The 230,686-nt window shown below is 52.4% G+C and carries 190 protein-coding genes, 1 tRNA gene, 1 other RNA gene, 4 pseudogenes and 1 other annotated feature (1 of these 197 cut by a window edge); of the genes and pseudogenes, 85 read left to right on the top strand and 111 right to left on the bottom strand.

Features of this window, described 5'->3' with window-relative positions; translation table 11 throughout:
• The 4 genes in view from cusA to cusC are tightly spaced (at most 23 nt apart) and all read right to left on the bottom strand, a layout consistent with a single transcriptional unit that may run on beyond the window.
• On the bottom strand, nt 1–1,109 hold the beginning of the coding sequence (gene cusA / locus HEM79_RS05720) for a Cu(+)/Ag(+) efflux RND transporter permease subunit CusA (protein WP_176242998.1). It extends 2,035 nt beyond the left edge of the window; only the first 1,109 of its 3,144 coding nucleotides appear in the window; it begins with the start codon at nt 1,107–1,109; its stop codon lies off the left edge, out of view.
• Between the two features lie 11 nt (nt 1,110–1,120).
• Nucleotides 1,121–2,344 carry a Cu(+)/Ag(+) efflux RND transporter periplasmic adaptor subunit CusB gene (gene cusB / locus HEM79_RS05715; protein ID WP_176242999.1) on the bottom strand — a complete coding sequence of 408 codons (1,224 nt, stop codon included), beginning with the start codon at nt 2,342–2,344 and terminating at the stop codon, nt 1,121–1,123.
• Nucleotides 2,345–2,359: 15 nt separating this feature from the next.
• Nucleotides 2,360–2,692, bottom strand: a complete 333-nt coding sequence (gene cusF, locus HEM79_RS05710; RefSeq protein ID WP_000709873.1) for a Cu(+)/Ag(+) efflux RND transporter periplasmic metallochaperone CusF — start codon at nt 2,690–2,692, stop codon at nt 2,360–2,362.
• 23 nt (nt 2,693–2,715) lie between these two features.
• Entirely contained in the window at nt 2,716–4,098 is a 1,383-nt protein-coding gene (gene cusC / locus HEM79_RS05705) for a Cu(+)/Ag(+) efflux RND transporter outer membrane channel CusC (protein WP_176243000.1), read from the bottom strand.
• Between the two features lie 156 nt (nt 4,099–4,254).
• On the opposite strand from cusC, the gene cusR reads away from it, so the two are divergent.
• From cusR to HEM79_RS05675, 6 genes are all read left to right on the top strand, one after another.
• Complete coding sequence (gene cusR / locus HEM79_RS05700) at nt 4,255–4,938, top strand: copper response regulator transcription factor CusR (RefSeq protein ID WP_000770938.1); 684 nt, start codon at nt 4,255–4,257, stop codon at nt 4,936–4,938.
• A complete protein-coding gene (gene cusS / locus HEM79_RS05695; RefSeq protein ID WP_176243001.1) occupies nt 4,928–6,370 on the top strand; it encodes a Cu(+)/Ag(+) sensor histidine kinase CusS in 1,443 nt (480 codons plus the stop codon). Before cusR ends, cusS begins: the two co-directional genes overlap by 11 nt.
• 149 nt (nt 6,371–6,519) lie before the next feature.
• Nucleotides 6,520–8,757, top strand: coding sequence for a cyclic di-3',5'-guanylate-activated glycosyltransferase NfrB (gene nfrB / locus HEM79_RS05690; RefSeq protein ID WP_021550390.1), 2,238 nt, complete (start codon nt 6,520–6,522; stop codon nt 8,755–8,757).
• On the top strand, nt 8,744–11,716 hold the full coding sequence (nfrA, locus tag HEM79_RS05685; RefSeq protein ID WP_176243002.1) for a bacteriophage adsorption protein NfrA: 2,973 nt from the start codon (nt 8,744–8,746) through the stop codon (nt 11,714–11,716). Before nfrB ends, nfrA begins: the two co-directional genes overlap by 14 nt.
• On the top strand, nt 11,717–12,607 hold the full coding sequence (locus HEM79_RS05680) for a DUF4434 family protein (protein ID WP_176243003.1): 891 nt from the start codon (nt 11,717–11,719) through the stop codon (nt 12,605–12,607).
• A gap of 321 nt (nt 12,608–12,928) precedes the next feature.
• A complete protein-coding gene (locus HEM79_RS05675; RefSeq protein WP_176243004.1) occupies nt 12,929–13,606 on the top strand; it encodes a hypothetical protein in 678 nt (225 codons plus the stop codon).
• A 388-nt stretch (nt 13,607–13,994) separates the two neighbouring features.
• Here the strand turns inward: HEM79_RS05675 and emrE are convergent, their stop codons facing one another.
• Nucleotides 13,995–14,327 carry a multidrug efflux SMR transporter EmrE gene (gene emrE / locus HEM79_RS05670; RefSeq protein WP_001070440.1) on the bottom strand — a complete coding sequence of 111 codons (333 nt, stop codon included), beginning with the start codon at nt 14,325–14,327 and terminating at the stop codon, nt 13,995–13,997.
• A 94-nt stretch (nt 14,328–14,421) separates the two neighbouring features.
• Between emrE and HEM79_RS05665 the strand changes: the two are divergent.
• Nucleotides 14,422–14,592 (top strand): annotated as a pseudogene (locus HEM79_RS05665) (integrase); the annotation flags it as partial.
• Nucleotides 14,593–14,607: 15 nt separating this feature from the next.
• On the opposite strand, the gene HEM79_RS05660 reads toward HEM79_RS05665, so the two are convergent.
• A tRNA-Arg gene (locus HEM79_RS05660) sits at nt 14,608–14,684 on the bottom strand.
• A gap of 260 nt (nt 14,685–14,944) precedes the next feature.
• Here HEM79_RS05660 and folD point away from each other — a divergent pair.
• The 3 genes from folD (at nt 14,945) to HEM79_RS05645 (ending at nt 16,664) form a co-directional block, all read left to right on the top strand.
• A complete protein-coding gene (gene folD, locus HEM79_RS05655) occupies nt 14,945–15,811 on the top strand; it encodes a bifunctional methylenetetrahydrofolate dehydrogenase/methenyltetrahydrofolate cyclohydrolase FolD (protein WP_000729172.1) in 867 nt (288 codons plus the stop codon).
• A 1-nt stretch (nt 15,812) separates the two neighbouring features.
• Nucleotides 15,813–16,025 (top strand): ribosome-associated protein YbcJ, encoded by a 213-nt coding sequence (gene ybcJ, locus HEM79_RS05650; protein WP_000190295.1) that lies wholly within the window; start codon nt 15,813–15,815, stop codon nt 16,023–16,025.
• 108 nt (nt 16,026–16,133) lie between these two features.
• Nucleotides 16,134–16,664, top strand: a complete 531-nt coding sequence (locus HEM79_RS05645) for a metal-dependent hydrolase (RefSeq protein ID WP_176243005.1) — start codon at nt 16,134–16,136, stop codon at nt 16,662–16,664.
• Nucleotides 16,665–16,705: 41 nt separating this feature from the next.
• Here HEM79_RS05645 and cysS read toward each other — a convergent pair whose 3' ends face one another.
• Nucleotides 16,706–18,091, bottom strand: coding sequence for a cysteine--tRNA ligase (gene cysS / locus HEM79_RS05640; protein ID WP_000912345.1), 1,386 nt, complete (start codon nt 18,089–18,091; stop codon nt 16,706–16,708).
• A 173-nt stretch (nt 18,092–18,264) separates the two neighbouring features.
• Between cysS and ppiB the strand changes: the two genes are divergently transcribed.
• The 4 genes from ppiB to purK all read left to right on the top strand — a co-directional run bounded on the left by ppiB (nt 18,265) and on the right by purK (nt 21,174).
• Nucleotides 18,265–18,759 (top strand): peptidylprolyl isomerase B, encoded by a 495-nt coding sequence (gene ppiB / locus HEM79_RS05635; RefSeq protein WP_000256002.1) that lies wholly within the window; start codon nt 18,265–18,267, stop codon nt 18,757–18,759.
• A gap of 2 nt (nt 18,760–18,761) precedes the next feature.
• Nucleotides 18,762–19,484, top strand: a complete 723-nt coding sequence (gene lpxH, locus HEM79_RS05630; protein WP_176243006.1) for a UDP-2,3-diacylglucosamine diphosphatase — start codon at nt 18,762–18,764, stop codon at nt 19,482–19,484.
• A gap of 116 nt (nt 19,485–19,600) precedes the next feature.
• Complete coding sequence (purE, locus tag HEM79_RS05625) at nt 19,601–20,110, top strand: 5-(carboxyamino)imidazole ribonucleotide mutase (RefSeq protein WP_010349513.1); 510 nt, start codon at nt 19,601–19,603, stop codon at nt 20,108–20,110.
• The gene (purK, locus tag HEM79_RS05620) at nt 20,107–21,174 is read left to right on the top strand and encodes a 5-(carboxyamino)imidazole ribonucleotide synthase (protein ID WP_176243007.1); all 1,068 of its coding nucleotides are present in this window, start codon (nt 20,107–20,109) and stop codon (nt 21,172–21,174) included. Before purE ends, purK begins: the two co-directional genes overlap by 4 nt.
• Before the next feature lie 125 nt (nt 21,175–21,299).
• Here purK and HEM79_RS05615 read toward each other — a convergent pair whose 3' ends face one another.
• The 4 genes from HEM79_RS05615 to HEM79_RS05600 are packed head-to-tail and all read right to left on the bottom strand — an operon-like array spanning nt 21,300 to nt 25,952.
• Nucleotides 21,300–22,193, bottom strand: a complete 894-nt coding sequence (locus HEM79_RS05615) for a carbamate kinase (protein WP_176243008.1) — start codon at nt 22,191–22,193, stop codon at nt 21,300–21,302.
• Nucleotides 22,190–23,005: a DUF2877 domain-containing protein gene (locus HEM79_RS05610; protein WP_176243009.1), complete on the bottom strand. Its 816-nt coding sequence runs from the start codon at nt 23,003–23,005 to the stop codon at nt 22,190–22,192. Before HEM79_RS05610 ends, HEM79_RS05615 begins: the two co-directional genes overlap by 4 nt.
• A gap of 10 nt (nt 23,006–23,015) precedes the next feature.
• Nucleotides 23,016–24,275 carry a YlbE family protein gene (locus tag HEM79_RS05605; protein ID WP_176243010.1) on the bottom strand — a complete coding sequence of 420 codons (1,260 nt, stop codon included), beginning with the start codon at nt 24,273–24,275 and terminating at the stop codon, nt 23,016–23,018.
• Between the two features lie 9 nt (nt 24,276–24,284).
• Nucleotides 24,285–25,952, bottom strand: coding sequence for an acyl-CoA synthetase FdrA (locus HEM79_RS05600; protein ID WP_176243011.1), 1,668 nt, complete (start codon nt 25,950–25,952; stop codon nt 24,285–24,287).
• 316 nt (nt 25,953–26,268) lie between these two features.
• Here HEM79_RS05600 and allD point away from each other — a divergent pair, with 316 nt between their 5' ends.
• Genes allD through allE form a run of 3 tightly spaced genes read left to right on the top strand, consistent with a single transcriptional unit; the run spans nt 26,269 to nt 29,371 of the window.
• Entirely contained in the window at nt 26,269–27,318 is a 1,050-nt protein-coding gene (gene allD / locus HEM79_RS05595) for an ureidoglycolate dehydrogenase (protein WP_176243012.1), read from the top strand.
• Nucleotides 27,319–27,339: 21 nt separating this feature from the next.
• Nucleotides 27,340–28,575 (top strand): allantoate deiminase, encoded by a 1,236-nt coding sequence (allC, locus tag HEM79_RS05590; RefSeq protein WP_176243013.1) that lies wholly within the window; start codon nt 27,340–27,342, stop codon nt 28,573–28,575.
• 10 nt (nt 28,576–28,585) lie between these two features.
• Complete coding sequence (gene allE / locus HEM79_RS05585) at nt 28,586–29,371, top strand: (S)-ureidoglycine aminohydrolase (protein ID WP_176243014.1); 786 nt, start codon at nt 28,586–28,588, stop codon at nt 29,369–29,371.
• Between the two features lie 128 nt (nt 29,372–29,499).
• On the opposite strand, the gene glxK is transcribed toward allE, so the two are convergent.
• From glxK to allA, 9 genes are all read right to left on the bottom strand, one after another.
• Nucleotides 29,500–30,645: a glycerate 3-kinase gene (gene glxK, locus HEM79_RS05580; protein WP_176243015.1), complete on the bottom strand. Its 1,146-nt coding sequence runs from the start codon at nt 30,643–30,645 to the stop codon at nt 29,500–29,502.
• A gap of 22 nt (nt 30,646–30,667) precedes the next feature.
• Entirely contained in the window at nt 30,668–31,969 is a 1,302-nt protein-coding gene (locus HEM79_RS05575; RefSeq protein WP_176243016.1) for a uracil/xanthine transporter, read from the bottom strand.
• Nucleotides 31,970–32,025: 56 nt separating this feature from the next.
• A complete protein-coding gene (gene allB / locus HEM79_RS05570; RefSeq protein ID WP_176243017.1) occupies nt 32,026–33,387 on the bottom strand; it encodes an allantoinase AllB in 1,362 nt (453 codons plus the stop codon).
• Between the two features lie 59 nt (nt 33,388–33,446).
• Complete coding sequence (locus HEM79_RS05565) at nt 33,447–34,901, bottom strand: allantoin transporter (protein ID WP_021550374.1); 1,455 nt, start codon at nt 34,899–34,901, stop codon at nt 33,447–33,449.
• Between the two features lie 199 nt (nt 34,902–35,100).
• Nucleotides 35,101–35,979, bottom strand: coding sequence for a 2-hydroxy-3-oxopropionate reductase (glxR, locus tag HEM79_RS05560; RefSeq protein ID WP_176243018.1), 879 nt, complete (start codon nt 35,977–35,979; stop codon nt 35,101–35,103).
• Between the two features lie 99 nt (nt 35,980–36,078).
• Nucleotides 36,079–36,855 carry a hydroxypyruvate isomerase gene (gene hyi, locus HEM79_RS05555; RefSeq protein ID WP_000943580.1) on the bottom strand — a complete coding sequence of 259 codons (777 nt, stop codon included), beginning with the start codon at nt 36,853–36,855 and terminating at the stop codon, nt 36,079–36,081.
• A gap of 12 nt (nt 36,856–36,867) precedes the next feature.
• On the bottom strand, nt 36,868–38,649 hold the full coding sequence (gene gcl / locus HEM79_RS05550) for a glyoxylate carboligase (protein ID WP_010354961.1): 1,782 nt from the start codon (nt 38,647–38,649) through the stop codon (nt 36,868–36,870).
• A gap of 89 nt (nt 38,650–38,738) precedes the next feature.
• Entirely contained in the window at nt 38,739–39,554 is an 816-nt protein-coding gene (gene allR / locus HEM79_RS05545; RefSeq protein ID WP_136767491.1) for an HTH-type transcriptional repressor AllR, read from the bottom strand.
• 77 nt (nt 39,555–39,631) lie between these two features.
• Entirely contained in the window at nt 39,632–40,114 is a 483-nt protein-coding gene (gene allA / locus HEM79_RS05540; protein ID WP_000776382.1) for an ureidoglycolate lyase, read from the bottom strand.
• 229 nt (nt 40,115–40,343) lie between these two features.
• On the opposite strand from allA, the gene allS reads away from it, so the two are divergent.
• From allS to dinQ, 3 genes are all read left to right on the top strand, one after another.
• Nucleotides 40,344–41,270 carry an HTH-type transcriptional activator AllS gene (gene allS / locus HEM79_RS05535; protein WP_176243019.1) on the top strand — a complete coding sequence of 309 codons (927 nt, stop codon included), beginning with the start codon at nt 40,344–40,346 and terminating at the stop codon, nt 41,268–41,270.
• A 68-nt stretch (nt 41,271–41,338) separates the two neighbouring features.
• Nucleotides 41,339–42,433, top strand: coding sequence for a tRNA 2-selenouridine(34) synthase MnmH (gene mnmH, locus HEM79_RS05530; protein ID WP_176243020.1), 1,095 nt, complete (start codon nt 41,339–41,341; stop codon nt 42,431–42,433).
• Nucleotides 42,434–42,844: 411 nt separating this feature from the next.
• Entirely contained in the window at nt 42,845–42,928 is an 84-nt protein-coding gene (gene dinQ / locus HEM79_RS22975) for a damage-inducible type I toxin DinQ (RefSeq protein ID WP_349808740.1), read from the top strand.
• A gap of 124 nt (nt 42,929–43,052) precedes the next feature.
• On the opposite strand, the gene ybbP is transcribed toward dinQ, so the two are convergent.
• Nucleotides 43,053–45,467, bottom strand: a complete 2,415-nt coding sequence (ybbP, locus tag HEM79_RS05525) for a putative ABC transporter permease subunit YbbP (protein WP_176243021.1) — start codon at nt 45,465–45,467, stop codon at nt 43,053–43,055.
• The gene (gene ybbA, locus HEM79_RS05520) at nt 45,464–46,150 is read right to left on the bottom strand and encodes a putative ABC transporter ATP-binding protein YbbA (protein ID WP_001110573.1); all 687 of its coding nucleotides are present in this window, start codon (nt 46,148–46,150) and stop codon (nt 45,464–45,466) included. Before ybbA ends, ybbP begins: the two co-directional genes overlap by 4 nt.
• Here ybbA and tesA point away from each other — a divergent pair.
• From tesA to cnoX, 3 genes are read left to right on the top strand one after another with little or no spacing between them, the layout of a single operon-like run.
• The gene (gene tesA, locus HEM79_RS05515; protein WP_001295836.1) at nt 46,121–46,744 is read left to right on the top strand and encodes a multifunctional acyl-CoA thioesterase I/protease I/lysophospholipase L1; all 624 of its coding nucleotides are present in this window, start codon (nt 46,121–46,123) and stop codon (nt 46,742–46,744) included. The two genes, ybbA and tesA, sit on opposite strands and share 30 nt — an antisense overlap.
• A complete protein-coding gene (ybbO, locus tag HEM79_RS05510; RefSeq protein WP_176243022.1) occupies nt 46,734–47,543 on the top strand; it encodes an NADP(+)-dependent aldehyde reductase in 810 nt (269 codons plus the stop codon). The genes tesA and ybbO overlap by 11 nt, the downstream gene beginning before the upstream one ends.
• A 60-nt stretch (nt 47,544–47,603) precedes the next feature.
• Nucleotides 47,604–48,458 (top strand): chaperedoxin, encoded by an 855-nt coding sequence (cnoX, locus tag HEM79_RS05505; RefSeq protein ID WP_010347709.1) that lies wholly within the window; start codon nt 47,604–47,606, stop codon nt 48,456–48,458.
• Nucleotides 48,459–48,519: 61 nt separating this feature from the next.
• Here cnoX and fetB read toward each other — a convergent pair whose 3' ends face one another.
• Entirely contained in the window at nt 48,520–49,299 is a 780-nt protein-coding gene (gene fetB / locus HEM79_RS05500) for an iron efflux ABC transporter permease subunit FetB (RefSeq protein WP_001295323.1), read from the bottom strand.
• Nucleotides 49,286–49,963 (bottom strand): iron efflux ABC transporter ATP-binding subunit FetA, encoded by a 678-nt coding sequence (fetA, locus tag HEM79_RS05495; RefSeq protein WP_176243023.1) that lies wholly within the window; start codon nt 49,961–49,963, stop codon nt 49,286–49,288. The genes fetB and fetA overlap by 14 nt, the downstream gene beginning before the upstream one ends.
• A gap of 145 nt (nt 49,964–50,108) precedes the next feature.
• On the opposite strand from fetA, the gene HEM79_RS05490 reads away from it, so the two are divergent.
• Both HEM79_RS05490 and HEM79_RS05485 read left to right on the top strand, forming a co-directional pair.
• Complete coding sequence (locus HEM79_RS05490) at nt 50,109–51,026, top strand: SPFH domain-containing protein (RefSeq protein ID WP_000904498.1); 918 nt, start codon at nt 50,109–50,111, stop codon at nt 51,024–51,026.
• Nucleotides 51,023–51,481: an NfeD family protein gene (locus HEM79_RS05485; RefSeq protein WP_021550364.1), complete on the top strand. Its 459-nt coding sequence runs from the start codon at nt 51,023–51,025 to the stop codon at nt 51,479–51,481. Before HEM79_RS05490 ends, HEM79_RS05485 begins: the two co-directional genes overlap by 4 nt.
• Before the next feature lie 194 nt (nt 51,482–51,675).
• Here HEM79_RS05485 and HEM79_RS05480 read toward each other — a convergent pair whose 3' ends face one another.
• Nucleotides 51,676–52,038 carry a hypothetical protein gene (locus tag HEM79_RS05480; protein ID WP_001001642.1) on the bottom strand — a complete coding sequence of 121 codons (363 nt, stop codon included), beginning with the start codon at nt 52,036–52,038 and terminating at the stop codon, nt 51,676–51,678.
• A gap of 986 nt (nt 52,039–53,024) precedes the next feature.
• Between HEM79_RS05480 and HEM79_RS22970 the strand changes: the two are divergent.
• The 3 genes and pseudogenes from HEM79_RS22970 to HEM79_RS05465 form a co-directional block, all read left to right on the top strand.
• Nucleotides 53,025–53,852, top strand: a pseudogene (locus HEM79_RS22970) (YadA-like family protein); the annotation flags it as partial.
• Between the two features lie 101 nt (nt 53,853–53,953).
• Nucleotides 53,954–54,376, top strand: coding sequence for a hypothetical protein (locus HEM79_RS05470; protein ID WP_176243077.1), 423 nt, complete (start codon nt 53,954–53,956; stop codon nt 54,374–54,376).
• Nucleotides 54,373–54,576, top strand: coding sequence for a hypothetical protein (locus HEM79_RS05465; RefSeq protein WP_000650965.1), 204 nt, complete (start codon nt 54,373–54,375; stop codon nt 54,574–54,576). Before HEM79_RS05470 ends, HEM79_RS05465 begins: the two co-directional genes overlap by 4 nt.
• A gap of 4 nt (nt 54,577–54,580) precedes the next feature.
• Here HEM79_RS05465 and cueR read toward each other — a convergent pair whose 3' ends face one another.
• The 7 genes from cueR to glsA form a co-directional block, all read right to left on the bottom strand.
• Nucleotides 54,581–54,988 (bottom strand): Cu(I)-responsive transcriptional regulator, encoded by a 408-nt coding sequence (cueR, locus tag HEM79_RS05460; RefSeq protein WP_001026747.1) that lies wholly within the window; start codon nt 54,986–54,988, stop codon nt 54,581–54,583.
• Nucleotides 54,985–56,160 carry an HlyD family type I secretion periplasmic adaptor subunit gene (locus HEM79_RS05455; protein WP_001014327.1) on the bottom strand — a complete coding sequence of 392 codons (1,176 nt, stop codon included), beginning with the start codon at nt 56,158–56,160 and terminating at the stop codon, nt 54,985–54,987. The genes cueR and HEM79_RS05455 overlap by 4 nt, the downstream gene beginning before the upstream one ends.
• Nucleotides 56,157–58,319, bottom strand: a complete 2,163-nt coding sequence (locus HEM79_RS05450) for a type I secretion system permease/ATPase (protein WP_176243025.1) — start codon at nt 58,317–58,319, stop codon at nt 56,157–56,159. The genes HEM79_RS05455 and HEM79_RS05450 overlap by 4 nt, the downstream gene beginning before the upstream one ends.
• Nucleotides 58,320–58,322: 3 nt before the next feature.
• Nucleotides 58,323–79,109, bottom strand: coding sequence for a BapA-related adhesin SiiEA (gene siiEA, locus HEM79_RS05445; RefSeq protein WP_176243026.1), 20,787 nt, complete (start codon nt 79,107–79,109; stop codon nt 58,323–58,325).
• A 108-nt stretch (nt 79,110–79,217) separates the two neighbouring features.
• On the bottom strand, nt 79,218–80,573 hold the full coding sequence (locus tag HEM79_RS05440) for a TolC family outer membrane protein (protein ID WP_176243027.1): 1,356 nt from the start codon (nt 80,571–80,573) through the stop codon (nt 79,218–79,220).
• Between the two features lie 340 nt (nt 80,574–80,913).
• Entirely contained in the window at nt 80,914–82,206 is a 1,293-nt protein-coding gene (locus HEM79_RS05435; protein ID WP_176243028.1) for an APC family permease, read from the bottom strand.
• A gap of 2 nt (nt 82,207–82,208) precedes the next feature.
• Nucleotides 82,209–83,141, bottom strand: coding sequence for a glutaminase A (gene glsA / locus HEM79_RS05430; protein ID WP_016159178.1), 933 nt, complete (start codon nt 83,139–83,141; stop codon nt 82,209–82,211).
• 261 nt (nt 83,142–83,402) lie between these two features.
• Here glsA and copA point away from each other — a divergent pair, with 261 nt between their 5' ends.
• The 3 genes from copA to ybaK all read left to right on the top strand — a co-directional run bounded on the left by copA (nt 83,403) and on the right by ybaK (nt 87,636).
• Nucleotides 83,403–85,907 carry a copper-exporting P-type ATPase CopA gene (gene copA, locus HEM79_RS05425; RefSeq protein WP_176243029.1) on the top strand — a complete coding sequence of 835 codons (2,505 nt, stop codon included), beginning with the start codon at nt 83,403–83,405 and terminating at the stop codon, nt 85,905–85,907.
• Nucleotides 85,908–86,158: 251 nt separating this feature from the next.
• Nucleotides 86,159–86,953, top strand: a complete 795-nt coding sequence (locus tag HEM79_RS05420; RefSeq protein ID WP_176243030.1) for a TraB/GumN family protein — start codon at nt 86,159–86,161, stop codon at nt 86,951–86,953.
• 203 nt (nt 86,954–87,156) lie between these two features.
• The gene (gene ybaK / locus HEM79_RS05415) at nt 87,157–87,636 is read left to right on the top strand and encodes a Cys-tRNA(Pro)/Cys-tRNA(Cys) deacylase YbaK (protein WP_176243031.1); all 480 of its coding nucleotides are present in this window, start codon (nt 87,157–87,159) and stop codon (nt 87,634–87,636) included.
• Between the two features lie 36 nt (nt 87,637–87,672).
• On the opposite strand, the gene ushA is transcribed toward ybaK, so the two are convergent.
• Nucleotides 87,673–89,325 (bottom strand): bifunctional UDP-sugar hydrolase/5'-nucleotidase, encoded by a 1,653-nt coding sequence (ushA, locus tag HEM79_RS05410; RefSeq protein ID WP_176243032.1) that lies wholly within the window; start codon nt 89,323–89,325, stop codon nt 87,673–87,675.
• A gap of 220 nt (nt 89,326–89,545) precedes the next feature.
• Here ushA and fsr point away from each other — a divergent pair, with 220 nt between their 5' ends.
• Nucleotides 89,546–90,766, top strand: a complete 1,221-nt coding sequence (gene fsr, locus HEM79_RS05405) for a fosmidomycin MFS transporter (RefSeq protein WP_001251623.1) — start codon at nt 89,546–89,548, stop codon at nt 90,764–90,766.
• 237 nt (nt 90,767–91,003) lie between these two features.
• The gene (gene ybaL, locus HEM79_RS05400) at nt 91,004–92,680 is read left to right on the top strand and encodes a YbaL family putative K(+) efflux transporter (RefSeq protein WP_000546194.1); all 1,677 of its coding nucleotides are present in this window, start codon (nt 91,004–91,006) and stop codon (nt 92,678–92,680) included.
• Nucleotides 92,681–92,797: 117 nt separating this feature from the next.
• On the opposite strand, the gene gsk is transcribed toward ybaL, so the two are convergent.
• Nucleotides 92,798–94,102 (bottom strand): inosine/guanosine kinase, encoded by a 1,305-nt coding sequence (gene gsk, locus HEM79_RS05395; RefSeq protein ID WP_000671589.1) that lies wholly within the window; start codon nt 94,100–94,102, stop codon nt 92,798–92,800.
• Between the two features lie 151 nt (nt 94,103–94,253).
• Between gsk and aes the strand changes: the two genes are divergently transcribed.
• Complete coding sequence (gene aes / locus HEM79_RS05390) at nt 94,254–95,213, top strand: acetyl esterase (RefSeq protein WP_176243033.1); 960 nt, start codon at nt 94,254–94,256, stop codon at nt 95,211–95,213.
• Here the strand turns inward: aes and hemH are convergent.
• The 8 genes from hemH to HEM79_RS05350 form a co-directional block, all read right to left on the bottom strand.
• Nucleotides 95,210–96,172: a ferrochelatase gene (hemH, locus tag HEM79_RS05385; RefSeq protein ID WP_001250102.1), complete on the bottom strand. Its 963-nt coding sequence runs from the start codon at nt 96,170–96,172 to the stop codon at nt 95,210–95,212. The two genes, aes and hemH, sit on opposite strands and share 4 nt — an antisense overlap.
• A 131-nt stretch (nt 96,173–96,303) precedes the next feature.
• A complete protein-coding gene (adk, locus tag HEM79_RS05380; RefSeq protein ID WP_001313630.1) occupies nt 96,304–96,948 on the bottom strand; it encodes an adenylate kinase in 645 nt (214 codons plus the stop codon).
• Nucleotides 96,949–97,206: 258 nt separating this feature from the next.
• Nucleotides 97,207–99,081, bottom strand: a complete 1,875-nt coding sequence (gene htpG / locus HEM79_RS05375) for a molecular chaperone HtpG (RefSeq protein ID WP_000678201.1) — start codon at nt 99,079–99,081, stop codon at nt 97,207–97,209.
• Nucleotides 99,082–99,190: 109 nt separating this feature from the next.
• Nucleotides 99,191–99,796, bottom strand: coding sequence for a recombination mediator RecR (gene recR / locus HEM79_RS05370; RefSeq protein ID WP_001195025.1), 606 nt, complete (start codon nt 99,794–99,796; stop codon nt 99,191–99,193).
• Nucleotides 99,796–100,125 carry a YbaB/EbfC family nucleoid-associated protein gene (locus HEM79_RS05365; RefSeq protein WP_001515903.1) on the bottom strand — a complete coding sequence of 110 codons (330 nt, stop codon included), beginning with the start codon at nt 100,123–100,125 and terminating at the stop codon, nt 99,796–99,798. Before HEM79_RS05365 ends, recR begins: the two co-directional genes overlap by 1 nt.
• A gap of 52 nt (nt 100,126–100,177) precedes the next feature.
• A complete protein-coding gene (dnaX, locus tag HEM79_RS05360) occupies nt 100,178–102,109 on the bottom strand; it encodes a DNA polymerase III subunit gamma/tau (RefSeq protein ID WP_021550354.1) in 1,932 nt (643 codons plus the stop codon).
• Nucleotides 100,781–100,845, bottom strand: a sequence feature (DnaX frameshifting element). It overlaps the preceding gene by 65 nt.
• Nucleotides 102,110–102,227: 118 nt before the next feature.
• The gene (gene apt, locus HEM79_RS05355; protein WP_001515901.1) at nt 102,228–102,779 is read right to left on the bottom strand and encodes an adenine phosphoribosyltransferase; all 552 of its coding nucleotides are present in this window, start codon (nt 102,777–102,779) and stop codon (nt 102,228–102,230) included.
• 152 nt (nt 102,780–102,931) lie between these two features.
• Nucleotides 102,932–103,309: a DUF454 family protein gene (locus HEM79_RS05350; RefSeq protein ID WP_001188909.1), complete on the bottom strand. Its 378-nt coding sequence runs from the start codon at nt 103,307–103,309 to the stop codon at nt 102,932–102,934.
• A gap of 69 nt (nt 103,310–103,378) precedes the next feature.
• Between HEM79_RS05350 and priC the strand changes: the two genes are divergently transcribed.
• Nucleotides 103,379–103,906 (top strand): primosomal replication protein N'', encoded by a 528-nt coding sequence (gene priC, locus HEM79_RS05345; protein ID WP_176243034.1) that lies wholly within the window; start codon nt 103,379–103,381, stop codon nt 103,904–103,906.
• A gap of 13 nt (nt 103,907–103,919) precedes the next feature.
• Nucleotides 103,920–104,087: a pleiotropic regulatory protein RsmS gene (gene rsmS / locus HEM79_RS05340; RefSeq protein WP_000051150.1), complete on the top strand. Its 168-nt coding sequence runs from the start codon at nt 103,920–103,922 to the stop codon at nt 104,085–104,087.
• A 31-nt stretch (nt 104,088–104,118) separates the two neighbouring features.
• On the opposite strand, the gene mscK is transcribed toward rsmS, so the two are convergent.
• Together mscK and acrR are read right to left on the bottom strand one after the other, a co-directional pair.
• Nucleotides 104,119–107,481: a mechanosensitive channel MscK gene (gene mscK, locus HEM79_RS05335; RefSeq protein WP_000177767.1), complete on the bottom strand. Its 3,363-nt coding sequence runs from the start codon at nt 107,479–107,481 to the stop codon at nt 104,119–104,121.
• A gap of 121 nt (nt 107,482–107,602) precedes the next feature.
• Nucleotides 107,603–108,256: a multidrug efflux transporter transcriptional repressor AcrR gene (gene acrR, locus HEM79_RS05330; protein WP_000101734.1), complete on the bottom strand. Its 654-nt coding sequence runs from the start codon at nt 108,254–108,256 to the stop codon at nt 107,603–107,605.
• A 141-nt stretch (nt 108,257–108,397) separates the two neighbouring features.
• On the opposite strand from acrR, the gene acrA reads away from it, so the two are divergent.
• The 7 genes from acrA (at nt 108,398) to pdeB (ending at nt 116,957) form a co-directional block, all read left to right on the top strand.
• Nucleotides 108,398–109,591 (top strand): multidrug efflux RND transporter periplasmic adaptor subunit AcrA, encoded by a 1,194-nt coding sequence (gene acrA / locus HEM79_RS05325; protein ID WP_010347661.1) that lies wholly within the window; start codon nt 108,398–108,400, stop codon nt 109,589–109,591.
• A 22-nt stretch (nt 109,592–109,613) separates the two neighbouring features.
• A complete protein-coding gene (gene acrB / locus HEM79_RS05320; RefSeq protein ID WP_016159183.1) occupies nt 109,614–112,763 on the top strand; it encodes an efflux RND transporter permease AcrB in 3,150 nt (1,049 codons plus the stop codon).
• 554 nt (nt 112,764–113,317) lie between these two features.
• Nucleotides 113,318–113,713: an Hha toxicity modulator TomB gene (tomB, locus tag HEM79_RS05315; RefSeq protein ID WP_000344801.1), complete on the top strand. Its 396-nt coding sequence runs from the start codon at nt 113,318–113,320 to the stop codon at nt 113,711–113,713.
• A gap of 4 nt (nt 113,714–113,717) precedes the next feature.
• The gene (locus tag HEM79_RS05310) at nt 113,718–113,936 is read left to right on the top strand and encodes an HHA domain-containing protein (RefSeq protein WP_001280991.1); all 219 of its coding nucleotides are present in this window, start codon (nt 113,718–113,720) and stop codon (nt 113,934–113,936) included.
• Nucleotides 113,937–114,107: 171 nt separating this feature from the next.
• Nucleotides 114,108–114,659, top strand: a complete 552-nt coding sequence (gene maa, locus HEM79_RS05305; protein ID WP_016159184.1) for a maltose O-acetyltransferase — start codon at nt 114,108–114,110, stop codon at nt 114,657–114,659.
• A 114-nt stretch (nt 114,660–114,773) separates the two neighbouring features.
• Nucleotides 114,774–115,244, top strand: a complete 471-nt coding sequence (locus HEM79_RS05300; RefSeq protein ID WP_010351650.1) for a YlaC family protein — start codon at nt 114,774–114,776, stop codon at nt 115,242–115,244.
• 162 nt (nt 115,245–115,406) lie between these two features.
• On the top strand, nt 115,407–116,957 hold the full coding sequence (gene pdeB, locus HEM79_RS05295) for a cyclic-guanylate-specific phosphodiesterase PdeB (RefSeq protein WP_176243035.1): 1,551 nt from the start codon (nt 115,407–115,409) through the stop codon (nt 116,955–116,957).
• Between the two features lie 38 nt (nt 116,958–116,995).
• Here the strand turns inward: pdeB and HEM79_RS05290 are convergent, their stop codons facing one another.
• Nucleotides 116,996–117,349 (bottom strand): DUF1428 domain-containing protein, encoded by a 354-nt coding sequence (locus tag HEM79_RS05290; RefSeq protein WP_000878148.1) that lies wholly within the window; start codon nt 117,347–117,349, stop codon nt 116,996–116,998.
• A 118-nt stretch (nt 117,350–117,467) separates the two neighbouring features.
• Nucleotides 117,468–117,564: signal recognition particle sRNA small type (ffs, locus tag HEM79_RS05285), an RNA gene on the bottom strand.
• A gap of 162 nt (nt 117,565–117,726) precedes the next feature.
• Here ffs and HEM79_RS05280 point away from each other — a divergent pair.
• Entirely contained in the window at nt 117,727–118,038 is a 312-nt protein-coding gene (locus HEM79_RS05280) for an MGMT family protein (protein WP_000409909.1), read from the top strand.
• 30 nt (nt 118,039–118,068) lie between these two features.
• Here HEM79_RS05280 and HEM79_RS05275 read toward each other — a convergent pair whose 3' ends face one another.
• Nucleotides 118,069–118,641: a YbaY family lipoprotein gene (locus HEM79_RS05275; RefSeq protein WP_000779815.1), complete on the bottom strand. Its 573-nt coding sequence runs from the start codon at nt 118,639–118,641 to the stop codon at nt 118,069–118,071.
• A 217-nt stretch (nt 118,642–118,858) separates the two neighbouring features.
• Between HEM79_RS05275 and tesB the strand changes: the two genes are divergently transcribed.
• Entirely contained in the window at nt 118,859–119,719 is an 861-nt protein-coding gene (tesB, locus tag HEM79_RS05270) for an acyl-CoA thioesterase II (RefSeq protein ID WP_010351654.1), read from the top strand.
• Between the two features lie 48 nt (nt 119,720–119,767).
• Here the strand turns inward: tesB and amtB are convergent, their stop codons facing one another.
• The 6 genes from amtB to cof all read right to left on the bottom strand — a co-directional run bounded on the left by amtB (nt 119,768) and on the right by cof (nt 126,776).
• Nucleotides 119,768–121,054: an ammonium transporter AmtB gene (gene amtB / locus HEM79_RS05265; RefSeq protein WP_000685029.1), complete on the bottom strand. Its 1,287-nt coding sequence runs from the start codon at nt 121,052–121,054 to the stop codon at nt 119,768–119,770.
• Nucleotides 121,055–121,083: 29 nt separating this feature from the next.
• Nucleotides 121,084–121,422: a P-II family nitrogen regulator gene (glnK, locus tag HEM79_RS05260; protein WP_000780338.1), complete on the bottom strand. Its 339-nt coding sequence runs from the start codon at nt 121,420–121,422 to the stop codon at nt 121,084–121,086.
• A 348-nt stretch (nt 121,423–121,770) separates the two neighbouring features.
• Entirely contained in the window at nt 121,771–123,552 is a 1,782-nt protein-coding gene (locus HEM79_RS05255; protein ID WP_176243036.1) for a SmdB family multidrug efflux ABC transporter permease/ATP-binding protein, read from the bottom strand.
• Nucleotides 123,545–125,317: a SmdA family multidrug ABC transporter permease/ATP-binding protein gene (locus tag HEM79_RS05250; protein WP_176243037.1), complete on the bottom strand. Its 1,773-nt coding sequence runs from the start codon at nt 125,315–125,317 to the stop codon at nt 123,545–123,547. Before HEM79_RS05250 ends, HEM79_RS05255 begins: the two co-directional genes overlap by 8 nt.
• Nucleotides 125,318–125,346: 29 nt before the next feature.
• Nucleotides 125,347–125,805: a DNA-binding transcriptional regulator DecR gene (decR, locus tag HEM79_RS05245; RefSeq protein WP_000884589.1), complete on the bottom strand. Its 459-nt coding sequence runs from the start codon at nt 125,803–125,805 to the stop codon at nt 125,347–125,349.
• Between the two features lie 152 nt (nt 125,806–125,957).
• Entirely contained in the window at nt 125,958–126,776 is an 819-nt protein-coding gene (gene cof / locus HEM79_RS05240; protein ID WP_176243038.1) for an HMP-PP phosphatase, read from the bottom strand.
• Nucleotides 126,777–126,875: 99 nt separating this feature from the next.
• Here cof and HEM79_RS05235 point away from each other — a divergent pair, with 99 nt between their 5' ends.
• Both HEM79_RS05235 and queC read left to right on the top strand, forming a co-directional pair.
• Entirely contained in the window at nt 126,876–128,576 is a 1,701-nt protein-coding gene (locus HEM79_RS05235) for an SgrR family transcriptional regulator (RefSeq protein ID WP_176243039.1), read from the top strand.
• 64 nt (nt 128,577–128,640) lie between these two features.
• Nucleotides 128,641–129,336, top strand: coding sequence for a 7-cyano-7-deazaguanine synthase QueC (gene queC / locus HEM79_RS05230; protein ID WP_176243040.1), 696 nt, complete (start codon nt 128,641–128,643; stop codon nt 129,334–129,336).
• Between the two features lie 51 nt (nt 129,337–129,387).
• Here the strand turns inward: queC and fadM are convergent, their stop codons facing one another.
• The 9 genes from fadM to bolA form a co-directional block, all read right to left on the bottom strand.
• Complete coding sequence (fadM, locus tag HEM79_RS05225) at nt 129,388–129,786, bottom strand: long-chain acyl-CoA thioesterase FadM (RefSeq protein ID WP_001194535.1); 399 nt, start codon at nt 129,784–129,786, stop codon at nt 129,388–129,390.
• A 105-nt stretch (nt 129,787–129,891) separates the two neighbouring features.
• The gene (locus HEM79_RS05220; protein ID WP_176243041.1) at nt 129,892–130,263 is read right to left on the bottom strand and encodes a helix-hairpin-helix domain-containing protein; all 372 of its coding nucleotides are present in this window, start codon (nt 130,261–130,263) and stop codon (nt 129,892–129,894) included.
• Nucleotides 130,264–130,413: 150 nt separating this feature from the next.
• On the bottom strand, nt 130,414–132,285 hold the full coding sequence (gene ppiD / locus HEM79_RS05215; protein ID WP_176243042.1) for a peptidylprolyl isomerase: 1,872 nt from the start codon (nt 132,283–132,285) through the stop codon (nt 130,414–130,416).
• A 191-nt stretch (nt 132,286–132,476) separates the two neighbouring features.
• Nucleotides 132,477–132,767, bottom strand: coding sequence for a nucleoid-associated protein HU-beta (hupB, locus tag HEM79_RS05210; protein WP_254892905.1), 291 nt, complete (start codon nt 132,765–132,767; stop codon nt 132,477–132,479).
• Between the two features lie 190 nt (nt 132,768–132,957).
• On the bottom strand, nt 132,958–135,312 hold the full coding sequence (gene lon / locus HEM79_RS05205) for an endopeptidase La (protein ID WP_001295325.1): 2,355 nt from the start codon (nt 135,310–135,312) through the stop codon (nt 132,958–132,960).
• A 187-nt stretch (nt 135,313–135,499) separates the two neighbouring features.
• Nucleotides 135,500–136,774, bottom strand: a complete 1,275-nt coding sequence (gene clpX, locus HEM79_RS05200) for an ATP-dependent protease ATP-binding subunit ClpX (protein ID WP_000130305.1) — start codon at nt 136,772–136,774, stop codon at nt 135,500–135,502.
• A 125-nt stretch (nt 136,775–136,899) separates the two neighbouring features.
• Nucleotides 136,900–137,523 carry an ATP-dependent Clp endopeptidase proteolytic subunit ClpP gene (clpP, locus tag HEM79_RS05195; RefSeq protein ID WP_000122253.1) on the bottom strand — a complete coding sequence of 208 codons (624 nt, stop codon included), beginning with the start codon at nt 137,521–137,523 and terminating at the stop codon, nt 136,900–136,902.
• 245 nt (nt 137,524–137,768) lie between these two features.
• On the bottom strand, nt 137,769–139,067 hold the full coding sequence (gene tig, locus HEM79_RS05190; protein ID WP_001198386.1) for a trigger factor: 1,299 nt from the start codon (nt 139,065–139,067) through the stop codon (nt 137,769–137,771).
• A gap of 341 nt (nt 139,068–139,408) precedes the next feature.
• On the bottom strand, nt 139,409–139,726 hold the full coding sequence (gene bolA, locus HEM79_RS05185) for a transcriptional regulator BolA (protein WP_000973458.1): 318 nt from the start codon (nt 139,724–139,726) through the stop codon (nt 139,409–139,411).
• Between the two features lie 304 nt (nt 139,727–140,030).
• On the opposite strand from bolA, the gene HEM79_RS05180 reads away from it, so the two are divergent.
• The 8 genes from HEM79_RS05180 to HEM79_RS05145 all read left to right on the top strand — a co-directional run bounded on the left by HEM79_RS05180 (nt 140,031) and on the right by HEM79_RS05145 (nt 148,896).
• A complete protein-coding gene (locus HEM79_RS05180) occupies nt 140,031–140,609 on the top strand; it encodes a lipoprotein (protein ID WP_000473500.1) in 579 nt (192 codons plus the stop codon).
• Nucleotides 140,610–140,652: 43 nt separating this feature from the next.
• Nucleotides 140,653–142,128, top strand: coding sequence for a muropeptide MFS transporter AmpG (gene ampG / locus HEM79_RS05175; RefSeq protein WP_176243043.1), 1,476 nt, complete (start codon nt 140,653–140,655; stop codon nt 142,126–142,128).
• A 458-nt stretch (nt 142,129–142,586) separates the two neighbouring features.
• Entirely contained in the window at nt 142,587–143,534 is a 948-nt protein-coding gene (gene cyoA, locus HEM79_RS05170) for a cytochrome o ubiquinol oxidase subunit II (protein WP_001239436.1), read from the top strand.
• Between the two features lie 21 nt (nt 143,535–143,555).
• Entirely contained in the window at nt 143,556–145,547 is a 1,992-nt protein-coding gene (cyoB, locus tag HEM79_RS05165; protein ID WP_176243044.1) for a cytochrome o ubiquinol oxidase subunit I, read from the top strand.
• Nucleotides 145,537–146,151 carry a cytochrome o ubiquinol oxidase subunit III gene (locus HEM79_RS05160; protein ID WP_000179822.1) on the top strand — a complete coding sequence of 205 codons (615 nt, stop codon included), beginning with the start codon at nt 145,537–145,539 and terminating at the stop codon, nt 146,149–146,151. The genes cyoB and HEM79_RS05160 overlap by 11 nt, the downstream gene beginning before the upstream one ends.
• Nucleotides 146,151–146,480: a cytochrome o ubiquinol oxidase subunit IV gene (locus HEM79_RS05155; protein ID WP_000019801.1), complete on the top strand. Its 330-nt coding sequence runs from the start codon at nt 146,151–146,153 to the stop codon at nt 146,478–146,480. Before HEM79_RS05160 ends, HEM79_RS05155 begins: the two co-directional genes overlap by 1 nt.
• A gap of 11 nt (nt 146,481–146,491) precedes the next feature.
• Complete coding sequence (cyoE, locus tag HEM79_RS05150) at nt 146,492–147,382, top strand: heme o synthase (protein WP_176243045.1); 891 nt, start codon at nt 146,492–146,494, stop codon at nt 147,380–147,382.
• A 149-nt stretch (nt 147,383–147,531) separates the two neighbouring features.
• On the top strand, nt 147,532–148,896 hold the full coding sequence (locus HEM79_RS05145) for an MFS transporter (protein ID WP_176243046.1): 1,365 nt from the start codon (nt 147,532–147,534) through the stop codon (nt 148,894–148,896).
• A gap of 138 nt (nt 148,897–149,034) precedes the next feature.
• Here the strand turns inward: HEM79_RS05145 and yajQ are convergent, their stop codons facing one another.
• Nucleotides 149,035–149,526, bottom strand: coding sequence for a nucleotide binding protein YajQ (yajQ, locus tag HEM79_RS05140; RefSeq protein WP_001138897.1), 492 nt, complete (start codon nt 149,524–149,526; stop codon nt 149,035–149,037).
• Nucleotides 149,527–149,693: 167 nt separating this feature from the next.
• On the opposite strand from yajQ, the gene panE reads away from it, so the two are divergent.
• The gene (panE, locus tag HEM79_RS05135) at nt 149,694–150,605 is read left to right on the top strand and encodes a 2-dehydropantoate 2-reductase (RefSeq protein WP_176243047.1); all 912 of its coding nucleotides are present in this window, start codon (nt 149,694–149,696) and stop codon (nt 150,603–150,605) included.
• Nucleotides 150,568–151,158 (top strand): protein deglycase YajL, encoded by a 591-nt coding sequence (gene yajL, locus HEM79_RS05130; RefSeq protein ID WP_175118765.1) that lies wholly within the window; start codon nt 150,568–150,570, stop codon nt 151,156–151,158. Before panE ends, yajL begins: the two co-directional genes overlap by 38 nt.
• Nucleotides 151,159–151,211: 53 nt before the next feature.
• On the opposite strand, the gene HEM79_RS05125 is transcribed toward yajL, so the two are convergent.
• Nucleotides 151,212–152,660 carry a tRNA 4-thiouridine(8) synthase ThiI gene (locus tag HEM79_RS05125; RefSeq protein ID WP_000668662.1) on the bottom strand — a complete coding sequence of 483 codons (1,449 nt, stop codon included), beginning with the start codon at nt 152,658–152,660 and terminating at the stop codon, nt 151,212–151,214.
• A 205-nt stretch (nt 152,661–152,865) separates the two neighbouring features.
• Here HEM79_RS05125 and xseB point away from each other — a divergent pair, with 205 nt between their 5' ends.
• From xseB to yajO, 4 genes are read left to right on the top strand one after another with little or no spacing between them, the layout of a single operon-like run.
• Nucleotides 152,866–153,108 carry an exodeoxyribonuclease VII small subunit gene (xseB, locus tag HEM79_RS05120; RefSeq protein WP_001124936.1) on the top strand — a complete coding sequence of 81 codons (243 nt, stop codon included), beginning with the start codon at nt 152,866–152,868 and terminating at the stop codon, nt 153,106–153,108.
• Complete coding sequence (ispA, locus tag HEM79_RS05115) at nt 153,108–154,007, top strand: (2E,6E)-farnesyl diphosphate synthase (RefSeq protein ID WP_000347246.1); 900 nt, start codon at nt 153,108–153,110, stop codon at nt 154,005–154,007. Before xseB ends, ispA begins: the two co-directional genes overlap by 1 nt.
• Before the next feature lie 24 nt (nt 154,008–154,031).
• The gene (gene dxs / locus HEM79_RS05110) at nt 154,032–155,894 is read left to right on the top strand and encodes a 1-deoxy-D-xylulose-5-phosphate synthase (protein WP_176243048.1); all 1,863 of its coding nucleotides are present in this window, start codon (nt 154,032–154,034) and stop codon (nt 155,892–155,894) included.
• 54 nt (nt 155,895–155,948) lie between these two features.
• A complete protein-coding gene (gene yajO / locus HEM79_RS05105; protein ID WP_176243049.1) occupies nt 155,949–156,923 on the top strand; it encodes a 1-deoxyxylulose-5-phosphate synthase YajO in 975 nt (324 codons plus the stop codon).
• A 74-nt stretch (nt 156,924–156,997) separates the two neighbouring features.
• Here yajO and pgpA read toward each other — a convergent pair whose 3' ends face one another.
• The 6 genes from pgpA to nrdR all read right to left on the bottom strand — a co-directional run bounded on the left by pgpA (nt 156,998) and on the right by nrdR (nt 161,103).
• Entirely contained in the window at nt 156,998–157,516 is a 519-nt protein-coding gene (gene pgpA / locus HEM79_RS05100; protein WP_000154037.1) for a phosphatidylglycerophosphatase A, read from the bottom strand.
• Nucleotides 157,494–158,471: a thiamine-phosphate kinase gene (thiL, locus tag HEM79_RS05095; RefSeq protein WP_105284653.1), complete on the bottom strand. Its 978-nt coding sequence runs from the start codon at nt 158,469–158,471 to the stop codon at nt 157,494–157,496. Before thiL ends, pgpA begins: the two co-directional genes overlap by 23 nt.
• 77 nt (nt 158,472–158,548) lie before the next feature.
• Nucleotides 158,549–158,968 carry a transcription antitermination factor NusB gene (nusB, locus tag HEM79_RS05090; protein WP_000801125.1) on the bottom strand — a complete coding sequence of 140 codons (420 nt, stop codon included), beginning with the start codon at nt 158,966–158,968 and terminating at the stop codon, nt 158,549–158,551.
• A 19-nt stretch (nt 158,969–158,987) separates the two neighbouring features.
• Nucleotides 158,988–159,458, bottom strand: coding sequence for a 6,7-dimethyl-8-ribityllumazine synthase (gene ribH, locus HEM79_RS05085; RefSeq protein ID WP_001021161.1), 471 nt, complete (start codon nt 159,456–159,458; stop codon nt 158,988–158,990).
• A gap of 88 nt (nt 159,459–159,546) precedes the next feature.
• Complete coding sequence (gene ribD / locus HEM79_RS05080; RefSeq protein WP_176243050.1) at nt 159,547–160,650, bottom strand: bifunctional diaminohydroxyphosphoribosylaminopyrimidine deaminase/5-amino-6-(5-phosphoribosylamino)uracil reductase RibD; 1,104 nt, start codon at nt 160,648–160,650, stop codon at nt 159,547–159,549.
• Between the two features lie 3 nt (nt 160,651–160,653).
• Nucleotides 160,654–161,103, bottom strand: coding sequence for a transcriptional regulator NrdR (gene nrdR / locus HEM79_RS05075; protein ID WP_000543535.1), 450 nt, complete (start codon nt 161,101–161,103; stop codon nt 160,654–160,656).
• A gap of 150 nt (nt 161,104–161,253) precedes the next feature.
• Here nrdR and HEM79_RS05070 point away from each other — a divergent pair, with 150 nt between their 5' ends.
• Together HEM79_RS05070 and tsx are read left to right on the top strand one after the other, a co-directional pair.
• On the top strand, nt 161,254–161,793 hold the full coding sequence (locus HEM79_RS05070) for a SadB/YajI family lipoprotein (protein ID WP_176243051.1): 540 nt from the start codon (nt 161,254–161,256) through the stop codon (nt 161,791–161,793).
• Between the two features lie 297 nt (nt 161,794–162,090).
• Nucleotides 162,091–162,975, top strand: a complete 885-nt coding sequence (tsx, locus tag HEM79_RS05065; protein ID WP_001295328.1) for a nucleoside-specific channel-forming protein Tsx — start codon at nt 162,091–162,093, stop codon at nt 162,973–162,975.
• Between the two features lie 37 nt (nt 162,976–163,012).
• On the opposite strand, the gene yajD is transcribed toward tsx, so the two are convergent.
• The 8 genes from yajD to queA all read right to left on the bottom strand — a co-directional run bounded on the left by yajD (nt 163,013) and on the right by queA (nt 169,578).
• Nucleotides 163,013–163,360, bottom strand: a complete 348-nt coding sequence (gene yajD, locus HEM79_RS05060; protein ID WP_000974807.1) for an HNH nuclease YajD — start codon at nt 163,358–163,360, stop codon at nt 163,013–163,015.
• A gap of 87 nt (nt 163,361–163,447) precedes the next feature.
• Entirely contained in the window at nt 163,448–163,729 is a 282-nt protein-coding gene (locus HEM79_RS05055) for a type II toxin-antitoxin system RelE/ParE family toxin (protein WP_000277485.1), read from the bottom strand.
• A complete protein-coding gene (locus HEM79_RS05050; protein ID WP_001226938.1) occupies nt 163,722–163,964 on the bottom strand; it encodes a type II toxin-antitoxin system ParD family antitoxin in 243 nt (80 codons plus the stop codon). The genes HEM79_RS05055 and HEM79_RS05050 overlap by 8 nt, the downstream gene beginning before the upstream one ends.
• Nucleotides 163,965–164,113: 149 nt before the next feature.
• Complete coding sequence (gene secF / locus HEM79_RS05045) at nt 164,114–165,085, bottom strand: protein translocase subunit SecF (RefSeq protein WP_000046637.1); 972 nt, start codon at nt 165,083–165,085, stop codon at nt 164,114–164,116.
• 10 nt (nt 165,086–165,095) lie between these two features.
• Nucleotides 165,096–166,943: a protein translocase subunit SecD gene (gene secD / locus HEM79_RS05040; RefSeq protein WP_000934830.1), complete on the bottom strand. Its 1,848-nt coding sequence runs from the start codon at nt 166,941–166,943 to the stop codon at nt 165,096–165,098.
• 27 nt (nt 166,944–166,970) lie between these two features.
• On the bottom strand, nt 166,971–167,303 hold the full coding sequence (gene yajC / locus HEM79_RS05035; protein ID WP_000007629.1) for a preprotein translocase subunit YajC: 333 nt from the start codon (nt 167,301–167,303) through the stop codon (nt 166,971–166,973).
• Nucleotides 167,304–167,325: 22 nt separating this feature from the next.
• On the bottom strand, nt 167,326–168,453 hold the full coding sequence (tgt, locus tag HEM79_RS05030; RefSeq protein WP_000667317.1) for a tRNA guanosine(34) transglycosylase Tgt: 1,128 nt from the start codon (nt 168,451–168,453) through the stop codon (nt 167,326–167,328).
• Nucleotides 168,454–168,507: 54 nt separating this feature from the next.
• Complete coding sequence (gene queA / locus HEM79_RS05025) at nt 168,508–169,578, bottom strand: tRNA preQ1(34) S-adenosylmethionine ribosyltransferase-isomerase QueA (protein ID WP_176243052.1); 1,071 nt, start codon at nt 169,576–169,578, stop codon at nt 168,508–168,510.
• 92 nt (nt 169,579–169,670) lie between these two features.
• Here queA and acpH point away from each other — a divergent pair, with 92 nt between their 5' ends.
• A complete protein-coding gene (gene acpH, locus HEM79_RS05020) occupies nt 169,671–170,252 on the top strand; it encodes an ACP phosphodiesterase (protein WP_001009862.1) in 582 nt (193 codons plus the stop codon).
• A 4-nt stretch (nt 170,253–170,256) separates the two neighbouring features.
• Here the strand turns inward: acpH and malZ are convergent, their stop codons facing one another.
• From malZ to phoB, 5 genes are all read right to left on the bottom strand, one after another.
• Nucleotides 170,257–172,074: a maltodextrin glucosidase gene (gene malZ, locus HEM79_RS05015; protein WP_176243053.1), complete on the bottom strand. Its 1,818-nt coding sequence runs from the start codon at nt 172,072–172,074 to the stop codon at nt 170,257–170,259.
• A gap of 155 nt (nt 172,075–172,229) precedes the next feature.
• A complete protein-coding gene (gene proY / locus HEM79_RS05010; RefSeq protein ID WP_176243054.1) occupies nt 172,230–173,603 on the bottom strand; it encodes a proline-specific permease ProY in 1,374 nt (457 codons plus the stop codon).
• A gap of 76 nt (nt 173,604–173,679) precedes the next feature.
• A complete protein-coding gene (brnQ, locus tag HEM79_RS05005; protein WP_000149639.1) occupies nt 173,680–174,999 on the bottom strand; it encodes a branched-chain amino acid transporter carrier protein BrnQ in 1,320 nt (439 codons plus the stop codon).
• Nucleotides 175,000–175,406: 407 nt separating this feature from the next.
• Nucleotides 175,407–176,702: a phosphate regulon sensor histidine kinase PhoR gene (phoR, locus tag HEM79_RS05000; RefSeq protein WP_176243055.1), complete on the bottom strand. Its 1,296-nt coding sequence runs from the start codon at nt 176,700–176,702 to the stop codon at nt 175,407–175,409.
• Nucleotides 176,703–176,759: 57 nt separating this feature from the next.
• Nucleotides 176,760–177,449 carry a phosphate response regulator transcription factor PhoB gene (gene phoB / locus HEM79_RS04995; RefSeq protein WP_000113933.1) on the bottom strand — a complete coding sequence of 230 codons (690 nt, stop codon included), beginning with the start codon at nt 177,447–177,449 and terminating at the stop codon, nt 176,760–176,762.
• Between the two features lie 189 nt (nt 177,450–177,638).
• Here phoB and sbcD point away from each other — a divergent pair, with 189 nt between their 5' ends.
• The 3 genes from sbcD to araJ all read left to right on the top strand — a co-directional run bounded on the left by sbcD (nt 177,639) and on the right by araJ (nt 183,291).
• Nucleotides 177,639–178,841: an exonuclease subunit SbcD gene (gene sbcD / locus HEM79_RS04990; RefSeq protein ID WP_176243056.1), complete on the top strand. Its 1,203-nt coding sequence runs from the start codon at nt 177,639–177,641 to the stop codon at nt 178,839–178,841.
• Entirely contained in the window at nt 178,838–181,981 is a 3,144-nt protein-coding gene (gene sbcC / locus HEM79_RS04985; RefSeq protein WP_176243057.1) for an exonuclease subunit SbcC, read from the top strand. The genes sbcD and sbcC overlap by 4 nt, the downstream gene beginning before the upstream one ends.
• A 125-nt stretch (nt 181,982–182,106) precedes the next feature.
• Nucleotides 182,107–183,291: an MFS transporter AraJ gene (gene araJ, locus HEM79_RS04980; protein WP_176243078.1), complete on the top strand. Its 1,185-nt coding sequence runs from the start codon at nt 182,107–182,109 to the stop codon at nt 183,289–183,291.
• A 135-nt stretch (nt 183,292–183,426) separates the two neighbouring features.
• Here the strand turns inward: araJ and mak are convergent, their stop codons facing one another.
• Complete coding sequence (gene mak / locus HEM79_RS04970) at nt 183,427–184,335, bottom strand: fructokinase (RefSeq protein ID WP_001219310.1); 909 nt, start codon at nt 184,333–184,335, stop codon at nt 183,427–183,429.
• Between the two features lie 124 nt (nt 184,336–184,459).
• Here mak and rdgC point away from each other — a divergent pair, with 124 nt between their 5' ends.
• Nucleotides 184,460–185,371 carry a recombination-associated protein RdgC gene (gene rdgC / locus HEM79_RS04965; RefSeq protein WP_176243058.1) on the top strand — a complete coding sequence of 304 codons (912 nt, stop codon included), beginning with the start codon at nt 184,460–184,462 and terminating at the stop codon, nt 185,369–185,371.
• A 354-nt stretch (nt 185,372–185,725) separates the two neighbouring features.
• On the opposite strand, the gene ppnP is transcribed toward rdgC, so the two are convergent.
• The 5 genes from ppnP to HEM79_RS04940 all read right to left on the bottom strand — a co-directional run bounded on the left by ppnP (nt 185,726) and on the right by HEM79_RS04940 (nt 188,422).
• Nucleotides 185,726–186,010 (bottom strand): pyrimidine/purine nucleoside phosphorylase, encoded by a 285-nt coding sequence (gene ppnP / locus HEM79_RS04960; RefSeq protein WP_000941942.1) that lies wholly within the window; start codon nt 186,008–186,010, stop codon nt 185,726–185,728.
• A 71-nt stretch (nt 186,011–186,081) separates the two neighbouring features.
• The gene (locus HEM79_RS04955) at nt 186,082–186,759 is read right to left on the bottom strand and encodes an AroM family protein (protein WP_001276431.1); all 678 of its coding nucleotides are present in this window, start codon (nt 186,757–186,759) and stop codon (nt 186,082–186,084) included.
• A gap of 257 nt (nt 186,760–187,016) precedes the next feature.
• On the bottom strand, nt 187,017–187,208 hold the full coding sequence (yaiA, locus tag HEM79_RS04950; RefSeq protein ID WP_001142439.1) for a protein YaiA: 192 nt from the start codon (nt 187,206–187,208) through the stop codon (nt 187,017–187,019).
• Between the two features lie 49 nt (nt 187,209–187,257).
• Nucleotides 187,258–187,782, bottom strand: coding sequence for a shikimate kinase AroL (gene aroL, locus HEM79_RS04945; RefSeq protein WP_000193382.1), 525 nt, complete (start codon nt 187,780–187,782; stop codon nt 187,258–187,260).
• Between the two features lie 181 nt (nt 187,783–187,963).
• A complete protein-coding gene (locus HEM79_RS04940; RefSeq protein ID WP_176243059.1) occupies nt 187,964–188,422 on the bottom strand; it encodes a YaiI/YqxD family protein in 459 nt (152 codons plus the stop codon).
• 119 nt (nt 188,423–188,541) lie between these two features.
• Here HEM79_RS04940 and proC point away from each other — a divergent pair, with 119 nt between their 5' ends.
• Entirely contained in the window at nt 188,542–189,351 is an 810-nt protein-coding gene (gene proC / locus HEM79_RS04935; RefSeq protein ID WP_010344698.1) for a pyrroline-5-carboxylate reductase, read from the top strand.
• 17 nt (nt 189,352–189,368) lie between these two features.
• Here the strand turns inward: proC and adrA are convergent, their stop codons facing one another.
• From adrA to iraP, 4 genes are all read right to left on the bottom strand, one after another.
• The gene (adrA, locus tag HEM79_RS04930; protein WP_176243060.1) at nt 189,369–190,484 is read right to left on the bottom strand and encodes a diguanylate cyclase AdrA; all 1,116 of its coding nucleotides are present in this window, start codon (nt 190,482–190,484) and stop codon (nt 189,369–189,371) included.
• 101 nt (nt 190,485–190,585) lie between these two features.
• On the bottom strand, nt 190,586–190,906 hold the full coding sequence (gene psiF, locus HEM79_RS04925) for a phosphate starvation-inducible protein PsiF (protein ID WP_010344700.1): 321 nt from the start codon (nt 190,904–190,906) through the stop codon (nt 190,586–190,588).
• Between the two features lie 121 nt (nt 190,907–191,027).
• On the bottom strand, nt 191,028–192,440 hold the full coding sequence (gene phoA, locus HEM79_RS04920; RefSeq protein WP_176243061.1) for an alkaline phosphatase: 1,413 nt from the start codon (nt 192,438–192,440) through the stop codon (nt 191,028–191,030).
• A 101-nt stretch (nt 192,441–192,541) separates the two neighbouring features.
• Complete coding sequence (gene iraP, locus HEM79_RS04915) at nt 192,542–192,802, bottom strand: anti-adapter protein IraP (protein ID WP_000792966.1); 261 nt, start codon at nt 192,800–192,802, stop codon at nt 192,542–192,544.
• Between the two features lie 460 nt (nt 192,803–193,262).
• Between iraP and ddlA the strand changes: the two genes are divergently transcribed.
• Nucleotides 193,263–194,357, top strand: a complete 1,095-nt coding sequence (gene ddlA, locus HEM79_RS04910; protein ID WP_176243062.1) for a D-alanine--D-alanine ligase — start codon at nt 193,263–193,265, stop codon at nt 194,355–194,357.
• 204 nt (nt 194,358–194,561) lie between these two features.
• Here ddlA and HEM79_RS04905 read toward each other — a convergent pair whose 3' ends face one another.
• Nucleotides 194,562–194,774: a DUF2754 domain-containing protein gene (locus HEM79_RS04905; protein WP_176243063.1), complete on the bottom strand. Its 213-nt coding sequence runs from the start codon at nt 194,772–194,774 to the stop codon at nt 194,562–194,564.
• Between the two features lie 259 nt (nt 194,775–195,033).
• Between HEM79_RS04905 and HEM79_RS04900 the strand changes: the two genes are divergently transcribed.
• Nucleotides 195,034–195,342, top strand: coding sequence for a YaiY family protein (locus tag HEM79_RS04900; protein WP_000763150.1), 309 nt, complete (start codon nt 195,034–195,036; stop codon nt 195,340–195,342).
• A gap of 57 nt (nt 195,343–195,399) precedes the next feature.
• Here HEM79_RS04900 and yaiW read toward each other — a convergent pair whose 3' ends face one another.
• Nucleotides 195,400–196,494 carry a surface-exposed outer membrane lipoprotein YaiW gene (yaiW, locus tag HEM79_RS04895; protein ID WP_176243064.1) on the bottom strand — a complete coding sequence of 365 codons (1,095 nt, stop codon included), beginning with the start codon at nt 196,492–196,494 and terminating at the stop codon, nt 195,400–195,402.
• A 12-nt stretch (nt 196,495–196,506) separates the two neighbouring features.
• Nucleotides 196,507–197,727, bottom strand: coding sequence for a peptide antibiotic transporter SbmA (gene sbmA, locus HEM79_RS04890; protein WP_000477001.1), 1,221 nt, complete (start codon nt 197,725–197,727; stop codon nt 196,507–196,509).
• Between the two features lie 351 nt (nt 197,728–198,078).
• Here sbmA and ampH point away from each other — a divergent pair, with 351 nt between their 5' ends.
• Nucleotides 198,079–199,236, top strand: a complete 1,158-nt coding sequence (gene ampH, locus HEM79_RS04885) for a D-alanyl-D-alanine-carboxypeptidase/endopeptidase AmpH (protein WP_000830753.1) — start codon at nt 198,079–198,081, stop codon at nt 199,234–199,236.
• Here ampH and iprA read toward each other — a convergent pair whose 3' ends face one another.
• Together iprA and ehaB are read right to left on the bottom strand one after the other, a co-directional pair.
• Nucleotides 199,237–199,860, bottom strand: a complete 624-nt coding sequence (gene iprA / locus HEM79_RS04880; protein WP_010344702.1) for a hydrogen peroxide resistance inhibitor IprA — start codon at nt 199,858–199,860, stop codon at nt 199,237–199,239.
• Between the two features lie 85 nt (nt 199,861–199,945).
• Nucleotides 199,946–202,924 carry an autotransporter adhesin EhaB gene (gene ehaB / locus HEM79_RS04875; protein WP_176243065.1) on the bottom strand — a complete coding sequence of 993 codons (2,979 nt, stop codon included), beginning with the start codon at nt 202,922–202,924 and terminating at the stop codon, nt 199,946–199,948.
• Nucleotides 202,925–203,450: 526 nt separating this feature from the next.
• Here ehaB and hemB point away from each other — a divergent pair.
• The gene (hemB, locus tag HEM79_RS04870; protein ID WP_001295337.1) at nt 203,451–204,425 is read left to right on the top strand and encodes a porphobilinogen synthase; all 975 of its coding nucleotides are present in this window, start codon (nt 203,451–203,453) and stop codon (nt 204,423–204,425) included.
• A gap of 157 nt (nt 204,426–204,582) precedes the next feature.
• Here hemB and tauD read toward each other — a convergent pair whose 3' ends face one another.
• From tauD to tauA, 4 genes are read right to left on the bottom strand one after another with little or no spacing between them, the layout of a single operon-like run.
• Nucleotides 204,583–205,434 carry a taurine dioxygenase gene (gene tauD / locus HEM79_RS04865; protein ID WP_021550322.1) on the bottom strand — a complete coding sequence of 284 codons (852 nt, stop codon included), beginning with the start codon at nt 205,432–205,434 and terminating at the stop codon, nt 204,583–204,585.
• Entirely contained in the window at nt 205,431–206,258 is an 828-nt protein-coding gene (gene tauC / locus HEM79_RS04860; protein WP_176243066.1) for a taurine ABC transporter permease TauC, read from the bottom strand. Before tauC ends, tauD begins: the two co-directional genes overlap by 4 nt.
• Complete coding sequence (tauB, locus tag HEM79_RS04855) at nt 206,255–207,022, bottom strand: taurine ABC transporter ATP-binding subunit (protein WP_176243067.1); 768 nt, start codon at nt 207,020–207,022, stop codon at nt 206,255–206,257. The genes tauC and tauB overlap by 4 nt, the downstream gene beginning before the upstream one ends.
• Nucleotides 207,023–207,034: 12 nt before the next feature.
• Nucleotides 207,035–207,997, bottom strand: coding sequence for a taurine ABC transporter substrate-binding protein (gene tauA, locus HEM79_RS04850; protein WP_001018421.1), 963 nt, complete (start codon nt 207,995–207,997; stop codon nt 207,035–207,037).
• A 604-nt stretch (nt 207,998–208,601) separates the two neighbouring features.
• Between tauA and HEM79_RS23155 the strand changes: the two are divergent.
• Nucleotides 208,602–209,027 (top strand): annotated as a pseudogene (locus HEM79_RS23155) (PIG-L deacetylase family protein); the annotation flags it as partial.
• 177 nt (nt 209,028–209,204) lie between these two features.
• Here the strand turns inward: HEM79_RS23155 and HEM79_RS23150 are convergent.
• Nucleotides 209,205–209,273, bottom strand: a complete 69-nt coding sequence (locus tag HEM79_RS23150; RefSeq protein ID WP_420842033.1) for a hypothetical protein — start codon at nt 209,271–209,273, stop codon at nt 209,205–209,207.
• 24 nt (nt 209,274–209,297) lie between these two features.
• On the opposite strand from HEM79_RS23150, the gene HEM79_RS04840 reads away from it, so the two are divergent.
• From HEM79_RS04840 to frmA, 5 genes are all read left to right on the top strand, one after another.
• Entirely contained in the window at nt 209,298–210,494 is a 1,197-nt protein-coding gene (locus HEM79_RS04840) for a glycosyltransferase (protein ID WP_021550318.1), read from the top strand.
• On the top strand, nt 210,460–211,053 hold the full coding sequence (locus HEM79_RS04835) for an acetyltransferase (protein ID WP_237709596.1): 594 nt from the start codon (nt 210,460–210,462) through the stop codon (nt 211,051–211,053). Before HEM79_RS04840 ends, HEM79_RS04835 begins: the two co-directional genes overlap by 35 nt.
• Nucleotide 211,054: 1 nt before the next feature.
• Nucleotides 211,055–211,828, top strand: a complete 774-nt coding sequence (locus HEM79_RS04830; RefSeq protein WP_021550317.1) for a YaiO family outer membrane beta-barrel protein — start codon at nt 211,055–211,057, stop codon at nt 211,826–211,828.
• Nucleotides 211,829–212,031: 203 nt separating this feature from the next.
• Entirely contained in the window at nt 212,032–212,307 is a 276-nt protein-coding gene (gene frmR, locus HEM79_RS04825; RefSeq protein ID WP_001141271.1) for a formaldehyde-responsive transcriptional repressor FrmR, read from the top strand.
• A gap of 34 nt (nt 212,308–212,341) precedes the next feature.
• Nucleotides 212,342–213,451, top strand: a complete 1,110-nt coding sequence (gene frmA, locus HEM79_RS04820) for an S-(hydroxymethyl)glutathione dehydrogenase (protein ID WP_176243068.1) — start codon at nt 212,342–212,344, stop codon at nt 213,449–213,451.
• Nucleotides 213,452–213,508: 57 nt separating this feature from the next.
• Here the strand turns inward: frmA and HEM79_RS04815 are convergent, their stop codons facing one another.
• The gene (locus HEM79_RS04815; RefSeq protein ID WP_176243069.1) at nt 213,509–214,048 is read right to left on the bottom strand and encodes a DUF2058 domain-containing protein; all 540 of its coding nucleotides are present in this window, start codon (nt 214,046–214,048) and stop codon (nt 213,509–213,511) included.
• Nucleotides 214,049–214,110: 62 nt separating this feature from the next.
• Between HEM79_RS04815 and HEM79_RS04810 the strand changes: the two are divergent.
• The 5 genes and pseudogenes from HEM79_RS04810 to lacA form a co-directional block, all read left to right on the top strand.
• Nucleotides 214,111–214,212: pseudogene (locus tag HEM79_RS04810) on the top strand (GlxA family transcriptional regulator); the annotation flags it as partial.
• 27 nt (nt 214,213–214,239) lie between these two features.
• The gene (gene lacI / locus HEM79_RS04805; protein WP_176243070.1) at nt 214,240–215,331 is read left to right on the top strand and encodes a DNA-binding transcriptional repressor LacI; all 1,092 of its coding nucleotides are present in this window, start codon (nt 214,240–214,242) and stop codon (nt 215,329–215,331) included.
• Between the two features lie 122 nt (nt 215,332–215,453).
• Entirely contained in the window at nt 215,454–218,528 is a 3,075-nt protein-coding gene (lacZ, locus tag HEM79_RS04800; RefSeq protein ID WP_176243071.1) for a beta-galactosidase, read from the top strand.
• Between the two features lie 51 nt (nt 218,529–218,579).
• Nucleotides 218,580–219,833, top strand: coding sequence for a lactose permease (lacY, locus tag HEM79_RS04795; RefSeq protein ID WP_000499563.1), 1,254 nt, complete (start codon nt 218,580–218,582; stop codon nt 219,831–219,833).
• A 29-nt stretch (nt 219,834–219,862) separates the two neighbouring features.
• A complete protein-coding gene (gene lacA, locus HEM79_RS04790; protein ID WP_176243072.1) occupies nt 219,863–220,483 on the top strand; it encodes a galactoside O-acetyltransferase in 621 nt (206 codons plus the stop codon).
• A gap of 156 nt (nt 220,484–220,639) precedes the next feature.
• Here lacA and cynX read toward each other — a convergent pair whose 3' ends face one another.
• Genes cynX through cynT form a run of 3 tightly spaced genes read right to left on the bottom strand, consistent with a single transcriptional unit; the run spans nt 220,640 to nt 222,987 of the window.
• Entirely contained in the window at nt 220,640–221,821 is a 1,182-nt protein-coding gene (gene cynX, locus HEM79_RS04785) for a cyanate transporter CynX (protein WP_176243073.1), read from the bottom strand.
• Nucleotides 221,822–221,826: 5 nt separating this feature from the next.
• Entirely contained in the window at nt 221,827–222,297 is a 471-nt protein-coding gene (cynS, locus tag HEM79_RS04780) for a cyanase (RefSeq protein ID WP_016231598.1), read from the bottom strand.
• Between the two features lie 30 nt (nt 222,298–222,327).
• Nucleotides 222,328–222,987 carry a carbonic anhydrase CynT gene (gene cynT, locus HEM79_RS04775; protein ID WP_000658632.1) on the bottom strand — a complete coding sequence of 220 codons (660 nt, stop codon included), beginning with the start codon at nt 222,985–222,987 and terminating at the stop codon, nt 222,328–222,330.
• Between the two features lie 110 nt (nt 222,988–223,097).
• Here cynT and cynR point away from each other — a divergent pair, with 110 nt between their 5' ends.
• The gene (cynR, locus tag HEM79_RS04770) at nt 223,098–223,997 is read left to right on the top strand and encodes a transcriptional regulator CynR (RefSeq protein WP_176243079.1); all 900 of its coding nucleotides are present in this window, start codon (nt 223,098–223,100) and stop codon (nt 223,995–223,997) included.
• Between the two features lie 121 nt (nt 223,998–224,118).
• Here cynR and codA read toward each other — a convergent pair whose 3' ends face one another.
• The 4 genes from codA to prpD all read right to left on the bottom strand — a co-directional run bounded on the left by codA (nt 224,119) and on the right by prpD (nt 230,363).
• Nucleotides 224,119–225,402: a cytosine/isoguanine deaminase gene (gene codA, locus HEM79_RS04765; protein WP_176243074.1), complete on the bottom strand. Its 1,284-nt coding sequence runs from the start codon at nt 225,400–225,402 to the stop codon at nt 224,119–224,121.
• Entirely contained in the window at nt 225,392–226,651 is a 1,260-nt protein-coding gene (codB, locus tag HEM79_RS04760) for a cytosine permease (protein ID WP_000076241.1), read from the bottom strand. The genes codA and codB overlap by 11 nt, the downstream gene beginning before the upstream one ends.
• A gap of 334 nt (nt 226,652–226,985) precedes the next feature.
• Nucleotides 226,986–228,872: a propionate--CoA ligase gene (gene prpE, locus HEM79_RS04755; RefSeq protein ID WP_176243075.1), complete on the bottom strand. Its 1,887-nt coding sequence runs from the start codon at nt 228,870–228,872 to the stop codon at nt 226,986–226,988.
• A gap of 39 nt (nt 228,873–228,911) precedes the next feature.
• Nucleotides 228,912–230,363, bottom strand: a complete 1,452-nt coding sequence (prpD, locus tag HEM79_RS04750) for a 2-methylcitrate dehydratase (protein WP_176243076.1) — start codon at nt 230,361–230,363, stop codon at nt 228,912–228,914.
• Nucleotides 230,364–230,686: the final 323 nt, after the last annotated feature.

Raw genomic sequence — 230,686 nt, 5'->3', positions numbered from 1 at the left:
AACGAAATAATCGCCACCAGCGCCGAGCGCACATGCCAGAGAAACAGCGCGCAGACTATCGCCACCACAATAAACTCTTCCAGCAGCTTGCCGCTGAGGTTGTCGATGGCGCGGTCAATGAGCTGACTGCGATCGTATGTTGTAACTATCTCCACGCCTTCCGGCAGACTGCTTTTCAGCGTTTCCAGTTTGTCCTTCACGGCGGCGATCACTTCACGGGCATTTTTGCCGGAACGCAGGATCACCACCCCGCCAGCGACTTCGCCTTCGCCGTTCAGTTCCGCAATGCCCCGGCGCATTTCCGGCCCTACCTGGACTTTCGCAACATCACGCAAATAAACGGGCACGCCATTTTCACTGGCTTTTAAAACGATGAGATTAAAGTCGTCGAGCGTTTGCAGATAGCCGCTGGCGCGCACCATATATTCCGCTTCCGCCAGTTCAATCGACGAACCACCCGCTTCCTGGTTTGAGGCATCCAGCGCGCTTTTCACTTCGGCGAGTGTGATGCCATATTGCGCCAGGCGCTGGGGATCGATAACCACCTGATACTCTTTAACTACGCCGCCCACCGACGCCACTTCCGCAACGTCAGGGATGGTTTTTAGCTCATATTTGAGAAACCAGTCCTGCAATGAGCGTAAATCAGCCAGATCGTGCTTACCGCTGCGATCCACCAGCGCATATTCATAGATCCAGCCAACGCCCGTGGCGTCTGGCCCCAGCTCGGCGCTGACACCCGCTGGCAGCTTACCCTGCACCTGGTTGAGGTACTCCAGCACCCGCGAGCGCGCCCAGTACGGATCGGTGCCATCTTCGAAAATGACATACACATAAGAGTCGCCAAACTGCGAGAAACCGCGCACAGTCTTCGCGCCAGGCACCGACAACATGGTGGTGGTTAGCGGATAAGTCACCTGATTTTCAACGAGTTGCGGAGCCTGACCGGGATAGCTGGTTTTAATAATCACCTGCACATCAGAGAGATCCGGCAGTGCATCCACTGGCGTGTTAATGATGGTCCAGGTGCCCCAGATGCTCAGAAACAATGCGCCCATCAGCACCAGAAAACGGTTCGCCACCGAGCGGCGAATAATCCATTCAATCATTGGTTATTCCCTCAATGCGCGTGGGTAGCACTTTCAGAGCGCATCCGCTCCAGCGCACCAGAAATATTGGCTTCAGAATCAATCAGGAACAGGCCGCTTGAAACCACCTTTTCCCCTTCCGCCAGACCAGAGCGTAACGCGGTGACGCCTTGCGATGCCTGGAAAACGGCAACGCGTTTCGGTACAAAGCGCCCGTCGGCATCAACGGTAATCACCCGCTGTTCGCTGCCGGTATCAATCAGCGCCTGTGACGGAATGAGCAGCATCGGTTCGCTGGCGGTGTTGAGTTGCAACCAGGCGTTCATTCCCGGCTTTAGCGCCTCGTCGGCGTTGTCGACTTCCAGACGCAGTTGCAAAGTGCGGGTCGCGGCATCTACGCCGGGTAGCAGCGTCCATTTGCGGATGGTGAGCGTTTTATCGGGTCGCGCCGGAACGGTGAGCGTAAACTGCGAGGCATCTTTCACCAGCCAGGCGATGGACTCCGGGATCGCGGCAGTGACCCACACCGGATCCATACCCTGAATTTTCGCGACCACGTTATCTTTGGCAATATTCATTCCCGCGCGCAGATCAAACGCGGTGATCACGCCATCAATGGGCGCTTTGAGCGTAAAGCGAGTCTGGATTTTTTGCGTGGCGATCAGGCGGCGAATATCGGCCTCCGGCATTCCCGCCAGTCGCAGGCGTTCAAGAATACCTTCGGTCTGGGTCGCCGTGCCGCCGGTTTCGCGCAGCAGTAAATACTCACTCTGCGCTTCCACCCAGTCGGGAATGGTCAGGTCGAGAAGCGGCGCGCCTTTTTTCACTTTATCACCCACGGTAAGCGGATACACCTTGTCGATAAACCCGGCGGCGCGAGCCTGCACAATGGCATACTGATACTCGTTGTAGCTGACATTCGCCGGGAAACTCTGGGCAAAAGTCAGCGGCCCGCGCGTGACGGTAGCCGTTTTCACCCCAAGGTTCTGCGTCTGGGTCGGGTCAATGCGCACACCAGACGCAGAACTCTCTTCATCGGCATATTTCGGCACCAGATCCATATCCATAAACGGCGATTTACCTGGTTTATCGAACCGCGTATTGGGATACATCGGGTCGTACCAGAATAAGATTTTACGTTCTGCGGTTGGCGTTTTTTCCACTGGCGGTTCCGCCTTTGCAAACCAGGTAAAACCTGCCGCAGAAATAATACCGCCCGCGATCATGCTGCCGATAATAAGCGCGATTTTTTTCATTGAATTAAACCTGGGTTACTGGCTGACTTTAATATCCTGTAATAAAGAAAGGTTGCCCTGCTGGACAAAATTAAACGCCACTTTGTCGCCGGTTTTTATTTCGCTCATTTTCGTCTGCGGGGTGATGGTAAAACGCATTGTCATCTCCGGCCAGTTGACTGCGGCAATCGGATCGTGATGGATGGTGATTTTTTTGCTTTCCAGATCAACGCCTTTTACCACACCGGTGGCGCTAATCACCTGCGGTTGTGCTTCACTCATAGTTTCATGATGATGTTCGTTAGCCTGGGCATTAAAACCAATAACAGTAAACAGACTGAACATTGCGACTTGCAGTGCTTTTTTCATTTATTCTCTCCTGGAGTTAAAAATTATTGCTGCCAACCGCCGCCTAAGGCGGTATATAAGGAAACCTCGTTAACCTGGCGGGCATAATTCAGGTCAAGTAAAGTTTGTCGGGTTGCAAATAAAGAACGTTCGGCATCCAGCACTTCCAGATAACTAACCGCGCCGTGCTGATATAATGCCCGCGCCCGTTGCAGGGTAATTTGTAGCGACGCCAGATAACGCTGCTGGGCGCTGATTTGATCGTTCAGACTTTGGCGTAATGCCAGCGCATCTGCCACTTCTTTAAAGGCGTTCTGGATTTTCTGTTCATAATTCACCACCGACTGCTGCTGGCGAATTTCAGCGATATCCAGATTGGCCTGGTTACGCCCGGCATTAAAAATGGGGATCTCAATTTTGGGAATAAAATTCCACATTCCGCTGCTGGCGTTAAATAATGATGAGAGATCGCTGCTGGCGGTCGATATTGCGCTGGTAAGACTTATAGACGGAAAAAATGCCGCGCGTGCGGCGCCAATATTGGCATTAGCCGCCATTAACGCATGTTCAGCTTCCATAATATCCGGGCGCTGCAATAAGATTTGCGACGACAAGCCCACCGGTAATTTAACGCTTTGCAGGCTGTCGCTACCCGCTGTCTGCGCTTGCGGCAACTTGCCGTAGCTTCCCAGTAACAGTTGCAATGCATTATTCGCCTGCGCCAGTTCCCCCTGACGTTTAGCGATATCGCTGCGGGTACTTTCAATCACCCCGCGAGCCTGTTCCAGCGCCAGAACATTGCTGCTGCCGGTTAACAGTTGTTTTTCGACAAACGCATATGACTGCTGATAATTACGCAGCGTTTCTTCGGCTATTTGTAATTGCGCATAAGCCAGTTGCTGATTGAAATAGCTTTGCGCGACATTAGAAACCAGCAGAATATGCACCGCGCGCTGAGCTTCCTCAGTGGCTAAATAATTTTGTCGCTCGGCTTCGCTCATATTCTTTAAGCGACCGAAAAAATCGAGGTCAAAGCTGGCGTTAAGGCCAGTCGAAAACTCCCGCGTCGTGGCTGAATCGCCTTTAAGATTGCCGCTCCAGCTGCCGCTGCCATCGCCATTGAGTTGCGGGTAACGGTCGGCATCGGTCAGACGATATTGCGCCCGCGCCTCCTGCACTTTCAGGGTCGCCATTCGCAAATCCCGGTTATTCACCAGCGCCTCGCTAATCAACGTCTTCAGTTGATTATCAACAAAAAAGGTGCGCCAGCCCGCGTTCTGGTAGCTATCCGCCGCGTTAACCAGTTCGTTCTGGCTGAGCGAGAACTGCTGCGGCACGGGCATTGCCGGACGCTGATAATCCGGCGCCAGTGAACAACCGGTTAGCGCAAGGGCTACACAAAGTGTCAGAAGTTTACAAGGAGACATAGGCGCATAATTTCTGGTGATTTTATGCCGCCAACTTTACCCTCCAGGCTCTGATTTTCCGGTGACAGGAAAATGACAAAATTGTCATTTTGCCAATAAGCGATTGCCATCTGATCCCGCTCCTCTAGAATTGCCCGGGCAACATGCGGAGGAAATATGAAACTGTTGATTGTCGAAGATGAAAAGAAAACTGGCGAATACTTAACCAAAGGGTTAACCGAAGCCGGTTTTGTGGTCGATTTAGCCGACAACGGGCTGAATGGCTACCATCTGGCGATGACCGGTGATTACGACCTGATAATCCTCGATATTATGCTGCCGGACGTGAATGGCTGGGATATCGTGCGCATGTTGCGTTCCGCCAATAAAGGGATGCCGATTCTGCTGCTCAGCGCGCTGGGTACGATTGAACATCGTGTCAAGGGGCTGGAGCTGGGAGCGGATGACTACCTGGTGAAGCCGTTCGCTTTTGCTGAACTGCTGGCGCGGGTGCGCACCTTACTGCGGCGCGGAGCGGCGGTGATTATCGAAAGTCAGTTTCAGGTTGCCGATTTGATGGTCGATCTCGTCAGCCGCAAAGTCACCCGCAGCGGTACGCGTATCACTCTGACCAGTAAAGAGTTTACTCTGCTGGAATTTTTTCTCCGCCATCAGGGCGAAGTGCTGCCCCGCTCGCTTATTGCCTCACAGGTGTGGGACATGAATTTTGACAGCGACACCAACGCTATTGATGTGGCGGTGAAGCGACTACGCGGCAAAATCGACAACGACTTTGAGCCGAAGCTGATTCAGACCGTGCGTGGCGTGGGCTATATGCTTGAGGTGCCGGATGGCCAGTAAGCCGTTTCAGCGCCCGTTTTCGCTGGCAACCCGCCTGACCTTTTTTATCAGCCTTGCTACTATCGCGGCGTTTTTCGCCTTCGCATGGATCATGATCCACTCGGTAAAGGTGCATTTTGCCGAGCAGGATATTAATGATTTAAAACAGATTAGCACCACGCTCAAGCGCGTTCTTAATCATCCTGAAGAGACGCAAGCCCGACGCTTAATGACGCTGGAAGACATTGTCAGTGGTTATTCCAACGTATTGATTTCTCTGGCAGATAGCCACGGTAAAACGGTGTATCACTCCCCCGGCGCGCCCGATATCCGCGAGTTTGCGCGTGACGCCATACCCGATAAAGACGCCCGGAATGGCGAAGTGTATCTCCTTTCCGGCCCGACGATTATGATGCCAGGCCACGGTCACGGGCATATGGAACACAGCAACTGGCGGATGATTAGCTTGCCGGTTGGTCCACTGGTGGACGGCAAACCGAGTTATACGCTCTATATCGCGCTATCGATCGATTTTCATCTTCATTACATTAATGACTTGATGAATAAACTTATTATGACCGCATCGATCATCAGCATCCTGATCGTCTTTATCGTGCTGTTGGCGGTGCATAAAGGTCACGCGCCGATCCGCAGCGTCAGCCGTCAAATCCAGAACATTACCTCGAAAGATCTCGACGTTCGCCTCGATCCGCAGACCGTGCCCATTGAGCTGGAGCAGCTGGTATTGTCGTTCAACCATATGATCGAGCGTATTGAGGATGTCTTTACCCGCCAGTCCAATTTCTCAGCGGATATCGCCCATGAAATTCGCACACCCATTACGAATCTGGTAACGCAAACGGAAATCGCCCTCAGCCAGTCGCGCAGCCAGAAGGAGCTGGAAGATGTGCTCTACTCTAATCTCGAAGAGCTGACGCGAATGGCGAAAATGGTCAGCGATATGCTGTTTCTCGCCCAGGCCGATAACAACCAGTTAATTCCCGAAAAGAAAATGCTCAACCTGGCGGATGAAGTCAGTAAGGTATTCGATTTTTTCGAGGCGTTAGCGGAAGATCGCGGCGTGGAGCTCCGGTTTGTTGGCGACGAGTGTCAGGTTGCGGGCGATCCGCTGATGCTGCGTCGGGCGTTAAGTAACCTGCTTTCTAACGCCCTGCGTTATACGCCGCCCGGAGAGACAATTGTAGTACGCTGCCAGAAGGTCGATAACCAGGTGCAAGTTTCCGTCGAAAACCCCGGTACGCCCATTGCGCCCGAACACTTACCGCGATTGTTTGACCGTTTCTACCGCGTTGACCCTTCCCGCCAGCGAAAAGGCGAAGGTAGCGGCATTGGTCTGGCGATAGTGAAATCAATTGTTGTCGCGCATAAAGGCACGGTTGCGGTAACGTCAGATGCGCGGGGGACAAGGTTTATTATCACATTACCCGCTTAATCATTCAGCAATCGGCAACTTTTATAACCAGTGTAAAAATAACGTGCCGCAATAATCCTACCTATTAATGGTAAAAAGCTGTCACAATCCATAAAAAACCTTAATATACGCCACCCTAAACATAACCAGAATTAATGTAAGGTTTTTGTGTGGACTGGCTTCTTGATGTTTTTGCTACCTGGCTCTACGGCTTAAAAGTAATCGCGATAACGTTAGCGGTCATAATGTTCATCAGCGGGCTGGACGATTTTTTTATTGATGTCGTCTACTGGGTACGCCGCATTAAGCGCAAGTTGAGTGTTTATCGCCGCTACCCGCGAATGAGTTACCGCGAACTGTATAAGCCGGATGAAAAACCCTTAGCGATTATGGTTCCGGCGTGGAATGAAACTGGCGTCATCGGCAATATGGCCGAGCTGGCGGCAACCACGCTCGACTACGAAAACTATCATATCTTTGTCGGCACTTACCCCAACGACCCCGATACTCAGCGTGATGTTGACGAAGTGTGCGCTCGCTTTCCGAATGTGCACAAGGTGGTCTGTGCGCGTCCTGGCCCCACCAGTAAAGCCGACTGTCTGAACAATGTGCTGGACGCCATCACCCAGTTTGAGCGTAGCGCCAATTTCGCTTTTGCTGGTTTTATTCTGCATGATGCCGAAGACGTGATTTCACCGATGGAATTGCGTCTGTTCAACTATCTGGTCGAGCGTAAAGACCTGATTCAGATCCCGGTGTATCCGTTCGAACGCGAATGGACGCACTTCACCAGCATGACCTATATTGATGAGTTTTCAGAACTGCATGGCAAAGATGTTCCGGTGCGTGAAGCCCTCGCCGGACAAGTGCCCAGCGCAGGCGTCGGCACCTGTTTCAGCCGCCGCGCCGTGACCGCACTGTTAGCTGACGGTGACGGCATTGCTTTCGACGTGCAGAGTCTTACTGAAGATTACGACATTGGTTTCCGCCTGAAAGAGAAAGGTATGACGGAAATTTTTGTCCGTTTTCCGGTGGTGGACGAAGCCAAAGAGCGCGAACAGCGTAAATTTTTACAGCACGCGCGGACGTCAAACATGATCTGCGTGCGCGAATATTTCCCCGACACATTTTCAACTGCGGTTCGACAAAAATCTCGCTGGATCATCGGCATTGTTTTCCAGGGCTTTAAAACCCACAAATGGACCTCCAGTCTGACGCTGAACTACTTTCTCTGGCGCGACCGCAAAGGGGCAATCAGTAACTTTGTCAGCTTCCTCGCGATGCTGGTGATGCTCCAGCTTCTGCTGTTGATGGCGTATGAAAGTTTGTGCTCCGACGCCTGGCATTTTCTTTCTATTTTCAGCGGCAGCGCATGGTTGATGACCCTGCTGTGGCTAAACTTTGGCTTGATGATCAACCGCATTGTGCAACGGGTGATTTTTGTCACCGGCTACTACGGCCTGACGCAGGGGCTACTATCTGTCCTGCGTCTTTTCTGGGGCAACCTGATTAACTTCATGGCCAACTGGCGCGCGTTAAAACAGGTACTTCAACACGGCGATCCACGTCGCGTCGCGTGGGATAAAACAACGCATGACTTCCCCAGCGTCACAGGCGATACCCGCTCGTTGCGCCCGTTAGGTCAAATTCTGCTGGAAAATCAGGTCATCACTGAAGAACAACTCGATACAGCACTGCGTAATCGTGTCGAAGGTCTACGCCTCGGCGGTTCGATGCTGATGCAGGGATTGATTAGCGCCGAGCAACTGGCGCAGGCACTGGCGGAGCAAAACGGTGTGGCGTGGGAATCGATCGATGCCTGGCAGATCCCTTCCTCGCTGATTGCCGAAATGCCTGCGTCCGTGGCGCTACATTATGCGGTGCTGCCGCTACGTCTGGAAAATGATGAGTTAATTGTCGGCAGCGAAGATGGTATCGATCCGGTTTCACTGGCGGCTCTGACACGTAAGGTCGGACGCAAGGTGCGTTACGTCATTGTTCTGCGCGGGCAAATCGTCACCGGTTTACGTCACTGGTATGCGCGTCGTCGCGGTTATGACCCACGAGCAATGTTGCACAATGCGGTTCAGCAGCAATGGCTCACTGAACAGCAGGCCAGCGACATCTGGCAGCAATATGTGCCGCATCAGTTCCTGTTCGCCGAAATACTGACCACGCTCGGCCATATTAATCGTTCTGCAATTAACGTGTTGTTATTGCGCCATGAACGCAGCTCACTGCCGCTCGGTAAATTTTTGGTCACCGAAGGCGTTATTAGCCAGGAAACGCTGGATCGCGTCCTGACAATTCAACGCGAATTACAAGTTTCGATGCAATCATTATTACTCAAAGCAGGTTTAACCACAGAACAGGTTGCGGAGCTGGAGTCCGAAAATGAAGGAAAATAACCTTAATCGCGTCATCGGATGGTCTGGTTTACTGCTGACGTCTTTATTGAGTACCAGCGCACTCGCAGACAATATCGGCACCAGCGCAGAAGAGCTGGGGCTGAGCGACTATCGCCATTTTGTTATTTATCCCCGTCTCGATAAGGCGCTGAAGGCACAGAAAAATAACGACGAAAAAACCGCCATCCGCGAATTTGAATATATTCATCAGCAGGTGCCGGATAATATTCCGTTGACGTTATATCTGGCAGAAGCCTATCGCCATTTTGGTCATGATGATCGCGCGCGGCTGTTGCTTGAGGATCAACTGAAACGTCATCCTGGCGATGCCCGCCTTGAACGCAATCTCGCGGCAATTCCAGTAGAAGTCAAAACCGTTAATACCGTTGAAGAACTGCTGGCTCAGCAAAAGGCGTGCGATGCTGTGCCGACCCTGCGTTGTCGCAGTGAAGTCGGGCAGAATGCCCTGCGACTGGCACAGTTACCTGTCGCCAGAGCGCAACTGAACGATGCAACGTTTGCCGCATCGCCGGAAGGAAAAACGTTGCGTACCGATCTGCTGCAACGGGCAATCTACCTGAAACAATGGTCCCAGGCAGATACGCTATACAATGAAGCACGCCAGCAGAATAGATTAAGCGCGGCAGAGCGCCGCCAGTGGTTTGATGTGCTTCTTGCCGGGCAGCTGGATGATCGGATCCTGGCGCTGCAATCAGTGGGGATCTTCACCGATCCACAGTCGTATATTACTTACGCGACCGCTCTGGCTTATCGTGGCGAAAAAGCACGTCTCCAGCGTTATCTCGCTGAAAATAAGCCGCTGTTTACAACCGACTTACAAGAGAAAAGCTGGCTCTATCTGTTATCAAAATACAGTGACAACCCGGTGCAAGCGTTGGCGAATTATACGGTACAGTTTGCCGATAACCGCCAGTATGTTGTTGGCGCGACGCTACCGGTGCTGTTAAAAGAAGGTCAGTACGACGCAGCGCAAAAACTGCTCGCCACCCTCCCCGCCAATGAAATGCTTGAGGAGCGTTATGCCGTCAGCGTTGCGACCCGTAACAAGGCTGAAGCTCTGCGTCTGGCGCGGTTGCTGTATCAGCAAGAACCGGCAAATCTTACCCGCCTGGATCAACTGACCTGGCAACTGATGCAGAACGAGCAGTCACGCGAAGCAGCCGATTTATTGCTGCAACGCTATCCTTTCCAGGGAGATACAACCGTCAGTCATACTTTAATGGCGCGACTGGCTTCGCTGTTGGAAAAGCATCCTTACCTGGCGACCCCGGCAAAAGTGGCGATTTTATCGAAACCCTTGCCGCTGGCGGAGCAGCGTCAGTGGCAAAGCCAGTTACCGGGGATTGCAGATAATTGCCCGGCGATAGTCCGCTTGCTGGGTGATATGTCGCCTTCCTACGATGCTGCGGCCTGGAACCGTCTGGCGAAGTGTTATCGGGACACACTACCCGGCGTGGCGTTGTATGCCTGGCTCCAGGCAGAACAACGGCAACCGAATGCCTGGCAACATCGCGCGGTGGCCTATCAGGCGTATCAGGTTGAGGACTACGCCACCGCACTGGCGGCCTGGCAGAAAATCAGCCTTCACGACATGAGCAATGAAGATCTACTTGCTGCCGCCAATACCGCTCAGGCGGCAGGAAATGGCGCGGCTCGCGATCGCTGGCTGCAACAAGCAGAACAACGCGGGCTGGGAAACAATGCGCTGTACTGGTGGCTACATGCGCAACGTTATATTCCCGGTCAACCGGAACTCGCACTGAACGATCTCACACGCTCAATTAACATTGCACCTTCTGTTAACGCTTACGTTGCGCGGGCGACGATTTATCGCCAACGTCATAATGTCTCAGCGGCGGTGAGCGATTTGCGCGCCGCTCTGGAACTGGAACCCAATAACAGCAACACCCAGGCGGCGCTCGGTTACGCCTTGTGGGATAGCGGTGATATCGCACAGTCGCGGGAAATGCTGGAACAGGCACATAAAGGATTGCCGGACGATCCGGCACTGATCCGACAACTGGCCTACGTGAACCAGCGTCTGGATGATATGCCCGCAACACAACAGTACGCCCGGCGAGTAATTGATGATATTGATAACCAGGCGCTGATAACCCCACTTACGCCAGAGCAAAATCAGCAACGCTTCAATTTCCGCCGTCTGCATGAAGACGTTGGTCGCCGCTGGACGTTCAGCTTCGATTCCTCCATCGGCTTGCGTTCCGGGGCGATGAGTACCGCTAACAACAATGTTGGCGGCGCTGCGCCAGGGAAAAGCTATCGTAGCTACGGGCAACTGGAAGCAGAATACCGCATCGGGCGCAATATGCTGCTGGAAGGCGACCTGCTTTCGGTTTACAGCCGTGTGTTTGCCGATACCGGAGAAAACGGTGTAGCAATGCCGGTGAAAAATCCGATGTCCGGCACCGGCCTGCGCTGGAAGCCCCTGCGCGACCAAATCTTTTTCCTCGCCGTTGAACAGCAGTTGCCGCTGAACGGGCAAAATGGCGCCTCCGATACCATGCTGCGCGCCAGTGCCTCGTTCTTTAACGGCGGCAAATACAGCGACGAGTGGCACCCGAACGGTTCAGGCTGGTTTGCCCAAAACCTGTATCTCGATGCGGCGCAATATGTCCGCCAGGATATTCAGGCGTGGACGGCAGATTATCGCGTGAGCTGGCATCAGAAGGTGGCGAACGGACAAACCATTGAGCCTTACGCTCACGTTCAGGACAACGGCTATCGTGATAAAGGCACTCAGGGCGCACAGCTTGGCGGTGTCGGCGTGCGCTGGAATATCTGGACCGGCGAGACGCACTATGATGCCTGGCCGCACAAAGTCAGTCTCGGAGTCGAATATCAGCATACCTTTAAGGCGATTAATCAACGTAGCGGGGAGCGCAACAACGCGTTTCTCACCATTGGAGTGCACTGGTAAATGCGTAAGTTAATTTTCGTAATGCTGACACTGCTGCTGGTCAGCCCTTTTTCCTTTGCGATGAAAGGTATCATCTGGCAACCGCAAAATCGTGACAGTCAGGTCACCGACGCCCAATGGCAGGGGCTGATGAGCCAGCTACGTTTGCAGGGCTTCGATACTCTGGTTTTGCAATGGACCCGTTACGGCGATGCATTCACCCAGCCAGAAGAGCGTGCATTATTGTTCAGACGAGCAGCGGCAGCGCAGCACGCTGGCCTGAAGCTGATTGTTGGCCTGAATGCCGATCCGGAATTTTTTATGCATCAGAAGCAGTCATCTGCGGCGCTGGAAAGCTATCTTAATCGCCTGCTGGCGGCCGATCTCCAGCAAGCCAGATTATGGAGCGCCGCACCGGGCGTAACGCCGGATGGCTGGTACATCAGTGCGGAAATTGACGATCTGAACTGGCGCAGCGAAGCCGCCCGTCAGCCATTGCTGAAATGGTTAAATAATACTCAGCGACTGCTTAGTGATGTTTCGGCAAAACCGGTTTATATCAGTAGTTTCTTCGCCGGAAATATGTCGCCCGATGGCTATCGGCAACTGCTGGAACAAGTTAAAGCAACCGGCGTTAATGTCTGGGTACAGGATGGCAGCGGCGTGGATAAACTCACCGCCGGGCAGCGCGAACGTTATCTGCAAGCCAGTGCAGATTGCCAGATTGCCTCACCCGCCAGCGGCATTGTTTATGAATTGTTTGTCGCGGGCAAAGGTAAAACGTTTGAAGCTAAACCAAAACCGGATGCGGAGATCGCCTCGCTATTAGCAAAACGCTCCGCCTGCGGCAAAGACATGCTCTATTTCTCCCTGCGCTATTTGCCCGTCGCGCGTGGCATCCTCGAGTATTAATTGTTTAAGGGAGCAAGTTTGCTTGCTCCCTTCCTTTTCACTTTCCTGGTCAGCATCCTGTCTGTATTAATTGTTTAGCAGGTTCTCTGTTTTCAACGCATTTTATGCGTCTCGGTTTTGCCCCACTACGACCTGCATAGCCAATAAGAAGATAGCTGTGACACAAATAACCGGTATAGCCACTACTCAGAGTCATTATATATTCATATTTATGTCACTACATAACCTGTAAATAAGAACAATTATTCATTGAATGCATTAACATCAATATATTCCTTTATACAGGAATAAACCCTTTTATTTAATAAACAAAAAGAGTTAATGATGAGTAAAATTACAGGCGTTTTAGTTGATAACCATATCTATGATATTAAAAATGATATGGAGAGTGGTTACTGTTTTCCTAACAGTTTATTTCCAGGCGCCACCTTCAAGATGGTCATTGATAATGACCCGGTTAATAATGATAAAGTAAAATGGAGCTGTAGCACTGATGCAGACAATAATGTTCTGGCGGTGAGTCAGGATGGCACAGTAACTTTTCCTGGCGTTGACGAAAAGTGCGTTGGGAAGATTTTTGTTATTTTCGCCACTGATAAATCAACGAATAAATCTGCCGGTATTTATATTTTTATCGTGAAGCGTTTTTTTAAATACAGTATTGAAACTTATGATTCAGTTAAAAAGATTTTACCGTGGGTTGAAAGCATGAACGGAGAATTTCCTGAAGCGTGGGATATCGATAGTTACGATTATAATGATCATAATTTAGGTCATATTATCACGCGAGAAGTTAACGCAGGACTTTACCAGGAATGGGGCAATGTAGCTAATAGTGGATGGAACACAGATAATGAGTATGAAGGTATTTGTAGAATTTACGCTTTTAATAAAGAAAATAATACTTATTATTGGCTGAGAAATGATGGACTCAGACAGATATTGAGCGCGGAATTGGACGCTCAGGCAGTTGCATCCTACGGTGAATCCATCAACTGATTGTGCTTTTTGTCCACTATCATTTGGATTATTGTAGCGTAAACATTCACTGAAATTATAAAATTTAACTTACGCGAAACCACCCGTTCAACGGGTGGTTATTATTTTATCAGCGATGTGTATAAAGGTTTAAAAATAAACAAACTTAAGATTTCATTTTTATTTTTCTATAAGCTATTGATTCTCGATACCAAATATCCTCGCCAATACCCGTTTCATCACAAAATGCTGGCGGCATTTCTCACCGAAAACTTTATTGCTACTGTTCAAAACGCAAATGTGGTAACCCCCTGCTCACTTGCCAAAAAAAAATTACCCGCAGTATAAAAAAGCAGCCCGTATAAACATACGGGCTGCCATATTTCACTCGATTCAAAAGAAATTATTTTCAATGTGGTGCGCTTCGTGACAATAAGTTAATTACCAACACTCCGGCACAAATCAACATCATGCCTATAATGGCTGGCAGGTCCAACCGTTGGCCGAAAAATCCCCAGGAAAGTAAACTAATCAGGACGATACCGACTCCTGACCAGATAGCATAAGCAATCCCTGTAGGAATATAAGCCAGCGTCTGAGCTAATAACCAGAATGATGCACAGTAACAAATAATTGTACCAACAGAGGGCCATAACCGTGTAAAACCCTCTGAAAACTTCATTAAGGTTGTACCAATGACTTCTGCAAGTATTGCGCCACCAAGATAAATATAAGGGTTCATAGCATATTCTTTCCTGTTAATACCGAAGAGAATTGTACTACAGTTTGAACTTAACTCACCGGATTCATTCTGGTGCATTCATTGATGTTCTTCATCAATACTTCAGGAAATGGGCGGATGGGAATCCATAGAAATGGTGCGTAGATATGTTCACCTTGCGCCTAATCATTTAACAAAGCACGCGAGGAAAACAGACGACATCTTTGGTGATGATGTCCCAGATATGTCCCACTGTGAAATTATGGAGGAGGTAAAGAAGGCGTAACTAATTGAATTTTAATGGCGCGCCCTGCAGGATTCGAACCTGCGGCCCACGACTTAGAAGGTCGTTGCTCTATCCAACTGAGCTAAGGGCGCATTGATAACACAATGTGTGTGTAATCGCGTGAATTATACGGTCAACCCTTGCTGAGTCAATGGCTTTTGAACCGGTTGCTGAACAAGTGTACGACCGCATCTGATTTACCTCACTACGGCGGCAAACCAACGACGGTTATCATTATCGCCAGGTACAGAAGGTTTCACTTTTCAGAAAACGAAAACTGACAGCGCGCCACGCTTCTGACAAAATAGACGCATCCCCTTCGACCTACGTAACAGATGGAATCCTCTCTCTGATGGCAGCAAAGATTATTGACGGTAAAACGATTGCGCAGCAGGTGCGCTCTGAAGTTGCTCAAAAAGTTCAGGCGCGCGTTGCGGCCGGACTGCGAGCGCCAGGACTGGCCGTTGTGCTGGTGGGTAGCAACCCTGCATCGCAAATTTATGTCGCAAGCAAACGCAAGGCTTGTGAAGAAGTCGGGTTCGTCTCCCGCTCCTATGACCTCCCGGAAACCACCAGCGAAGCAGAGCTGCTTGAGCTTATCGATGCACTGAACGCCGACAACACCATTGACGGCATTCTGGTGCAGTTGCCGCTTCCGGCGGGAATTGACTACATCAAAGTGCTGGAACGTATTCACCCGGACAAAGACGTAGACGGTTTCCATCCTTACAACGTCGGTCGTCTGTGCCAGCGCGCGCCGCGTCTGCGTCCTTGCACTCCGCGCGGTATCGTCACGCTGCTTGAGCGTTACAACATTGATACCTTCGGCCTCAACGCCGTGGTGATTGGCGCATCAAATATCGTCGGCCGCCCGATGAGCATGGAACTGCTGCTGGCAGGTTGCACCACCACTGTGACTCACCGCTTCACCAAAAATCTGCGTCATCACGTAGAAAATGCCGATCTGTTGATCGTTGCCGTCGGCAAGCCGGGCTTTATTCCAGGTGACTGGATCAAAGAAGGCGCAATTGTGATTGATGTCGGCATCAACCGTCTGGAAAATGGCAAAGTTGTGGGCGACGTAGTGTTTGAAGAAGCGGCTAAGCGCGCTTCTTACATTACGCCCGTTCCCGGCGGCGTTGGCCCGATGACGGTTGCCACGCTGATAGAAAACACGCTCCAGGCGTGCGTTGAATATCATGATCCACAGGGTGAGTAACATGGCGACATTTTCTTTAGGTAAACATCCGCACGTTGAGCTGTGCGACTTGCTGAAACTGGAAGGCTGGAGCGAAAGCGGCGCGCAGGCGAAAATCGTGATCGCCGAAGGTCAGGTGAAAGTCGACGGCGCGGTTGAAACGCGCAAACGTTGCAAAATCGTCGCCGGTCAGACAGTGAGTTTTGCAGGCCACAGCGTACAGGTTGTTGCCTGATCCCACTTCGGCCTGCACGTATGCAGGCCGATTCTCTTTTCAGACCTTTGCCCTCTTCGTCGCTTTCATCCATGCTGATAGCGTCGATATTTTGCCGAAGCGATCATCATGCCAACCGTTATTACTCACGCCGCCGTTCCCCTTTGTATTGGTTTAGGGTTGGGGTCGAAAATCATCCCACCGCGTCTGTTATTTGCCGGAATCGTCCTGGCGATGCTGCCAGATGCCGACGTCTTGTCGTTTAAATTTGGCGTTGCTTACGGCAATGTTTTTGGTCATCGCGGGTTTACCCATTCGCTGGTGTTTGCGTTTGTTGTTCCATTGCTATGCGCACTTATGGGGCGTCGATGGTTTAAGGCTGGGCTGATTCGCTGCTGGCTGTTTTTAACCGTCTCGTTGCTATCGCACAGCTTGCTGGATTCGGTAACCACTGGCGGTAAAGGCGTTGGCTGGCTGTGGCCGTGGTCAGATGAACGCTTTTTCGCTCCCTGGCAGGTGATAAAAGTCGCGCCGTTTGCATTGTCTCGTTACACCACGCCGTACGGGCATCAGGTGATTATTTCTGAATTGATGTGGGTGTGGTTGCCGGGAATGGTGCTAATGGGAATGTTATGGTGGAGCAGGCGTAAATTGCGCTGAACGTATCCTCTCCCTTGCGGGAGAGGATAAGAGTGAGGGAATTACTTACGACGCCAGGTGGTCCCTTGCGGGCCATCTTCCAGCACGATCCCCATCTCGTTAAGACGGTCACGCGCCGCATCTGCCGCCGCCCAGTCTTTCGCTTTACGAGCATCCAGACGCTGTTGAATTAACGCTTCAATCTCAGCCACTTCGCTATCGTCTGCCTGCGCGCCGCTTTGCAGGAACGCTTCTGGTTCTTGCTCCAGCAGACCCAGCACAGCAGAAAGTTTACGCAGGTGAGACGCCATTGCGTTCGCCGCTGCCATATCTTCTGCTTTCAGGCGGTTCACTTCACGCGCCATATCAAACAGCACGGAATAGGCTTCCGGGGTGTTGAAATCGTCGTCCATAGCCTCAATAAAGCGCGCTTCAAACGCTTCGCCACCGGCAGGTGCAACAGTTTTGTCTGTGCCACGCAGAGCGGTGTAGAGACGCTCCAGCGCCGCACGCGCCTGCTTCAGGTTCTCTTCGCTGTAGTTCAACTGGCTGCGATAGTGACCGGACATTAAGAAGTAACGCACGGTTTCCGCGTCGTAGTATTTCAGCACATCGCGCACGGTAAAGAAGTTCCCCAGCGATTTCGACATCTTCTCGCGGTCAACCATCACCATGCCGGAGTGCATCCAGTAGTTTACATACTGACCATCATGCGCACAGGTGGACTGAGCGATTTCGTTCTCGTGGTGCGGGAACATCAGGTCAGAACCGCCGCCGTGGATATCAAAGTGGTTACCCAGCTGCTTGCAGTTCATTGCCGAACACTCAATGTGCCAGCCTGGACGGCCCGCGCCCCACGGAGACGGCCAGCTTGGTTCGCCCTCTTTAGACATCTTCCACAGAACGAAGTCCATCGGGTTGCGTTTGTCGTCGACCACGTCAACGCGCGCGCCTGCCTGCAGCTGGTCGAGATCCTGACGCGACAGCACGCCATAAGTTGGATCGGTCGGTACGTCGAACATCACGTCGCCGTTGTCCGCCACATAAGCGTGACCTTTGGCGATCAGTTGTTCAGTGAGTTCAATAATTTCTGCGATATGGTGCGTCGCACGCGGCTCCATATCCGGACGCAAAATGTTCAAAGCATCAAAATCTTTGTGCATTTCGGCGATCATGCGATCCACCAGCGCCACAAAGCTTTCGCCATTTTCATTGGCGCGTTTGATGATTTTATCGTCGATATCGGTAATGTTGCGCACATACTTCAGCTTGTAGCCGAGGAAACGCAGGTAGCGTGCAACCACGTCAAAGGCAACAAAGGTACGCCCGTGACCGATATGACAGAGGTCGTAAACGGTGATTCCACACACGTACATGCCGACTTCCCCGGCGTGAATAGGCTTAAATTCCTCTTTTTGGCGTGTCAGAGTATTGAAGATTTTTAGCATCGAAGATTCCGTTTAGACATGTGTGGGTAATTGAGTTGCGTATAATACCCATATTTCCCGCGCGATTCAGCATACATTGCGAGATGATCCGATCGTGCGGTTATGCTATAACACCACCCTATATATGACCCGAACCGGGTTGAAGCACCAATCAAACGGAACAGGATGCAAAAATGGTTACTTTCCACACCAATCACGGCGATATTGTCATCAAAACTTTTGACGATAAAGCACCTGAAACAGTTAAAAACTTCCTGGACTACTGCCGCGAAGGTTTTTACAACAACACCATTTTCCACCGTGTTATCAACGGTTTTATGATTCAGGGCGGCGGTTTTGAACCGGGCATGAAACAAAAAGCCACCAAAGAACCGATCAAAAACGAAGCCAACAACGGTCTGAAAAATACCCGTGGTACGCTGGCAATGGCCCGTACTCAGGCTCCGCACTCTGCAACTGCACAGTTCTTCATCAACGTGGTTGATAACGACTTCCTGAACTTCTCTGGCGAAAGCCTGCAAGGTTGGGGCTACTGCGTGTTTGCTGAAGTGGTTGAAGGCATGGACGTGGTAGACAAAATCAAAGGTGTTGCAACCGGTCGTAGCGGTATGCACCAGGACGTGCCAAAAGAAGACGTTATCATTGAAAGCGTGACCGTTAGCGAGTAATCGTGGCGACACTCTTTATTGCAGATCTTCATCTCTGCGTGGAAGAACCGGCGATCACCGCCGGTTTTCTGCGTTTTTTAACCGGAGAAGCCCGCAATGCCGACGCGCTGTATATTCTTGGCGATCTGTTTGAAGCATGGATTGGCGACGACGATCCCAACCCACTCCATCGCCAGATGGCGGCAGCAATCAAAGCGGTATCCGATTCCGGCGTTCCCTGTTATTTCATTCATGGCAACCGTGATTTTCTGCTCGGCAAACGCTTTGCCCGTGAAAGCGGCATGACGTTATTGCCGGAAGAAAAGGTGCTCGAACTTTATGGTCGTCGGGTGTTGATTATGCATGGCGACACGCTGTGCACCGATGACGCGGGTTATCAGGCTTTTCGCGCCAAAGTCCACAAACCCTGGCTGCAAACACTGTTCCTCGCCCTGCCGCTGTTTGTACGCAAACGCATTGCCGCGCGAATGCGAGCGAACAGCAAAGAAGCCAACAGCAGTAAATCGCTGGCGATCATGGACGTAAACCAAAACGCAGTGGTCAGTGCGATGGAAAACCATCAGGTGCAATGGCTGATCCACGGGCATACGCATCGCCCGGCGGTGCATGAATTCATCGCCAATCAGCAACCTGCTTTCCGCGTCGTGCTAGGTGCCTGGCATACCGAAGGTTCGATGGTGAAAGTCACGGCGGATGACGTTGAGCTAATCCGTTTTCCGTTTTAAAAACGCGCAAGTTTGCTGATTTCACAACCACGCAACCGTTTTCCTTGCTCTCTTTCCGTGCTATTCTCTGTGCCCTCTAAAGCCGAGAGTTGTGCACCACAGGAGTTTTTAGACGCATGTCTTCCCGCAATAATCCGGCGCGTGTCGCCATCGTGATGGGGTCCAAAAGCGACTGGGCTACCATGCAGTTCGCCGCCGAAATCTTCGAAATCCTGAATGTCCCGCACCACGTTGAAGTGGTTTCTGCTCACCGCACCCCCGATAAACTGTTCAGCTTCGCCGAAAGCGCCGAAGAAAGCGGTTATCAGGTGATTATTGCGGGCGCAGGCGGCGCAGCGCATCTGCCAGGCATGATTGCCGCCAAAACGCTGGTGCCAGTGCTGGGCGTACCAGTACAGAGCGCCGCACTGAGCGGTGTCGATAGCCTCTATTCCATCGTACAGATGCCGCGTGGCATACCGGTGGGTACGCTGGCGATTGGTAAAGCGGGCGCGGCAAACGCGGCGTTACTGGCAGCACAAATTCTTGCGACTCATGATAAAGAACTGCACCAGCGTCTGAATGACTGGCGTAAAGCCCAGACCGACGAAGTGCTGGAAAACCCGGACCCGCGAGGTGCGGCATGAAACAGGTTTGCGTCCTCGGGAACGGGCAGTTAGGCCGTATGCTGCGTCAGGCAGGCGAACCGTTAGGCATTGCTGTCTGGCCGGTCGGGCTGGACGCTGAACCGGCGGCAGTGCCTTTTCAACAAAGCGTGATTACCGCTGAGATCGAACGCTGGCCGGAAACCGCATTAACCCGCGAGCTGGCGCGCCATCCGGCCTTTGTGAACCGCGATGTGTTCCCGATTATTGCCGACCGTCTGACGCAAAAGCAGCTTTTCGACAAGCTCCACCTGCCGACTGCGCCGTGGCAGTTACTTGCCGATCGCAGCGAGTGGCCTGCGGTGTTTGATCGTTCAGGTGAGCTGGCGATTGTTAAGCGCCGCACTGGTGGCTATGACGGACGCGGTCAATGGCGTTTACGCGCCGATGAAACCGAACAGTTACCGGCTGAATGCTACGGCGAATGTATTGTCGAGCAGGGCATAAACTTCTCTGGTGAAGTGTCGCTGGTTGGCGCGCGTGGCTTTGACGGCAGCACGGTGTTTTATCCGCTGACGCATAACCTGCATCAGGACGGTATTTTGCGCACCAGCGTCGCTTTTCCGCAGGCCAATGCGCAGCAACAGGCGCAGGCCGAAGAGATGCTGTCAGCGATTATGCAGGAGCTGGGCTATGTAGGCGTGATGGCGATGGAGTGTTTTGTCACCCCGCAAGGTCTGCTGATCAACGAACTGGCTCCGCGTGTGCATAACAGCGGTCACTGGACACAAAACGGTGCCAGCATCAGCCAGTTTGAGCTGCATCTGCGGGCGATTACCAATTTGCCGTTACCGCAACCAGTGGTGAATAGCCCGTCGGTGATGATCAACCTGATTGGTAGCGATGTGAATTATGACTGGCTGAAACTGCCGCTGGTGCACCTGCACTGGTACGACAAAGAAGTCCGTCCGGGGCGTAAAGTGGGGCATCTGAATTTGACCGACAGCGACACATCGCGTCTGACCGCGACGCTGGAAGCCTTAATCCCGCTGCTGCCGCCGGAGTATGCCAACGGCGTGATGTGGGCGCAGAGTAAGTTCAGTTAACTGGTGCTCATATTCTTGCCGGATGCGGCGTGAACGCCTTATCCGACCTACCGATCCGGCACCCATTGTAGGCCTGATAAGACGCGTCAAGCGTCGCATCAGGCACAAATGTCTACTGCCTACGACTACAGCGAAATACAGGTCCCCGCCTCGCCCGCCAGCGTCTCTTCAATTCGCGATAACGCCCCAATCCACGCGGGTTTGCCACGGCTTCTGACATAACCACTCACCGCTGTCACCTTCGGCCCCATCGAACCATCGGCTTTGGCAAATGGCGCTAACTCATCCGGTGTGGCATGGCGAATGGCACGTTGCTGCGGCGTTCCCCAGTTTTCATATACCGCATCGGCATCGGTCAGGATCACCAGTCCATCGGCATTAATCTGCTCGGCGAGCAACGCAGCGGCGAGATCTTTATCAATTACCGCTTCACTCCCTGCCCCGTCATCCGTCACAGGCACACCGCCGCCACCGCTGCAAATCACCACATGCCCTTCTTTGAGCAAAAGTTCGATGGCTTCGCTGTCGAGAATTTTACGCGGTTGCGGAGACGCCACCACCCGGCGCACATATTTGCCATCGCGTTTCATCTGCCAGCCGTAAGCCGCTTCCAGCGACTCTTGTTCTTCTGGCTGATAAACCGGACCGATAAACTTCTCTGGCTGCAAAAACGCCGGATCATCAGGCGAAACTTCAATGCGCGTCAGCACCGTCGTCACAGGCGGCATCTGCGGCTGTGCGCGCAAACTTTGCGCCAGCATATAGCCAATCATTCCCTGACTTTCCGCCACCAGCACATCCAGCGGATACGGTTCCACTTCTTTCCACGCCAGATTCTGTAACGCCAGCAGCCCCACCTGTGGTCCGTTGCCGTGAACAATCGCCAGCCGATAAGAACGAGCCAGACGCGCCAGCGCGGGTACAGCACTGGCGATATTGCGATATTGATTTTCTGCCGTCAGCGCCTCACCGCGCTGGAGTAAGGCGTTGCCCCCAAGAGCTACAACCAGTGTTTTCATGGTTTTCCTTGTAATAATTGTTGACCAAGCCAGAACCCCAGCAGCGTATCTGCCCCTGACGTATGCCCCAGCGCCAACAGCGAATCAATCGCAACAGCGGTACGTTTCGGGCAACTCAGAGCATGAACAAAGTGCAGGAGTGGCGAGGCGAAATATCCTTGCGCGGCATAACGTAAATAACTGACGCTCACCGCTGTGGTAACGAGTTGAAGATTGTTGGAACAGGCAAAAAACGGGCGACCGGAGCACGCATCTAAAGCGCCATAATACCAGGCCGCCAGTAGCATTCCCGTCAACGTGTCATCATGACTCGGCGTTAATCCGGGGCCTTTACCCAGCCAGTGCCGCCAGTCAGTCTTAACGCCATTGAGCGCGGTCTGAAAACAGTGGCGAAACTGGCGTAATTCAGCGGGCAGCGGATCGCTTACCGCCATCGCCAGTGGTCCAAAAAGCCCGGTTTCCTCCGCGCGTTGCATCCATGCAGCCGCAAGCGGTTGAGGATACGCAGGCGGCGTAATACGCAGCAAACAATAACGCTGTGGCTGTTTAACCGTGAAACGCCCGATGCGAATCCCTTGAGCCACAACCTGCGGTCGTTCATTGCCGCCTAACTCGCCACATAACGCATCGAATTGCGCGCGGCGAAGCACCCATCCTCCGGGACCGAAACCACTACCCTGACGATGCAGCGTTAACAGTTCGCCGCTTTCCGTCATCAGATTAATCGCCCGCCGCCAGACGCCCGCTAACCGCCATGACTGGCGATAATTCGGTGCGCTACGGCTGGCAAGCAGAGGATGGATGATCGTCATTGCGCGTTCCTCAACCAATCCCCATGCTTTCAGCCAGTGCTTCCAGCGCCTGTTCAAAGCACGCCAGTGGCGCCCGCACGGTGCCTGCACCAATCTGCCCGATCCCCGCTTCTTTATGGGCGATACCGGTATTGATAAGCGGCGTAATACCCGTTTCTACCACGCGCCGAATATCCAGCCCCAGACACGCGCCCTGGAAATCCCAGCCAGGGATCTGCAATTGCATATTGCGCTCAAGGAATATTTCCGCCATCTCTTCAGAAACTGTCCTGGCAGCCTCCATACCACCCGCACCGACAAAGCGCGTTACACCAGGGGCGGCGATCATTGCCGCACCACCGATACCAAAGGTTTCGGTAATCGCGCTGTCGCCCATATCCGGGTTCGCCTGCTCCTGCGAGAAGCCGGTGAAAAACAGACCTTGCGGAGTGTTTACAGGCGCAGTAAACCAGCGTTCACCCAGCCCGCTTACCCGAATCCCGAACATATTGCCGTTGCGGGTCATTGCCGTGACGATGCTGCCCGCGCGGATCATCGCGCCAGCATCCATCGCCGCCTTGCAGTAAGCCATCGCGAGGTTGAGGAAGAACTGATCGGTCACGCTGAGGAAATCCATCACTTCGGCGATGTGCTGTTTATCATGATCGAGTCGGGCTATTTGTGGGGCCAGCGCACGCATTAACAATGCTGAGGAAGCAATATTGCGTTGATGGAACTCATCGCCCATCGTAATGCCCTGCGCCATCATCGCGGTGAGATCGATACCGCGCTCCATGCGCCCCAGCGCCGCACTTAATACTGGCATTAACACATCGCGCATCCAGCGATGGCGAGTCAGGACATCTTCGCCGTAAGCGCCAAAACGCATCACTTTGCCGATACCTTCGTTGAGGTTGCAGTACGCCCGGTTGCCGTCGGTCACGTTCTCGACCACCAGCATCGGCATACTGGCAGAAGTAATGCCGCCCATTGGCCCGACGGCATTTACATGGTGACAAGGAATAAAGTTCACTTCCCCCTGCTCCAGTATTGCCAGCGCCTGCGCTTCATCTTTCGCCCAGCCTTCGAACAGACATGCGCCCACGCACGCCCCTTTCATGGGGCCAGTCATCTCCTGCCAGCGCATTGGCGGCCCGGCGTGAAGCAGCGTTTTGCCCTGGTTTAGTTCGCTGATAAGTGAAGAAGCCGGTTGCACATCCAGCCAGTGTGGACGAGCGCGACGAATTTGTTCGATAACCGCAGCATTGGCTTGCGCCACTGATGTAAACATGGGAACCCCTTATTGCAAACGTTCTAATAAACGAGCCAGTTTTTTATTGCCGCCAGCGACTGGCGCCCATTGGTAATGCACGACCGGTTTGCTGGCGCCTTGTAGTTCCAGCGCAAAACTGCGTAATCCGGCATTAATCACCGCGACGTTTTCCAGTAATGACGGTGTGTGTTGCTGTGTGGCAGGCGAAAGCGGATGAATCAGTGCCGCCGCCAGCAAGGTGGCTTCCGGCAGCGAACTCACTACCGCAATCCCCGCATCTTCCAGCGTGGCGATTTGTTGCGATCGGCATTGCGGGTCACGTTCAGTGCCTGTTACCGTGGCAATGGCGTACAGCGGTTGGTTGTCTGAACGCGCGGCACAGGCTTTTTGCCAGGCGCTTACCAGCGAGGCAGCAGGATCGGCGGTCGCGCCGAAGCCAATCACTACATCAAGCAGCAATACGCGCACGTGTGGTTTTGCGCCAAGCTCGGCAATTAACTGGTTGCGTAAGGTCGGGTCGATCATCGGATGGGGACGCCCGACGGTGTAGAAATCATCGCCCAGGTCGATGATCTGGTGACCATCAGCGTCCAGCATCATGCCGTGATGATGGGTATCGTCGGCTGCCACGCCAAGGTGCCCGGCAAGTAATCCCGCCGCTTCGGCGGCCAGCGTACCGCCGGTATACAAACCGCAAATAAATCCGCTGCTGGCAGGCGCTATCGCATTACGTCGCGCCGTAACGCGTGAAAGCAGGCAAGCCAGACGCGCGGCCTCATCCAGCGAGGAGGCAAACCAGATATTTTCGTCGCGGGTAACCGCCGGGGTATAACCTAAAAACAGCGCCACCGTCGGTTTGCCGGTTGCTTTCATCGCGTTAACAATACGCAGGCGCACGGCTTCGGCAGGCGGTTTTGAGACAAACGCCAGCACTTCGCTTTTCGCGTCGGCACTTAACATTTCCAGCGCCGTCAGTGCACTGATGCCGCCCACTTCACGGCAGAGATCGCGCCCGCCAAGACCAATCGCGTGAGTAATTCCCTCCCCTGCCAGCGCAATCTGCGAGCACAGTTCCTGAATCCCTGTACCAGAAGCGCCAATGACACCAATATTGCCTTCCGGCATCACATTGGCGAAAGCCAGCGGCGTGTCGGCAATCATCGACGTACCGCAGTCCGGCCCCATCACCAGCAAGCCTTTTTCCTGCGCGCGGGTTTTGAGTTGGATTTCATCTTCCAGCGTGACGTTATCAGAGAACATCATCACGTTGAGATTGCGATCCAGCGCCTGATTCGCCAGCTCTGCCGCGTACTCGCCAGCCACTGAAATCAGCGCCAGATTGGCATCGGGTAATTTCTGACAGGCACTGTCCCAGCGACGCACCTGCGTCAACGCCTGGCTGCTGCCCGTTCCCTGCGCCAGTTGTTTTAGCGCCTCTTCAAGCTGCTGCATAATCGCCTGCGCGATCCCCGCATCCGCCGCTTCGCTACGAATTGCCACGCAAATATCGTTCGGCGTGGCGTTATTAAAATCGTCATGCCAGAAACCTGTGGTATCTAATAACGCTTTATTGGCGGGCGTACCCATCATTACGGAAACATCATCAACATTTTCTGATTCGCTGAGTTTTCGTGAAATAATCATTAAACTGACCGAATCCTGAAAACACCCTTTTTTAATAAAGGCGTGGATCATAACAACTCCTTAAAAATTGCACCCATGGCAATTGCACGAGCAGTGTTAATGTGGCGATTACGGTATCGATGACAACGAGTAAATAAGGTGATGAATATCACACAGGGATTATTAACAAAAGAATTCAAATAACCGCCAGGCTATTACGCGTTATTTTTTAATAAGCGTGGTTGTTTTAAAAATCAGGTTAAAAGAGGGACGATTATCAAATAAATTCTAACTATATTTTTTTGCCTGTCTGGATCACATAATCGAGATATTTTCCCTGTATGTTAATTGCAGTCATGCTTCACACCGTCGTTAAAAAGGAAGACAGATGAAAATCAGTCGGGAAACACTCCACCAGCTAATCGAGAATAAACTCTACCAGGCTGGGTTAAAACGAGAGCACGCTGCAACCGTGGCTGAAGTATTGGTTTACGCCGATGCCAGAGGGATCCACTCTCATGGCGCGGTGCGCGTGGAATACTACGCGGAACGCATCTCAAAAGGCGGCACCAACCGCGAACCGGAGTTTCGTCTTGAGGAAACCGGGCCGTGCTCGGCAATTTTACATGCCGACAATGCCGCCGGGCAGGTCGCCGCAAAAATGGGTATGGAACATGCCATCAAAACCGCCCAACAAAATGGCGTTGCGGTGGTCGGTATCAGCCGGATGGGTCACAGCGGCGCAATCTCTTATTTTGTGCAGCAGGCAGCCCGCGCCGGATTGATTGGCATTTCGCTGTGCCAGTCCGATCCAATGGTGGTGCCATTTGGCGGCGCGGAAATTTACTACGGTACTAACCCGCTGGCCTTTGCTGCGCCGGGAGAAGGCGAAGAGATCCTTACCTTTGATATGGCGACTACCGTACAGGCATGGGGAAAAGTGCTCGACGCCCGCTCGCGTAATATGTCTATCCCGGATACCTGGGCGGTCGATAAAAACGGTGCATCAACAACCGATCCGTTCGCGGTACATGCTCTGCTTCCCGCAGCCGGACCGAAAGGGTATGGCCTGATGATGATGATTGACGTCCTCTCAGGCGTGTTACTCGGCTTACCATTCGGGCGACAGGTTAGTTCGATGTATGACGATTTACACGCCGGGCGTAATTTGGGGCAATTACATATAGTTATTAATCCGAACTTTTTCTCCTCCAGCGAATTATTCCGTCAACATCTTAGCCAGACCATGCGCGAATTAAATGCCATTACCCCCGCGCCCGGTTTTAATCAGGTTTATTATCCCGGACAGGATCAGGATATTAAACAACGCAAAGCCGCCGTCGAAGGCATCGAAATTGTTGATGACATTTACCAGTATTTAATTTCCGACGCGCTTTATAACACGTCATACGAAACGAAAAATCCCTTTGCGCAATAATTATTGAGACAGGACTTTCTTATGATTACACATTTCCGTCAAGCCATAGAAGAAACGCTGCCCTGGCTTTCCTCTTTTGGCGCTGACCCTACGGGTGGGATGACCCGTTTACTTTATTCGCCGGAATGGCTGGAAACCCAACAGCAATTTAAAAAAAGAATGGCAGCAAGCGGGCTGGAAACACGTTTCGATGAAGTGGGCAATTTATACGGTCGCCTGAGTGGCACCAAATATCCACAGGAAGTGGTTCTGAGCGGTTCGCATATCGATACCGTGGTCAACGGTGGTAACCTCGACGGGCAATTTGGCGCGCTGGCGGCGTGGCTGGCAATTGACTGGCTGAAAACGCAATACGGCGCGCCGCTACGTACTGTCGAGGTGGTGGCGATGGCGGAAGAAGAAGGCAGCCGCTTCCCGTATGTCTTCTGGGGCAGTAAAAATATTTTTGGTCTGGCGAATCCCGACGACGTGCGGAATATCTGTGATGCCAAAGGCAACGGCTTCCTTGATGCCATGCTCGCCTGCGGATTTACTCTGTCAAACGCCCCACTAACTCCGCGCCAGGATATTAAAGCCTTTGTCGAACTGCATATCGAACAGGGCTGTGTGCTGGAAAGTAATGGGCAGTCAATTGGCGTAGTGAATGCGATTGTCGGGCAGCGCCGCTATACGGTGACGCTGAACGGCGAATCAAACCATGCAGGCACCACGCCGATGGGTTATCGTCGTGACACGGTTTACGCGTTTAGCCGCATTTGCAGTCAGTCGGTTGAAAAAGCGAAAAAGATGGGCGACCCGCTGGTGCTGACCTTTGGCAAGGTGGAGCCGCGCCCAAATACGGTTAACGTAGTGCCGGGTAAAACCACGTTCACCATTGATTGTCGCCATACTGACGCTGCCGTGCTGCGCGATTTCACCCAACAGTTAGAAAACGACATGCGGGCGATTTGCGATGAAATGGACATTGGTATTGATATCGATTTATGGATGGATGAAGAACCGGTGCCGATGAACAAAGAGCTGGTCGCCACCCTGACGGAACTGTGTGAAACAGAAAAACTGAACTATCGGGTGATGCACAGTGGTGCCGGGCACGACGCGCAAATTTTCGCGCCTCGCGTACCGACCTGCATGATTTTTATCCCCAGCATCAACGGGATCAGCCATAACCCGGCGGAACGCACCAATATTACCGACCTTGCCGAAGGGGTCAAAACGTTGGCACTCATGCTTTATCAACTTGCCTGGCAGAAATAAGGAGTCATAAATGGGATATTTAAATAACGTCACCGGTTACCGCGATGATTTACTGGCTAACCGTGCGATTGTTAAACACGGTAATTTCGCACTGTTAACACCAGACGGTCTGGTAAAAAATATTATTCCGGGCTTTGAAAATTGTGACGCGACAATCCTGTCCACGCCAAAGCTGGGTGCCTCTTTTGTTGATTATCTGGTCACACTGCATCAAAACGGCGGCAACCAACAGGGCTTCGGTGGCGAAGGTATTGAAACGTTCCTGTATGTGATCTCTGGAAATATCATTGCCAAAGCCGAAGGGAAAACATTTGCCTTAAGCGAAGGTGGCTATCTTTATTGCCCGCCAGGCTCCTTAATGACGTTTGTTAATGCCCAGGCCGAAGACAGCCAAATCTTCTTGTATAAGCGCCGCTATGTTCCGGTAGAAGGTCATGCGCCGTGGCTGGTTTCTGGCAATGCCAGCGAACTGGAACGCATTCATTATGAAGGCATGGACGATGTTATTCTGCTGGATTTTCTGCCCAAAGAGTTAGGCTTTGATATGAATATGCATATCCTCTCTTTTGCGCCAGGTGCCAGCCACGGTTATATCGAAACCCACGTTCAGGAGCACGGTGCTTATATTCTTTCCGGTCAGGGCGTTTATAACCTTGATAATAACTGGATACCGGTGAAAAAAGGCGATTACATCTTTATGGGCGCATATTCTTTACAGGCCGGCTATGGCGTAGGACGTGGTGAAGCGTTCAGTTATATTTACTCGAAAGATTGCAACCGCGACGTTGAGATTTAAGTAATACCGCTCGCCTGATTATTTTTAGCTATGTTGGATTTTGCCACGGTTTATACCGTGGCTTTTTTTGCGATAAATTCAGGTAAAAAAAGATGCGATATGAACCGCATCCACTTTAAAGGTAAGAGTCAGTTTTTAATTCCCTGACCTATTTTAATGGCGCAGGCAATATTTCGCGCACTGTTGAAGAGATTGGTTTCACCGCTGGCGAGCACTTCGGTTAAAGGTGCCAGACGCGGCAGAATGCTGAACACCGCATCAATGCCGTACTGGTGCACCACTTCCACGCCATCACCCAATACGCCAGCAATCCCAATCACCGGTACATTAAACTGCTTCGCCACCGACGCAACGCCCAGCGGCGCTTTACCGCCTGCCGTTTGTGAATCAATGCGCCCTTCCCCGGTGATCACCAGTGCCGCTCCCTGCACCGCCTGCTCCAGGTTGACCGCCCGCAGTACAATCTCAATACCCGGTTTAATATCCGCATTGAGGAACACCGCCGCCGCAATACCCATACCGCCCGCTGCGCCGCCGCCCGCCATCTGACAGACATTGATTTCCGTTTGCTGCTGCAAAACACGGGCGAAATTTTGCAGCCCCTGCTCCAGCTCTTCGACCATTTCCGGCGTTGCCCCTTTTTGCGGACCAAACACCGCCGCCGCGCCGCGTGCCCCTACCAGCGGGTTATCGACGTCACATGCTACTTCAATATGGCAGTTCGCCAGACGCGGATCGCATTCATCCATCTCAATGCTTGCCACGCGCGCTAAATTGCCGCCGTTAGCCACCAGCACCTGACCGTCGGCATCAATGAAACGCACACCGAGCGCCTGCGCCATGCCCATGCCGCCGTCCACCGTTGCGCTGCCGCCAATGCCGAGAATAATATGGCGAATGCCGTTATCCAGCGCATGACGAATCAGCTCGCCGGTGCCATAACTTGACGCCAGCAACGGATTACGCTGTTCGGGCGCGACCAGCATCAGGCCACTTGCCGCCGCCATCTCAATCACCGCCGTTTTCCCGTCGCCGGTAAGACCATAAAAAGCATTCACTTTTTCGCCCATCGGCCCACAGACTTCAAGCGTCACGATGTTGCCGCCCGTCGCGGCGACCATCGCATCCACCGTACCTTCGCCGCCATCCGCTATCGGCAAACAGATATATTGCGCATCGGGAAAGAGGGTCGAAAACCCGGCTTTAATTGCCTGACAACATTTTTCTGCACTTAAGCTCTCTTTAAACGAGTCTGGCGCAATGACAATTTTCATTATCAATCCTTTTTTCAACAAATTATTTGATGCGTTCCCACGGAATAAGATTATCCATAAGAACAGCCAGTAAAATTCCGACCAGTAAGCCGTTACTGAGCAGAGGACGAAGCGTTAATGGAAGGTCTTGCAGATACACAGGCGGTAATGCCATTAAAAATATGCCAACAAATAACGGCAATGCGAGTCGATAAATATTGCGAGCGGTAAAGGTTATTTGCTGGCTAAACACCAGCGCCGAAAAAAGTAAAGGTAGATAAGAAACCAGCATGACCGCGCTACTCACCGGTAAAGGGATACTACAAAACAGTCGCGTGAGCGCCGGAATCAGCGCCACTAGCAGGCAAATAACGCTGCCATAAATAAACGAGCGCCGCGTGTAATCGCCGGTCTGGGTTAATAAACCAATGGATGAAACAAACGGCGAGAATGGTATGACCGCCAGCGGCACGGTTATCAGCGTCATAAATCCGGTCGCCACAAAGCTACGACGATAACGCGTATTCCCCGCGCCCTGCTGCGGATAAAAAACATCCGTACCGCGAATCGCACCGTAGGTATTACTGATATTCACAAGCCCGGTAATCACCGCCGTCAGAATAATCCCCGGCGACAAAGCACCGCCACTGCCGAGCGGAAACCACTGCCAGTGCAATTTCCCGGAAAGCGAGTGCGAGGATGGAAAGCAAAAGTACCACAACAACCAGCCGGTTATTGTACCGACCAGCAGGCCATAACGGGCAAAACGTTGCGGCAGGAAGATAATCATCCCCAGTACCAGGCACATCACCGCCACCGAGAGCGCGAACGGCGGTAACTGAATTTTAAAATTTGGGTCGGCTATGCCAAACGGCAGCCCGAGCATACCTTTGAAAAAGATAGTGGTCAGCTGCGCGCCCAGCATCAACATAAACAAGACCATCACCGACGGCGTAAATAACCGCGCCAGACGATGACCTAATCCGCTAAAACCAATCAACATCGTCAGCACGCCAGAGAGCGCAATTCCCACCGCCAGACTGGTAGCGATATCGTTGACAGGCGTTCCGCGCGATGCTTCGCCAAGAGTGATAGTGAGGATGGTTCCCCACCACAGGCCGCCCGGCCCTTCCATAATAGCGCGACGATGACCGCAAAACGCCTGGGCGAAGCAGGCCAGCGCAGTAGCAAGAAAAGCATATTGGGTGAGCGTAAGCAGACTACTTTGCGGCAACTGAAAAGCCGAAAGCAGCGTAGGAGGAACCACAACCGTGTTGCAAAAAATAAAGAAAAACCACTGAAATCCTGATAACAGGCTTTCGCGGCTGACTGCAAAATTGAACATAAACACACCTTAACCGGAGAATGCCCGCCGCGAAGGCGGGCATTGCTGGGGCCAGATTACTGCTGATGTTTAAGGATAAATTGACCTTTCGGCGCAACAGGGAAACCCTGCTCGATGTCGTAAATCACATCACCACGTAAGATGGTTTTCGTGATACGCGCGCCAATGGTACGGCCAACATACGGGCTGACTTTGTGGCGATATTCCAGATCGTCATTGGTAAGAACATAGCTGCTATTCGGCTGAATGAAGACAAAGTCGGCATCTTTTCCTGGGGCAATACGACCTTTTTGCTGCAGACCGAAAATATCTGCCGCATTAGTCGCCATTAATTTGCCGAACATTGCCAGAGACATACCGCGTTTCTGTACCGCTTCATCGAACATAACGTCCATGCAGCTTTGCAGACCGGCGATACCGCCCCATGCTTTCATGATGTTGCCAGCTTTCATTTCCGGCGGGCATGGAGAGTGGTCGGAAACCAGACAGTCGATTTCACCGTTAAACAGTTTTTCCCACATGCCTTTCTGGTTTTCCAGATCGCGGATCGGCGGTGAACACTTCGCCAGGGTGCCAATTTCTTCGAACTGATCGGTATCCAGAACAAAGTAGTGCGGACAGGATTCACAGGTAACATCCTGACCTTCCTGACGAGCACGAGTCACTTCTTCAACACCTTCCGGGCTGCTGATGTGGCAAACGTGCAGACGGCAACCGGCAACTTTCGCCAGGTACAGTACGCGGCGAATCGCTTCCACTTCGGTAAATACCGGACAAGAAGCCACATAGTCATGTGCGGTTACGCGACCTTCACGTTTCGCTTCTTCGCCCAGCTCATCACAGATCAGGGCGTTTTCGCAGTGCACCAGCACCGGCTGCCCCATTTCGCCCAGCTTCTGCGCGCCTTTGAAGAACTGCCAGTCGTTTACGTCACGAAAGTCGTTGTCGATACCACGATCGCCACAGGTCGCAACGAAGCATTTGAAGCCGACAACGCCCACTTCATCCAGCTCGTGCAGACGGTCGATGTTGTAAGACACCAGGCCACCCAGTTGTGCCGCATCGACAGTCAACTTACCTTTAGCGGCGTCGAACTTCAGTTCAATCGATGCGCGGTCAACGGTTGCTGGCAACTGGTTGAGCGGCATTTCGATCATGGTGGTGATACCGCCTTTTGCCGCTGCGCGAGTGCCAGTTTCATAACCTTCCCAGTGGCTACGACCCGGTTCAGAAATATGGCTGTGCGCATCGACCATACCCGGAGAAACGACCAGACCAGACGCATCCATAACTTCTTTTGCATCGCCCAGATCCTGACCGATAGCGGCAATTTTTCCGCCTTTAACGGCAATATCGACAACGCGAGCTTCGTTTTCTAAAATGACGGTGCCGTTTTTAATAATTAAATCAAAAGACATAACAAACTCCTTGTAAAATACAGATTGTTTTTTAACTCAATGTTCAATATCGGAATTAATTAACCTGTGACTTTTTGCTCTCCTGTTTTTTCTACTGCTGTGCGTTTCTTTAATAAGGCGTAGGCCGCAAAGGCGACGATAACGCCGACAAACCATGAAACACGCGATAACGGTTCCATGACCGGAATAAATTTACCGCCGAGAGATAAAATAACCGCCACCAGAGTTACTGAGAATGCAGTGAGGTTAAAACCGTTATCGTAATATTTAAAATCACCTGCTGCTGTGTACAGCTCATCGAGATTAATTTGCCCGCGCATGACCACGAAATAATGCGCCATCATCACGCCAATTACTGGCCCCAGCATCCCACCTATAATATCGAGGAACAGATAAATACTGTCCTGATTTTCCATTAACTTCCACGGGCAGATCAGCAGGCTGATAATACTGGCAATCAGTACGCCGTTTTTATAGGTCAGTTTCGTCGGTGCAATAGCGGCAATCTGATAACCGGCCGGAATAATATTACCGGTGGCGTTCGTAGAGATTGTCGTCATCAGAATAACCAGTACCGCAAAGAACGAGGCAAACAGGCTGTCCCAACGCTGAACAATATCCAGCACGTTCCAGGTATCCGCGCCGTAATGAATACTGGCTCCGGCAATAATACTCACCCCAGCGACCGCAAACAGGATATAAGCAACCACTAAACCCAGCGTTTGCCCCAGCGCCTGCTCACGGAAAGAGTGGGCGTTTTGCGTAAAGTCGGATGCGCTCACCGCCGGTGCCGCCCATACCGCAACCACCGCGTTAATCACCACCAGGAACAGGAAGCCGCTATTTTCTGCTTTCTGAATACCGCTCGGGATGTAGTCGAGGATTGGACCAATCCCTACCAGCGAAATCGCCCAAATCGCCATGCCGCCGAAAACGATATAGATGCACGGGTTAAGAATAGCGGTGAATTTATTTAATACTTTGCCGCCACCGAAGCCGATACCGACGTTCACCAGCCAGAAGAGCAAGAAGGTAATCAAGCCGGGCAGCGAAAGCCCTAACAGAGTGAAATCACCACCGAGAGTTAAAAATCCCGGCCAGATTTTGCCAATCAGAATCAAAAACGCCAGCGATCCGGCATAACACTGCAAACCAAACCACATAATGGCGGCAATCCCGCCTCTTAATAGTCCGGGAAACAGTGCGCCACGCACGCCATAAGAAGCTCGCAGGATCATAGCAAAAGGTACGCCGTATTTACTGCCCGCAGCACCGTTTAATACCATTACAGCAGCTATAAAAAAGGCGCTAAGGATAATTGCCAGCATAATACTAAAGGTAGACAAGCCGAGAATAAAAAAGCCGCCGACCATTACATAATTGGGAACGTTATGAACCGAACCCATCCATAAGGTAAAGTAGTTAAATGTTTTCCAGGTACGTTGATTTTGCGTTTTCGGTAATAAATCTTCGCTATATCCGCGTTGCTGGAATAGTTTTCTCTGATGTTCCATAAATCCCTCTTAATTTCACGTATCGAATAACGCTGTTTTAATCTAGCTATGAGGAACTAATAAAATAAAAAATAGTTTTTTTAATACTGAAGCAACGTCGTTGGCTGCTTTCTTTTTTTACTGCTGGCCGAATCAATTATTTGATATCGGCCATTTTTATTGCAGGCATCGAGGCTTCATCAGCAACGATGCCTTTTTATCAGGCGAGTTTATGATTCGCCATTAACTCCAGCGCCTGCACTAACGCAGAGTGATCCAACTGGCTGCCACCGTTTGCCGCACAGGTATTAAATAACTCCTGGCAGGTCGCAGTGTTTGGCAGGTTCAGCGCCAGTGCTTTCGCACTTTGCAGCGCCAGGTTGAGATCTTTCTGGTGCAGAGCGATTTTGAAGCCCGGATTAAAGGTACGTTTAATCATGCGCTCACCGTGAACTTCCAGAATGCGCGAGGAAGCAAAGCCGCCCATCAGCGCCTGGCGCACACGCACCGGATCGGCACCGGCTTTTGAAGCAAACAGCAGGGCTTCAGAAACCGCTTCAATATTGAGCGCCACGATAATCTGGTTTGCCACTTTACAGGTCTGACCGTCGCCGTTACCGCCCACGAGGGTGATATTTTTACCGAGCAGTTCAAACAGCGGTTTAACACGTTCAAATACCGCTTCGTCACCGCCAACCATAATTGACAATGTCCCTTCACGGGCGCCGATTTCGCCGCCGGAGACTGGCGCGTCGAGATAATCGCCACTCAGTTCATTCACCTGACGGGCGAAACGTTTAGTTTCAATCGGTGAAATGGAGCTCATATCAACAATGGTTTTGCCCTTCAGCGAGGCTTTGGTACAACCATTTTCACCAAACAGAACTTCTTCAACCTGTGGCGTATCCGGCACCATAATAAAAATGATGTCTGACGCTTCGGTTACCTTGCGCGCAGTTTCAACACTGACGGCACCGAGAGACAGTAATTCGTCAGCCACCGGACCGATGGTTGTGACATGCAGTTGATGACCGGCACGCGCCAGATTAATGGCCATCGGAGTACCCATAATGCCTAAGCCAATAAATCCCAGTTTCATAATTAACCTCTTTTAAATATCGGTATTCCTGAATGCAGACAACACGATCCCCTGCCGACGTAGCGGCCTAAAAAAGCATTGTCTGAACAGCGTTACGTTTTAACGGTACGGTTTCATCCAGCCTAAACCGGCTTCCGTGGTGGTTCTGGGTTTATATTCACAGCCAACCCAACCGTTGTAGTCAGAATTTTCAATTACCTTAAAGAGATAATCGTAATTAATTTCTCCGGTTCCCGGTTCGCCACGATGTGGATTATCGGCAATTTGCAGATGTCCAATTTTATCCGCCCATTGGGTCATGGTGTTGGTTAATTCACCTTCCATCCGCTGCATATGATAAATGTCATACTGAATTTTCAAATTGCAGCAGCCTACATCGTCAATCAGTTTCAGCGCCTGCTGAGTTCCGGTGAGATGGAAACCAGGAATATCAAAATGGTTGATAGGTTCAATCAGTAATAAAATATCTTCTTTCATCAACATATTCGCGGCATAACGCAGGTTTTCCACAAGCGTTGCGTGAATCTGTTCACTGCTGAAACCCGCCGGCGTTTTACCGACCAGACAGTTGATTTTTTTATTCCCCAGCGCACGAGCATAACGAATCGCCGCTGCTACGCCATCACGAAACTCTTCTTCACGGCCAGGAATACAGGCAATACCCCGCTCGCCCGCCGCCCAGTCACCCGCAGGTAAATTATGCAGCGTATGCTCGAGTTTATTACTCGCCAGCACCTGTTTTAATTCTTCAATGTCGTAGTCATAAGGAAACATAAATTCAACGCCGCGAAAACCACACTGTGCGGCTTTCTCAAAACGGGTGAGAAAATCATATTCGCCAAATAACATCGATAAATTAGCAGAGAAACGTAACATTATTTATCTCCCTTATTCATAGTGCATGAAGCAGGTTTCAGTCGGCGCGTCCACTGCGTTATCGGCGATATCTTCAAATTCCATGACGTTATCCAGTTCGCTACCCATAGAAATATTGGTTACTCGCTCCAGCATAATTTCTACCACCACCGGGACACGGTACTGATTCATTAAGACTTTCGCTTGTTCAAAGGCCGGAGCAATATCTTCCGGTTTGAAAACGCGAATCGCTTTACAGCCTAAACCTTCCGCCACTTTCACGTGGTCAACACCGTAACCGTTCACATCACTGGAGTTAATATTTTCAAACGCGAGCTGTACGCAGTAATCCATATCAAATGCGCGCTGCGACTGACGAATCAGGCCGAGATAGGCGTTATTGACCAGCACATGGATGTACGGAATGTTGAACTGTGCGCCAACGGCTAATTCTTCAATCAGGAACTGGAAGTCGAAGTCACCGGAAATCGCCACCACATTGCGCTCTGGATCAGCGGCACACACGCCCAGCGCCGCCGGAATGGTCCAGCCCAGCGGGCCTGCCTGCCCACAGTTGATCCAGTGGCGGTCTTTAAAGACATGCAGCATTTGCGCCGCAGCAATTTGTGACAGGCCGATGGTAGTGACATAGCAAACATCGCGACCAAAGGCTTTGTTCATCTCTTCATACACGCGCTGCGGTTTCACCGGCACGTTGTCGAAGTGAGTTTTACGCAGCAAAGTACGTTTGCGCTGCTGGCAGTCGGCGACCCATTCTTTACGACACGGCAGACGACCCGCTTTTTGCATCTCCTGCGCCACTTCAACCAGCAGCGTCAGTGCCGCTTTAGCATCAGAAACAATACCCAGATCCGGGCACAGTACGCGGCCAATTTGCGTCGGCTCAATATCGATATGGACGATTTTGCGCCCTTCGGTGTATTTCTCTACCGAACCAGTATGACGGTTAGCAAAACGGTTACCGATACCAAACACCATGTCGGACGCCAGCAGCGTTGCGTTACCGTAACGATGCGCAGTTTGCAGACCCACCATCCCGGCCATCAGTTCATGATCGTCCGGGATACAGCCCCAGCCCATCAGGGTTGGGATCACCGGAACGCTGGTCAGTTCGGCAAACTGTTGTAACAGCGCGGCTGCGTCAGCATTGATTACCCCGCCCCCGGCAACAATCACCGGACGTTCGGCCTGAATTAACATTTCTACGGCTTTTTCAATCTGCATACGGCTGGCAGCAGGTTTGTAGACCGGCAGCGGTTCGTACATGTCAGGATCAAACTCGATTTCCGCAACCTGTACATCGAACGGTAAATCCACCAGTACCGGACCCGGACGACCAGAACGCATCAGGTGAAATGCCTGTTGCAGCACACGAGGCACCAGCGCCGCTTCACGTACTGTAACCGCCATTTTACTGACCGGTTTAGCAATTGCTTCAATATCAACGGCCTGGAAATCTTCTTTATGCAGACGGGCGCGCGGAGCCTGACCGGTAATGCACAAAATAGGAATGGAATCAGCAGAAGCGGAATAGAGCGCGGTGATCATGTCAGTGCCTGCTGGTCCCGACGTTCCCAGACATACGCCGATATTCCCTGCCGTTGCGCGGGTATAACCTTCCGCCATGTGCGACGCACCTTCCACGTGACGCGCCAGAATGTGACGAATACCGCCGTGCTTACGCATCGCTGAGTAGAAAGGATTGATTGCTGCTCCCGGAACGCCGAAGGCGGTGGTGATACCTTCTTTCTCCAGCACATACATTGCCGCGTCAACGGCTCTCATTTTTGCCATTTTATTCCTACCTCTATTAATTGGAAAAATTTTCCAACTTTCAAATTTTGTCAAAAAAACCCGCTCCGCAGAGCGGGATGCGACAGACACTATGGATGTGCTTTCAGTCCCAACGCCGTGCTGATATCGCGGGCGGTGTCTCTTACCAGCTCACCCTGACTGACAAAACGCTCTTCTGTCAGTCTTGATGAAGGCCCGGAGATGGAGATAGCAGCAACAACACTACCCACATCATCATAAATTGCTGAAGCTATGCAATTCAGGCCAACAACATGCTCTTCTTTATCTACGGTATAGCCCAGTTCACGCGCTTGTTCCAGATCCTTCAGCAAGGTGGGCATATCCACAAGCGTAGTTGGCGTAAACTGCTGCAAACCGGTTTGCAGGATGATGCTCATCAGCTCCTCTTCCGCCAGCGGATAAAGCAGCGCCTTGCCTGCGCCGGAAGCATGTAACGGCAGACGACTGCCCAGCGGCGCACACATCCTGACCATCGATTTACACTCTAACTGACCAATTAATACCGCTTCATTGCCGTTACGAATCGCGACATTGACCGTCTCGCCGGAAAGCAACATCAGGCGGCGCATAAACGGCCCGGCGACGGAGAGGACATCGCGGTTATGGATGTACGCCGCTCCGACGTTAAAGACACCTAATCCTATATGCCACCAGCCTAACTGACTGTCCTGGTAGACAAAATCTGCAGCCTGTAAAACCTTCAGCAGGCGAAAGGTCGTGGAGAGCGGCAAATCCAGATTGAGAGAAATATCGCTAACCGACGAACTTCCCCCACTTTTTTCCAGATATTGCAGAATCGCAATTCCCCGCTCTAACGCCTGTGCGCCCTTCTGTGCCACAGGCTCCGCCTGTCCTGGCCTGCCGCGCCGTCTAACTTCCGTCATACCTACGTTAACTCCGACCTACAAGTGAGCATAAACAATGAACAATTCGTTTATCTTATGCAAGTCGGTTTCAGGCGTCACGCAAAACAGAGTTCCTGTTCAGGAATACTTTCAACATCACAGTTGTCGCTGCCGCCGCGATCGATGGTCAGAAAATCAGTGACTCGCTGCCAGGCGAAAAGCGGGTGATGCCAGACATTACGATGGTAATTCACGCCCTGCTCACCGTTGGTGATAAACGCCCGCAGCGTTGACAGATCTGGAGTTTCATCGCCTAACGCCACGACCACCACAAACGCTTCGCCTTTCATCGGGATAAACGCCTGAGTGCCCAGCGGATGACGCTCAAGTTCATGAATGGTCAGCGGCAGATTCGCCGGTTGCGCGCGGTTAATGCTGATAAGCGTACGGTCTTGCTCAAGAATCTCAACCAGCGCCAAATCGTGATAACGCTCCACCAGGCCATTGTTAATATGGAAAAAATCCCGTTGCTGCGTTTCGATTACGTCGCCATAAGCACTGAAGGCTTCCTGACTTAACGGTAATACCTGAAGTTTCATCTTTTTGTCCTTGTAACATAATTCCGTTCAACCACCGCCGACCGGTCAGCTTGGTTTCAATAACAGGCAATCTAAAACCTTAAGAGAACAACATCAACACAAAAGTTGGAATATTTTTCCAAAACTAGATTTAGCCCACAAATCACGCAGGGTTATCATGTAAAAATACAGGTAAATCAAAGGACAGAAAATCACGCAACTCGCTGATTTAAAAAGGGGATACACGAAGATGTTCGATCCAGAAACCTTGCGTACTTTCATTGCGGTTGCTGAAACAGGAAGTTTTTCAAAAGCGGCAGAACGATTATGTAAAACCACGGCGACCATCAGTTATCGCATAAAACTTCTGGAAGAAAATACCGGGGTGGCGCTGTTTTTCCGCACCACTCGCAGCGTGACATTGACAGCGGCTGGCGAGCATCTGCTTTGTCAGGCCAGAGACTGGCTGAGCTGGCTGGAAAGTATGCCCAGCGAGCTGCAACAGGTGAATGATGGCGTAGAACGCCAGGTAAACATCGTCATCAACAACCTGCTCTACAACTCCCAGGCCGTCGCCCAATTGCTGGCGTGGCTGAACGAACGTTACCCCTTTACCCAGTTTCACATCTCCCGGCAAATCTATATGGGCGTCTGGGACTCACTATTGTACGAAGGTTTTTCACTGGCTATCGGCGTTACGGGAACCGAGGCGCTGGCAAATACTTTTAGCCTTGATCCTTTAGGTTCGGTGCAATGGCGCTTTGTCATGGCGGCAGAGCATCCGCTGGCGAACGTTGAAGAGCCGTTAACAGAAGCGCAGTTACGGCGCTTTCCTGTAGTCAATATAGAAGACAGCGCCCGCACCTTAACCAAACGCGTCGCCTGGCGATTGCCGGGGCAAAAAGAGATTCTCGTTCCGGACATGGAGACGAAAATCGCTGCCCATCTGGCGGGCGTTGGTATCGGTTTTTTGCCAAAATCACTTTGCCAGTCAATGATCGATAATCAACAACTGGTCAGCCGGGTCATTCCAACGATGCGCCCTCCTTCGCCATTGAGTCTGGCATGGCGCAAATTTGGTAGCGGCAAAGCGGTAGAAGATATTGTGACCTTGTTTACCCAGCGCAGACCAGAAATCAGCGGATTTTTAGAAATTTTCGGCAACTCACACAGTTAAAAATCAAGTTTCCTCGCGCGTTGGCGCGTAAAATAGCGCGCAAGCTGATTTGAGGTTCACTTTTAACTATGCAAGAGAGACACACGGAACAGGACTATCGTGCCCTGCTGATTGCTGATACGCCCATTATTGATGTTCGCGCCCCCATCGAGTTTGAGCAAGGCGCAATGCCCGCCGCTATCAACCTGCCGTTAATGAATAACGATGAACGCGCCGCCGTTGGCACCTGCTATAAACAGCAAGGGTCAGACGCGGCGCTGGCGCTGGGGCATAAACTGGTGGCGGGTGAAATTCGTCAGCAGCGCATGGATGCCTGGCGGGCAGCGTGCCTGCAAAATCCGCAAGGTATTCTCTGCTGCGCCCGTGGCGGTCAACGTTCACATATTGTGCAACGCTGGCTGCATGAAGCGGGGATTGATTATCCGCTGGTGGAAGGCGGTTATAAGGCACTGCGCCAGGCCGCGATTCAGGCGACCATTGAACTGTCACAAAAACCGATAGTGCTGATTGGCGGTTGTACCGGCAGTGGTAAAACGCTGTTAGTGCAGCAACAGCCGAACGGTGTCGATTTGGAAGGGCTGGCGCGTCATCGCGGCTCTGCTTTTGGTCGCACATTACAGCCGCAACTTAGCCAGACGAGTTTTGAAAACCTACTGGCTGCCGAAATGCTAAAAACCGACGCCCGTCAGGATCTGCGCCTGTGGGTGCTGGAAGATGAAAGCCGGATGATTGGTTCTAATCACCTGCCGGAATGTCTGCGCGAGCGAATGACCCAGGCGGCGATTGCCGTGGTGGAAGACCCGTTTGAGATCCGTCTTGAACGTCTGAACGAAGAATATTTCTTGCGTATGCATCATGATTTTACCCACGCGTACGGCGACGAACAGGGCTGGCAAGAGTATTGCGAGTACCTGCATCACGGACTTTCAGCGATTAAGCGTCGGCTGGGGCTACAACGATATAACGAACTGGCTGCCCGACTGGATGCGGCGCTGACAACGCAACTCACCACCGGCAGCACCGACGGTCATATGGCCTGGCTGGTGCCGTTACTTGAAGAATATTACGACCCGATGTATCGCTATCAGCTTGAGAAAAAAGCAGAAAAAGTTGTCTTTCGCGGTGAGTGGGCTGAAGTGATGGCGTGGGTTAAGGCGCAGTGATGTGGGATATTCTGAAACGGTGATTGTCGTGAGAACAGAATGATTGCAACAGAATACAGGTATAAAAAAACCGACATGACAGTCGGTTTTTTTATTTTTCCGCCCAAGAGTTGGTGGTTCTGGGCAGAGATGAAACAGTCCTCATCTAGCAAGTGAATTATAAGTCAGGATACCTACATATTCAAACAGCTATGTCGGCGATACAATCCCGACGCTAGTAATGATACTGCCTCAAGGGATTACCGCAGTACGGAAAAGTACTTTTAAGTCCTGGTCAGGATACAGGTGGTGCTGATTCTGGTGCTCTGATTCGGAGAGAGGCAGTCCTCATCTAGCACATGAAGGAAAATCATAGTTACAGGCAACGTAAGAGTAAGCTGTGATTGTCTTTCTCCCTTAAGGGAGCAACGGATGAAAACTTTTCTCGATAAAGTTCTCATCGTTCTTAAGGCGCTGATCGCGCTGCTGGAACTGATCCGCCAGTTTATTGAATAACTGAGGAAACGTAGCTAAGGCCGAAGGTTTACCACCTTCGGCCTTTAACAAAACCGACATGACAGTCGGTTTCAGATTGTTGCCAAAGGGCGCACTATTCACGCCGGATGCGCTACGCCTGTCATCACCCCACAAACTGCCTGAACAGCGCCTTACCCTTAACCAGTCGCGCACCCAGCCAGCCGCCGAAAAGTGACAGCAGCAGCGCACCGCTGCACGGCAGCACAATCCACAATCGCCAGTCCGGTTCCCACGGGAAATCAAACACTTTCGATTGCAGTACCGCCAGCGCCGTTTCCGCGCCAATCGAGGCTACCAGGCCAGAAACAAACCCGAGCATGGCGAACTCACACCACAATGTCGTGCGCAGCAGTTTTTTGCCCGCACCGAGAGTGCGCCACACCACCAGCTCCTGATGGCGCTGACGCATTCCCACCTGCACCTGCGCCAGTAACAGCAACATACCGCAGGCGGTGACCAGCACCACCATCACTTCCAGCGCCCGACTTACCTGCTCCAGCACCTGACCGACCTGTTTTAAAATCGCGCCAATGTCTAACAGGCTAATGGTCGGGAACTGGCGGTTGAGTTGCGTCAACATGCCGTTGCCGTTCTCCCAGCGGAAACTGGTGAGCCAGCTTTGCGGCTGCCCGTCCAGCGCCCCTTCCGGGAAAATAAAATAGAAATTAGGCCGCAGACTTTCCCAGTCCACTTTGCGCAGGCTACTCACTTTAGCGCGGAACTCCTGGGTATCGCCCATAAAGGTGACGGTATCGCCAAGGGTAACGTTTAAGCGTTTCGCCAGCCCCTCTTCCATCGACACTTCATCAGCTTTTGGCGGCCAGTTACCGGCGACAATCGGGTTATGATCGGGCCGCGTATTTTGCCAGGTGAGGTTGAGTTCGCGGTTGAGCGCCTCATCTTCATTGCCTTCTGTCGGCTTGCCGTTAATCGCCGTCAGCCGCGCCCGCACCACCGGATAAAACGATTCCGGGACTATCTGATGTTCCGCAAGGAACGCTTTTAGCGGTGTAACCTGTTCTGTTGCGATGTTGATTAAAAAGTAGTTCGGGCTTTCTGGCGGTAACTGCTGTTGCCAGCGGTCGAGCAAATCGCCACGCAGCACCAGCAGCAGTGCCAACAGCATAAAGGAGAGCGAAAATGCCGAAAGCTGGCTTAACGTTGACCACGGCTGACGTAACAGGCGGCTAACCGCCAGGCGCAGAGGTAGCGATTTCAGCGTCATGCGGCGAAGTACATTCAGCAGCATCCAGCCCAGCACACCGCAGAGCAAAGCCAGTACTACCGCGCCCGCCAGCACCGCCCAGAGCAGCATACTGCCGCCCATTAATCCGGCGAGCAGCAGCACAACCACCACACTGACAATCGGCAGATAAAACTTGAGCGGCCAGACGTTCGCTACCACATCATTACGCAATACGCGTAAAGGCTGCGTTGCCAGCAACAAGCGGTACGGTCGTAGCCCCACCAGCAGCGAGATGACCGTCATGGTGCCCAGCGCCCACAACCACGGCCAGAGGCTGGCTGGCGGTAGTGCAGCAGGCAGAACGGGCTTGAGCAGCACCATCAACACGTTTTCGAACAACAGGCCTATCGCCCCACCGGTAACGGCTGAAAGCGCCAGCACCATCAACCACTGACCGACGATTAGCTTACGCAGTTGCGCTCGCCCTGCCCCCAGCGTTTTGAGGATCGCCACCAGATCGTAGCGACTGCGACAGTAATGATTCATCGCCACCGCCACCGCTGCCACCGCCAGCAGCAAGGTCAGAAGCGCCGAAAGCAGCAGGAACTGCTGCGAGCGTTCCATCGATCGCCCCAGCGCGCCTTCGTCCTGTTCCAGACCGTACCAGCGTTGTTCGGGTTTAAGCTGAGGTAACAGCCATTTCTCATAGCCATCGAGCTGGTTCTCGTTGCCGCCGAATTTATAGCGCCAGGTGACCCGACTCCCCGGCTGCACAGCTCCGGTTTTATCGACATCCGCCAGATTCATCATCAGACGCGGAGCCATCTGGAAGGGGTTAAAGCCGGAATCCGGTTCCTGAATCACTTCTCCGGCAATCCGCAAGGTAGCATCGCCCACGTCGATGGTGTCGCCCGTTTTCAGGTTAAGGAGCGCCATCAGGCGAGGAGCCAGCAATACGCTGCCCGCCTGCGGTTTCAGGCCAGGGGGATTAGTTTGCAGATCGCCATACATCGGGTAGATATCATCCACCGCTTTGACGTTCGCCAGCTGCGGTGTATCGCCTGCAAATGTCATGGTGGCGAAAGTCAGCTGCTTGCCGACTTTCAGGCCGCGCTTTTGCGCTTCCTCCAGCCACGCTTGCGGCACTTCGCGTGAACTGCGCAACGCCCGATCGCCCGCCATAAACTCCCGGCTTTGCTGGCTTAAGCCCTTCTCCATACGATCGCTGATATTGCCCAGCGCCAGCACGCAGGCCACCGCCAGGCTTAGCGCCAGCCAGACAATTAATAGCGACGGCGAGCGCCATTCGCGCCAGAACCAACGTGCAATCATGCTTCCTCCTGCAACTGCCCGTTAACCAGCCGTAAGCAGCGGTCGCAGCGTGCCGCCAGTTGCAGGTCGTGGGTCACCATAATCAACGTGGTGCCATGTTCACGGTTGAGGGAAAACAGCAGGTCGGCAATTTTATCGCCCGTCTGGCGGTCAAGGTTGCCGGTGGGTTCATCGGCAAACAGCACATCAGGCCGACCGTTAAAGGCTCGCGCCAGCGCCACACGTTGCTGTTCACCGCCGGAAAGCTGTGCCGGAAGATGATCAAGACGTTTACCCAGCCCTAACTGTTCGAGCAACGCTTTCGCTCCGTTACGACTTTCCGCGCTACTCTCACCACGCAGCAGCGCCGGAAGCTCGACGTTTTCCAGCGCGTTAAGGGTAGGAATTAACATAAACGACTGAAAAACAAAGCCTACGTGCTTCGCGCGCAACTTTGCCCGCGCTTCTTCGTCCATATTATGTAGCGGTTGTCCCACCAGACTCACTTCGCCACTGCTGCCGTCATCCAGCCCGGCGAGGATCGCCAGCAAGGTTGACTTACCCGATCCCGACTCGCCCACCAGTGCGATGGTCTCGCCACGTTTGACAACCAGCTCAACTCCGGTGAGGATGGAGAGTTCATGCTCCCCCTGACCGACGGACTTCTTAAGATGATGAACTTCAACAATGTTTTCCGCTGGCATTTGCCCTTCCTGTTCCTGGTCCTGTTAACCTTCCGTGCCGCCGCAGCGGACACGTTATTGATTCTGGGTGATAGCCTGAGCGCCGGGTATCGAATGTCTGCCAGCGCGGCCTGGCCTGCCTTGTTGAATGATAAGTGGCAGAGTAAAACGTCGGTAGTCAATGCCAGCATCAGCGGCGACACCTCGCAACAAGGGCTGGCGCGCCTACCGGCTCTGCTGAAACAGCATCAGCCGCGTTGGGTGCTGGTTGAACTGGGCGGCAATGACGGTTTGCGTGGTTTTCAGCCACAGCAAACCGAGCAAACGCTGCGCCAGATTTTGCAGGATGTCAAAGCCGCCAACGCTGAACCATTGTTAATGCAAATACGTCTGCCTGCAAACTATGGTCGCCGTTATAATGAAGCCTTTAGCGCCATTTACCCCAAACTCGCCAAAGAGTTTGATGTTCCGCTGCTGCCTTTTTTTATGGAAGAGGTCTACCTCAAGCCACAATGGATGCAGGATGACGGTATTCATCCCAACCGCGACGCCCAGCCGTTTATTGCCGACTGGATGGCGAAGCAGTTGCAGCCTTTAGTAAATCATGACTCATAAAGCAACGGAGATCCTGACAGGTAAAGTTATGCAAAAATCGGTCTTAATTACCGGATGTTCCAGTGGAATTGGCCTGGAAAGCGCGCTCGAATTAAAACGCCAGGGTTTTCATGTGCTGGCAGGTTGCCGGAAACCGGATGATGTTGAGCGTATGAACAGCATGGGATTCACCGGCGTGTTGATCGATCTGGATTCGCCAGAAAGTGTTGATCGCGCAGCCGACGAAGTGATCGCCCTGACCGATAATTGTCTGTATGGGATCTTTAACAATGCCGGATTCGGCATGTATGGCCCCCTTTCCACCATCAGCCGTGCGCAGATGGAACAGCAGTTTTCCGCCAACTTTTTCGGCGCGCATCAGCTCACCATGCGCCTGTTACCGGCTATGTTACCGCACGGTGAAGGGCGTATTGTGATGACCTCATCGGTGATGGGATTAATCTCCACGCCGGGTCGTGGCGCTTACGCGGCCAGTAAATATGCGCTGGAGGCGTGGTCAGACGCACTGCGCATGGAGCTGCGCCACAGCGGAATTAAAGTCAGCCTCATTGAGCCGGGGCCTATTCGTACTCGCTTTACCGACAACGTCAACCAGACGCAAAGTGATAAACCGGTCGAAAACCCCGGCATTGCTGCCCGCTTTACGTTGGAGCCTGAAGCGGTGGTCGCCAAAGTGCGCCATGCTTTTATTAGCGAGAAGCCGAAGATGCGCTATCCGGTAACGCTGGTGACCTGGGCAGTAATGGTGCTCAAGCGCCTGCTGCCGGGGCGCATGATGGACAAAATATTGCAGGGGTGAGTTGAAGCGCGCGCTTAAGCCCCCATGTCAAAGAAAATATCGACAACAGAGAGCGACTCCATGTCCATAGAAAATATTGTCAACATTAACGAATCTAACCTGCAACAGGTTCTTGAACAGTCGATGACCACACCGGTGCTGTTCTATTTTTGGTCTGAACGTAGCCAGCACTGTTTGCAGTTAACCCCAATTCTGGAAAGCCTCGCGGCGCAGTACAACGGGCAATTTATTCTGGCGAAGCTGGACTGCGACGCGGAGCAGATGATTGCCGCGCAGTTTGGTCTGCGCGCGATTCCGACCGTATATCTGTTCCAGAACGGGCAACCGGTAGACGGCTTCCAGGGGCCGCAACCGGAAGAGGCGATCCGCGCCCTGCTGGATAAAGTGCTGCCGCGCGAAGAAGAGCTGAAAGCGCAGCAGGCGATGCAGCTGATGCAGGAAGGCAATTACACCGACGCCCTGCCATTGCTGAAAGACGCCTGGCAGTTGTCGAATCAGAACGGGGAGATCGGCCTGCTGCTGGCAGAAACGCTGATTGCGCTGAACCGTTCTGAAGATGCAGAAGCGGTGCTGAAAACCATTCCGTTGCAGGATCAGGACACCCGCTACCAGGGGCTGGTGGCGCAAATCGAACTGCTGAAGCAGGCGGCTGATACGCCGGAAATTCAACAGTTGCAACAGCAGGTGGCGGAGAATCCAGAAGATGCCGCACTGGCGACGCAACTGGCGCTACAGTTGCATCAGGTTGGGCGCAATGAAGAGGCGCTGGAGTTACTGTTTGGGCATCTGCGTAAAGATCTCACCGCCGCAGACGGTCAGACGCGTAAAACGTTCCAGGAGATCCTCGCTGCGCTGGGTACGGGTGATGCGCTGGCGTCGAAATATCGCCGCCAGTTGTATGCGTTGTTGTATTGATATTCGTTGATCGGCACATGAACCACAACGCCGGATGCGATGCTGCGCATCCGGCATCGCATCATTTCTTCTTCAATTGCGTCACCACCAACTGGTGGCGCGAATTGTAAAACTTACGATAGGTTAAATAGCAGGCAATAATGGTCGACAAGCTGGCGGTTGAGAGCAACATAAACGTCACCATAATCTGATATTTAATCGCCTTCACCGGATCAATCCCGGCAAATATCAACCCGGACATCATTCCCGGTAAACTCACTAAGCCAACCGTTTTTGCTGAATCGACCGTCGGAATTAAAGCCGCGCGAATACTGTCGCGAATCAATATCGCTGAAGCCTGTTTCGGCGTCGCGCCAAGACTCAGTTTTTCCTGAATCTGTTGCTGTTCGCTAATGACCCGTTGCCCTAAATTGTTGTAACACAACCCCACCGCTACCATGGCGTTACCGGCTATCATCCCGGCGATAGGGATCACCTGCATCGGGATAAATTCAATCGACCCTGAGAGAATCAGCACCGCCAGGGTAATTCCCGCCCCGACCGTAATGGCAATAAACGATGAGATAAAAGCTTTAGCAATATATTTACTGCGCTTTTGCGCGTTCCACGCCGCATTAAAGCAGATAAATAACACCATCAATAATGTCAGGCTGGCATCATCCACGCTGAAAATATACTTCAGCACATAGCCGACAATAATCAGCTGAATTATCGCTCGCCCGACGCTCCAGAGAATATCTTTCTCCAGCGCCAGTTTTTCTTTATGGCTAATTAAGATTGCCACCACCACCAGCATTAATGCCAGTGCTAATGATTCGTTAGTAATATTATGCGAGTTCATAGCGTGCTTCCTGCATTTCTCCGGCATGCGGTTGCAGTGTAATCACTTTATCCGCATGATTAATTTCGTCTTTATCGTGTGTCACCCACAGCACGGCAATATTTTGCTCGCGCACATAACGGTGGATCATCTCATTGACGTTATGTTTATTACTTTCATCCAGTGCACTGGTAATTTCATCCAGCAATAATACCTTTGGCATAAATTGCAGATTACGAATCAATGAGATGCGTTGTTTTTCACCACCAGACAGTTCGGCGATATTTTTCGTCAAAATGGTGTCCGGTAAGGCGAAGCGTTCGAGGAAATCGAGAAAAATAGCCGGGTCGGGCTGCTGGTTACGGATCTGCCAGGGAAAAATCAGGTTATCGTATACCGTGTCGCCAAACAGCGTTGGCGTCTGGGCGCAGTAAGAAACTTGCTGGCGGTAGATTTCTGGCTTCAGTGTGCTGACATCCTCCCCTTCAAACAGTAATGCTCCGCTGGTTGGGCTGATTAATGAAGCAACAATTTTCAGCAGCGTACTTTTGCCACAACCGGAAGGACCGGTAATTAACTTAAATTCGCCAGCACGTAGCGAAAAACTGATGTTATTAAGAATCTTCGCATCACCCGCCAGATATCCTACGTTTTGTAGCTGAAGCAAAGGACTATTTTCCTGCATCGCTGTTCCCTTTATCTCATTTTTAATAAAAACAGTTTATCCTCCACAAGAATAAGGGGGAACTCCCTTTCAGTAATCAGGTATAATTTGTTTAATCAAGCAGCAACTTTGCTCATTATGGACGGTACAACAGGAGGTTTTTCCGATGCTTATCTTTATCCCGATTCTCATTTTTGTCGCGCTGGTGATTGTCGGCGCAGGCGTCAAAATCGTGCCGCAGGGCTATCAGTGGACAGTAGAACGTTTTGGTCGCTATACCAAAACGTTACAGCCAGGTCTAAGTCTGGTGGTGCCGTTTATGGATCGCATTGGTCGCAAGATCAATATGATGGAGCAAGTGCTCGATATCCCTTCCCAGGAAGTTATCTCGAAAGATAACGCCAACGTGACCATCGACGCAGTCTGTTTTATTCAGGTGATTGATGCCCCGCGCGCCGCTTATGAAGTCAGCAATCTGGAGCTGGCAATCATCAACCTGACCATGACCAACATCCGTACCGTGCTTGGCTCAATGGAACTGGACGAAATGCTCTCCCAGCGCGACAGCATTAACTCGCGCCTGCTGCATATTGTCGATGAAGCCACCAACCCGTGGGGGATTAAAGTCACCCGTATTGAAATTCGCGACGTGCGCCCGCCGGCAGAGCTTATCTCTTCGATGAACGCGCAGATGAAAGCGGAACGTACCAAACGCGCTTACATCCTTGAGGCGGAAGGGATCCGTCAGGCGGAAATCCTCAAAGCCGAAGGTGAAAAACAGTCGCAAATCCTGAAAGCGGAAGGCGAACGTCAGTCGGCATTTTTACAGGCTGAAGCGCGTGAACGTTCCGCTGAAGCGGAAGCTCGCGCGACCCAAATGGTGTCTGAAGCCATTGCTTCTGGTGATATTCAGGCAGTGAACTATTTCGTGGCGCAGAAATACACCGAAGCGTTGCAACAGATCGGTTCGTCCAGTAACAGCAAAGTGGTGATGATGCCATTAGACGCCAGCAGCCTGATGGGGTCGATTGCCGGGATTGCCGAACTGGTGAAAGACAGCGCCAACGAGCGAAATAAATCATGATCGAGCTGCTGGTAGTACACCCGCATATTTTCTGGCTGAGTCTCGGCGGTTTATTGCTGGCTGCCGAGATGCTGGGCGGAAACGGTTATCTGTTGTGGAGCGGTGTCGCGGCAGTGATTACTGGCCTGGTGGTCTGGCTGCTGCCGCTGGGTTGGGAGTGGCAAGGGGTGATGTTTGCTGTCCTGACGCTGCTCGCTGCCTGGCTATGGTGGAAATGGTTGTCGCGGCGGGTACGCGAACAGAAACACAGCGACAGTCATTTAAACCAGCGTGGCCAGCAGTTGATTGGCAGGCGATTTGTGCTGGAATCGCCGCTGGTCAACGGGCGCGGTCATATGCGTGTCGGTGACAGTTCATGGCCAGTCAGCGCCAGCGAGGATTTAGCCGCAGGCACGCATGTTGAGGTGATTGCGATTGAAGGGATAACGCTGATCATCCGTGCGGTCATCGCCTGATGCGACGCTGACGCGTCTTATCATGCCTACAAAACTAGCCAGTCTGTGCCTGAATTGTAGGCCGGATAAGGCGTTCTCGCCGCATCCGGCAATTATGCACGAATGCCTGATACGATACTGACGCGTCTTATCATGCCAACAAGTCTGTGCCCGAATAGTAGGCCGCATCCGCCATGTAATCTGGCATTGGTAATTTACTCTTCCCGGCCTTTATTCATACCTTTCTGGTCTTCATCCGGATAATGTTTTTTTAAATATTCCAGGACGTTTTTATTGACCTTATGTTGGGTATACACCCACCCTTTCCAGTAATCGGGCTGATCCAGGTACACTTCTGGCGGAATGGTGAAATCAGAAAGCGTTAACCATTCGGCTAACAGATCGGGGTTTCTCTTCTGGATCAACTGCAACAGCATGATCAGCGACATGGCAGAGGCAGGAGCCGTACTATCGCCGCTTAAATACTTCCACACCGTGGAGCGATTCGAACGAAAAAGGATAGGGAGTAGCGCCCTGTCCAGATTCATTTCATTGAAAATCTTCTCAAATTCATTCATTTAATTTTCCTGCCTGGCGTAAACCTCTTAAAAATTGAGATTTATCAAAGAAACGCATTCTAACATACATCAGCAACAGCATCACGTTTAGTGCAGAAACGGAGTTTATTTCGCTTATCAAAACAAGTCTTTACGATTTTTTACAGAGAAATGGCACAAAATGATTTTCCATTTTATTTCTAATGGAAACTTTTTTAGTTTCTAGTTGGCAGTGTTTACGCTTACACCGTATAAAAACGCGCTTTACATCACACAAATGCCAGCGTAGATTTCGATCAATACGAAACGCATAATATTTCTTATAACAACGATTAATGTTGCTATAAGAAACATAAATGCGACTTACTTTGATTGAGAAAAAATGAATGAAAACTGTAAAGATGTCTTTACTGGCTGTCGTTATTGCTACTGCTGTCAGTCCATCTGCCTTTGCGGGTGATACGATTGAGGCGGCAGCGACAGAACTGGGGGCTATCCAACCAGGAATGTCACATGAGGAAGTTGACCAGAAAATTGGACGCTTCATGATTCGTACTGGAAATACAGAAGCCGCGCAAGACTACCTGTTTTCGCATGGGTATATGTCTCCAGAGACGGGCGAAAATATCTACCCGGAACAGACCCAGGCAGACCGCGATGCGGCACAAGATACCGCCATCCAGAATGCGCAAACCACCGCTAACACAGCAGTGTCGACCGCCAATGAAGCGCACCAGGCCATTACGTCAGCGCAAACCGAGATTGACGCCAGCAAAGCGGCTATTCATAAAAATACTGACGACATTATCGAACAGAAGAACATTCTTAGAGCTCAACAAGACCAAATTAACGATACGCAAAAAACGGTTGCTGCTACCGGTGATGTCCAGAACGCAGCGCGTTATCAGAGTATGGTCAACGCCCGTCAGGAGGCTGCGGATAACGCACAGCAGCAACAAGCCGAAGCCCAACAAACGCAGATTACCGAACAACAAAAGCAAATCGAAGCTACGCAAAAAACAGTTGCCGCTGCCGCTACCGGTGATGTTCAGACAGCCGTCCGTTATCAAAGCATGGTTAATGCCCGTCAGGCTGCCGCCGACAATGCGCAGCAATCACAAGCCGAAACCCAACAAACGCAGATTACGGAACAACAGGCACAGCTCGAAGCCACACAAAAAACGGTCGCTGCCACCGGTGATGTTCAGACCGCCGCCCGTTATCAGAGTATGGTCAACGCTAAACTGGCTGCGGAAAATGAAGCCAGCACGCGCGCTTCTGCGGAGCAAGGGAAAAAAATTGACGCTCTTTCTTCTACCATGACGACGGTATCTCAAAGTGTTGCCACCGAGAACCACACAAAAGAACTGGAAGAAATTCATGGCGATATAACAAAAACAAACACTGCGGTAAGTAAGCTGGCGGCACAACAACAGATAGATAGCGTTCATTACGGTGAACAAATTCAAAACCTGGTGCAGGATTCCACCGATACACATCAGCAGTTATCAACAACTCAAAAACGAGTAGCGGATAACAGCCAGCAAATTAATACGCTCAATAACCATTTCAGCTCACTGAAAAACGAAGTTGAAGATAACCGTAAAGATGCCAATGCGGGGATCGCGTCAGCTATTGCCATTGCTTCACAGCCGCAGGTGAAAACCGGTGATTTAATGATGGTGTCTGCGGGCGCAGGAACGTTTAATGGTGAATCAGCGGTATCTGTCGGTACGTCTTTTAATGCCGGGATCCACACAGTAATTAAAGCTGGAGTTTCTGCGGATACGCAATCTGATTTCGGTGCTGGTGTCGGGGTCGGATATTCGTTCTAATATTTCGCTGGATACTTTATAAATATCAATAAAAACCATTAAATAAATTAGAGCAAGGACGTTTGCCTGTTTTTACTCTTTACTACATTTTAAGGTTAACAATGATGAATAGCACCATTAAATCGATTTCCCTGCTGGCATTAATCATGCTGGCTGGTTGTAGCTCTCCCACGTCTCGCATTGCAGATTGCCAGGCGCAAGGCGTATCTCATGACACCTGTTATCTTGCCGAACAGCAGCGGCAGACCGCTATTTTAAGTGTTTCCGAGGCACAGGCTTATAAGAACGCAGAAGCCGCACAACATGCCCAGGCGACAAAGAAAGCCATTTATAAAGGATTTGGCATGACCTTTAGAATGAGCAGTAAGAACTTTGCTTATCTCAATGATTCATTATGTGCGATTGATGAAGATAATGCCGATGCCACAGTTTATCAGTCGGGTCTGTATAACGTGATTGTTTATCATCACACAGGAAAAGTCGCATTAATGAAGGAAGGCCAGTTTGTGGGCTATTTAAAATGAAGGATGAAAAGAAAATATCCCTGACACATATTTTGATTATCGGCGCCTTTATTTTTGCTTTCTTGCAAGTGGTATTATTAGCCTCCCTGGTTCATGCGGTAAATGTTAACAATGAAATCCAGGAAGGCTTATTTCAGTCTGGGCGAATTATGGTAGAAAGTTTGCAGCATATTCTTTCGGTGCAAACGGGGATTAACTGATTTTTCACCCCGCCCGATGATGGCAGCAGCCGGAGAGATTTTCGATAATCGGGCAATCGGCGCTGTCATCGCCGGGGCAGGCATTCGCCAGCGCCAGTAACTGGTCGCGCATGGATTGCAGTTCTTCGATATGTCGCTCGATCTCCGCCACCTTCTCCAGCGTGCGCCGTTTTACATCAGCACTGTGGCGCTGCGGGTCGTTAAACAGATTCACCAGTTCGCCGCTCTCTTCCAGGTTAAAGCCCACCTGGCGCGCCTGGCGCAGTAAGGTCAGTTCGTTGAGATGCTGCTGCGTGTAGGTGCGATAACCGTTTTCGCTGCGCATCGGTGGTGTCACCAGCCCCTTCTCTTCATAAAAGCGAATGGCTTTGCTGGTCAGGCCGGTAATTTTTGCTACATCGCTAATGTTCATCGTTCGCGCAACGCCTCCTGTGCTTTGTTAAAGGGTTTCAACAGATAATCCAGCACGCTCTTTTTGCCGGTGCGGATATCGACCGTCGCCACCATGCCGGGAAATATCGGAAACTGCTGTTTGCTTTTGTTTTCCAGATGATTGCTGAAAGTGCGAATGTACACCCGATAGTAATAAACATCGCGCCGCACTTCATCCTGCACAGTGTCCGGTGATATCACCGCGACTTCTCCCGGCAGGCCACCGTAGATGGAGTAATCGTAAGCGGTAATTTTCACCAGCGATTTTTGCCCCGGGTGGATAAACGCCACATCGCGCGGGGAGATTTTTGCCTCAATCAGCAGTTGCTCATCCAGCGGCACGATGGTCATCAGTTTACCACCGGGGGCGATGACGCCGCCAACCGTGGTGACGTCAATGTCCTGGACAATGCCACGCACCGGCGCGGTAAAGTTGAGCCTGGTAAGGGAGTCTTCCCGTCCACGGATCACTGAACGCTGGGTTTCTACTTCCGCATTGGCTTTCGCTAACTCTTCACGCGCCTGAACGTAATATTGCGTGCGCACGTCGCTGAGTTTGTTTTCCAGTTCATTGGCCTGGCGCTGTAAACGCAGCACTTCGACGCTGCTCGCCGCGCCCTGTTTCACCAGCGGCTGGGTCATCGCCAGTTCGCGGTTGACCAGGCTAATCCCCTGCGTCAGCCCGGTAGTGGCTTTGTTCAGTCCGTCGCGGCGAGTGTTGTATAACGCCGTTTCCGACTCGATAAGTTCGGGGAATTTATTCAGTTCGTCAGGGAATACCAGCGGTTTATTGCTCACCTCTGCCCGCAGCCGCGCCGAGGTTGCCAGCGCCGCGTACAGGCGCGACATCGCTTCCTGAACGTCGGATTCCGTTTTGGTGCGGTTAAGCTGCGCCAGCGGCTGACCCTGTTCAACAATATCGCCAACCTTCACGTCGAGATGATACAAAATCCCGCCTTCCAGCGACTGCACCACCTGTTCACGCCCGGAAGGTTCTACCGTGCCGCTGCCGGTGGTCACTTCATCAAGCTGGAAGTACCACGCCCAGCCGAGAAAACAGAGTAACATTACGGCAGTCACGCGCACTGCCAGTGCCGAACGCGGCAGGCGAGGTTCAGTCAGGCCACGGTTGTATTGCAGTTGTCCGTTCATGCGGCAGACCCCTTATTCTTCTCCTGCAACACCACGCGTCGCGCCGTGGGTTCGCCCTGTTCACGCAAAATAGTCTCTTTCGCGCCGTCCATCACAATGCGACCCTGATCCATCACGATTATCCTGTCCACCAGTTGCAGCATCGCCGTGCGGTGAGTGGCGATGACCAGCGTGCGATGACCAATCCACTGTTTCAGTTGTTCGATAAAATACGCCTCCGCCATTTCGTCCAGCGAGGCGCTGGGTTCATCGAGCAGCACGATATTGGGTTGAGAGATAAGTAGCCGCGCCAGCAGCAGCGTTTGCCGCTGACCGCCAGAAAGACCAAATCCCCCTTCCTGAATCATGTAGTTGAGGCCGTTTTTCTGCTTCTGCACAAAGGGCAGCGCCCCGCTGAGGGTTAATGCGCGTTCGATATCTTCATCACTGGCCTCCGGCATTCCCATGGTGAGGTTTTCCCGCAGCGAACCAAAAAACAGTCGTCCGGTTTGGCTCAGCAGCCCCATGTCGCGGCGCAGATCTGCCGGATCAAGTTGCCCGATGCTGATGTTATCCAGCAGCACCTGCCCCTGCTGGGCGATACGCATTCCGGCGAGCATTTGCAGTAGCGTTGATTTACCCGCGCCGTTGCGCCCGAGAATGGCGATTTTCTCTCCGGCCTGAATGTTGAGTTTGCCAATCGCCACATCGGCAATCTTTTCTTCTTCGTCGTAATAAAAGATAGCGTTGCTGAACTGATAATTGCCGTGCAGCACCGCTTTATGCACCAGTTTGCCGTGTTCCGGCTGATCCACCGGGCGCTTCATCAGTTCATCAAGGCCATTACGCGCCACTTTTGCCTGCTGCCAGCGCGAGAGCACGCCGGATATCTGCGACAGCGGCGCGATGGTGCGCGAAGCCAGGATCGTCGTCCCGACCAGCGCGCCGGTGGTCATGTCACCGTTCATTACCATAAAGCAGCCCACCAACAGCACCACCACGTAGACGATGGACTGCACTTCCTGGGTCCAGGTGAGCAGTAGCCCGGTGAGAAAACGTTGCTTCATGCTGATGGAGGACGCCACGTCGTTGGTATGATTCCACTGATTCTGGAAACGCTGTTCGGCGCGCAGCAGTTTAATATCTTCAATCGACTGCACGGCTTCCACCAGCGTCGCGTTGCGTACCGCCGACTCGCGCATCCCTTCGTTCGCCAGCCGCGCCAGCGGGCGTTGCACCAGCAGGCCGGGGATCACTAATAACGGCAGCGCCAGCAGGACAACCAGCACCAGCCAGCCGCCGATCATCCACAAAATAAAGACAAACAGCAGGAAGAACGGCAGATCCGCCACCGCGCCGATGGTGGTGGAAGTAATAAGCTCCCGCACCGATTCCAGCTCGCGGATCTGCGAGATAAACGATCCGGTGGATTTCGATCGCACGTTGTTTTTCAGCCGTAGCGCATGACCAAAAACGCGATCCGAAATACGCAGGTCCGCCCGCTTGCCGATCACATCAGATAGATGCGTGCGCACCATGCGCATACAGAACTCAAACAGGATCGCCATCATCACCCCGGCGAACAGCACCCACAGCGTCGGGTACGACTGCGCCGGAACGACGCGGTCGTAAACCTGCATCGAAAAAATCATCGCCGCCAGCGCCAGCACGTTCGCCACCAGTGAGGCCAGCATAATATCGCCATAGCGCCGCCAGTCTTTCAGCGACAGATTCCAGAACCAGTTCGCCTGATACGGGCGAATATAGTCATCCACGCGCGCGTCGGGGATGGCGCTGAGCGGGCGCAGTAGCGCCAGTTCGACGATTTTATCTTCAATATCCGCGACGTTAAGCGTGGTTTCCAGCCCTTCGTCACCGCTGAACTGAACGCTGATATTGTCGTGGTTATCGCGGCGGGTGATCACGCCAATCTGCTGATTATCAAACACGGCGATCAACGGCAGTCGCCACGGGTTAAGCGAATCGGCGGAAAACTCCACCAGCCGTAACCCCATTCCCAACTGCCGCGCCATATCGGTGAGCAACTCTTCCCGCTTGCTGTCGCGCTCCCAGTTGACGGTTGCGCGCACGTTCTCCTGAGAAAAATCGAGGCGGTAATAACGCGCCACGGCGATCATCGCCTCCAGCCAGGCTTCCACGGACTGGGCATTTTTTTTCATTATCTACACCACCATCAACTGATGATTCGCCAGCAAAGTGGCGAGGTCGGTATGCACGCCCGTCAGCGTGGCCACGTTAGCTGTCGCAAAATTGCCGCCTGTGCCATCGCGGTCGATCTGCACGATGGTGTCGCTGCCGCTCTGGGTGACTTTGACAAAATCACTGATGTTCCCGGCCTGTGCATCCAGCGTCGCCACGCCGTTGACGTAGCTGGCTTTGCCGTTGCCGGTGTAGCCGCTGCCCTGTAACAGTTCACGAATATCAATGCGATCGGTGTCGGCGGTGCCTTCCCATGTCCCTACCGTAAAGCCATTCACCACATCCGAGCCGTTGCCGCCAGTGGCGTCACTGGCGTTGAGCAGTTTATAGAGCAAGGTGTCGTGACCGCCGTTGCCGATGTTGAGCGTGTCGTTGCCGCCGCGCCCTTCCAGTTGGTTATCGCCGCTGCTGCCGGTCAGAGTGTCGTTAAAATTCGAGCCGGAAATGCCTTCGATATTGGTAAATGTCGAGGTGTTAAAGCCAGTAGCCTGCGCGGCGGTGCTGCTTAAGTTCGCGGTCACACCCACCGTCGAGAGGCGGAAATCAACCACGTCCATCCCGCCGTTCGCAAGCCACGTTCCGGTGCCGGAGCTGTACACCCAGCCGCCGGAGCCATCGTAAGTGTCGGTGCCTGCGGTGGCGAAGAAGGTGTCGTTATAACCGGTGCCAACGAACTTACCGTTGTTGCTCGCGGTGCCTGCTTCGGCGCTGAGATCGTAAGCGTGGGTAGCATCGGTGGCCTGTAAACCGCCCCAGGTGGTATTGACCGTCTGGTCGATATTGCTGGCGGTGGCACCGGTGGATTTGATCAGCACCGCGTTATAGGTTTCTCCGGCATTCAGCCCGTAGAAATTGACCAGCGCCGAGGTGTCGTTAACCCCCATCCCCGACTGCGGGTTGATGATTTGCGTGGCGACCAGCACACCCGCCGAGTTGTACAGTTTTACGGTATTGCCGTAATAGACGTTAATCCCGTTGGGATCGGTGATGCGCAGGTGCAGCGAAGTGCCGTAGCTCACCGTGTTGGTGTTGCGGATCAGGAACACGCTGCCCGACTGTTTGGTCACCAGTACATCCACCGCGCCGTCCCAGTCGTAGTCCATTGCCGCCACGCCGCTGGTGGTGCCGCTCTGGCTACCGCCGAGAGCCGACTGCGTCCAGTTACTGGCACCACCAACGTTGGTGTAAAGGTAGGATTGTCCGGTCTGGGCGATACGGGCGATATCCATCAGGCCGTCATGGTTCCAGTCCACCGCCAGGCTAAACTGGCTGGCATAGGTAGTTGCCGTTGCCCCCACTGCCACCGGACTTCCCAGCACGCCGTTGGTGTTGAATAACAGGGAACCGTAGTTAGTTCTTCCCTGGCTGGCGGGCAGGAAGAGATCCATATCGCCGTCACCATCGAAATCCGCCCAGGTCATGGAGACAGACGTCGAGTTGCCGCCGCTGCCCGCCGTGCTGAGGAAGGTGTTGATGGTGTTTTGTCCCCAGACAAACGTGCCATTCCCCTGGTTGATGAGCGAAGACAGCGTGTAATAGTTGTTCAGGTTGAAGGTGTGCTGAACCAGGTCGATCCTGCCGTCGTTGTTCAGATCAACGCCAGAACCTTCGTTGAGTGAAAGATATCCCGTCACCGCCCCACCGACTGTGGCGCTCCCGCCGTTGTTGGTTACGGTAGAGTTCCCCGTCAGCACGCCCGCGTTATTCCACAGGAAGGTATTGGAGTCTGGCCCCCCGGCGTCGCCAATCCAGAAATCAAGATAGCCGTCGCCCTCTTTATCAAACGCGACTACCGAGCCATACCACGTCAGAGTGCCAACGGCGACCAGAATCGCACTGGAAAACGTGCCGTCGCCGTTATTGGTAAAGCCGTTGATATAGCCCGTGCCGTAATCATCACGGGTAATAAACAGATCGCCCGTACCGTTACGGTCGTAATCGGCGATAGAACTGGTGGCGTAGTTGTTGCCGCTCTGATACAGCGTCAGGGCGGTCTTCGACCAGGTAAGCGGGTCGGTAGATTGCATCACCTGCTGGTTGGCCAGCACCGTCCACATCCCGTGCGTGTCGAGGCCATAGGTTAGCCCCCAGGCCGTTGTTTTATTGGCGGTCGTCCAGGCGGGCGTGTAATCAATTGCCGCGTTGACCGTCACCGTGCCGTTGCTGACGTTGGCGGTGTTGCCGTTGCCCGCCGAGCTTTTCACCTGCGCGGTGACATTATAAGCGGTTGCGGACGCTGCCAGCACATCGGTATCCGGCAGTTGCACATACCAGGTGTTGTGCGCCGGATCGACCACCACCGCGCCACCCGGCTGTGAGGTGTAGGTTTTACCGTTGATCACCACTTCAACATACTGCCCGCTGGCAAGCGCGGCAGTGATCACGCCGCTGATAATCGGCGTGGTGTCACGCGTGGTCTGGCTGGTGATTTGCGCAAGCGTCGTCGGAATAGAGGTATCAACCGTCAGGATAAAATCGCTGGAGGAGGTGATATTCCCCGCCAGATCCACTACCCGCGCGCTGTAGGTATAGGCACCGCTGACCAGCCCGCTGTCGCTGTAGGTCCAGTTCAGTGCGCCGACCATCGTCACCGCGCCTAACAACAAGCCGTTGCGGTAGAGGTAAACCACTTCACCGCTGGCCAGCGGAGCGGAGAGCACGCCGTTTAACAGCGGCGTGGTGTCGTCGGTAGCCTGCGAACTGCTTAACGTCCCCTGACGCTGCCCGACATCATCGGTATACGACACAATGGTCGGCGTGGCGGTGGGGTTAATCGTATCGACCACTACCGTTTTCGACACCACCGGGCCGGTATTTCCCGCCAGATCCAGCACCCGCACCTGATAGACATAGCTACCGTCGGTCAGCGTGCGGCTGTCGGTGTAAGTCCATTGCGTGCCGTTAGTGGTGAGCGTAGTCCAGGTCGCGCCGCCGTCGAGGCTGATCTGCGCCACTTCGCCGCTGGCAAGCCCTGCCCCCAGCGAACCGGTCAGCATGAGCGTGGTATCGCTGGTGATAAAATCGGTGGCTGAACTCCCCGTGTCGGTGCTGATACTGGCAATGGTGAGCACCTGCGCCGGGTTTACAGTGTCGATCTGCGCCGTCTGGCTGCCCGTTGCGCCGACGTTGCCTGCCAGATCGACCACCCGCACCTGCCAGGTGGTCGTGCCGTTAGTCAACGTGCGCCCATCAGCGTATGTCCAGTTCAGGCCGTCTGCCGCCAGCGTCACATTCACCCAGGTTGCGCCGTTGTCGGTACTGATTTGCGCGAATTCGTTAGCGCCGAGCGCCGCCCCCAGTACGCCGCGCACGGTAAGCGTGGTATCGCTGGTAATAAAGTCGCTGCTGCTGGCTCCGGTGTCATCGCTGATGCCGGTAATGGTGATGCTTTTCGCCGCTTCCGGGCTGGTGGTGTCGACCACCACGTTTTGCGTCGTGGTCTGCCCGACGTTGCCCGCCAGATCCACCACCCGCACCGTGTAGTTCCAGGTGCCGTCGGTGAGCGTGCGGCCATCAGCATAGCTCCAGCTGGTGCCGATAACGGTTAACGTGCTCCAGGTAACGCCGCCATCGAGGCTGATTTGCGCCCGTTCATCGGCGGCAAGTGCCGCGCCGAGTGTCCCGCGCACGGTCAGCGTCGTGTCGCGGGTAACAAAATCGCTGCTGCTTAACCCGGTGTCATCGCTGATGCCCGCAATGGCGATGGTTTTACTCGCCAGCGGCGCGCTGGTGTCAACGGTGACAATCTGGCTGGCGGTCGCGCCGATATTTCCGGCGGTGTCGATAACCCGCACCTGATAGTTGTAGTTGCCGTCAGTCAGCGTGCGCCCGTCAAGATAGCTCCAGGTTAAGCCATTTACCGCCAGGTTCTGCCAGGTGGTGCCGCCATCAATGCTGATTTGCGCGAACTCACCGGCAGAAAGCGTCGCGCCCAGCGTGCCGCTCACTGCAAGCGTCGTGTCGCTGGTGACAAAATCGTTAGTGATCAGGCCCGTATCGGTAGTGATCGCGCTGATGGCGATGGTTTTCACCGCTGGATCTGGCGCGATGGTGTCGATCACCACATTCTGGCTGTCAGTCGCGCCGACGTTGCCCGCCGCATCAATCACCCGCACCTGATAGAGATAGTTGCCATCGGTCAGCGTGCGGCTGTCGTTATAGCGCCAGGTCGTGCCGGTAACGGTGAGCGTGGTCCAGGTTACGCCGCCGTCGATACTGATTTGCGCCGTCTCGTTACTGGCAAGCGCGGCGGTGAGCGAGCCGTTGGCCACCACCGGACTAACGCTGGTGATAAAGTCGCTGGCGCTAAGACCGGTGTCGGCTTGCAGGGAATCGATATTAATGCCCATCGCCGGGGCGCTGAGATCGACGGTAATGGTGTGATTGCTGCTGCCGGTGTTGCCGATAGCGTTGCTTACCGAGGCGTTAATCACGTAGGCGTTGCCGTCCGCCAGCGCGGTGACATCGGCGCTGCCGAGGGTGTAGCTCCAGCTACCGCCGGTCTGCACCGTGGTGGTGTAGGTTTTGCCGTTTAAAGTCAGGGTCAGCGTCTGTCCGACCAGCGCGGTGGTGGTGCCGCTGATAACCAGAGACGAGCCGTGTTCCGCCGCATTCACTACATCATCGCCCGCGAAGGTGTTGATGGTGACGGTGGGAACATCGCCGTTCAACGTCACGCCACGGCTGGCGCTGCCGGGGTTTCCGGCCTGATCGCTGACCGACGCGCTGATGGTGTAGCTGCCGTCGCTTAATCCGGCAAACTGCTGCGCCGGAATAAACACCGACCAGCTTCCACCGCTGCCAACCGTTGCACTCCAGCTCTGACCGTTAAAGGTGACAGTCACCGTCTGTCCCACTTCGGCGGTGGTGGTGCCGCTGATGGTCTGCCCGGCAAGCTGTTCGGCGTTGTTGATAATATCGTCGCCCGCTACCGTGGCGATGGTCACCGTCGGCGCAGCGGTGTCAACGGTCAGGGCGTGCGTGGTTTGACCGGGGTTGCCCGCGCGATCGTTCACGCTGGCGGTAATGGTCTGTGCGCCCTGCCCGAGTGTTGCCAGATCCGCCGCAGGTACGTTCAGCGCCCAGGTGCCATTGGCGGCTACCGTTGCGGTATAGGTTTTGCCGCCAAAGGTCACGGTGACCGTCTGCCCGACTTCCGCGCTGGTCGAGCCGTTAAGGGTTAACGGCTGCTGCTGTTCGGCTGCGTTGAGTCGGTCGTCCGTCGAAACGGTGTTAATGCTGATAATCGGCGCGGTGAGATCTACCGCCACGCTGCGCGAGGCCGTGGCGCTGTTTCCGGCGCTGTCCTGGGCGGAGGCGCTAACCGTATAGCTGGTGCCATCAGCAAGTGCCGCAACGTCTGCCGCTGGCACATTCACGCTCCAGCTCCCGTTGCTTTGAATGGTGGCGCTGTAGCCTTTGCCGTTAAGCAACACGGTCACCGCTGTGCCTGTCGCAAAATTGGTGCCGGTGCCGCTCAGGGTCAGCGCACTGCCTGCTTCGGCGGCATTAATGAGGTTATCGCCGCTGATGGTGCTGACCGAGAGCGACACTGCCGCCGTGTTCACCTGCACATTATGCGTTTGCGTGCTGCTGTTGCCTGCGCTATCGGTAATGGTGGCGCTGATGGTCACCGTGCCGTCCGCAAGGCCGGAAATCACGCTGGCTGGCACGCCGACGCTCCAGTTGCCGCTGGCATCGGTGCTGGTAACGTACTGCTGCCCGGCGATGGTCACCACCAGGCGGTCGCCCGCTACCGCGCCCGTGGCGGTGCCGCTGATAATCTGCGCCTGAGTGTGTTCAACGTTGTTAATTACGTCATCGCCCGCCACGGTGTTAAAGCTGATCACCGGCGCGGTGGTATCGACGGTTACGCCTTTGCTGGCGCTGCCGGAGTTACCCGCCAGATCGCTGACCGTGGCGGTCAGGGTGTAGCCGTTATTGGCAAGTGCGGTTAAGTCGCTGGCGGGCAGTGTTAAACTCCAGCTGCCGTCCGCCTGCACCGTGGTCTGGTAGTTAGTGCCGTTAAGCGTAACGGTGAGCGTTTGCCCCGTCTCCGCCGTACTGGTGCCGGAAACCGTCACGCCCGCCGCTGCTTCGCTGGCGTTGATGATGTTATCGCTGGCAATGGTGTTGATGGTGACGGTTGGCGCGGCGCTATCGACGCTGTATTCGTGCGTTGCCGTGGCGCTGTTGCCATTAACGTTGGTCACCCGTACCTGCGCGCTGGCATCACCGTCACGCAAAGTCGCCATATCCGCAGCCGGAACGGTGGTGATCCAGCTACCGTTTGCCGCCACCGTGGTGGTGTAGGTTTTGCCACCAAAGGTAATAGAAACTGTTTGCCCCGCTTCGACGCCGGAGGTGCTGCCGGAAAGCGTTAACGCCGCACCTTTTTCGGCGGCGTTAATCACATCATCAGCGGTAATAGCGTTAATACTGACGGCGACGGCGGCGAGATCAACTGTCACCGGATGGATAATGCTGGTTTGCGTTCCGGCACTGTTCACGCCGCTAACGGTAATATTCAGCGTTCCCGCAGGCCAGTTGCTGACATCCGCCGCCGGAACGCCGACGCTCCAGCTGCCGTTCGCCAGCACCGTGGCAGCATACGTTTGGTTATTTATCACCACCGTCAGCGCCGCACCTGCCGCAAAGCCGGAGCTGCTGCCGGTGATCACCTGCGCCTGAGCGTGTTCGATGATATTGACTACATCATCACCCGCAACGGTATCGACCCGCAGGCCTGGCAGACTGGCGTCGACAGTGATATCGCGCGTACCGCTGCCGGTGTTACCAACGGCGTTGGTCACCGAAGCGTTAACCGTTAACTCACCGTTACCCAGCGCCTGCCAGTCGGCGGCAGGCACGCTGACACTCCAGCTCAAATCTGGCTGGACGGTGGCAGTGTAAGTTTTACCGCCCAGTTCAACGGTGACGGTGCTGCCCGCCGCCGCACCGGTTACCTGGCCGCTGATGGTTTGCGTGCTGCCTGCTTCGGCGGCATTGATAATGTCGTCAGTTGCGACCGGATTTATGGTCACACCCGGCAGCGCGGTATTGACCTGTACGTTATGGTTGGCGGTGCTGCTGTTGCCCTGAGCGTTGGTGACGCTCGCCGTCACGCTGTAGGTCGCCTCGCCCAGCGCACTAACTGCCGAGGCTGGCACAGTAACGCTCCAGTTGCCGGAAGCGTCGGTGGTGGTGCTGTAGTTTTGTCCGTTCAGGGTGACGGTGATCGCCGTGCCCGCAGGCTGATCGCTGGTGCCGGAAAGCGCCAGATTCGATCCTTTTTCCGTCGCGTTGATCACATCATCGCCCGCGATGGTGTTGATGCCGATCGCTGGTGCGGTGAGGCTTACCGTCACGGTGCGGCTGGCGTCGTCGCTGTTGCCTGCCCGATCGCTGACGCTGGCGGTGATGGTCTGCGCACCGCTACCCAGCGCCGTCACATCCGCCGCCGGTACGCCGACGCTCCAGTTGCCGGAAGCATCCAGCGTGGTGGTGTAGGTTTTGCCGTTGAGCACAACGCTCACCACATCGCCCGCTTCCCCGCCGCTGCTGGTGCCGGAGATCACCAGTGCCTGCGCGTGCTCGGCGTCGTTGATGATGTCATCGCCCGCCACGGTGTTAATGGTGAGAACCGGCGCGGTGGTGTCTATCGCCAGATTATGGCTGGCGCTGCCGGGGTTGCCCGCTTTGTCGTTGACCGTGGCGCTGACGGTGTAATTGCTTGCGGTCAGCGCGCCGAGTGATGACGCAGGGACGCTAACGCTCCAGCTACCGTCAGCCTGTACGTTGCCGGTGTAGGTTGCGCCGTTAAGGGTGACGCTCACCGTCTGCCCGGTTTCGGCGGTGCTGGTGCCGCTGATGGTGAGCGGGCTTCCGGCCTCTGCGGCGTTAAGAATATCGTCGCTGGCGATGGTGTTAATGGTGAGCGTCGGCGCACTGGCATCGACGCTGTACGCATGGGTCGCCGACGCGTTATTGCCGCTCGCGCTGCTGACGCTGGCCTGCACGTTCGCCGCGCCGTCTGGCAGAGTTGTAAGATCTGCTGCCGGAACCGTTATGCTCCAGCTCCCGTTGGCGGCGACGCTTGCGGTGTAGGTTTTGCCGCCAAAGGTGACGGTAACAGTTTGCCCGCTTTCAATCCCGCTGGTGCTGCCGGAAAGGGTCAGATCGGTGCCTTTTTCGGCGGTATTAATTACGTCATCGCTGGCAACGGTGTTGATGCTGATTGCCACCGCTGTTAAATCAACGGTAAACGAATGGCTGACGCTGACCGGGTTTCCGGCGCTGCTTTGCCCTGTTACCTCAATGTTTAACTGCCCCGCAGGCCAGGCGCTGACGTTTGCCGCCGGAATACCGACGCTCCAGCTACCGTCTGCCTGTACCGTGGTGGAATAAGCCGTGCCATTAATAGTGATCGTCAATGGCACACCTGCATTCAGGCCGCTGCTGCCGCCGGTGATCACCAGCGCCTGCCCGTGTTCGATGCTGTTGACGATATCATCGCCCGCCACGGTATCCACGCGTAACCCAGGCAGGTTGGCGTCAATGGTGATGTCGCGCGTGCCGCTGCCCGTGTTGCCACTGGCGTTAGTGACAGAGGCGTTAATGGTTAAATCGCCATTGCCCAGCGCCTGGAGATCGGCTGCCGGAACGCTGACGCTCCAGCTTAAGTTGCCCTGTACCGTGGCGGTGTAGGTTTTGCCGCCCAGCGTGACGGTGACCGTATCGCCTGCGGCAGCGCGGGTCACCACCCCGCTGATGGTTTGATCGGCGCCCACTTCAGCGGCGTTGATAATATCGTCGCCTGCCACAGTGTTGATGGTGACGCCCGGCAGGCCGCTGTCGACCAGTAAATTCGCCTGGCTGCTGGCGGTGTTACCCACCGCACTGGTGGCACTGGCGCTGACGGTATAGTTAGCCTGGCCTAACGCCGCCAGATCGCTCACCGGTACGGTTAAGGTCCAGTTGCCCGCTGCGTCGGTGGTGGCGCTGTAGTTGTGACCGTTGAGCGTGACGGTAACCTGTGCACCGGTCGCCAACCCCGTACTGCCGCCGCTGATGGTCAACGGCTGGCCTTTTTCATCGGCATTCAGCACGTTATCGCCGCTAATGGCGTTAAAGGTAATGGTTGGCAGACCGGTATTGACCGTCACCTGATGCGTGGCGCTGCCGCTGTTACCCCCGGCATCGGTGACGCTGGCGTTGATGGTGACAGTGCCGTTCGCCAGTGCCGAGACGACGCTTGCCGGAACGCCGACGCTCCAGTTACCGCTGGCATCCAGCACGGTGGTGAAGGTGCTTGTGCCGATAGTCACCGTGACGGTACTACCGGTTGCCGCGCCAGTGGCGGAACCGCTGATAATCTGCGCCTGGGCGTGTTCCGCTGCGTTGATCACATCATCGCCCGCGACCGTGTTGATGGTGACCAGCGGAACGGAAGTATCCACCGTCAGGTTGTGGTTAACCGAGGCCGGGTTTCCGGCTTTATCGCTCACCGCCGCGCTGACGGTGTAGTTGCTGGCGGTCAGGGCGCTTACGTCGGCTGGCGGCACGCTGATACTCCAGCTACCGTCCGTTTGTACCGTGCCGCTATAGTTTGCGCCATTGAGCGTGACGGTGACCGTTTGCCCCGCTTCCGCCGTGCTGCTGCCGGTGATGGTCAGCGCCGTACCGGCTTCGGTGGCGTTAAGAATGTCGTCGCCCGCAATAGTGTTGATGGTCACCGTTGGCGCGCTGGCATCGACGCTGTAAGCATGAGTGGTGGTGGCGCTGTTGCCGTTAACGTTGCTGACGCTGGCCTGTGCGCTGGCGTCGCCATCACGCAGGGCGGCCATATCCGCCGCCGGAACTGTGGTGCTCCAGGAACCATTCGCAGCCACCGTGGCGCTGTAGTTTTTACCACCAAAGGTCACTGTGACCGTTTGCCCGGCTTCGACACCCGAAGTGCTGCCGGAGAGCGTTAACGCCGCGCCTTTTTCAGCGGCGTTAATCACATCATCGGCGGTAATGGCGTTGATGCTTACGGCAATCGCCGAGAGATCGACAGTTACCGGATGCGTAACGCTGACCGGGTTTCCGGCGGTGGTGCTACCGCTCGCCGTAATCGTGACCGTCCCCGCAGGCCAGGCGCTGACATCCACCGCCGGAACGCCGACGCTCCATGAGCCATCGGCTAAAACCGTTGCGCTATAGGTCTGGCTATTAATCGAAACCGTGAGTACGGCACCCGCAGCCAGACCAGAACTGCTGCCGGTTACCACCAGTGCCTGCCCGTGCTCGATGATATTCACCACATCATCGCCCGCCACGGTGTCAATCCGCAGACCGGGGAGATTCGCGTCTATGGTGATTTCACGCGTGCCGTTACCGGTATTGCCAACGCTGTTCGTTACCGAAGCCGAAATCGTTAGCTCGCCGTTGCCCAATGCCTGTAAAGCGGCTGCCGGAACATTAATACTCCAGCTTAAATTGGCCTGCACTGTCGCCGTGTAAGTCTCGCCCCCCAGCGTGACGGTTACCGTGTCGCCTGCCGCCGCGCCCGTCACCTGACCGCTGATGATTTGATCTGCCCCGGCTTCGGCAGCGTTAATAATATCGTCCGTCGTCACAACGTTAATGGTGACGCCCGGCAGCGCGGTATTAACCTGCACGTTATGGCTGGCGGAACCGCTGTTGCCATCAGCATCGGTTGCGGCGGCGGTCACGGTATAAGTCGCTTCACCAAGCGTACCAACCGCAGACGCCGGAACGGTCACGCTCCAGTTACCGGAAGCATCGGCAGTGGTGGTGTAATTTTGCCCGTTGAGCATCACGGTTACCTGCGTGCCCGCAGGCTGGTTGCTGGTGCCGGAAATCGCCAGATCCGCGCCTTTCTCGGTGGCGTTGATAATGTCGTCAACGGCGATGGTGTTAATGGCGAGTACCGGCGCGCCGAGCGCCACGTTGACAATGTGCGAGGCCGTGCCGCTGTTGCCGGCGGAGTCGGTAACCGTGGCGGTAATGGTCACATCGCCCTGCGCCAGTGCGGAAATCACGCTGGCAGGCACACCGATGCTCCAGTTGCCGTTGGCGTCCAGCACGGTGGTGTAGGTGGTCGTACCAATCGTCACGGAAACCGTGTTACCAGTCGTCGCGCCCGTTGCCGAGCCGCTGATAATCTGCGCCTGTCCGTGTTCAGTGGCATTGATGATGTCGTCGCCCGCCACCGTGTTGATGGTGACGACCGGGGCAAGCAGATCCACCGCCAGATTATGCGTTGCCGAAGCCGGATTTCCGGCTTTGTCGCTGACCGCCGCGTTGACGATATACGGGCTGGCGGTGAGGTTGGCTAAATCGCCAGTCGGTACGCTGACGCTCCAGCTCCCGTCTGCCTGTACGTTGCCGCTGTAATTGACGCCGTTTAGCGTCACGGTCACCGTCTGCCCGGCCTCTGCCGTGCTGGTGCCACTGATGGTTAGCGCCGTTCCGGCTTCAGCGGCGTTAAGAATATCGTCCGTGGCGATGGTGTTGATGGTGACAGAGGGCGCGGTGGCATCAACGCTGTAAGCATGAGTCGCCTGGGCGATGTTGCCTGCTACGTTGCTGACGCTGGCTTGTACGTTTGCTGCGCCGTCCGGTAAAGCCGTGAGATCCGCCGCCGGAACCGTCAGCCCCCAGCTCCCGCCCGTTGCCACCGTGGTGGTGTAGCTTTTGCCGCCAAATATGACGGTAATGGTCTGCCCCGCTTCCACGCCGAAGGTGGTGCCGGAGAGCTGTAAATCGCTGCCTTTTTCGGCGGCGTTAATCACATCGTCAGTAGAAAGAGTGTTGATGGTGATCGCCACGGTAGCGAGATCGACCGTAACCGGATGGCTAATACTGGTTGTCGTTCCGGCGGTATTGGTACCTGAAACAGCAATATCGACCGTCCCCGCCGGCCAGTTAGCGACATCTGCCGCCGGAACGCCGACGCTCCAGGTGCCATCGGCGAGTACCGTTGCGCCATAGGTGACGCTGTTGATTTCCACTGTCAGTGGCGTTCCCACCGCCAGCCCGGTGCTGCTGCCGGTTACCACCAGCGCCTGACCGTGTTCGATAATATTGACCACATCATCGCCTGCTACGGTATCGACGCGCAGACCTGGCAGATTGGCGTCTATCACTATGTCGTGTGTGGCGGTGCCGGTATTGCCTGTAGTGTTGGTGACGGAGGCGTTGATGGTCAGCTCACCGTTACCCAACGCCTGCAAATCTGCCGCAGGCACGCTGACGCTCCAGCTTAAATCTGGCTGCACGGTTGCGATGTACTGGTTGCCACCAAGCGTGACCGTCACCGTATTCCCCGCCTGCGCCGTTCCCGTTACCTGACCGCTAATGGTCTGGTTAACGGCGATTTCAGCGGCGTTGATAATGTCATCGCCTGCCACGGTATTAATGATTACCCCTGGCAGGAGCGATTCGACATTCACCGTATGGGTGGTAGCGCCGCTGTTACCCGCGCTGTCGGTGGCGCTGGCGCTAATCTGGTACACCGCCTCACCCAATGCGCCGACTGCCGAAGCTGGCACGGTAACGCTCCAGTTGCCAGAACCGTCGGTGGTGGCGCTGTACGCCAGACCGTTCAACATCACCGTGACCGTGGTGCCTGTCGCCAGACCGCTGGAGCCGCCGCTGATGGTCAGATCCTGGGTTTTCTCGGTATTGTTAATGATGTCATCGCCGGAGACGATATTGATGGTCAGCGTCGGGCCGCTGAGATCAACGGTCACATCGTGAGTCGTGCTGTCGCTGTTGCCCGCGCGATCGCTCAGGCTGGCGGTGATGGTCTGGCTGCCAGTTGCCAGCGCCGTGACATCAGCCGCCGGAATACCCACGCTCCAGTTACCGGAGGCGTCCAGCGTGGTGGTGTAGTTTTTACCGTTCAGGTTAACCGTAACCACATCGCCCGCCGCCGCGCCCGTACTGGTGCCGCTCACCACCAGCGCCTGCCCGTGTTCGATAGCGTTGATGATGTCATCGCCCGCGACGATGTTAATAGTGATATCCGGCGCGGTGGTGTCCACCGCCAGCGCATGGTCGGCGCTTGCCGGGTTGCCCGCTTTGTCGCTCACCGTCGCAGTCACGGTATAGCTGCTGGCAGTCAGCCCGCTTAAATCCGTTGCCGGAACGTTCACGCTCCAGGTGCCATCGGCCTGGACGGTGGTCTGGTAAGTGTTGTTATTCAGCGTGACAGTCAGCGTCTGCCCGGCCTGCGCCGTGGTGGTGCCGCTGATGGTTATTCCCGCGTCCGCTTCGCTCACGTTGAGAGTATCGTCGCTGGCGATGGTGTTGATGGTCACAAGCGGTGCGGTGGTATCGACGCTATACGCGCGATCGGCCTGGGCGCTGTTGCCGTTAATGTTGCTGGCGCTCGCCTGCACGTTGCCCGCACCGTCCGGCAGCGAAGTGAGATTGGCAGGTAGCACGTTCACCGTCCAGCTACCGTTGGCTTCCACAGTAGTGGTGTAATTTTTGCCGCCAAAGGTCACGGTCACCGTCTGCCCGGCTTCGACACCGCTGGTGCTGCCGCTTACGACCAGCGTTTCGCCTTTTTCGACGGCGTTGATCACATCATCGCCGGAAAGGGTGTTAATGGTGATGGCGACCGCCGCCAGATCGACGGTGACTGGATGGGTAATGGTGGAGGTTGTTCCGGCACTGTTGGTGCCGCTTACCGTAATATTGACCGTACCCGCAGGCCAGTTGCTGACGTCTGCCGCCGGAACGCCGAGGTTCCATGTGCCATCAGCTAACACCGTCGCGCCATAGGTGACGCTGTTAATCACGACCGTTAACGCCGTTCCCGCCGTTCCCGCCGTTAGCCCGGTGCTGCTACCGGTGATCACCAGCGCCTGATTGTGCTCAATGCTGTTTATGACGTCATCGCCCGCCACCGTATCGACGCGTAAGCCAGGCAGATTAGCGTCGATAGTGATGTCTCGCGAACCGCTGCCGGTATTGCCGACGACGTTGGTCACCGAGGCGTGTACGGTGAGAGAGCCATTGCCGATAGCCTGAATATCCGCCGCCGGAACGTCCACGCTCCAGCTTAAATTGGCCTGTACGGTAGTGGTGTAGGTTTTCCCGCCAAGCGTGATGGTGACGGTATCCCCCGCCGCTGCGCCCGTGACCTGACCGCTGATGGTTTGCGCGTTGCCGGATTCAGCAGCGTTAATAATATCGTCGGTCGCCACCACGTTAATGGTGACAGCAGGCAAGGCGCTGTTGACCAGCACGCTATGGCTGGCGGAGTTGCTGTTGCCTGCCGTGTCGGTGACATTTGCCGTTACCGTGTAGTTGGCTTCACCCAACGCGCTAACCGCTGATGCTGGCACCGTGGCGCTCCAGTTACCGTTGCTATCTGTGGTGGCGGTGTAATTTTGCCCATTCAGCGTCACTGTAATTGTGGTGCCAGCAGGCTGATTACTGGTGCCGGTGATTTGCAGATCCGCGCCTTTTTCCGTGGCGTTAATCACGTTATCCGTGGCAATGGTATTGATACCAATGGTTGGTGAGGTCAGATTCACGGTAACCGTGCGGCTGGCGTCATCGCTGTTGCCTGCCGCGTCGGTAATGGTCGCGGTGATGCTTTGCGCGCCGCTGCCCAGCGCAGTGACATCTGCCGCCGGAACGCCGACGCTCCAGTTGCCGGAAGCGTCCAGCGTGGTGGTGTAGGTTTTACTGTTTAACGTGACGGTGACGACATCGCCCGCTTCCCCGCCGGTGCTGGAACCGGAGATCACCAGCGCCTGTCCGTGTTCGGCGGCGTTAATGATGTCATCGCCGGAGATGGTGTTGATGGTTAGCACTGGCACGCTGAGATCCACCGCCAGCCCGTGAGTTGCGGTCGCCGGGTTACCCGCCTTGTCGTTGACCGAGGCGCTGACGGTGTACGGGCTGGCGGTCAGATTGCTGAGATCCGTTGTCGGCACGCTGACGCTCCAGCTTCCATCAGCCTGGACGGTGCCAGTGTAAGTCACGCCATTAAGCGTGACGGTCACCGTCTGCCCCGCTTCGGCGGTACTGGTGCCGCTGATGGTTAACGGATTGCCCGCCTCGGCGGCGTTCAGAATATCGTCAGTGGCGATAGTGTTAATGGCAAGCGTCGGTGCCGTAGCATCGACGCTGTAGGCGTGCGTTGCCGAAGCCGTGTTGCCGTTAATATTGCTGACGCTGGCCTGCACGGAGGCGTCGCCGTCGCGTAACGCGCTGAGATCGGCGGCGGGTACGCTGGTTGTCCAGCTACCATCGCCCGCTACGGTGGCGGTATAGGTTTTCCCGCCAAAGGTGACGGTGACCGTTTGCCCCGCTTCCACGCCGGAGGTGCTGCCGGAAAGGGTTAAATCTGCCCCTTTTTCGGCGGCGTTAATCACATCATCACCAGAAACGGTGTTAATGGAAATCGCCACCGCCGCCAGATCGACGGTGACCGGATGGGTGATAGTGACCGGGTTTCCTGCGCTACTGGCGCCTGAAACCGTAATATTCACCGTACCCGCAGGCCAGTTGCCCACATCTGCCGCCGGAACACCAACGCTCCATGTGCCATCGGCTAATACTGTCGCAGCGTAAGTGACCGTGTTAATCACCACCGTCAGCGCCGCGCCCGTCGCCAGCCCGCTACTGCTACCGGTTATCACCAGCGCCTGAGCGTGCTCGATGCTGTTAACCACATCATCGCCCGCCACGGTATCGACGCGCAGACCCGGCAGATTAGCGTCTATCGCGATCTCGCGTGAACCGCTGCCAGTATTGCCAACGCCGTTGGTCACCGAGGCGTTAACCGTGAGAGAGCCATTGCCCAGCGCCTGAATATCTGCCGCCGGAACGTCCACGCTCCAGCTTAAATTGCCCTGTACGGTGGCGGTATACGTTTTGCCGCCAAGCGTCACGGTGACGGTATCGCCCGCCGCCGCGCCCGTCACTTGCCCGCTGATGGTCTGCGCTACGCCCGATTCGGCGGCGTTAATAATATCGTCGGTCGCCACCGGATTAATGGTGACGCCTGGTAGCGCGGTATTCACCTGTACGCTATGGCTGGCGAAATTGCTGTTGCCCGCGCTGTCGGTAACGTTCGCCGTCACCACGTAGCTGGCTTCGCCCAGCGCACCGACGGCGGAGGCTGGCACCGTGGTGCTCCAGTTGCCTGCGGCGTCTGTCGTCGCGGTGTAATTTTGCCCGTTTAGCGTCACCGTAATTGCGGTGCCTGCGGGCTGGTTACTGGTGCCGCTGATTTGCAGATCCGCGCCTTTTTCCGTGGCGTTAATCACGTCATCGGTGGCGATGGTGTTAATGCCAATGGTCGGCGCGGTAAGGTTAACGGTGACCGTGTGCGTCTCAATATCGTTATTGCCCGCCGCATCGGTAACGCTTGCCGTCACGGTTTGCGAACCGCTGCCCAGCGCAGTGACGTCCGCCGCCGGAACGCCGACGCTCCAGTTGCCGGAGGCATCCAGCGTCGTGGTATAGGTTTTACTGTTTAGCGTGACGGTAACGACATCCCCCGCTTCCCCGCCGGTACTGGAACCAGAGATCACCAGCGCCTGCCCGTGCTCGGTGGCGTTAATAATGTCATCGCCCGCAATGGTGTTGATGGTCAGCACCGGAACAGTGAGATCCACCGCCAGATTATGCGTGGTGCTCGCCGGGTTGCCCGCTTTGTCATTGACCGTCGCGGTCAGGGTGTGGCTGCCATCCGTCAATGCCTCAAGATCTGCCGCCGGAATGTTAATACTCCAACTGCCGTCGGCCTGTACCGTTGCCTGATACGTCTGCACGGTCGGGCTATTGAGCGTTATCGTAACAATCTGCCCTGCTTCTGCAGTGGTGCTACCGCTCACCGTCACTCCCGCATCGGCTTCACTGGCGTTGACGATATTGTCGCTGGCAACGGTATTGATAAGGATGGTTGGCGCGCTGCTATCAACACTGTAGTTATGAACCGCCGAGGCGCTATTGCCGTTGACGTTGCTGACGCTGGCCTGCGCGGAGGCGCTGCCATCGGGTAATGCCGCTAAATCGGCAGCGGGTACAGTGGTTGTCCAGCTACCATCGCCTGCAACTGTGGCTGTGTAATTTTTACCGCCAAAGGTAACGGTGACCGTTTGTCCGGCTTCTACGTTAGTGGTGGTGCCGGAAAGAGTTAAATTGACGCCTTTTTCTGCTGCGTTAATCACGTCGTCCGTGGCGATGGTGTTGATGGTGATCGCCGCCGGAGTGAGATCCACCGTCACCGGATGCGTAATGCTCACCGGATTTCCGGCGCTACTTTCCCCGGACACGGCAACCGTCACCGTCCCCGCAGGCCAGGTGCTAACCTGCGCCACCGTGACGCCCACGCTCCAGCTACCATCGGCCTGCACCGCTGTAGTGTATTCGACGTTATTAATTGTGACGGTAAGCGGCGTGCCTTCTGCCAGCCCCGAACTGCTGCCGGTGACCACCAGCGCCTGCCCGTGCTCAATGATATTGACCACATCATCGCCCGCCACCGTATCGACCCGCAGGCCAGGTAGATTGGCGTCGATGGTGATATCCCGCGTGCCGCTGCCGGTGTTGCCGTTTTGATTGGTGACCGAGGCATTAACCGTTAAATCACCATTTCCCAGCGCCTGAATATCTGCCTCCGGAACGCTCACGCTCCAGCTTAAACCGGCCTGCACGGTGGTGGTGTAGGTATTACCGCCCAGAGTTACGGTTACCGTGTCGCCAACGGCGGCTCCAGTCACCTGCCCGCTGATGGTTTGCGCAACGCCCGCCTCGGCGGCGTTAATAATATCGTCGGTTGCCACCGGATTAATGGTCACGCCGGGCAGCGCACTATCGGCCAGCACGTTATGGCTGGCGGTGGCGCTGTTGCCAATACTACTGGTCACCGCTGCCGTCACCGTGTAGTTGGCCTGGCCTAATGCGGTTACCGCCGATGCCGGAACCGTAACGCTCCAGTTGCCGGAGGCGTCGGTCGTCGCCGCATAATTTTGCCCGTTCAGCGTTACGGTGATGGCGGTATTAGCAGGCTGATCGCTGGTGCCGGTAATCTGGACATCGGCTCCTTTTTCGCTGGCGTTAATCACATCATCGCCCGCGATAGTGTTAATGCCAATCACCGGCGCGGCAGTGTTGACCGTGACAGTGAGTGACTGGCTGCCGGTGTTTCCGGCGCGGTCGGTGACTGAAACGTTGATCGGATAACTGCCGTCCACCAGCCCGCTGACAACGGAAGCCGGAACGCCCAGGCTCCAGTTGCCAGAAGCATCCACCACCGTGGTGTAATCCACATTATTGAGGGTCACGGTGACGATATCGCCAGCCTGTGCGCCGGTGGCCGTGCCGCTGATGATTTGCGCCTGAGTGTGTTCCGGTGTGTTGATAACGTTATCGGTCGCTACCGGATTAATGGTCACCACAGGCGGCGTGGCATCGACCAGCGCCACGCGTGAAACGCTGCTAGGGTTACCGGCAACATCGTTTACGCTGGCGGTGACCGTGGCGTTGCCGTCAGCCAGCGCGTCAACGTTGGCGGCGGGAACGGTCACACTCCATGTGCCATCTGACTGCACGATGCCCTGATAGGTCTGTCCATTCAGCGTGACGGTAACCGTTTGCCCAGGCTGGGCGTCGGTGGTGCCGGTGATGGGCAAATCCTGCCCGCTTTCGGCGGCGTTGATGACGTTATCGGCGGTCAGCGGATCGATGCTTAAGGCCGGCGCCTGGCTGTCGACGGTAATGGTACGGGAGGTGTTGCCGGTATTGCCGCTGAGATCCGTCACAGATGCAGTAATTGCCACCGCACCGTCAGGCAGATTACCCATATCGGCAGCGGGTACTGTCAGACTCCAGGAGCCATCGGCCTGCACGGTAGTGGTAAAACTCTGTCCGGCGAGGGTTACTGTGACCGTTTGTCCTGTCTCGGCCTGTTGAGTGCTGCCGGTGAGGGTCAGTGGCGCATTTTTTTCTGCACCACTGATAATGTCATCGCCGGAGACGGTGTTAATGGTGATCAACGGAGAAACGCCCACCAGCGTGATTGCACGAGACGCCGCGCCGGTATTTCCGGCGGCATCTGTCACGGTGACGAAAATCGTATTGGCTCCGCGATCCAGCGTGCGGGTTACCGCCGGGTCCAGCGCCACATTCCAGCTACCGTCTGCCAGCACGACGCCCGTCAGGACATGAGCGCCCAATTTCACAGTCACCGTATCGCCAGGAGAAGCACCGCTGACGTTTCCGGAGATGATCTGCGCAACGGCCTGTTCGGCATTATTAAGAATATCGTCGCCCGCCACGGTGTTGACGTTAATCGTCGGCGCGCTGGTATCTACCGCGAAATTCGCGCTGTTGCTGGTGGTATTTCCTGCCCGGTCGCTGACGCTGGCATTTACGGCGTAGTTACCATCTGCCAGCGCCTGCACTTCTGCGGCAGGCAGCGCCACCTGCCATGTGCCGTCGCTACCGACGGTTGCTGTATGGCTTTTACCATTTACTGTCAGTGTAACGATTTGCCCGGCTTCAGCATTCGAAGTACCGCTCACTACCAGCGCGGCATTATGTTCTGCGGCGCTGACAATGTTGTCCTGGGCGATGGTGTTGATAGCAAGCGTCGGCGGCTGGGTATCGACGGTTAACAGTTGCGCGCCGGTGACCGTATTGCCTGTGGCATCTTTCCCGCTGACCAGTACTGCCTGATTCCCTTCGCCTAACGCCTGGGCGTCAGCGGTCGGCACCTGCACGCTCCACGCGCCGTTAGCACCTACGCTGGTCGTGTAGGTTTTGCCGTTTAGCGTGACGCTGAGTTCTGTTCCCTGCGGCAAGTTGCTCGTCGTGCCTGAAAGCGTAAATCCGGCGGCCTGTTCGCTGGCGTTAATAATGTTATCGCCTGCGGTGGTGGCGACCTGCACGCTGGCCTGGCTGTCGTCGATGGTTAACGTTATCGAACCAGCGTCAGTGATGGTGCTGCCGACAATTTGCACCACTGACCAGGTATGTTCACCTGCGCTTTGCGTGGGTAAAAAGACGCTCCAGTGCCCGTTGCTGTCTACCTGAGTACTGGCAATAGTATTGCCGTTACTGTCTTTAATCTGGATGGTCGCACCCGCCTGCCCGCTACCGCTAAAGGTTGGCGTGGTGTCATCGGTGATGTCATTGGTGGCAAGAATACCGCGCTGATCGCCCTGATTATCGGTGACTAAAAATGATGGGGTCGCATTGCCTGGCTCGGCGGGTGGCGGAGGGTTGTTAACCACTTCAGTTTTTGAATCGTCATCGCCACCGCTTGCCAGTAAAGCGCCAAGCGCACCGCCACCTACCGCCGCACCCGCTAACCATCCCCACGGGAAGGTGCTGGTCTGAGCAACGGTATCAAGAAATGGTGCAATACTTTCAATAGCGGTGGTCTGGGCGGTCAGTTCTACGGGGGCTATCCCCCCCGCTGCGGCATCGGCAAAGGTTACGTGGGTTAGCTGTTGTCCATCGGTAAAGACCAGTTCAGATTGTTCACTGGTATTTGCCGCTTGCTGGAAATAGCCGTTGCAACGGATAACCGTGCCATCCTGCATATAGATCAGCAGGTCATTTCCTTCGCGAACGTAACGCGCAACGGCAGATGCCTGAGCATGAACCTGCACCACAGAGGGCTCATAAATAACAACCGTAACGTCGCCAGGATTAATCAGCGTTTGTTTGACGGATGTTTTACGCGAAATAACATCAATAATCAGGCTCATAATGGCATTCCTGATAAATGGCGCACATCCTTAGCGAGTCCATTTATCTAAATAAGACAAAGGTAATAACTCAACAACGATGCCTACCTGATATTAATAATGGCAGGATTATTTTAAGTCGGGTAAGTCGTTGTATAAGCCCTGTTTAATTCCCGCTAATGGAATAAGGTTATTAACCGCAGCGGCATAATTTACTGCGGCCACCCAGCCATCATAATTGGCATTTATTTCAGCCGATTGCGCCTGAAAGACATCTTGCTCGACGGTTAATAGATCATTCAGACTGCGTTTACCTAATTTATATTCATTTTGGTACACATCTCGCGTTTTGTGTGCGCTTTCGGATTGCGCTAAACCGGCTTCTTCGCGCCCCCGTGCGCCAGTCCAGTTGGCATACGCCACCGATGCCCGTTGTAATACATCCAGTTTTGCCTGTTCGACCTGCGAGGCGGAGATTTTTTGTTGCCCTTCGGCCTGTTGTACCTGGGCTGAAACCGCACCGCCCTGATACAACGGCGCGTTAACGTTCAGCTGTAACTGGTCGTCCCAGTACGAGCGATCGCTGGTCTGGTAGCGCGTTTTGCCCCCCTGAATACTGAGCGTCGGCCAGTATTGCGCTTTAGTTTTTTCCACGCCGTACTGTGCCGACTGGCGTAAATTTTCTGCCGCTAGCACCAGCGGAATGGACTGGTAATCAATATTTTTTAGCGATACCGGCTGCTCGGCTAATTCAGCCGGTGGCGCGGCTATCGCCTCCGGCTGTACGCCAGTCAGCACCGCCAGTTGCGCTTTGGCGCTCGCCATTTGCGCCTGATATTGCTCCAGCGTCGAGCGCATTCCGGCAATGCGTGTCTGAGCCTGCAATTCATCAGAAGATGAGTTCAGGCCGGCGTTGGCGCGCAGTGCCGCCATGTTGTAGACATTTTCCAGCGAGTGAATATTGCGTTGAGCCGCGTCGCACAAAGCCTGATAACGGCTAACTTCCATATAGGCGGTCGCCGTTTTTTCTGCGACATCGGTTAGGGTTGCCATCAATTTAAAGCGGTAGCTGTCACGAGCGGCAGTTTGCAGTTTGATATCGTTGTTAGTTTTACCAAAGTCATACACCAACTGCGTCAGGGTTATGCCATACGAAACGTTGTTATCAAGCCTGCCGCTGGAGTCCGTTTGTCGGGACGGCCCCGCGTTACCGGTTAAGCCAACGTGCGGATACCAGGCACTTTTGGCTTCATCGATTTGCGCTTCGCCAATACCTATCTGCGCCGCCTGTTGGGTGACGTCGGGGTTTCGCGCAAATGCGCGCAATATACTTTCCTGTAAGGATAAACTGGCAACTGGCGTAACCGCAGGGGCGTTAGCCCATTGTGGTAAGGGGGCTGCGGGCGCGTTTTCTCCCATCACAATAAAACTTATTAAAAATATCAGGCATTTATTTTTACGGTTTTTTAATTGTAATCGCGCCATAGATAAGTCACTTCCTTCCAGGTCATTATTTTAACTGGTTTTTATAACCAGCCTCATTTTATTTAAGAAAGGTAATAACTTGTGCATCTCTTTCGTTTTTATTCCCCCTATTAAAAGAAATGCAGCTAAAAGTCTTATACGTTATTTATTAAGAATACACTACGAGTTTTAGATTACCATCATCCGCATTGAGAATAATCCATAGGAAGAAGTGATAAGAATCACAGTTTTATCCTGTATATACCATTTTTTTGTGACTTATTTATTAAAGGTATAAGACGGAGGATTTGATTAAGAAAAATAAAGGCGCAGCGCAGAAAGCACTGCGCGCAGGTAGATTTTATATGGTTTTATTCCGTTTCATTACCATTGCCACAATAAGGCTTAGTAATAGTGCGCCAATAATCCACATCAGTGCACTGCTGCCCTGGGACCATAAACTGTAAATAAAACCGATGATTACCAACAGCATGACCAGCATACCGACGACGAGAATTGGCAACGAGGCGTGAATCTCATGACTCAGACGGATCGCTACCACAAACACCGCAAGGTAGCAGATCAAAAAGGTGGCGCTGGCAACGCTGGCCAGGGAACCTAAATTAAGCGCCGCCGTCATCAGCATGATCAACACCACGATGATGATGTTGCCCCACGTACTCTGCCGCCACAGGGATCTATTCATTATCTTTGGCAACTCGCGCTCGCTGCCCATGTTGTCCATGATATTAAACACCGCAAACAGGTTTGCGTTGATGGCTGATGCCGTCGCCAGCAAGGCACCTATCACCACTATCACATAACCCACATGCCCGAGCAGTGGAGAAGCAGCCTGCGCTACGGCGGTATCGGCATATTTTTCTAACTCTAATGCCGATACATCACTAAGCAGCACCAGTGCCAGGGAAATATAGAGCAGCGTGGTAACGCCTATCGCCAGCAAAAATGCTCGCGGCATAATGACCGCCGGATCTTTCACTTTATCCGCCGCGTTCGCCATCATGCCAAAGCCCGCATAGGCGAGGAAAGTAATCCCGATGCAGGAGAAGAACGCGCCGGAGCTGGGGGGCGCAGAGACGGAAATATGCGCCGGTTGCAGCGACCAGACGCCCGCAATAATCAGCAACAGCAGGATCATCATTTTGATGCCGACAAGGATCACTTCCAGCCGCCCTACCGCATGGTTGCTTAAAGAATTGAACAGCGTCATCAGGGCAATGATCGCCAGCGCGTAGAGCAAAATAAGATGCTCATCCTGGCTGCCCTCATGCAAAAACTGCACGGCATAAGCACCAAAGGCACGGGCAACCATCGCGATGCTCACCGCCAGCGTCATCAGGTACAGCAACGAGAGCGCCAGCGAAAAAACACCGTTGCCTAATCCCCGGCGAAAGAAGTCAATAATCCCGCCATTGCTGGGATAACTTGCGCCAAGGCGCGCATAGGCATATCCGGAAAACATCGCCACAATGCCGCCAAAAGCAAAAGCGACCCAGGTCGAGGCTTCCATTAGCAAAGCTGCCTGCCCCAGCAGGGCAAAGATCCCCGCCCCTACCATCGCCCCGATGCCTATGGAAACCACATTCCATAGTCCCAGAGGTTTGTCACCATTATTACCTTCCGTGTTCATCATGATCAGCCCTTAAACACGTTATAGCCGAGTTGTTTAGCGACCGATGCCACCATTTTTTGTCCACGAACACTGTTGCCTTCTTCATCCAATGGTGGTGAGAACGCGGCGATACCCATCACGCCTGGCACTACCGCCAGAATGCCGCCACCGACGCCGCTTTTGCCGGGTAAGCCAACGCGATACGCCCAGTCACCGGAGCGACCATACAGCCCTTCCATCATCATTTCGGCCAGGATGTACGGCACATTGTCGGCCTGAAGAACGCGTTTTTGGCTTAGCGGATTAACACCGCCCGCCGCCAGCGTCGCGCCAAGCGTAGCCAGTTCAACGGTATTGATAAGCGTGGAGCACTGGCGGGTGTACACGTCGCAGGCTTCCATCGCATCACAATAGAGATATCCGGAGGAATACAGCAGCCAGGCAATCGCCCGGTTGTGGAAGTTGGTGGTCTGTTCCGACTGGTTCACTTCCTCAGAGAGCGCCACCTGTTCACCAGCAAGTTGTTGTTGGATGTGTAAAATTCTCTGCCAGCGTTGTTCAGCATTATCGGCTTTGATCAGACTGGTAGTGGCGATAGCGCCAGCATTCACCAGTGGCGACAATGGCTTGCCACCATGAAGTTCTAAGGCAATAACTGAGTTAAAAGGCAATCCGGTCGGGTCAGCGCCAATTTTGTCCTGCACCGCCTGCGGGCCGACATCTTCCAGCGCGAGGGCTAGAGTACAGACTTTCGAGATGGACTCCAGCGCAAAGCGGTAATCGCTATCACCCGCGCGATAGATATTGCCATCGCAAGTCACAATAGCTACCCCCGCCAGTTGGCTGGGGACATTCGCCAGAAAGGGAATGTAATCGGCATTTTGCCCGCCGTTAAGTGAGTGAAATTGGGTATATGCCTGATCCACTGCCTGCTGTAAATTTTTTGCATCTGACATCTGTTGTTAACTCCTTTTTATAGATGCGGGAGGCTATTCCTCATCCCGATGCCAATTTTCAGGCATCCTGATTTAACTTAGCACCCGCAACTTAACCACAGGAAAACAAAGAGATAAATGTCTGATCCTGATGCAAATTGAGCCAATCTTTTAATCTCTACCGCGTTTTCATTGCGCTACGAAATAATTTCTTGACCTTCCCCTTGCTGGAAGGTTTACCCTTTATCACAGTCAGTCAAAACTGTCTTAAAGGAGTACGTTATGTCACAAACTATCGACCTGACCCTGGACGGCCTGTCCTGCGGTCACTGCGTTAAACGCGTGAAAGAAAGTCTCGAACAGCGCCCGGACGTTGAGCAGGCAGATGTGTCAATTACTGAAGCGCACGTCACCGGTACTGCCAGCGCGGAACAGCTTATCGAAACCATCAAGCAAGCGGGTTATGACGCATCTGTAAGCCACCCAAAGGCTAAACCGCTGGCGGAGTCATCAATCCCGTCGGAAGCACTGACAGCGGTTTCTGAGGAGCTTCCGGCAGCAACCGCCGATGACGACGATAGCCAGCAGTTGCTGTTGAGCGGCATGAGCTGCGCCAGCTGTGTCACCCGCGTACAAAATGCGCTGCAAAGCGTACCGGGCGTCACCCAGGCACGGGTAAACCTGGCGGAGCGCACTGCGCTGGTGATGGGCAGTGCCTCCGCACAAGATTTAGTGCAGGCGGTGGAAAAAGCGGGCTACGGCGCAGAGGCGATTGAAGATGACGCTAAACGCCGTGAGCGCCAGCAGGAAACTGCCGTCGCAACCATGAAACGCTTCCGCTGGCAGGCGATTGTCGCCCTGGCGGTGGGTATCCCGGTGATGGTCTGGGGGATGATCGGCGATAACATGATGGTCACCGCCGACAACCGCAGCCTGTGGCTGGTAATCGGTCTGATAACGCCGGCGGTAATGGTTTTCGCGGGCGGGCATTTTTACCGCAGTGCATGGAAAAGCCTACTCAACGGCGCGGCGACGATGGATACGCTGGTGGCGCTGGGTACTGGCGTGGCGTGGCTCTATTCGATGAGCGTTAACCTGTGGCCGCAGTGGTTCCCGATGGAAGCGCGGCACCTTTATTACGAAGCCAGCGCGATGATTATCGGTCTGATCAACCTCGGTCATATGCTGGAAGCGCGTGCGCGCCAGCGTTCATCGAAGGCGCTGGAGAAATTACTTGATTTAACCCCGCCGACGGCGCGACTGGTCACTGACGAAGGTGAAAAGAGTGTGCCGCTGGCAGACGTTCAGCCAGGTATGTTGCTGCGCCTGACAACCGGTGACCGTGTGCCGGTGGATGGCGAAATCACTCAGGGCGAAGCGTGGCTGGATGAGGCGATGCTGACGGGCGAACCTATTCCACAGCAAAAAGGCGAAGGCGATAGCGTTCATGCCGGGACGGTGGTGCAGGACGGTAGTGTGCTGTTTCGCGCCAGCGCAGTCGGCAGCCATACCACGCTGTCGCGGATCATTCGCATGGTGCGTCAGGCTCAGAGCAGTAAACCAGAAATCGGTCAGCTGGCGGATAAAATCTCTGCCGTATTTGTACCGGTGGTAGTGGTGATTGCGTTGATCAGTGCGGCAATCTGGTATTTCTTTGGGCCAGCACCGCAAATTGTTTATACCCTGGTGATTGCCACTACGGTGCTGATTATTGCCTGTCCGTGTGCACTGGGTCTGGCAACACCGATGTCGATTATTTCTGGCGTCGGGCGCGCGGCAGAATTTGGTGTGCTGGTGCGTGACGCCGACGCATTGCAACGCGCCAGTACGCTCGACACCGTGGTGTTCGATAAAACCGGGACGCTGACCGAAGGTAAACCGCAGGTTGTCGCCGTGAAAACGTTTGCTGATGTTGATGAAGCGCAGGCGTTGCGTCTGGCGGCGGCGCTGGAGCAAGGTTCCAGCCATCCGCTGGCACGGGCGATCCTCGATAAAGCAGGCAATATCACGCTGCCACAGGTCAATGGCTTCCGCACATTGCGCGGACTAGGGGTAAGTGGCGAAGTGGAAGGCCATTCACTGCTGCTGGGGAATCAGGCGCTGTTAAATGACCAGCAAGTCGATACGAAAGCGATTGAAGCTGATATTTCAGCCCAGGCATCACAAGGCGCAACGCCGGTGTTACTGGCCGTTGATGGCAAAGCGGTGGCTCTGTTGGCGGTACGCGATCCATTGCGTAGCGATAGCGTGGCGGCGCTGCAACGCCTGCATAAAGCGGGATATCGTCTGGTGATGCTAACCGGGGATAACCCAACCACCGCCAATGCGATCGCCAAAGAAGCGGGAATTGATGAAGTGATTGCGGGTGTATTGCCGGATGGCAAAGCCGAAGCGATTAAACGTCTGCAAAGCGAGGGACGCCAGGTAGCGATGGTGGGCGACGGCATTAACGACGCGCCGGCGCTGGCCCAGGCGGATGTCGGTATTGCGATGGGTGGCGGCAGTGATGTTGCCATTGAAACAGCGGCGATTACCCTGATGCGCCATAGCCTGATGGGGGTTGCAGACGCACTCGCCATCTCCCGCGCGACGCTACGCAATATGAAGCAAAACCTGCTTGGCGCGTTTATCTACAACAGTATCGGTATTCCGGTCGCCGCAGGTATTTTGTGGCCGTTCACCGGAACGCTGCTTAACCCGGTAGTTGCCGGAGCGGCAATGGCGCTCTCGTCGATTACCGTAGTGAGTAACGCCAACCGATTACTGCGGTTTAAACCGAAGGAATAAGTACGTCATTGCGGATGCGCTGCTTTAGGGTGGCGCATTTGGCATCGACGCAGACTGCCGGATGCGGCGTGAACGCCTTATCCAGCCTACGGTTCGGGCACAGGTTTGTAGGCATGATAAGACGCGCCAGCGTCGCATCAGGCAATGGTACTCAGTTGCCGGATGACGCACTGTGCACAAGTGCAACAATCAACTCCATTTGCGCCATCCCTCCCCGCGCGCTAGCATGATATTTCACAAAGGGAGGTCGTATGGATCTGTTGTACCGGGTAAAAACACTTTGGGCCGCGCTGCGCGGTAATCATTACACCTGGCCTGCCATCGATATCTCTCTCACCGGCAATCGCCATTTTCATCTGATTGGCAGTATTCATATGGGTAGCCACGATATGGCTCCTCTACCCGCCCGTTTGCTTAAAAAGCTCAAACAAGTCGATGCGCTGATTGTCGAGGCGGATGTTTCCACCAGCGATACGCCTTTTGCTAATTTACCTGCCTGCGAGGCGCTGGAAGAGCGCATCAGCGAAGAACAATTGCAAAATCTGCAGCACATTAGCCAGGAGATGGGAATTTCTCCGTCGCTCTTTTCTACCCAACCGCTGTGGCAAATCGCGATGGTTCTTCAGGCGACGCAGGCGCAAAAGCTGGGGCTGCGGGCAGAATATGGTATCGATTACCAGCTATTGCAGGCCGCGAAACAACAACATAAGCCCGTGATTGAACTGGAAGGGGCAGAAAACCAGATTGCCATGTTGCTCCAGCTCCCCGACAAAGGACTGGCGCTGCTGGACGATACGCTGACCCACTGGCATACCAACGCACGGCTACTGCAACAAATGATGAGCTGGTGGCTAAATGCGCCGCCGCAAAATAATGAAATAACACTGCCCAATACGTTCAGCCAGTCGCTGTACGACGTGCTGATGCATCGGCGAAATCTTGCCTGGCGGGATAAATTACGCGCTATGCCACCGGGGCGCTATGTGGTCGCGGTCGGTGCGTTACATCTGTATGGAGAAGGGAATTTGCCACAAATGTTGCGCTAAAAAAAATGGCCAATATCGCTATTGGCCCGTCAAAGAGGAATTTCATATTTTTATTATTATGCCGTCACTTTAAGCGACGGTGTAACTCGATTGTCGCTCAATCTCACCATCCTGCCAATACTATTAGGCAAGATGACTCTTTTTTTTGAGCCGCCATCAGGCGTATGCTTTCTCCGTTTTTTGTTTGAGGCAGGAAAATTACGATGACACCCGCAGTTAAATTACTCGAAAAAAACAAGATTTCATTCCAGATTCATACCTACGATCACGATCCGGCTGAAACCAACTTTGGCGATGAAGTGGTCAAAAAATTAGGATTGAATGCGGATCAGGTGTACAAAACGCTGCTGGTCGCAGTGCACGGCGATATGAAACATCTGGCGGTGGCCGTTACGCCGGTCGCCGGTCAATTAGATCTTAAAAAGGTGGCAAAGGCGCTGGGTGCCAAAAAAGTGGAGATGGCCGATCCGATGGTCGCGCAGCGTTCGACGGGATATCTGGTTGGGGGAATTAGCCCACTGGGGCAGAAAAAACGTCTGCCGACGATTATTGATGCCCCCGCGCAAGAATTTGCCACTATTTATGTTTCCGGCGGCAAGCGCGGGCTGGATATTGAACTTGCGGCAGGCGATCTGGCGAAGATCCTCGATGCCAAATTTGCCGATATCGCCCGCCGCGATTAAGCATTGTGCCGGATGTGAACATCCGGCACTTTCAGATTACTGCCAGCTTACCTCACCTTTCGGCTCATACGCACTCGCATCCAGCGGCGAGTTTTTCTGGATATAGTCTTTCAGCACTTCGGCATCAATAAAGCCGGTATTCACATAGCCCGGTTTGTTATCAAGGCGCGGATAACCATCGCCGCCGGTGGCATTGAAGTTTAATGTCGCCATACGGTAAGTTTTTGCCGGATCGACCGGTTCGCCTTTGATTTTCAGGTCGTTCAGTTTGCCGTCTTTCGCCACAAAGCTGACGTTGGCAAATTGCGGATAGGCACCGGAATCTGGTTTCATTTGTGCGACGGCGGTGAGGTAATCAATCACCTCTTTACCGGTCATGTCGGCATACACCACCACATTGCCGAACGGCTGCACTTTCAGCACGTTTTTATAACTGATATTACCCGCGTCGACGGAGTCACGAATCCCACCTCCGCTCATCACCGCAAAGTCGGCTCCGGTGCGATCCATTTGTGCTGCCAGAATCAACCGTCCCATATTGGTCTGTACGAAACGAACTTTGCTGCGGTCGCCTTCAAGGCGGTCACTAACCTCACCAATTTTCACTTCCAGTTGCGCTTTGCCTTTGTTCTGGAACGGGGATAACAGCGAGATCATTTGCTGGTTTTCAGCGATTTCCGGGGTGTACAGCACGCGTTCGCTTTTTCCGTCTTCCCAGGTCACTTTTTTCTTCAGGTTCACCGGAATCAACTGGTAATTGACCATTTTCATTTCGCCATTGCGAAACTCAAAATCGGCTCGTCCCACATACTTGCCCCACTCATGCGCCTGGACAATCCAGATGCCGTTTTGTTGATCCGGCTTGCAAGGCGTACCCGGCACGTAATCCACCTGTTTTTTATTTTCTGCTGCCATGCAGACCGGATCTTGCGAGTGACCGCCGACGATCATCGCCAACGATCCGGCAGGCAGGCTGCGCGCCATCTCTACATCGCCCGGTGCGTTTGAACCGTGTTCGCCATTGTCGTAATGCCCCATATGCGTGGCTGCAATAATAATGTCTGGTTTTTCTGTCTGTTGCAGTTCCTGAATCACCAGCTTCGCTTCGTCGGCAGGTTTACGAAACTCAATGTCGGTGAAATATTCCGGGTTACCAATTTTCGCCGTGTCATCGGTCGTCAGGCCAATTACCGCGATTTTCAGATCCTGACGCTTAAACAACGCCCAGGGTTTAAACAGGCGCTCGCCGGTACTTTTTTGATAGATATTGGCGGAGAGTAACGGGAACTTAGCCCATTTTTCCTGCTGGCGTAATACGGTGAGCGGGTTATCAAATTCATGATTACCGATTGCCATCGCGTCATACCCCACCAGATTCATGCCGCGAAAATCCGGTTCGGCGTCCTGTAAATCTGATTCCGGTACACCAGTGTTAATGTCACCACCTGAAAGTAACAGCACGCTACCGCCTTCAGCCGCTACTTCTTTACGGATACCATCCACCAGCGTTTTTTGCGCCGCCAGACCATATTCGCCATATTCATTACGCCAGAAATGACCGTGGTGGTCGTTGGTATGAAGTACCGTAATTTTGTAGGTTTTATCCTGCTCATAAGCCTGGGCGGTTTCACTCGCCAGTGTAAATGCGGCTAATAATGCTAATGCCACACCCCGCTGCAAAAACTTCATATTTCTCTCTCCCTGACCAGATATCAACGTGTTGAAAATTAGTATGACGCGACATAATAGACAAGTCTGTGTTCGGTGATGGTAAATCTACATGCAAAAATGGAAATTCTGTATTAAGCATTGAGACTTCCTTCAGACAGCGCATACAGGTATGTTAGTCGGGTAATAATCACAAATAAGATAATTCTTTACATCGCAACTCTAAAAAAGTGACTTTCCTATGGCAATGAGTGAACAAACCCAGCCTGCGGCGGGCGCGGCTGCATCGACCACTAAGGCTCGTACATCATTTGGTATTTTAGGCGCAATCAGCCTCTCGCATCTGCTGAACGACATGATCCAATCGCTAATTCTGGCGATTTATCCGCTGCTTCAGTCAGAGTTTTCCCTGACGTTTATGCAGATTGGGATGATTACCCTCACCTTTCAGCTCGCCTCTTCGCTGCTGCAACCGGTAGTCGGCTACTGGACAGATAAATACCCAATGCCGTGGTCATTACCGATTGGCATGTGCTTTACCATGAGCGGCCTGATACTGCTGGCGCTGGCGGGTAGTTTTGGCACGGTTCTGCTGGCGGCGGCGCTGGTCGGTACGGGTTCTTCGGTCTTTCACCCGGAATCTTCCCGCGTGGCGCGTATGGCGTCTGGTGGACGTCATGGCCTGGCGCAATCTATCTTCCAGGTGGGCGGTAACTTTGGCAGTTCGTTGGGGCCATTGCTGGCGGCGGTCATCATTGCCCCTTACGGCAAAGGCAACGTTGCATGGTTTGTGCTGGCGGCGTTGCTGGCTATCGTGGTTCTGGCGCAAATCAGCCGTTGGTACTCTGCACAGCATCGGATGAGTAAAGGCAAACCGAAAGCAATAATAATCAATCCACTGCCGCGTAATAAGGTCGTGCTGGCTGTTTGCGTGCTGTTAGTGCTGATTTTCTCGAAATATTTCTATATGGCGAGCATCAGCAGCTATTACACCTTTTATCTGATGCAAAAATTCGGATTATCTATCCAGAATGCCCAGCTTCATCTGTTTGCCTTCCTGTTTGCCGTCGCGGCGGGTACGGTGATTGGCGGGCCTGTCGGGGATAAAATTGGTCGAAAATATGTAATTTGGGGCTCTATCCTCGGCGTTGCGCCGTTTACCTTGATTTTACCCTACGCCAGCCTGTACTGGACGGGGGTTTTAACGGTGATTATTGGATTTATCCTCGCCTCGGCGTTTTCTGCCATTCTGGTCTACGCTCAGGAGCTACTTCCGGGGCGTATCGGCATGGTTTCTGGGCTTTTTTTCGGTTTCGCTTTCGGTATGGGAGGGCTGGGTGCTGCGGTTCTGGGGCTTATCGCCGACCATACCAGTATCGAGTTAGTTTATAAAATCTGTGCTTTCCTTCCACTTCTTGGTATGTTGACCATATTCTTGCCTGATAACCGGCATAAATCCTGATTTCCAGGCAGCCAAAGGTAAACTTTGGCTGCCTCATTTTGCAGTAGCCATAAGCCTTTCCTCTTCCTACACCTTATCACTTTTCCGATCCGTGCCTTTTTTGCGGTTAATTCCATTTTTCTGCAAAATTCAACAATTATTCATAAACATCAACCATGAAATTGTCATAAACTATTACCTGTAATTTTGGTTTTCCCAGCCAAAAATGGACAACAACCACCAGGAACAGGAGACGGAATGCATCACGCCACCCCGCTTATCACCACCATTGTTGGCGGCCTTGTGCTCGCTTTTATCCTCGGCATGATTGCTAATAAACTGCGTATTTCTCCTCTGGTGGGATATCTGTTAGCGGGCGTGCTGGCAGGACCTTTTACTCCAGGGTTTGTTGCCGATACCAAACTGGCACCAGAGCTGGCGGAGCTGGGCGTTATTTTGCTGATGTTCGGCGTCGGTTTGCATTTTTCGCTCAAGGATTTGATGGCGGTAAAGTCCATCGCCATTCCCGGCGCGATCGCCCAGATAGCGGTAGCGACGTTGCTGGGTATGGCTCTTTCTGCCGTGATCGGCTGGTCGTTAATGACTGGCATCGTGTTCGGTTTGTGTCTTTCTACCGCCAGTACCGTGGTACTGCTGCGTGCGCTTGAAGAACGGCAGTTGATAGACAGCCAGCGCGGGCAAATCGCCATCGGCTGGTTGATTGTGGAAGACCTGGTAATGGTTCTGACGCTGGTGTTGCTGCCCGCAGTGGCCGGAATGCTGGAACAGGGCGACGTGGGCTTTGCGACGCTGGCGGTTGATATGGGGATCACCATCGGCAAGGTGGTGGCATTTATCGCCATTATGATGTTAGTGGGTCGCCGTCTGGTGCCGTGGATTATGGCGCGAAGCGCAGCAACCGGTTCGCGTGAACTGTTTACCCTGTCGGTGCTGGCACTGGCATTAGGCATTGCTTTTGGTGCGGTAGAACTGTTTGACGTCTCCTTTGCACTCGGCGCATTCTTCGCCGGGATGGTGCTAAATGAATCCGAACTTAGCCACCGCGCGGCGCATGATACGCTGCCATTGCGCGATGCGTTTGCGGTGCTGTTTTTCGTCTCCGTTGGGATGCTATTTGATCCGTTAATTCTGATTCAGCAACCGCTGGCAGTGCTGGCAACGCTGGCGATTATTCTGTTTGGTAAATCAGTTGCGGCACTGTTCCTCGTTCGATTGTTTGGTCACTCCCAGCGCACGGCGTTAACCATCGCCGCCAGCCTCGCGCAGATTGGTGAGTTCGCGTTTATCCTGGCGGGGCTGGGAATGGCATTAAATTTACTGCCGCAGGCCGGGCAAAACCTGGTACTGGCAGGCGCGATCCTGTCGATTATGCTCAACCCGGTGCTGTTCGCGCTGCTGGAAAAATATCTGGCAAAGACCGAAACGCTGGAAGAACAGACGCTGGAAGAGGCTATCGAAGAAGAGAAGCAGATCCCGGTGGATATTTGCAACCATGCGCTACTGGTTGGCTACGGTCGTGTAGGCAGTCTGCTGGGGGAGAAATTACTCGCCTCTGATATTCCGTTAGTGGTGATTGAAACATCACGAACCCGTGTCGATGAACTGCGTGAGCGTGGCGTTCGCGCGGTATTGGGCAACGCGGCGAACGAAGAGATTATGCACCTTGCGCATCTGGAGTGCGCGAAATGGCTGATTCTGACCATTCCTAACGGTTACGAAGCTGGCGAGATTGTGGCCTCTGCTCGTGCCAAAAACCCGGATATTGAGATTATCGCCCGCGCCCATTATGACGATGAGGTGGCGTATATCACCGAACGTGGCGCGAATCAGGTGGTGATGGGTGAGCGTGAAATCGCCCGTACTATGCTGGAACTGCTGGAAACGCCACCGGCGGGCGAGGTGGTGACGGGGTAATACATTGACTCCATTGCCGGACGCGATGCTGCCGCATCTTATCCGGCCCACAGGTGCCATCTTCCGTAGGTCGGATAAGACGTTTACGCCGCATCCGACTGTCATTGGTTCGATGGCTTAACGATCCCAGTAAGACTCTTCCAGGCTGTCTTCTCGCTCCGGCAGACCGCGCGTTAAGCGTGGCGAATGCTGGTTAAGCACCTGATAACTGACGCGGTTGGCATATTTACACACCTGCGCTAACGACGAGTAAGTCAGCCAGGTGAATTTATGCTTGCTGGAATTTGGCACGTTAGTGCGGTGATAGCTGTTGGCGGTAATGTCATGCAACAACGCGGCCAGCGCACCGTCTCCGGCACCATTGGTGTTCATGATTTTTTCTGGTCCGCCCATGTACGGCGCAATGTGCGAATAGACACGCAGCGGATTCTGGCAATCTTTATGACGCATGGCGCGGCTAAACTCATACTGGTTAAATTCCGCGATAGCGCCCGGCAACAGCGGATGCTGGGTTTTGCGTTTCGCTTCGTCTTCCGTAAAGCCCGCCATATACAAGCCGATGGGCCCGGCGGTACACAGCACCAGATCTACCCAGTCCAGCGCCTTGTCAGATGCCAGCAGCGGATCGCTCTCTCCGGTCAACGCTTCGGCTTCTTCTTCGTTCATCGCAAGGATGGAGACGTGTTCTTTGAGGAATTGCTGCCACCATTGCGGATTCTCGGCGATGACAAATTTAGTACCCAGCGTCAGCACCACCGGTACGTTGTATTTTTTGGCATACTCAATGGCTTTCATGGTCGCTTCCGGCATCGGTTCACCCGGCTTGCAACGCACCAGATAGGACGTTAATACCAGCGCCGACGCTCCGGCGATAACATCTTCCGGAATGCTTTCTGCCCGTAACTGGTTCATATGACCTGGACTGATAGCAAAGGTACGTTCGCCAGACTCGCCAATCAGCGTAAAGCAACGACCAATCGGACCATCCACGCCCTGCAGATAGTTAAGATCGGTACGGCTGGATGTATTGCACAAGTAACGATAGGCGTAGCTGCCAATTTCAATATTGCTGCACATCACGCCCAGCAGCACCGAACGGTCGTCTGCCAGTACAGAATAGTTGTGCATGGTATTGCCAATAGTGCCACCTGCAAACTGATGAGTAATCAGGTTTTTCTGTTTCAGCTCCTGATAAAGTGCTTCAGCAACATCATCTTCAATGACCAGTGAATGCCCGGCGCTTAATCCATAACGTTCAATAAAATCGTCTTCCACTTTGGCTTCAATATCCACCAGCGTCTGGTCGATACCGACCACCCAGGCTGCGCTGGTTTCGTTTTCTGGTTGGATTTGCTGCAACAGCGGATCGCGTGCATTTACGGGGAAGTAATGTTTGGATTTACGTTTGCCGGGAAATTTCATGGTTGTTTTTACGGGTGGTTAACTGAGCGGCGAATGTTAACACAATCATGCCTGAACGCGCGAGACGCAGGCAGTTTCAATATCAGCCGACGGGATCGCATTTTCATGGGAGATGTTCCTTACAATGACGCAATTTGAAAGGAGTTTTTGCATGAAGCCGGAAAACAAACTACCCGTGCTGGAGCTAATCTCTGCCGAAATGAAGGCGGTTGTTAATACTCATCAGCCCGATTTACCGCCCTGGCCCGCAACGGGAACGATTGCCGAACAACGCCAGCATTACACGCTTGAGCGCCGATTCTGGAACGCTGGCGCTCCAGAAATGGAAACCAGAGCTTACGCGGTTCCGACAAAATATGGTCAGGTAGAAGCACGGCAATTTTGTCCGAACCCGGATAGCCCGGCGACGTTGTTTTATCTGCATGGCGGCGGTTTTATTCTCGGCAATCTTGATACCCACGATCGCATTATGCGCCTGCTGGCAAAGTACACCCAGTGTACGGTGATTGGTGTTGATTACACCCTTTCGCCTGAAGCGCGTTTTCCGCAAGCGATAGAAGAAGTCGTGGCTGCCTGTTGTTACTTCCACCAGCAGGCGGGCGATTATCAGATCAATATGTCACGCATTGGTTTTGCCGGTGATTCCGCTGGCGCCATGCTGGCGCTCGCCAGTGCTTTATGGTTGCGTGATAAGCAGATCGATTGCGGCAAAGTTGTGGGCGTCTTGCTGTGGTATGGGCTTTACGGATTACGCGATTCCGTGACTCGCCGTCTGTTGGGCGGTGACTGGGATGGCTTAACGCAACAGGATTTGCAGATGTATGAAGAGGCGTATTTAAGCAACGAAGCAGACCGCGAGTCGCCGTATTACTGCCTGTTTAATAACGATCTCACTCGCGATGTGCCCCCCTGCTATATCGCCGGTGCAGAATTCGATCCGCTGCTGGATGACAGTCACCTGCTTTACCAGACATTGGCGGCGCATCAGCAGCCCTGTGAGTTCAGACTCTACCCAGGAACGCTGCACGCCTTTTTGCATTATTCACGGATGATGAAAACCGCCGACGATGCTCTTCGCGACGGCGCACAATTCTTTACCGCCCAGCTTTAGCGATACGCGGCAACAAGATTAGCCATCATTTCGATATGTTCCGGCGTGGCATTAAGCGCCGGAATATATTCATATTTTTTTCCGCCCGCACCGAGGAAGACTTCACGGTTTTGCTCGGCAATCTCTTCCAGTGTTTCCAGACAATCCGCAGCAAAGCCCGGACACATCACCTGAATATGGCCGACACCTTTTTCTCCCAGCATTTTCAGCGTTTCGTCGGTATAAGGCATCAACCAGGGTTCCCGACCAAAGCGCGACTGAAAGGTCATCATCACTTTTTCCGGTGCCATTCCCAGCGCAGAAGCCAGCTCGCGGGTCGTTGTGCGACAACGTTGCGGATAATCATCGCCTTCATCCGCATAACGTTGCGGAATGCCATGATAAGAGAGCAACAGCAGATCCGGTTCGCCATGTTTAGCGAAAGAGGCGCGAACACTATTCGCCAGCGCATTAATGTAATCGTGGTTATCGGCGTAATCACGAATAAACGATATCCCCGGAATGCTACGTTTGCGCGCCAGAATGCGAGCCAGTTCATCCCACACCGCACCGACCGTTGAACAGGAGTATTGCGGGTAGAGCGGCAGTACCACGATATGATCAACATGTTCAGCCAGTAGTTCATCTACGGCGCTTTCCAGCGATGGCGTGCCGTAGCTCATTCCCAGCGCCACGGGCGTATCCGGTAAACGTTGTGCCAGCGCCTGCTGTTGCTGGCGGCTGTAAACCATCAGTGGCGAGCCACCTTCCATCCAGACAGAGGCATACAGCTTCGCCACACGCGGCGAGCGCAGCGGCAAAATCACGCCGCGCAGCAATGGCCACCACAACAGCCGTGAAGTATCGACTACGCGTCTGTCGCTTAAAAATTGTTTCAGGTAGCGTTTTACCGCTTCAGGAGTGGGGGCATCGGGCGTACCCAGGTTTGCCAGCAGGATACCGGTTTTAGTTTGACGCATTACCGCCTCTTATCGATTCAACTTGTTGATAATTGTAGCGGAAAAGTGAGGAAGAAGAACTAATTGCTGTGAGAGGTATTGCCTGAGGAGGATGAGCAGACCTGCCCGAAAGCAGATCTGCTGCAACTTGATTAGCCGAGGATTTTTTCCAGAGCCGCGCGAACTTCAGCAACCGGTTTGGTGCCGTCGACTTTCGCGTATTTGGTGTTGCCCGCTTCCGCTTCTTTAGAGTAGTAGCCGATCAGCGGCGCAGTCATCTGATGGTATTCAACCAGACGTTTACGCACGGTTTCTTCCTGATCGTCTTTACGGGTAGTCAGTTCTTCACCGGTAACGTCGTCTTTGCCTTCGACTTTCGGCGGATTGAATTTAACGTGATAAACACGACCAGACGGCGCGTGAACGCGGCGGCCTACGATACGATCAACAATCAGTTCGTCCGGTACGTCAAACTCCAGAACGTAGTCAACGTTGATGCCCGCTTCTTTCATCGCGTCTGCCTGCGGAATGGTACGCGGGAAACCGTCAAGCAGGAAACCGTTACGGCAGTCTTCCTGAGCAATGCGCTCTTTAACCAGCGCGATCACCAGTTCGTCGGTGACCAGTTTGCCAGCATCCATAATGTCTTTTGCTTGTTTACCCAGCTCGGAGCCAGACTTGACCGCAGCACGCAGCATATCGCCAGTGGAGATTTGCGGAATACCATATTTCTCCATGATGAACTGAGCCTGAGTCCCTTTCCCCGCGCCCGGAGCGCCAAGCAGAATGATACGCATTGCGAAAATCCCCTTAAAATGTGTCGAATTTTTTGAAAAAGCGATAAACGATACCACCATAAGGCGATTGCCTCAAGAAAGGCACCTGGGGCTGAAACGGTTAAGGGGAGAAAGTTTGGGGGAAAGTGCGGTTGATGCCCCTCACCCCGACCCTCTCCCCAAAGGGGCGAGGGTGAAAACCAGCGCAGTTCTTTAATATCTGCACGATCGATCCCCTCTCCCCTTTGAGGAGAGGGTTAGAGTAAGGGGGTAAAAGGCTTACGACACCAGCAGCTGGTTCATACGACGAATAAACAGGTTCGGATCTTCCAGCGTGCCGCGTTCTGCCAGCAGCGCCTGATCCAGCAGCAGTTCCACCCACTCGCTGAACTTCGCTTCATCTTCAGTATCTGCCGCACGTTTCACCAGTACGTGATCCGGGTTCAGTTCGAAGATGTATTTCACTTCTGGCACTTTCTGGCCCGCCGCAGCGAACAGTTTCGCCATCTGGGTGCTCATTTCGTCAGCGTCGGTTGAAACGATCGCTGGCGTATCGGTCAGACGGTGAGTCAGACGCACATCTTTCACGCGCTCGCCCAGCAGTGCTTTCACACGATCGATGAACGGAGTCAGTGCTTTCTCCGCTTCTTTCGCGCTTTCATCAACTTCGTCAGCCAGTTTTTCCAGCGACTCGTCAACTTTAGACACGGACTGGAACGGTTTACCATCGAACTCAGTCAGATAGTTCATCATCCACTCATCGATGCGGTCGGAAAGCAGCAGAACTTCGATGCCTTTCTTACGCAGCAGTTCCAGGTGCGGGCTGCTCTTCGCTGCCGCGTAGCTGTCTGCGGTGATGTAGTAGATTTTCTCCTGCCCTTCTTTCATGCGGGAAACGTAGTCTTCCAGAGACACGGTTTGCGCAGAAGAGTCGGTATGAGTAGAAGCAAAACGCAGCAGTTTGGCGATCGCTTCCTGGTTAGCGAAATCTTCCGCCGGACCTTCTTTCAGTACCAGGCCAAACTGTTGCCAGAAGGTCTGGTATTTTTCCGCGTCGTCTTTCGCCAGTTTTTCCAGCATTTGCAGTACACGCTTGGTCAGCGCATTGCGCAGGTTACGCGTTACTGTGCTGTCCTGGAGGATTTCACGGGAAACGTTCAGCGGCAGATCGCTGGAGTCAATCAGACCACGCACGAAGCGCAGATAGTTCGGCATGAACTGTTCTGCGTCGTCCATGATGAACACACGCTGAACATACAGTTTCAGGCCGTGTTTATGATCGCGGTTCCACATATCCCACGGAGCCTGGGACGGGATGTACAGCAGGCTGGTGTACTCCTGCTTACCTTCAACGCGGTTGTGGCTCCAGGTCAGCGGATCGTTAAAGTCGTGGGCGATGTGTTTGTAGAACTCTTTGTACTCTTCATCGGTGATTTCCGACTTGTTACGAGTCCACAGCGCCTGCGCTTTGTTGATTTTCTCCCAGGAGATAACGGTTTCGCCGTCTTTCTCTTCGCGTTTTTCGATCTCTACCGGCAGCGCGATATGGTCGGAGTATTTGCTGATGATGGAACGCACGCGCCAGTCATCGAGGAATTCATCCTCGCCTTCGCGCAGATGCAGGGTAATTTCAGTACCGCGATCTTCTTTGGTGATATCGGCAACGGTGTATTCACCTTCGCCCGCCGATTCCCAGAATACGCCGTTTTCTGGTTTTTCACCTGCCGCACGGGTGCGCACGGTCACTTTATCGGCCACGATAAACGCAGAGTAGAAACCAACACCAAACTGACCGATCAGCTGGCTGTCTTTCGCCTGGTCAGAACCCAGGGATTCGAGGAACGATTTGGTGCCGGATTTAGCGATAGTCCCCAGATGGTCGATCACTTCGTCGCGGGTCATCCCCACGCCGTTGTCGGAAATAGTCAGCGTGCGCTTGTCTTTGTCGAAAGAGACACGAACGCGCAGTTCGCCGTCACCTTCGTACAGATCCGGGTTAGAGAGCGCGCGGAAACGCAGCTTATCCGCCGCATCGGAGGCGTTAGAGATAAGCTCACGCAGGAAGATTTCTTTATTGGAATAGAGAGAATGGATCATCAGGTGCAGAAGCTGCTTCACTTCTGACTGAAAACCACGAGTTTCTTGTCCTTTCATGTAGGTCTACCTCAATAATGCCATTTTAAGGTTAAAAACAGGATGAGGGAGAGATGGGGACAAGGAGGAATAATTTCAAGCGAGAGCAGGTGATCCTGCTCTCGTTTGCTTAAAAACGAATCTTATGACGCCCGGCAAGTGAGTGCGACAGCGTGGTGCCGTCGACCATTTCCAGTTCGCCGCCAACCGGTACGCCGTGGGCAATACGGCTGGCTTCCACGTCATACTGCGCGCAAAGCTCGGCAATGTAGTTAGCGGTGGCTTCACCTTCGACCGTTGGGTTGGTGGCGAGGATCACTTCGGTGATTTTTTCCTCCGCCAGACGCTGTTCCAGACGATCAAGTCCGATATCATCCGGTCCGATGCCGTCCAGCGGTGACAGGTGTCCCATCAACACAAAATAACGGCCTGAAAACTGCCCCGTCTGCTCAATGGCGTAGATGTCCGCCGGACTCTCCACCACGCAGATTTGACCGTTTTCCTGACGACGCGGGTTTGAACAGATGTTACAGACTTCCTGTTCGGTGAAGGTGCGACAATCGGCGCAGTGGCCGATTTCCGACATCGCCCGGGTGAGCGCCTGCGCCAGACGCATCCCGCCGCTACGATCGCGCTGAAGCAGCGTGAACGCCATACGCTGCGCCGACTTCGGGCCAACGCCCGGCAGACAGCGCAGTGCTTCCATAAGCTGTGTTAACAGCGGGCTGGTTTGCATCAGAACGGCATCTTAAAGCCAGGCGGCAGCTGCATTCCGGAGGAAACAGAGGCCATTTTTTCTTTCTGAGTTTCTTCGATACGACGTGCTGCATCGTTGAATGCCGCAGCCACCAGGTCTTCCAGCATCTCTTTGTCGTCTTCCAGCAGGCTAGGGTCGATCTCTACGCGACGGCAGTTGTGTGCGCCGTTGATGGTCACTTTCACCAGACCTGCGCCGGATTCGCCGGTCACTTCCAGCTTCGCGATTTCTTCCTGCATCTGCTGCATTTTTTCTTGCATCTGCTGGGCCTGCTTCATCAGGTTGCCCAGACCGCCTTTACCAAACATAGGTTTCTCTCTCAATCACGTTAAGGATGACGATCGTAAGCTGTGCTTACGATCAAATGGGGCGGATACTTTCTTCATCCAGCTCCGCATCGAAGAATCGACGCAGGGTCTGAATATTATTATCCGCAATAATGGACTCGCGCGCCTGCGCAAGTTTTTCTTCGTATATCGCCTGACGCCACTCCAGCGGCGTACGCACCGCTGGATTATCATCTTCAACGATAGTCAGTTCAACCGTTGAGCCATTTAACGTACTCAACGCTTCAGCCAGTTTTTGTTGTGCACCGCTGTTATTCAAATGACGCTGAGAGGAGCGCAAATGCAGACACACCGTGTTGCCGTTCTCCTCTTTCCAGGCATTTAACGCCACTTGTTCGACCAGTTTTGGTAGCGAAAGTTGGCTCACCTGTGCTGCCCACGGATCGCGCTCAATGGCTTCTGCCGCCAGCTTCGCCGCCAGCTCTGGCGTTTTTTCATGTTCCAGCGCCTTTTTCAGCGCCTTTGGCGTGGCGACCACTTCTTTTTGTTGCATCACTGGGGTGGTAGCCTTCCAGCGATACGCTTCTTTTTTGGCTGGCGCTTTTTCCAGCGCCGATGGTGCCGGACGCGACTGAACGCGATCGGTAACCGAAGCCAGTCTTTCCAGCGCAGCGTTATTCACCGGCCGCGCGCGGGTAGCGGCTGCCGGTTCACTCTTTTTTGCTTTGGTTGCTCCCTGTGCGCGCTGTAGTTGTTGGCGCGCCGCCAGCACCTGGCTGGTGGTTTCTGAGAGCGGTACGGTCGGTGCCTGCTGCGGCGCTGATTGCGGCTGTGGCGGCACCTGCATTGGCGTCATTACTGCCGTAGGCGCGACTGGCGCAAAGGACTGGCGCGGCACTTCCGGTTCAGGTAGAGGCATACGCGGATGGAACGCCAGCGCGCGCAATAGCGTCATTTCAACGCCCATGCGTCTGTCTGGCGCATACGGTAATTCTTTGCGACCAATCAATAGCGTCTGGTAGTAAAGCTGAATATCTGTTGGCGGTATGGTGCGTGCCAGTTCACGCATCCGCAGCTCAATGGCGGCCATATCATTGCCAAGCGCAGCAGGCGAAAGTTGTACCATCGCAATGCGGTGCAGCAGGCCGAGCATTTCCACCAGCAAGGCTTCCCACTCGATACCACGGGCAGCGGCTTCGTTAATCAGCGCCATTACGCGCTCGCCGTTGGCTTCCACCATCGCTTCTACCAGCGACAGCGCCTGATCGTCGTCGAGCGTACCGAGCATCGAACTGACCGCCTGGGTCGAAACCTGACCATCACCGCTGGCAATCGCCTGGTCAGTCAGACTTAACGCGTCTCGCAGGCTGCCTTCAGCGGCGCGCGCCAGCAGTTGCAGCGCCCGAGGCTCGTGGGCGATATGTTCTTCGTTGAGAATGTGCTCAAGCTGATGACGAATTTGCTCGACATCCAGCGCCTTGAGATGAAATTGCAGACAGCGCGACAAAATCGTCACCGGCAATTTCTGCGGATCGGTGGTTGCCAGCAGAAACTTCACATGCTCTGGTGGCTCTTCAAGGGTTTTTAACAGTGCGTTGAAGCTGTGCCGCGACAGCATATGCACTTCGTCGATCAGATAGACTTTAAAGCGACCGCGCGCTGGCGCGTACTGAACGTTATCCAGCAGGTCGCGGGTATCTTCGACTTTGGTGCGCGAGGCGGCATCGATCTCAATCAGATCAACAAAGCGCCCCTGTTCGATTTCGCGGCAGTTATCGCATACGCCGCACGGCGTCGCGGTAATACCTGTTTCGCAGTTTAGCCCCTTCGCCAGCAGTCGGGCGATAGAGGTTTTTCCGACGCCACGGGTGCCGGAAAAAAGATAAGCATGATGAATACGCCCTAACGACAAGCCGTTCGCCAGTGCGGTCAGCACATGTTCCTGGCCGACGACGTCAGCAAAGGTTTGTGGGCGCCATTTTCGGGCTAAGACCTGATAACTCATTGGCAGGCTCTGAAACGCTGGAAGGTGGATTCACGAAGGGGTAATGCTAACACAGCCCCGTCAGAACGGCGAGGCTGAATGTACATCTTGTGCTGCCCATGGCGCGGGCTGTCGAAAATTAGTGGCCCGGGAACGGGACAAGGCTATAACAGGTAATGCCTTGATTTTCGAGACGCTGTTCACCGCCGAGGTCGAACAGATTAATGATGAATGCAGCGTCAGTGACTTCACCGCCCAGACGACGGATCAGTTTCACAGTCGCCTCAATGGTGCCCCCAGTTGCCAGCAAATCGTCGACTACCAATACTTTGTCACCAGGTTTAATGGCATCAACGTGGATTTCCAGCTTATCGGTGCCGTATTCCAGTTCGTAAGTTTCGCTGATGGTTTCGCGCGGCAGTTTGCCCGGTTTACGTACCGGTACAAAACCTACGCCCAGACCCAATGCTACCGGAGCACCAAACAAGAAGCCACGTGCTTCGGTGCCGACAACTTTGGTAATACCCGCATTTTTGTAACGCTCAACCAGCAGGTCGATGCTGAGAGCGTAAGCTTTCGGGTCTTCCAGTAAGCTGGTGACATCACGGAACAGAATGCCGGGTTTTGGGTAGTCCTGAATGCTTTTGATGCTATTTTTGAGATACTCAAGCTGCTGTGCAGTCGCGGTCATAAGTGTATGCCTGCTTGTTACGGTGGTACTCACGGCGCGTTTTAAACGTATCAAAAGTAACTTTTGTTTAACCTTTGACCGCCTGCGCCTGTGCTCGAAAACGCCAGAATGTACTGGCTGTGCGCGATAATTGCAACAGCGATTGTTGTGCTTCAGTGCTTTTCTTGCTTTTCATCAATCACCGGGATTCGCCACATAAAAATCAGCAAACAAGTGAGGATCACCAGCAACAAAATGCGTACCCACGTCATATGCACAAACCACAGTGAAATAGCAAAAGTCACGAGTATCAATAAAATCGCCCGTGGTTTTGCGCCACGCGGCATTGCATGGTATTTCTGCCAGAAGCGTAAATAGCTACCAAACCATGAGCGATACAGCAGCCAGGCGTGAAAACGCGGGGAAGAGCGGGCAAAGCACCAGGCAGCCAACAGGATAAACGGCGTAGTCGGCAATACCGGTAATACCACGCCCAGCGTACCCAACACTACCGCCAGCCAGCCAATGATGATTAAAATGATTCGTTGCATATTGAGTGTTGTCAGCTTACAGAGTGGCTACTTTAGCATAACAATTATCATTTTCATTGAGGTCTTATCGTGAAAACGACCCTGCTGCTGGAAAAACTGGAAGGCCAGCTCGCCACGCTGCGCCAGCGTTGTGTCCCGGTGGCGCAGTTCAGCACGTTAAGCGCCCGTTTCGACAGGCATCTTTTTCAGACTCGCGCGACAACGTTACAGGCTTGTCTCGATGAGGCGGGCGATAACATGGCTGCGCTTCGTCACGCAGTCGAACAGCAGCAGCTGCCGCAAGTAGCCTGGCTGGCAGAACACCTGGTCGCCCAACTGGAAGCGATTGCCCGTGAAGCGGTATCCTGGTCACTGCGCGAGTGGGACAGCGCGCCACCAAAAATTGCCCGCTGGCAACGAAAAAGGATTCAACATCAGGATTTTGAACGGCGATTACGTGAGATGGTAGCAGAACGTAAAGCCCGTCTGGCGCAGGCAACCGATTTAGTAGAGCAGCAAACGCTGCATCGTGAAGTAGAAGCCTATGAAGCGCGTCTGGTGCGGTGTCGCCATGCGCTGGAAAAAATCGAAAACAGGTTAGCGCGTTTAACCCGCTAACAATGGAGAGAGTATGTCACTGGAAAATGCCCCTGACGATGTCAAGCTGGCCGTCGATTTGATTGTGCTGCTGGAGGAAAATCAGATCCCTGCCAGTACCGTGCTGCGCGCGCTGGATATTGTGAAACGCGATTATGAAAAGAAATTACAGAACGATGATGAGGCTCAAAGCGAAAAATAAATGGGGCGGCTAAATGCCGCCCCTTTCGTTATTACCCTACCGCAGGCGTCGGATCGTCGCCTTTGTAGTCTCGTTTCACTTCCGTCACTTCATCGCCCTTCTCATTATGCAGATGCACTTCAAGTTGGTTAAAGGCAATGTTGATGTCGTTTTCACGGCACAGCTGATCAATGGTACGGTTCAGTTCATCGACAGTACGGCTACGGTCGCGCAGTTCACGAACGTACAGGCGCAGCTCGTGATCCAGGGTGCTGGCACCAAACGCAGTAAAGAAGACTTCCGGCATCGGTTCGTGCATCACCCTTGGATGCTCAGTCGCTGCCTGAAGCAGGACTCTGCGTACTTTTTCCAGATCAGAACCGTAAGCCACACCCAGGCGGATCACCAGACGAGTGGTGGTGTCGGTTAACGACCAGTTGATCAGACGCTCGGTTACGAACGCTTTGTTCGGGATGATCACTTCTTTGCGATCGAAGTCCGTAATAGTCGTTGCACGAATACGGATCTTACTGACCGTTCCGGAGAAAGTACCGATAGTTACCGTATCGCCAATGCGCACCGGACGTTCGAACAGGATGATCAAACCAGAAACGAAGTTACCGAAGATCTCTTGTAAACCAAAACCCAGACCTACAGATAATGCCGCAGCCAGCCACTGGAGTTTATCCCATGACACACCAAGCGACCCAAACACTGTCATCGCACCAACGGCAATGATGATGTAGTTAAGGATGGTGGTAATGGCGTACGACGCGCCCTGGCGCATGTTCAACCGCGAGAGCACCAGCACTTCCAGCAAACCAGGCAGGTTGCGGATCAGCGCCCAGGCAACCATCGATGCGATAATCGCAAACAACAGACTGCCCATAGTGACGCTTTTCACCACCGCAGCCCCGGCTTCAGTGCCGTTGTAATGCCACAGTGTGATGCTGTCGAGATAGCTGAACACGGTGATCAAATCGGACCAAATCGCCCAGAACATCAAACCAAACAGTGCAAACATCAGCAGCATGGTAATACGCAGCGTCTGCTGGTTAACCTGCTCCAGTGCAATAGTGGGTTCTTCCGGCGGTTCGGCGCCTTCAGCACCCTCTTTCACCAGATTCTGCCGACGCGCCAGCGCACGACGCCAGGCGATACGCCGTGCCGCCACGCTTAATCCGCGCAGTACGGTCTGGTACAGCAGGTTCCAGATGATCACCAGATAAACGGTTTCAATCCAACGCCCGGAGAGGCGCAGCGTGGTGTAGAAATAACCCGTAGCGGTCAGCACCATCAGCGCAATCGGGATAATCGACAACACGGTAATAGTGACCAGACGCATGGTGTGCGACTCTTTATCACGCCAGCTTTCGCGGCACATCGGCCACACCAGAAAGGCAATCAGCAGCAGGTTGAAGAAAATCATCGCCTGCCCCAGTACATCATCCATCAGATGCAGTGGGGAGAGTTCTGCCACCACAGACCAGAAATGGATCGGCAGCAACGCGAGGCTGATGCGGACAATTTGCCGACGCCAGTGGCTGGTCTGCTGTTCCGGCATACCAAAGTGACGAACAGCAACGCCATTTTTCTCCAGCACCTTCCAGCACAGACCAAATACCAGCCAAAAAATCGCCAGTTTTTTGCTGAACGACCACAGTAGTTCACTGATGTTGAGCTGCATGGTGAGCAAAATCAAACCGACGGCGAGAATAATCAGACACACCGGCAGCGCGCGGATCAGATCGATAAGGATCGCTTTTGGTGTGTTGAGCTGGCTGTCGTTACGCAGGGAACCTACGGCGGAAGCCAGCTTTTGTTGATACGCTTTCAGCCATCCCAGACGCCAGTGAATCAACCCGGCAATCAACAGCAGCGGTAAACCTGCGAGGAAAGCGATAAAGACGGCAGGCCAGGCTTTTTCCCAGTTCACCGTAATTTTCATCGACTTGAATTCATCCTGCAGCGTTTGTGGGAACGCTTTAATCCAGTCCCAGTCCATCGGGCGGTTACTGTTCACCCAGAAAATCTGCTGGGTCAGGATGGATTTCAGGTTTTTCGATACGCTCATTAACTGTTGCTGGTTGATTTGCAGGTTAATGGCCATCATGAGTTGGTTGCCCAACTGTTTGTTAAGCTGATCCAACAATTCGCGACGCATATCAACTACTTGCAACAATGCGTCACGAACTTCGTCGTTGACTTCATTCGCATGGCCCTCTTCCAGTTTGGCGACATAAGCATCGCTCTGGAAGAGTGCGTCACGCTGCTGGTTCACTTCGAACTGTTCGAGACGCAAATCCGCAATGCGGTTGGTCATATTTTCCAGTTCATCCGCCGAGGGCAGCGTTTGTTGTTGCTGATAAAGAATGCGTGACAGCAGCAGGCTGCCCTTCAGGACAGAAATCTGCTCTTTGATATTGCGTTCCGATTGCAGCGCCCGCTCCAGCCAGTTTTTGACTTTGATGTTTTGCTGCATCAGCAAATTGCCGTTTTCAGTGGCGCTAATCAGACGCTGACTTAACTGCTGGTTAATTTCCAGCTCTTGTTTCACCAGCGGATTAGCCTGAATACGCGCAGCTTCGTCCGGCGTTACCGCTTCCTGCGCCGTTTTTTCAGTTAATGTCAGACGCTTGCTGTTCACCGCCTCCTGCAATAGTTGCAGTTCATGTTCCAGACGAGTGCTGTTCGCCGTCACGTAATCGCGTTGCTTTTGCAGGGTATCCTGTAAGACAGTGTTCCCTTCAAGGCTTTTACGTTGCTGGTCAATCTCGGCATTCAACAAAGCCTGCTGCGCCTGCATCAGCACTTTCTGGCTGGGACGTAAGGCTGTCTCACCGACTTCCGTGCCATCCAGGCGGCTGCGAATTTGTTGCAGCTGCTGTGAGGCGGTATACATCGCATTTTGCACGCGCTCAGGCTGCGTCTGTAAAGAAACTAACTGGCTGTTATAAGACGCCAGATCGTTTTGTGCGTTTTGCAAATCGTCCAGCGCCTGGGCAACGCGAGTTTCCAGTTGGCGCAACGAAAGCGTGCTCAGAATTTTGCGCGTTTCGTCGTCGTTGTCCACATCGCTAAGTGCGGTTAACGCTGCGGTCGCCTGGCGCATTTTTTCTGGCGCTTCAGCCACTTTTTGTCGTAACTGAACCGTCTCTTCTTTTACTCGGTCGATTTTATCGAGAGTGGCTAATGTGTCTGTCAGATCCTGCTGAATCAGTTTGTCCTGAGCAGAAAGATCTTTTTGTTTATTAAGCGAGTCAAGTTGTGCCTGTAGATCCGCTTTCGTCGGTAGATCACCATTCGATGACGCCCGCGCAAAGGCCGTGTTCTGGCATAACAAGACCAAAACAAAAGCAATAAATGCTGAAAAAACAAAATGCCGTGATCGTTTGTAATACTGGAACATAGTCATGATGAATGAAGGTTTCTGAACCTGAAGAACGACCTGAAATAGTCAAGCGGCTAGAATAGCACGGCGTAGAGAGCCAGAATAGCAACAGCGAAAATGTCCAGGAAAAATCCTGGAGTCTGGTTCAGGATTTTTCGTTGGTGGCCGGTGTACGAAGCGTAGGGCAAAGAAGATACATTTCCAGCAATATGGCAACGTAATCGCGCGCTTCTTTTTTGAGATCAAAAGATTGTGGGGCAAAGAGCCAATTTTCCATTAAGCCGGAAATATAGCCGCGCATAATAATTGCTGCGCGACGCGTCATTAAATCTGCTGGCAACATTTTCGCTTCAATACAATGTCTTAACGTTTGTTCTATACGGTCATAACTTTCCAGACAGAGATTACGTTGTGCCTGTTGAACAACAGCCATTTCCCCGACAAATTCGCATTTGTGGAAAATAATCTCCATCAATAATCGACGCCGCTCTTCTGTCACCGTCGATTCAAGAACATGAATTAGTATTTCTCTTAATACTGAGAGTGGATCGTCAGGGAATTTTGCCTGATACTCAAGCTCTAGTTCACCAATATTGGATTCTGACAGCTCCCAGATCTCACTGAACAAATCCGACTTATCTTTAAAATGCCAGTAGATTGCACCACGCGTAACGCCAGCTGCTTTTGCAATCTCTCCCAGTGAGGTGGATGATACCCCCTGCTGTGAGAAAAGACGTAAAGCCACATCGAGGATGTGTTGGCGCGTTTCTTGCGCTTCTTGTTTGGTTTTTCGTGCCATATGTTCGTGAATTTACAGGCGTTAGATTTACATACATTTATGAATGTATGTACCATAGCACGACGATAATATAAACGCAGCAATGGGTTTATCGACTTTTGACCATTGACCAATTTGAAATCGGACACTCGAGGTTTACATATGAACAAAAACAGAGGGTTTACGCCTCTGGCGATCGTTCTGATGCTCTCAGGCAGCTTAGCGCTTACAGGATGTGACGACAAACAGGCCCAACAAGGTGGCCAGCAGATGCCCGCTGTTGGGGTAGTAACAGTCAAAACTGAACCTCTGCAGATCACAACCGAGCTTCCGGGTCGCACCAGTGCCTACCGGATCGCAGAAGTTCGTCCTCAAGTTAGCGGGATTATCCTGAAGCGTAATTTCAAAGAAGGTAGCGACATCGAAGCAGGTGTCTCTCTCTATCAGATTGATCCTGCGACCTATCAGGCGGCGTACGACAGTGCAAAAGGCGATCTGGCTAAAGCGCAGGCAGCAGCCAATATCGCGCAATTGACTGTTAATCGTTACCAGAAGCTGCTGGGTACTCAGTACATCAGTAAGCAAGAGTACGATCAGGCGCTGGCTGATGCGCAACAGGCAAATGCGGCTGTCACTGCGGCGAAAGCGGCTGTTGAAACCGCTCGCATCAATCTGGCTTACACCAAAGTCACCTCTCCGATTACCGGCCGTATTGGTAAATCGAACGTGACGGAAGGCGCATTGGTGCAAAACGGTCAGGCAACTGCGCTGGCGACCGTGCAGCAACTGGATCCGATCTACGTTGATGTTACTCAGTCCAGTAACGATTTCCTGCGTCTGAAACAAGAACTCGCCAACGGCACACTGAAGCAAGAGAACGGTAAAGCCAAAGTGTCGCTGATCACCAGTGACGGCATTAAGTTCCCGCAGGACGGTACGCTGGAGTTCTCTGACGTTACCGTTGATCAGACCACTGGTTCTATCACTTTACGCGCTATCTTCCCGAACCCGGATCACACCCTGCTGCCGGGTATGTTCGTGCGCGCACGTCTGGAAGAAGGGCTTAATCCAACCGCCATTTTAGTTCCGCAACAAGGTGTAACTCGTACACCACGCGGCGAAGCTACCGTACTGGTCGTTGGCGCGGATGACAAAGTGGAAACTCGTCCGATCGTCGCAAGCCAGGCCATTGGCGATAAGTGGCTGGTGACTGAAGGTCTGAAAGCAGGCGAACGAGTAGTAGTAAGTGGGCTGCAGAAAGTGCGTCCTGGTGTCCAGGTGAAAGCACAAGAGATAACCGCTGATAACAACCAGCAAGACGCAAGCGGTGCTCAGCCTGAACAGTCCAAGTCTTAACTTAAACAGGAGCCGTTAAGACATGCCTAATTTCTTTATTGATCGCCCGATTTTTGCGTGGGTGATCGCCATCATCATCATGTTGGCAGGGGGGCTGGCGATCCTCAAACTGCCGGTGGCGCAATATCCTACGATTGCACCGCCGGCAGTAACGATCTCCGCTTCCTATCCTGGCGCTGATGCAAAAACAGTGCAGGATACTGTTACACAGGTTATCGAACAGAATATGAACGGTATCGATAACCTGATGTACATGTCCTCCAACAGTGACTCCACGGGTACTGTGCAGATCACCCTGACCTTCGAGTCTGGTACTGATGCGGATATTGCTCAGGTTCAGGTGCAGAACAAACTGCAACTGGCGATGCCATTACTGCCGCAGGAAGTACAGCAGCAAGGGGTGAGCGTTGAGAAATCTTCCAGTAGCTTCCTGATGGTTGTCGGCGTTATCAACACCGATGGCTCCATGACGCAGGAGGATATCTCCGACTATGTAGCGGCGAATATGAAAGATGCCATCAGCCGTACATCAGGCGTCGGTGACGTTCAGCTGTTCGGTTCACAGTATGCAATGCGTATCTGGATGAACCCGAATGAGCTGAACAAATACCAGTTAACGCCGGTTGATGTCATTACCGCTATCAAAGCACAGAACGCCCAGGTCGCAGCCGGTCAGCTCGGTGGTACGCCGCCGGTGAAAGGCCAGCAGCTTAACGCCTCTATTATTGCTCAGACGCGTCTGACCTCCACTGAAGAGTTCGGCAAAATTCTGCTGAAAGTGAATCAGGACGGTTCCCGCGTACTGCTGCGTGATGTGGCGAAAATTGAGCTGGGTGGTGAGAACTACGACATCATCGCAGAGTTTAACGGACAACCCGCTTCTGGTCTGGGTATCAAACTGGCGACCGGTGCGAACGCGCTGGATACGGCTGCGGCTATCCGTGCTGAACTGGCGAAGATGGAACCGTTCTTCCCGTCAGGTCTGAAAATCGTTTACCCGTACGACACCACGCCATTCGTGAAAATCTCCATTCACGAAGTGGTTAAAACGCTGGTTGAAGCGATCATCCTCGTGTTCCTGGTAATGTATCTGTTCTTGCAGAACTTCCGCGCGACGTTGATTCCAACCATTGCCGTACCGGTGGTATTGCTGGGAACCTTTGCGGTCCTTGCTGCCTTTGGCTTCTCGATAAACACGCTAACGATGTTCGGGATGGTGCTCGCTATCGGCCTGTTGGTGGATGACGCCATCGTTGTCGTAGAAAACGTGGAACGTGTGATGGCGGAAGAAGGTTTGCCGCCGAAAGAAGCCACTCGTAAATCGATGGGGCAGATTCAGGGCGCGCTGGTTGGTATCGCGATGGTGCTCTCTGCGGTATTCGTACCGATGGCCTTCTTCGGCGGTTCGACTGGTGCAATCTATCGTCAGTTCTCCATTACCATTGTTTCGGCAATGGCACTGTCAGTACTGGTGGCGTTGATCCTGACTCCGGCGCTTTGTGCGACCATGCTGAAACCTATCGCTAAAGGCGATCACGGTGAAGGCAAAAAAGGCTTCTTTGGCTGGTTTAACCGCATGTTCGAGAAGAGCACGCACCACTACACCGACAGCGTTGGCGGTATTCTGCGCAGTACGGGGCGTTATCTGGTGCTGTATCTGATCATCGTGGTCGGCATGGCCTATCTGTTCGTGCGTCTGCCAAGCTCCTTCTTGCCGGATGAAGACCAGGGTGTATTTATGACCATGGTTCAACTGCCAGCAGGTGCTACGCAGGAACGCACGCAGAAAGTGCTCAATGAGGTGACGGATTACTATCTGACCAAAGAAAAGAACAACGTTGAATCGGTGTTCGCCGTTAACGGCTTCGGCTTTGCGGGACGTGGTCAGAACACAGGTATTGCGTTCGTTTCGTTGAAGGACTGGGCTGACCGTCCGGGTGATGAGAACAAAGTTGAAGCAATTACCACGCGTGCAACGCGCGCCTTCTCGCAGATTAAAGATGCGATGGTGTTCGCCTTTAACCTGCCTGCGATTGTGGAACTGGGTACGGCAACCGGTTTTGACTTTGAGTTGATTGACCAGGCCGGCCTCGGTCACGAAAAACTGACCCAGGCACGTAACCAGTTGCTGGGCGAAGCAGCGAAACATCCTGATCTGCTGACCAGCGTGCGTCCAAACGGTCTGGAAGACACGCCGCAGTTTAAGATTGACATCGACCAGGAAAAAGCTCAGGCGCTGGGTGTTTCTATCAACGACATTAACACCACTCTGGGTGCTGCATGGGGCGGCAGCTACGTGAACGACTTTATCGACCGTGGTCGCGTGAAGAAAGTTTATGTGATGTCAGAAGCGAAATACCGCATGTTGCCGGAAGATATCGGTAACTGGTATGTCCGTGCTGCTAATGGTCAGATGGTGCCATTCTCGGCGTTCTCCTCTTCCCGTTGGGAATACGGTTCGCCACGTCTGGAACGTTACAACGGTCTGCCATCCATGGAGATCTTAGGTCAGGCGGCACCGGGTAAGAGTACCGGTGAAGCGATGGCGTTGATGGAACAACTGGCGAGCAAACTGCCTACGGGGGTTGGCTACGACTGGACGGGGATGTCCTATCAGGAACGCCTCTCCGGCAACCAGGCGCCTTCGCTGTACGCAATTTCGTTGATTGTGGTGTTCCTGTGTCTGGCGGCGCTGTATGAGAGCTGGTCGATTCCGTTCTCCGTTATGCTGGTTGTTCCGCTGGGGGTTATCGGTGCGTTGCTGGCAGCCACCTTCCGTGGCTTAACCAATGACGTATACTTCCAGGTGGGCCTGCTTACAACCATTGGGTTGTCGGCGAAGAACGCGATACTTATCGTCGAATTCGCCAAAGACTTGATGGATAAAGAAGGTAAAGGTCTGATTGAAGCAACTCTGGACGCAGTGCGTATGCGTTTACGCCCAATCCTGATGACCTCACTGGCGTTTATCCTCGGTGTTATGCCGTTGGTTATCAGCACTGGTGCTGGTTCCGGCGCACAAAACGCAGTAGGGACCGGCGTAATGGGCGGGATGGTAACGGCAACAGTACTGGCAATCTTCTTCGTTCCGGTGTTCTTTGTGGTGGTTCGCCGCCGCTTTAGTCGCAAGAATGAAGATATCGAACATAACCATACTGTCGATCATCATTGATAGATCTCGTAATCACTAAGGCCGCGCAAGCGGCCTTTTTAATACGTATAATCTTAAAATAACAATGTTTACAGCTAAGCTCGCAAACGGAAGTTAGTTTTAACGCTACATAAAATTCATAAAAAATGCTTATTGTTAGTTAATTTATATTAAGTGGTAGCAATAGGTATAATAACCCATAGACATCTAGAGGCTATTCTTAATTATTTGCGGCAATCCTTTATTTATTCATATCAATTACATCATAATCAGAGTAATCCTGGGTATTAGTGTGACAAATTCCCGTCGCATTTTATCACCCCCGACGCAAGGATCCTGATTACGTTATGAATAGCATCAAACAAACTGCTTTAGCCTTTACGTGGTTGATGCAGGGTGAAAAAGAAGCCTTTTCCCTCTCCTCCCACTAATTGTAATTTTTCGTAATAATGCGATGAAAACCTTCGTAGAGTGGATTATAGTTAATCTAACAACTGTGAGGGCAAGTCCAGGTCAGTAGGTTTTCCCACCCCGAAAGGTGTCCGTTAGTTCAACCACTAAGAAGGGGACGCGTTATGGATGAATACTCACCAAAAAGACATGATATTGCACAGCTTAAATTTCTCTGCGAAACCCTGTATCATGACTGTCTTGCAAACCTTGAAGAAAGCAATCATGGTTGGGTTAACGACCCTACCTCGGCTATCAATCTGCAGCTTAATGAACTCATTGAGCATATTGCGACCTTCGCACTTAATTACAAAATTAAGTATAATGAAGACAATAAGCTCATTGAGCAGATAGATGAATATCTGGACGACACCTTTATGTTGTTCAGTAGTTATGGTATTAATATGCAGGATCTCCAGAAATGGCGGAAGTCAGGTAACCGACTGTTCCGTTGTTTTGTGAACGCCACTAAAGAGAATCCTGCGAGTTTATCTTGTTCTAATTATTACAACCATGGGTAGAAGTATGTCCGATAAGCCTTTAACGAAAACCGATTATTTGATGCGTTTGCGTCGTTGTCAGACAATTGACACGCTGGAACGTGTTATCGAGAAAAATAAATACGAATTATCAGATAATGAACTGGCGGTATTTTACTCAGCCGCAGATCACCGTCTTGCAGAATTGACCATGAATAAGCTTTACGACAAGATCCCTTCCTCGGTGTGGAAATTTATTCGATAATTAAACAGTATAAATCCTGCACTATAACCATCTGTTTATTAGACATATTTTATTTTTACTATGACGACATGCCGCGTGTGACCTCCGTCACACAGAGGTAACGGGAACGTTCTCATCACTGACATTTCGTATTACTGTGTTGCCCCAATTCCAGCAACCGGGTCGTCAGTAATGAGCACAGAAAAAGAAAAGATGATTGCTGGTGAGTTGTATCGCTCGGCAGATGAGACTTTATCTCGCGATCGCCTGCGCGCTCGTCAGCTTATTCACCAATACAATCATTCCTTGCCGGAAGATCAATCATTACGCCAACAAATCCTCACCGATTTACTCGGTCAGGTTGCGGATGCGTATATTGAGCCCTCCTTTCGCTGCGACTATGGCTATAACATTTTTCTCGGTAAAGGGTTTTACGCGAACTTCGATTGCGTGATGCTTGATGTCTGCCCTATTCGTATCGGCGATAATTGTATGCTGGCGCCTGGCGTCCATATTTATACCGCAACCCATCCTGTCGATCCCGTAGCACGTAATAGCGGTGCTGAACTAGGGAAACCGGTGACTATCGGTAACAACGTCTGGATTGGTGGTCGTGCCATCATTAACCCGGGCGTTACTATTGGCGATAACGTCGTAGTGGCATCAGGAGCCGTCGTCACCAAAGATGTTCCTGATAATGTTGTCGTAGGCGGTAACCCGGCCAGAGTCATTAAAAAACTGTAACTACAATTTGCAACTGTTATGCAAAATTGTAGTTAATCTGTTACTTTTCTCATATCATTCCCACGTTAAAATAGGGTGTTCCCTGGAGAGTTGCAGATACCACGAAGGCAAAAGATGACCGAAATACAACGCCTGCTGACCGAAACAATTGAATCTCTGAATACGCGCGAAAAACGCGACAACAAGCCCCGCTTTAGTATCAGTTTTATCCGCAAACATCCGGGGCTGTTTATTGGCATGTATGTTGCCTTTTTTGCCACGCTGGCAGTGATGTTGCAGTCCGAAACGCTGTCAGGTTCAGTCTGGCTCCTGGTAGTGTTATTCATCCTGCTCAACGGTTTCTTCTTTTTTGATGTCTACCCACGCTACCGCTACGAAGATATCGACGTACTGGATTTCCGCGTTTGCTATAACGGCGAATGGTATAACACGCGCTTTGTCCCTGCTGCGCTGGTTGAAACCATACTGAACTCGCCGCGTGTCGCGAATATCCACAAAGAACAGTTGCAAAAAATGATCGCCCGTAAAGGTGAGCTGTCTTTTTACGATATTTTCACCCTGGCTCGCGCCGAATCAACATCTTAAGTCAGGATTTCACACCAGGCGTAAGCTCTGCGCCTGGTCAATTGACAACGATCGTTGCCACCCATCATTTCATGAAATACTGACCTTACCCACTTATCTCCTGCCAGCCTTTTTTCACAATCAGATATACTTTCCCTACACTGTGTTAATAAGGACATGCTGGTGAGAACACGACATCTGGTAGGCCTGATTTCGGGAGTACTGATTCTTTCAGTACTGCTGCCTGTCGGCTTAAGCATCTGGCTGGCCCATCAGCAGGTAGAAACGTCGTTTGTTGAAGAGCTGAATACCTATTCCTCCCGCGTCGCTATTCGGGCCAATAAAGTGGCGACGCAAGGGAAAGATGCACTACAAGAGCTGGAAAGATGGCAAGGCGGAGCCTGTAGTGAAGAGCATCTCATGGAAATGCGCCGGGTTTCATACAGCTATCGCTATATTCAGGAAGTGGTTTATATCGATAACAACGTTCCCCAATGCTCTTCTCTGGAACATGAAAGCCCACCGGATACCTTCCCGGAGCCGGGGAAGATTTCAAAAGATGGTTATCGGGTCTGGTTAACCTCACACAATGACTTAGGTATTACCCGTTACATGGTTGCTATGGGAACCGCACATTATGTAGTGATGATCGACCCCGCTTCTTTTATCGACGTGATTCCTTATAGCTCATGGCAAATTGATGCCGCTATTATTGGCAATGCCCATAATATAGTCATAACCAGCAGCGACGAAATTGCCCGGGGTATTATTACCCAACTGCAAAAAACCCCCGGTGAGCATATCGAAAATAATGGGATCATTTACGATATTCTGCCCTTCCCGGAGATGAATATTTCCATCATCACCTGGGCTTCAACGAAAATGTTGCAAAAAGGCTGGCATCGGCAGGTCTTTATCTGGTTGCCTGTAGGGTTGTTAATTGGCCTGCTGGCAGCAATGTTTGTGTTGCGCATTTTGCGCCGTATCCAGTCTCCGCATCATCGCCTGCAGGATGCCATCGAAAATCGTGATATTTGCGTGCACTATCAGCCGATTGTCTCCTTAGCCAATGGCAAAATTGTCGGAGCTGAAGCACTGGCGCGCTGGCCGCAGACAGACGGTAGTTGGTTGTCGCCAGATAGTTTTATTCCGCTGGCACAGCAAACGGGTCTTTCTGAGCCACTGACGCTGCTGATTATAAGAAACGTGTTTGAAGATATGGGCGACTGGCTGCGACAGCACCCGGAACAACATATTTCCATCAATCTTGAATCCACCGTGCTCGCCTCGGAAAAAATTCCGCAACTGCTGCGAGATATGATCAATCACTACCAGGTTAACCCCAAACAGATCGCTCTTGAACTCACTGAACGTGAGTTTGCCGATCCGAAAACCAGCGCCCCGATTATTTCTCGCTACCGGGAGGTGGGCCATGAAATTTATCTCGATGATTTTGGTACGGGATATTCAAGTTTAAGTTATTTACAGGATCTGGATGTCGATATTCTGAAGATCGATAAATCCTTCGTTGATGCGCTGGAATATAAAAACGTCACACCGCATATCATCGAAATGGCAAAAACGTTGAAACTGAAAATGGTGGCGGAAGGGATCGAAACGGGTAAACAGGAAGAGTGGCTACGTCAGCATGGCGTGCATTACGGTCAGGGTTGGCTGTACAGCAAAGCGTTGCCAAAAGAAGATTTCATACGCTGGGCAGAATACCATCTGTAAATTTTGGGGGCTGGCGGCACGCCGCACAGCCCGTCACGCTACTCGTCGATGATTGACTCAAACCCGCCGTAAATCATCCGTTTGCCATCAAACGGCATTGATTCGCCGAACTCTTTCATTCGTGGGTCAGACATCATTTTTTGATTGGCAGCGTCGCGGACCTCTTTTGAAGGATATTCAATCCAGCTAAACACCACTTCCTCATTCTCTTCCGCTTTCACTGCCATGCGAAAATCGGTCACTTTGCCGTCAGGCACATCGCTGGCCCAACATTCAACAATGCGAAGCGCGCCAAACTCTTTAAACAGTGGCGCGGCCTTTGCGGCCATTTCTCGATAGGCATCTTTATTTTCGGCAGGAACAGCAACCACAAAACCATCAACATACTTCATCAGAAATACCTCCGAAGCGTACTGCGCAGCCAGACAATTCTTGCGGCGTCAGTCGTGGTTAAAGTTTAGCCATATTAGGATTTTTTGACGAAACGGCGGGAGCAGAAATGGGTGGGGGCCCTGCCAGCTACATCCCGGCACACGCGTCATCTGCCTTGGCTGCTTCCTTCCGGACCTGACCTGGTAAACAGAGTAGCGTTGCGGGAGAACCAACAGAGCCCCCATTGAGAGCGTTGAGAACCAACGCGCAGGCGCATTATCACTGCTGCCCCTGCTAATTGCAACCCATTGCGTGCCGGATGCTGGTTTCTTGCGCAATGCGGCTTCACTCTGGCGTTTTTCCAGATTATGCTGAAAAATCACCTCAGGAAGAAAAGATGGAAAAAGAAGATTCATTTCCCCAACGCGTCTGGCAAATCGTCGCCGCTATTCCCGAAGGCTACGTCACCACTTACGGCGATGTCGCGAAACTGGCGGGATCACCCCGCGCCGCACGCCAGGTCGGTGGAGTATTAAAGCGTCTACCCGAAGGCAGCACTCTCCCCTGGCATCGGGTGGTTAATCGTCACGGCACAATCTCGTTAACCGGTCCGGATTTGCAGCGTCAACGGCAGGCATTACTGGCAGAAGGAGTGATGGTATCGGGAAGCGGGCAAATCGACTTACAGCGTTATCGCTGGGACTATTAACCCTCTCCAGGCGGAGAGGGTTAATGGCGCTTAGTATTGCGTAGGGGCTGGAACTGCCGAAGACGGATTCACCTGAGTTGGTGAAGTCGAAGGTACGGTAGTCGTCGCACCACCGCTGGCCTGAACCGGCACGGCGGTTTGCTGAACCGGCACTAATGTCAGGTCAGCTTTGGTTCCGCCCTGATTGATCACCGGTTGAACGGTATCGGTGATAAACACCAGTTTGTCGTTCACGGTAACCGCCGCACTCAACAGGATACGTGCGTTCGGTTGAACGTCTGCCGGGTTAAATGGCAGAACAAAACTGAACGGTGACTGTTTACCTTCGGTACGTACTGCTTTCTGCGCCAGAACTTTAGAAGGCGCATCAGCTAACGACGCGTCAGAAAGTGTCACGGTCAGCACGGCATCAGGCGGCAGTGCGACTTTCTGACGGATCCAGACCGTACCGGAAACATTCGGTTGTTGTATAGCAGGTTGCTGTGTCGCTGCAATAGACGTATTTGCAGCCGGTGCTGGCGTCTGGATATCCGCGCTTTTATCCGCGCAAGCCGCCAACGCAATCGCAACCGCTAAACCACTGGCCATGTGCACGAGTTTCATTCACTTCTCCTTATTATCAATGCACCAGCGGGCTAACTTTCCTCGCCGGAAGAGTGGTTAACAAAATAGTAACGTCAATAAGTGTGGCACATGTCACGTATTAACGCCTGCATTTAGCCCGTAATTCAGACCATTGCACCCATCGGACCAGTACCAAAATTGCGTTATACTCAACTCACTTTGGCTTGCTGCGGCAGCTTTGTTACTGGAGAGTTATATGAGTCAGGCGCTAAAAAATTTACTGACATTGTTAAATCTGGAAAAAATTGAGGAAGGACTCTTTCGCGGCCAGAGTGAAGATTTAGGTTTACGCCAGGTCTTTGGTGGCCAGGTTGTGGGTCAGGCCTTGTATGCTGCAAAAGAAACTGTCCCTGAAGAGCGTCTGGTACATTCGTTTCACAGCTACTTTCTTCGCCCAGGCGATAGTAAAAAGCCGATTATTTATGATGTTGAAACGCTGCGTGACGGTAACAGCTTCAGCGCCCGTCGGGTTGCTGCTATTCAAAACGGTAAACCGATTTTTTATATGACGGCCTCTTTCCAGGCACCAGAGACCGGATTCGAGCACCAAAAAGCAATGCCGCCCGCACCAGCACCTGATGGCCTGCCTTCAGAAACGCAAATCGCCCAATCGCTGGCGCACCTGCTGCCGCCAGTGTTGAAAGATAAATTCATCTGCGATCGTCCGCTGGAAGTCCGTCCGGTGGAGTTTCATAACCCACTGAAAGGTCACGTCGCAGAACCGCATCGTCAGGTATGGATCCGCGCAAATGGTAGCGTGCCAGATGATCTGCGCGTTCATCAGTACTTACTCGGTTACGCTTCTGATCTTAACTTCCTGCCCGTTGCCCTACAGCCGCACGGCATCGGTTTTCTCGAACCGGGGATTCAGATTGCCACCATAGACCATTCCATGTGGTTCCATCGTCCGTTTAATTTGAACGAATGGCTGTTGTATAGCGTGGAGAGCACGTCGGCGTCCAGCGCCCGTGGATTTGTGCGCGGTGAGTTTTATACCCAGGATGGCGTGCTGGTTGCCTCGACCGTTCAGGAAGGGGTAATGCGTAATCACAATTAAAAAAACAGCCGGAGGTGAAAACCGTCCGGCTATTTTTTGCAGTGCTTGTTACGCGTTATAAGCATTTTCACCGTGGCTGTTGACGTCCAGTCCTTCGCGCTCTTGTTCTTCCGGCACACGCAGTCCAACCGTCAGATCCGCCAGTTTGTAGCCAATAAATGCCACCACACCGGACCAGACGATCGTAATGGCGATGCTTTCCAGCTGTACCAGCAACTGATGGCCCATCGTCACACCTTCGGCGAAGCCCACACCACCCAGCGAACTGGCGGCAAAAATTCCGGTCATGATACAGCCGACAATGCCACAAACACCGTGTACCCCAAAGACATCGCAAGGATCATCGACCCGCAGCAGGCGTTTGAGCATGGTAACGCCCCACAAGCCCGCCAGACCGGCTACCACGCCGATAATTAACGCGCCGCCAACACCAATGTAGCCACAGGCAGGCGTCACGCCGACCAGACCGGCAATCGCGCCAGAACACGCCCCCAGCAGTGAAGGCTTACCGCGCAGCGCCCATTCACCGAAGATCCAGCCAAGAATTGCCGCCGCCGTTGCGACCACTGTATTCACAAATGCCAGTGCCGCGATTTCATTCGCCGTGCCCGCTGACCCGGCGTTAAAGCCAAACCAACCGATATAGAGAATGGCAGTACCGGTAAAGACCATCGGCAGGTTGTGCGGTTTAAACGCCTCTTTGCCGAAGCCCACGCGTTTGCCTATCAGATACGCGCCCACCAGACCGGCAATTGCGGCGTTAATGTGCACCACCGTACCACCCGCGAAATCCAGTGCACCGTGAGAAGCCAGCAAACCGCCGCCCCAGACCATATGCGCAATCGGAATGTAGGAAAGCGTCAGCCACACCACCACGAAAATTAACACCGCAGAGAAACGAATCCGTTCCGCCAGCGCCCCAACGATCAAGCCGACGGTAATGCAGGCAAACGATCCCTGAAACGCCACGTGGATATACTGATAAATACTGCCCATCACCGCCGTCAGTTCGATGTTTTTCAGCATCAACCAGTTAATATTGCCAAAGAAGTTGTTGCCCTCACCAAACGCCAGCGAGTAGCCGTAAACCACCCAGAGAATACAGACCAGTGCAAACGTCACCGTCACCTGCGTTAGCATCGACAGCACGTTTTTGCCGCGAATCAACCCACCATAAAACAGGGCAATCCCCGGAATAGTCATAAACAGCACCAGCGCAGTACAAATCATCATAAACGCATTGTCGGCTTTATCGGCCACCGCAGGTGCAGCCATTACCAGTCCCGGCAGCATCGCCAGTGAAGCAAGCCCAGTTTTTATCGTCGCTATCTTCATTTTTCGTTCCTGTTGCTGTGTGCCAGATATTACAGCGCCGCTTCGTCGGCTTCGCCGGTACGAATACGAATGACGCGTTGCAATTCAGCGACGAAGATTTTACCGTCGCCAATTTTTCCGGTGTAAGCCGCCTTGCTGACGATATCGATCACTTCATCGAGTTGATCATCAGCAATCGCCACATCAATTTTTACTTTTGGCAGGAAGTTGACGCTGTATTCCGCGCCACGGTACAACTCGGCATGTCCTTTCTGACGCCCGAAACCTTTCACTTCGGTGACGGTCAGGCCCTGAATACCAATGGAAGATAACGCTTCACGAACGTCTTCCAGCTTGAATGGTTTGATTATCACGGTCACCAGCTTCATAGATCCCCTCCGGTCAGAATTCGGTAATGGTTCTGCTACACGAAGAAGGTATTGCAAGCGGTGTGCCAGAAATGAAAAACGAAGGGATAGTTGGCAGGAAGGTGGATAGAAAGGGAATACTGACAAACTGGCTTAATTGCCAACCTAAGCGCGCTTTTCCCCCTCGCCCTTTCAGGGAGAGGGCCGGGGTGAGGGTAATTAATCGCACAGTCGCTGGCCTGCCCCCCCTCCCCCCTGAGGGGCGAGGGGACAGCACGAATCCTTTTGAAGCTTTGTCATCTATAGAACCGCACTATAACAGTGCACAGTGCGTTACATTTTTGCACCACCGATGAAATTTTGCGCTAATCAGGCGCTCAATGATTCCTCTTCACGCACGCTGGCAGCCAGCTCCTCGCCTGCAAGTTGCAGTTGATACATCTGCCAGTAGCGCCCCTGGTCCGCCAGCAGTTGCTGGTGTGTCCCCTGTTCCACCGCCTGACCACGATGGAGCACCAGAATGGTGTCGGCATCGACAATGGTCGATAAGCGGTGAGCAATCACCACCAGCGTGGTATGTTCACGCACCGCTGCCAGTGCGTGCTGGATTGCCTGTTCAGTACCGGAATCAATGCTGGCGGTTGCCTCATCAAGGATCAGGATTTGCGGCGTCTCCACCAACACGCGTGCCAGTGCTAGCAGTTGCTTTTGCCCGACTGAGAGATTATTCCCCTGCTCGCCCAGCGGCGTATAAATACCGTCGCTCATACTGCGTGCCAGCTCCGCCAATTGCACGGTTTCCAGCGCCTGCCAGACGCGTTCTTCGGCGATATCACGTCCCAGCGTCACGTTGGCGAGGAAGGTATCCGCCAGCACCACCGGATCTTGCTGCACCATTGCCACGCCCTGGCGCAGCGCGCTGTGACTTAACGAACTTAATGGACGACCATCAAGGCGAATCTCACCTTCCGTTAGCGGGTAATAGCCCATCAATAAACTGGCGAGGGTGCTTTTGCCACTGCCGGTATGCCCGACCAGTGCCACAAAGTTACGCGAAGGCACAGAGATATTAATGTTCTTCAGTACCAGATTGTCATCGCGATAAGCAAATGACACGTTATCGACTTCGATGGTGCCACTCTGTAACGGGCGATCATCATTGCCATATTGCTGACGCGGCCCATCCATCAGTTCGAACACGCGTTCACCCGCCACCACAGCCTGTTGCAGCATCGCCTGTTGCGTGGTCAGTTCGATTAAGGGTTCGTTAAGCCGCCCAAGATAGCTGATAAACGCATACAGCACGCCCACTTCAATGGTGCCGCTGGCGGAGAAGCCAAACAGCATCAACAAGCCACAAAGAATGAGTGACGAGAACAGACTAAGCAATGGTCGCAGCAGAAAACCGTCGAGGCGCAGGGTTTGCATTCGTGCCATATAGTGCGAACGGCTGGCCTCCCCCATACGTTCGCCAAATCGCGCCTGCTGACGGAATTGCTGGATAACGCTCATGCCGTTGATAATTTCGTTAAAGCCGTCGTTGATATCCGCCAGATAGGCGCGAACACGGCGGACAATCGGCGTGCTGTAACGCTGGTATATCACCATCACCACCAGCACAACCGGGAAAATCATTATCGCCACCAGTGCCATTCGCCAGTCGAGACTGAACATTGCCACCAGCATCGCACCCACCAGTGCGGCGCTGCGCAGGACAGTTGCCACTACGGTAACGTAGAGGTCGCGGATCACTTCAGTGTCATTAGTGACGCGGGAAATCACCTGTCCAACCGGCTGGATATCAAACTCGCTTAATGGCTGACGCAATGCGGCATCCATCACATCCGTTCGCAACTGTTGTACCACGCCAACCGCCGCCCGATTAAACAGCAGCGACTGTGCGTAGTGCAGTCCAGCGGCAAACAGTTGCAGCCCAACATACGCCGCCGCCAGACCGGCAACCACTTTCAACGGCAGATTATTTTTCGCCACCATATTATCGATGAAATAGCTGATGAGTAGCGGTCCACTGACTTCTGCCGCCGCCGCAATCCACATCATCAGAACCGCAATCCCCAGCGGTTTACGCCACGGCGAACCATACGCTAACAGGCGCTTGAGAGTCGGCCACAGTTGGCTAAAACTACGCATCGACGGCCTCCTCGCGAATTTCCGGAGCGTCGTCGAGCGCCGCCTCCAGTTGTTGATAGCGATACATATCGCGATACCAGCCGCTTTGTTGCGCCAGCGCATCATGATTGCCACGCTGGGCGATATGTCCGTGCTGCATCACAATTATTTCACTGGCTTCTGTCAGTGCAGAAAGGCGATGGGCGCTGATAATCACCGTTCTCCCCTGCCCCCACTGGCGCAGGTTATGCAGGATCTGGTGCTCTGTGCGTCCGTCCACCGCCGAAAGCGCATCATCCAGAATAAGGATTTCCGCGTTGACTAATAACGCACGAGCAATGGAGATACGCTGCTTTTGCCCACCGGAAAGCATCACGCCGCGCTCGCCCACTTCAGTGTCGTAACCTTGCGGCAGACGCAAAATATCGTCATGTACGCTGGCTAATCGCGCTACGTGTTCAATCTCTTGCTGGGTGGCATTCGGGCAACCCAGCGCGATGTTATTCGCAACGGTGTCGGAAAAAAGGAACGGCGTCTGGCTGACCACCGCCAGGCGGCTACGCCAGCTATCGAGTTGAAGCTGCGTCAGGGGAATATCATGAAAGCGAATATCCCCCTCGCTGACGTCGAAATGACGCTGAATGAGTGACAGCAGGGTACTTTTGCCAGAACCGGTCGGCCCGCAAATACCCAGCATCTGACCGGGTTTGAGTGCGAAACTGACATTCTCCAGCGCAGGATGATCAGTTTGTGGATAAGTAAACTGGTGAATATTTACATCCAGTTCGCCACGCCCTTGCGGCACTGGTTCGCTACCATCGTTCACCACCGGTGCTTCAGCCAGCATCGTCCGAATACGACTATATGCCGCGCTGCCGCGTTCCACAATGTTAAACATCCACGCCAGCGCCAGCATCGGCCAAATCATTAACCCAAGATACATCATAAAACTGGTGAGCTGTCCCAGCGTTAAGCTGCCCTGCACCACCATCCAGCTTCCCCCACCAATCGCCAGCAAATTCGCCATGCCAATCGCGATATAGATTGTCGGATCAAAACGGGCATCAATACGCGCCACACGCATGTTTTTCTTGCCAGTGTCTTCAGCATCTGCGGCAAATAGCGCCGACTGGCGATCTTCCAGACCAAAGGCTTTGATCATGCGGATACTGGTAAGGCTTTCCTGGGTGCGGTCATTAAGACTGGAAAACGCCGCCTGTGCCAGCTTAAAGCGTTCATGCAAGGCATCGCCGTTGCGCTTAATCATGATCGCCATCACTGGCATCGGTAACAGGGCAAATAAGGTCAACTGCCAGCTAATTTGCGTAGACATCATAATCAACACAGCGCAGCCCATTACCAGTGAATCCACCAGCGTCAGCACCCCTTCTCCGGCGGCAAACACGACGCGATCGACGTCATTGGTCGCACGAGCCATAAGGTCGCCCGTGCGATGACGCAGGTAAAATTCTGGATGCTGGCGACTTAGCTGGCGGTAATAATCTTCACGCAGTTCAACAGCCAGTTGATAAGACGCGCCAAACAGCAGTACGCGCCAGACGTAACGCAGGAGATAAACCACGACTGCAATCAGCACCATGGTGGCGATCCACATCAGGATCTGCCCGGTAGTAAAGTGTTGTTCCGTCACTCCATCGACAACAATACCGACCACTTTCGGCGGAACCAGTTGCAGCATCGCGATAATGACAAGCAAGGCCACAGCCCCGAGATAGCGACGCCATTCCCGACGGAAATACCAGCTTAGTTGAGCAAATAATCGCACGCGTTGTGTCCTGACCTGATTCTGGATATTTATTCGATGGGTAAAGAAGTGGTGTATTTAATCTGTTCCATCGCGAAGCTGGAAGTAACGTCCGACAGCCCTGGAACGCTGTTGACCAGACGCTTATAAAACTCGTCATAGCGTTTCATATCGGCAACCTGAACACGCATCAGATAATCATATTCACCGGCCATGCGCCAGAACCCCAGCACTTCTGGCATTTCCGTTACCACCGTGACAAAGCGGCAATACCATTCGCTGCTGTGATGTTGCGTTTTAATCAGCACAAAAGCAGTCAACCCAAGGCCAATTTTTTCCGGATCCAGCAGGGCGACTTTGCCGATAAGGATACCGTCATCCTCCAGCCGTTTCAGACGCTTCCAGCAAGGCGTGGTTGTCAGATTAACGGCTTCTGCCAGTGCCTGCAAAGAGAGGGTGCAATCCTGCTGTAGCAAGGCCAGCAGCTTACGGTCAATTTTATCTAACATAGCCAATCCACAGAGAATTATTTTCTCTTTTAATTCTATTTTAAAGGCGAAATACCGACAATTTATTCTGTGCGCTTTAAACGACACTGCACAAAATGACAAATTCAAAGTAAAAAAAACCGGGCTATTGCCCGGCGCTGGAAGAGATCTCGTTATTCGGGGGAATAAGGTAGATGTGGATTGTCCAGCCAGTGCGTCAAATAGTGAGAGACCGCCTGATTTCGGCAATGTCCAATCACTGGTAAATGAGGGAGTTCCGCGCGCAGTTGTGGCATCGCATTGCCCATAATAAAACCGCTACCGACGCTGCCTAACATTTCGCGATCGTTCATCGCATCACCAAAGGCCATGCAGTCGCGCAGTGAAAAACCTAAATGCTGGGTCAGCACTGCCAACGCCGCGCCTTTATTACACCCCACCGGCAGCACTTCCAGGCAATTAATTGCCGAAAAACACAAATGTGCGCGCTCGCCTAATGCTTCGTTAAGTTGGGTATGCAAGCGCATAAGATCGTCGTGATCGCCACAGAAACAGATCTTGGTGACGCGATCGAGTGGCATTTTTTTGACATCGATAATCTGATAACGGAAACCGCTATACACAAATGCCTGCAACAATGCTGGGATCTCTTGCCCGGTAAACCAGCCATTGTCATTGAAGATATGCATACTGGCCTGGGTATCCCATTTCTGGTAGAGCACTAATTCCGCCACGTCCGCAGGCAAATCATCACGATGTAAAAGTTCGCCTTCCAGAGAGTGCACGCGCGTACCGTTGCCGGTAATTAAATACGCATCCAGCGATAGCACCCCGATAATATGCTGCATCTCCAGCGCATGGCGACCCGTAGCAAAAGTGAGGGTAATATCGCGTTCACGCAGACGCGCCAGAGTCGAGAGGGTTTTCTCACCTAAATGGTGATCGGGCATCAATAAAGTACCGTCCATATCAAATGCTGCCAGACGAGCCATTTCTTTCTCCACTCTGTGACACGGTTAATGGTGATTGAGTATCACCTGATATATACGGAAGTAATAGTGAATAGTTAAATAATATTGTTCCGGGTTTATATGCGACTGCTTAACCGTCTTAACCAGTATCAACGTCTGTGGCAACCTTCTGCCGGAGAGCCGCAATCCGTCACCGTCAGCGAACTGGCCGAACGCTGTTTTTGCAGCGAACGCCATGTGCGCACCCTGTTACGTCAGGCTCAGGAGTCGGGATGGCTGGAGTGGCAGGCGCAGTCAGGACGCGGAAAGCGCGGGCAACTGCGTTTTCTGGTGACACCGGGATCCCTGCGCAATGCGATGATGGAACAGGCTCTGGAAACCGGAAAGCAGCAAGATGTGCTGGAGCTGGCGCAACTGGCTCCAGGAGAGCTGCGCACCCTGCTACAACCGTTTATGGGCGGGCAATGGCAAAACGATACGCCGACGTTGCGTATTCCCTATTATCGCCCTCTCGAACCGCTACAACCGGGCTTTTTACCCGGCCGTGCCGAGCAGCATCTCGCCGGACAGATATTTTCCGGCCTGACCCGATTCGACAATAATACCCAGCGCCCGATTGGCGATTTAGCGCATCACTGGGAAACCTCTGCTGACGGGTTACGCTGGGACTTTTATCTTCGTTCAACCCTACACTGGCATAACGGCGATGCAGTAAAAGCCTCACACTTACACCAGCGATTATTGATGCTGTTACAACTGCCAGCACTGGATCAATTATTTATTAGCGTGAAGCGTATTGAGGTCACCCATCCGCAGTGTCTGACCTTCTTTTTACATCGCCCTGATTATTGGCTGGCACACAGGCTGGCGAGCTATTGTAGCCATCTGGCGCATCCGCAATTCCCACTGATCGGCACGGGTCCTTTTCGCTTAACACAATTCACAGCGGAACTGGTGCGCCTGGAAAGCCATGATTATTACCATTTACGTCACCCACTGCTAAAAGCGGTTGAGTACTGGATAACCCCACCACTTTTTGAAAAAGATTTGGGAACCAGTTGTCAGCATCCAGTACAAATCACCATCGGTAAACCTGAAGAGTTGCCACGGGTCAGCCAGGTCAGTAGCGGCATCAGTTTAGGTTTTTGCTATTTAACGTTGCGCAAAAGTCCCCGACTGTCCCTCGGGCAGGCGCGAAAAGTGATCTCCCTTATCCATCAATCCGGTTTACTACAAACGTTAGAAGTCGGAGAAAACCTGATCACTGCCAGTAATGCATTGCTGCCTGACTGGGCTATTCCACAATGGGATGTACCGGATGAGGTCAAACTACCAGAAACATTAACGCTGGTTTATCACCTGCCAGTGGAACTTCATGCAATGGCAGAACAATTACGAACGACGCTGGCAGCAGAAGGTTGCGAATTAACGACTGTGTTTCATAACGCGAAAAACTGGGACGACACTACCTCACTGGCACAGGCAGATTTGATGATGGGCGACAGATTAATTGGCGAAGCACCGGAATATACCCTGGAGCAATGGCTGCGTTGCGATCCACTCTGGTCATATGTTTTCGACGCTCCAGCATATGCACATCTGCAATCGACACTGGATACCGTGCAGTTGATGGCTGATGAGGAAAAGCGGAATAACGCGCTGAAAACCGTGTTTAGCCAGTTAATGGAAGAAGCAACGCTGACGCCGCTGTTCAATTATCACTATCGCATTAGCGCGCCGCCTGGAGTAAATGGTGTGCGACTGACGCCGCGCGGCTGGTTTGAATTTACCGAAGCCTGGCTTCCCGCGCCGTCGCAATGAAGCACTGGTCGGGGTTAACCGCAGGCGTTACCATAACGCTTTTATGGATTTAGCAGGATAATTTATGAAACGTGCCGTCGTTGTGTTTAGTGGAGGTCAGGATTCCACCACCTGTCTGGTACAGGCATTGCAGCAATATGATGAAGTCCATTGCGTGACGTTCGATTACGGTCAGCGCCATCGCGCAGAGATTGACGTGGCACGCGAACTGGCATTGAAACTGGGTGCACGCGCGCATAAGGTGCTGGATGTGACGCTACTCAACGAGCTGGCGGTCAGCAGCCTGACGCGTGACAGCATTCCGGTGCCAGATTATGAACCTGAAGCCGATGGTATCCCGAATACGTTTGTCCCAGGGCGTAATATTCTGTTCCTGACGCTGGCGGCGATATATGCGTATCAGGTTAAAGCAGAAGCAGTGATCACCGGCGTCTGCGAAACGGATTTCTCCGGTTACCCGGATTGTCGCGATGAGTTTGTGAAAGCACTGAACCATGCCGTCAGTCTGGGCATGGCGAAAGATATTCGTTTTGAAACGCCGCTAATGTGGATTGATAAAGCGGAAACCTGGGCGCTGGCGGATTATTACGGCAAGCTGGATTTAGTACGTAACGAAACGCTGACCTGCTATAACGGCATTAAAGGCGACGGTTGCGGTCATTGTGCTGCATGTAATCTGCGCGCTAACGGATTGAATCATTATCTGGCCGACAAACCGACGGTGATGGCAGCGATGAAGCAGAAAACCGGGTTGCAGTAATTATTCGTGGTGTCGCCGGATGCGGCTTGAGCATCCGGCACAACAAAATTTTTACTGAACCATCTGCTCCAGTTTTTCGCGCAGTTCCCCTTCCAGAGCTAATGCTTTCTGCGTTTTGAGATCGATACAAACAAACGTGATAAGTGCATCCGCCACCACCTGCCCTTCCGGCTCAAGAGTAATGACCTGACTTAAAATGCCGCTTTTACCGTTTAATTGCTGCAACTGACTGGTAATGGTTAACAGGTCGCTTAGTACCGCCGGGCGACGATAGTTAATATTGATATTGACCACGACGAAGGCGATGTTATGGGCGGTCATCCATTGAAAGCTGTCGCTATTTTCCAGCCCATCCCAGCGAGCTTCTTCGAGAAACTCAAGGTAGCGGGCGTTGTTAACGTGCTGGTAGACGTCGAGATGATATCCACGAACTTTGATTTGTGTTTGCATAGCGCAATAACCTTACGTTGTTGTTATAAGAACTGTTATAAGTACAGAGGCCATAACTGGTATGACCTCTTCAGTCTGGCAAAAAATTGCCACTATGCAAATTAATTACAGGGTTAATACCGCCAGATTACGTTCCACCAGCGAATTGCCCATTCCCGGCACCTGTTTTAAATCCTCCACCGTTTTAAACGGGCCGTACTCTTCGCGATAACTGACAATTGCCTGCGCTTTCTTCAGGCCAACGCCATTCATCGCGCGGGCTAACTCTTCCGCGCTGGCATTATTAATGCTGACCCTGGTGCCTTCTTCGTCACTGGCTTTTGCCGGTACTGCCGCTTTGCTTTGTGTTGCAGGGGCTTCCGCTTTGGTTTCTACCGCTGCCGGTTTCACCGCAGGAGCTGCTGCCAGCGCACTATGAGACATTCCGGCACAGGCCAGGGACAGGGTAATGAACAATGCTTTAATTCCGTGTTTCATACTGTTTTCTCCTTGTTTGTTAACAGTGGAATCACCTTAACGGCAGTGAAAACAGTAAACAAATGGCAATGTTCAGAAATGGAAAAGGCCGCGAAAGCGACCTTTTCTTGTTACAGCTGCAAAGCATTTTTTTGCGAGGCGGCTTCCGGATTATTGCTGTTCCAGCGCATCGCCAATTTTGATTTTCGCCTCTTTACGCAGGTTACTCATCAGAGCTTCAAAGACGATTTGTGCGTTGTTCTGGGTGATACCCTGCACCATCGCTTTTTTCTGATCTTCCGGCATAGAACCTTGTTTCACTTCGTCCAGCGCCAGCAGAACGACATTGCCTTGCATATCGGTCGCCATACCGTAGCTCGGTTTGTCTTTCGCTGGCAGTGGCAGTGCAAACGCGGCCTGGCTAATCGGGTCACGGCCGGAACGGCTTAAGGTTTTCGGCTCGCCAAATTTCAGACCAGCTGCCTGCATAGCTTCCGTACCTTTGCCCGCTTTCAAATCAACCAGCAGTTTTTCAGCATCCACTTTCGCCTGTTGCTCAGCTTTGTTGTGCTGAACCAGTGCCTTAACTTGTTCCTGAACATCTGCCAGCGGTTTCACTGCTTCCGGTTTGTGTTCGCTAATACGCAGTACGAATGCGCGATCGCCGTCTACGGTGATGATGTCAGAGTTGATGCCCGGCGCGCCGTTTTCACCTACCAGACCGCCGTTAAAGATAGCGTCTGCCACCGGCTTGAAGTTCAACTCTTCCGGCAGGTTATCTTTGCTGAACCAGCCAGTCTGAGTGGCTTTAACGCCCGCAGCCTGCTCTGCACCGGCCAGAGACTCGGTGTCGTTGCTTGCCGCATCGCTCACTTTCTGCTGCAGCGCGTAATACGCATCCAGGGCTTTTTCGTGTTTCACTTTCGCCGCGATATCATCACGCACTTCGTCTAACGACTTCACTTTCGCCGGCTGAATATCATCCAGACGCACAATCAGGAAACCGACCGAAGATTTGATGACACCAGACAGTTGGCCTTTTTCTTTCAGACCGGCATTTTTCAGTTCATCCGGGATAGTGGCATCTTCTAACCATCCCATATCGCCGCCGTTACGGGCAGAGATAATATCGGCAGATTTTTCTTTTGCTAACGCAGCAAAATCACCACCTTTATTCAGCTCCTCAAGTACTGCTTTCGCTTCATCTTCAGTTTTAGTCTGGATGATGCTGTAGCGGGTACGCTGTGGCTGGGTGAATTGATCCTGATGCTGATCGTAGTAGCTCTGGATATCCGCATCGCTAACCGGTTGCTGCATCGTTGCGGCATCCAGCTTGATGTAGCTCACGCGGAATTGTTCCGGAGTCATGAAATTGTTTTTGTTTTGCTCGTAGTAGCTGGCGATTTCTGGTTCGGTCACAGCTTGTTTAGCCGCCAGCGCGTTAACGTCGATAGTCGCTTCACGCACTACACGTTGTTGAGCGACCAGTGCCGCCAGCTCGTCGGTTTCACCTTTCAGCATAAAATCGGTGCCCGCAACGCCGTTAATCAGCTGCTGGGTAGTGAGCTGATTACGCAGTGCCTGCGCGTACTGATCGGCACTCATCCCCATCTGGTTGAGGATACCGTTATAGCGGCTGTTATCGAACTTGCCGTCAACTTGAAACGCTGGGGTTGCGAAAATCGCCTGTTTAACCTGCTCATCGCTGATACTCAGTTTTAGTTCACGAGCGTACTGATCCAGCAGCGCCTCGTCGATCAGACGATTCAGCACCTGTTGACGCAGGGTTTTCATATAGCCTTCGTTCGCCGCCAGCTCAGAGTATTGATCGCCCAACTGTTGCTGCATACGATTACGCTCGCTGTTGAAGGCGTTCTCGAACTGCCCACGGCTGATTTCCTGGTCATTCACTTTTGCGGCGTAGTTATTGCCTGCGCCAATCAGGTAACCACTCACGCCGGTCAATATGAACGACACGATAATGATACCGAAAATAATCTTGAGCACGAGACTGTTTGCAGCCGTGCGTAAGCTGTCCATCATGGTGTAACAACACTCCGCTGTAGATGACTGTGTACCTCACGCAACATATCGCTGCGCGCAAAGGCCTATTGTGACAAGAAACGGGGGCAATTGTCAGCCCACAATGCGCAGAAAGTCACGGAATACAAATAAAAAAGGCACATCAGTAGATGCGCCCTTGAACTTCGTCACATCCCCAATGGGGACAACACTTAGTTTACCGCGTCTTTCAGTGCTTTACCTGCACGGAAGCTCGGTACTTTAGCTGCAGCGATAGTGATCTCTTTACCGGTCTGCGGGTTGCGACCAGTACGGGCGGCACGCTCTTTAACGGCAAAAGTACCAAAACCTACCAGTGCTACATCATCCCCTTCTTTCAGGGATTCAGTTACGGAAGCAATAATAGCATCTAACGCACGGCCAGCCGCAGCTTTAGAGATATCAGCCCCTGCAGCAATCTTGTCAATCAATTGAGATTTATTCACTCTTCTCTTCCTCTTTATAATTTATCCCGCACTTGAATCCTTCAACGTGCGAACGCGCAGCAGTTATATCAGGCCAGCCATCCCCTTACAACACCCCTTAATAAGGGCAAGCCTAATCCGCCCTCTAACTTAACGAGACAAAAAAAGGCTGGCAAGTCCGAATTGGCCCGCCAGCCCTTTTTTTATTAGTGCAATTTGCGCAAGGTCACTATTTTGCAGTCACAACCTGCATACCAGACGGTTCATTTTGCAGCGCCAGAGTCAGAACTTCCTCAATGCGCTTCACAGGATGAATGTCCAGATCGGCAATCACGTTGTCCGGAATCTCTTCCAGATCGCGTTTATTTTCGAACGGAATTAACACTGTTTTAATCCCGCCGCGATGCGCCGCCAGCAGTTTTTCTTTCAAACCACCGATTGGCAACACCTGACCACGCAGAGTAATCTCGCCAGTCATCGCCACATCGGCGCGAACCGGGTTACCGGTCAGGCAAGAAACCAGCGCAGTGCACATGGCAATACCGGCACTCGGACCATCTTTAGGTGTCGCACCTTCCGGTACGTGAACGTGAATGTCGCGTTTTTCGTAAAAATCAGGGTTGATCCCCAGTTTTTCCGCACGCGCACGAACCACCGTTAACGCCGCCTGAATGGACTCCTGCATTACTTCACCAAGCGATCCGGTATAGGTCAGTTTACCTTTGCCCGGGACGCACGCGGTTTCAATGGTCAGCAAGTCGCCGCCGACTTCCGTCCACGCCAGACCCGTTACCTGACCGACACGGTTTTCGTTATCTGCGCGACCATAGTCGAAACGCTGAACACCGAGGTAGTCATGCAGGTTATCGCCGTTAATTTCGATATGTTTTAGAGACTTATCGAGCAGTAACTGCTTAACCGCTTTACGGCACAGTTTGGAGATTTCACGCTCCAGACCACGCACGCCCGCCTCTCGGGTGTAGTAACGAATAATGCCGATAATGGCGCTATCGTCGACGGTCAACTCACCTTTTTTCAGCGCATTACGTTCAATCTGCTTCGGCAGCAGGTGACGTTTGGCGATGTTCAGTTTTTCATCTTCGGTATAACCGGAGAGGCGAATCACTTCCATACGATCCAGCAGCGGTGCCGGAATGTTCATGGAGTTCGACGTCGCGACAAACATCACGTCGCTGAGGTCGTAATCCACTTCCAGGTAGTGGTCGCTGAACGCCACGTTCTGCTCTGGATCCAGCACTTCAAGCAGTGCGGAGGCCGGATCGCCACGCATGTCAGAAGACATTTTGTCGATCTCATCGAGCAGGAACAGCGGGTTTTTAACGCCCACTTTCGCCATTTTCTGGATCAATTTACCCGGCATAGAACCGATGTAAGTACGGCGGTGACCACGGATTTCCGCTTCATCACGCACGCCGCCCAGCGCCATACGGACATATTTACGTCCGGTAGCTTTGGCGATGGACTGCCCCAGAGAAGTTTTACCTACCCCCGGCGGCCCAACCAGGCAAAGGATCGGCCCCTTGATTTTGTTTACACGGCTTTGAACCGCAAGATACTCAAGGATGCGATCTTTCACGCGCTCCAGACCATAATGGTCGGTATCAAGGATTTCTTGCGCCTGACGAAGGTCTTTTTTGACCTTGCTACGCGCATTCCACGGCACCTGCACCATCCAGTCGATATAGCCTCGCACCACGGTCGCTTCTGCCGACATCGGAGACATCATTTTCAGCTTCTGCAGTTCTGCTTCCGCTTTCTCTTTTGCCTCTTTAGGCATTTTCGCCGCGTCGATTTTGCGCTTCAGGGCTTCGTTTTCGTCCGGCGCATCGTCCATTTCGCCGAGTTCTTTCTGAATAGCTTTCATCTGCTCGTTCAGATAGTACTCACGCTGGGATTTCTCCATCTGCTTTTTAACGCGGTTGCGAATGCGTTTCTCAACCTGCAGCAGATCGATTTCCGATTCCATCATCGCCATCAGATATTCCAGACGTTCGTTAACGTCGGACATCTCAAGAACGGACTGTTTGTCAGCCAGTTTCAGCGGCATATGCGCGGCAATGGTATCCGCCAGGCGCGCCGGATCGTCAATGCTGTTCAGCGACGTCAGCACTTCTGGTGGGATTTTTTTGTTCAGCTTGATGTAGCCTTCGAACTGGCTGATTGCGGTACGCACCAGCACTTCCTGTTCCCGCTCATCAATGGTCGGCGACTCCAGATACTCCGCCTTCGCAGAAAAATGTTCGCCATTGTCAGAGAGCGCAGAAATACGCGCGCGCTGTAACCCCTCGACCAGCACTTTGACGGTGCCGTCAGGCAGTTTCAGCATCTGCAATATAGAGGCCACGGTCCCGACGGTGAAAAGATCGTTTACACCCGGCTCATCCGTTGAAGCTTCTTTCTGCGCGACCAGCATAATTTTTTTATCATGGTCCATCGCCGCTTCCAGACAACGGATAGATTTTTCCCGCCCGACAAATAAGGGGATGACCATGTGCGGATAAACCACCACATCGCGCAGCGGCAATACGGGGATTTCAATGCGTTCAGAACGCTCAGGATTCATAGAGCTCTCTCTTAGTTTAATTTCCGCCAGGTAATCAGATGACACGACTGTGCTTCACGCCATCTATTAACATGTACGTCAGTATATGGGGATGTTTCCCCCACATTCAACGTCGAGAATAGAGGAAAAATTAAAGGGGAGATAAAATCCCCCCTTTTTGGTTAACTAATTGTATGGGAATGGTTAATTATTCACCAGATGCCTGCTGAGCTTCCGGCTTGCCATAAATCAGCAACGGTTTGCTTTGGCCATCAATTACCGACTCGTCGATAACCACTTTTTCGACATCTTCCATGGACGGCAGATCGTACATGGTATCGAGCAGCGCAGCTTCTACGATGGAACGCAGACCACGGGCACCGGTTTTACGTGCCATCGCTTTCTTAGCAATAGCATCCAGCGCCTCGTCACGGAATTCCAGATCAACGCCTTCCAGATTAAACAGCGCCTGATACTGCTTGGTCAGGGCGTTTTTCGGCTCTTTGAGGATCTGAATCAGGGCTTCTTCGCTCAGTTCATTCAGCGTTGCGACAACTGGCAAACGACCGATGAACTCAGGGATCAGACCAAACTTGATCAGATCTTCCGGTTCAACCTGCGCCAGCAGCTCGCCTTCGCTTGCTTTGTCGGATTTCGCTTTTACCGTCGCGCCAAAACCAATGCCGGAGCCGGTTTCTACACGATGGGAAATGACTTTATCCAGACCAGCGAACGCACCGCCACAGATAAACAGGATCTTAGAGGTATCAACCTGCAAGAATTCCTGCTGCGGATGCTTACGTCCGCCCTGCGGTGGAACGGCGGCAACCGTACCTTCGATCAGCTTCAACAGTGCCTGCTGTACGCCTTCACCGGAAACGTCTCGGGTAATAGAAGGATTGTCCGACTTACGAGAAATTTTGTCGATTTCATCGATGTAGACAATCCCGCGCTGCGCTTTCTGTACGTCATAGTCGCACTTCTGCAACAGCTTCTGAATGATATTTTCAACGTCTTCGCCCACATAACCGGCTTCGGTCAGCGTGGTCGCGTCGGCCATGGTGAACGGAACGTCCAGCAGGCGCGCCAGCGTTTCTGCCAGCAGCGTTTTACCAGAACCGGTCGGACCGATCAGCAGAATGTTACTTTTGCCCAACTCGACACCATTGCTGGTATCGCCGTTGCGCAGACGTTTGTAGTGGTTGTATACCGCGACCGCCAGCACTTTTTTCGCCTGTTCCTGACCGATAACGTAATCGTCCAGGTGGTTGCGAATTTCATGCGGCGTCGGTAGCGCACTGCGTTCACGATGCGGTGCAACTTCTTTAATCTCTTCGCGAATGATGTCATTACATAAATCAACACATTCGTCGCAGATATACACGGATGGACCGGCAATCAGCTTGCGCACTTCATGCTGGCTTTTGCCGCAAAAAGAGCAATACAGCAATTTGCCTGAGCCATCTTTGCGTTTATCTGTCATGGGTCAAAACCTCTTCTTTGTTCTTTGTGCCGCACACGACGACGCAAATGCCATTCTCAGGCGCAAGCCGCTTACAGCGTTGTGCCGCCCTGAATAAGTATAGCGGCACAGTTGCGCCTCTGGCATCAATTACGATGGGTCAGAATCGAATCGACCAGACCGTATTCCACCGCTTCAGGGGCGGAAAGGAAGCGATCGCGCTCGGTATCACGTTCAATCTGTTCTAATGATTGACCCGTATGAAGCGCCATAAGTTCATTCATGCGCCCTTTAACTTTCAGAATTTCACGGGCATGAATTTCGATATCGGTCGCCTGGCCCTGATAGCCGCCCAACGGCTGGTGAATCATCACGCGCGAATTCGGCAGGCAGAAACGTTTACCTTTTGCCCCTGCGGTCAGCAAGAAAGCACCCATCGAGGCCGCCTGGCCCATACAGATGGTGCTGACATCAGGCTTGATAAACTGCATGGTGTCATAGATAGACATCCCGGCAGTGATCACCCCGCCTGGGGAGTTAATGTACAGATAGATATCTTTTTCTGGATTTTCTGCTTCCAGGAACAGCATCTGCGCCACAATCAGGTTAGCCATGTGGTCTTCAACCTGGCCAGTCAGAAAAATGACGCGTTCCTTAAGTAGACGAGAATAGATATCAAAAGAGCGCTCACCGCGTGAGGTCTGTTCAATGACCATCGGCACCAGCGCCATATGGGGTGCAAAGTTATCTCGTTCGCCGCTGTATGACATTTCCGTCTCCTGGATAAAATTGAAAAAACCTGCTGTACCGATTGTAACCTTATGGACGGATTATCAGCTAGTCCCTGTGTTATGGGTACGGCATCATCCTATTTCAAGCATAACAATCTTTTGTTGTTACGCTAACACCGAAAGAGGGTTTTCGCACGGTTCCATGCAAAATTCATGACAAAAAAAAGCCCACCACCTGGCGGTGACGGGCCTTTGTGCGAATTTAGCGCGTTATGCTGCTTAAATTACGCCTGCTGGTTCATCAGCTCGTTGAAAGTGGTTTCTTTTTCAGTCACTTTCGCTTTCGCCAGTACAGCTTCAACAGCCTGTTCTTCCAGAGCAACATTGCGCATGTTGTCCATCAGTTCTTTGTTTTTGCTGTAGAATTCGATAACTTCTTTCGGATCTTCGTATGCAGAAGCCATCTCTTCGATCAGGCCTTTCACACGCTCTTCGTCAGCTTTCAGCTCGTTGGTGCGGATAACTTCACCCAGCAGCAGGCCAACAACTACGCGGCGTTTAGCCTGTTCTTCGAACAGTTCACGCGGCAGTTCCAGAGCTTGTTTCTCGTTGCCACCGAAACGCTGTGCAGCCTGACGACGCAGAACGTCGATTTCGCTATCGATCAGCGCAGCCGGAACGTCGATGTCGTTAGCTTTTACCAGACCTTCGATCGCCTGAGACTTAACGCGGTTACGGATGGCACTCTTCAGCTCGCGTTCCATGTTTTTACGCACTTCAGCGCGCAGACCTTCTACGGAACCATCTTCAACACCGAAACGTTTGATGAATTCAGCAGTCAGTTCCGGCAGTTCACGCTCTTCAACTTTCTTCAGGTTGATAGCGAATTTCGCTGCTTTACCTTTCAGGTTTTCTGCGTGGTACTCTTCCGGGAAGGTTACGTCGATGGTGAACTCTTCGCCCGCTTTGTGGCCTTTAATACCGTCTTCAAAGCCCGGGATCATACGACCCTGGCCCATCGCCAGTACGAAATCAGACGCTTTACCGCCTTCGAACTCTTCGCCGTCTACAGAACCAGTGAAGTCGATGGTCACACGATCTTCTGCTTCAACAGCGCCGTCTTTTTCTTTCCAGGTCGCCTGCTGTTTACGCAGAGTATCTAACATGCCGTCAACGTCAGCGTCGGTCACTTCAACGATCGGTTTTTCAACTTCAATCGCTTCCAGACCCTGCAGTTCAACTTCCGGATAAACTTCAAACTCTACAGAGTAGGTGAAGTCTTCACCCAGCTTGTATTCGCCCGGAACGTAAGTCGGTGCGCCAGCCGGATTGATTTTTTCTTTAATGATGGCGTCAATGAAGTTACGGCTCATCAGGTCGCCCAGAACGTCCTGGCGTACAGACGCGCCATAACGCTGAGCAACGATATTCATTGGCACTTTGCCTTTGCGGAAGCCGTCAATACGTACTTTTTTCGCAACGTTGACCAGCTCGCTTTTAACAGCGGTCTCGATGCTGTCAGCAGCGATAGTAATCGTTACACGGCGGCCAAGGCCTTGAGTGGTTTCAACTGAAACTTGCATCTTGTTACCTCAAAAAATCACAGTGCTCGGTCAACTCTTACCCCGCAAGCACAGGTTGTTGGCTTCGCGGAACCGGGATGTTCTTATAATCAATCACATTCCCTGTTACCAGAATCATCCCGAAAGCATTCAAATAGGACGCGGCATTATAGCGGCATCACTTTTATGAGTCGAGAACGGTTATTGCGCGCTGCCGCGTATTTTTTCACAATTCCCAGGTAATTTTCGTCTGAATGCTGGGCAAAAAGCGCAAAATCCAGACAAAACAAAACGGCCCGCAGGCCGTTTTTCATAAAATCTTTAACAACATACTGGAAAAACGCTAACTGTTGCAAATGCGTTTAGGCAATGCTTCCTGCTCCACGACAGGGAGGAGAAGCAAAGATGGTATCCTGCAATCCTTCCCACTCTTTAATGGTATAAGTATGCAGAGCCAGCGCATGAACGGTAGTAGAGAGTTCCTCCGCTAAAGTACTGTAAATCATTCGATGACGATTCAGAAAACGTTCACCCATAAAACGATCGCTGACCAGCACAACTTTAAAATGGCTTTCAGAGCCGGCTGGGACATTGTGACGATAGCTTTCATCCACAACTTCGAGGAATACGGGTTGGAACGCCGTCCTTAATTTTTCTTCTATCCGCTCACGTATCATCATGAAATATCTCCTCCGACAACGCTGAGATGTCACCCATCCCTTTAAATACTAGCCGCTTTAACCGTTTCCATTACAGCTTAACAACAAATAATTAGCTTTCATCCTGTTTTTTCTGTCAAGCGTATGAAGTTTACTGATTTAAAGATTGATTCACCGGCTTCACATCAGTGTTTCTTTTACCCAAGGCGATTATTTCGTCAACATAATGAATTTACATGTCTTACCCACTTCCCCTCGTCGTTGGCGATGTTATGATGGCGGGAATCTTTACCAAACACGCTAAAAAGTCTCTGAGAGCCAGAACATGTTCAAAAAAATCCTCTTCCCGTTAGTTGCTCTGTTTATGCTTGCAGGGTGTGCAAAACCGCCAACAACCATTGAAGTTTCCCCGACGATGACGCTGCCACAGCAGGATCCAAGCCTGATGGGCATCACCGTTAGCATTAATGGTGCCGATCAGCGTACCGATCAGGCGCTGGCAAAAGTCACCCGCGATAATCAAATCGTTACCCTGACCGCTTCCCGCGATCTGCGTTTCCTGCTGCAAGAAGTGCTGGAAAAACAGATGACCGCTCGCGGTTATATGGTTGGCCCGAATGGCCCGGTTAATCTGCAAATCATCGTTAGCCAACTGTATGCCGACGTGTCCCAGGGCAACGTGCGCTACAACATTGCTACCAAAGCAGATATCGCCATCATTGCCACCGCGCAGAATGGCAACAAAATGACTAAAAACTATCGTGCCAGCTACAACGTTGAAGGTGCGTTCCAGGCCTCCAACAAAAACATCGCTGATGCGGTTAACAGTGTGCTGACCGACACCATTGCTGATATGTCTCAGGACACCAGCATCCACGAATTTATCAAGCAGAACGCACGTTAATTTCTGCCCTCTGGCCCGGTGTAAATCGGGCCTGTAGACGCCCATGTCCAGTCAATATTTACGTATTTTCCAACAGCCACGTTCAGCTATTTTGCTGATCCTGGGTTTTGCTTCCGGGCTGCCGCTCGCCCTGACATCCGGCACGTTACAGGCGTGGATGACAGTCGAGAATATCGATCTTAAAACCATTGGTTTCTTCTCTCTGGTGGGCCAGGCTTACGTATTTAAATTTCTCTGGTCGCCGCTGATGGACCGCTATATCCCGCCGTTCCTCGGACGTCGACGCGGCTGGCTGCTCGCTACGCAAGCGTTGCTGCTACTGGCGATTGCGGCGATGGGTTTTCTCGAACCAGGTACGCAACTTCGCTGGATGGCGGCACTGGCGGTGGTTATCGCTTTTTGCTCCGCTTCTCAGGATATTGTCTTTGATGCGTGGAAAACAGATGTACTTCCTGCGGAAGAACGCGGCGCAGGTGCAGCAATCAGCGTGTTGGGTTACCGTTTAGGGATGCTGGTTTCTGGTGGTTTAGCCTTATGGCTGGCAGATAAATGGCTGGGCTGGCAAGGCATGTACTGGTTGATGGCGGCTCTGCTGATCCCCTGCATTATCGCAACGTTGTTTGCGCCAGAACCAACCGACACCATTCCTGTACCCAAAACGCTGGAACAAGCCGTTGTAGCACCGTTGCGTGATTTCTTTGGCCGCAATAACGCATGGCTGATTCTGCTTTTAATCGTGCTGTATAAGCTGGGCGATGCTTTCGCCATGAGTCTGACTACGACCTTTTTGATTCGCGGCGTCGGGTTTGATGCCGGTGAAGTAGGCGTGGTTAACAAAACGCTCGGTCTGCTGGCGACCATCGTCGGCGCGTTGTACGGTGGTATTCTGATGCAGCGTCTTTCGCTGTTCCGTGCACTACTGATTTTCGGCCTTTTACAAGGTGCGTCCAACGCCGGTTACTGGCTGCTTTCGGTGACTGATAAGCATCTCTACAGCATGGGCGCAGCCGTCTTTTTCGAAAACCTGTGTGGCGGGATGGGCACATCGGCATTTGTGGCGCTGTTAATGACGCTGTGTAATAAGTCATTCTCCGCTACTCAGTTTGCCCTGCTCTCGGCACTTTCCGCTGTCGGACGGGTTTATGTCGGCCCCGTGGCGGGCTGGTTTGTTGAATCACACGGCTGGCCGACGTTTTATCTGTTCTCTGTTGCAGCCGCTGTACCAGGGCTTATTTTGCTGCTGGTTTGCCGCCAGACGCTTGAATATACACGGGTCAACGACAACTTTATCCCACGTACCGAATATCCGTCAGGTTATGCTTTTGCCATGTGGACACTGGCGGCGGGCGTCGGTCTGTTAGCCGTGTGGTTACTGCTGTTGACAATGGACGCGCTGGATTTGACCCACTTCTCTTTCCTGCCTGCTCTGCTGGAAGTCGGCGTTTTAGTCGCCCTGGGCGGCGTCGTGCTTGGTGGTTTTCTGGATTATCTGGCGCTACGAAAAACGCATCTGACGTAATCTGTGAATATAATTTAGCTGTAGTAATCACACGACGTAATTATTACGGCTAAATAAGCATCAGCATCGCTTAATAATATTTGTTCTTTTGTGCGGCTTAGATTTCGGAAATTATTGACGTAATTTATATGTTTTATTTTTTTACACGATTCAGCTAATGACTCTTTATTTTTCCACGCCTGCATTGTCACTTTCATGATAATTAATTGTTAAATAATTGTTTTATTTTCGATTGGTTATACCAATTACCATCCCCACCACCTTCTGCACTCCCCTTTCGTTATAACGCCCTTTTGCAACAGCTTCTTAAAATCAACTTGATATGTTTTGCAACACATGTGACCTGACAGCCAAATCCAAGTAACAGGAATTTAATCATGTTTACAGTAATGTAACCTTCCCGTAAAATGCCCACACACTTTAAACGCCACCAGATCCCGTGGAATTGAGGTCGTTAAATGAGACTCAGGAAATACAATAAAAGTTTGGGATGGTTGTCATTATTTGCAGGCACTGTATTGCTCAGTGGTTGTAATTCTGCGCTGTTAGATCCCAAAGGACAGATTGGTCTGGAGCAACGTTCACTGATACTGACGGCATTTGGCCTGATGTTGATTGTCGTTATTCCCGCAATCTTGATGGCTGTTGGTTTCGCCTGGAAGTACCGTGCGAGCAATAAAGATGCTAAGTACAGCCCGAACTGGTCACACTCCAATAAAGTGGAAGCTGTGGTCTGGACGGTGCCTATCTTAATTATCATCTTCCTTGCGGTACTGACCTGGAAAACCACTCACGCTCTTGAGCCTAGCAAGCCGCTGGCACACGACGAGAAGCCCATTACCATCGAAGTGGTTTCCATGGACTGGAAATGGTTCTTCATCTACCCGGAACAGGGCATTGCAACCGTGAATGAAATCGCTTTCCCGGCGAACACTCCGGTGTACTTCAAAGTGACCTCCAACTCCGTGATGAACTCCTTCTTTATTCCGCGTCTGGGTAGCCAGATTTATGCCATGGCCGGTATGCAGACTCGCCTGCATCTGATCGCCAACGAACCCGGTACTTATGACGGTATCTCCGCCAGCTACAGCGGCCCGGGCTTCTCAGGCATGAAGTTCAAAGCTATCGCAACGCCGGATCGTGCCGCATTCGACCAATGGGTCGCAAAAGCCAAACAGTCGCCGAACACCATGTCTGACATGGCTGCGTTCGAAAAACTGGCCGCGCCTAGCGAATACAACCAGGTGGAATATTTCTCCAACGTGAAACCAGATTTGTTTGCCGATGTGATTAACAAGTTTATGGCTCACGGTAAGAGCATGGACATGACCCAGCCAGAAGGTGAGCACAGCGCACACGAAGGTATGGAAGGCATGGACATGAGCCACGCGGAATCCGCCCATTAAAGGGGTTGAGGAAGAATAAAGATGTTCGGAAAATTATCACTTGATGCAGTCCCGTTCCATGAACCTATCGTCATGGTTACGATCGCTGCCATTATTTTGGGAGGTCTGGCGCTCGTTGGCCTGATCACTTACTTCGGTAAGTGGACCTACCTGTGGAAAGAGTGGCTGACCTCCGTCGACCATAAACGCCTTGGTATCATGTATATCATCGTGGCAATTGTGATGCTGCTGCGTGGTTTTGCTGACGCCATTATGATGCGTAGCCAGCAGGCCCTTGCCTCGGCGGGCGAAGCTGGCTTCCTGCCGCCTCACCACTACGATCAGATCTTCACCGCACACGGCGTGATTATGATCTTCTTCGTGGCGATGCCTTTCGTTATCGGTCTGATGAACCTGGTGGTTCCGCTGCAGATCGGCGCGCGTGACGTTGCGTTCCCGTTCCTCAACAACTTAAGCTTCTGGTTTACCGTTGTTGGTGTGATTCTGGTTAACGTTTCTCTCGGCGTGGGCGAATTTGCGCAGACCGGCTGGCTGGCCTATCCACCGCTATCGGGAATAGAGTACAGTCCGGGGGTCGGTGTCGATTACTGGATATGGAGTCTCCAGCTATCCGGTATTGGTACGACGCTAACCGGTATCAACTTCTTCGTCACCATTCTGAAGATGCGCGCACCGGGCATGACCATGTTCAAGATGCCAGTATTTACCTGGGCATCACTGTGCGCAAACATTCTGATTATTGCTTCCTTCCCAATTCTGACGGTTACCGTCGCGTTGTTGACCCTGGATCGCTATCTGGGCACCCATTTCTTTACCAACGATATGGGTGGCAACATGATGATGTACATCAACCTGATTTGGGCCTGGGGACACCCGGAAGTTTACATCCTGATCCTGCCTGTTTTCGGTGTGTTCTCCGAAATTGCGGCAACCTTCTCGCGTAAACGTCTGTTTGGTTATACCTCGCTGGTATGGGCAACCGTCTGTATCACCGTGCTGTCGTTCATCGTCTGGCTGCACCACTTCTTTACGATGGGTGCGGGCGCGAACGTAAACGCCTTCTTTGGTATCACCACAATGATTATCGCCATCCCGACCGGGGTGAAGATCTTCAACTGGCTGTTCACCATGTACCAGGGTCGCATCGTGTTCCATTCCGCGATGCTGTGGACCATCGGTTTTATCGTCACCTTCTCGGTGGGCGGTATGACTGGCGTGCTGCTGGCAGTACCGGGCGCGGACTTCGTTCTGCATAACAGCCTGTTCCTGATTGCGCACTTCCATAACGTTATCATCGGCGGCGTGGTCTTCGGCTGCTTCGCAGGGATGACCTACTGGTGGCCTAAAGCGTTCGGTTTCAAACTGAACGAAACCTGGGGTAAACGCGCGTTCTGGTTCTGGATCATCGGCTTCTTCGTTGCCTTTATGCCGCTGTATGCGCTGGGCTTTATGGGTATGACCCGTCGTTTGAGCCAGCAGATTGACCCGCAGTTCCACACTATGCTGATGATTGCAGCCAGCGGTGCGGTACTGATTGCGCTGGGTATTCTCTGCCTCGTGATTCAGATGTACGTTTCTATTCGCGACCGCGACCAGAACCGTGACCTGACTGGCGACCCGTGGGGTGGCCGTACGCTGGAGTGGGCAACCTCTTCCCCGCCTCCGTTCTATAACTTTGCCGTTGTGCCGCACGTTCACGAGCGTGATGCATTCTGGGAAATGAAAGAGAAAGGCGAAGCGTACAAAAAGCCTGACCACTATGAAGAAATTCATATGCCGAAAAACAGCGGCGCCGGTATCGTCATTGCGGCTTTCTCCACCATCTTCGGTTTCGCCATGATCTGGCATATCTGGTGGCTGGCGATTGTTGGCTTCGCAGGCATGATCATCACCTGGATCGTGAAAAGCTTCGACGAGGACGTGGATTACTACGTGCCGGTGGCAGAAATCGAAAAACTGGAAAACCAGCATTTCGATGACATTACTAAGGCAGGGCTGAAAAATGGCAACTGATACTTTGACGCACGCGACTGCCCACGCGCACGAACACGGGCACCACGATGCAGGCGGAACCAAAATCTTCGGGTTCTGGATCTACCTGATGAGCGACTGCATTCTGTTCTCCATCTTGTTTGCTACCTATGCCGTTCTGGTGAACGGCACCGCAGGCGGCCCGACAGGTAAGGACATTTTCGAACTGCCGTTCGTTCTGGTTGAAACCTTCTTGCTGTTGTTCAGCTCCATCACCTACGGCATGGCGGCTATCGCCATGTACAAAAACAACAAAAGCCAGGTTATCTCCTGGCTGGCGTTGACCTGGTTGTTTGGTGCCGGATTTATCGGGATGGAACTCTATGAATTCCATCATCTGATTGTTAACGACATGGGTCCGGATCGCAGCGGCTTCCTGTCAGCGTTCTTTGCGCTGGTCGGGACACACGGTCTGCACGTCACTTCCGGTCTTATCTGGATGGCGGTGCTGATGGTGCAAATCGCCCGTCGCGGCCTGACCAGCACTAACCGTACCCGCATCATGTGTCTGAGCCTGTTCTGGCACTTCCTGGATGTGGTGTGGATCTGTGTGTTCACTGTTGTTTATCTGATGGGGGCGATGTAATGAGTCATTCTAACGTGAGCGGCGGCGCATCCCATGGCAGCGTAAAAACCTATATGACAGGGTTTATCCTGTCGATCATTCTGACGGTGATTCCGTTCTGGATGGTGATGTCAGGTTCTGCCTCTCCGGCCGTAATTCTGGGAACAATCCTGGCAATGGCAGTGGTACAGGTTCTGGTGCATCTGGTGTGCTTCCTGCACATGAATACTAAATCAGATGAAGGCTGGAACATGACGGCGTTTGTCTTCACCGTGCTAATCATCGCGATTCTGGTTGTAGGCTCCATCTGGATCATGTGGAACCTCAACTACAACATGATGATGCACTAAGAGCGGCGGTTATGATGTTTAAGCAATACCTGCAAGTAACGAAACCAGGCATCATCTTTGGCAACCTGATCTCGGTGATTGGGGGATTCCTGCTGGCCTCAAAGGGCAGCATTGATTATCCCCTGTTTATCTACACGCTGGTTGGGGTGTCACTGGTTGTGGCGTCGGGTTGTGTGTTTAACAACTACATCGACAGGGATATCGACAGAAAGATGGAAAGGACGAAGAATCGGGTGCTGGTTAAAGGCCTGATCTCTCCTGCTGTCTCGCTGGTGTACGCCACCTTGCTAGGCTTTGCTGGCTTTATGCTGCTGTGGTTTGGCGCGAATCCGCTGGCCTGCTGGCTGGGGGTGATGGGCTTTGTGGTTTATGTCGGCGTTTATAGCCTGTACATGAAACGCCACTCTGTCTACGGCACGTTGATTGGTTCTCTCTCCGGCGCAGCGCCGCCGGTGATTGGCTACTGTGCAGTGACAGGCGACTTCGATAGCGGCGCAGCAATCCTGCTGGCTATCTTCAGCCTGTGGCAAATGCCCCACTCTTATGCCATCGCCATTTTCCGCTTTAAGGATTATCAGGCGGCAAACATTCCGGTACTGCCGGTGGTGAAAGGCATTTCGGTAGCGAAGAACCACATCACGCTGTATATCATCGCCTTTGCTGTTGCCACGCTGATGCTCTCTCTTGGCGGTTACGCTGGATACAAATATCTGGTGGTCGCTGCAGCAGTCAGCGTCTGGTGGTTAGGTATGGCCCTGCGTGGTTATAAAGTTGCTGATGACCGAATCTGGGCGCGCAAGCTGTTCGGCTTCTCTATCATCGCTATCACTGCCCTCTCGGTTATGATGTCCGTTGATTTTATGGTGCCGAACTCGCATACGCTGCTGGCTGCAGTTTGGTAACGCGACATTCCTGTTAAAAAAGGTGCTACGGCACCTTTTTTCTTAGCATTAGAAACATATCCCTCACGAAATATTTACTAAAAAATCCGCATGTTTACCCCATTCGTTTGCCGCTTTACACTAGTCGCGAATTTAAAACAGAGGTGGTAATGAACGATTATAAAATGACGCCAGGCGAGCGGCGCGCGACCTGGGGTTTAGGAACCGTATTTTCATTGCGTATGCTGGGCATGTTTATGGTTCTGCCGGTTCTGACCACGTACGGCATGGCTCTGCAAGGCGCCAGTGAAGCGTTGATCGGTATTGCGATTGGCATTTATGGTCTGACTCAGGCCGTTTTTCAGATTCCATTTGGCCTGCTTTCCGACCGCATAGGCCGCAAACCGCTTATCGTTGGCGGGTTAGCTGTGTTTGTCGCGGGTAGCGTGATTGCCGCGCTTTCCGACTCCATCTGGGGGATCATTCTGGGTCGGGCGTTACAAGGCTCCGGTGCGATTGCCGCCGCCGTTATGGCGCTGCTTTCCGATCTCACTCGTGAACAAAACCGCACCAAAGCGATGGCATTTATCGGCGTCAGTTTTGGCATTACCTTCGCCATTGCAATGGTGCTTGGCCCGATCATCACTCACAAACTTGGGCTACACGCGCTCTTCTGGATGATCGCTATTCTGGCAACGACCGGCATTGCGTTGACCATTTGGGTTGTGCCCAACAGCAGCACGCACGTACTTAATCGTGAGTCCGGGATGGTGAAAGGCAGTTTCAGTAAAGTGCTGGCGGAACCACGCCTGCTGAAACTCAACTTTGGCATTATGTGTCTGCACATGCTGCTGATGTCGACGTTTGTTGCTCTGCCAGGGCAACTGGCTAACGCGGGTTTTCCAGCGGCTGAACACTGGAAGGTCTATCTGGCAACGATGTTAATCGCCTTTGGCTCGGTTGTGCCTTTCATTATCTACGCCGAAGTTAAGCGCAAAATGAAACAGGTCTTTGTCTTCTGCGTCGGGCTGATCGTGGTTGCGGAAATTGTACTGTGGAACGCACAAACTCAGTTCTGGCAGTTAGTGGTCGGCGTGCAGCTTTTCTTTGTGGCGTTTAACCTGATGGAAGCCCTCCTGCCTTCACTTATCAGTAAAGAGTCGCCAGCAGGTTACAAAGGCACCGCAATGGGCGTTTACTCCACCAGCCAGTTTCTTGGCGTGGCGATTGGCGGTTCGCTGGGTGGCTGGATTGACGGCATGTTTGACGGTCAGGGGGTATTTCTCGCTGGTGCAATGCTGGCTGCGGTGTGGCTGGCAGTCGCCAGTACGATGAAAGAACCGCCATATGTCAGCAGCTTACGCATTGAAATCCCGGCGGACATTGCCGCAAACGAGGCGTTAAAAGTGCGTTTGCTGGAAACTGAAGGCGTCAAAGAAGTGTTGATTGCAGAAGAAGAACATTCGGCTTACGTGAAGATCGACAGCAAAGTGACGAATCGCTTTGAGGTTGAACAGGCAATTCGCCAGGCATAAAAACGAGGCTAAATTGCCTGATGCGCTACGTTTATCAGGCCTACAAAGTTGCTGTAATCTTTTGAAATCACAAACTTTTGCAGGCCGGATAAAGCATTCATGCCGCATCCGGCATGAACAGAGCGCACGTTATCGCGATTAATCGCGGAAGTTTTTGAACTGGAACGGCTGACCGAGATCGCCACCGCGAACCATAGCCATCACAGCCTGCAAATCGTCACGGGATTTGCCAGTTACGCGGATCTCATCGCCCTGAATTTGCGCCTGCACTTTCAGTTTGCTGTCTTTGATCATCTTGACGATTTTCTTCTGAGTCGCGCTCTCAATGCCCTGCTTCAGTTTCGCTTCCACAAACCAGGTTTTACCGCTATGAACGATATTTTCCGGCACATCCAGCGAACTGCCTTCAATGCCGCGTTTCAGCAGTTTGGCACGCAGAATATCCAGCAACTGATTGACCTGGAAATCGGACTCGCTCAGCACTTTGATAGTTTTGTTGGCGTCGTTCAGCTCAAACGACGCTTCAACGTTACGGAAGTCAAAACGAGACTCTACTTCGCGACTCGCGTTATCGACCGCGTTACGCGCTTCCTGAAGATCAACTTCAGAGACAATATCGAAAGATGGCATCTTTTTCTCTCCCTTCATTTTTGATGCGAAGCATAATACCTGCAAAGTTAAATAACAGACAGTCCTGCGCCAGAACGTATCCCTTAATTGTGCATAGTCACAACACCATGCACAATTAAGGGATAGCCTTATTGAACACCCGGTGTGGTTGCGGGTGAGGAGGAACAATGAAAATTACCGTATTAGGATGCGGTGCCTTAGGGCAATTATGGCTTACAGCATTTTGCAAACAGGGTCACGAGGTTCAGGGCTGGCTGCGCGTACCGCAACCTTATTGTAGCGTGAATCTGGTGGAGACAGACGGTTCGATATTTAACGAATCGCTGACCGCCAATGATCCTGATTTTCTGGCCACCAGCGATCTACTACTGGTGACGCTGAAAGCCTGGCAGGTGTCTGATGCCGTCAAAAGCCTGGCGTCGACGCTACCTGTAACCACGCCAATTCTGCTGATCCACAACGGCATGGGCACCATTGAAGAGTTACAGAACATCGGGCAACCGTTACTGATGGGCACGACCACCCATGCAGCGCGCCGCGACGGCAACGTCATCATTCACGTGGCAAACGGTATCACACATATCGGCCCGGCACGGCAACAGGACGGTGATTACAGTTATCTGGCGGATATTTTGCAAACCGTGTTGCCTGACGTTGCCTGGCATAACAATATTCGCGCCGAGCTGTGGCGCAAGCTGGCGGTAAACTGTGTGATTAATCCGCTCACTGCCATCTGGAATTGCCCGAACGGTGAATTACGTCATCACCCGCAAGAGATTATGCAGATATGCGAAGAAGTCGCGGCGGTGATCGAACGCGAAGGGCATCATACTTCAGCGGAAGATTTACGTGATTACGTGATGCAGGTGATTGATGCCACAGCAGAAAACATTTCGTCGATGTTGCAGGACATCCGCGCAATGCGCCATACAGAAATCGACTATATCAATGGTTTTCTCTTACGCCGCGCCCGCGCGCATGGGATTGCAGTACCGGAAAACACCCGCCTGTTTGAAATGGTAAAAAGAAAGGAGAGTGAATATGAGCGCATCAGCACTGGTTTGCCTCGCCCCTGGTAGTGAAGAAACCGAAGCGGTCACCACTATCGATCTGCTGGTTCGCGGTGGTATTAATGTCACCACTGCCAGCGTAGCCAGCGATGGCAACCTGGCGATTACCTGCTCGCGCGGCGTGAAGCTGCTGGCGGATGCGCCGCTGGTCGAAGTGGCGGATGGCGAATATGACGTGATCGTACTGCCTGGCGGCATTAAAGGCGCGGAGTGTTTTCGCGATAGCACCCTGCTGGTTGAAACCGTTAAACAGTTCCACCGTTCCGGGCGTATCGTCGCGGCTATTTGCGCCACGCCAGCCACCGTGCTGATCCCGCACGATATCTTCCCGATTGGCAACATGACCGGTTTCCCAACGCTGAAAGACAAAATTCCCGCTGAACAATGGCAGGACAAGCGCGTCGTCTGGGATGCACGGGTAAAACTGCTGACCAGTCAGGGACCGGGCACGGCTATTGATTTTGGTCTGAAAATTATTGACCTGCTGGTTGGACGCGAGAAAGCCCATGAGGTGGCATCACAACTGGTGATGGCGGCAGGGATTTATAATTATTACGAGTAATGTCGGATGCGGTAAACGTCGCATCTGACCAGATGCGACGTTAAAACTACAAATTACGGGCGATACACCTTCACATTGTTAAAGCCCTGCTCGCGCAGATAGAGCGCCTGCAGACGGCTCATCACCCCGCGCTCACACCACAACAGCCAGGTTTTATTCTGGTCGAGATCGCCAAATTTGGTGCTCAGTTTATAGAACGGCAGAGAAACCACATCAATCCCTTCGACTTTCAGTGGTTTATCTTCCTGTTCATCGATAGAACGGATATCGAGGATCACGTCGTTCGGGCCGAAGCCATTAACGGTTTCCACTTCCACCACTTCCTGCTCGGTCTGCTGGGCGATTTCGCGGATATCAACGTTATTCGCTTCCTCAACCACTTTGTCGAGAATGCTGAAGTCGAACTTCTCTTCTTCCGCTTCAATCTTCGATTTAACCGCTTTCACCGTCGGGCTCTTGGAGATCACACCGCAATATTCCGGCATCGTGCGGGCAAAGTCTTCGGTGCCAATCTGGCGAGCAAGATTAATGATGTGCTCTTTGTCGTAAGAGATCAGCGGACGCAGGATCAACGTATCGGAGACGTTATCAATCAGGCGCAGGTTGGTCAGCGTCTGGCTGGACACCTGGCCCAGCGCCTCGCCGGTGACCAGCGCCTGCACGCCGTAACGTTCAGCCACTTTAGACGCGGCACGCACCATCATACGTTTGAGGATAACCCCCATCTGACCGTCGTCGATTTTCTCAAGAATTTCCCCGACTACCGGCTCGAAGTTAATGGCGACAAAACGCACGCGGTGAGAGCTACCGAAGCGGTTCCACAGATAATGTGCCACCTGACGAACGCCGATTTCATGCGCCGCGCCGCCGAGGTTAAAGAAGCAGTAATGCACGCGGCAGCCGCGACGCATCAACATATAGCTGGAAACGCCGGAGTCAAAACCGCCGGAGATCAGCGACAGCACATCTTCCTGGGTGCCGATCGGGAAACCACCAATACCTTCGTAGCGCCCTTTGATCAGCAGCAGACGATCGTCTTCAACTTCCAGATGGACAGTCACATCCGGGTTAGTCAGCTTCACGCGCGCGGATTCAATATGCTGATTTAAACCGCCGCCGACGTAACGTTCCACATCAATCGAGCTAAAATCATGTTTGCCACGGCGCTTCACGCGTACGCAGAAGGTTTTTCCTTCCAGCTGATCGCGATACTGAACCAACGCTTTCTCAAAAATATCGTGCATGTCAGTAAACGGCACGTCTTCGACTTCGAGAATATGGTGAATACCCGGAATACGGGTCAGGGCGTCGCGAATGGCCAGACGCTGGTTTTCATCTTTTGCGCGAACTTCGATGTTATCCCAGTGACGGACGACAGCGAGCGTCTCATCATAGTGCTTTAAAACGTTACGAATATTCCCGGTAAGGATTTTTATAAAGCGCAAGCGCACAGATTGGCTCTTGATGGTGATTTCCGGGAACAATTTAATGATAAACTTCATGGCGGCAATGGTTCGTTGGCAAGTCTTAAGCGACTTGTATAGGGAAAAATACAGCAGCCCACACCTGCGGCTGCATCCAGGCGCGGAAGTATACCACTAACATCGCTTTGCTGCGCACATCACCTTACCATTGCGCGTTATTTGCTATTTGCCCTGAGTCCGTTACCATGGCGGGGCGTAAAATATTGAGAGTCAGACATTCATTATGCCGAAGAAAAATGAGGCGCCCGCCAGCTTTGAAAAGGCGCTAAGCGAGCTGGAACAGATTGTGACCCGTCTGGAAAGTGGCGACCTGCCGCTGGAAGAGGCACTGAACGAGTTCGAACGTGGCGTGCAGCTGGCACGTCAAGGGCAGGCCAAATTACAACAAGCCGAACAGCGCGTACAAATCCTGCTGTCTGACAACGAAGACGCCTCTCCAACACCTTTTACACCGGACAATGAGTAATGGACTTTCCGCAGCAACTCGAAGCCTGTGTTAAGCAGGCCAACCAGGCGCTGAGCCGTTTTATCGCCCCACTGCCCTTTCAGAACACTCCCGTGGTAGAAACCATGCAGTATGGCGCATTATTAGGTGGTAAGCGCCTGCGACCGTTCCTGGTTTATGCTACTGGTCAAATGCTCGGCGTTAGCATGAGCACGTTAGACGCACCCGCTGCTGCCGTAGAGTGTATCCACGCTTACTCATTAATTCATGATGATTTACCGGCAATGGATGATGACGATCTGCGTCGTGGGTTGCCGACCTGCCATGTGAAATTTGGTGAAGCGAACGCGATTCTCGCTGGCGATGCTTTACAAACGCTGGCGTTCTCGATTTTAAGCGATGCCGATATGCCGGAAGTGTCAGATCGCGACAGAATTGCGATGATTTCTGAACTGGCAAACGCCAGCGGAATTGCCGGAATGTGCGGCGGTCAGGCATTAGATTTAGACGCAGAAGGCAAACACGTACCTCTGGACGCACTCGAGCGTATTCATCGCCATAAAACCGGCGCATTGATTCGCGCCGCCGTTCGCCTTGGCGCATTAAGCGCCGGAGATAAAGGACGAAATGCACTGCCAGTACTCGACAAGTATGCAGAGAGCATCGGCCTTGCCTTCCAGGTTCAGGATGACATCCTGGATGTGGTGGGAGATACTGCAACGTTGGGAAAACGCCAGGGTGCCGACCAGCAACTTGGTAAAAGTACCTACCCTGCACTTCTGGGTCTTGAGCAAGCCCGGAAGAAAGCCCGGGATCTGATCGACGATGCCCGCCAGTCGCTGAAACAACTGGCTGAACAGTCACTCGATACCTCGGCACTGGAAGCGCTAGCGGACTACATCATCCAGCGTAATAAATAAACAATAAGTATTAATAGGCCCCTGATGAGTTTTGATATTGCCAAATACCCGACCCTGGCACTGGTCGACTCCACCCAGGAGTTACGACTGTTGCCAAAAGAGAGTTTACCGAAACTCTGCGACGAACTGCGCCGCTATTTACTCGACAGCGTGAGCCGTTCCAGCGGGCACTTCGCCTCCGGGCTGGGCACGGTCGAACTGACCGTGGCGCTGCACTATGTCTACAACACCCCGTTTGACCAATTGATTTGGGATGTGGGACATCAGGCTTATCCGCATAAAATTTTGACCGGACGCCGCGACAAAATCGGCACCATCCGTCAGAAAGGTGGTCTGCACCCGTTCCCGTGGCGCGGCGAAAGCGAATATGACGTATTAAGCGTCGGGCATTCATCAACCTCCATCAGTGCCGGAATTGGTATTGCGGTTGCTGCCGAGAAAGAAGGCAAAAATCGCCGCACCGTCTGTGTAATTGGCGATGGCGCGATTACCGCTGGCATGGCGTTTGAAGCGATGAACCATGCGGGCGATATCCGTCCTGATATGCTGGTAGTCCTCAACGACAATGAAATGTCGATTTCCGAAAATGTCGGCGCGCTCAACAACCATCTGGCGCAGCTGCTTTCTGGTAAGCTTTACTCTTCTCTGCGCGAAGGCGGGAAAAAAGTTTTCTCTGGCGTGCCGCCAATTAAAGAGCTGCTCAAACGTACCGAAGAACATATTAAAGGCATGGTGGTGCCTGGCACGTTGTTTGAAGAGCTGGGCTTTAACTACATCGGCCCGGTTGACGGTCACGATGTGCTGGGGCTTATCACTACGCTAAAGAACATGCGCGACCTGAAAGGCCCGCAGTTTCTGCATATCATGACCAAAAAAGGTCGTGGTTATGAACCGGCAGAAAAAGACCCAATCACCTTCCACGCCGTGCCTAAATTTGATCCCTCCAGCGGTTGTCTGCCGAAAAGTAGCGGCGGTTTACCAAGCTATTCAAAAATCTTTGGCGACTGGTTGTGCGAAACGGCAGCGAAAGACAACAAGCTGATGGCGATTACTCCGGCGATGCGTGAAGGTTCCGGCATGGTCGAGTTTTCACGTAAATTCCCGGATCGCTATTTTGATGTGGCAATTGCCGAGCAACACGCAGTGACCTTTGCTGCGGGTCTGGCGATTGGTGGGTACAAACCAATCGTGGCGATCTACTCCACCTTCCTGCAACGCGCCTATGATCAGGTACTGCATGACGTGGCAATTCAAAAACTCCCGGTTCTGTTCGCCATCGACCGCGCGGGTATTGTTGGTGCTGATGGTCAGACCCACCAGGGCGCTTTTGATCTCTCTTATCTGCGCTGCATTCCGGAAATGGTCATTATGACCCCAAGCGATGAAAACGAATGTCGCCAGATGCTCTATACCGGCTATCACTATAACGAGGGGCCGTCAGCGGTGCGCTACCCGCGCGGCAATGCGGTCGGCGTGGAGCTGACGCCGCTGGAAAAACTGCCGATTGGCAAAGGTATTGTGAAGCGTCGCGGTGAGAAACTGGCGATCCTCAACTTTGGTACATTGATGCCGGAAGCGGTGAAAGTCGCCGAATCGCTGAACGCTACGCTGGTTGATATGCGTTTTGTTAAGCCGCTTGATGAAGCGTTAATTCTGGAAATGGCCGCCAGCCATGAGGCGCTGGTTACCGTTGAAGAGAACGCCATTATGGGCGGCGCGGGCAGTGGCGTTAACGAAGTGCTGATGGCTCATCGTAAACCCGTGCCTGTACTGAACATTGGCCTGCCGGATTTCTTTATTCCGCAAGGAACTCAGGAAGAAATGCGCGCCGAGCTCGGCCTCGATGCCGCCGGTATGGAAGCCAAAATCAAGGCCTGGCTGGCATAATCCCTACTCCACTCCTGCTATGCTTAAGAAATTATTCATGGCAGGAGTGGCAGCATGCAATACAACCCCTTAGGAAAAACCGACCTTCGCGTTTCCCGACTTTGCCTCGGCTGTATGACCTTTGGCGAGCCAGATCGCGGTAATCACGCATGGACACTGCCGGAAGAGAGCAGCCGTCCAATCATCAAACGTGCGCTGGAAGGCGGCATAAATTTCTTTGATACCGCCAACAGTTATTCTGACGGCAGCAGCGAAGAGATCGTCGGTCGCGCATTGCAGGATTTCGCCCGCCGTGAAGATGTGGTCGTTGCCACCAAAGTATTCCATCGCGTTGGTGATTTACCAGAAGGATTATCCCGCGCACAAATTTTGCGCTCTATTGACGACAGCCTGCGTCGTCTCGGTATGGATTATGTCGATATCCTGCAAATTCATCGCTGGGATTACAACACGCCGATCGAAGAGACGCTTGAAGCCCTGAATGACGTCGTAAAAGCCGGGAAAGCGCGTTATATCGGCGCGTCATCGATGCACGCCTCCCAGTTTGCTCAGGCGCTGGAGCTGCAAAAACAGCACGGCTGGGCACAGTTTGTCAGTATGCAGGATCACTACAATCTGATTTATCGCGAAGAAGAGCGCGAGATGCTGCCGCTGTGTTATCAGGAGGGCGTGGCGGTGATCCCGTGGAGTCCGCTGGCGCGGGGACGTCTGACTCGTCCGTGGGGAGAAACTACCGCACGATTAGTTTCCGATGAAGTAGGAAAAAATCTCTACAACGAAAGCGACGAAAATGACGCGCAGATTGCAGAACGATTAACGGGCGTGAGTGAAGAATTGGGTGCTACGCGGGCACAAGTGGCGCTGGCGTGGTTATTGAGCAAACCGGGCATTGCCGCACCGATTATTGGTACGTCGCGGGAAGAACAGCTAGATGAGTTACTGAATGCGGTGGATATCACCTTGAAGCCGGAACAAATTGCCGAACTGGAAACACCGTATAAACCGCATCCGATGGTGGGATTTAAATAGAAATCCAGGCCTGATAAGACGCGACAAGCGTCGTATCAGGCATCGGTGCGCGCGGCGTGAACGCCTTATTCGGCCTACGACAGAATACCCAGCGGCCAGTGATGGCCGATAAAATAGAGTATTCCAGCGGAAATCACCCCGGCGACAATATCATCGATCATGATCCCCATGCCGCCATGCACATTGCGATCAAACCAACGGATCGGCCACGGTTTCCACATATCCAGAATACGGAAAATCACAAACCCGGCGGCAACCCACTGCCAGTCATTGGTCGGCAGCGCCATCAGGGTGATCCACATGCCGATAAATTCATCCCAGACGATACTGCCGTGATCGTGCACGCCCATATCCTTCGCAGTCTGATGGCAAAGATAGACGCCGATACAGATCCCCAGCATCACCACCAGTGAATAGAGCTGCCAGGGCAAAAAGGTCATCAGATACCAGAATGGGATCGCCGCCAGCGAGCCCATCGTACCAGGGACAATCGGACTTAACCCACTCCCGAACCCCGTAGCCAATAAGTGCCACGGGTTACTCATTTTCAGGCGACTTTTCGCGACATCTTTATGGCGTGGCAAAATGGTCATATCCTTTCCAGTCTAACGTGACAGGTTCGCCGTCGCGAACAAAACAAAGCCCTTCGATATCGGCGGTCATTTGCCCGATACAGGTAAACGGTACGCCCAGGTGTCCGAGAGCCACATCCAGCGCGCCACGGTTCAGTTCCGGCACAGTGAAACACAACTCGTAATCTTCACCGCCAGAGAGCGCCCAGCGCAACGCCTGTTCCGGTTCGACGTGACGTGAAAGTGCGTCAGAGAATGGCAACAATGTCAGGTCAATGCGTGCGCCGCAGTCGCTGGCTTTCACGATATGCCCGAGATCGGAGATCAGGCCGTCAGAGAGATCGATGGCTGAACTCGCCAGATCGCGCAATGCCTGCCCCTGTAAAATTCGCGGCGATGGGCGGAGGTGACGTTTGATTAAATACTCCGCATCTTTAGCATCGGCAACCTGCAAACGGTTTTGCAAAATCGCCAGCCCGGCGGCGCTATCGCCCGGCGTACCAGTCACATAAATCCAGTCACCCGGTTTCGCACCAGAGCGCGTTAAAGCTCGTCCCATCGGGACAAAGCCGTGGATACCCAACGTCATCGATAGCGGTCCACGCGTGGTATCGCCACCAATGAGTTGCATATCGTAATAATTAAGCAGCTCGAAAAGACTGTCGCTGAAAGATTCAAGCCACGCTTCGTCTACGTTCGGTAAAGTCAATGCCAGCGTCAGCCAGGCCGGATCGGCGCCCATCGCCGCCAGATCGCTTAAGTTTACCGCCAGTGCTTTATATGCCAGATCCGCAGGATCGATATCAGGGAGGAAGTGATTGCCCGCCACCAGCGTATCGGTGCTGATCGCCAGGGTCTGTTTCTCGGGGATATTGAGAAGTGCACAATCGTCACCGATGCCAAGTTCGACATCAAGACGAGAGCTTCTTACACGGTCAAAATAACGGGCAATCAGGGAGAACTCGCCACATGCCATACGTTATGCCTCAGCAGGTAAAAAAGAAAAGGCCGGAGAGTGCGGAAATGCTTTCCGTTACTCTGCCGGCCTGGATATCACTTTTTGTTAGGGCGAATCACAGGTGCTGCTTTATCGAGTACGCCGTTGACGAACTTATGGCTGTCTTCTGCGCCGAACGATTTTGCCAGTTCGATCGCTTCGTTAATGGCCACTTTATACGGCACATCGCTACGTTTAGACAGCTCGTACAGCGCAATGCGCAGTACCGCTTTTTCTACCTGACCCAGCTCTTCCAGCAGGCGGGACAGATATGGCTTCATCAGTCCGTCGAGGTATGCGGTGTTAGTCGCCACCCCGGCCAGCAGCTCACGGAAGTACAGGACGTCAACGTCTTTTACATCCTGTTCAGCCAGGAACTGGTATTCAACATCAGCGATGTCGTTCTGGGACAACTGCCAGGAGTAGAGCGCCTGGACGGCACACTCACGAGCGCGGCGACGAGCAGCAGGTTTCACGGATTTCCCCTTACTAATTTCAGGCCTTGATGGCTTTCAATACATTAATCATTTCAAGCGCGGTCAGTGCAGCTTCTGCACCTTTGTTACCAGCTTTGGTGCCAGCACGTTCGATCGCTTGTTCAATGCTTTCGGTGGTCAGAACCCCAAAAGCAACCGGAATTTCGCTGTCCTGGGCAACATGTGCCAGGCCGTTGCTTGCACCACCAGCGACGTATTCAAAGTGGGCAGTTCCACCACGAATAACCGTACCCAGCGCAATCACCGCGTCGTATTTACCGGTTTTAGCCAGTGCGCCTGCCGCCAGCGGCAGCTCATAAGCACCTGGCACCCAAACAACGGTAATATTTTCATCTTTTACCTGACCAATACGTTTCAGTGCGTCAATCGCACCTTCCAGCAGGCTGTCATTGATAAAGTTGTTGAAACGCGCAATGGTGATGGCGACGCGAGCGTCCGGGGTAGCAACGTTAGCTTCAATAATGTTCATTTTTTTCCTTCGGGTTCGAGTATGGCCCCGCAGGGGGGCGGATTTTAGCATAATATTTCGTGCGCTGCTTCCCTTTCGAGCCGGGAGATCATGCACCCACTAAATGCAGGCAAACATCCGGGCCTACATGACGTATCTCTTTGAATTTAAATTGGGGGGCGTCGGCTAACTTCTCAAGCCCCGGCAGCGTACATAATCCACGGGCGTCGCTACCTAAAAGTTTAGGTGCGATATAGACAATCAGCTCATCGACTAAACCGGCCTGTAGCAGTGCGCCAGCGAGCGTTGGTCCCGCCTCTACCCACACACTATTAATTTGTTGCTTGCCCAGTTGCATCATCAGCACAACCAAATCCAGATGCCCGTTATGTTCCGGGATCAGCAAGGTGCGCACTGTTTCCGGCCACTCGCGGGCGTCATCCTGCGTTCGTGCAAACCAGGTCTCGCCCGGCTGTTGCACAATGCGGTGTTCTGGCGTCACGCGATTCTGACTGTCAATGACGACGCGCACCGGCTGGCGCAGATTTTGTTGCGGATAGAGCGCCTGAGTTTGTTCATCCAGTTCAGACCAACGCACCGTTAAGGCCGGATCGTCCGCCAGCACCGTGGCGCTACTGGTTAAAATGGCATGACTTTGCGCACGCAGACGTTGTACATCGCGCCGCGCCTGGGGGGAAGTGATCCACTGACTCTCACCGCTCGCCATCGCTGTACGACCATCAAGCGATGCGCCAAGTTTTAACTGGATATAAGGAAAGCCGGTGCGCATTCGTTTAAGAAAGCCTTTATTCAATTGCTCGGCTTCACTCATCATCAGACCGTGGCTGACATCAATGCCAGCCTGTTGCAGGCGGTAAAGCCCACGCCCGGCGACCTGCGGGTTCGGATCCTGCATCGCAGCGACCACGCGCGCTACGCCAGCGGCGATGAGTGCGTCACAGCACGGCGGCGTTCGACCATGATGACTGCAAGGTTCGAGTGTGACATAGGCGGTCGCACCTTTGGCTTTTTCACCCGCCATACGCAACGCGTGTACTTCGGCATGTGGTTCACCCGCACGGTGATGGTAACCTTCTCCGACAATTTCGCCATCTTTCACAATGACGCACCCGACATTTGGGTTTGGGTGAGTAGTAAAACGTCCTCGTTGCGCCAGCTTTAGCGCCCGCGCCATGTAATACTCGTCCTGCACGGTTTAATCCTCCAGGCGCGCGATCTCTTCGCCAAATTCTTTGATATCTTCGAAACTGCGATAGACAGAGGCAAAACGGATATAGGCGACTTTATCGAGTTTTTTCAATTGTTCCATCACCAGATTGCCAATCATCTTGCTCGGCACTTCACGCTCACCGGTGGCGCGGAGCTGTGACTTTATATGGTTGATCGCCATTTCGACGTCGTCGGAACTTACCGGACGTTTTTCCAGCGCCCGCAGCATTCCGCTGCGCAATTTCTCTTCATTAAACGGTTCACGCACGTCGTTGCTTTTTACAACGCGCGGCATAACCAGTTCCGCCACTTCAAAGGTGGTGAAACGTTCATTACACACCAGACACTGCCGACGGCGGCGTACGGATGAACCCTCGCCCACGAGACGAGAGTCAATAACCTTAGTGTCCACGGCGAAACAGAATGGGCAATGCATACGGCGTCCTGACCAGGTGGTTAACAGAAACCTATTTTACCCTGAACTGACGATACAACAAAGGCGCAACGCTTTTGAGACAAAGGATCGATGTTTTCGCTGTTTTTACGCTCTACTATTAAGCTAATTGCGACAAGAAAGGGACGACCTATGAACACTAAAGTTATTCGACTACTCCTGCTGGGAAGCCTGTTCAGCTTAAGCGCCTGTGTACAGCAAAGCGAAGTGCGCCAGATGAAACACAGCGTCAGCACGCTGAATAAAGAGATGACGCAGCTCAATAAAGAAACCGTCAAAATCACTCAGCAAAACAGGCTGAATGAAAAATCCAGCAGTGGGGTTTACCTTCTGCCGGGCTCGAAAACAGCCGCACGTCTGGAAAGTCAGATCGGCACCTTACGAATGTCGCTTATGAATATTGTGCCAAATGCAGATGGCACTACGCTGACCTTACGGATTCAGGGCGAATCCAATGACCCTTTACCCGCATTCAGCGGAACCGTTGAATATGGGCAAATTCAGGGAACAATAGATAACTTTCAGGAAATCAATGTGCAGAATCAATTGATTAACGCACCGGCAAGTCTCCTCGCCCCCAGCGATGTTGACATCCCGCTACAGTTAAATGGCATCACGCCTGAACAATTAGGCTTTGTACGCATTCACGACATTCAGCCTGTTATGCAATAAACGTTTGGCGGGGCGTTTTGTGCGTCTCGCAACATCTTCTCCCATTATTTTGTTACTCCACTTACATCACCCGGATTGATAGTAAAAGTTTGCAACAAGGGTGAAAGTCAGTACAATCCCCGCCCGAATATGTGTAAACGTGAACGCAATCGATTACGTAAATGATAGAACTGTGAAACGCAACATATTTTTGTGAGCAATGATTTTTATAATAGGCTCCTCTGTATACGTAATATTTAGAAACGCAATTTGCGCCTTTTTCACTCCCGCAAGGGATTTTCAAACAGTGGCATACATATGAAAAAAACATTACTGGCAGCCGGTGCGGTACTGGCGCTCTCTTCGTCTTTTACTGTCAACGCAGCTGAAAACGACAAACCGCAGTATCTCTCCGACTGGTGGCACCAGAGCGTTAACGTTGTCGGAAGTTATCACACCCGTTTCGGACCGCAGATCCGCAACGATACCTACCTCGAGTACGAAGCATTCGCTAAAAAAGACTGGTTCGACTTCTATGGTTATGCGGATGCGCCGGTATTCTTCGGCGGTAACTCCGATGCAAAAGGTATCTGGAACCACGGTTCTCCGCTGTTTATGGAAATCGAACCGCGTTTCTCCATCGACAAGCTGACCAATACTGACCTTAGCTTCGGTCCGTTCAAAGAGTGGTACTTCGCGAACAACTACATTTACGACATGGGTCGTAATAAAGATGGTCGCCAGAGCACCTGGTACATGGGTCTGGGTACGGACATCGACACTGGCCTGCCGATGAGCCTGTCCATGAACGTGTATGCGAAATACCAGTGGCAGAACTACGGCGCAGCGAACGAAAACGAGTGGGACGGTTACCGTTTCAAAATTAAATACTTTGTGCCGATTACCGATCTGTGGGGCGGTCAGCTGAGCTACATCGGCTTCACCAACTTCGACTGGGGTTCCGATCTGGGTGATGACAGCGGTAACGCAATCAACGGTATTAAGACGCGTACCAATAACTCTATCGCTTCCAGCCATATTCTGGCTCTGAACTACGATCACTGGCACTACTCTGTCGTTGCTCGTTACTGGCACGACGGTGGTCAGTGGAACGACGATGCAGAGCTGAACTTCGGCAACGGCAACTTCAACGTTCGCTCTACCGGCTGGGGTGGTTACCTGGTGGTAGGTTACAACTTCTAATAGTTGAAATGCCGGATGCAACATCCGGCATTTTTTATCACTTCTTCTTGTTCATCATCGCTTTTAAATCAGCGAACGGATTATATTTCGCTTCACCAACATCTTTCTGCGCATCTTCACCTGCGATAACCGTCGTACCATACTGATCCGCTTCGGTATATTTCGAATGCTCATGATCGTGGCAATAGAGACAAAGCAATTCCCAGTTACTGCCATCTTCCGGGTTATTGGTATGGTCGTGATCAATGTGGTGAACGGTAAGTTCACGCAGGTTGGAATAGACAAACTCGCGGGAGCAACGTCCGCACACCCACGGGTAGAGTTTCAGCGCCTTTTCGCGATAACCGTTTTCTAACCGCGCATAGTTTTTTGGGATGATAGCCATGAAAAGTTACCTGGATAAAATGTAGGGTTACGCGCAGTTTCCCAAGATGCGGGGATTTTCGCAATCCTGAGTCAAGAAATTCTCACATTACCAGTGACGGCGAGGTTCCATCAGTTGATGAAGAATGCGCGCAATAAGAATGTCATCTACTCTTATAACGTAATAAACAGTGTGAAACCTAAATGCGATCTTCTTTACCTCTGGAATCGCATCATAGTCTTGCCCAATCTCGGGCATTTGAGAGAGTGTATCCAAAAAAATGCCGAGAGAGTCGGTATAGCGATCCGCCTGCTCCTCACCAAACTTTCCCAGCGTGTAGTCATAGATCCCTCTGAAATCTTCAACAGCTTTTCCGCTAAGCTTATACACGATGTTTTTGCTTCCTTTCTGCTGCGATATCACGAAGCGTCATCGAACTTTCACCGCTCTCAAGACCTTCAATAACAGCATTTCTGACAGCCTCATCCCTGGATTCTTGTTGTTCCAATAGACGAAGCGCCGAACGCATCACTTCACTGGCCGAACCATAACGACCAGACTGAACCATTCGGGTGATGAAACTATCCAGTTGTTCGCCAACGCTTACTGAGGTAATTTTGCGCATAAGCGATCTCCATGTATTAACTATTAATACAAAGTATATGTCAGAACTCTTTCTACAACCAAAGCTGTATTCAGTTCAATATGCAATAACCAAAAAAAACCGCAGCGCAAAAACGCCACGGTTTTTAACTGAACTACTTTAAAACACACTTACGGCAGAATTGACGGTTGATCCGCCCCTTCTTTTTCCACTTTCTGCTGCAGCATGTGCTCACGCTTCATGCCCAGTTTCAGAGCCAGCGCCGATGCAACATAGATGGAAGATGCCGTACCGATGGAAACACCGATAAGCATAGTCAGCGAGAAACCTTCCAGTACCGGACCACCAAAGAGATACAGCATCAGGATAACCATCAAGGTAGTACCGGATGTGATCAAGGTACGGTGCAGCGTCTGGGTCAAGGACACGTTAAAGATTTCGTAAGGCGTACCACGACGGATCTTGCGGAAGTTTTCACGAATACGGTCCGATACCACGATACTGTCGTTAAGCGAGTAACCGATAACCGACATCAACGATGCCACAATGGTCAGGTCAATCTCGATATGGAATAACGACAAAATACCCAGCGTAATGATAACGTCGTGCGCCAGCGCGATAACAACCCCTGCCGCCAGTCGCCACTCAAAGCGGAAACCTACGTACACAAGGATAGACAGCAGCGCCGCCATCAGCGCCATTGCGCCGGTTTGCGCAAGGTCTGCCCCCACGCTCGGACCGACGAACTCAATACGCTTCACCGCCGCGTTCTGATTGGTGGATTCGTTAATCACCTTCAGAACCTGGCTGCCCAGTACCTGACCGCCCGTTTCGCCTTCAGCTGGCGGCATACGGACCATGATGTCATGGCTGCTACCGAAGTTTTGCAGCATCGGCTCTTCAAAACCGGCTTTTTGCAATGCATCACGCATTACGTCAATTTCAGCCGGCTTTTCGAGCGTAATTTCAATAACCGTACCACCGGTGAAATCCAGCCCCCAGTTAAAGCCGCGCACGCCCATAATGACGATAGCGGCGATTAACAGCAGACCAGAGATGCCAAAAGCCCAGTAGTCCCAGCGCATAAAGTCATAGACTTTACGGCCGTGGTTTAGTTGTTCAACAGTATATTCCTGTGCCACATCGCACTCCTCAGATTGACAGCTTCTTGACGCGCTTGCCGCCATATAGCAGGTTTACGATGGCACGTGTACCAACAATCGCGGTAAACATCGACGTTGCCACACCGATACCGGTAGTAATCGCGAACCCTTTAATTGCCCCGGTTCCCACTGCGTACAGGATGATGACTTTAATCAACGTGGTGATGTTCGCATCAAAGATGGAACTGAATGCACCGCGATAACCTTCATCAATTGCCTGCTGAACAGTACGCCCGTTGCTCAACTCTTCTTTAATACGTTCGTTGATCAGTACGTTCGCATCGACCGCCACCGCAAGGGTTAAGACGATACCCGCGATGCCCGGCATACTCAGCGTTGCACCTGGCAACAGTGACATAATACCGACGATCAAGATCAGGTTGGCAACCAGAGCACTGGTCGCAATCAGACCAAACTTCTTATAGAAGAGGATCATGAACAGAATAGAAACCAGCAGACCGGCGAGACACGCCTCCAGCCCCTGTTCAATGTTCTGCATACCCAGAGTCGGGCCAATGGTACGTTCTTCAACAATCTGAATTGGCGCGATCAATGCACCAGCACGCAGCAGAAGTGACAGCTGACGAGCTTCGTTCGGGTTGTTGATGCCAGTGATACGGAAGCTGTTACCCAGACGAGACTGGATATTAGCGATGTTAATCACCTCTTCCTGCTTAACCAGTACAGCACGACCGTTTGCGTCTTTCTTACCGCTGTCTTTGTACTCCACAAACAGGGTCGCCATCGGTTTACCGATGTTGTCCTTAGTGAAGTTAGACATGATGTTGCCACCTGCGCTGTCGAGCGAGATGTTAACCTGCGGTTGGTTGTATTCGTCCTGGCTGGAAGTGGAGTCGGTGATATGGTCACCGGTCAGGATCACGCGTTTGTACAGCACAACCGGCTGACCTTCGCGGGTCTGTTTCACTTCAGAGTCACCCGGTACGCGGCCAGACGCGGCAGCGGCCTGGTCAACGTTGGTGTTTACCAGACGGAATTCCAGCGTTGCCGTCGCGCCCAGAATCTCTTTCGCGCGAGCGGTATCCTGGATACCCGGCAGTTCAACAACGATACGGTCAGCGCCCTGGCGCTGTACCACTGGCTCAGCAACACCAAGCTGGTTTACACGGTTACGCAGAATGTTGATGTTCTGCTGCACCGCATATTCACGCGCTTCGCTCAGACGTGCATCGCTCATTACCGCGCGCAACTGGTTGCTGCCCTGACTGCTAATCACCAGATCAGGATGACGCTTGCTCAGATACGCAATGGCTTCATCACGCGCATTAGAGTCACGGAAGGTAATGCTCAGGCCGTAGTTGTTTTCTTTACGAACGGTGGTATACGGGATGCCTTTTTCGCGCAGGTCGCTGCGCAGGCTATCGATATTTTGTTCCTGGAGCTTGCCAAGCGCGGTGTCCATATCCACTTCCATCAGGAAGTGAACGCCGCCACGCAGGTCAAGACCGAGCTTCATCGGCTCAGCGTGAATAGCTGCCAGCCAGCGCGGCGTTGCCGGGGCAAGGTTAAGCGCCACGACGTATTTGTCACCCATAACGCCCATTAATGCTTCACGAGCGCGCAGTTGGGTATCAGTGGAGTCGAAGCGCGCAAGAATAGCGCCCTCTTCCAGTGCCACAGACTTAGCAGTTATTTTTTCTTCTTGTAACGTTTTCTGGACCTGGATCAGCGTTTGCTCACTGGCGGCGACTCCGCGCGCACCAGTGATCTGAACAGCCGGATCCTCACCAAACAGGTTGGGAAGCGCATACAGCAGACCGATGACAATCACCACGATCAGCATGACGTACTTCCACAAAGGATAACGGTTTAACACGGCAATTCCCTTAGGGAAAAATTTTAATTACAGCGCCTTCATGGTGCCTTTCGGCAGAACGGCAGCTACGAAGTCACGTTTAATAACTACTTCAGTGGTGTCATTCAGCGCGATAGCAATGTAGCCGTTTTCCGCTACTTTGGTTACGCGACCAACCAGGCCACCGTTCGTCAGCACTTCATCACCTTTAGCAATGGAGTCCATCAGCTTTTTGTGTTCTTTGGTGCGCTTCTGCTGTGGGCGCAGGATCATGAAATAGAAAATCAGACCGAATACCACCAGCATCAAAATCAAAGACATCGGGCTACCTTGTGCCGGTGCACCCGTTGCCGCTACCGCATCAGAAATAAAAAAGCTCATTAAATTTCCCTCATTATTAATATTAATCAACGTTCAAAGGTGGTACTTCTCGCCCCTGACGCTGGTAAAAATCAGCTACGAAGCTCTCTAATTTACCCTCTTCAATAGCCTTGCGTAAACCCGCCATCAAACGCTGGTAGTAACGAAGGTTATGAATGGTGTTGAGTCGCGCGCCTAATATTTCGTTGCAACGGTCGAGATGATGCAAGTAGGCACGTGAATAATTGCGACAGGTGTAGCAATCACACTCAGGATCGAGCGGCCCTGTGTCGCTCTTATACTTCGCATTGCGGATTTTCACCACGCCATCGGTCACGAACAGATGACCGTTACGCGCATTACGTGTTGGCATTACGCAGTCAAACATATCGATACCGCGACGCACGCCTTCAACCAGATCTTCTGGTTTACCCACGCCCATCAGGTAACGCGGTTTGTCTGCCGGTATTTGCGGGCACACATGCTCCAGAATGCGGTGCATATCTGCTTTCGGCTCACCCACAGCCAGACCGCCGACAGCGTAGCCATCAAAACCGATATCTACCAGACCTTTAACAGAGATATCACGTAAATCTTCGTAAACGCTACCCTGAATGATACCAAACAGCGCATTTTTGTTACCGAGGCTATCAAAACGCTCACGGCTACGCTTCGCCCAACGCAGAGACATCTCCATCGAACGTTTAGCGTAATCCCAGTCAGCAGGATATGGCGTACACTCGTCAAAAATCATGACGATATCTGAACCAAGATCGTACTGAATCTCCATCGATTTTTCGGGATCGAGGAAAATCGGATCGCCGTTGATCGGGTTACGGAAGTGTACGCCCTGTTCGGTGATTTTACGGATATCGCCAAGGCTGAAGACCTGGAAACCACCGGAATCGGTGAGGATTGGGCCTTTCCATTGCATGAAATCGTGCAGATCGCCATGCAGCTTCATGATTTCCTGACCCGGGCGTAACCACAGGTGGAAAGTGTTACCAAGGATAATCTGTGCGCCGGTCGCTTCAACTTCTTCCGGCGTCATCCCTTTTACGGTGCCGTAGGTGCCAACAGGCATAAAACAAGGCGTTTCCACTACGCCACGATCGAAAACCAGGCGACCACGGCGTGCGCGACCGTCGGTGGTATCCAGTTCAAATTTCATTTTTTCTCCACTACGTCAGAAAAACAGTCCAACGTTTAAACCAGCGCCGCAGAATTACTCCCCGACGCGCTCATTAATTGCCTGCGGATTGTACGTGATAAACATCGCATCACCGTAACTAAAAAAGCGATATTTCTCTTCTACCGCCGCTTTATAGGCGTTCATCGTGTGTTGGTAACCGGCAAATGCCGAAACCAGCATAATCAGCGTCGACTCTGGCAGGTGGAAGTTAGTCACCAGCGCATCGACCACTTTGTACTGGAAGCCCGGATAGATAAAGATTTGGGTATCGTCAAAGAACGGTTCGATGAGATCTTTTTTCGCCGCCTGTGCTGCGCTCTCCAGAGAGCGTACAGAGGTGGTGCCAACCGCAATCACCCGATTTCCGCGCGCTTTCGCTGCCAGCACCGCATCAACCACCTCCTGCGGCACTTCAGCGTATTCCGAGTGCATGATGTGATCTTCAATAGTGTCAACGCGTACCGGCTGGAAGGTGCCCGCGCCAACGTGCAAGGTCACAAATGCCATCTCCACGCCTTTGGCGCGCAATTTTTCAAGCAAAGGTTCGTCAAAATGCAGTCCGGCTGTCGGCGCTGCTACCGCGCCCGGTTTTTCGCTATAAACCGTTTGATAAAGTTCGCGGTCGGCATCTTCGTCTGGACGGTCGATGTACGGAGGCAACGGCATATGACCGATGCTGTTGAGAATACCCAGTACCGAGCGGTCATCATTAAATTCGACTTCAAACAATGCGCCGTGGCGGGCAGTCATTGTTGCTTTAATGCTTTCGTCATCGCCCAGCAGCAGTTCAGTGCCTGGCTTTGGTGCTTTCGAAGCGCGAATATGCGCAAGAATGCGTTTGTCATCGAGCATCCGCTCAACCAGCACTTCAATCTTGCCGCCGCTGGCTTTACGCCCAAACAGGCGTGCCGGGATCACGCGGGTATTGTTAAAAACCAGAAGATCGCCGGGGTTGAGCTTATCGAGTAAATCAGTGAAAGTACCGTGCGTCAGCGCGCCCGTTGGCCCGTCCAGCGACAGTAAACGACAGCTACTGCGTTCAGGCATGGGATAGTGGGCAATCAGGGATTCGGGCAATTCAAAGGAGAAATCGGTAACGCGCATGACACTGACTCAGACTAAAATAAGAGGCGGGTAGTCTAGTGCCGGGGCGCTCTCCCTGCAACCTTTACCCCCATTTGGATAGAATATAATCGATGAATTTTTTAGCTCACCTGCATTTAGCCCATCTCGCTGAAAGCTCGCTTTCTGGCAACTTACTGGCAGATTTCGTTCGCGGAAACCCCGATGAAATTTATCCACCCGACGTCGTGGCTGGTATTCATATGCATCGGCGAATCGACGTATTAACCGACAATCTGCCGGAAGTCCGCGAAGCGCGGGAGTGGTTTCGTAGTGAAACCCGCCGGGTTGCGCCTATCACGCTGGATGTCATGTGGGATCATTTTCTTTCCCGCCACTGGTCGCAGCTCTCACCCAATTTTCCGCTAGAGGAATTTGTCTGTTATGCCCGCGAACAAGTGATGACGATTTTACCGGACTCCCCACCACGCTTTATCAATCTGAACAACTACTTATGGTCAGAGCAGTGGCTGGTGCGTTATCGCGATATGGATTTCATCCAGAGCGTGTTAAACGGTATGGCAAGCCGTCGTCCACGCCTGGATGCCCTGCGTGACTCCTGGTACGATTTAGACGCCCATTACGATGCCCTTGAAACCCGCTTCTGGCAGTTTTATCCCCGGATGATGGCGCAGGCGTCGAACAAGACGTTATAAGGCGTTAATTCATCCACACCGTCGCCGATATCGCAGGCAATGTCAAAATGCCATCCGCCAGTTGCCCGTGACCTTCTTTACGTTGCCATTGCGCGACATTAAGCAACGGCGATGCGGGCAGCACTACTTCACAGGCGTCGCCACGGTTGATCGCCACCAGCACACGCTGCTGATTTAGCACGCGCACAAACACCACCACGTTATCTTCCGCGTACAGCACCTGACAGCCACCACGACGCAGTGCCTGGCTCTTCTTACGCAGCGCAATCATTCGCTGATACAGCGAAAATAGCTCCGCATCTTGTTTTTCCGGCTGCCACGGGAATGGCTTGCGGCAAAATGGATCGTTATTGCCATCCAGCCCCACTTCATCACCGTAATAAATACAGGGCACGCCAGGCCAGGTGAGCAGCCAGACCACCGCCAGCGGCAGGCGCGCAACATCCCGACCGAGCAAGGTTTTAAATCGCGCAGTATCGTGGCTATCGAGCTGATTAAACATACGCAATTGCTGTTGATGAGAAAGGCCGGCACGATAATTATCCATCCAGGCCATACAGGTTCGTGCGTCAATCTGCTGCGGATCGTAAGAGATGTCGGTATTGGCGAGAAATCCCCACAACGGGAAAGTAAAGCCGCGATAGTTCATGGCCGCATCTTCCACATCAGCCTGCAGCCATTGCCGCGCATCGCCAAAATGCTCGCCAACAATATAGGCTTCCGGTAATGTTTCTTTCGCCGCTTCGGTGATCCCTGCGACGTGCTGCAAATTATTACGCGCCCCACCCGCTTCCCCCAGCATATGCACTACATCCAGCCGCCAACCGTCCATATTCCACGGTGCTTTCAGCCAGTGGCGGACAATGCTGTCTTCGCCGCGATAAATTTCATTCACCAGACTTTCCGACTGATAATCCAGCTTTGGCAGGCTGGCATAGCCCAGCCAGTCGAGCGCCGTGCCATCATCACTAAACGAGTACCAGTCACGCCAGGGCGATTCGGGGTTGTGACAAGCGCCACCCGCTCCTCGATTATGCCTGTCAAACCAGGCATGGGAATCGCCACTGTGGTTAAACACGCCGTCCAGTACCAGCCGCATTCCCTGTTGCTGTGTATTGTGGCGTAAGCGCAGCAATGCTCCGTCGCCGCCAAACTGCGGGTCAACGTGGCGATAATCTTCGGTATCGTATTTATGCACGCTGGGAGCTTTGAACACCGGATTAAGATACAGCGCCGTCACGCCGAGTTTTTTCAGATACGGCAGTTTTTCGCTGATACCGTCCAGATCGCCGCCATAGAACGTTGATCCGCCCGCCTGCGCCGTGACCGGTTCATCCCAGTCACGCAAGATGATCTCTTGTCCGGCTGCGTGATGGTAATAGACATGATCCTGTTCTGCTTCACGAGGAAGACTACGCGCGAAACGATCAGGGAAGATCTGATAAAAAATCTGATCCGCAGCCCATTGTGGGCCGATATCCGGTACATCGACGGCAAACTGCTCCAGTCGTGCCGGCGGCATTCGGCTGAAGCCCTGCGGTGTAAACCAACGCTGGCGATCGTGCCACAGCAGTTTGAAACCGTAACGCCGCCGGGGTTGTCCGCTGGAGAGATCAATCGCCGCACGCCATGCGGTGACGCCTGGCTGCGGCTGACTACGCAGTTTGTGCATTGGTACTGACGTTTCTTCGTTATCGTTTTCTGTGCGCAGCATAATGCGCTGCGGTGGGTCTTCGCCCGTCAGCCACAGTGTAATGAGCAGTTGATCTTTGCTTTGTTTAACAAATGGGGGCACCGGCAGGTGCCATGCATTTAACATCATAACTCCCCTGTGATGAAAATCTGATCACCTTGCCATAGCCTAATGCAGGATCACTCATCATCTGAAGGATATTTGGGGGAGTAGGACGGGGGCGGATAACTTTCGGAATAGCCGGATCAGGATTTCCTCCTGAACCGGCTTACAGAACGCAAGGATTACTGGTTTTCAGCCAGCTGACGATCGTGGCGACGCTTAAACATCCAGCCAATCAACAGCACAACAATCCACGCGAAACCAACGTACAGCGAGATACGCGTATCAGGGTGATAACCAATCAACCCGATAATAAAGAGCAGGAAAATCAGCCCGCCGATGGTCGTTGCTACCCCACCCGGCACTTTAAATTTCAGCGCCTTAACTTCTTCTGGCGGCAAACGGCGACGGAAGGCAATTTGCGACAGCAGGATCATAATCCACACCCACACCGTGGCGAAGGTTGCCAGCGAAGCGATCACCAGGAAGACGTTTTCCGGCATGATGTAGTTCAGATACACCGCAAACAGCAGCGCGGTAGTCATCACCAGCACCGTAACCCACGGAATACCGCGACGCGACGTTTTGCTGAAAATTTTCGGCGCGCTGCCCTGCTCTGCCATACCGTGGAGCATACGGCCTACGCCAAATACATCACTGTTAATTGCCGACAGCGAAGCGGTCAGCACAACAAAGTTAAGAATGCTGGCAGCAAAGGTAATGCCCATATGCTGGAACGTCAGCACGAACGGGCTACCGGCAGTGCCAACCTGATTCCACGGGTAGATAGACATAATGACGAACAGCGTACCAACATAGAACACCAGAATACGCATCGGCACGGAGTTAATCGCACGCGGAATAGATTTCTCAGGATCTTTCGCTTCACCGGCGGTAATCCCGATAATTTCGATCCCACCGTAGGCAAACATCACCATTTGTAACGACATCACCATGCCAAGCCAGCCGTTACTGAAGAAGCCGCCATTGCTCCACAGGTTATGGATACCCGTCGGTTGTCCGCCGTTGCCAATCCCCCAGATGATGATGCCGAAACCGGCGACAATCATGATGATAATGGTGGCAACTTTAAAGAATGAGAACCAGAACTCCAGTTCGCCGAACACTTTCACGCTCATCAGGTTGATGGCGCAAATAATCAGCACCACGCTCAACACCCAAATCCAGTGCGGCACCGTCGGGAACCAGACGCCCATATAGATACCGAAAGCGGTCACATCGGCAATGGCGACAATAAGGATTTCAAAGCAGTAGGTCCAGCCGGTGATATAACCTGCCAGCGGACCGAGGTTTTCCTGCGCATAACGCGAGAAAGAGCTGGCAGCCGGGTTATGTACCGACATTTCCCCCAGCGCACGCATAATGATATATGCCGCGACCCCGCCAATAATATAGGCCAACAACACGCTCGGACCGGCCATTTTGATGGCATCTGCCGAACCGTAAAACAGCCCGGTGCCGATTGCTGACCCCAGTGCCATAAAGCGTATGTGTCGGGTACTTAGCCCACGCTTTAGCTTGTTCTTACTTTCCATCAATTCCTAACCCATCAACACAATAAAAAAACCACGGGGCATCGCAGCCCCGTGGTTAAAACAAATTTTCAGTGATTTAGTGGGCGCTGGAGGTCACCTGACGACCTGCCGCGCGATCCCAGATAATGGCCAGAACCACCATCACCACTGTTGGCATTAACCACGCCAGACCTTGTTCGGCCAGCGGTAAACGCTGCGCCCAGGACGGTAAGATATCGCTGAATGCAGATGCTTTGATCCCGTCGAGAATACCAAAAAGCAGGCTGATAAACATCGGCGGAGCAATCACGCGGGACGAATTATGCCACCATGAGCGTGTAAAACTTAATACAACCAGTGCGATACACGGCGGATAAATGGCAGTCAGCACCGGTACAGAGATCTGAATCAATTGGCTCAAACCGAGGTTAGACACCACCATCGAGAAGCCGCCGAGGATAAATACCAGCGTACGGTAAGAGAGTGGTACGTACTGGGCAAAGAACTCTGCGCAGGCGCAGGTCAGGCCAACCGCCGTGACCAGGCAAGCGATGAAGATTAACGCCGCCAGCAGGAAGCTACCGCCGCCGCCAAAGGTGTGTTGAACATAAGCGTGCAGAATAGCCGCACCGTTTGCTGACTGATCAACCAGAGACGCACTATCTGAACCCAGACGGAACAGCGCCAGGTAAAGCAGAGTCAGACCGACACCCGCCATCAGGCCAGCCCAGACGGTATAACGGGTCAGCAGACGCGCTTCGGTAACGCCACGAGAACGCGCCGCGTTAACAATAACGATACCAAACACCATTGCGCCCAGCGTATCCATTGTCAGATAGCCGTTGACGAAGCCGTTAGAAAACGCAGCGTTTTGATAAGCCTCAGTCGCCGTGCTGATAGAACCCGCAGGCCAGACAATCGCGGCAACAGACAGGATGACCAGCGCGATAATTTTCAGCGGCGCAAGGAAGTTGCCCACGGTATCCAGCAGTTTGCCCGGATAGAGCGAAACCAGAATAACGATAGCGAAATAGACCAGGCTGTAGATAAACAGCGGCAGTGCGGAATCCCCCGTCAGCGGCGCAATCCCCACTTCAAAGGAGACGGTGGCTGTACGCGGCGTGGCGAACAGCGGCCCCACAGCCAGGTAGCAAACCGTTGCCAGCAGTACGCCTGCAACTTTACCGATTGGCGTGCTGAGGCTGTCAACACCGCCGCCAACTTTCGCCAGCGCCACCACGGTTAATACCGGCAGACCAACGGCAGTAATAAGGAAGCCGAATGCCGCAGTCCAGACGTGTTCGCCTGCCTGCAAGCCGACCATAGGAGGGAAAATAATGTTACCTGCGCCGACGAACAACGCAAATGTCATAAAGCCCAGAGCGATGATATCGCGCGATCTTAATTGATGGGTCATAAATCATACTGCCTGTGGATGTGGTGTTGTAACGTTAAATTTTTGTGCCAATCCCTGGGGATGATACAGCGGTATATTTAAACAATTTTAGCGGGAAATACTCCCAACCAGGCGCGGCGAAGAATAGTTTTTCGATTTACCGCGTGAATGCAGTCAGTATGACAGCACCTGAAGCGCAATTTAAACGCTTATAACGTTTTAAAGCAAGAAGGGATCTAAAAACCAGAGGGATATAACGATAAGAAATCACCAACCAGTATAAAACACTATTTCCGTGAAAAAGATATGGCTTATCATGCGAACAAAAAATCACCAGCCGTTGTAAAAATTTAGCGTCCATCTTTTGACTGCAAAGAAAAAAAGCCAGCATCGGCTGGCTTATGGCAACAAAAAATGACAAAGGCAGATTAATTGCTGTTTTTGGCAATTAAACGTTCCGGCAGAACAAAACTGAAACGCGTACCTTTACCTACCGTACTCTCAATATGCAGGCGGCTTTCGTGATGATTCACCGCATGTTTAACAATTGCTAACCCCAGCCCACTACCGCCGGTTTGTCGGGAACGCGCTTTGTCTACACGATAAAAACGCTCGGTCAGGCGCGGTATATGTTCCGGTGCGATGCCCGGCCCGTTATCTTCAACGCTAAATTCGGCACCGTGCGGCACTCGCTGCCAGCGTACGGTGATATGCGTGCCTTCTGGAGTATGATTCACGGCGTTATAGACCAGGTTCGAAATCGCACTGCGTAGCTGATCTTCGTTGCCAGACACCTTGAGGCCGTTATCTATCTCAAAGGTAAATGTCTGTTTTTTCTGACTCAGAGTCTGAGCCTCGCGCTCAACAACGCGCAGCATCATCGGCACATCCACCTTTTCATTGAGCAACTGCGTCGGTGCAGCTTCAATTTTCGACAGCGTCAGCAACTGCTTCACCAGCCCTTCCATCCGCTGAGTCTGCTCGCGCATGGTGTGCAACGCTTTTTCGCGTACCGCGCCTTCCAGCGGTTGCTCATCCATCATCTCCAGGTAACCCTGTAACACCGTCAATGGCGTACGTAACTCATGGCTCACGTTGGCAAAAAAGTTACGCCGCGCACCTTCCAGTTGATGCATTTGCGTGACATCACGCGCCACCATCAGCAACTGTTTATGGGTATAAGGCATGACGCGAATTTCCAGATGCCGCCCGGTGTTGAGCACCAGATTGAGCGGGCGAGAAAAATCACGCGTTTTCAGATATTGCGTAAACTCCGGGTAACGCAGCAGGTTAAGGATATTCTGCCCGTTATCTTCCGGCCAGCGCAGGCCTAGAATCTGTTGCGCCAGTCCGTTACACCAGAAAATACCGCCCTCTTCTGTGGTCAGCACCACCGCGTCGGGCAACGACTCCGCACCGCTACGAAAGCGTTTAATCAGATTGCCCAGTTCACGGCGGCGTTTTTTGTTTCGCAGCTGCATCTGGTGTAAGCCGTATAGTAGCGGTTCCCAGCTACCACGCCCCGGTGGCGGGGTCATACTGCGATCCACCCACAGCCACCATGAAAGGCGCAATAAATTCCAGAAATGCCAGATAAGCAGTCCCGTTACCGATGCCAGCAAAAACCAGGGCAGGTAACCAAAAAATGCACCCAGGATGAAAGCCGGGAGGCAGCAAAGTAGCAGCTCCAGCACCAGCCTTTTCCACGACAGCCGTTCCAGCACGTAAGATACTCCAGTTATGAAATCATAAGCCCTGCTCTGCGTCCGATGAGCAAGGCGTTAAAAGCGGGTTGAAAAACGATATCCTGTACCGCGCACGGTCTGCACCATGCGGTCATGCCCGCCGGGTTCCAGTGCTTTACGCAGGCGACGAATGTGGACATCGACCGTACGATCTTCCACATACACGTTGGTTCCCCAGACGTGGTTTAACAGCTGCTCGCGGCTGTACACGCGCTCAGGATGGGTCATAAAAAAGTGCAGCAGTTTAAATTCAGTCGGCCCCATCTCCAGCGGTTCTTCGCCAGCCATCACCCGGTGAGAAGTTGGATCAAGACTTAGCCCCTGCATCTCGATCACCTCTTCCACCGCCATTGGCGAAATACGGCGCATTACCGCTTTGATTCGCGCTACCAGCTCCTTCGGCGAAAACGGCTTGGTGATATAGTCATCCGCGCCGGTTTCAAGGCCGCGCACGCGATCTTCTTCTTCCCCTCTGGCGGTCAGCATCACCACCGGAATATCCCGGGTCATCGACTCGCGCTTGAGGTGTTTGATGAACTGGATACCGGAGCCGCCGGGTAACATCCAGTCGAGGAGAATCAAATCCGGCCAGGGTTCATTCAGTTGATTCACAGCACTGTCATAATCTTCCGCTTCGACCGGCTGAAAGCCATTTTGCTCGAGCACGAAGCAGACCATTTCGCGAATTGGAGCTTCATCTTCTACGACCAGAATACGTCTCGCCATGATTTGCCCTGTTGTAATAAATAGGTTGCGATCATTAATGCGACGCCATTATGCGTCAGATTTATGACAGATTTATGAAAAGCGCGTCGCACATATCTTCAGGTTATTGATTTCCGTGGCGCAGAAAAAAGCAAATGACACATCTGTTTGGGTATAATCGCGCCCATGCTTTTTCGCCAGGGAATCGTTATGCGCATCCTTCACACCTCAGACTGGCATCTCGGCCAGAATTTCTACAGTAAAAGCCGCGAAGCTGAACATCAGGCTTTTCTTGACTGGCTGCTGGAGACAGCACAAACCCATCAGGTGGATGCGATTATTGTTGCCGGTGATGTTTTCGATACCGGCTCGCCGCCCAGTTACGCCCGCACGTTATACAACCGTTTTGTTGTGAATTTACAGCAAACTGGCTGTCATCTGGTGGTACTGGCGGGAAACCATGACTCGGTCGCCACGCTGAATGAATCGCGCGATATCATGGCGTTCCTCAATACTACCGTCGTCGCCAGCGCCGGACATGCGCCGCAAATCTTGCCTCGTCGCGACGGGACACCGGGCGCAGTGCTGTGCCCCATTCCTTTTTTACGCCCGCGTGACATTATTACCAGCCAGGCGGGGCTTAACGGCATTGAAAAACAGCAGCATTTGCTGGCAGCTATTACTGATTATTATCAACAACACTATGCCGATGCCTGCAAACTGCGCGGCGATCAGCCTCTGCCCATCATCGCCACGGGGCATTTAACGACCGTGGGTGCCAGTAAAAGTGACGCCGTGCGTGACATTTATATTGGCACGCTGGACGCGTTTCCGGCACAAAACTTTCCGCCAGCCGACTACATCGCACTCGGGCATATTCACCGCGCGCAGATTATTGGCGGCATGGAACATGTTCGCTATTGCGGTTCCCCCATTCCACTGAGTTTTGATGAATGCGGTAAGAGTAAATATGTCCATCTGGTGACTTTTTCAAACGGCAAATTAGAGAGCGTAGAAAACCTGAACGTACCGGTAACGCAACCGATGGCGGTGCTGAAAGGCGATTTGGCGTCGATTACCGAACAGCTTGAACAATGGCGCGATGTGCCACAGGAGCCACCTGTCTGGCTGGATATTGAAATCACTACCGATGAGTATCTGCATGATATTCAGCGCAAAATCCAGGCATTAACCGAATCATTGCCTGTCGAAGTATTGCTGGTACGCCGGAGTCGTGAACAGCGCGAGCGTGTGTTAGCCAACCAACAGCGTGAAACCCTCAGCGAACTCAGCGTCGAAGAGGTGTTTAATCGCCGCCTGGCACTGGAAGAACTTGATGAATCGCAGCATCAACGCCTGCAACATCTTTTCGCCACGACGTTGCAGACCCTCGCCGGAGAACACGAAGCATGAAAATTCTCAGTCTGCGCCTGAAAAACCTGAACTCATTAAAAGGCGAATGGAAGATTGATTTCACCCGAGAACCGTTCGCCAGCAACGGTCTGTTTGCGATTACCGGCCCAACCGGCGCGGGGAAAACCACGCTGCTCGATGCCATCTGCCTGGCGCTGTATCACGAAACTCCGCGCCTCTCCAACGTTTCACAATCGCAAAATGATCTGATGACCCGCGATACCGCCGAATGTCTGGCGGAAGTGGAGTTTGAAGTGAAAGGTGAAGCGTACCGCGCATTCTGGAGCCAGAATCGGGCACGTAACCAGCCGGACGGTAATTTGCAGGTGCCGCGCGTAGAGCTGGCGCGTTGTGCAGACGGCAAAATCCTCGCCGATAAAGTGAAAGATAAGCTGGAATTAACGGCGACGTTAACCGGACTGGATTACGGGCGTTTCACCCGTTCGATGCTGCTTTCGCAGGGGCAATTTGCTGCCTTCCTGAATGCCAAACCGAAAGAGCGCGCGGAATTGCTGGAGGAGTTAACCGGCACCGAAATCTACGGGCAAATCTCCGCGATGGTTTTTGAACAACATAAATCGGCTCGCACTGAACTGGAGAAGCTGCAAGCGCAGGCCAGCGGCGTCGCATTATTAGCGCCAGAACAGGTGCAATCGCTGACAGAAAGTTTGCAGGTACTCACTGACGAAGAAAAACAGTTACTCGCCACACAGCAGCAAGAACAACAATCGCTTAACTGGTTAACGCGTCTGGATGAATTGCAAAAAGACGCCAGCCGCCGTCAGCAGGCACTGCAACAGGCGTTAGCCGAGGAAGAAAAAGCGCAACCTCAACTGGCGGCGCTCAGTCTGGCACAACCCGCACGAAATCTTCGTCCGCACTGGGAACGTATTGCAGAACACAATACGGCGCTGGCGCATACTCGCCAGCAGATTGAAGAAGTAAATACTCGCTTACATCGCACAATGGCGCTTCGCGCAAGCATTCGTCACCACGCGGCGAAGCAGTCGGCAGAATTACAACAGCAGCAACAAAATCTGAATGTGTGGTTACAGGAACACGACCGCTTCCGGCAGTGGAACAACGAACTGGCGGGTTGGCGGGCGCAGTTCGCCCAACAGGCCAGCGATCGCAAGCATCTGCGGCAATGGCAACAGCAATTAACCCATGCAGAGCAAAAACTTAATGCCCTTCCGGCGATCTCTTTAACTTTAACCGCCGCCGAAGTTGCCGCTGCGCAGGCACAACATGCCGAACAACGTCCGCTGCGTCAGCGCCTGATCGCGCTACATGGGCAAATTGTTCCCCAGCAAAAACGCCTGGCGCAGCTACAGGCCGCTATTCAGAGCGTTACGCAGGAACAGACACAGCGTAACGCCGCGCTCACTGAAATGCGCCAACGTTATAAAGAGAAGACGCAACAGCTTGCCGATGTCAAAACCATTTGCGAACAGGAAGCACGCATTAAAACGCTGGAAGCCCAGCGAGCGCAATTACAGGCAGGTCAGCCTTGTCCGCTTTGTGGTTCCACCAGCCACCCGGCGGTCGAGGCGTATCGGACGCTGGAACCAGGCGTTAATCAGTCTCGATTACTGGCGCTGGAAAATGAAGTTAAAAAGCTCGGTGAAGAAGGCGCGGCGCTACGTGGGCAACTGGACGCCTTAACGAAGCAGCTTCAGAGGGATGAGAACGAAGCACAAAGCCTCCGACAAGATGAGCAAGCACTTACTCAGGAATGGCATACACTAACTGCCAGCCTCAGTATCACTTTGCAGCCGCAGGACGATATTCAACCATGGCTTGCCGCCCAGGAAGAGCATGAAAAGCAACTGCAATTACTAAATCAGCGTCATGAATTGCAGGAGCAAATTGCCGCGCATAATCAGCAAATTATCCAGTATCAACAACAGATTGAACAACGCCATCAGCAACTCTCTGCGGCGTTAACGGGTTACGCACTGGCACTGCCACAAGAAGATGAAGAAGAGAGCTGGTTGGCAACACGTCAGCAAGAAGCGCAGAGCTGGCAGCAGCGCCAGAACGAATTAACCGAGCTGCAAAACCGTATTCAACAGCTGACGCCGATTCTGGACACATTGCCGCAAAATGATGAACTGCCACACAGCGAAGCTACTGTGACGCTGGAAAACTGGCGGCAAGTTCATGAACAATGTCTCGCGTTGCAAAGCCAGCGGCAAACCTTGCAGCAACAAGAAGTTCTGGCGGCGCAAAGTCTGCAAAAAGCCCAGGCGCAGTTTGACACCGCGCTACAGGCCAGCGTCTTTGACGATCAGAGGGCGTTCCTTGCAGCACTGATGGATGAACAGACACTAACGCAACTGGAACAGCTCAAGCAGAATCTGGAAAACCAGCGTCGTCAGGCGCAAACGCTGGCAACTCAGACAACAGAAACGCTGGCACAGCATCAGCAACACCGGCCTGATGGGTTGGATCTCACTGTGACGACGGAACAGATTCAACAAGAGTTAGCGCAAACTAACCAAAAGTTGCGTGAAAACACCACGAGTCAGGGCGAAATTCGCCAGCAGTTGAAACAGGATGCAGATAACCGTCAGCAACAACAAACCTTAATGCAGCAAATTGCCCAGACAACACAGCAGGTTGAAGACTGGGGTTATCTCAATTCGCTGATTGGCTCCAAAGAGGGCGATAAATTCCGTAAGTTTGCCCAGGGACTGACGCTGGATAATTTAGTTCATCTCGCTAACCAGCAACTTACCCGTCTGCACGGGCGCTATTTGTTACAGCGTAAAGCCAGCGAGGCGCTGGAAGTCGAGGTTGTCGATACCTGGCAGGCAGATGCAGTACGCGATACCCGAACGCTTTCCGGCGGCGAGAGTTTTCTCGTCAGTCTGGCACTGGCGCTGGCGCTTTCGGATCTGGTCAGCCATAAAACGCGCATTGACTCGTTATTCCTCGATGAAGGTTTCGGCACGCTGGATAGCGAGACGCTGGATACCGCCCTTGATGCGCTGGATGCCCTGAACGCCAGTGGTAAAACTATCGGCGTGATTAGCCACGTTGAAGCGATGAAAGAGCGTATTCCTGTGCAGATCAAAGTGAAGAAGATCAACGGACTGGGTTACAGCAAACTGGACAGCACGTTCGCGGTGAAATAACTATTCAGCAGGATAATGAATACAGAGGGGCGAATTATCTCTTGGCCTCGCTGGTCGTTATCCTGCAAGCTATCACTTTATTGGCTACGGTGATTCGTAGCCGTCCTGGTGGTTGTGATGGTGGTATGAAAAAAGTTATTTTATCTTTGGCTCTGGGCACGTTTGGTTTGGGGATGGCCGAATTTGGCATTATGGGCGTGCTCACAGAGCTGGCGCATAACGTAGGAATTTCGATTCCTGCCGCCGGGCATATGATCTCGTATTATGCGCTGGGTGTGGTGATTGGCGCGCCGATCATCGCACTCTTTTCCAGCCGCTACTCGCTCAAACATATCTTGTTGTTTCTGGTGACCTTGTGCGTCATCGGTAACGCCATGTTCACGCTCTCTTCGTCTTACCTGATGCTCGCCATTGGTCGCCTGGTTTCCGGCTTTCCGCATGGCGCGTTTTTTGGCGTCGGGGCGATTGTGTTATCGAAAATTATCAAGCCCGGCAAAGTCACCGCTGCCGTGGCGGGTATGGTTTCCGGGATGACAGTTGCCAATCTGCTGGGCATTCCGCTGGGAACCTATTTAAGTCAGGAATTTAGCTGGCGCTACACTTTTTTATTGATCGCTGTTTTTAATATTGCGGTGATGGCATCAGTTTATTTTTGGGTGCCGGATATTCGCGACGAGGCGAAAGGAAAGCTGCGCGAACAATTTCACTTTTTGCGTAGCCCCGCCCCGTGGTTAATTTTTGCCGCCACGATGTTTGGCAATGCAGGTGTATTTGCCTGGTTCAGCTACGTAAAACCTTACATGATGTTTATCTCCGTTTTTTCGGAAACGGCGATGACCTTTATTATGATGTTAGTTGGGCTGGGGATGGTTCTGGGAAATATTCTAAGTGGACGTATTTCAGGACGTTACTCGCCTTTGCGTATTGCAGCAGTAACCGACTTCATTATTGTGCTGGCGTTGCTGATGCTTTTTTTCTTCGGCGGAATGAAAACAACGTCGCTTATTTTTGCTTTTATTTGTTGCGCAGGGTTATTTGCCCTTTCGGCGCCGCTGCAAATATTGTTACTGCAAAATGCCAAAGGCGGAGAATTATTAGGTGCCGCAGGCGGGCAAATAGCGTTTAACCTCGGTAGCGCCGTCGGCGCATATTGCGGTGGCATGATGCTGACGCTGGGGCTGGCGTATAATTACGTCGCTCTGCCAGCCGCCCTGCTCTCGTTTGCTGCGATGTCGTCGTTGCTGCTGTATGGTCGCTATAAGCGCCAGCAAGTGGCGGACAGTCCGGTGCTGGCGAAACCACTGGGGTAGGTTATAGTCTCGGTGCTAATTACTTATTGCCGGATGCGGCGTGAACGCCTTATCCGCCCTACGGGCTGCTCATTTGTAGGCCTGATAAGACGCGGCAAGCGTCGCATCAGGCTGATGCACCAACTGCCTTATTTTTTACTCTTGCGGCCATAACCACGCGGCGCCACGTACGCCGCTGGAATCACCGTGCTTCGCCTTGCGCACCGGCGTTTCACATTCACCGCCGAAGACAAATTGTTTAATCAACTGCGGAACTGTTTGATATAAACGGTCAACATTGCTCATCCCGCCCCCCAGCACAATCACATCCGGATCGAGAATATTCACCACGTGTGCCAGCGACTTTGCCAGCCGCAGCTCATAGCGACGCAATGCCAGCTCTGCAACCGGATCGCTTTCTTCAACCAGGCGGATAATTTCACTACCTTTCAGCGCATGTCCGCTCAACCGATGATAATCCGTCGCGAATCCCGTGCCCGAAATAAAGGTTTCAATACAACCTTGTTTACCGCAATAACAAGGGACTTCCTCGCGATAACGCAGTTCGTCTTCGTCCATCCACGGTAGCGGATTGTGTCCCCACTCGCCTGCCGTACCGTTACCGCCGATATGCGCCCGCCCATTGAACGCCACGCCCGCGCCGCATCCCGTACCGATAATCACGGCAAATACCGTCTGCGCTCCCGCAGCCGCTCCATCTACCGCTTCCGAAACCGCCAGACAGTTGGCGTCATTTGCCAGCCGCACTTCCCGCTGCAACCGCGCGCTTAAGTCTTTATCGAATGGCTGACCGTTAAGCCAGGTTGAATTAGCGTTTTTCACTACGCCGGTGTAGGGCGAAATCGAGCCGGGAATGCCCATGCCTACTGTTCCGCGCTGCCCCGTCGCCTGCTCCGCCATATCAACCAACGTGGCGATTGTTTCAATGGTCTGCCGATAATCATCACGCGGCGTGGGCAGACGATGACGGTACAACTGCTCCCCTGCATCGCCCAGTGCAATCACTTCAGTTTTGGTGCCGCCTAAATCGATACCTATACGCACGGTACTCTCCTTATTTTTTTCAATATCAATAGCGTAGAGACGGACAACCGGATTGGCAATGCAAGGCCGCCGACAATTCGTTATCATGCCCGCTAAATTTAACGACAAGGCCGTGGAAATTATCATGCTGTGGTTCAAAAATTTAATGGTTTACCGTCTTAGCCGCGAAATTTCGCTGCGTGCAGAAGAGATGGAAAAACAGCTAGCCTCGATGGCATTTACCCCATGCGGAAGCCAGGACATGGCGAAGATGGGCTGGGTTCCTCCGATGGGATCGCACAGCGATGCATTAACGCACGTTGCCAATGGTCAAATTGTTATTTGCGCGCGCAAAGAAGAAAAAATCCTTCCGTCTCCGGTGATTAAACAGGCGCTGGAAGCGAAAATCGCCAAACTGGAAGCGGAACAGGCGCGTAAGCTGAAGAAAACCGAAAAAGATTCGCTGAAAGACGAAGTGCTGCACTCTCTGTTGCCGCGCGCATTCAGCCGCTTCAGCCAGACTATGATGTGGATCGACACGGTTAACGGGTTGATTATGGTGGACTGCGCCAGCGCCAAAAAAGCGGAAGATACGCTGGCACTTCTGCGTAAAAGCCTGGGGTCGTTACCGGTTGTGCCATTGACCATGGAAAACCCGATTGAACTGACGCTGACCGAATGGGTACGCTCCGGTAGCGCAGCGCAGGGCTTCCAGTTGCTTGATGAAGCCGAGCTGAAATCCCAGCTGGAAGATGGCGGCGTGATCCGCGCGAAGAAACAGGATCTGACCAGCGAAGAGATCACCAATCACATTGAAGCTGGAAAAGTGGTGACTAAACTGGCGCTCGACTGGCAGCAGCGCATTCAGTTTGTGATGTGTGATGATGGTTCGCTCAAACGCCTGAAATTCTGCGACGAACTGCGCGATCAAAACGAAGATATCGACCGAGAAGATTTCGCCCAGCGTTTTGATGCCGATTTCATCCTGATGACCGGTGAACTGGCGGCATTAATTCAAAACCTGATCGAAGGATTGGGTGGCGAAGCACAACGTTAATTGCTGATTTGCCTTCAATGCCGGATGCGACGCCAGACGCGTCTTATCCGGCGTAAAAAGTCACACCTGACATTGATATAATCATTCGCGATTTTTAAGGCGATAACCGGTGTTTCCACTATTTTAAATTACGCGCGGATAACTGATGCAATGAATTTATAGACGGTTCGTCAAAGTCAGTAATACAAGTTATCAACGTGTTAATTTCATTCACAATCTTCGCTAAGATTTATATCAATTTGATATTTTATGTATATATCGAAAATATAAAACCAGCAGCCACTGGCGTTTATTATTACCAAAATAAAGAATATTCCAGAAAAATGCCCTCCCGTTCAAGGGGAAGGCGAGGAATTACAGATAGCGGCACAGATAAGAGGTGGGTTCGGCAACTTGCAGATGAAACTCACTGTGGCCGGGAACATTAAACACCGAACCGGCTTCATACACTTGCCAGTCGGTCGCGTCAGGCAGTAACACATTCAGCGCGCCACTGATTACCGTCATCTCTTCCGGCTCAGCGGTGCTAAAGGTGTATTCGCCTTCAACCATGACACCAACGCTGGCGCGACCAGTGCTGCTGCTGGAAAAGCCGATCGATTTCACTTTGCCGGAAAAGTACTCATTACTTTGAAGCATAAACTGGCCCTGTCTGGTAGTTGAACGTCTACTTCACTATAGGGGCCAGAGGCGCTGGCTGTCACGCAAAATTACACCAGTAATTCTGCAGCCAGCCTTGTAATCAATACGTTAGAGAGCAAAACAGGAACATCGAGCTGTTTTTGCAGTAAATCACGATGGCGCTGGTTAAATCCCAAACAATCCAACATGATGACATCCGCACCGTTTTCCAGTAGTTCTTTCCCGGCATCGATGATTTTCTGTTCAGAATCATGAATGGGGTTCCCCAGAGAAAACAAAGGCGGTTTCTGCAGGATTTGCCATTTTTGCGCCTGAACATGCAACAGTTCTTCAACCGGTACGATTACACCGACCTGATGACCTTCGACAATGGTAGAAACCAGCGGTGGCAATATACGCAACGGTTCCAGAAAGATTGTATTACGCGCCGTCATACTGCTAATGTTTGCCGTACTCATCAACAAAATGACGTCGTACCCTTGGTTATCAAGCACTTCAACCACGCTTTGCAGATCGCGTTCTACTTTACGACGCGAAACGTGAGCCAGTTGATTGTCATTTAATAATGTAAGAATCGTTTCTTCGCCTGCTTCTGGCGCATACTCCGCCATCACTTCTTCGCGGCTTAACTTCCCCAGCAGGCTATGATGGGAAATGTTATTTTCGTCAATGTACTCAGTCAGGAGCGGTAAAACTTCCTGCATAGGTACAATGCCGATGGTCAGGATCGCCAACGACGCACTCATTGTTATTCCACCTTACTTTTACTTCGTCGTTAATTACCGGGCAAATGTTAAGCACCACTGCTGGCACTTACCTGTGCTACAAATGACAAAAAGCGTAGCAGTAGACGCGCCCGGCATAATGTAAAGATTCCAAATGATTCCAGTAATAGATTGTTATTGTTTAATATTCTAATTATTTGAAAAACATGAATTGTGAAAAATGTGACGCAGATCCTTTGTAGTAGCACTCAGAGTCCCTTCCGAGCAGTCTGATACGGTCACTCTTTGTCAGGATCCTCATAGCGTTTTTTAGCATCCATCGCTTCCTGAGCGGTCGGATGTTCGCTGATTAAAGAGTCAGGTTTGGGATGATCGGCTCTGAGCTGATACCAGGTTACGGTCTGCCCTGGTTTTCCTTTTTCAATCGTTACAATATATGCTTCACGAGGATAAGGCGGTTTCGTTGGCATCGTTCTTCCTTATTTCACGGGATGAACGTTAAGTATAGGCGCTCGGGAATCAACAATTGATCGTCTGTGCCAGGGCGCTACGAATTTCAGAAATCACCTGGCTGGGTTCATTGTTAGCGTTAATGATAATATGCGCGACTTCGCGATATAACGCATCGCGTTCTTCCAGCACTTCCTGAACTTCTTCACTTAGCGGCTTTCCGGTTAAAGTTGGTCGCAAATCCTCTTCGGGTGCCGCTTGCAGACGATTAACCAGTACCGCTACTGGCGCACACAGATAAACCACAATCCCGTTATTACGCATGTAGTGACGATTAAATTCCGTCAGAATAATGCCGCCCCCCGTGGCGATAACGGTCGATGGTGCTGTCACAGCTTCCAGTGCTGCGGTTTCTCTGGCGCGAAATCCGGCCCACTCTTCCCTTTCGACGATCTCCGCGACCGTCATATTGAGTTGTGATTGCAACCACTGGTCGGTATCGACAAACCGACAGTTGAGCGAATCGGCAAGGGCCATTCCGACCGTTGTTTTACCACAGCCCCGAGGCCCGATCAGAAAAAGAGGTTGTGTCATCGTGGGTTTTCCCCAAAAGGTCGCAATGCGGCGAAAGCCGGGTTCGTAAGAATAGCGATCATACCATCAAGCTAGTACAATTTCGACTGTAAAGAAATAATTCCACTTAAGGTGAAAATTTCAATACACCATTACTATACCAAGAAATACTCAAGAAAGAACTGTAACTAATAAATTACATTCACGAGCGACTACGTTGCACTTCCAGCCACCACTTTTCCAGTTCGGCGGCGAATGCCTGGCGGTCACGCTGCGAAAGGCTATCTGGCCCTCCGGTCTGGATACCACTGGCGCGTAAGGTATCCATAAAATCGCGCATCATCAGACGTTCACGAATGGTCGCTGGCGTGTAACGTTCACCACGTGGATTAAGTGCCGCAGCTCCCTTCTCAATGGCTTCAGAAGCCAGAGGAATGTCTGCGGTGATCACCAAATCGCCCGCTTCACACTGGCGTACAATTTCATTATCGGCAACGTCAAAACCTGCCGCGACGCGCAGCGTGCGAATAAACGGCGATGGCGGTACACGTAAACTCTGGTTAGCCACCAGTACCACCGGCATTTGCATACGTTCAGCCGCGCGATACAAAATCTCTTTAATTACATTGGGACACGCATCGGCGTCCACCCAAATTGTCATAAACTCATCCTTTGTTGGGTAATCCTCTATTGTGTCGCGCTTTTGCCTTCCGGCATAGTTCTGTTTATGCTTCTGCCAGCGATTATCAAAACAATGAATTTCACGGCAGGAGTGAGGCAATGGAAAAGAAAATCGGTTTTATTGGCTGCGGTAATATGGGAAAAGCCATTCTCGGCGGTCTGATTGCCAGTGGTCAGGTGCTTCCAGGGCAAATCTGGGTGTATACCCCCTCCCCGGACAAAGTCGCTGCTTTACACGATCAGTTCGGCATCAACGCCGCAGAATCGGCGCAAGAAGTGGCACAAATCACCGACATCGTTTTTGCCGCCGTTAAACCGGGCATCATGATCAAAGTGCTTAGTGAAATCACCTCCAGCCTGAATAAAGACTCGCTGGTTGTCTCTATTGCAGCGGGCGTCACGCTCGACCAACTTGCCCGGGCGCTGGGCCATGACCGGAAAATTATCCGCGCTATGCCAAATACCCCGGCGCTGGTCAATGCCGGGATGACTTCCGTAACGCCAAACGCGCTGGTTACGCCTGAAGATACTGCCGATGTGCTGAATATTTTCCGCTGCTTTGGCGAGGCGGAAGTCATTGCCGAACCGATGATCCATCCGGTGGTCGGCGTGAGCGGCTCTTCGCCTGCCTATGTCTTTATGTTTATCGAAGCAATGGCCGACGCTGCCGTGCTGGGGGGAATGCCACGCGCGCAGGCGTATAAATTTGCCGCTCAGGCGGTAATGGGTTCTGCAAAAATGGTACTGGAAACCGGCGAACATCCGGGCGCGTTGAAAGATATGGTTTGCTCACCGGGAGGCACCACCATTGAAGCAGTGCGCGTGCTGGAAGAGAAAGGCTTCCGTGCCGCAGTGATCGAAGCAATGACGAAGTGTATGGAAAAATCAGAAAAACTTAGCAAGTCCTGATGAACTCTCCCCGGACGTCAGGCCGCCACTTCGGTGCGGTTACGTCCGGCTTTCTTTGCTTTATAAAGTGCCATATCTGCCGATTTCAGCCACTCACGATAGTGACTCATTTGCGGACTCAGCGGCGCAACACCGACACTTATCCGCAACATTACCTGCGGCGTATTTGGTAAACGTAATGTATTTAACCCTTCATGTACCCGTAACATGGCGGTAATGGCATTTTCTGCTGGCGTACCAGACATAATCACCGCAAATTCATCCCCACCAAAACGACCAATCACATCACTACCGCGCAGAGTAATTTGTAACTGACGGGTGAGAGCAACTATCGCTTCATCGCCCACATCATGGCCCCAGGTGTCGTTAATGCTTTTGAAATGGTCGATATCGATGATTAACAACGTCGCATCGCGGTTATGTCGCCGACAGTTATCAAATTCATTGCGTAACATAGTTTCCCAATGACGTCGGTTATATACGCCCGTCATGCCGTCGCGGGTACTCATGACCTGCAATCTGCGTTTATGTTCTGCAAGTTTTGTTGCCGTCTGGTAGCTAACCCAGCCAAACAGCAGAGGATAAATGACGATAATGGGCAGTGAGAGCCACCATTCCAGCGGCGCACTATTTAGTGACACCGTGATACCCGTCAGTTCGAGGGTAACAAGGCAGGAAACGACCATCAGCACCAGACCAGCGACAAACAGACGAGGACCGCCTGCTCCCATCAAATTCAGACACATAATCATCAACATCGCGATCGAAGGCAGCACGTTTACGCCCATCACGCCTACCCACATTCCCGCTAACACCGCATCGGTTTTTAAGTTGTAAATTTCCCGACCAAGCGGGTCAATTGCTCTGCTCGCTAACTGCCAGGCTAAATGCGGCCAGACAAAAGCCCAGCCGACCAACACCAGCCACCACCAGCCCGACGGCGGATGCGAAACCAGCGTTGAAGCAATCGGTAAGAACATCCCCGCCAGTCCTACCATACGGGGTAACCTGACGCGACGGGCAAAGCGCAGCCCGGAACGCTGATGTTCGTTTTGAGGAGTTAATGGTGGTTCCTCCCCGTGCGCCGCCGCTTTTTTGAAAAAATTTTCATCATTCATTATTTTTGGGAACATTCAGAAACAATTTTCCCAAATTATAGAGACGGGGCGAAAAGCGGAAGTATGATATTTCGGGTGAGCCATTTTCTTAGCTCACCCGTTAGCACTATCAGAGATCAGGCGGCGTTCTTAAGACAGGTACTCATAAACTTATTGCGATCATCGCCTTTCAGAGATTGCTGCGTCGCCTGGCCATTGCATTCACGCATCTTCTGCTGCTGCGGCGTCAAACTCTTCTCGCCGGGCGCAGATTTGCTGTTCTTCAGGCAATCACTCATATACGTCTTGCGGGCATCCCCTTTCAACGCCTTCGCCGTCGCCTGTTGATTACAGGAAGTCATACGTTGTTGTTGCGGGGTTAACGTCTTCTCGGCAGCGCCGACAGTGGTTAAAAAAACTAAACCGAATAACAGGGTAACCAGTAATGTTATTTTCATAGCACCATCCCTCTTCACATTTTAACCAGGAGCGTTTGCGCCCGTGATCTGCCTTTAAGTCTGGTTGCTAACAGAAAAAATACCAACCGGCGGCAAAAATTCACCGCCGGATGCGTTTTAACTACAGACCCAGCGCGGCTTTCATGGTGTAGAAGAGATCGGTCTGATCGGTCAGACCAACCACGTTGGCAGCGTGCGGACCATAAGCGGCAATACGCAACTGGCTGCCGGTATGTTCTTGTGAATCTTCTTCCGAGTTACCGTAGCTCATTACCATTACCGCGCCATCTTTGGTCACTAATGCCTGAGTCAGCCCCGGTGCTTTGGTATCCGGCGCGACAATCTGGCTGGCGTGAGCGTGGTCAGCGGTGACTATCACTAATGTATTGCCATCTTTTTTGGCAAACTCAAGCGCCCGTTGTACCGCTTCATCGAGGTCAACCGTCTCACCAATTTGTCCACAAGGATTAGCGGCATGATCCTGTTTATCGATAGATGCACCTTCGACTTGCAGGAAGAATCCTTTCTCGTTTTTGCTCAATAACTCAATGGCTTTATCGGTCATCTGCGCTAACGTCGGCACACTGTCATTTCGTTGCGGATTCGGGGTACAGGTTACTGCGGGTTTATCGATATTACCGTGATAAGACGCCTTCGGCCCTTCCCAACGAACTGGCATATTACCGTCAGAAAACAGCCCAAGTAGCGGTTTATCCTGATTTGCCTCCGTTACTGCCTCCAGCGATGCTGCGTCACTCACTAACTGATAGCCGCGAGCCTGCGCCTGCTCACGCAGCGTTTTTCCCTGCCACTCACCAGCGGTTGCCGTTTCTGCAAACGTTTTTGCACCGCCGCCAAGCGTAACATCGGCACGGGCGTTAAGAAGTTGTTCGGTAATGGAACCTTTACCGCCTTTTTCCAGCGCATTACTTGGGCATTTTTCACTGGTCACGCTCGGTCCGTAGCATTTGCGCGATGTCACATGCGCCACCAGCGCGGCGGGTGTGGCATCCTGCAATTCTGCCGTTGAAACGTTGCCGGTCGCCAGTCCTGCGGCTTTTGCCATCTCCAGAATCGTTGGATGATCTTTTTCATGAATATCGACGCCCAGCGCGCCGTTATAAGTTTTGACGCCAGTTGACCAGGCGGTTGCTGATGCAGCGGAGTCGGTGACATAGTCCGGTTTACCGGTTTTTTTATCCAGCGAGTAGTGGGTGTATTGTCCGGTAAGCGGTAAGGCATCGATTCCTTTAAAAAAACCGCCCGCACCTTCGGCATAATTTCGTGCGGCAGTTATTTCCGAATCCCCCATCCCATCGCCAATAAGTAAAATAATATTTTTCGCCGGTTTATCGCTAAGAGAATCACGCAAGGCAGCAGTCTGATCGCCAGTTAAACGGCGAGCGCCGCCCGGCGTAGTAATATCTCCCTGTGCAGCTCGTTTTTCCAGAATGGGTACATCAGGTGTCCGGGCTTTTGTCACAGGGGTAAACAGTAACGGTAAGAGAGCCAGTGCAATAATGCTTTGTTTCACTTTATTTTCTCCATGTACAAATACAGTAAAAAATAAAAACAAAGCGACTATAAGTCTCTGCCGTGACAGCTTTATGACAACGGTTGAAAAGGTTTAACGTTTTACTGACGAGGATGCCTCAATAACTTTTTTACGTAATCGCGCAGCAGCTCCGTATCGTCGTCAGGAATGCTGGCATCGGGCTTTACCGCGTACAGTGCTCCCTCAACCTGATCAATCAACTGCTGTTGGTCTTTTTGCGCCATATTGCGAAGCATCGCGGTGACTATAATCTCCAGTGCCTCAACCTGCGCGCACAGTTCTTTCGACTCTTCTTCTTTTTGTGCAAGCTTAAATAACAACTCAGCAATGAGATTTTTCATGTCTGTATTTCCTTATCCAAAGTATGGAGAAGTTAACATTATGCTTCATAACTGCATAGGGGTTGTAAGTAGTATTTTTATGACGAAGGAAATACTTTGCACAAATATTTTCACATATTTATCAGCGAAACGTTTCTCTTATTTAAATAATTCCCTTATAAATAAAACAGCTATTCAATTATAAAGCATTAATATAATAAAAAGTTATGGAATATATTTACTTCGTTAACTTATTATTAAGCTATTCACTGGTTGAACCATGGTTAATACCAGAGATAAATTCGCTTCCCGTTCATCATTTTTGTGATCTAACGCACATAATTTAGCCATTGATATTTCTCAGTCAGTACGCTGGGCGCTTTGTGACCAGAAGATTGCAACATTCTGTCAGAAGGCCGCGAATCAACCGTTTTGTCGTGGTAATGTATGTGCTTTATGTTCGACGGGATAGGTTTTTAAGATGGAAAAACTGCGGGTAGGTATCGTTTTTGGTGGAAAATCAGCGGAACATGAAGTGTCTCTGCAATCGGCAAAAAACATTGTCGATGCCATTGATAAAAGTCGCTTCGACGTTGTGCTGCTGGGCATTGATAAACAAGGGCAATGGCACGTCAGCGATGCCAGCAATTATCTGCTAAACGCAGACGATCCTGCCCATATTGCGTTGCGTCCTTCGGCGACCAGCCTTGCGCAGGTGCCAGGTAAACATGAGCACCAGCTTATTGATGCACAGAATGGCCAACCATTACCAACGGTGGATGTCATTTTCCCGATTGTCCACGGTACGCTGGGTGAAGATGGCTCCCTGCAGGGGATGTTACGTGTCGCCAATTTACCATTTGTCGGTTCCGATGTTCTGGCTTCCGCTGCATGTATGGACAAAGACGTCACCAAACGTCTACTGCGTGATGCCGGGTTGAACATCGCGCCATTTATTACCCTGACGCGCGCCAATCGCCACAACATCAGTTTTGCTGAAGTGAAGTCTAAACTGGGTTTACCGCTGTTTGTAAAACCGGCTAACCAGGGTTCCTCCGTAGGCGTCAGCAAAGTAACCAGCGAAGAACAGTATACGATTGCCGTCGATCTGGCGTTCGAGTTCGATCATAAAGTGATCGTGGAGCAAGGGATCAAAGGGCGTGAGATCGAATGCGCGGTTCTGGGCAATGACAATCCGCAGGCCAGCACCTGTGGCGAGATCGTACTGACCAGTGATTTCTACGCCTACGACACCAAATACATTGATGAAGATGGTGCAAAAGTGGTGGTTCCGGCTGCCATTGCGCCAGAAATCAACGATAAGATCCGAGCGATTGCGGTTCAGGCTTACCAGACGTTGGGATGTGCTGGCATGGCGCGTGTAGACGTCTTTTTAACGCCAGAAAACGAGGTGGTGATCAACGAGATCAACACGCTGCCGGGCTTCACTAACATCAGCATGTATCCGAAACTGTGGCAAGCCAGCGGTCTGGGTTACACCGACCTGATCACGCGTTTGATTGAGCTGGCACTGGAACGTCACGCTGCGGATAACGCACTGAAAACCACTATGTAATTTTCAATCGCCCGGTAATATTTTTATTGGGCGTTTAAGACTGATGGCAAACGTAAAATTGCCTGATACGCTCCACTTATCTGGCCTACCAGATAATTGCAATGTATTTATTTTGCATCATTTTGTAGGCGGATAAGGCGTTCGCGCCGCATCCGGCATAAACAACGAGCACTTTGTCAGCACTCCAGAACGCCCAATCCTCTGTTATTGGGCGTTTTCAGTATCCTCTTCGCGACGACGAATAATCATCCCCGCCAGCCAGAAACTAATCACCCACGTCAGCAGACCGACTGCATAGGTTTGCCAGCCTTTTGCTTCAAATCCCAGCACCCCCACCACACCGTTAAGAATGAAAATCAGGCCAATGGCGAACGCATAATAGTGCCAGTCACGGCGGATTTTTACAGGCAGATTCATGGCGGCTCCGTTAACGAAAAATAACATCTTCGCATAATCGATAACATACGTCTGTGGTGTAGACAGCATTTCCCGTATCGTTAAAAAATTTAACTTAAAGTTACCGTTTTGTGACTCATGGCGAATATTCACGCTTCGGGAATATTCCCACCATCAATTTACCATGATTCTGATATTGACAATCTAAATGACCTGTCAGACTTGCCATAAGCCGCTGGTATCACACCAGAAGAGAAGCAGATGACTTCCGGAGGTTTTTATGGCTGATTTCACCCTGTCAAAATCGCTGTTTAGCGGAAAATATCGCAACGCCTCTTCAACGCCTGGCAACATTGCCTATGCGCTGTTTGTACTGTTTTGCTTTTGGGCTGGGGCGCAATTGCTTAATCTCCTGGTACATGCGCCCGGTGTTTACGAGCGTTTGATGCAGGTGCAAGAGACAGGCCGTCCACGGGTGGAAATTGGTCTGGGAGTCGGCACTATTTTCGGGCTGATCCCGTTTTTAGTTGGCTGCTTCATTTTTGCAGTGGTGGCGCTATGGCTGCACTGGCGACATCGCCGCCAGTGAGATTTACTTTGCCAGATGCGGCCTAAAACGCTTTATCTGGCTGGTGTTCTCTATTGGTCACTGTTTCATACAACGCGCCCGTCGTTCATCAACGCGCTTCGCAAACCATGCGGTGGTCAGGTTACGGGTGATTTTTGGGCTTTCCAGCTGAATACCAGGCAACATCTCTCGTGGCAGAGATTTCCCCGTTTTCGCTTCTGCAAGCTGATAAACTTTCTTGTACAGCGCCGTCTCTTCAAAAGAGAAGCTATCCCCTTTCTCTAACTGTCGGCGGATTTCGCTATCGCTCATTCCCAGTTTGCCCGCCAGTTTGCGCGTTGCCAGTTCTGTTTTCCCAGGCTCTTTGCTGTCATAGCGAATTAAATCACCATCCAGCGCCAGCTTCACGCCGCTGGCTTTACTGACCGCGTTCTGAAATGCGGCGTTACGGCTGGCATACCAGCCAGCGTTAAAATCGGCAAAACGGAAGATTGGCGCGCTATAACTGGCTGGATAATTCAATAAATGGTAAGTACCGAACCACAATCCGCCGCGACGACTGAAGACTTCCTGACGTACCGTTCCATCCATTTTCCACTGATAACCTTTGGTATGCTGTTCGGCAAAAGCAATGCTGACCTGCATCGGCCCACCGGTGCGCACCGGGTTGAGCGAACCAAACAGCGTCTGCCCCATCGGCACCATGCTGATCAGATCATCAAAAATCGCGCTTAACTGCTTTTCTGTACGCACGGAATCTAACCGTTCGCTGTAACTTTTGCCGTTTGGCGATTTAATTTTTAGCGCGGTATGAACCAAAAACGCGGGGATATGCATCCGTTCGGCGCGACGGTCAATCTCTTGCCAGGCGATTTTGCTTAAGCCCGGAACAGCCGGATCTGCCTGATAATTTGACTCCTGCTGCGCCACTGCCAGCACCGAGCAGACGTTTTCCAGCGTCGGTGCCAGTCCCTGACTTTCAAAAGTAGTGGCAAGATCTTTCGCCCAGGCATCGCGGTCTTTCACGCTGGCGGGTAACTTCTGCCGCACGACGCTCGCCACATCTATCGCTTTTTCGCCCTTTTTCAACGGTTGCGGAGCCTGACTACTACACCCCGCTAAAACCAGAACCACCAATAATGAAAGCGAAGAAAGACGAGTGACCTGCGACATTACCTCTCCTTTTTAACTCAACGTATGGGTTACTTCCTGAATTTTGTCACTATCCAGCTCATGTTCAAAGCTACGCAGACGTTTGTAGATAGACATCAGCTCAACCAGCGTAGTCCACGAGTTAATCAGATACTGGAAAGCACCACGAACCTGACCGAAAACGTTGGTAATTTGCGTCATCAGTCCGAGCGTAATCGTACCGGCAACAATCGACGGAAACAGCAGGAACAAACCGAAAACGTTATCGACCTGCAAATAGAGGATGCGGGCGATATTGAAATACATATAGTGAAAATAGAGGCGGAAATAGTTTTTCCGCACGGCGCTGAACAACTCACGTACCGTTGGCGGCGTCGCGCGCGATGCATCATCTTCACCGTAGACCAACTCTTTACGATAAGCCGCTTCTACACGCTGGTTTTTAAACTCCAGCCCCGGCAGTTTGATACCCACAACCGCCAGCAATCCGGTTCCCATCAACGACCAGACGATGGCAGCAATCACCAGACCATATGGAATATGCCCGATAATCGGCAATTCCGGTACATGTGCGGAGAGCGTCACCAGTACCGGTAAGAAAGCGATTAACGTCATGATAGCGTTAATAAAACTGACACCCATATTCTCCAGCGTTGAGGCAAAACGCATAGTGTCTTCCTGCACACGCTGGGCGGCACCTTCGATATGACGCAGTTGTTGCCAGTTCGCCATGTAGTATTCGTTCATCGCCGTACGCCAGCGAAACACGTAATGGCTGACAAAGAAGTTGTTCAGCACACTGATCACCACAGCAATCAGCGCGATTCCCAGAAAGACGCCCACTTCGCGATAAAATTGTTCGATGGTGACTTTATGCGGTGAACTTAGCGCAGTTTGAATCAGGTCATAGAACGGCGCATACCAGGCGTTGACGGCAACCCCAACTTCCACCAAAAACCAGGTAACGAAGATAATCAGCGCAGTGCCGAGTATTGACCAGTATTGCCAACGATGCGGACTGTAGATAAACCAGAACAGCGCAAAAAGTCCTACACAAACAATGTAGTAAGCGTAAAAAACCAGGAAGTCTAACGACCAGAAACGTGCGGCGCTAATCGGGATCTGCCCAGAAGCTCCGGCAATACGTGCCACCCAATCACCACCACCGGCTTGCCAGAAGATCACGGCAATCAGTGCCCAAATAAAGGCCGAGAGAAAAAAGGCTCCCGGCTTTGGGAAAAAAGACTTAAACATATGCTCTCCTGCTAACTTCTTATCGTTTTAACAACTGCTGTGCATTAACCGCATGATTGCTCCAAGGAGCCAGCTAAATGAAACCGCCCATTGTGACCAATGGCAAGGTACTTAGTTCGTCATGCTGACCGTAAGAATTGTTTCGACGGATTTCACAAACAAAGGATTGTTTACATTAGCAGATTCACACGCGCAGGATCACAAATGCAGGCATTGGTGCTCAGGAAAAAGATCGTGTTTACGCGCCGTTACGTTTTTAGCACTATTATTGCACTAATTCGCCCTTTGCAATCCATCTATGAGTAGTATAAATACGCTCAGTTACCTTCATTTAATTTATGGACACCACCGTTGAAACGTAGTCTGCTTTTTTCTGCCGTGCTGTGTGCGGCGTCATTGACCTCCGTCCATGCGGCGCAGCCGATCACCGAACCGGAGTTCGCCTCTGATATTGTCGATCGCTATGCCGATCATATTTTTTACGGCAGCGGTGCCACGGGGATGGCACTGGTCGTTATTGACGGTAATCAGCGCGTCTTTCGCAGTTATGGGGAAACGCGTCCCGGTAATAACGTTCGCCCACAATTAGACTCTGTGGTGCGAATTGCGTCCCTCACTAAACTGATGACCAGTGAAATGCTGGTTAAGCTGCTCGATCAAGGCACGGTGAAGTTAAACGACCCGTTAAGTAAATATGCTCCACCAGGCACACGAGTACCGACCTACAATGGAAAGCCCATTACGCTAGTGAATCTGGCAACCCATACCAGCGCCCTGCCGCGTGAACAGCCTGGCGGTGCAGCAAATCGTCCGGTATTTGTCTGGCCAACGCGCGAACAACGCTGGAAATACCTTTCTACGGCGAAGCTAAAAGCCGCACCCGGCAGCCAGGCTGCATACTCTAACCTTGCGTTCGATCTGCTGGCGGATGCGCTGGCGAATGCGTCTGGCAAGCCTTATACGCAGTTGTTTGAAGAGCAAATCACTCGTCCATTGGGGATGAAAGACACCACCTACACGCCATCGCCGGATCAGTGCCGACGTTTAATGGTTGCCGAGCGCGGTGCCAGTCCGTGTAATAACACCCTGGCGGCAATTGGTAGCGGCGGCGTCTATTCCACACCTGGCGATATGATGCGCTGGATGCAGCAGTATTTGTCGTCTGATTTTTATCAACGCAGCAACCAGGCGGATCGTATGCAGACGCTGATTTATCAACGCGCGCAGTTTACGAAAGTGATCGGCATGGATGTACCTGGCAGAGCAGATGCGCTCGGTTTAGGCTGGGTATATATGGCGCCGAAAGATGGGCGTCCGGGAATTATTCAGAAAACTGGCGGCGGCGGCGGATTCATTACCTATATGGCGATGATCCCGCAAAAAAATATTGGTGCTTTTGTGGTCGTCACTCGCTCGCCGTTGACTCGCTTTAAAAACATGAGCGATGGTATCAATGATCTGGTAACCGAACTGAGCGGGAATAAACCGCTGGTCATCCCCGCGTCCTGATTAATACTCTGAAGGCAAACGGTTGATAGCGACCAGTTTGCCTTTATTCATTTCGATATAGCCGCCTTTGCGCAAAGCCGCGAGAACTTCTGCGACGACGGAACGTGATATGCGTGTTCGTTGATGGATATAATTCATCACACCAATACGTGCTCGTAATTCGTCATTCCAGTCAATCATTGATAATAAAGTGGCGCGAATTTGTTCGTAAGAATTATGTCCAATAAGCTGAACATCGCGTAATTCCAGAATTCGATTTTGCCATGCTAACCAGTAAAAAGCGTCACGCCAGAGTTGATGTTGTTCAATCAGAGAAATAGTTTGTTTGGCAGGCAGATGATATCCCGTACAGTTTCCTTCTGATATTAATTTGTATGGTATATCGTTTTTCATTAAACCATCAGCCAGTCCCATAATAAAAGGAGCCTGGGTAATACCGATAAGTACGTTTTCTTCTCTACGCAGAGAGATAACACCTTCTAAAATAACGAATGTATCTTCGCTATTAACGTCACTTGAAAATATAACTTGCTTTTCATTATTAAACTCGAAGCGCGTGCCGTATCTGGACAAACATTTATCGAGCTTACCAAATTCCTGAAGAGGTTTAACTACAGATAACATTTGCGCGTCCTTTGCAGTAATGCCCGTCAAATCCTTGACGGGCATTATTTAGATTAAATTACCTATTTCTTCGCAGTGAAGAATATTACCAGGTATATTTAACACCCACGTTCGCGGACCAGTCTTGATCTACGTCACCACCACCGAGGTAGTTAGCATCGGTATAGGCGCTGAAGTTTTTGGTGAAGCTGAACTGAGTACCCAGACCAACACGTACCGCAGACCCTTCAGTACCGTTATCGATGGAATCGCCGTTCACATCGTTATCGTTGTTAGAGTCGTCGTAGACGTAAGCCAGTTTGAAGTACGGAGTCAGAGCCTGGTCTTCGCTGTAGGTGAAGGTATAACCTGCATCTACACCCAGTTCATAACGCATACTGTCGTAAGACTGACCGTCAACTTTCATGTCGTTGCTCAGCTGGTAGTCATCACCAGACTGGAACAGACCAGAAACGCTGCCGTAAGGAGTCACGTAACCAGCATCACCCAGTTTGAAGTCGTAACCGGCTTTCAAACCGAAGCCCCATGCGTCGGAGTTGGTGCTACCGTCAACGTAAGTACCGTTGCTCATGGTTGCAGACAGATCGTTGTTGAAGTGAGAGTAGCTCAGGCTACCATCAACAAAGATGTTGTTCGCGAAGCGAGCAGAAGAGTAGATGTAGGCAGACTGGCTGTCTTGATCCACCTGACCAGAACGGTCATTCATGTCGCCTTTACCGAAGCCAGCAGCCGCACCGACGATCCACTTAGCGTTGTTACCATCAATTTTGGTATCAACACCGACCATGATGCCGTTAACATCCTGATCATAATTGATGGTGCCGTTGTCGCCGTTGAAGTTACCACCGAAGTAGCTCACCCATGCGCCGCCGTTATCAGCCAGGCCATGACGAGAGTTGGTCAAACGAGTACCAACGGTGTCTTGTTCCAGGTTCCAGATATTGGTATTCGCAGACGGGATGCTCAGCGCCATGTTAGCGTAGTCGGTCAGCTCGGTCTGTTGCAGAACAACGGTGTTACCGCGCTGTTCAGCCTGATAGGTGTATGCACCCAGGTCAGCTTTGTTAGCAGCAGAGAAGGTCGCGTTGCTGTTTTTGTCGTTGACGTAGATCAGCTCGTTGCCGTTGTAGTCAGCGATAGAACCAGCACCAGTAGCGTTGTCGATACGAACTTTGTAGTTACCGGTTGCAGCTGCAACATGGTCACCGTTGTTATCAACTTCGTTCTGACCAGCTTCGATAGAAGCAGTGTTGTCGTTATCGCCGTTACCGTTAATGGTCAGGTGACCATCAGAGTTCATTGCGATTAAGCCATAACCGTAGTTTGACTTGGTAGTATCGTTGGTACGGTCGTTGGTCAGGTCTGCATCAAGTACGAAGCGGTTGCTTTCGATGTTGAACACACCTGCATGAATGTTACCACTGGTATCAGTGGTGCTGGTCAGGTTCAGAGTATCAACCTGAAGAGCATTCGCCGCAGTGTTACCGACATCCAGAATACCGTCGTTAGTAACGTTGATGGTGTTCGCATACAGAGCTGCATCACCTACAGCCCAACCAGCAGAAACTTCGTCAGAAATGGTTACGGTACTGTTGTCGACAGTCAGTGAATCAGTTGCAACATGACCATCTTCGTTGATGTTCAGCGCAGAAAGACCTGTCAGAGAGATAGAATCAGAAATCAGCGTTGAATCAGCAACATTAACAGTTGAACCACTGTTGATGCTCAGGGTGTCAATCAGAGAAGTTTTGGTGGTATCCCACTGTGAACCGGTGTTCAGGGTCACATTGAACAGACCGCTCTGATAAACTTCATTTCCTACAATATGACCATTTTCGTCATATTGGGTATTGGTATTATCAACACCAACCGTTGAAGAAGGCCACAGGCTATTTGCAGCAATATCAATCAGAGTTGCAGTTGCTTCGGTGCCTGTGCTGGTATCAACAACAACCCCGTTCTCATTGTAAACAGGACCGTAAGTATCTGGCACACCATCATCATCGATATCTACAGTTAAGTGCGCAGACATTGCCGCACCAACCCACTTGCTGCCATTGTTCAGGGTCAGATCCAAACGATCAGTACCATCCCAACCGTTAGTATCTACGTCACCATCAGCATCACGATAGCTATCACGGCCATGTGGGAAGAAGTTCTCATCAAAGTTGCTTGAGAAGAGTACATCGCCCATCAGTGTGGAATTATCGAATGTTGCAGTAGTCTGCATGGCATTATCAGCAGCAGGATGTGCAATAACTGCTAATGCGATATCGTCAGCGATCCAGCCATTACCATTGTAATCACTTGCATTACCAGTATTACCAAACCAGCCAGTAGTACCTTCATCAGTCCATGAACCAGAGGTCACGGTAGAATCTTTAACAGTGATGGTGTTATTAAACACTTCGCTGCTATTTACGCCAGTGCTAACTGTGTTGTCGTCGATATCCTCCCACTCATAACCCTGAGTCAGCGTAATACCTGCTACGTGAGAGTTATTAGAGATGGACAGATCAACTTCCTGATCCAGAGTGATGGCAGTACCAATGTTAAATACATTTACAACATGAGTGTCAGCGGCATTATTGTAGGTGCCGTTATATGTGTAGTGTTCGTAGTTGTCGTCGATCGTTGAATTATCAACAGTCAGCGCCAGACGGTCATGGTAGTAATCATCCGCACGATCAGCACAATCAGTTGTCATGCACTCGGAATAAATCATACCGTGAATAGTGCTGTTTTTGATTGTCAGACTATTGGCGTTGGTATTGGTAGAAATACCGTCGTCCAGATAGTAAGTAGAAATCACGCCATTAACGGTAGCGTTATTAATGACCGGGTAAATATCGCCGTTGTAGAAGCTATCAGCGGCATAGTTGTTCCAGCCTGCATAACCATCATAGTAAACGTCATCAGCATAAGTGGCGTCGTTGTAGTGATGGAACGTATTGTAAGTTTGACCAGAAATATCGTTGGTCGCTGCATTAGCCTGAGAGGTGATAGCCAGAGTGCAAGCCAATGCTAATTGTGATACTACAAGTTTCTTTTTCCAGGAGTGCATTTGTCATCCCTCCTCAGGGACGTAATAAGTTGATCCATCAATTATCAATGCATAGAAAACATATTATGTTTCGCGTTTACGATTATGCGGCGTTACAGATGAATGGTTCAATTATTCTTTCCCCTAAGTCCGAATGCGGACATATATAAATTACGTGTAAACACAGATCACAAAAACAGACAAAAATTCGGCATTTCAATCTGTTAATGACAGCATTAATTTCAAAATCATATACTCTACAAATATTACATCAGCAAATTAGATAAATAATGTATTAATAAACAATGAACTTTAAGTCATTCTATTTTTAACAGCGCAGTCAAACACCCAAAAACAATAATCATGGAGAATTAATAAAAATTAAAAATATTTTCAGTGAATATGAAAATATTGCTATTTATATTAAAAAGATGTCCAGGCCGGTCTTTCATTCTCTTCTTGTCAACATCGCGACAACTTTCGTAAAACACCCACACTCTGCTTCAGGTATACTATGCCCCTCAATTCCACAAACATCAGGCAGACCATGACAGACTTAATCCAACGCCCTCGTCGCCTGCGCAAATCTCCTGCGCTGCGCGCTATGTTTGAAGAGACAACACTTAGCCTTAACGACCTGGTGTTGCCGATCTTTGTTGAAGAAGAAATCGACGACTACAAAGCCGTTGAAGCTATGCCGGGCGTAATGCGTATTCCAGAGAAACATCTGGCGCGCGAAATCGAACGCATCGCCAACGCCGGTATTCGTTCCGTGATGACTTTCGGCATCTCTCACCATACCGATGAAACGGGCAGCGATGCCTGGCGGGAAGATGGTCTGGTGGCGCGTATGTCACGCATCTGCAAGCAGACCGTGCCTGAAATGATCGTTATGTCAGACACCTGTTTCTGTGAATACACTTCTCACGGTCACTGCGGCGTGCTGTGCGAGCACGGCGTCGATAACGACGCGACCCTCGAAAATTTAGGCAAACAAGCGGTGGTTGCTGCTGCTGCGGGCGCAGACTTCATCGCCCCTTCCGCCGCAATGGATGGTCAGGTGCAGGCGATTCGCCAGGCGCTGGACGCTGCGGGCTTTAAAGATACGGCGATCATGTCGTATTCGACCAAGTTCGCTTCCTCCTTTTATGGTCCGTTCCGTGAAGCTGCGGGAAGCGCATTAAAAGGTGACCGCAAAAGTTATCAGATGAACCCAATGAACCGTCGTGAGGCAATTCGTGAATCACTGCTGGATGAAGCCCAGGGCGCAGACTGCCTGATGGTGAAACCAGCTGGAGCGTACCTCGACATCGTGCGTGAGCTGCGTGAACGTACTGAATTGCCGATTGGCGCTTATCAGGTGAGCGGTGAGTATGCGATGATTAAGTTCGCCGCGCTGGCGGGTGCTATAGATGAAGAGAAAGTGGTGCTCGAAAGCTTAGGTTCGATTAAGCGTGCGGGTGCGGATCTGATTTTCAGCTACTTTGCGCTGGATTTGGCTGAGAAGAAGATTCTACGTTAATTTTGTTTCCTCTCAGAAAGGGGGAGTTAACCTGTTGAAAGTACGGTGAACGCCCCCTCACCCTAACCCTCTCCCCAAGGGGGCGAGGGGACCGTCCGTACTCTTTTCATCTATATCATCGTTCTTTCGCCGCTCGCGGGGAGCGTCCGCGCGCGTATCACCCCGCCCGATAAAACGGTTTATCCCCAAGGATCGTCGCCCGATGCATAATCCGTCGCTGTGGCAGGTAATCGGCATTGGCATAGTGCTGGGTCACGCGGTTATCCCAAATCGCAATATCATTTGGTTGCCAGCGCCAGCGCACCTGAAACTCCGGTTTGGTGATATGGGCAAACAAAAAACCTAACAAGGTTTCGCTCTCTTTCTCGCTGACATCGACAATTCGCGTGGTAAATCCTTCATTAACAAACAACGCCTGTTTACCGCTCACCGGATGCGTTCGCACCACCGGATGTAGTAAAGGAGGATTTTTCGCTACCGCCTCGCGCCAGCGTTGATGCTCCTCCTCAGTTTTGCGGTATTTGTATTCCGGGAATGATTTACGGAAATCATGCTCCGCGCGCAGCCCACTCAACAGCTGACGGAAGGGAACAGAGAGCGCCTCATAGGCCGCAATACCGCTGGTCCAGAGCGTATCGCCGCCAGTCGAGGGTAACTCTTTCGCCGCCAGAATCGCCCCAGCAGGAGGCGTTTCAATAAATGTCACATCGGTGTGCCAGTTGTCGTTATCCGGTGGATTATCGTTATGGGTATCCAGTACGATAATCTCATCAACGCCTTCGGCATGAGGGTAAACAGGATGAATATGCAGTTCGCCAAAACGTTGGGCCAGCGCACGTTGCTGCTGCGGCGTAATGGCCTGTTCACGCAGAAACACCACCTGATGGCGCAGTACCGCATGGTAAAGCTGTTCAAACTGGTTATCACTTAACGGGCGCGTCAGGTCGGCACCCGTAATTTGTGCGCCAATATACGGCCCCAGCGGGGTAATGCTCAGACGTTCACTCATTGTACTTCTCCATGCCAGGGCGTCAGGCGGCGCTGTAACGCACGCAGACCCAGTTCTAAAAGAAAGGCGATAATCGCAATCACCGCGATCCCCGCCAGCACCACGTCAGTCGCGAGAAATTCACCCGCTGACTGGACCATAAAACCCAAACCGCGCGTCGCGGCAATCAGCTCCGCCGCCACCAGGGTAGACCAGCCCACACCCAGACCAATGCGTAATCCGGTGAGAATTTCCGGCAGCGCACCGGGCAAAATAACAAACCACAGTACCTGCGCACGGCTGGCCCCCAGCGACTGGGCGGCACGAATGCGAACCTGCTGCGCGCTTTTCACCCCCGCCAGCGCCGACATCGCCACCGGTGCAAAAATCGCTAAATAGATCAGTAAGATCTTCGAGGTTTCACCAATACCAAACCAGATCACCATCAGCGGCAAATAGGCCAGCGGCGGCACCGGGCGATACAGTTCAATTACCGGATCCAGAATGCCGCGCACCGTCGGGCTTAGCCCCATGGCGATCCCAACCGGAATGCCGATTAACACCGCCGCAAGTAGCGCCAGCACAATGCGCGTCAGGCTGGCTGCCAGATGCTGCCACAGCGTGGCGTCCATAAATCCTTGCGTTCCGGCAATAGTGAGCAGTTTTGCCAGTACCTGTTGCGGCGGCGGCAAAAACAGCGGGCTAATCAGTTGCAGCGCAGCTACTGCCCACCATACAGTCAGTAAAACCGCTAACGTGCCAATGCTTAAAGTCACCTGACGCGAGAGCGGCCAGCGCCATTTCAGCCGATGCGAATGCAGTTTTTCGTTAAGAAGCACACTCATGAGAACGCCTCTCGTTGCTCAAATACGCGGCTTAAAACATATTCGCGCATGGCGATGAATTGTGGATCGGACTTGATGCTGCGGCTCGACTCACCCGTAACAAAGCGGCGGGCGAAGTTGAGCGGCAGACGTTCCAGCACACGACCCGGCCCCGGTGAAAGCAGAACTAGTTCGGTCGCCATAAACACCGCTTCTTCTATATCATGGGTAATCAACAACACCTGCTTACCCGTCTCCTGCCAGAGTTTCAGCAGCAGGGTTTGCATCTGGTCGCGGGTGAAGGCGTCCAGCGCACCAAACGGTTCGTCGAGTAATAACATCCGGGGATTCGCCGCCAGCGCGCGGGCAATGCCCACCCGCTGACGTTGACCACCGGAAAGCTGCCAGATGTAGCGTTTTCCCGCACCTTCCAGGCCGACTTTTTTCAGCATCTGGTGAGCGATTTCCAGACGTTGCGTTTTCTCCATCCCCGCCAGTTGCAGGCCGAACGCCACGTTATCCTGCACATTACGCCACGGCAGCAGCCCTTCATTCTGAAAAACCACCCCGCGCTCTGCACCCGGCCCCTCAATGCGCTTGCCCGCCAGTTGAATGCTGCCGTACTGGTAAGGCACAAAACCAGCAATCAGATTCAGCAAGGTGGTTTTGCCACAGCCGGACGGCCCCAGCACCACCAACAGTTCGCCGCTTTCCAGCGTCAGGTTGATATCTTCCAGCGCCGGTTTACCGCCATAATCGGCATAGAGATGAGAAATTTGCAGCATTCGCGCCTCCTTTTATTGCACGAAGCGCGAGGTAACGTACTGGCTGTAATCATTCGCCACGGCGGGAACTTTACCCTGCTCTTTCAAAAACTGCGCGGTGTCGATGATCGCTTTGTTCACCGCTCCGGTCAGTTCTGCCGTTTGCTGCTGCGGCGTCAGATAGGTATTTCCCTTGACCAGCCCCGGTACGTCACCTTCCGGTACGCCGCTCAAGCGCGCCAGTTTGCTGATGTTTTCCGGCTGTTTCAGCCACGCGTCCGGATTCGCAATGTACGGTTGCTGGGCATCGATGGCGCTTTTAGCGAACGCTTTCACCACCTCAGGATGTTTCTCAGCAAAATCTTTCCGCACTACCCAAACGTCCAGCGTCGGTGCGCCCCACTGCCCGACCTGTTCAGAGTCTGTCAGCACCTTGCCGTCTTTTTCCAGCGCATTTACCGCCGGCGCCCACACATAAGCACCATCAATATCTCCCCGTTGCCAGGCGGCGATAATTGCTGGCGGTTGCAGGTTCACAATCTCCACTTGCCCGGGTTTAATACCCCAGTGTTTCAGCGCCGCCAGCAGGCTGTAGTGCGTGGTGGAGATAAACGGTACGGCGATGCGCTTACCAATGAGATCTTCGGGTTTGCTGATGTTTTTCTTAACTACCAGCGCCTCGGAGTTACCCAATTTTGACGCCAGCAAAAAGACTTCAATCGGCACCTGCTGACTGGCAGCGACCGCTAACGGGCTGGAGCCAAGATTACCGATTTGCACGTCGCCAGAAGCCAGCGCCCGCACGATACTGGCCCCGCTGTCAAACTTACGCCAGTCCACGGTCGCTCCGCTCTCTTTGGCGAAGGTGTTATCGGCCTGAGCCACTTTCGCCGGTTCGGCGGAGGTTTGATACGCCACGGTGACGTTCACCGCCTGCGCCTGAAAAGTGATGAATGCCAGTGCGGCAAGAAGTGTGTTACGCGATGAAATTGCCATGATTGTCTGCTCCCCTGTCTTGTTATAGGAGCAGTATTCGCGGAGAAAATAATTTGATAAAAGAATTAATCATTATGGACAATATGTTTTTATTCTTAGCAAAAAAACGGCAAAAGATAGATGAGTTATGCATTTGCCAATCGTTTCCCTACAAAGAAATGCCACATTTCCTTTTATATGCGAATAAAAATTCAAACGATAAAAATTTATTTCATCACTCCACCAACAAGGCAACCAATAATAAATAGATATATTATTCCAATTTCATATGATGCAACCTTAAAAATCTCTTTTCCATGCTAATTCATTCACAAAGCGAATATAAAAAGTAATGGTTGATAGAAGATATTTTTTAAATGCAATTAATTGACAAACTAAATCACATCTAAATACAATATGTAAAAAATATAATCACGCTTACAAAACACACAAATACTTAACATATGATGCACACAAATCACACTTATACCGCTTACGGCCCTCCGGGCATTAATTGACCTGTTTTCAGGATTATTCTTTTTTACCGCGTGTCATTTTTAACATCTGAGTATGTTGCAGAGGATTGCCGCTCTGCATTCGTCGCGCTTTCAGCATAATAATTACAATGGAGTGTCATGAATTGGATAAGGTTTTAAATTCTGCGTTGCATTCATCAGCAGAAAAGAGGAAAGGTATCCTTGCGATTGGCGCACATCCTGACGATATTGAATTAGGTTGTGGCGCATCGCTTGCTCGTCTTGCGCAGAAAGGATTTTATATCGCCGCCGTTGTCATGACTGCTGGCGATTCGGGTGTAAGCGAAATCATCGATCGTCATGAAGAATCTCGCGAAGCATTAAAGATGTTGGGGTGTCAGCAAACTATTCATCTTAATTTTTCAGACACCCGTACACATCTGCAACTCAATGATATGATTTCCTCCCTGGAAGATATTATTAAAAATCAAATTCCTGCTGATGTAGAAATCATACGGGTATATACCATGCATGATGCTGACCGCCATCAGGATCATCTGGCAGTTTATCAGGCATCAATGGTTGCCTGCCGTACTATTCCACAGATTCTCGGCTATGAAACTCCAAGCACCTGGCTTTCATTTATGCCCCAGGTTTTTGAATCCGTAAAAGAAGAATATTTTACTGTAAAACTTGCAGCGTTAAAAAAACATAAAAGCCAGGAACGACGTGATTATATGCGTCATGAACGTTTACGTGCTGTTGCACAATTTCGCGGACAACAGGTCAATAGCGATCTGGGTGAAGGCTTTGTTATTCATAAAATGATTCTTTGAGTAGATTAAATGAAAACCTGGATCTTTATATTTATGGCCGTAGCAATATTGCTATGGTTTTTGAGTACGTTAAGGCGTAAGCCCAGCCAAAAGAAAGGCTGTATTGACGCAATTATTCCTGCCTATAACGAAGGCCCTTGTCTGGCACAGTCGCTGGAAAATCTGCTGCGCAACCCTTATTTTTGTCGGGTAATTTGCGTTAACGACGGTTCCACAGATAATACCGAAGCGGTAATGGCGGAAGTGAAACGCAAATGGGGCGATCGGTTTGTTGCTGTTACGCAAAAAAATACCGGCAAAGGCGGCGCTCTAATGAACGGCCTCAACTACGCCACATGTGACCAGGTTTTTTTAAGCGATGCCGATACTTACGTCCCTCCAGATAAAAACGGCATGGGTTATATGTTGGCGGAAATTGAGCGTGGTGCTGATGCCGTAGGTGGCATTCCCTCCACAGCATTAAAAGGCGCAGGTTTGCTGCCACATATTCGCGCTACTGTGAAACTGCCGATGATCGTTATGAAGCGCACACTACAACAGCTTTTGGGCGGCGCCCCCTTTATTATCAGCGGTGCCTGCGGGATGTTCCGTACCGATGTATTGCGTAAATTCGGTTTCTCGGATCGTACCAAAGTTGAAGATCTCGACCTCACCTGGACGTTGGTCGCCAATGGTTACCGCATTCGTCAGGCGAATCGCTGCATCGTATACCCTCAGGAATGCAACAACCCGCGTGAGGAGTGGCGTCGCTGGCGGCGTTGGATTGTGGGCTATGCGGTATGTATGCGTCTGCATAAAAGGCTTTTATTTAGCCGTTTCGGCATCTTCAGTATCTTCCCTATGCTGTTGGTCGTGATCTATGGCGTTGGGATTTATCTAACCACCTGGTTTAATGAATTAATTACCACCGGGCCACATGGCGTAATAGTGGCTATGTTTCCGCTTATCTGGGTCGGCGTAGTTTGTGTTATTGGTGCTTTTAGCGCCTGGTTTCATCGTTGCTGGTTGTTGGTGCCTTTAGCGCCACTTTCCGTTGTGTATGTATTATTAGCTTATGCCATCTGGATTATTTATGGACTTATTGCCTTTTTTACTGGACGCGAACCTCAGCGCGACAAACCCACCCGTTATTCCGCACTGGTGGAAGCGCCAACCGCTTATTCCCAACCTTCTGTCGCAGGAACTGAAAAGCTATCTGAAGCTTAATGTTAAAGAGAAAAATATTCAGATTGCTGACCAGGTGATTATTGATGAAAGTGCCGGTGAAGTTGTTATCGGTGCCAACACCCGTATTTGCCACGGTGTGGTTATTCAAGGGCCGGTAGTGATTGGTGCAAACTGCCTGATAGGTAATTATGCGTTTATTCGCCCCGGTACGGTAATCAACAATGACGTAAAAATTGGTTTTGCCACTGAAATCAAAAATGCAGTTATTGAAGCGGAAGCGATGATTGGACCGCAATGTTTTATTGCCGATTCTGTTGTTGCAAGCCAGGCATATTTGGGCGCACAGGTGCGTACCAGTAATCATCGACTGGATGAACAGCCAGTATCGGTTCGCACCCCAGAGGGTATTATCGCTACCGGCTGCGATAAATTAGGTTGTTATATTGGTCAGCGTTCACGTCTTGGCGTGCAGGTAATTATTTTACCTGGACGAATTATTTCGCCAAACACGCAACTTGGCCCGCGCGTTATTGTAGAACGCAATTTACCTACCGGAAATTATTCACTCCGGCAAGAGCTTATCCGTACAGGAGATTAAAATGATAAAACGGACGTTATTAGCAGCGGCAATCTTTAGCACATTGCCCGCTTATGCCGGGTTAACTTCCATTACCGCAGGCTACGATTTTACCGATTATTCTGGCGATCATGGCAACCGTAATTTAGCGTATGCTGAACTGGTGGCAAAAGTTGAAAACGCAACGCTGCTTTTTAATCTTTCCCAGGGGCGTCGTGATTATGAGACTGAACGTTTCAATGCTACACGCGGTCAGGGTGCTGTCTGGTACAAATGGAATAACTGGCTGACAACCCGCACGGGGATTGCCTTTGCGGATAATACGCCGGTCTTTGCTCGCCAGGATTTTCGTCAGGATATTAACCTGGCCCTGCTGCCAAAAACGCTGTTCACGACCGGTTATCGCTACACTAAATATTACGATGATGTTGAAGTCGATGCCTGGCAAGGAGGTGTATCGCTCTACACTGGCCCGGTGATCACCAGCTATCGCTATACCCATTATGACTCCAGCGATGCGGGCGGCAGTTACAGCAATATGATTTCCATGCGTCTGAATGACCCTCGCGGCGGCGGTTATACTCAACTTTGGCTTAGTCGTGGGACAGGAGCTTACACCTACGACTGGTCGCCAGAGACGCGTCACGGCAGCATGAAGAGCGCCAGTTTACAACGTATTCAACCGTTGACTGAGCAACTTAATCTGGGGCTGACGGCGGGTAAAGTATGGTATGACACGCCAACCGATGATTATAACGGCCTGCAATTCGCTGCCAATCTGACCTGGAAATTCTGATTCCTTCCGCCGCCTGCTATCCGGGCGGCAATCCCACGTGATTAGCGCCCAAACACTCTCCTTCCCTCTTCGTTTCCTCCAGACATCACCCACATTCATCGGATAAATTTTATTCTCCGGTGTTATATACTATAGGGGGGTATGCATTGACACATAGCATACCCCCCTATAGTATGTTGCGTACAGATGAGATGAGGTGCGAAATGCCCAGTACTCCGGAAGAGAAGAAAAAGGTGCTTACTCGAGTTCGTCGTATTCGGGGGCAGATTGATGCTCTGGAACGGTCACTGGAGGGTGATGCCGAATGCCGTGCCATACTCCAGCAGATCGCTGCCGTTCGGGGCGCGGCTAACGGGCTGATGGCAGAAGTGCTTGAAAGCCATATCCGGGAAACGTTTGACCGAAATGACTGCTACAGCCGCGAAGTCAGCCAATCCGTTGATGACACGATTGAACTGGTTCGAGCCTATCTTAAGTAGCTGAAACCACTACCCTATTGAGGAAAAGCGAAATATGAAATCACGTGCTGCCGTTGCATTTGCACCCGGTAAACCACTGGAAATCGTTGAAATTGACGTTGCACCACCGAAGAAAGGTGAAGTGCTGATTAAAGTCACTCATACCGGCGTCTGCCATACCGACGCATTTACCCTCTCCGGCGATGACCCGGAAGGTGTATTCCCGGTCGTTCTCGGTCACGAAGGGGCTGGCGTTGTGGTTGAAGTCGGTGAAGGTGTGACCAGCGTTAAACCTGGCGACCATGTGATCCCGCTTTACACCGCAGAGTGCGGCGAGTGCGAATTCTGTCGCTCTGGCAAAACCAACCTGTGTGTCGCGGTTCGCGAAACCCAGGGCAAAGGTCTGATGCCAGACGGCACCACACGTTTTTCTTACAACGGGCAGCCGCTTTATCACTACATGGGCTGTTCCACCTTCAGTGAATATACCGTGGTCGCGGAAGTTTCACTGGCAAAAATTAATCCAGAAGCAAACCATGAACACGTCTGCCTGCTGGGCTGTGGCGTCACCACCGGTATTGGCGCAGTGCACAACACAGCGAAAGTACAACCTGGTGATTCCGTTGCTGTATTCGGTCTTGGGGCGATTGGTCTGGCTGTGGTTCAGGGCGCACGTCAGGCGCAAGCAGGACGGATTATCGCTATCGACACTAATCCGAAGAAATTCGATCTGGCGCGTCGTTTCGGTGCCACCGACTGCATTAATCCGAATGACTACGACAAACCGATTAAAGATGTCCTTCTGGATATCAACAAATGGGGTATCGACCATACCTTTGAGTGCATCGGTAACGTCAATGTGATGCGCGCGGCGCTGGAAAGTGCTCACCGTGGCTGGGGTCAGTCGATAATCATTGGTGTGGCTGGCGCTGGTCAGGAAATCTCAACCCGTCCATTCCAGTTGGTCACCGGTCGCGTATGGAAAGGTTCCGCATTTGGCGGCGTGAAAGGTCGTTCCCAGTTGCCGGGTATGGTTGAAGATGCGATGAAAGGTAATATCGACCTGGAGCCGTTTGTAACGCATACCATGAGTCTGGATGAAATTAATGACGCCTTTGAATTAATGCATGAAGGCAAATCCATTCGCACCGTCATTCGTTATTAATATCCCGCACGTAACAAGCCGTCGCCATCCTGTTCGCGGATGGTGACGGACATATAATTACCACATCAAATCATCAGGCACCTTAAAGTCGGCATACGGATCGTCTTCATCCTGCTCTTCGGCGCTGAGTGCACTGTGCAACACAATACTGCTGGCATCACGCTGGGCGATTTTGTCGGCAACGCTTGCCGGAATAATGGCATATTCACCTTCACTATTGCCGTCAATCACCAAACGGGCAATCGCCAGACGACCATTAATCAACTGCGTTTGCGTGAGCTTATCGACAAAAATTTTCTTAATCAGATTGCCGTCGGTGAAGTTAAAACCGATATCGCCATTGGTAATGGTGATACGGTTCATTTCAATAAGCTGCTTCACCTGAGCTTTATATTCTTTCGCTAATGCCGCTTGTTTTTGTTGTTCACTAAGTTGTTTATCACGCTCAAGCTGTGCCTTTTTATTTTCTTCTACCGCCGCCCGAGCTTCACGCGCCTGAACGCGCGATTTTTTCGCCGTTCTCTCGACCTTCGCCGCTTTTTTGCTGGTGACTAATCCTGCTTTGAGCAACTGCTCTTGTAAGGTAAGTTTTGCCATCTTTATTTCCAAACCCGCTGAATAATTTTTGCGAGTATACCTGTAAATACAGTGAGTGTATCGAAGTGGACTTTCTCTCTCCTGTGACCTGGCGTCAGCATTTTAAATTTCACTTTGGTGACAGCCCTACCGGGTGGCGCAAAACCTTCTGTGGTATGGCATGATAACGCCCGGAAGAGAGTCAATTCAGGATGGTGAATGTGAAACCAGTAACGCTATACGATGTCGCCGAGTATGCCGGAGTCTCTTATCAGACCGTTTCCCGCGTGGTAAATCAGGCCAGCCACGTTTCTGCGAAAACGCGGGAAAAAGTGGAAGCGGCAATGGCGGAGCTGAATTACATTCCCAACCGCGTGGCACAGCAACTGGCGGGCAAACAGTCGCTGCTGATTGGCGTTGCCACTTCCAACCTGGCGCTTCATGCGCCTTCACAAATCGTTGCGGCAATTAAATCCCGCGCCGATCAACTCGGTGCCAGCGTAGTGGTATCAATGGTGGAACGCAGTGGCGTCGAAGCCTGTAAAGCGGCGGTTCATAATCTTCTCGCACAGCGCGTCAGCGGCCTGATCATCAACTATCCCCTGGATGAACAAGATGCCATCGCCGTAGAGGCAGCCTGCGGTCACGTGCCAGTTTTGTTTCTTGATGTCTCCGACAAATCCCCCATTAACAGCATTATTTTTTCCCATGATGACGGCGCACGGCTCGGCGTGGAGCATCTGGTCGCGTTGGGTCACCAGCAAATTGCGCTGTTAGCGGGTCCATTAAGTTCTGTCTCGGCGCGTCTGCGGCTGGCTGGCTGGCACAAATATCTCGATTGCAATCAACTACAGCCAATAGCGGAGCTTGAGGGCGACTGGAGCGCCATGTCCGGTTTTCAACAAACCATGCAGATGCTGAATGAGGGCATCATTCCCACTGCGATGCTGGTCGCCAACGATCAGATGGCGCTGGGCGCAATGCGCGCCATTACCGAGTCCGGGCTACGCGTCGGCGCGGATATCTCGGTAGTGGGATACGACGATACCGAAGACAGCTCGTGTTATATCCCACCGTTAACCACCATTAAACAGGATTTTCGCCTGCTGGGGCAAACCAGCGTGGACCGCTTGCTGCAACTCTCTCAGGGCCAGGCGGTGAAGGGAAATCAGCTATTGCCCGTATCACTGGTGACACGTAAAACCACCCTGCCACCCAATACGCAAACCGCCTCTCCCCGCGCGTTGGCGGATTCATTAATGCAGCTGGCACGGCAAATTTCCCGGCTGGAAACCGGGCAGTGAGCGCAACATAATTAATGTGAGTCAGCTCACTCATTAAGCACCCCAGGCTTTACACTCTATGCTTCCGGCTCGTATGTTGTGTGAAATTGTGAGCGGATAACAATTTCACACAGGATACAGCAATGACCATGATTACGGATTCACTGTCCGTCGTATTACAACGTCGTGACTGGGAAAACCCTGGCGTTACCCAACTCAACCGCCTTACGGCGCATCTCCCTTTCGCCAGCTGGCGAAATAGAGAAGAAGCCCGCGAGAATCGCCCTTCCCGCCAGTTGCGCTGTCTGAATGGCAAATGGCAATTTGCCTGGTTCCCCGCCCCCGAAGCTGTGCCGGAAAGCTGGCTGGAGTGCGATCTTCCTGACGCCGATACAGTCCCCGTCCCCTCAAACTGGCAGATGCACGGTTACGACGCGCCCATCTACACCAACGTAACCTATCCCATTGCGGTCAACCCGCCGTTTGTTCCCGCAGAGAATCCGACAGGCTGTTACTCGCTCACATTTAATGTCGATGAAAGCTGGCTACAGGAAGGTCAGACGCGGATTATTTTTGATGGGGTTAACTCGGCGTTTCATTTGTGGTGCAACGGGCGCTGGGTCGGTTACGGCCAGGACAGCCGTTTGCCGTCTGAATTTGACCTGAGCGCATTTTTACGTGCCGGAGAAAACCGCCTCGCGGTGATGGTGTTGCGCTGGAGTGACGGCAGTTATCTGGAAGATCAGGATATGTGGCGGATGAGCGGCATTTTCCGTGACGTCTCGTTGCTGCACAAACCAACCACGCAAATCAGCGATTTCCATGTTGCTACTCACTTTAATGACGATTTCAGCCGCGCTGTTCTGGAGGCAGAAGTTCAGATGTGCGGCGAACTGCGCGACGATCTGCGGATAACGGTTTCTTTGTGGCAGGGTGAAACGCAGGTCGCCAGCGGCACCGCGCCTCTTGGCAGCGAAATTATCGATGAGCGCGGCAGTTATGCCGATCGCGTCACGCTACATCTGAACGTCGAAAATCCGGCGTTGTGGAGCGCAGAAACCCCGAATCTTTACCGTGCGGTGGTTGAACTGCACACCGCTGACGGCGCGCTGATTGAAGCGGAAGCCTGTGATGTCGGCTTCCGCCAGGTGCGGATTGAAAATGGTCTGCTGCTGCTGAACGGCAAGCCGTTGCTGATTCGCGGCGTTAACCGTCACGAGCATCATCCCCTGCACGGTCAGGTCATGGATGAGCAGACGATGGTGCAGGATATCCTGCTGATGAAGCAAAACAACTTTAACGCCGTGCGCTGTTCGCATTATCCGAACCATCCGCTGTGGTACACGCTGTGCGACCGCTACGGCCTGTATGTGGTGGATGAAGCTAATATTGAAACCCACGGCATGGTGCCAATGAACCGCCTGACAGATGATCCGCAGTGGCTGCCAGCAATGAGCGAACGCGTAACGCGGATGGTGCGGCGCGATCGTAATCACCCGAGCGTAATTATCTGGTCGCTGGGGAATGAATCAGGCCACGGCGCTAATCACGACGCGCTGTATCGCTGGATTAAATCTGTCGATCCATCACGTCCGGTGCAGTATGAAGGCGGCGGAGCCGACACCTCTGCAACCGATATTATTTGCCCGATGTACGCGCGCGTGGATGAAGATCAACCCTTCCCGGCAGTACCGAAATGGTCAATCAAAAAATGGCTTTCGCTGCCAGGTGAGTTGCGCCCGCTGATCCTCTGTGAATACGCCCACGCGATGGGTAACAGCCTCGGCGGCTTCGCTAAATACTGGCAGGCGTTTCGTCAGTACCCTCGTTTACAGGGTGGCTTCGTCTGGGACTGGGTGGATCAGTCACTGATTAAATATGATGAAAACGGCAACCCGTGGTCGGCCTACGGCGGTGATTTTGGCGATACGCCAAACGATCGCCAGTTCTGCATGAACGGTCTGGTCTTTGCCGATCGCACGCCGCATCCGGCGCTGACGGAAGCAAAACACCAGCAGCAGTTTTTCCAGTTCCGTTTATCCGGGCGAATCATCGAAGTGAACAGCGAATACCTGTTCCGTCATAGCGATAACGAAATCCTGCACTGGTTGGTGGCGCTGGATGGCAAACCGCTGGCAAGTGGCGAAGTGCCTCTGAATGTCGCCCCGCAAGGTAAACAGTTGATTGAATTGCCTGAACTGCCACAGCCGGAGAGCGCCGGGCAACTCTGGCTAACAGTACACGTAGTGCAACCGAACGCGACCGCATGGTCAGACGCCGGACACATCAGCGCCTGGCAACAGTGGCGTCTGGCGGAAAACCTCAGTGTGACGCTCCCCTCTGCGCCCCACTCCGCCCCGCAATTGACCACCAGCGAAACGGATTTTTGCATCGGGCTGGGTAATAAACGTTGGCAATTTAACCGTCAGTCAGGTCTTCTTTCACAGATGTGGATTGGCGATGAAAAACAACTGCTGACGCCGCTGCGCGATCAGTTCACCCGTGCGCCGCTGGATAACGACATTGGCGTGAGTGAAGCAACGCGTATTGACCCGAACGCCTGGGTAGAACGCTGGAAGGCAGCGGGACATTACCAGGCAGAAGCGGTGTTGTTGCAGTGCACGGCAGATACGCTTGCCGACGCGGTGCTGATTACGACTGTCCATGCGTGGCAGCATCAGGGGAAAACTTTATTTATCAGCCGGAAAACCTACCGGATTGATGGACACGGTGAAATGGTCATCAGTGTGGATGTTGAAGTGGCAAGCGATACGCCGCATCCGGCGCGGATTGGTCTGACCTGCCAACTGGCACAGGTCGCAGAACGGGTTAACTGGCTGGGGCTGGGGCCGCAAGAAAACTATCCCGACCGCCTGACTGCGGCCTGTTTTGACCGCTGGGATCTGCCATTGTCAGAAATGTATACGCCGTACGTCTTCCCGAGCGAGAACGGTCTGCGCTGCGGGACGCGCGAATTGAATTATGGCTCACACCAGTGGCGCGGCAACTTCCAGTTCAATATCAGCCGCTACAGCCAACAACAACTGATGGAAACCAACCATCGCCATCTGCTGCACGCGGAAGAAGGCAGCTGGCTGAATATCGACGGTTTCCATATGGGGATTGGTGGCGACGACTCCTGGAGCCCGTCAGTGTCGGCAGAATACCAACTGAGCGCAGGGCGCTACCATTACCAGTTGGTCTGGCGTCAAAAATAATAATAACCGGGCAGGCCATGTCTGCCCGTATTTCGCGTAAGGAAATCCATTATGTTCTATCTAAAAAACACAAACTTTTGGATGTTCGGCTTATTCTTTTTCTTTTACTTTTTTATCATGGGAGCCTACTTCCCGTTTTTCCCGATTTGGCTACATGACATCAACCATATCAGCAAAAGTGATACGGGTATTATTTTTGCCGCTATTTCTCTGTTCTCTCTGTTATTCCAACCGCTGTTTGGCTTGCTTTCTGACAAACTTGGACTGCGCAAATATCTGCTATGGATTATTACCGGCATGTTAGTGATGTTTGCGCCATTCTTTATTTTTATCTTTGGCCCGCTGTTACAATACAATATTTTATTGGGTTCGGTTGTTGGCGGTATTTATCTTGGCTTTTGTTTTAACGCCGGTGCGCCAGCAGTAGAAGCATTTATCGAGAAGGTCAGCCGCCGCAGTAATTTCGAATTTGGTCGCGCGCGGATGTTTGGCTGCGTTGGCTGGGCGCTGTGTGCCTCGATTGTCGGCATCATGTTCACCATCAACAACCAGTTTGTTTTCTGGCTGGGTTCTGGCTGTGCACTCATCCTCGCTGTATTGCTCTTTTTCGCCAAAACAGATGCCCCTTCTTCCGCCACGGTTGCCAATGCCGTAGGAGCCAACCATTCGGCATTTAGCCTTAAGCTGGCGCTGGAACTGTTCAGACAACCCAAACTGTGGTTTTTGTCGCTGTATGTTATTGGCGTTTCCTGCACCTACGATGTTTTTGACCAACAGTTTGCTAATTTCTTTACTTCGTTCTTTGCCACCGGTGAGCAGGGTACGCGGGTATTTGGCTATGTCACAACAATGGGCGAATTACTTAACGCTTCGATTATGTTCTTTGCGCCACTGATCATTAATCGCATCGGCGGGAAAAACGCCCTGCTGCTGGCTGGCACCATTATGTCAGTACGTATTATTGGCTCATCGTTCGCCACCTCGGCACTGGAGGTGGTTATTCTAAAAACGCTGCATATGTTTGAAGTACCGTTCCTGCTGGTGGGCTGCTTTAAATATATTACCAGCCAGTTTGAAGTGCGTTTTTCAGCGACGATTTATCTGGTCTGTTTCTGCTTCTTTAAGCAACTGGCGATGATTTTTATGTCTGTTCTGGCGGGCAATATGTATGAAAGCATCGGTTTCCAGGGCGCTTATCTGGTGCTGGGTCTGGTGGCGCTGGGCTTCACCTTAATTTCCGTGTTCACGCTCAGCGGCCCCGGCCCGCTTTCTCTGCTGCGTCGCCAGGTGAATGAAGTCGCTTAAGCAATCAATATCGGAACGGAATAATCGTAATGAACATGTCGATGACAGAAAGAATAAAAGCAGGAAAGTTATTTACCGATATGTGCGAAGGCTTACCTGAAAAAAGACTTCGTGGGAAAACGTTAATGTATGAGTTTAATCACTCGCATCCAGCGGAAGTTGAAAAAAGGGACAGCCTGATTAATGAAATGTTTGCCACGGTAGGGGAAAATGCCTGGATAGAACCGCCTGTCTATTTCTCTTACGGTTCCAACATCCATATAGGCCGCAATTTTTATGCAAATTTCAATTTAACCATCGTCGATGATTACACGGTAACGATCGGTGATAACGTACTGATTGCACCCAACGTTACTCTTTCCGTTACCGGGCACCCTGTACACCATGAATTAAGAAAAAACGGAGAGATGTACTCTTTTCCGATAACGATTGGCAATAATGTCTGGATTGGGAGTCATGTGGTCATTAATCCAGGCGTCACCATCGGGGAAAATTCGGTTATTGGCGCGGGTAGTGTCGTCACAAAAGACATTCCGCCAAACGTCGTAGCTGCGGGCGTTCCCTGTCGGGTTATTCGCGAAATAAACGACCGGGATAAGCACTATTATTTCAAAGATTATGAGACTGATGACAAAAGCAAAATTGCCTGATGCGCTACGCTTATCAGGCCTGCAAGTTCAGTGCTCTACGTAAGCCGGATAAGGCGTTCACGCCGCATCCGGCATGAACAAAGCGATGGAACAAATGTCGGATGCGCCACTGGGCACATCCGACATTTTCCATCATCTGGCGAAACAAGCGTCGCCTCATGCCTCTTTGACCCACAGCTGCGGAAAACGTGCCGGTGCAAATCGCAGGGTTATGATCATCAGCCCAACAACGCACAGCGCATGAAACACCCAGTCCATCAGGTAATTGCCGCTGATACTACGCAGCACGCCAGAAAACCAGGGGGAAAGCCCGGCGATGATAAAGCCGATCCCCTGCATAAACGCCACCAGCTTGCCAGCAATAGTCGGTTGTGGAGAGTGGTCGAGAGCCAGCAGCAAACAGAGCGGAAACGCGCCGCCCAGACCTAAACCACACACCATCGCCCACAATACCGGCAATTGCAGTGGCAGCCAGATAAAGCCACAGAAACCAACCAGTTGTAACGCCAGTGCCAGCATCAAAAGTTTGCGCCGATCCTGATGGCGAGCCATGGCAGGCATCAGTAACGCCCCCACAGCTTGCCCAAGCGTCATCAACGCCAGCAAGGAGCCGCTGTACTGCGCGCTGGCACCAATCTCAATATAGAAGGCGGGTAACCAGGCAATCAGGCTGGCGTAACCGCCGTTAATCAGACCGAAGTAAAGCCCCAGCGTCCAGGCACGAGGAGTGAATACCACACGAACCGGAGTGATTGTCGTGTTATGAGATGAAGAGGCCTGGTGATTGCTCTGCCACCACCAGGCAAAGAGCGCAACAGCGGCAGGCAGCGCCCACCAGGCGAGTGTTTGATACCAGGTTTCACTGTGTTGGACTAACCAGGGCGTCAGGGCAGCACCAAGTCCACCACCGCCCATTAATGCCGCAGACCACAGCCCCATCACCAGTGGCGTGCGCTGCTGAAACTGCCGTTTAATCACCGAAGGCATCACCGCCTGAATGATGCCGATTCCCACCCCACCGAGCAGTGCGCTGCTGAGCAGCAGCGCACTTTGAGGGTAAAGCTCACGCATCAATGCACCGACGGCAATCAGCACCAGGCTGATGGCGACGCTGCGACGTTCGCTGACATGCTGATGAAGCCAGCTTCCGGCCAGCGCCAGCCCGCCCATGGTGACCACCGGCAGAGCCGTCAACAGGGCTGCCACGCTAAAGCTCATTCCACTCGCCTGACGCAACTGCGGTAGCAGTGGTCCGACGGAGGTGAGCAGTGGTCGCATATTAAGACCAATCAGCACCAGAACCAGCAGCATTGTGAACGTCTTTTGATGGTCGCGCATGGCTGTCAGAACGGTTTGGTCGGCAGATATTTGCCATCTAAAGTGATGACCGCGCGTTCGCCACCTTCCGGATCCGCCACCTTCTTGACGTCGAGTTTGAAGTTAATCGCGCTGATGATCCCATCGCCAAACTTCTCATGAACCAACGCTTTCAGAGTGGTGCCGTAAACCTGCAACATTTCATAGAAACGGTACATCGTTGGGTCGGTTGGAACACGGTCATCAATGCAGCCACGCAGCGGAATCATCTGCAACAGTAGAATGGCGTCTTCGTCGAGATCCAGTTTCGCCCCAACCAGACGGGCAGCGTCGGCAGGAAGCGCCTGCTGCCCCAGCAAAGCAGCGGTCACGAAGGCTTCTGCCAGACCGGTGCCGTCGGCAAGCTCGGCAAATGAGAGATCTTTTTTAGCTTTGCTGAGCAAAATAGCATCGGCAAGATCAAGACGAATATTGCGGTTAATTTGCGACTGAATCATGGTAAATCTCCTGATGGATTAAAAGTATGGTTACGCTGCAGCTTGCTGGCGTAGCGGTATGGCACAAACGCCGGGATTGGTTGCCAGTGGCACGAACTGGCGGGTTGCGCCGTCAAAGGCTGCGATGCTGCCGCTTTCAATGTCGTAGACCCAGCCATGCAGGGCTATCCGCCCCTCTTCGAGCGCCAGGCGCACCGATGGATGCGTTTGCAAATTAGCCAACTGAGCAATGACGTTTTCACGCACCATCGCCGCAGCTTTGGACGGTAAATCGCGATGCGGGCGCGCCTCATTAACGACGCGGGCAGAATCGGCATAACGCAACCAGTGGGAGACGGCGGGCATATGATCCATGCACTGACAGCTGGCAATGGCGGTCATCGCGCCACAGTTTGAATGACCACAAATCACAATGTCGGATACCCGAAGCGCAGCAACGGCATATTCCACCGAAGCCGAAACACCACCGGGTTCTGGCCCGTAAGAAGGGACGATATTGCCCGCGTTGCGAATAACGAACAGATCGCCGGGTTCACGTTGCGTCACCAGCTCAGGAACCAGACGGCTATCGGAGCAGGAAATAAAAAGTGTGCGCGGACTTTGTTGTGTCGCCAGCTTTTTAAACAAGGCTTCCCGCTCAGGAAATGCTTCGCGCTGGAATTTAAGGAATCCGTCAATAATCTCTTTCACCGTTAATCCTCTGTCTGTCTCTGGAATGAGAGGCAGACTACTCGCCGATTGCCATAAGGTAAAAGACTCATTTATGATGAGTTCTATTGGATTTACTTATAGGTCGGCAAATGCTCTCTCGACATATCAATTATTTTCTTGCCGTGGCTGAACATGGCAGCTTCACCCGTGCCGCCAGTGCGTTGCACGTCTCCCAGCCTGCGCTTTCCCAGCAGATTCGCCAGTTAGAGGAGAGTCTGGGTGTGCCGCTGTTTGACCGTAGCGGGCGAACAATACGTCTCACCGATGCGGGGGAAGTCTGGCGACAGTACGCCAGCCGGGCATTACAGGAACTGGGAGCGGGTAAACGGGCAATTCATGATGTTGCCGATCTGACGCGAGGATCGCTGCGTATCGCCGTCACCCCCACCTTTACGAGCTACTTTATCGGCCCCTTAATGGCGGATTTCTATACGCGTTACCCCGGCATCACGCTCCGGCTACAGGAAATGTCGCAGGAGAAAATCGAAGATCTGCTTTGCCGCGACGCGCTGGACGTTGGGATTGCTTTCGCGCCTGTGCATTCACCGGAGCTGGAGGCAATTCCTTTACTGACAGAAAGTTTAGCGTTGGTGGTGGCGCAACATCATCCGCTGGCTGAGCATGAACAGGTAGAACTGAGTCGCTTGCATGATGAAAAACTGGTGCTGCTCAGCGCGGAATTTGCCACCAGAGAGCAAATTGACCACTACTGCGAGAAAGCGGGGTTACATCCACAGGTGGTCATTGAGGCGAACTCAATTAGCGCGGTTCTGGAGCTGATTCGCCGCACTTCCCTTTCCACATTGTTACCAGCAGCGATTGCCACACAACATGACGGGCTTAAAGCTATTTCTCTTGCCCCGCCACTACTGGAGAGAACGGCGGTTTTGTTGCGGCGGAAAAATAGCTGGCAGACAGCCGCCGCGAAGGCATTTTTGCACATGGCGTTGGATGAATACGCGGTTGTTGGCGGGAATGAATCACGGTAGCCACTGACACAGGTCAGTGGCTGGAATTGCATGATACGCTACGCTTATCAGTATCTACGAGTTTAGTGCAAGGCGTTCACGTCGCATCCGGCATAAACTACGCTCGCTGTAACCCAGGCAATCACCGTTTGTAATCGATGGCTTCTGGCTGCTCCAGATATACGGTGGTTTGTGCCGGTTGCGTGCAGGCAATCACCTTACCGCCACGTACTGAATAGCGCACCGGAACCTGACGGCGCAGCGCATCAAATCCATTTTCAGCCGGCAGGATAATCAGGTTGGAGCTGTTTCCGGCGGCAATGCCGTAATCCTGCAAATTCAACGTCCTGGCGCTGTGGTGGGTGATTAAATTCAGGCCATCGTTAATCTGCCCGTAGCCCATCAGCTGGCAAACATGTAGCCCCATATGCAGCACTTGCAGCATATTCGCCGTTCCCAGCGGATACCACGGATCGAAGACATCATCGTGACCAAAGCAGACGTTAATGCCGGACTCCAGCATCTCTTTAACGCGCGTGATGCCGCGACGTTTTGGATACGTATCGAAACGCCCTTGCAGATGAATATTGACCAACGGGTTGGCGACAAAGTTAATACCGGACATTTTCAGCAAGCGGAACAGGCGCGAGGTATACGCCCCGTTATAGGAGTGCATTGCCGTGGTGTGGCTGGCGGTGACTCGCGCGCCCATGCCTTCACGGTGCGCCAGGGCAGCAACGGTTTCGACAAAGCGCGACTGTTCGTCATCGATCTCATCACAGTGAACGTCGATCAGACGGTCGTATTTTTGCGCCAGGGCGAAGGTTTTATGTAGCGACTCCACGCCGTATTCGCGGGTAAATTCAAAATGCGGAATAGCCCCAACAACGTCTGCCCCTAAGCGTAACGCCTCTTCCAGCAACGCTTCACCGTTGGGATACGACAAAATCCCTTCCTGCGGGAAGGCGACGATTTGCAGATCAATCCACGGCGCGACTTCCTGCTTCACTTCCAGCATCGCTTTTAGCGCAGTCAGCGTTGCGTCCGAAACATCGACATGGGTACGCACATGCTGAATGCCGTTGGCAATCTGCCATTTCAGCGTTTGCCAGGCGCGTTGTTTCACATCGTCATGGGTTAATAACGCTTTGCGCTCGGCCCAGCGTTCAATGCCTTCAAACAGCGTGCCGGACTGATTCCAGTTCGGTTGCCCTGCGGTTTGCGTGGTGTCCAGGTGAATATGCGGCTCCACAAACGGCGGTAAAACTAAACCTTGTTCGGCATCCAGGCTGTTTTCAGATACGGGCATCACGCCGGATTGCGCATCAATGGCGCTGATTTTTCCGTCCTGCAGATGAATCTGCCACAGCCCCTCTTTACCGGGCAACCGGGCATTAATAATGGTTTGTAAAGCGTTATTCGACACTGTTAGCCTCCACATGCGTCATTGCTGCTGTCGTTTTACGATTTAAAATCGGGTTAAGGATCAGATAGCTCAGCGCGCCACCTAATACCGCGTTGACCGGAACAATTCCCGGTAACCAGTGGCCTGCAGCAATCCCCAAGGCGACCGCCAGAATCGCCACCCAATTGACACTCATCATACGCGTGGTCGCAAAGTGCTCATAGCGGCGACGGTTCATCAGATAGTCGGCGATGATCACGCCGCCAACCGGAGGAATAGCTGCCGAAAGGAAAGTCAGCCAGCCGACAAAATTGTTATACAGCCATAATGCGCAGACCGTACCGATAATACCGTTAATCACCGAAAGGGTTTTGCTCGACATACCGGTAATGTTGGCGAAACCTAAGCCCGACGCATACAGCGCGTTATCGTTGGTGGTCCAGATATTCAGTCCCAGCACCACAATCGCAGGCAGCAGCAGACCCTGAGCAATCATTACATCAGAGATATCCGCCATCCCCAGCGCCGCAGCTCCCGCTGCACCGAAAATAAACATCAACGAGTTGCCGAGGAAAAAGGCCACCATCGCCACCAACACCGCCAGTCTGGCATTGCGACCAAACCGGACAAAGTCAGCGGTGAGCGTGCCCGCGCTGATAAATGACCCCACAACCAGCGCCAGCGCGACATTGAAATCTAACGGTTGTGCGGGAACGACCGCTTTTAATGCGTCCAGGCCGCCCATGCCGTTAACGGCCAGCCACACGGAATAACCGCCAAGGCAGGCGATCGCCGGAACCGCAATTACAGACAGAACCGTCAGCGCCGAAATGCCAAAGAAGACGGTGACGGTCATCAGTAAACCGGAGACGGCAATCAGCAAATTAATATCCAGCCCGGTAGCCTTGCCCACCGGAATAGCAAACATCGCCACGCCAACGCCAAACCAGCCAACCTGGGTGCCGCCCAGCAGCAGTGAAGGCAGCCATGAGCCTTTAACACCAAACGAGAAGCGAGCAAGAAGATGGGTGGTCAGGCCGGTTTTTGCGCCAATGTAACCAAGAAATGAAGTGTAAATACCGAGGAGAAGATTGCCGATGAGAACTGCGAGGAAGAAATCATGATAGCTAAGACCGGTTCCGAGAGTGCCGCCGGTCCACATACTGGCGGAAAAGAAGGTTAACCCCAGCATGACGAACGTCAATGCCAATACCCCTTTGCGCGCCGACTGCGGGACTGGCCCCTGGCTAAAGTTGTTATCTTGCGACACGAAATTCCTCCGTTTGCTGTTTGAAACCCAAAAAATCCGCCGCATTCTATTCATCTGAAAATAAAAAGCAATCGTTTCCGTGGTGGAATATATTTTTTATATGAATGAGTGTGAAAAGGTGGGGGAAAAATTATCTACGGTTCAGGCCTGTAGGCATGATAAGACGCGTAAGCGTCGCATCAGGCATCTAAGCACGGCTGTCGGATGCGGCGCGAGCGCCTTATCCGACCTACCGATCGGGCACAGGCTCGTAGGCATGATAAGACGCGTAAGCGTCGCATCAGGCATCTAAGCACAACTGCTGGATGCGCCACGCGACGCATCCGACAATAACCTACTCTTCCATCGCCTGGCGGATCTGATCCAGCGACGCTGGATCATCAATGGTCGTCAGATCCCCAGGATCGCGTCCTTCGCAAATTGCCTGGATCGTACGGCGCAGCATTTTTCCGGATCGCGTTTTTGGCAATTGCGAGACAAACCAGACGTGCGCCGGGCGGCCAAAGTTGCCAATCTGGCTGTCCACCAGCGCCATAATCGCCTTCTCTTGCGAATGCGCCACATCACGATCTTCCAGACTGTCGCTCTCTTTCGGAATGACAAACGCCACCGCCACCTGCCCTTTCAGCGCATCTTTTACCCCTACCACCGCTACTTCGGCAACGCCCGGATGACTGGAAATACTCTCTTCGATCTCGCGCGTCCCCAGCCGATGCCCGGCAACGTTAATCACATCGTCGGTACGCCCGAGAATAAAGTGATAACCGTCACCGTCGCGGATACCCCAGTCAAAAGTGGCGTACACCGGACGGGAAAACAACGACCAGTACGTCTTCACAAAGCGGTCGTCGTCGCCCCAGATGGTCTGAATACACCCCGGCGGCAATGGCCCTTCCACCACCAGCATCCCTTTCTCATTGACGCCGCACGGTTCACCGGTGACTTCATTGAGCAACTGCACGTTATAGCCATACATTGGCACGCCGGGGCTTCCCAGACGCGTCGGTCTGTCGTCCAGACCGCGAGCAATCGCCATAATCGGCCAGCCGGATTCAGTCTGCCAGTAGTTGTCGATGACCGGCACATCCAGCGTATTGCTCACCCAACTGGCGGTCGGCTCGTCCAGCGGCTCCCCCGCCAGATAGAGCACTTCCAGCGACGAGAGATCGTGTTTGCGAATTTCAGCAGTAGGGAATTTTTTCAGCACGCGAATGGCGGTCGGCGCTGAGAACATCCGGCTCACCTGATATTTCTCGACGATTTTCCACCACACGCCGCAGTCAGGCCATGTCGGCAATCCTTCGTAAACAATGGTCGCCATCCCCGCCAGCAGCGGCGCGTAGACGATATACGAATGCCCCACCACCCAGCCGATATCCGACGCGCAAAAGAACACGCCGCCCGCTTTGCCGCCAAAAATGGTTTCCATCGAGGTCGCCAGCGCCACCGCATAACCGCCGACGTCACGCTGCACGCCTTTAGGTTTGCCGGTCGTGCCGGAGGTGTAGAGAATGCAGGAGGTTTCGTTGGATTCCAGCCACGCCACCGGCACCCGCGCGCCGATGTGTTGATGGCGCAACGACGCGAAATCGACATCCCGCCCGCTGACGCGCGCCATTTTCGCCAGCCCGCGATCCACCAGCAAAACATGGCGTGGCTGGTGCTGCGCCTGACTTATCGCATCGTCGAGCAATTTTTTATAGGGAATGATTTTGCCACCGCGCGCTCCGGCATCAGCCGAGACAATCAGCACCGGTTTAGCATCATCAATCCGCGCCGCCACGCTGTGCGAGGCAAATCCACCAAACACCACCGAGTGAATAGCGCCAATGCGCGCGCAGGCCAGCAACGTAATATGCGCTTCGGCAATCATCGGCATATACACCAGCACCCGATCGCCACGCTGCACACCCAGCGAGCGCAGCATGGACGCCGCCGCGTTCACTTCGTCATACAACTGGCGAAAGGTAAAGGTGCGCTCTTCTTCTGTCTCCGAAGAGACGGCAATCAATGCCAGCGCCTCTGGCTGTTTCTCCAGCCAGCGGTCGATGGCGTTGTGGCACAAGTTGGTTCGCCCCTCACAAAACCAACGGGCAAATGGCGGGTTGCTGTGATCGAGCGTTTGCGTAAAGGGCGTCTGCCAGTCAATACGCTGAGCCTGCTCAGCCCAGAACTGCTCCGGTTCGTTAATCGAACGCTGATAAAATTCGCTAAAAGACATAATGCTCTCCTGTTGAACTTACGCCTTACCGCTGTTTGCTTAAATGACGTACAGGTCGAGATACTCATTGACCGGCATCTGTTCGAGGCGAGTTCTGTCGAGAGAAACGTCCAGAATGCGCTGCTGCTGGCGAGTCGGGAACTGGCGCGCGAGGTTGATTTTGAATTTATCGACCAGTTTCGGAATGCCATCCTGACGGCGACGGGCATGACCAATTGGGTACTCCACCACCACTTCTTCAAATCGCGTGCCGTCGGTGAACTCAAGGGTTATGGCATTGGCGATGGCGCGTTTTTCCGGGTCGTGGTAGTCAGCGGTAAACGCCGGATCTTCAAAGCAATTGATCTTCTCGCGCAGGGCGTCGATACGTTTATCTTGCGCAACCTTGTCTTCGTAATCTGCCGCCGTTAAACGCCCGAACAGCAGCGGGATCGCCACCATGTACTGAATGCAGTGATCGCGGTCTGCCGGGTTATTGAGCGGCCCTTTTTTGTCAATGATGCGAATACAGGCTTCGTGGGTACGAATGGTCACTTTTTCGATATCAGCCGCCGTTTTGCCTGCTGCCTGCATCTGCTCATAGAGCGTCATCGCCGCTTCAACTGCCGTCTGGGAGTGGAACTCCGCCGGGAAGGAGATTTTGAACAGCACATTTTCCATGACGTAGGAACCATACGGGCGCTGGAAGCGGAACGACTCGCCTTTAAAGCAGACGTCATAGAAGCCCCACACCGGCGCGGTCAGGGCTGATGGGTAACCCATTTCGCCGGTTTTCGCCATCAGCGCCAGACGTACCGCGCGGGATGTGGCATCACCTGCTGCCCAGGATTTACGTGTGCCGGTGTTCGGCGCATGACGGTAGGTGCGCAGCGACTGACCGTCCACCCACGCCAGCGAAACGGCGTTGAGGATTTCCTCGCGGGTCAGGCCGAGCATTTCGGCGACCACGGCGGTGGAAGCCACTTTCACTAACAGAACGTGGTCGAGGCCGACGCGGTTAAAGGAGTTTTCCAGCGCGATGCAGCCCTGAATCTCATGGGCTTTGATCATTGCGGTCAGCACCTGTTTCATGGTCAATGGCGCTTTACCGCTGGCGACCGCGTTGCGCGAAAGCCAGTCCGCCGTTGCCAGAATGCCGCCGAGGTTGTCGGAAGGATGGCCCCACTCCGCCGCCAGCCAGGTATCGTTGAAATCGAGCCAGCGGATCATTGCGCCGATGTTAAATGCCGCCTGGACGGGGTCGAGCTGAAACTGAGTTCCGGGGACGCGCACGCCGTTAGGTACGACGGTGCCGGGGACAATTGGCCCCAGCAGTTTTTTACAGGCCGGGTATTCGAGAGCTTCCAGACCGCAGCCGAGGGTGTCGAGCAGGCAGTAATGGGCGGTGTCGTAGGCCACTCTGGAGCTGATTTCGTAGTTCATCACGTAATCGACGATATCAACGATTTCACGATCAAATTCCGGGCGGATGTTGTTGATTTGAGCTGACATTGGGTACGTTTCCTTCGGATTTTTTATAAAGTTAAAGTGGTTATTTTTTTACTCTGTTATCGAGGGTGAGTGTTTGCTTCTGAGCTGGCCTTTCCCCTCACCCTAACCCTCTCCCCAAAGGGGCGAGGGAATTGTTCGTGCTCCCGGTCAAATGGGGCGCGTTTTTCCCCCTCTCCCTTCCAGGGAGTGGGCCGGGGCGAGGGGACTGTCCGTGCACTCGGTCAAAATAGAGCGCGTTTTTCCCCCTCTCCCTTCCAGGGAGTGGGCCGGGGCGAGGGAATTGTTCGTGCTCCCGGTCAAATGGGGCGCGTTTTTCCCCCTCT

The organism is Escherichia sp. 93.0816, from assembly GCF_013368855.2.
In the GTDB taxonomy this organism is placed as follows: domain Bacteria; phylum Pseudomonadota; class Gammaproteobacteria; order Enterobacterales; family Enterobacteriaceae; genus Escherichia; species Escherichia ruysiae.
Note: the sequence above shows the minus strand (reverse complement) of the source record. Positions and strands in the feature narration are given on the sequence as shown.

Coding starts and splice junctions, on each gene's coding strand:
- cusB (WP_176242999.1), bottom strand. CDS start 2,344: ATGAAAAAAATCGCGCTTATTATCGGCAGCATGATCGCGGGCGGTATT.
- cusF (WP_000709873.1), bottom strand. CDS start 2,692: ATGAAAAAAGCACTGCAAGTCGCAATGTTCAGTCTGTTTACTGTTATT.
- cusC (WP_176243000.1), bottom strand. CDS start 4,098: ATGTCTCCTTGTAAACTTCTGACACTTTGTGTAGCCCTTGCGCTAACC.
- cusR (WP_000770938.1), top strand. CDS start 4,255: ATGAAACTGTTGATTGTCGAAGATGAAAAGAAAACTGGCGAATACTTA.
- cusS (WP_176243001.1), top strand. CDS start 4,928: ATGGCCAGTAAGCCGTTTCAGCGCCCGTTTTCGCTGGCAACCCGCCTG.
- nfrA (WP_176243002.1), top strand. CDS start 8,744: ATGAAGGAAAATAACCTTAATCGCGTCATCGGATGGTCTGGTTTACTG.
- HEM79_RS05680 (WP_176243003.1), top strand. CDS start 11,717: ATGCGTAAGTTAATTTTCGTAATGCTGACACTGCTGCTGGTCAGCCCT.
- HEM79_RS05675 (WP_176243004.1), top strand. CDS start 12,929: ATGATGAGTAAAATTACAGGCGTTTTAGTTGATAACCATATCTATGAT.
- emrE (WP_001070440.1), bottom strand. CDS start 14,327: ATGAACCCTTATATTTATCTTGGTGGCGCAATACTTGCAGAAGTCATT.
- folD (WP_000729172.1), top strand. CDS start 14,945: ATGGCAGCAAAGATTATTGACGGTAAAACGATTGCGCAGCAGGTGCGC.
- ybcJ (WP_000190295.1), top strand. CDS start 15,813: ATGGCGACATTTTCTTTAGGTAAACATCCGCACGTTGAGCTGTGCGAC.
- HEM79_RS05645 (WP_176243005.1), top strand. CDS start 16,134: ATGCCAACCGTTATTACTCACGCCGCCGTTCCCCTTTGTATTGGTTTA.
- cysS (WP_000912345.1), bottom strand. CDS start 18,091: ATGCTAAAAATCTTCAATACTCTGACACGCCAAAAAGAGGAATTTAAG.
- ppiB (WP_000256002.1), top strand. CDS start 18,265: ATGGTTACTTTCCACACCAATCACGGCGATATTGTCATCAAAACTTTT.
- purE (WP_010349513.1), top strand. CDS start 19,601: ATGTCTTCCCGCAATAATCCGGCGCGTGTCGCCATCGTGATGGGGTCC.
- purK (WP_176243007.1), top strand. CDS start 20,107: ATGAAACAGGTTTGCGTCCTCGGGAACGGGCAGTTAGGCCGTATGCTG.
- HEM79_RS05615 (WP_176243008.1), bottom strand. CDS start 22,193: ATGAAAACACTGGTTGTAGCTCTTGGGGGCAACGCCTTACTCCAGCGC.
- HEM79_RS05610 (WP_176243009.1), bottom strand. CDS start 23,005: ATGACGATCATCCATCCTCTGCTTGCCAGCCGTAGCGCACCGAATTAT.
- HEM79_RS05605 (WP_176243010.1), bottom strand. CDS start 24,275: ATGTTTACATCAGTGGCGCAAGCCAATGCTGCGGTTATCGAACAAATT.
- HEM79_RS05600 (WP_176243011.1), bottom strand. CDS start 25,952: ATGATCCACGCCTTTATTAAAAAAGGGTGTTTTCAGGATTCGGTCAGT.
- allD (WP_176243012.1), top strand. CDS start 26,269: ATGAAAATCAGTCGGGAAACACTCCACCAGCTAATCGAGAATAAACTC.
- allC (WP_176243013.1), top strand. CDS start 27,340: ATGATTACACATTTCCGTCAAGCCATAGAAGAAACGCTGCCCTGGCTT.
- allE (WP_176243014.1), top strand. CDS start 28,586: ATGGGATATTTAAATAACGTCACCGGTTACCGCGATGATTTACTGGCT.
- glxK (WP_176243015.1), bottom strand. CDS start 30,645: ATGAAAATTGTCATTGCGCCAGACTCGTTTAAAGAGAGCTTAAGTGCA.
- HEM79_RS05575 (WP_176243016.1), bottom strand. CDS start 31,969: ATGTTCAATTTTGCAGTCAGCCGCGAAAGCCTGTTATCAGGATTTCAG.
- allB (WP_176243017.1), bottom strand. CDS start 33,387: ATGTCTTTTGATTTAATTATTAAAAACGGCACCGTCATTTTAGAAAAC.
- HEM79_RS05565 (WP_021550374.1), bottom strand. CDS start 34,901: ATGGAACATCAGAGAAAACTATTCCAGCAACGCGGATATAGCGAAGAT.
- glxR (WP_176243018.1), bottom strand. CDS start 35,979: ATGAAACTGGGATTTATTGGCTTAGGCATTATGGGTACTCCGATGGCC.
- hyi (WP_000943580.1), bottom strand. CDS start 36,855: ATGTTACGTTTCTCTGCTAATTTATCGATGTTATTTGGCGAATATGAT.
- gcl (WP_010354961.1), bottom strand. CDS start 38,649: ATGGCAAAAATGAGAGCCGTTGACGCGGCAATGTATGTGCTGGAGAAA.
- allR (WP_136767491.1), bottom strand. CDS start 39,554: ATGACGGAAGTTAGACGGCGCGGCAGGCCAGGACAGGCGGAGCCTGTG.
- allA (WP_000776382.1), bottom strand. CDS start 40,114: ATGAAACTTCAGGTATTACCGTTAAGTCAGGAAGCCTTCAGTGCTTAT.
- allS (WP_176243019.1), top strand. CDS start 40,344: ATGTTCGATCCAGAAACCTTGCGTACTTTCATTGCGGTTGCTGAAACA.
- mnmH (WP_176243020.1), top strand. CDS start 41,339: ATGCAAGAGAGACACACGGAACAGGACTATCGTGCCCTGCTGATTGCT.
- dinQ (WP_349808740.1), top strand. CDS start 42,845: ATGAAAACTTTTCTCGATAAAGTTCTCATCGTTCTTAAGGCGCTGATC.
- ybbP (WP_176243021.1), bottom strand. CDS start 45,467: ATGATTGCACGTTGGTTCTGGCGCGAATGGCGCTCGCCGTCGCTATTA.
- tesA (WP_001295836.1), top strand. CDS start 46,121: ATGAACTTCAACAATGTTTTCCGCTGGCATTTGCCCTTCCTGTTCCTG.
- ybbA (WP_001110573.1), bottom strand. CDS start 46,150: ATGCCAGCGGAAAACATTGTTGAAGTTCATCATCTTAAGAAGTCCGTC.
- ybbO (WP_176243022.1), top strand. CDS start 46,734: ATGACTCATAAAGCAACGGAGATCCTGACAGGTAAAGTTATGCAAAAA.
- cnoX (WP_010347709.1), top strand. CDS start 47,604: ATGTCCATAGAAAATATTGTCAACATTAACGAATCTAACCTGCAACAG.
- fetB (WP_001295323.1), bottom strand. CDS start 49,299: ATGAACTCGCATAATATTACTAACGAATCATTAGCACTGGCATTAATG.
- fetA (WP_176243023.1), bottom strand. CDS start 49,963: ATGCAGGAAAATAGTCCTTTGCTTCAGCTACAAAACGTAGGATATCTG.
- HEM79_RS05490 (WP_000904498.1), top strand. CDS start 50,109: ATGCTTATCTTTATCCCGATTCTCATTTTTGTCGCGCTGGTGATTGTC.
- HEM79_RS05485 (WP_021550364.1), top strand. CDS start 51,023: ATGATCGAGCTGCTGGTAGTACACCCGCATATTTTCTGGCTGAGTCTC.
- HEM79_RS05480 (WP_001001642.1), bottom strand. CDS start 52,038: ATGAATGAATTTGAGAAGATTTTCAATGAAATGAATCTGGACAGGGCG.
- HEM79_RS05470 (WP_176243077.1), top strand. CDS start 53,954: ATGATGAATAGCACCATTAAATCGATTTCCCTGCTGGCATTAATCATG.
- HEM79_RS05465 (WP_000650965.1), top strand. CDS start 54,373: ATGAAGGATGAAAAGAAAATATCCCTGACACATATTTTGATTATCGGC.
- cueR (WP_001026747.1), bottom strand. CDS start 54,988: ATGAACATTAGCGATGTAGCAAAAATTACCGGCCTGACCAGCAAAGCC.
- HEM79_RS05455 (WP_001014327.1), bottom strand. CDS start 56,160: ATGAACGGACAACTGCAATACAACCGTGGCCTGACTGAACCTCGCCTG.
- HEM79_RS05450 (WP_176243025.1), bottom strand. CDS start 58,319: ATGAAAAAAAATGCCCAGTCCGTGGAAGCCTGGCTGGAGGCGATGATC.
- siiEA (WP_176243026.1), bottom strand. CDS start 79,109: ATGAGCCTGATTATTGATGTTATTTCGCGTAAAACATCCGTCAAACAA.
- HEM79_RS05440 (WP_176243027.1), bottom strand. CDS start 80,573: ATGGCGCGATTACAATTAAAAAACCGTAAAAATAAATGCCTGATATTT.
- HEM79_RS05435 (WP_176243028.1), bottom strand. CDS start 82,206: ATGATGAACACGGAAGGTAATAATGGTGACAAACCTCTGGGACTATGG.
- glsA (WP_016159178.1), bottom strand. CDS start 83,141: ATGTCAGATGCAAAAAATTTACAGCAGGCAGTGGATCAGGCATATACC.
- copA (WP_176243029.1), top strand. CDS start 83,403: ATGTCACAAACTATCGACCTGACCCTGGACGGCCTGTCCTGCGGTCAC.
- HEM79_RS05420 (WP_176243030.1), top strand. CDS start 86,159: ATGGATCTGTTGTACCGGGTAAAAACACTTTGGGCCGCGCTGCGCGGT.
- ybaK (WP_176243031.1), top strand. CDS start 87,157: ATGACACCCGCAGTTAAATTACTCGAAAAAAACAAGATTTCATTCCAG.
- ushA (WP_176243032.1), bottom strand. CDS start 89,325: ATGAAGTTTTTGCAGCGGGGTGTGGCATTAGCATTATTAGCCGCATTT.
- fsr (WP_001251623.1), top strand. CDS start 89,546: ATGGCAATGAGTGAACAAACCCAGCCTGCGGCGGGCGCGGCTGCATCG.
- ybaL (WP_000546194.1), top strand. CDS start 91,004: ATGCATCACGCCACCCCGCTTATCACCACCATTGTTGGCGGCCTTGTG.
- gsk (WP_000671589.1), bottom strand. CDS start 94,102: ATGAAATTTCCCGGCAAACGTAAATCCAAACATTACTTCCCCGTAAAT.
- aes (WP_176243033.1), top strand. CDS start 94,254: ATGAAGCCGGAAAACAAACTACCCGTGCTGGAGCTAATCTCTGCCGAA.
- hemH (WP_001250102.1), bottom strand. CDS start 96,172: ATGCGTCAAACTAAAACCGGTATCCTGCTGGCAAACCTGGGTACGCCC.
- adk (WP_001313630.1), bottom strand. CDS start 96,948: ATGCGTATCATTCTGCTTGGCGCTCCGGGCGCGGGGAAAGGGACTCAG.
- htpG (WP_000678201.1), bottom strand. CDS start 99,081: ATGAAAGGACAAGAAACTCGTGGTTTTCAGTCAGAAGTGAAGCAGCTT.
- recR (WP_001195025.1), bottom strand. CDS start 99,796: ATGCAAACCAGCCCGCTGTTAACACAGCTTATGGAAGCACTGCGCTGT.
- HEM79_RS05365 (WP_001515903.1), bottom strand. CDS start 100,125: ATGTTTGGTAAAGGCGGTCTGGGCAACCTGATGAAGCAGGCCCAGCAG.
- dnaX (WP_021550354.1), bottom strand. CDS start 102,109: ATGAGTTATCAGGTCTTAGCCCGAAAATGGCGCCCACAAACCTTTGCT.
- apt (WP_001515901.1), bottom strand. CDS start 102,779: ATGACCGCGACTGCACAGCAGCTTGAGTATCTCAAAAATAGCATCAAA.
- HEM79_RS05350 (WP_001188909.1), bottom strand. CDS start 103,309: ATGCAACGAATCATTTTAATCATCATTGGCTGGCTGGCGGTAGTGTTG.
- rsmS (WP_000051150.1), top strand. CDS start 103,920: ATGTCACTGGAAAATGCCCCTGACGATGTCAAGCTGGCCGTCGATTTG.
- mscK (WP_000177767.1), bottom strand. CDS start 107,481: ATGACTATGTTCCAGTATTACAAACGATCACGGCATTTTGTTTTTTCA.
- acrR (WP_000101734.1), bottom strand. CDS start 108,256: ATGGCACGAAAAACCAAACAAGAAGCGCAAGAAACGCGCCAACACATC.
- acrA (WP_010347661.1), top strand. CDS start 108,398: ATGAACAAAAACAGAGGGTTTACGCCTCTGGCGATCGTTCTGATGCTC.
- acrB (WP_016159183.1), top strand. CDS start 109,614: ATGCCTAATTTCTTTATTGATCGCCCGATTTTTGCGTGGGTGATCGCC.
- tomB (WP_000344801.1), top strand. CDS start 113,318: ATGGATGAATACTCACCAAAAAGACATGATATTGCACAGCTTAAATTT.
- HEM79_RS05310 (WP_001280991.1), top strand. CDS start 113,718: ATGTCCGATAAGCCTTTAACGAAAACCGATTATTTGATGCGTTTGCGT.
- maa (WP_016159184.1), top strand. CDS start 114,108: ATGAGCACAGAAAAAGAAAAGATGATTGCTGGTGAGTTGTATCGCTCG.
- HEM79_RS05300 (WP_010351650.1), top strand. CDS start 114,774: ATGACCGAAATACAACGCCTGCTGACCGAAACAATTGAATCTCTGAAT.
- HEM79_RS05290 (WP_000878148.1), bottom strand. CDS start 117,349: ATGAAGTATGTTGATGGTTTTGTGGTTGCTGTTCCTGCCGAAAATAAA.
- HEM79_RS05280 (WP_000409909.1), top strand. CDS start 117,727: ATGGAAAAAGAAGATTCATTTCCCCAACGCGTCTGGCAAATCGTCGCC.
- HEM79_RS05275 (WP_000779815.1), bottom strand. CDS start 118,641: ATGAAACTCGTGCACATGGCCAGTGGTTTAGCGGTTGCGATTGCGTTG.
- tesB (WP_010351654.1), top strand. CDS start 118,859: ATGAGTCAGGCGCTAAAAAATTTACTGACATTGTTAAATCTGGAAAAA.
- amtB (WP_000685029.1), bottom strand. CDS start 121,054: ATGAAGATAGCGACGATAAAAACTGGGCTTGCTTCACTGGCGATGCTG.
- glnK (WP_000780338.1), bottom strand. CDS start 121,422: ATGAAGCTGGTGACCGTGATAATCAAACCATTCAAGCTGGAAGACGTT.
- HEM79_RS05255 (WP_176243036.1), bottom strand. CDS start 123,552: ATGCGTAGTTTTAGCCAACTGTGGCCGACTCTCAAGCGCCTGTTAGCG.
- decR (WP_000884589.1), bottom strand. CDS start 125,805: ATGTTAGATAAAATTGACCGTAAGCTGCTGGCCTTGCTACAGCAGGAT.
- cof (WP_176243038.1), bottom strand. CDS start 126,776: ATGGCTCGTCTGGCAGCATTTGATATGGACGGTACTTTATTGATGCCC.
- HEM79_RS05235 (WP_176243039.1), top strand. CDS start 126,876: ATGCGACTGCTTAACCGTCTTAACCAGTATCAACGTCTGTGGCAACCT.
- queC (WP_176243040.1), top strand. CDS start 128,641: ATGAAACGTGCCGTCGTTGTGTTTAGTGGAGGTCAGGATTCCACCACC.
- fadM (WP_001194535.1), bottom strand. CDS start 129,786: ATGCAAACACAAATCAAAGTTCGTGGATATCATCTCGACGTCTACCAG.
- HEM79_RS05220 (WP_176243041.1), bottom strand. CDS start 130,263: ATGAAACACGGAATTAAAGCATTGTTCATTACCCTGTCCCTGGCCTGT.
- ppiD (WP_176243042.1), bottom strand. CDS start 132,285: ATGATGGACAGCTTACGCACGGCTGCAAACAGTCTCGTGCTCAAGATT.
- lon (WP_001295325.1), bottom strand. CDS start 135,312: ATGAATCCTGAGCGTTCTGAACGCATTGAAATCCCCGTATTGCCGCTG.
- clpX (WP_000130305.1), bottom strand. CDS start 136,774: ATGACAGATAAACGCAAAGATGGCTCAGGCAAATTGCTGTATTGCTCT.
- clpP (WP_000122253.1), bottom strand. CDS start 137,523: ATGTCATACAGCGGCGAACGAGATAACTTTGCACCCCATATGGCGCTG.
- tig (WP_001198386.1), bottom strand. CDS start 139,067: ATGCAAGTTTCAGTTGAAACCACTCAAGGCCTTGGCCGCCGTGTAACG.
- bolA (WP_000973458.1), bottom strand. CDS start 139,726: ATGATGATACGTGAGCGGATAGAAGAAAAATTAAGGACGGCGTTCCAA.
- HEM79_RS05180 (WP_000473500.1), top strand. CDS start 140,031: ATGTTCAAAAAAATCCTCTTCCCGTTAGTTGCTCTGTTTATGCTTGCA.
- ampG (WP_176243043.1), top strand. CDS start 140,653: ATGTCCAGTCAATATTTACGTATTTTCCAACAGCCACGTTCAGCTATT.
- cyoA (WP_001239436.1), top strand. CDS start 142,587: ATGAGACTCAGGAAATACAATAAAAGTTTGGGATGGTTGTCATTATTT.
- cyoB (WP_176243044.1), top strand. CDS start 143,556: ATGTTCGGAAAATTATCACTTGATGCAGTCCCGTTCCATGAACCTATC.
- HEM79_RS05160 (WP_000179822.1), top strand. CDS start 145,537: ATGGCAACTGATACTTTGACGCACGCGACTGCCCACGCGCACGAACAC.
- HEM79_RS05155 (WP_000019801.1), top strand. CDS start 146,151: ATGAGTCATTCTAACGTGAGCGGCGGCGCATCCCATGGCAGCGTAAAA.
- cyoE (WP_176243045.1), top strand. CDS start 146,492: ATGATGTTTAAGCAATACCTGCAAGTAACGAAACCAGGCATCATCTTT.
- HEM79_RS05145 (WP_176243046.1), top strand. CDS start 147,532: ATGAACGATTATAAAATGACGCCAGGCGAGCGGCGCGCGACCTGGGGT.
- yajQ (WP_001138897.1), bottom strand. CDS start 149,526: ATGCCATCTTTCGATATTGTCTCTGAAGTTGATCTTCAGGAAGCGCGT.
- panE (WP_176243047.1), top strand. CDS start 149,694: ATGAAAATTACCGTATTAGGATGCGGTGCCTTAGGGCAATTATGGCTT.
- yajL (WP_175118765.1), top strand. CDS start 150,568: ATGAGCGCATCAGCACTGGTTTGCCTCGCCCCTGGTAGTGAAGAAACC.
- HEM79_RS05125 (WP_000668662.1), bottom strand. CDS start 152,660: ATGAAGTTTATCATTAAATTGTTCCCGGAAATCACCATCAAGAGCCAA.
- xseB (WP_001124936.1), top strand. CDS start 152,866: ATGCCGAAGAAAAATGAGGCGCCCGCCAGCTTTGAAAAGGCGCTAAGC.
- ispA (WP_000347246.1), top strand. CDS start 153,108: ATGGACTTTCCGCAGCAACTCGAAGCCTGTGTTAAGCAGGCCAACCAG.
- dxs (WP_176243048.1), top strand. CDS start 154,032: ATGAGTTTTGATATTGCCAAATACCCGACCCTGGCACTGGTCGACTCC.
- yajO (WP_176243049.1), top strand. CDS start 155,949: ATGCAATACAACCCCTTAGGAAAAACCGACCTTCGCGTTTCCCGACTT.
- pgpA (WP_000154037.1), bottom strand. CDS start 157,516: ATGACCATTTTGCCACGCCATAAAGATGTCGCGAAAAGTCGCCTGAAA.
- thiL (WP_105284653.1), bottom strand. CDS start 158,471: ATGGCATGTGGCGAGTTCTCCCTGATTGCCCGTTATTTTGACCGTGTA.
- ribH (WP_001021161.1), bottom strand. CDS start 159,458: ATGAACATTATTGAAGCTAACGTTGCTACCCCGGACGCTCGCGTCGCC.
- nrdR (WP_000543535.1), bottom strand. CDS start 161,103: ATGCATTGCCCATTCTGTTTCGCCGTGGACACTAAGGTTATTGACTCT.
- HEM79_RS05070 (WP_176243051.1), top strand. CDS start 161,254: ATGAACACTAAAGTTATTCGACTACTCCTGCTGGGAAGCCTGTTCAGC.
- tsx (WP_001295328.1), top strand. CDS start 162,091: ATGAAAAAAACATTACTGGCAGCCGGTGCGGTACTGGCGCTCTCTTCG.
- yajD (WP_000974807.1), bottom strand. CDS start 163,360: ATGGCTATCATCCCAAAAAACTATGCGCGGTTAGAAAACGGTTATCGC.
- HEM79_RS05050 (WP_001226938.1), bottom strand. CDS start 163,964: ATGCGCAAAATTACCTCAGTAAGCGTTGGCGAACAACTGGATAGTTTC.
- yajC (WP_000007629.1), bottom strand. CDS start 167,303: ATGAGCTTTTTTATTTCTGATGCGGTAGCGGCAACGGGTGCACCGGCA.
- tgt (WP_000667317.1), bottom strand. CDS start 168,453: ATGAAATTTGAACTGGATACCACCGACGGTCGCGCACGCCGTGGTCGC.
- queA (WP_176243052.1), bottom strand. CDS start 169,578: ATGCGCGTTACCGATTTCTCCTTTGAATTGCCCGAATCCCTGATTGCC.
- acpH (WP_001009862.1), top strand. CDS start 169,671: ATGAATTTTTTAGCTCACCTGCATTTAGCCCATCTCGCTGAAAGCTCG.
- malZ (WP_176243053.1), bottom strand. CDS start 172,074: ATGATGTTAAATGCATGGCACCTGCCGGTGCCCCCATTTGTTAAACAA.
- proY (WP_176243054.1), bottom strand. CDS start 173,603: ATGGAAAGTAAGAACAAGCTAAAGCGTGGGCTAAGTACCCGACACATA.
- brnQ (WP_000149639.1), bottom strand. CDS start 174,999: ATGACCCATCAATTAAGATCGCGCGATATCATCGCTCTGGGCTTTATG.
- phoB (WP_000113933.1), bottom strand. CDS start 177,449: ATGGCGAGACGTATTCTGGTCGTAGAAGATGAAGCTCCAATTCGCGAA.
- sbcD (WP_176243056.1), top strand. CDS start 177,639: ATGCGCATCCTTCACACCTCAGACTGGCATCTCGGCCAGAATTTCTAC.
- sbcC (WP_176243057.1), top strand. CDS start 178,838: ATGAAAATTCTCAGTCTGCGCCTGAAAAACCTGAACTCATTAAAAGGC.
- araJ (WP_176243078.1), top strand. CDS start 182,107: ATGAAAAAAGTTATTTTATCTTTGGCTCTGGGCACGTTTGGTTTGGGG.
- rdgC (WP_176243058.1), top strand. CDS start 184,460: ATGCTGTGGTTCAAAAATTTAATGGTTTACCGTCTTAGCCGCGAAATT.
- ppnP (WP_000941942.1), bottom strand. CDS start 186,010: ATGCTTCAAAGTAATGAGTACTTTTCCGGCAAAGTGAAATCGATCGGC.
- HEM79_RS04955 (WP_001276431.1), bottom strand. CDS start 186,759: ATGAGTGCGTCGTTGGCGATCCTGACCATCGGCATTGTACCTATGCAG.
- yaiA (WP_001142439.1), bottom strand. CDS start 187,208: ATGCCAACGAAACCGCCTTATCCTCGTGAAGCATATATTGTAACGATT.
- aroL (WP_000193382.1), bottom strand. CDS start 187,782: ATGACACAACCTCTTTTTCTGATCGGGCCTCGGGGCTGTGGTAAAACA.
- HEM79_RS04940 (WP_176243059.1), bottom strand. CDS start 188,422: ATGACAATTTGGGTGGACGCCGATGCGTGTCCCAATGTAATTAAAGAG.
- proC (WP_010344698.1), top strand. CDS start 188,542: ATGGAAAAGAAAATCGGTTTTATTGGCTGCGGTAATATGGGAAAAGCC.
- adrA (WP_176243060.1), bottom strand. CDS start 190,484: ATGTTCCCAAAAATAATGAATGATGAAAATTTTTTCAAAAAAGCGGCG.
- psiF (WP_010344700.1), bottom strand. CDS start 190,906: ATGAAAATAACATTACTGGTTACCCTGTTATTCGGTTTAGTTTTTTTA.
- iraP (WP_000792966.1), bottom strand. CDS start 192,802: ATGAAAAATCTCATTGCTGAGTTGTTATTTAAGCTTGCACAAAAAGAA.
- ddlA (WP_176243062.1), top strand. CDS start 193,263: ATGGAAAAACTGCGGGTAGGTATCGTTTTTGGTGGAAAATCAGCGGAA.
- HEM79_RS04905 (WP_176243063.1), bottom strand. CDS start 194,774: ATGAATCTGCCTGTAAAAATCCGCCGTGACTGGCACTATTATGCGTTC.
- HEM79_RS04900 (WP_000763150.1), top strand. CDS start 195,034: ATGGCTGATTTCACCCTGTCAAAATCGCTGTTTAGCGGAAAATATCGC.
- yaiW (WP_176243064.1), bottom strand. CDS start 196,494: ATGTCGCAGGTCACTCGTCTTTCTTCGCTTTCATTATTGGTGGTTCTG.
- sbmA (WP_000477001.1), bottom strand. CDS start 197,727: ATGTTTAAGTCTTTTTTCCCAAAGCCGGGAGCCTTTTTTCTCTCGGCC.
- iprA (WP_010344702.1), bottom strand. CDS start 199,860: ATGTTATCTGTAGTTAAACCTCTTCAGGAATTTGGTAAGCTCGATAAA.
- ehaB (WP_176243065.1), bottom strand. CDS start 202,924: ATGCACTCCTGGAAAAAGAAACTTGTAGTATCACAATTAGCATTGGCT.
- hemB (WP_001295337.1), top strand. CDS start 203,451: ATGACAGACTTAATCCAACGCCCTCGTCGCCTGCGCAAATCTCCTGCG.
- tauD (WP_021550322.1), bottom strand. CDS start 205,434: ATGAGTGAACGTCTGAGCATTACCCCGCTGGGGCCGTATATTGGCGCA.
- tauC (WP_176243066.1), bottom strand. CDS start 206,258: ATGAGTGTGCTTCTTAACGAAAAACTGCATTCGCATCGGCTGAAATGG.
- tauB (WP_176243067.1), bottom strand. CDS start 207,022: ATGCTGCAAATTTCTCATCTCTATGCCGATTATGGCGGTAAACCGGCG.
- tauA (WP_001018421.1), bottom strand. CDS start 207,997: ATGGCAATTTCATCGCGTAACACACTTCTTGCCGCACTGGCATTCATC.
- HEM79_RS04840 (WP_021550318.1), top strand. CDS start 209,298: ATGAAAACCTGGATCTTTATATTTATGGCCGTAGCAATATTGCTATGG.
- HEM79_RS04830 (WP_021550317.1), top strand. CDS start 211,055: ATGATAAAACGGACGTTATTAGCAGCGGCAATCTTTAGCACATTGCCC.
- frmR (WP_001141271.1), top strand. CDS start 212,032: ATGCCCAGTACTCCGGAAGAGAAGAAAAAGGTGCTTACTCGAGTTCGT.
- frmA (WP_176243068.1), top strand. CDS start 212,342: ATGAAATCACGTGCTGCCGTTGCATTTGCACCCGGTAAACCACTGGAA.
- HEM79_RS04815 (WP_176243069.1), bottom strand. CDS start 214,048: ATGGCAAAACTTACCTTACAAGAGCAGTTGCTCAAAGCAGGATTAGTC.
- lacI (WP_176243070.1), top strand. CDS start 214,240: ATGGTGAATGTGAAACCAGTAACGCTATACGATGTCGCCGAGTATGCC.
- lacZ (WP_176243071.1), top strand. CDS start 215,454: ATGACCATGATTACGGATTCACTGTCCGTCGTATTACAACGTCGTGAC.
- lacY (WP_000499563.1), top strand. CDS start 218,580: ATGTTCTATCTAAAAAACACAAACTTTTGGATGTTCGGCTTATTCTTT.
- lacA (WP_176243072.1), top strand. CDS start 219,863: ATGAACATGTCGATGACAGAAAGAATAAAAGCAGGAAAGTTATTTACC.
- cynX (WP_176243073.1), bottom strand. CDS start 221,821: ATGCGCGACCATCAAAAGACGTTCACAATGCTGCTGGTTCTGGTGCTG.
- cynS (WP_016231598.1), bottom strand. CDS start 222,297: ATGATTCAGTCGCAAATTAACCGCAATATTCGTCTTGATCTTGCCGAT.
- cynR (WP_176243079.1), top strand. CDS start 223,098: ATGCTCTCTCGACATATCAATTATTTTCTTGCCGTGGCTGAACATGGC.
- prpE (WP_176243075.1), bottom strand. CDS start 228,872: ATGTCTTTTAGCGAATTTTATCAGCGTTCGATTAACGAACCGGAGCAG.
- prpD (WP_176243076.1), bottom strand. CDS start 230,363: ATGTCAGCTCAAATCAACAACATCCGCCCGGAATTTGATCGTGAAATC.